At 72.5% G+C, this 228,526-nt stretch carries 230 protein-coding genes (2 of these 230 only partly in view); 157 read left to right on the top strand and 73 right to left on the bottom strand.

Translation table 11 applies throughout. The features are described from left to right. A protein-coding gene (locus QOL16_RS17030; RefSeq protein WP_065960535.1) for a YafY family protein crosses the window boundary here: on the bottom strand, positions 1-116 show its 5' portion. The gene continues 586 nt to the left of window position 1, outside the view; only the first 116 of its 702 coding nucleotides appear in the window; its start codon is at positions 114-116; the stop codon falls past the left edge of the window. Positions 117-284: 168 nt separating this feature from the next. Between QOL16_RS17030 and QOL16_RS17025 the strand changes: the two genes are divergently transcribed. Then, on the top strand, positions 285-935 hold the full coding sequence (locus tag QOL16_RS17025; RefSeq protein WP_071285535.1) for a Type 1 glutamine amidotransferase-like domain-containing protein: 651 nt from the start codon (positions 285-287) through the stop codon (positions 933-935). Positions 936-1,171: 236 nt separating this feature from the next. On the opposite strand, the gene QOL16_RS17020 is transcribed toward QOL16_RS17025, so the two are convergent. The 5 genes from QOL16_RS17020 to QOL16_RS17000 all read right to left on the bottom strand — a co-directional run bounded on the left by QOL16_RS17020 (position 1,172) and on the right by QOL16_RS17000 (position 5,549). Beyond that, positions 1,172-2,014, bottom strand: coding sequence for a hypothetical protein (locus tag QOL16_RS17020; protein ID WP_071285532.1), 843 nt, complete (start codon positions 2,012-2,014; stop codon positions 1,172-1,174). Beyond that, positions 2,011-2,832, bottom strand: coding sequence for a heavy metal-binding domain-containing protein (locus tag QOL16_RS17015; RefSeq protein WP_071248110.1), 822 nt, complete (start codon positions 2,830-2,832; stop codon positions 2,011-2,013). Before QOL16_RS17015 ends, QOL16_RS17020 begins: the two co-directional genes overlap by 4 nt. 80 nt (positions 2,833-2,912) lie before the next feature. Next, on the bottom strand, positions 2,913-3,884 hold the full coding sequence (locus QOL16_RS17010; protein WP_139266518.1) for a heavy metal-binding domain-containing protein: 972 nt from the start codon (positions 3,882-3,884) through the stop codon (positions 2,913-2,915). 95 nt (positions 3,885-3,979) lie between these two features. After that, entirely contained in the window at positions 3,980-4,957 is a 978-nt protein-coding gene (locus QOL16_RS17005; protein WP_071248114.1) for a helix-turn-helix transcriptional regulator, read from the bottom strand. A 130-nt stretch (positions 4,958-5,087) separates the two neighbouring features. Then, positions 5,088-5,549: a MarR family winged helix-turn-helix transcriptional regulator gene (locus QOL16_RS17000; protein ID WP_071285528.1), complete on the bottom strand. Its 462-nt coding sequence runs from the start codon at positions 5,547-5,549 to the stop codon at positions 5,088-5,090. A gap of 170 nt (positions 5,550-5,719) precedes the next feature. On the opposite strand from QOL16_RS17000, the gene QOL16_RS16995 reads away from it, so the two are divergent. From QOL16_RS16995 to QOL16_RS16970, 6 genes are all read left to right on the top strand, one after another. Continuing rightward, positions 5,720-6,370: a hypothetical protein gene (locus QOL16_RS16995; RefSeq protein WP_065960544.1), complete on the top strand. Its 651-nt coding sequence runs from the start codon at positions 5,720-5,722 to the stop codon at positions 6,368-6,370. 245 nt (positions 6,371-6,615) lie between these two features. Next, complete coding sequence (locus tag QOL16_RS16990; protein WP_071248121.1) at positions 6,616-7,500, top strand: S26 family signal peptidase; 885 nt, start codon at positions 6,616-6,618, stop codon at positions 7,498-7,500. Then, positions 7,497-8,483, top strand: coding sequence for a LamG domain-containing protein (locus tag QOL16_RS16985; protein WP_254780333.1), 987 nt, complete (start codon positions 7,497-7,499; stop codon positions 8,481-8,483). Before QOL16_RS16990 ends, QOL16_RS16985 begins: the two co-directional genes overlap by 4 nt. A 262-nt stretch (positions 8,484-8,745) precedes the next feature. Then, positions 8,746-9,390: a copper resistance CopC family protein gene (locus QOL16_RS16980; RefSeq protein ID WP_071248123.1), complete on the top strand. Its 645-nt coding sequence runs from the start codon at positions 8,746-8,748 to the stop codon at positions 9,388-9,390. Continuing rightward, positions 9,387-10,082, top strand: coding sequence for a CoA pyrophosphatase (locus QOL16_RS16975; RefSeq protein ID WP_370692547.1), 696 nt, complete (start codon positions 9,387-9,389; stop codon positions 10,080-10,082). The genes QOL16_RS16980 and QOL16_RS16975 overlap by 4 nt, the downstream gene beginning before the upstream one ends. An 80-nt stretch (positions 10,083-10,162) precedes the next feature. Continuing rightward, the gene (locus tag QOL16_RS16970; RefSeq protein ID WP_065960566.1) at positions 10,163-10,549 is read left to right on the top strand and encodes a DUF1304 domain-containing protein; all 387 of its coding nucleotides are present in this window, start codon (positions 10,163-10,165) and stop codon (positions 10,547-10,549) included. Positions 10,550-10,597: 48 nt separating this feature from the next. On the opposite strand, the gene QOL16_RS16965 is transcribed toward QOL16_RS16970, so the two are convergent. Continuing rightward, on the bottom strand, positions 10,598-11,008 hold the full coding sequence (locus tag QOL16_RS16965; protein ID WP_065960568.1) for an arsenate reductase ArsC: 411 nt from the start codon (positions 11,006-11,008) through the stop codon (positions 10,598-10,600). 159 nt (positions 11,009-11,167) lie between these two features. On the opposite strand from QOL16_RS16965, the gene QOL16_RS16960 reads away from it, so the two are divergent. Further along, positions 11,168-11,692 carry an AAA family ATPase gene (locus tag QOL16_RS16960; RefSeq protein ID WP_071285526.1) on the top strand — a complete coding sequence of 175 codons (525 nt, stop codon included), beginning with the start codon at positions 11,168-11,170 and terminating at the stop codon, positions 11,690-11,692. On the opposite strand, the gene QOL16_RS16955 is transcribed toward QOL16_RS16960, so the two are convergent. Both QOL16_RS16955 and QOL16_RS16950 read right to left on the bottom strand, forming a co-directional pair. After that, complete coding sequence (locus tag QOL16_RS16955) at positions 11,578-12,474, bottom strand: DNA-formamidopyrimidine glycosylase family protein (protein ID WP_139266516.1); 897 nt, start codon at positions 12,472-12,474, stop codon at positions 11,578-11,580. The two genes, QOL16_RS16960 and QOL16_RS16955, sit on opposite strands and share 115 nt — an antisense overlap. A 162-nt stretch (positions 12,475-12,636) precedes the next feature. Continuing rightward, on the bottom strand, positions 12,637-13,278 hold the full coding sequence (locus QOL16_RS16950) for an SDR family oxidoreductase (RefSeq protein WP_071285524.1): 642 nt from the start codon (positions 13,276-13,278) through the stop codon (positions 12,637-12,639). Positions 13,279-13,472: 194 nt separating this feature from the next. Between QOL16_RS16950 and QOL16_RS16945 the strand changes: the two genes are divergently transcribed. Continuing rightward, positions 13,473-13,958 (top strand): DUF4126 family protein, encoded by a 486-nt coding sequence (locus QOL16_RS16945; RefSeq protein WP_071285522.1) that lies wholly within the window; start codon positions 13,473-13,475, stop codon positions 13,956-13,958. A 171-nt stretch (positions 13,959-14,129) separates the two neighbouring features. After that, a complete protein-coding gene (locus tag QOL16_RS16940; protein ID WP_071285592.1) occupies positions 14,130-15,101 on the top strand; it encodes an NAD(P)-dependent oxidoreductase in 972 nt (323 codons plus the stop codon). Positions 15,102-15,254: 153 nt separating this feature from the next. On the opposite strand, the gene QOL16_RS16935 is transcribed toward QOL16_RS16940, so the two are convergent. From QOL16_RS16935 to QOL16_RS16905, 7 genes are all read right to left on the bottom strand, one after another. Beyond that, the gene (locus tag QOL16_RS16935; RefSeq protein ID WP_254780331.1) at positions 15,255-16,118 is read right to left on the bottom strand and encodes a sorbosone dehydrogenase family protein; all 864 of its coding nucleotides are present in this window, start codon (positions 16,116-16,118) and stop codon (positions 15,255-15,257) included. Between the two features lie 407 nt (positions 16,119-16,525). Next, entirely contained in the window at positions 16,526-17,284 is a 759-nt protein-coding gene (locus tag QOL16_RS16930) for an SGNH/GDSL hydrolase family protein (protein WP_071285520.1), read from the bottom strand. Positions 17,285-17,475: 191 nt separating this feature from the next. Then, the gene (locus QOL16_RS16925; RefSeq protein ID WP_071248153.1) at positions 17,476-18,354 is read right to left on the bottom strand and encodes an aldo/keto reductase; all 879 of its coding nucleotides are present in this window, start codon (positions 18,352-18,354) and stop codon (positions 17,476-17,478) included. A 10-nt stretch (positions 18,355-18,364) separates the two neighbouring features. Continuing rightward, complete coding sequence (locus tag QOL16_RS16920; protein ID WP_065964036.1) at positions 18,365-18,979, bottom strand: YdeI family protein; 615 nt, start codon at positions 18,977-18,979, stop codon at positions 18,365-18,367. Between the two features lie 43 nt (positions 18,980-19,022). After that, positions 19,023-19,571, bottom strand: coding sequence for a thioesterase family protein (locus QOL16_RS16915; RefSeq protein WP_071285518.1), 549 nt, complete (start codon positions 19,569-19,571; stop codon positions 19,023-19,025). Positions 19,572-19,863: 292 nt separating this feature from the next. Next, entirely contained in the window at positions 19,864-20,496 is a 633-nt protein-coding gene (locus tag QOL16_RS16910; RefSeq protein ID WP_065964031.1) for a hypothetical protein, read from the bottom strand. 895 nt (positions 20,497-21,391) lie between these two features. After that, a complete protein-coding gene (locus QOL16_RS16905) occupies positions 21,392-21,799 on the bottom strand; it encodes a hypothetical protein (RefSeq protein WP_217637647.1) in 408 nt (135 codons plus the stop codon). Between the two features lie 56 nt (positions 21,800-21,855). On the opposite strand from QOL16_RS16905, the gene QOL16_RS16900 reads away from it, so the two are divergent. Then, positions 21,856-22,314 carry a MarR family winged helix-turn-helix transcriptional regulator gene (locus QOL16_RS16900; RefSeq protein ID WP_071285516.1) on the top strand — a complete coding sequence of 153 codons (459 nt, stop codon included), beginning with the start codon at positions 21,856-21,858 and terminating at the stop codon, positions 22,312-22,314. A gap of 99 nt (positions 22,315-22,413) precedes the next feature. Here the strand turns inward: QOL16_RS16900 and QOL16_RS16895 are convergent, their stop codons facing one another. Further along, a complete protein-coding gene (locus tag QOL16_RS16895; protein WP_071285514.1) occupies positions 22,414-22,677 on the bottom strand; it encodes a hypothetical protein in 264 nt (87 codons plus the stop codon). A gap of 70 nt (positions 22,678-22,747) precedes the next feature. Between QOL16_RS16895 and QOL16_RS16890 the strand changes: the two genes are divergently transcribed. Then, complete coding sequence (locus tag QOL16_RS16890; protein WP_071285512.1) at positions 22,748-23,734, top strand: aldo/keto reductase; 987 nt, start codon at positions 22,748-22,750, stop codon at positions 23,732-23,734. A gap of 246 nt (positions 23,735-23,980) precedes the next feature. After that, on the top strand, positions 23,981-25,375 hold the full coding sequence (locus QOL16_RS16885; RefSeq protein WP_254780330.1) for a nucleobase:cation symporter-2 family protein: 1,395 nt from the start codon (positions 23,981-23,983) through the stop codon (positions 25,373-25,375). A 15-nt stretch (positions 25,376-25,390) separates the two neighbouring features. Here QOL16_RS16885 and QOL16_RS16880 read toward each other — a convergent pair whose 3' ends face one another. The 5 genes from QOL16_RS16880 to QOL16_RS16860 form a co-directional block, all read right to left on the bottom strand. Continuing rightward, positions 25,391-25,873 carry an FBP domain-containing protein gene (locus QOL16_RS16880; RefSeq protein WP_071245942.1) on the bottom strand — a complete coding sequence of 161 codons (483 nt, stop codon included), beginning with the start codon at positions 25,871-25,873 and terminating at the stop codon, positions 25,391-25,393. Positions 25,874-26,055: 182 nt separating this feature from the next. Further along, entirely contained in the window at positions 26,056-26,814 is a 759-nt protein-coding gene (locus QOL16_RS16875) for a methyltransferase domain-containing protein (protein WP_083230355.1), read from the bottom strand. 94 nt (positions 26,815-26,908) lie between these two features. Further along, positions 26,909-27,811: a helix-turn-helix transcriptional regulator gene (locus QOL16_RS16870; protein ID WP_065964018.1), complete on the bottom strand. Its 903-nt coding sequence runs from the start codon at positions 27,809-27,811 to the stop codon at positions 26,909-26,911. 154 nt (positions 27,812-27,965) lie between these two features. Continuing rightward, a complete protein-coding gene (locus QOL16_RS16865) occupies positions 27,966-29,288 on the bottom strand; it encodes a hemolysin family protein (protein WP_071285510.1) in 1,323 nt (440 codons plus the stop codon). 212 nt (positions 29,289-29,500) lie between these two features. Then, complete coding sequence (locus QOL16_RS16860) at positions 29,501-30,625, bottom strand: M23 family metallopeptidase (protein WP_071285508.1); 1,125 nt, start codon at positions 30,623-30,625, stop codon at positions 29,501-29,503. 162 nt (positions 30,626-30,787) lie between these two features. Between QOL16_RS16860 and QOL16_RS16855 the strand changes: the two genes are divergently transcribed. Both QOL16_RS16855 and QOL16_RS16850 read left to right on the top strand, forming a co-directional pair. Beyond that, complete coding sequence (locus QOL16_RS16855) at positions 30,788-31,276, top strand: hypothetical protein (protein WP_065962525.1); 489 nt, start codon at positions 30,788-30,790, stop codon at positions 31,274-31,276. A 129-nt stretch (positions 31,277-31,405) separates the two neighbouring features. After that, positions 31,406-33,616, top strand: a complete 2,211-nt coding sequence (locus QOL16_RS16850) for an NADP-dependent isocitrate dehydrogenase (protein ID WP_065962527.1) — start codon at positions 31,406-31,408, stop codon at positions 33,614-33,616. 73 nt (positions 33,617-33,689) lie between these two features. On the opposite strand, the gene QOL16_RS16845 is transcribed toward QOL16_RS16850, so the two are convergent. Beyond that, on the bottom strand, positions 33,690-34,145 hold the full coding sequence (locus QOL16_RS16845; protein WP_071285506.1) for a DUF3817 domain-containing protein: 456 nt from the start codon (positions 34,143-34,145) through the stop codon (positions 33,690-33,692). Between the two features lie 145 nt (positions 34,146-34,290). On the opposite strand from QOL16_RS16845, the gene QOL16_RS16840 reads away from it, so the two are divergent. Both QOL16_RS16840 and QOL16_RS16835 read left to right on the top strand, forming a co-directional pair. Continuing rightward, positions 34,291-35,055, top strand: a complete 765-nt coding sequence (locus QOL16_RS16840; RefSeq protein WP_175473149.1) for a ThuA domain-containing protein — start codon at positions 34,291-34,293, stop codon at positions 35,053-35,055. Positions 35,056-35,064: 9 nt separating this feature from the next. Next, entirely contained in the window at positions 35,065-36,228 is a 1,164-nt protein-coding gene (locus QOL16_RS16835; RefSeq protein WP_071245953.1) for a PP2C family protein-serine/threonine phosphatase, read from the top strand. Between the two features lie 22 nt (positions 36,229-36,250). Here QOL16_RS16835 and QOL16_RS16830 read toward each other — a convergent pair whose 3' ends face one another. After that, positions 36,251-36,694 carry a hypothetical protein gene (locus QOL16_RS16830; RefSeq protein WP_071285504.1) on the bottom strand — a complete coding sequence of 148 codons (444 nt, stop codon included), beginning with the start codon at positions 36,692-36,694 and terminating at the stop codon, positions 36,251-36,253. Positions 36,695-36,774: 80 nt separating this feature from the next. Here QOL16_RS16830 and QOL16_RS16825 point away from each other — a divergent pair, with 80 nt between their 5' ends. The 8 genes from QOL16_RS16825 to QOL16_RS16790 all read left to right on the top strand — a co-directional run bounded on the left by QOL16_RS16825 (position 36,775) and on the right by QOL16_RS16790 (position 43,940). Then, positions 36,775-37,575, top strand: a complete 801-nt coding sequence (locus QOL16_RS16825; RefSeq protein WP_065962536.1) for a ScbR family autoregulator-binding transcription factor — start codon at positions 36,775-36,777, stop codon at positions 37,573-37,575. Between the two features lie 70 nt (positions 37,576-37,645). After that, complete coding sequence (locus QOL16_RS16820) at positions 37,646-38,524, top strand: aminoglycoside phosphotransferase family protein (protein WP_071285502.1); 879 nt, start codon at positions 37,646-37,648, stop codon at positions 38,522-38,524. An 89-nt stretch (positions 38,525-38,613) separates the two neighbouring features. Next, the gene (locus QOL16_RS16815; protein ID WP_071285500.1) at positions 38,614-39,246 is read left to right on the top strand and encodes a hypothetical protein; all 633 of its coding nucleotides are present in this window, start codon (positions 38,614-38,616) and stop codon (positions 39,244-39,246) included. After that, entirely contained in the window at positions 39,243-39,935 is a 693-nt protein-coding gene (locus tag QOL16_RS16810; RefSeq protein ID WP_139266514.1) for a DinB family protein, read from the top strand. The genes QOL16_RS16815 and QOL16_RS16810 overlap by 4 nt, the downstream gene beginning before the upstream one ends. Before the next feature lie 208 nt (positions 39,936-40,143). After that, a complete protein-coding gene (locus QOL16_RS16805; RefSeq protein WP_065962543.1) occupies positions 40,144-40,791 on the top strand; it encodes an ABC transporter permease in 648 nt (215 codons plus the stop codon). Further along, the gene (locus QOL16_RS16800) at positions 40,778-42,085 is read left to right on the top strand and encodes an ABC transporter ATP-binding protein (protein WP_071245960.1); all 1,308 of its coding nucleotides are present in this window, start codon (positions 40,778-40,780) and stop codon (positions 42,083-42,085) included. Before QOL16_RS16805 ends, QOL16_RS16800 begins: the two co-directional genes overlap by 14 nt. After that, positions 42,082-42,843 (top strand): ABC transporter permease, encoded by a 762-nt coding sequence (locus tag QOL16_RS16795; RefSeq protein WP_065962549.1) that lies wholly within the window; start codon positions 42,082-42,084, stop codon positions 42,841-42,843. Before QOL16_RS16800 ends, QOL16_RS16795 begins: the two co-directional genes overlap by 4 nt. Then, positions 42,840-43,940 (top strand): glycine betaine ABC transporter substrate-binding protein, encoded by a 1,101-nt coding sequence (locus QOL16_RS16790; RefSeq protein WP_083395179.1) that lies wholly within the window; start codon positions 42,840-42,842, stop codon positions 43,938-43,940. The genes QOL16_RS16795 and QOL16_RS16790 overlap by 4 nt, the downstream gene beginning before the upstream one ends. 215 nt (positions 43,941-44,155) lie before the next feature. Here QOL16_RS16790 and QOL16_RS16785 read toward each other — a convergent pair whose 3' ends face one another. Further along, positions 44,156-44,779, bottom strand: coding sequence for a TetR/AcrR family transcriptional regulator (locus QOL16_RS16785; protein ID WP_065962550.1), 624 nt, complete (start codon positions 44,777-44,779; stop codon positions 44,156-44,158). 94 nt (positions 44,780-44,873) lie between these two features. Here QOL16_RS16785 and QOL16_RS16780 point away from each other — a divergent pair, with 94 nt between their 5' ends. The 4 genes from QOL16_RS16780 to QOL16_RS16765 all read left to right on the top strand — a co-directional run bounded on the left by QOL16_RS16780 (position 44,874) and on the right by QOL16_RS16765 (position 48,176). Beyond that, positions 44,874-45,560: a hypothetical protein gene (locus QOL16_RS16780; protein WP_071285498.1), complete on the top strand. Its 687-nt coding sequence runs from the start codon at positions 44,874-44,876 to the stop codon at positions 45,558-45,560. A gap of 114 nt (positions 45,561-45,674) precedes the next feature. Next, positions 45,675-46,232, top strand: coding sequence for a hypothetical protein (locus QOL16_RS16775; RefSeq protein ID WP_071285496.1), 558 nt, complete (start codon positions 45,675-45,677; stop codon positions 46,230-46,232). Positions 46,233-46,284: 52 nt separating this feature from the next. Then, a complete protein-coding gene (locus QOL16_RS16770; RefSeq protein ID WP_071245964.1) occupies positions 46,285-47,730 on the top strand; it encodes an NAD(P)/FAD-dependent oxidoreductase in 1,446 nt (481 codons plus the stop codon). Positions 47,731-47,732: 2 nt separating this feature from the next. After that, positions 47,733-48,176 carry an SRPBCC family protein gene (locus QOL16_RS16765; protein WP_071285494.1) on the top strand — a complete coding sequence of 148 codons (444 nt, stop codon included), beginning with the start codon at positions 47,733-47,735 and terminating at the stop codon, positions 48,174-48,176. 114 nt (positions 48,177-48,290) lie between these two features. On the opposite strand, the gene QOL16_RS16760 is transcribed toward QOL16_RS16765, so the two are convergent. Then, the gene (locus QOL16_RS16760; RefSeq protein WP_065962563.1) at positions 48,291-49,109 is read right to left on the bottom strand and encodes a shikimate 5-dehydrogenase; all 819 of its coding nucleotides are present in this window, start codon (positions 49,107-49,109) and stop codon (positions 48,291-48,293) included. A gap of 127 nt (positions 49,110-49,236) precedes the next feature. Between QOL16_RS16760 and QOL16_RS16755 the strand changes: the two genes are divergently transcribed. Next, complete coding sequence (locus tag QOL16_RS16755; RefSeq protein WP_071245970.1) at positions 49,237-50,688, top strand: L-serine ammonia-lyase; 1,452 nt, start codon at positions 49,237-49,239, stop codon at positions 50,686-50,688. 15 nt (positions 50,689-50,703) lie between these two features. Here the strand turns inward: QOL16_RS16755 and QOL16_RS16750 are convergent, their stop codons facing one another. Next, complete coding sequence (locus tag QOL16_RS16750; protein WP_071245972.1) at positions 50,704-50,925, bottom strand: hypothetical protein; 222 nt, start codon at positions 50,923-50,925, stop codon at positions 50,704-50,706. A gap of 101 nt (positions 50,926-51,026) precedes the next feature. On the opposite strand from QOL16_RS16750, the gene QOL16_RS16745 reads away from it, so the two are divergent. Next, the gene (locus QOL16_RS16745; protein ID WP_071245974.1) at positions 51,027-51,275 is read left to right on the top strand and encodes a hypothetical protein; all 249 of its coding nucleotides are present in this window, start codon (positions 51,027-51,029) and stop codon (positions 51,273-51,275) included. A 34-nt stretch (positions 51,276-51,309) separates the two neighbouring features. Here QOL16_RS16745 and QOL16_RS16740 read toward each other — a convergent pair whose 3' ends face one another. The 3 genes from QOL16_RS16740 to QOL16_RS16730 are packed head-to-tail and all read right to left on the bottom strand — an operon-like array spanning position 51,310 to position 54,199. Further along, on the bottom strand, positions 51,310-52,074 hold the full coding sequence (locus QOL16_RS16740; protein WP_065962570.1) for an ABC transporter ATP-binding protein: 765 nt from the start codon (positions 52,072-52,074) through the stop codon (positions 51,310-51,312). Further along, positions 52,071-53,090 carry an iron ABC transporter permease gene (locus QOL16_RS16735; RefSeq protein WP_071246211.1) on the bottom strand — a complete coding sequence of 340 codons (1,020 nt, stop codon included), beginning with the start codon at positions 53,088-53,090 and terminating at the stop codon, positions 52,071-52,073. The genes QOL16_RS16740 and QOL16_RS16735 overlap by 4 nt, the downstream gene beginning before the upstream one ends. A 41-nt stretch (positions 53,091-53,131) precedes the next feature. Further along, positions 53,132-54,199, bottom strand: coding sequence for an ABC transporter substrate-binding protein (locus QOL16_RS16730; RefSeq protein ID WP_254780329.1), 1,068 nt, complete (start codon positions 54,197-54,199; stop codon positions 53,132-53,134). A gap of 91 nt (positions 54,200-54,290) precedes the next feature. Between QOL16_RS16730 and QOL16_RS16725 the strand changes: the two genes are divergently transcribed. The 4 genes from QOL16_RS16725 (at position 54,291) to QOL16_RS16710 (ending at position 58,975) form a co-directional block, all read left to right on the top strand. Next, positions 54,291-55,976 carry a bifunctional 3'-5' exonuclease/DNA polymerase gene (locus QOL16_RS16725; protein ID WP_071285492.1) on the top strand — a complete coding sequence of 562 codons (1,686 nt, stop codon included), beginning with the start codon at positions 54,291-54,293 and terminating at the stop codon, positions 55,974-55,976. Between the two features lie 104 nt (positions 55,977-56,080). Further along, a complete protein-coding gene (locus QOL16_RS16720; RefSeq protein ID WP_071285580.1) occupies positions 56,081-56,944 on the top strand; it encodes a phosphatase PAP2 family protein in 864 nt (287 codons plus the stop codon). A gap of 33 nt (positions 56,945-56,977) precedes the next feature. Next, positions 56,978-58,714, top strand: coding sequence for a serine/threonine-protein kinase (locus QOL16_RS16715; protein WP_083395178.1), 1,737 nt, complete (start codon positions 56,978-56,980; stop codon positions 58,712-58,714). Positions 58,715-58,774: 60 nt separating this feature from the next. Beyond that, on the top strand, positions 58,775-58,975 hold the full coding sequence (locus QOL16_RS16710; RefSeq protein ID WP_139197331.1) for a hypothetical protein: 201 nt from the start codon (positions 58,775-58,777) through the stop codon (positions 58,973-58,975). A gap of 60 nt (positions 58,976-59,035) precedes the next feature. On the opposite strand, the gene QOL16_RS16705 is transcribed toward QOL16_RS16710, so the two are convergent. The 4 genes from QOL16_RS16705 to QOL16_RS16690 form a co-directional block, all read right to left on the bottom strand. Beyond that, complete coding sequence (locus QOL16_RS16705) at positions 59,036-59,962, bottom strand: aldo/keto reductase family oxidoreductase (RefSeq protein WP_139266513.1); 927 nt, start codon at positions 59,960-59,962, stop codon at positions 59,036-59,038. A gap of 214 nt (positions 59,963-60,176) precedes the next feature. After that, on the bottom strand, positions 60,177-63,692 hold the full coding sequence (gene car / locus QOL16_RS16700; RefSeq protein ID WP_071285488.1) for a carboxylic acid reductase: 3,516 nt from the start codon (positions 63,690-63,692) through the stop codon (positions 60,177-60,179). A gap of 62 nt (positions 63,693-63,754) precedes the next feature. Then, positions 63,755-64,489, bottom strand: a complete 735-nt coding sequence (locus tag QOL16_RS16695; protein ID WP_175473148.1) for a 4'-phosphopantetheinyl transferase — start codon at positions 64,487-64,489, stop codon at positions 63,755-63,757. A 187-nt stretch (positions 64,490-64,676) separates the two neighbouring features. Then, positions 64,677-65,288: a hypothetical protein gene (locus QOL16_RS16690; RefSeq protein ID WP_071285486.1), complete on the bottom strand. Its 612-nt coding sequence runs from the start codon at positions 65,286-65,288 to the stop codon at positions 64,677-64,679. A 72-nt stretch (positions 65,289-65,360) separates the two neighbouring features. Between QOL16_RS16690 and QOL16_RS16685 the strand changes: the two genes are divergently transcribed. Beyond that, positions 65,361-66,248 (top strand): putative RNA methyltransferase, encoded by an 888-nt coding sequence (locus QOL16_RS16685; RefSeq protein ID WP_071285579.1) that lies wholly within the window; start codon positions 65,361-65,363, stop codon positions 66,246-66,248. A 174-nt stretch (positions 66,249-66,422) separates the two neighbouring features. Here the strand turns inward: QOL16_RS16685 and QOL16_RS16680 are convergent, their stop codons facing one another. Continuing rightward, the gene (locus QOL16_RS16680; protein ID WP_071285484.1) at positions 66,423-66,842 is read right to left on the bottom strand and encodes a VOC family protein; all 420 of its coding nucleotides are present in this window, start codon (positions 66,840-66,842) and stop codon (positions 66,423-66,425) included. A 61-nt stretch (positions 66,843-66,903) separates the two neighbouring features. On the opposite strand from QOL16_RS16680, the gene QOL16_RS16675 reads away from it, so the two are divergent. Next, the gene (locus QOL16_RS16675) at positions 66,904-67,851 is read left to right on the top strand and encodes a YafY family protein (RefSeq protein WP_071285482.1); all 948 of its coding nucleotides are present in this window, start codon (positions 66,904-66,906) and stop codon (positions 67,849-67,851) included. Here QOL16_RS16675 and QOL16_RS16670 read toward each other — a convergent pair whose 3' ends face one another. Next, entirely contained in the window at positions 67,852-68,955 is a 1,104-nt protein-coding gene (locus tag QOL16_RS16670; RefSeq protein ID WP_253181720.1) for an Abi family protein, read from the bottom strand. A 121-nt stretch (positions 68,956-69,076) separates the two neighbouring features. Here QOL16_RS16670 and QOL16_RS16665 point away from each other — a divergent pair, with 121 nt between their 5' ends. The 11 genes from QOL16_RS16665 to QOL16_RS16615 all read left to right on the top strand — a co-directional run bounded on the left by QOL16_RS16665 (position 69,077) and on the right by QOL16_RS16615 (position 80,363). Next, positions 69,077-69,214 (top strand): hypothetical protein, encoded by a 138-nt coding sequence (locus tag QOL16_RS16665; protein ID WP_171898837.1) that lies wholly within the window; start codon positions 69,077-69,079, stop codon positions 69,212-69,214. Then, a complete protein-coding gene (locus tag QOL16_RS16660; RefSeq protein ID WP_058729515.1) occupies positions 69,211-69,300 on the top strand; it encodes a potassium-transporting ATPase subunit F in 90 nt (29 codons plus the stop codon). Before QOL16_RS16665 ends, QOL16_RS16660 begins: the two co-directional genes overlap by 4 nt. Then, the gene (gene kdpA, locus QOL16_RS16655; RefSeq protein WP_071285480.1) at positions 69,300-70,991 is read left to right on the top strand and encodes a potassium-transporting ATPase subunit KdpA; all 1,692 of its coding nucleotides are present in this window, start codon (positions 69,300-69,302) and stop codon (positions 70,989-70,991) included. Before QOL16_RS16660 ends, kdpA begins: the two co-directional genes overlap by 1 nt. A gap of 29 nt (positions 70,992-71,020) precedes the next feature. Continuing rightward, on the top strand, positions 71,021-73,117 hold the full coding sequence (gene kdpB, locus QOL16_RS16650; RefSeq protein WP_065964710.1) for a potassium-transporting ATPase subunit KdpB: 2,097 nt from the start codon (positions 71,021-71,023) through the stop codon (positions 73,115-73,117). A 4-nt stretch (positions 73,118-73,121) separates the two neighbouring features. After that, complete coding sequence (gene kdpC, locus QOL16_RS16645; RefSeq protein ID WP_071285477.1) at positions 73,122-73,724, top strand: potassium-transporting ATPase subunit KdpC; 603 nt, start codon at positions 73,122-73,124, stop codon at positions 73,722-73,724. Positions 73,725-73,989: 265 nt separating this feature from the next. Then, entirely contained in the window at positions 73,990-76,485 is a 2,496-nt protein-coding gene (locus tag QOL16_RS16640; protein ID WP_065964315.1) for an ATP-binding protein, read from the top strand. Then, positions 76,482-77,177 (top strand): response regulator transcription factor, encoded by a 696-nt coding sequence (locus QOL16_RS16635; protein ID WP_065964314.1) that lies wholly within the window; start codon positions 76,482-76,484, stop codon positions 77,175-77,177. Before QOL16_RS16640 ends, QOL16_RS16635 begins: the two co-directional genes overlap by 4 nt. Before the next feature lie 53 nt (positions 77,178-77,230). Further along, a complete protein-coding gene (locus QOL16_RS16630; RefSeq protein WP_071285475.1) occupies positions 77,231-77,695 on the top strand; it encodes a hypothetical protein in 465 nt (154 codons plus the stop codon). Next, complete coding sequence (locus QOL16_RS16625) at positions 77,692-78,240, top strand: GNAT family N-acetyltransferase (protein ID WP_065964310.1); 549 nt, start codon at positions 77,692-77,694, stop codon at positions 78,238-78,240. The genes QOL16_RS16630 and QOL16_RS16625 overlap by 4 nt, the downstream gene beginning before the upstream one ends. Positions 78,241-78,378: 138 nt before the next feature. Further along, positions 78,379-79,638 (top strand): GNAT family N-acetyltransferase, encoded by a 1,260-nt coding sequence (locus QOL16_RS16620; protein WP_071285473.1) that lies wholly within the window; start codon positions 78,379-78,381, stop codon positions 79,636-79,638. A gap of 2 nt (positions 79,639-79,640) precedes the next feature. Next, positions 79,641-80,363: an alpha/beta hydrolase gene (locus tag QOL16_RS16615; protein ID WP_071285471.1), complete on the top strand. Its 723-nt coding sequence runs from the start codon at positions 79,641-79,643 to the stop codon at positions 80,361-80,363. 131 nt (positions 80,364-80,494) lie between these two features. Here QOL16_RS16615 and QOL16_RS16610 read toward each other — a convergent pair whose 3' ends face one another. Then, positions 80,495-81,832, bottom strand: coding sequence for an APC family permease (locus tag QOL16_RS16610; RefSeq protein WP_071285469.1), 1,338 nt, complete (start codon positions 81,830-81,832; stop codon positions 80,495-80,497). 226 nt (positions 81,833-82,058) lie between these two features. Between QOL16_RS16610 and QOL16_RS16605 the strand changes: the two genes are divergently transcribed. The 3 genes from QOL16_RS16605 (at position 82,059) to QOL16_RS16595 (ending at position 86,432) form a co-directional block, all read left to right on the top strand. Continuing rightward, complete coding sequence (locus QOL16_RS16605; protein WP_065964319.1) at positions 82,059-82,841, top strand: HAD family phosphatase; 783 nt, start codon at positions 82,059-82,061, stop codon at positions 82,839-82,841. Between the two features lie 59 nt (positions 82,842-82,900). Continuing rightward, entirely contained in the window at positions 82,901-85,411 is a 2,511-nt protein-coding gene (locus QOL16_RS16600; RefSeq protein WP_071285467.1) for a glycoside hydrolase family 65 protein, read from the top strand. Positions 85,412-85,664: 253 nt separating this feature from the next. Next, positions 85,665-86,432, top strand: coding sequence for an SDR family NAD(P)-dependent oxidoreductase (locus QOL16_RS16595; protein WP_083395177.1), 768 nt, complete (start codon positions 85,665-85,667; stop codon positions 86,430-86,432). A gap of 15 nt (positions 86,433-86,447) precedes the next feature. On the opposite strand, the gene QOL16_RS16590 is transcribed toward QOL16_RS16595, so the two are convergent. After that, the gene (locus tag QOL16_RS16590; protein WP_065964301.1) at positions 86,448-86,972 is read right to left on the bottom strand and encodes a DUF1697 domain-containing protein; all 525 of its coding nucleotides are present in this window, start codon (positions 86,970-86,972) and stop codon (positions 86,448-86,450) included. 97 nt (positions 86,973-87,069) lie between these two features. On the opposite strand from QOL16_RS16590, the gene QOL16_RS16585 reads away from it, so the two are divergent. From QOL16_RS16585 to QOL16_RS16575, 3 genes are all read left to right on the top strand, one after another. Further along, the gene (locus tag QOL16_RS16585) at positions 87,070-87,642 is read left to right on the top strand and encodes a transcriptional regulator (protein WP_071285465.1); all 573 of its coding nucleotides are present in this window, start codon (positions 87,070-87,072) and stop codon (positions 87,640-87,642) included. Beyond that, positions 87,639-88,916, top strand: a complete 1,278-nt coding sequence (locus QOL16_RS16580) for an MFS transporter (RefSeq protein WP_071246007.1) — start codon at positions 87,639-87,641, stop codon at positions 88,914-88,916. The genes QOL16_RS16585 and QOL16_RS16580 overlap by 4 nt, the downstream gene beginning before the upstream one ends. A 192-nt stretch (positions 88,917-89,108) precedes the next feature. Beyond that, positions 89,109-89,573 (top strand): hypothetical protein, encoded by a 465-nt coding sequence (locus tag QOL16_RS16575; protein WP_065962042.1) that lies wholly within the window; start codon positions 89,109-89,111, stop codon positions 89,571-89,573. A gap of 124 nt (positions 89,574-89,697) precedes the next feature. Here the strand turns inward: QOL16_RS16575 and QOL16_RS16570 are convergent, their stop codons facing one another. Further along, positions 89,698-91,170, bottom strand: a complete 1,473-nt coding sequence (locus QOL16_RS16570; protein WP_065962043.1) for an NCS2 family permease — start codon at positions 91,168-91,170, stop codon at positions 89,698-89,700. Between the two features lie 150 nt (positions 91,171-91,320). On the opposite strand from QOL16_RS16570, the gene folE reads away from it, so the two are divergent. The 4 genes from folE to QOL16_RS16550 all read left to right on the top strand — a co-directional run bounded on the left by folE (position 91,321) and on the right by QOL16_RS16550 (position 94,426). Continuing rightward, positions 91,321-91,932 carry a GTP cyclohydrolase I gene (gene folE / locus QOL16_RS16565; RefSeq protein ID WP_253181628.1) on the top strand — a complete coding sequence of 204 codons (612 nt, stop codon included), beginning with the start codon at positions 91,321-91,323 and terminating at the stop codon, positions 91,930-91,932. Continuing rightward, positions 91,929-92,867 carry a dihydropteroate synthase gene (gene folP, locus QOL16_RS16560; protein ID WP_071285463.1) on the top strand — a complete coding sequence of 313 codons (939 nt, stop codon included), beginning with the start codon at positions 91,929-91,931 and terminating at the stop codon, positions 92,865-92,867. Before folE ends, folP begins: the two co-directional genes overlap by 4 nt. Next, positions 92,864-93,616: a pyrimidine reductase family protein gene (locus tag QOL16_RS16555; protein ID WP_071285461.1), complete on the top strand. Its 753-nt coding sequence runs from the start codon at positions 92,864-92,866 to the stop codon at positions 93,614-93,616. Before folP ends, QOL16_RS16555 begins: the two co-directional genes overlap by 4 nt. A gap of 156 nt (positions 93,617-93,772) precedes the next feature. After that, on the top strand, positions 93,773-94,426 hold the full coding sequence (locus QOL16_RS16550) for an HAD-IA family hydrolase (protein WP_083395184.1): 654 nt from the start codon (positions 93,773-93,775) through the stop codon (positions 94,424-94,426). A gap of 3 nt (positions 94,427-94,429) precedes the next feature. On the opposite strand, the gene QOL16_RS16545 is transcribed toward QOL16_RS16550, so the two are convergent. Then, positions 94,430-96,151 (bottom strand): RNA-binding domain-containing protein, encoded by a 1,722-nt coding sequence (locus QOL16_RS16545; RefSeq protein ID WP_065962049.1) that lies wholly within the window; start codon positions 96,149-96,151, stop codon positions 94,430-94,432. Positions 96,152-96,459: 308 nt separating this feature from the next. On the opposite strand from QOL16_RS16545, the gene QOL16_RS16540 reads away from it, so the two are divergent. Then, on the top strand, positions 96,460-97,005 hold the full coding sequence (locus QOL16_RS16540; RefSeq protein ID WP_065962051.1) for a type 1 glutamine amidotransferase domain-containing protein: 546 nt from the start codon (positions 96,460-96,462) through the stop codon (positions 97,003-97,005). Positions 97,006-97,070: 65 nt separating this feature from the next. Here QOL16_RS16540 and QOL16_RS16535 read toward each other — a convergent pair whose 3' ends face one another. Further along, entirely contained in the window at positions 97,071-97,634 is a 564-nt protein-coding gene (locus tag QOL16_RS16535) for a molybdenum cofactor biosysynthesis protein (RefSeq protein WP_253181629.1), read from the bottom strand. A 135-nt stretch (positions 97,635-97,769) separates the two neighbouring features. On the opposite strand from QOL16_RS16535, the gene QOL16_RS16530 reads away from it, so the two are divergent. From QOL16_RS16530 to QOL16_RS16510, 5 genes are all read left to right on the top strand, one after another. Next, positions 97,770-99,380 (top strand): Ada metal-binding domain-containing protein, encoded by a 1,611-nt coding sequence (locus QOL16_RS16530; RefSeq protein ID WP_071285460.1) that lies wholly within the window; start codon positions 97,770-97,772, stop codon positions 99,378-99,380. After that, positions 99,377-99,889: a methylated-DNA--[protein]-cysteine S-methyltransferase gene (locus QOL16_RS16525; protein WP_071285458.1), complete on the top strand. Its 513-nt coding sequence runs from the start codon at positions 99,377-99,379 to the stop codon at positions 99,887-99,889. Before QOL16_RS16530 ends, QOL16_RS16525 begins: the two co-directional genes overlap by 4 nt. Positions 99,890-100,039: 150 nt before the next feature. Further along, positions 100,040-100,861, top strand: coding sequence for an alpha/beta fold hydrolase (locus QOL16_RS16520; protein ID WP_071285455.1), 822 nt, complete (start codon positions 100,040-100,042; stop codon positions 100,859-100,861). Positions 100,862-100,946: 85 nt separating this feature from the next. Further along, the gene (locus tag QOL16_RS16515; RefSeq protein WP_139266512.1) at positions 100,947-101,819 is read left to right on the top strand and encodes a hypothetical protein; all 873 of its coding nucleotides are present in this window, start codon (positions 100,947-100,949) and stop codon (positions 101,817-101,819) included. A gap of 257 nt (positions 101,820-102,076) precedes the next feature. After that, positions 102,077-103,552 (top strand): APC family permease, encoded by a 1,476-nt coding sequence (locus tag QOL16_RS16510; RefSeq protein WP_065962057.1) that lies wholly within the window; start codon positions 102,077-102,079, stop codon positions 103,550-103,552. Positions 103,553-103,747: 195 nt separating this feature from the next. Here the strand turns inward: QOL16_RS16510 and QOL16_RS16505 are convergent, their stop codons facing one another. Beyond that, the gene (locus QOL16_RS16505; protein WP_071285453.1) at positions 103,748-104,626 is read right to left on the bottom strand and encodes a LysE/ArgO family amino acid transporter; all 879 of its coding nucleotides are present in this window, start codon (positions 104,624-104,626) and stop codon (positions 103,748-103,750) included. A 22-nt stretch (positions 104,627-104,648) separates the two neighbouring features. Here QOL16_RS16505 and QOL16_RS16500 point away from each other — a divergent pair, with 22 nt between their 5' ends. Then, positions 104,649-105,614: a LysR family transcriptional regulator ArgP gene (locus QOL16_RS16500; protein ID WP_370692545.1), complete on the top strand. Its 966-nt coding sequence runs from the start codon at positions 104,649-104,651 to the stop codon at positions 105,612-105,614. A 79-nt stretch (positions 105,615-105,693) separates the two neighbouring features. On the opposite strand, the gene QOL16_RS16495 is transcribed toward QOL16_RS16500, so the two are convergent. Further along, a complete protein-coding gene (locus QOL16_RS16495) occupies positions 105,694-106,239 on the bottom strand; it encodes a TetR/AcrR family transcriptional regulator (protein WP_071246023.1) in 546 nt (181 codons plus the stop codon). 120 nt (positions 106,240-106,359) lie between these two features. On the opposite strand from QOL16_RS16495, the gene QOL16_RS16490 reads away from it, so the two are divergent. Both QOL16_RS16490 and QOL16_RS16485 read left to right on the top strand, forming a co-directional pair. Continuing rightward, positions 106,360-107,397 (top strand): aldo/keto reductase, encoded by a 1,038-nt coding sequence (locus QOL16_RS16490; protein WP_065962063.1) that lies wholly within the window; start codon positions 106,360-106,362, stop codon positions 107,395-107,397. A gap of 193 nt (positions 107,398-107,590) precedes the next feature. Then, the gene (locus QOL16_RS16485) at positions 107,591-108,091 is read left to right on the top strand and encodes a hypothetical protein (protein ID WP_065962064.1); all 501 of its coding nucleotides are present in this window, start codon (positions 107,591-107,593) and stop codon (positions 108,089-108,091) included. A 106-nt stretch (positions 108,092-108,197) separates the two neighbouring features. Here the strand turns inward: QOL16_RS16485 and QOL16_RS16480 are convergent, their stop codons facing one another. After that, positions 108,198-108,977, bottom strand: coding sequence for an Fpg/Nei family DNA glycosylase (locus QOL16_RS16480; RefSeq protein ID WP_071285449.1), 780 nt, complete (start codon positions 108,975-108,977; stop codon positions 108,198-108,200). Positions 108,978-109,174: 197 nt separating this feature from the next. Next, a complete protein-coding gene (locus tag QOL16_RS16475; RefSeq protein ID WP_071285445.1) occupies positions 109,175-113,977 on the bottom strand; it encodes an ATP-dependent helicase in 4,803 nt (1,600 codons plus the stop codon). 174 nt (positions 113,978-114,151) lie between these two features. On the opposite strand from QOL16_RS16475, the gene QOL16_RS16470 reads away from it, so the two are divergent. Then, positions 114,152-114,808 (top strand): PadR family transcriptional regulator, encoded by a 657-nt coding sequence (locus QOL16_RS16470; RefSeq protein ID WP_370692580.1) that lies wholly within the window; start codon positions 114,152-114,154, stop codon positions 114,806-114,808. A gap of 190 nt (positions 114,809-114,998) precedes the next feature. Here the strand turns inward: QOL16_RS16470 and QOL16_RS16465 are convergent, their stop codons facing one another. Further along, positions 114,999-115,616, bottom strand: coding sequence for an alpha/beta hydrolase (locus QOL16_RS16465; RefSeq protein WP_071285441.1), 618 nt, complete (start codon positions 115,614-115,616; stop codon positions 114,999-115,001). Between the two features lie 73 nt (positions 115,617-115,689). Between QOL16_RS16465 and QOL16_RS16460 the strand changes: the two genes are divergently transcribed. After that, positions 115,690-116,232 carry an NUDIX hydrolase family protein gene (locus tag QOL16_RS16460; protein ID WP_065962073.1) on the top strand — a complete coding sequence of 181 codons (543 nt, stop codon included), beginning with the start codon at positions 115,690-115,692 and terminating at the stop codon, positions 116,230-116,232. Between the two features lie 112 nt (positions 116,233-116,344). Here the strand turns inward: QOL16_RS16460 and QOL16_RS16455 are convergent, their stop codons facing one another. Both QOL16_RS16455 and QOL16_RS16450 read right to left on the bottom strand, forming a co-directional pair. Then, positions 116,345-116,545 carry a CsbD family protein gene (locus tag QOL16_RS16455; protein ID WP_065962075.1) on the bottom strand — a complete coding sequence of 67 codons (201 nt, stop codon included), beginning with the start codon at positions 116,543-116,545 and terminating at the stop codon, positions 116,345-116,347. Between the two features lie 169 nt (positions 116,546-116,714). Beyond that, a complete protein-coding gene (locus QOL16_RS16450) occupies positions 116,715-118,352 on the bottom strand; it encodes a DEAD/DEAH box helicase (RefSeq protein ID WP_065962105.1) in 1,638 nt (545 codons plus the stop codon). A 275-nt stretch (positions 118,353-118,627) separates the two neighbouring features. On the opposite strand from QOL16_RS16450, the gene QOL16_RS16445 reads away from it, so the two are divergent. Next, complete coding sequence (locus QOL16_RS16445) at positions 118,628-119,545, top strand: endo alpha-1,4 polygalactosaminidase (RefSeq protein ID WP_254780328.1); 918 nt, start codon at positions 118,628-118,630, stop codon at positions 119,543-119,545. A 216-nt stretch (positions 119,546-119,761) separates the two neighbouring features. On the opposite strand, the gene QOL16_RS16440 is transcribed toward QOL16_RS16445, so the two are convergent. The 4 genes from QOL16_RS16440 to QOL16_RS16425 form a co-directional block, all read right to left on the bottom strand. Next, complete coding sequence (locus tag QOL16_RS16440) at positions 119,762-120,130, bottom strand: GntR family transcriptional regulator (RefSeq protein ID WP_083230207.1); 369 nt, start codon at positions 120,128-120,130, stop codon at positions 119,762-119,764. Between the two features lie 22 nt (positions 120,131-120,152). Next, a complete protein-coding gene (locus tag QOL16_RS16435; protein ID WP_370692412.1) occupies positions 120,153-120,794 on the bottom strand; it encodes a DUF1684 domain-containing protein in 642 nt (213 codons plus the stop codon). Positions 120,795-120,891: 97 nt separating this feature from the next. Then, a complete protein-coding gene (locus QOL16_RS16430; RefSeq protein WP_071285437.1) occupies positions 120,892-121,371 on the bottom strand; it encodes a hypothetical protein in 480 nt (159 codons plus the stop codon). 74 nt (positions 121,372-121,445) lie between these two features. Then, positions 121,446-122,078 (bottom strand): GNAT family N-acetyltransferase, encoded by a 633-nt coding sequence (locus tag QOL16_RS16425; protein ID WP_071285435.1) that lies wholly within the window; start codon positions 122,076-122,078, stop codon positions 121,446-121,448. A 109-nt stretch (positions 122,079-122,187) separates the two neighbouring features. Here QOL16_RS16425 and QOL16_RS16420 point away from each other — a divergent pair, with 109 nt between their 5' ends. Beyond that, positions 122,188-122,874 carry a hypothetical protein gene (locus tag QOL16_RS16420; RefSeq protein ID WP_071285432.1) on the top strand — a complete coding sequence of 229 codons (687 nt, stop codon included), beginning with the start codon at positions 122,188-122,190 and terminating at the stop codon, positions 122,872-122,874. A 50-nt stretch (positions 122,875-122,924) separates the two neighbouring features. Continuing rightward, complete coding sequence (locus QOL16_RS16415; RefSeq protein ID WP_065962111.1) at positions 122,925-123,227, top strand: DUF427 domain-containing protein; 303 nt, start codon at positions 122,925-122,927, stop codon at positions 123,225-123,227. 72 nt (positions 123,228-123,299) lie between these two features. Here the strand turns inward: QOL16_RS16415 and QOL16_RS16410 are convergent, their stop codons facing one another. The 6 genes from QOL16_RS16410 to QOL16_RS16385 form a co-directional block, all read right to left on the bottom strand. Beyond that, entirely contained in the window at positions 123,300-124,556 is a 1,257-nt protein-coding gene (locus QOL16_RS16410; protein ID WP_083395174.1) for an Nramp family divalent metal transporter, read from the bottom strand. Positions 124,557-124,646: 90 nt separating this feature from the next. Next, positions 124,647-125,342 (bottom strand): CGNR zinc finger domain-containing protein, encoded by a 696-nt coding sequence (locus tag QOL16_RS16405; protein ID WP_065962084.1) that lies wholly within the window; start codon positions 125,340-125,342, stop codon positions 124,647-124,649. 17 nt (positions 125,343-125,359) lie between these two features. Next, entirely contained in the window at positions 125,360-125,851 is a 492-nt protein-coding gene (locus QOL16_RS16400) for a SprT-like domain-containing protein (protein WP_071246041.1), read from the bottom strand. Continuing rightward, positions 125,848-126,729: a hypothetical protein gene (locus QOL16_RS16395; protein ID WP_071246042.1), complete on the bottom strand. Its 882-nt coding sequence runs from the start codon at positions 126,727-126,729 to the stop codon at positions 125,848-125,850. Before QOL16_RS16395 ends, QOL16_RS16400 begins: the two co-directional genes overlap by 4 nt. Before the next feature lie 143 nt (positions 126,730-126,872). Beyond that, a complete protein-coding gene (locus tag QOL16_RS16390) occupies positions 126,873-127,658 on the bottom strand; it encodes a DUF4064 domain-containing protein (protein WP_071285430.1) in 786 nt (261 codons plus the stop codon). A 194-nt stretch (positions 127,659-127,852) separates the two neighbouring features. Next, positions 127,853-128,695: a spermidine synthase gene (locus tag QOL16_RS16385; RefSeq protein WP_071246045.1), complete on the bottom strand. Its 843-nt coding sequence runs from the start codon at positions 128,693-128,695 to the stop codon at positions 127,853-127,855. 132 nt (positions 128,696-128,827) lie between these two features. On the opposite strand from QOL16_RS16385, the gene QOL16_RS16380 reads away from it, so the two are divergent. The 6 genes from QOL16_RS16380 to QOL16_RS16355 all read left to right on the top strand — a co-directional run bounded on the left by QOL16_RS16380 (position 128,828) and on the right by QOL16_RS16355 (position 140,057). Further along, positions 128,828-129,325 (top strand): hypothetical protein, encoded by a 498-nt coding sequence (locus QOL16_RS16380; protein WP_071246047.1) that lies wholly within the window; start codon positions 128,828-128,830, stop codon positions 129,323-129,325. Next, on the top strand, positions 129,322-130,545 hold the full coding sequence (locus tag QOL16_RS16375; RefSeq protein ID WP_083395173.1) for a sensor histidine kinase: 1,224 nt from the start codon (positions 129,322-129,324) through the stop codon (positions 130,543-130,545). The genes QOL16_RS16380 and QOL16_RS16375 overlap by 4 nt, the downstream gene beginning before the upstream one ends. Next, positions 130,542-131,243, top strand: a complete 702-nt coding sequence (locus QOL16_RS16370; RefSeq protein ID WP_071246049.1) for a response regulator transcription factor — start codon at positions 130,542-130,544, stop codon at positions 131,241-131,243. Before QOL16_RS16375 ends, QOL16_RS16370 begins: the two co-directional genes overlap by 4 nt. A gap of 482 nt (positions 131,244-131,725) precedes the next feature. Next, a complete protein-coding gene (locus QOL16_RS16365; RefSeq protein WP_139197339.1) occupies positions 131,726-132,277 on the top strand; it encodes a hypothetical protein in 552 nt (183 codons plus the stop codon). 362 nt (positions 132,278-132,639) lie between these two features. Beyond that, complete coding sequence (gene rpoB / locus QOL16_RS16360; RefSeq protein ID WP_071246055.1) at positions 132,640-136,128, top strand: DNA-directed RNA polymerase subunit beta; 3,489 nt, start codon at positions 132,640-132,642, stop codon at positions 136,126-136,128. A gap of 47 nt (positions 136,129-136,175) precedes the next feature. Further along, positions 136,176-140,057: a DNA-directed RNA polymerase subunit beta' gene (locus QOL16_RS16355; protein WP_071285428.1), complete on the top strand. Its 3,882-nt coding sequence runs from the start codon at positions 136,176-136,178 to the stop codon at positions 140,055-140,057. A 243-nt stretch (positions 140,058-140,300) separates the two neighbouring features. On the opposite strand, the gene QOL16_RS16350 is transcribed toward QOL16_RS16355, so the two are convergent. Next, positions 140,301-140,696 (bottom strand): VOC family protein, encoded by a 396-nt coding sequence (locus QOL16_RS16350; protein ID WP_071285426.1) that lies wholly within the window; start codon positions 140,694-140,696, stop codon positions 140,301-140,303. A 338-nt stretch (positions 140,697-141,034) separates the two neighbouring features. Between QOL16_RS16350 and QOL16_RS16345 the strand changes: the two genes are divergently transcribed. The 44 genes from QOL16_RS16345 (at position 141,035) to map (ending at position 177,062) form a co-directional block, all read left to right on the top strand. Beyond that, positions 141,035-142,705 (top strand): GspE/PulE family protein, encoded by a 1,671-nt coding sequence (locus QOL16_RS16345; RefSeq protein WP_071285423.1) that lies wholly within the window; start codon positions 141,035-141,037, stop codon positions 142,703-142,705. 20 nt (positions 142,706-142,725) lie between these two features. Beyond that, on the top strand, positions 142,726-144,420 hold the full coding sequence (locus QOL16_RS16340; RefSeq protein ID WP_083395171.1) for a type IV pilus twitching motility protein PilT: 1,695 nt from the start codon (positions 142,726-142,728) through the stop codon (positions 144,418-144,420). Beyond that, positions 144,420-145,643: a type II secretion system F family protein gene (locus QOL16_RS16335; protein WP_083395170.1), complete on the top strand. Its 1,224-nt coding sequence runs from the start codon at positions 144,420-144,422 to the stop codon at positions 145,641-145,643. The genes QOL16_RS16340 and QOL16_RS16335 overlap by 1 nt, the downstream gene beginning before the upstream one ends. Before the next feature lie 218 nt (positions 145,644-145,861). Then, positions 145,862-146,287 (top strand): type IV pilin protein, encoded by a 426-nt coding sequence (locus QOL16_RS16330; RefSeq protein WP_071285421.1) that lies wholly within the window; start codon positions 145,862-145,864, stop codon positions 146,285-146,287. Positions 146,288-146,368: 81 nt separating this feature from the next. Next, a complete protein-coding gene (locus QOL16_RS16325) occupies positions 146,369-147,754 on the top strand; it encodes a prepilin-type N-terminal cleavage/methylation domain-containing protein (protein WP_071285419.1) in 1,386 nt (461 codons plus the stop codon). Continuing rightward, positions 147,751-148,461: a PilW family protein gene (locus QOL16_RS16320; RefSeq protein WP_139266510.1), complete on the top strand. Its 711-nt coding sequence runs from the start codon at positions 147,751-147,753 to the stop codon at positions 148,459-148,461. Before QOL16_RS16325 ends, QOL16_RS16320 begins: the two co-directional genes overlap by 4 nt. Before the next feature lie 2 nt (positions 148,462-148,463). Next, positions 148,464-150,278, top strand: a complete 1,815-nt coding sequence (locus tag QOL16_RS16315) for a hypothetical protein (protein WP_071285415.1) — start codon at positions 148,464-148,466, stop codon at positions 150,276-150,278. Beyond that, positions 150,275-151,108 carry an A24 family peptidase gene (locus QOL16_RS16310; protein ID WP_065960063.1) on the top strand — a complete coding sequence of 278 codons (834 nt, stop codon included), beginning with the start codon at positions 150,275-150,277 and terminating at the stop codon, positions 151,106-151,108. The genes QOL16_RS16315 and QOL16_RS16310 overlap by 4 nt, the downstream gene beginning before the upstream one ends. A 14-nt stretch (positions 151,109-151,122) precedes the next feature. Beyond that, positions 151,123-152,175 carry a type IV pilus assembly protein PilM gene (gene pilM, locus QOL16_RS16305; protein ID WP_071285412.1) on the top strand — a complete coding sequence of 351 codons (1,053 nt, stop codon included), beginning with the start codon at positions 151,123-151,125 and terminating at the stop codon, positions 152,173-152,175. Next, positions 152,172-152,927, top strand: coding sequence for a hypothetical protein (locus QOL16_RS16300; RefSeq protein WP_083395169.1), 756 nt, complete (start codon positions 152,172-152,174; stop codon positions 152,925-152,927). The genes pilM and QOL16_RS16300 overlap by 4 nt, the downstream gene beginning before the upstream one ends. Beyond that, positions 152,924-153,652, top strand: a complete 729-nt coding sequence (locus QOL16_RS16295) for a hypothetical protein (protein WP_071285410.1) — start codon at positions 152,924-152,926, stop codon at positions 153,650-153,652. Before QOL16_RS16300 ends, QOL16_RS16295 begins: the two co-directional genes overlap by 4 nt. 262 nt (positions 153,653-153,914) lie before the next feature. Next, complete coding sequence (locus tag QOL16_RS16290) at positions 153,915-154,721, top strand: hypothetical protein (protein WP_175473147.1); 807 nt, start codon at positions 153,915-153,917, stop codon at positions 154,719-154,721. A gap of 74 nt (positions 154,722-154,795) precedes the next feature. Beyond that, entirely contained in the window at positions 154,796-155,242 is a 447-nt protein-coding gene (locus QOL16_RS16285; RefSeq protein ID WP_071285404.1) for a DUF6121 family protein, read from the top strand. Positions 155,243-155,367: 125 nt separating this feature from the next. Continuing rightward, a complete protein-coding gene (locus QOL16_RS16280; protein WP_071285402.1) occupies positions 155,368-156,501 on the top strand; it encodes a hypothetical protein in 1,134 nt (377 codons plus the stop codon). A gap of 410 nt (positions 156,502-156,911) precedes the next feature. Beyond that, complete coding sequence (gene rpsL / locus QOL16_RS16275) at positions 156,912-157,280, top strand: 30S ribosomal protein S12 (RefSeq protein ID WP_058728453.1); 369 nt, start codon at positions 156,912-156,914, stop codon at positions 157,278-157,280. A 5-nt stretch (positions 157,281-157,285) separates the two neighbouring features. Beyond that, entirely contained in the window at positions 157,286-157,756 is a 471-nt protein-coding gene (gene rpsG, locus QOL16_RS16270) for a 30S ribosomal protein S7 (protein ID WP_058742332.1), read from the top strand. Positions 157,757-157,843: 87 nt separating this feature from the next. Next, positions 157,844-159,958 (top strand): elongation factor G, encoded by a 2,115-nt coding sequence (fusA, locus tag QOL16_RS16265; RefSeq protein WP_065960046.1) that lies wholly within the window; start codon positions 157,844-157,846, stop codon positions 159,956-159,958. A 137-nt stretch (positions 159,959-160,095) separates the two neighbouring features. Continuing rightward, positions 160,096-161,283 (top strand): elongation factor Tu, encoded by a 1,188-nt coding sequence (tuf, locus tag QOL16_RS16260; RefSeq protein ID WP_065960042.1) that lies wholly within the window; start codon positions 160,096-160,098, stop codon positions 161,281-161,283. A gap of 190 nt (positions 161,284-161,473) precedes the next feature. Then, the gene (locus tag QOL16_RS16255; protein WP_071285400.1) at positions 161,474-162,451 is read left to right on the top strand and encodes a DNA topoisomerase IB; all 978 of its coding nucleotides are present in this window, start codon (positions 161,474-161,476) and stop codon (positions 162,449-162,451) included. A gap of 110 nt (positions 162,452-162,561) precedes the next feature. Continuing rightward, a complete protein-coding gene (locus tag QOL16_RS16250; protein ID WP_071285398.1) occupies positions 162,562-162,765 on the top strand; it encodes a hypothetical protein in 204 nt (67 codons plus the stop codon). A gap of 135 nt (positions 162,766-162,900) precedes the next feature. Next, complete coding sequence (locus QOL16_RS16245; protein ID WP_071285396.1) at positions 162,901-163,716, top strand: DarT ssDNA thymidine ADP-ribosyltransferase family protein; 816 nt, start codon at positions 162,901-162,903, stop codon at positions 163,714-163,716. A gap of 833 nt (positions 163,717-164,549) precedes the next feature. Further along, positions 164,550-164,858: a 30S ribosomal protein S10 gene (gene rpsJ / locus QOL16_RS16240; RefSeq protein WP_022903286.1), complete on the top strand. Its 309-nt coding sequence runs from the start codon at positions 164,550-164,552 to the stop codon at positions 164,856-164,858. Positions 164,859-164,870: 12 nt separating this feature from the next. Beyond that, the gene (gene rplC / locus QOL16_RS16235; protein WP_022903285.1) at positions 164,871-165,524 is read left to right on the top strand and encodes a 50S ribosomal protein L3; all 654 of its coding nucleotides are present in this window, start codon (positions 164,871-164,873) and stop codon (positions 165,522-165,524) included. A gap of 2 nt (positions 165,525-165,526) precedes the next feature. Continuing rightward, entirely contained in the window at positions 165,527-166,186 is a 660-nt protein-coding gene (gene rplD / locus QOL16_RS16230) for a 50S ribosomal protein L4 (RefSeq protein WP_065960037.1), read from the top strand. Further along, positions 166,183-166,482 (top strand): 50S ribosomal protein L23, encoded by a 300-nt coding sequence (gene rplW / locus QOL16_RS16225; RefSeq protein ID WP_065960036.1) that lies wholly within the window; start codon positions 166,183-166,185, stop codon positions 166,480-166,482. The genes rplD and rplW overlap by 4 nt, the downstream gene beginning before the upstream one ends. An 18-nt stretch (positions 166,483-166,500) precedes the next feature. Continuing rightward, on the top strand, positions 166,501-167,340 hold the full coding sequence (rplB, locus tag QOL16_RS16220; protein WP_065960035.1) for a 50S ribosomal protein L2: 840 nt from the start codon (positions 166,501-166,503) through the stop codon (positions 167,338-167,340). 11 nt (positions 167,341-167,351) lie between these two features. Beyond that, a complete protein-coding gene (gene rpsS / locus QOL16_RS16215; RefSeq protein WP_017885529.1) occupies positions 167,352-167,633 on the top strand; it encodes a 30S ribosomal protein S19 in 282 nt (93 codons plus the stop codon). 25 nt (positions 167,634-167,658) lie between these two features. After that, on the top strand, positions 167,659-168,051 hold the full coding sequence (gene rplV / locus QOL16_RS16210) for a 50S ribosomal protein L22 (protein ID WP_017885528.1): 393 nt from the start codon (positions 167,659-167,661) through the stop codon (positions 168,049-168,051). Continuing rightward, positions 168,051-168,857 carry a 30S ribosomal protein S3 gene (gene rpsC, locus QOL16_RS16205; protein ID WP_065960033.1) on the top strand — a complete coding sequence of 269 codons (807 nt, stop codon included), beginning with the start codon at positions 168,051-168,053 and terminating at the stop codon, positions 168,855-168,857. Before rplV ends, rpsC begins: the two co-directional genes overlap by 1 nt. A 2-nt stretch (positions 168,858-168,859) precedes the next feature. After that, positions 168,860-169,279 (top strand): 50S ribosomal protein L16, encoded by a 420-nt coding sequence (gene rplP, locus QOL16_RS16200; protein WP_065960031.1) that lies wholly within the window; start codon positions 168,860-168,862, stop codon positions 169,277-169,279. Continuing rightward, positions 169,279-169,599 (top strand): 50S ribosomal protein L29, encoded by a 321-nt coding sequence (rpmC, locus tag QOL16_RS16195; protein ID WP_065960029.1) that lies wholly within the window; start codon positions 169,279-169,281, stop codon positions 169,597-169,599. The genes rplP and rpmC overlap by 1 nt, the downstream gene beginning before the upstream one ends. Next, positions 169,599-169,883: a 30S ribosomal protein S17 gene (gene rpsQ / locus QOL16_RS16190; protein WP_065960027.1), complete on the top strand. Its 285-nt coding sequence runs from the start codon at positions 169,599-169,601 to the stop codon at positions 169,881-169,883. Before rpmC ends, rpsQ begins: the two co-directional genes overlap by 1 nt. A 31-nt stretch (positions 169,884-169,914) precedes the next feature. Further along, entirely contained in the window at positions 169,915-170,283 is a 369-nt protein-coding gene (rplN, locus tag QOL16_RS16185; RefSeq protein ID WP_017885523.1) for a 50S ribosomal protein L14, read from the top strand. A 3-nt stretch (positions 170,284-170,286) separates the two neighbouring features. Then, positions 170,287-170,646, top strand: a complete 360-nt coding sequence (gene rplX, locus QOL16_RS16180; RefSeq protein ID WP_065960025.1) for a 50S ribosomal protein L24 — start codon at positions 170,287-170,289, stop codon at positions 170,644-170,646. Continuing rightward, the gene (gene rplE, locus QOL16_RS16175; protein ID WP_071285393.1) at positions 170,646-171,236 is read left to right on the top strand and encodes a 50S ribosomal protein L5; all 591 of its coding nucleotides are present in this window, start codon (positions 170,646-170,648) and stop codon (positions 171,234-171,236) included. Before rplX ends, rplE begins: the two co-directional genes overlap by 1 nt. 154 nt (positions 171,237-171,390) lie before the next feature. Further along, positions 171,391-171,789, top strand: coding sequence for a 30S ribosomal protein S8 (gene rpsH, locus QOL16_RS16170; RefSeq protein ID WP_065960021.1), 399 nt, complete (start codon positions 171,391-171,393; stop codon positions 171,787-171,789). Between the two features lie 6 nt (positions 171,790-171,795). After that, positions 171,796-172,332 carry a 50S ribosomal protein L6 gene (gene rplF, locus QOL16_RS16165; RefSeq protein ID WP_071246067.1) on the top strand — a complete coding sequence of 179 codons (537 nt, stop codon included), beginning with the start codon at positions 171,796-171,798 and terminating at the stop codon, positions 172,330-172,332. Positions 172,333-172,334: 2 nt separating this feature from the next. Then, positions 172,335-172,706, top strand: a complete 372-nt coding sequence (rplR, locus tag QOL16_RS16160) for a 50S ribosomal protein L18 (protein WP_058742351.1) — start codon at positions 172,335-172,337, stop codon at positions 172,704-172,706. 5 nt (positions 172,707-172,711) lie between these two features. Next, positions 172,712-173,524 carry a 30S ribosomal protein S5 gene (gene rpsE, locus QOL16_RS16155; RefSeq protein ID WP_065960098.1) on the top strand — a complete coding sequence of 271 codons (813 nt, stop codon included), beginning with the start codon at positions 172,712-172,714 and terminating at the stop codon, positions 173,522-173,524. Further along, positions 173,524-173,709: a 50S ribosomal protein L30 gene (gene rpmD, locus QOL16_RS16150; protein WP_022906355.1), complete on the top strand. Its 186-nt coding sequence runs from the start codon at positions 173,524-173,526 to the stop codon at positions 173,707-173,709. The genes rpsE and rpmD overlap by 1 nt, the downstream gene beginning before the upstream one ends. Beyond that, positions 173,706-174,170 carry a 50S ribosomal protein L15 gene (rplO, locus tag QOL16_RS16145; RefSeq protein ID WP_065960017.1) on the top strand — a complete coding sequence of 155 codons (465 nt, stop codon included), beginning with the start codon at positions 173,706-173,708 and terminating at the stop codon, positions 174,168-174,170. Before rpmD ends, rplO begins: the two co-directional genes overlap by 4 nt. A 143-nt stretch (positions 174,171-174,313) precedes the next feature. Continuing rightward, a complete protein-coding gene (gene secY / locus QOL16_RS16140; protein ID WP_065960014.1) occupies positions 174,314-175,636 on the top strand; it encodes a preprotein translocase subunit SecY in 1,323 nt (440 codons plus the stop codon). After that, complete coding sequence (locus QOL16_RS16135) at positions 175,633-176,223, top strand: adenylate kinase (RefSeq protein WP_071246068.1); 591 nt, start codon at positions 175,633-175,635, stop codon at positions 176,221-176,223. The genes secY and QOL16_RS16135 overlap by 4 nt, the downstream gene beginning before the upstream one ends. 59 nt (positions 176,224-176,282) lie before the next feature. Then, positions 176,283-177,062 (top strand): type I methionyl aminopeptidase, encoded by a 780-nt coding sequence (gene map, locus QOL16_RS16130; protein WP_071285391.1) that lies wholly within the window; start codon positions 176,283-176,285, stop codon positions 177,060-177,062. Positions 177,063-177,506: 444 nt separating this feature from the next. Here map and QOL16_RS16125 read toward each other — a convergent pair whose 3' ends face one another. Beyond that, a complete protein-coding gene (locus QOL16_RS16125; RefSeq protein WP_254780327.1) occupies positions 177,507-178,802 on the bottom strand; it encodes an LCP family protein in 1,296 nt (431 codons plus the stop codon). Positions 178,803-179,090: 288 nt separating this feature from the next. On the opposite strand from QOL16_RS16125, the gene infA reads away from it, so the two are divergent. The 8 genes from infA (at position 179,091) to QOL16_RS16085 (ending at position 186,909) form a co-directional block, all read left to right on the top strand. Then, the gene (infA, locus tag QOL16_RS16120) at positions 179,091-179,312 is read left to right on the top strand and encodes a translation initiation factor IF-1 (protein ID WP_017885509.1); all 222 of its coding nucleotides are present in this window, start codon (positions 179,091-179,093) and stop codon (positions 179,310-179,312) included. Between the two features lie 70 nt (positions 179,313-179,382). After that, positions 179,383-179,499 carry a 50S ribosomal protein L36 gene (gene rpmJ, locus QOL16_RS16115; protein WP_022903266.1) on the top strand — a complete coding sequence of 39 codons (117 nt, stop codon included), beginning with the start codon at positions 179,383-179,385 and terminating at the stop codon, positions 179,497-179,499. A 148-nt stretch (positions 179,500-179,647) separates the two neighbouring features. After that, complete coding sequence (gene rpsM, locus QOL16_RS16110) at positions 179,648-180,022, top strand: 30S ribosomal protein S13 (protein ID WP_058728274.1); 375 nt, start codon at positions 179,648-179,650, stop codon at positions 180,020-180,022. Between the two features lie 9 nt (positions 180,023-180,031). After that, positions 180,032-180,430, top strand: a complete 399-nt coding sequence (gene rpsK, locus QOL16_RS16105) for a 30S ribosomal protein S11 (protein ID WP_017885507.1) — start codon at positions 180,032-180,034, stop codon at positions 180,428-180,430. A gap of 223 nt (positions 180,431-180,653) precedes the next feature. Then, positions 180,654-181,649 (top strand): DNA-directed RNA polymerase subunit alpha, encoded by a 996-nt coding sequence (locus tag QOL16_RS16100; RefSeq protein ID WP_065960011.1) that lies wholly within the window; start codon positions 180,654-180,656, stop codon positions 181,647-181,649. Between the two features lie 66 nt (positions 181,650-181,715). After that, entirely contained in the window at positions 181,716-182,258 is a 543-nt protein-coding gene (gene rplQ / locus QOL16_RS16095) for a 50S ribosomal protein L17 (RefSeq protein ID WP_071246070.1), read from the top strand. 221 nt (positions 182,259-182,479) lie between these two features. Beyond that, positions 182,480-183,592 carry an aromatic acid exporter family protein gene (locus tag QOL16_RS16090; RefSeq protein WP_071285561.1) on the top strand — a complete coding sequence of 371 codons (1,113 nt, stop codon included), beginning with the start codon at positions 182,480-182,482 and terminating at the stop codon, positions 183,590-183,592. Between the two features lie 53 nt (positions 183,593-183,645). After that, positions 183,646-186,909: a BTAD domain-containing putative transcriptional regulator gene (locus tag QOL16_RS16085; RefSeq protein WP_071285389.1), complete on the top strand. Its 3,264-nt coding sequence runs from the start codon at positions 183,646-183,648 to the stop codon at positions 186,907-186,909. Positions 186,910-187,003: 94 nt separating this feature from the next. Here the strand turns inward: QOL16_RS16085 and QOL16_RS16080 are convergent, their stop codons facing one another. After that, positions 187,004-187,834 carry an ABC transporter permease gene (locus QOL16_RS16080; protein WP_083230018.1) on the bottom strand — a complete coding sequence of 277 codons (831 nt, stop codon included), beginning with the start codon at positions 187,832-187,834 and terminating at the stop codon, positions 187,004-187,006. Continuing rightward, positions 187,831-188,838, bottom strand: coding sequence for an ATP-binding cassette domain-containing protein (locus QOL16_RS16075; protein WP_065959997.1), 1,008 nt, complete (start codon positions 188,836-188,838; stop codon positions 187,831-187,833). The genes QOL16_RS16080 and QOL16_RS16075 overlap by 4 nt, the downstream gene beginning before the upstream one ends. 153 nt (positions 188,839-188,991) lie before the next feature. Here QOL16_RS16075 and truA point away from each other — a divergent pair, with 153 nt between their 5' ends. From truA to glmM, 6 genes are all read left to right on the top strand, one after another. Further along, complete coding sequence (truA, locus tag QOL16_RS16070) at positions 188,992-189,912, top strand: tRNA pseudouridine(38-40) synthase TruA (RefSeq protein WP_254780326.1); 921 nt, start codon at positions 188,992-188,994, stop codon at positions 189,910-189,912. Continuing rightward, positions 189,909-190,655 (top strand): MBL fold metallo-hydrolase, encoded by a 747-nt coding sequence (locus QOL16_RS16065; RefSeq protein WP_071246073.1) that lies wholly within the window; start codon positions 189,909-189,911, stop codon positions 190,653-190,655. Before truA ends, QOL16_RS16065 begins: the two co-directional genes overlap by 4 nt. A 135-nt stretch (positions 190,656-190,790) precedes the next feature. Next, positions 190,791-193,862, top strand: coding sequence for an ExeM/NucH family extracellular endonuclease (locus QOL16_RS16060; RefSeq protein ID WP_071285387.1), 3,072 nt, complete (start codon positions 190,791-190,793; stop codon positions 193,860-193,862). A 238-nt stretch (positions 193,863-194,100) separates the two neighbouring features. After that, positions 194,101-194,547 carry a 50S ribosomal protein L13 gene (gene rplM / locus QOL16_RS16055; RefSeq protein WP_065959992.1) on the top strand — a complete coding sequence of 149 codons (447 nt, stop codon included), beginning with the start codon at positions 194,101-194,103 and terminating at the stop codon, positions 194,545-194,547. A gap of 36 nt (positions 194,548-194,583) precedes the next feature. After that, positions 194,584-195,069, top strand: a complete 486-nt coding sequence (gene rpsI, locus QOL16_RS16050; protein WP_065959990.1) for a 30S ribosomal protein S9 — start codon at positions 194,584-194,586, stop codon at positions 195,067-195,069. Positions 195,070-195,091: 22 nt separating this feature from the next. Beyond that, positions 195,092-196,468 (top strand): phosphoglucosamine mutase, encoded by a 1,377-nt coding sequence (gene glmM / locus QOL16_RS16045; protein WP_071285385.1) that lies wholly within the window; start codon positions 195,092-195,094, stop codon positions 196,466-196,468. A 210-nt stretch (positions 196,469-196,678) separates the two neighbouring features. Here the strand turns inward: glmM and coaA are convergent, their stop codons facing one another. Together coaA and QOL16_RS16035 are read right to left on the bottom strand one after the other, a co-directional pair. Continuing rightward, positions 196,679-197,623 carry a type I pantothenate kinase gene (gene coaA, locus QOL16_RS16040; RefSeq protein WP_071246076.1) on the bottom strand — a complete coding sequence of 315 codons (945 nt, stop codon included), beginning with the start codon at positions 197,621-197,623 and terminating at the stop codon, positions 196,679-196,681. Between the two features lie 196 nt (positions 197,624-197,819). Then, positions 197,820-198,305, bottom strand: coding sequence for a glutathione peroxidase (locus QOL16_RS16035; RefSeq protein WP_065959985.1), 486 nt, complete (start codon positions 198,303-198,305; stop codon positions 197,820-197,822). Positions 198,306-198,375: 70 nt separating this feature from the next. Between QOL16_RS16035 and glmS the strand changes: the two genes are divergently transcribed. The 5 genes from glmS to tsaE are packed head-to-tail and all read left to right on the top strand — an operon-like array spanning position 198,376 to position 203,429. Then, a complete protein-coding gene (gene glmS, locus QOL16_RS16030) occupies positions 198,376-200,223 on the top strand; it encodes a glutamine--fructose-6-phosphate transaminase (isomerizing) (RefSeq protein WP_065959984.1) in 1,848 nt (615 codons plus the stop codon). 5 nt (positions 200,224-200,228) lie between these two features. After that, a complete protein-coding gene (locus QOL16_RS16025; RefSeq protein WP_065959981.1) occupies positions 200,229-200,603 on the top strand; it encodes a holo-ACP synthase in 375 nt (124 codons plus the stop codon). Beyond that, positions 200,600-201,703 (top strand): alanine racemase, encoded by a 1,104-nt coding sequence (gene alr, locus QOL16_RS16020; RefSeq protein WP_065959980.1) that lies wholly within the window; start codon positions 200,600-200,602, stop codon positions 201,701-201,703. Before QOL16_RS16025 ends, alr (QOL16_RS16020) begins: the two co-directional genes overlap by 4 nt. Continuing rightward, positions 201,700-202,863, top strand: a complete 1,164-nt coding sequence (gene alr / locus QOL16_RS16015) for an alanine racemase (RefSeq protein WP_065959977.1) — start codon at positions 201,700-201,702, stop codon at positions 202,861-202,863. The genes alr (QOL16_RS16020) and alr (QOL16_RS16015) overlap by 4 nt, the downstream gene beginning before the upstream one ends. Before the next feature lie 59 nt (positions 202,864-202,922). Beyond that, positions 202,923-203,429: a tRNA (adenosine(37)-N6)-threonylcarbamoyltransferase complex ATPase subunit type 1 TsaE gene (gene tsaE, locus QOL16_RS16010; RefSeq protein ID WP_071246242.1), complete on the top strand. Its 507-nt coding sequence runs from the start codon at positions 202,923-202,925 to the stop codon at positions 203,427-203,429. 63 nt (positions 203,430-203,492) lie between these two features. Here the strand turns inward: tsaE and QOL16_RS16005 are convergent, their stop codons facing one another. The 5 genes from QOL16_RS16005 to QOL16_RS15985 all read right to left on the bottom strand — a co-directional run bounded on the left by QOL16_RS16005 (position 203,493) and on the right by QOL16_RS15985 (position 207,201). Next, positions 203,493-204,248 carry a glycoside hydrolase family 16 protein gene (locus QOL16_RS16005; protein WP_071246082.1) on the bottom strand — a complete coding sequence of 252 codons (756 nt, stop codon included), beginning with the start codon at positions 204,246-204,248 and terminating at the stop codon, positions 203,493-203,495. A gap of 166 nt (positions 204,249-204,414) precedes the next feature. Beyond that, positions 204,415-205,287 carry a serine hydrolase gene (locus QOL16_RS16000; RefSeq protein WP_175473081.1) on the bottom strand — a complete coding sequence of 291 codons (873 nt, stop codon included), beginning with the start codon at positions 205,285-205,287 and terminating at the stop codon, positions 204,415-204,417. Further along, positions 205,259-206,128 carry an HTTM domain-containing protein gene (locus tag QOL16_RS15995; protein WP_175473080.1) on the bottom strand — a complete coding sequence of 290 codons (870 nt, stop codon included), beginning with the start codon at positions 206,126-206,128 and terminating at the stop codon, positions 205,259-205,261. The genes QOL16_RS16000 and QOL16_RS15995 overlap by 29 nt, the downstream gene beginning before the upstream one ends. Before the next feature lie 95 nt (positions 206,129-206,223). Continuing rightward, complete coding sequence (locus QOL16_RS15990) at positions 206,224-206,790, bottom strand: DUF5819 family protein (protein ID WP_071284290.1); 567 nt, start codon at positions 206,788-206,790, stop codon at positions 206,224-206,226. 81 nt (positions 206,791-206,871) lie between these two features. Next, a complete protein-coding gene (locus QOL16_RS15985) occupies positions 206,872-207,201 on the bottom strand; it encodes a hypothetical protein (protein WP_065959969.1) in 330 nt (109 codons plus the stop codon). 103 nt (positions 207,202-207,304) lie between these two features. On the opposite strand from QOL16_RS15985, the gene tsaB reads away from it, so the two are divergent. From tsaB to QOL16_RS15965, 4 genes are all read left to right on the top strand, one after another. After that, positions 207,305-207,931, top strand: coding sequence for a tRNA (adenosine(37)-N6)-threonylcarbamoyltransferase complex dimerization subunit type 1 TsaB (gene tsaB / locus QOL16_RS15980; protein WP_071284287.1), 627 nt, complete (start codon positions 207,305-207,307; stop codon positions 207,929-207,931). After that, the gene (gene rimI / locus QOL16_RS15975) at positions 207,928-208,476 is read left to right on the top strand and encodes a ribosomal protein S18-alanine N-acetyltransferase (protein WP_370692543.1); all 549 of its coding nucleotides are present in this window, start codon (positions 207,928-207,930) and stop codon (positions 208,474-208,476) included. Before tsaB ends, rimI begins: the two co-directional genes overlap by 4 nt. Continuing rightward, a complete protein-coding gene (gene tsaD, locus QOL16_RS15970) occupies positions 208,463-209,518 on the top strand; it encodes a tRNA (adenosine(37)-N6)-threonylcarbamoyltransferase complex transferase subunit TsaD (protein ID WP_065959966.1) in 1,056 nt (351 codons plus the stop codon). The genes rimI and tsaD overlap by 14 nt, the downstream gene beginning before the upstream one ends. Before the next feature lie 89 nt (positions 209,519-209,607). Next, positions 209,608-210,474 (top strand): DUF4190 domain-containing protein, encoded by an 867-nt coding sequence (locus QOL16_RS15965; protein WP_083395002.1) that lies wholly within the window; start codon positions 209,608-209,610, stop codon positions 210,472-210,474. A gap of 230 nt (positions 210,475-210,704) precedes the next feature. Here the strand turns inward: QOL16_RS15965 and QOL16_RS15960 are convergent, their stop codons facing one another. Beyond that, entirely contained in the window at positions 210,705-211,907 is a 1,203-nt protein-coding gene (locus tag QOL16_RS15960) for a class I SAM-dependent methyltransferase (protein ID WP_065959964.1), read from the bottom strand. A 160-nt stretch (positions 211,908-212,067) separates the two neighbouring features. Here QOL16_RS15960 and groES point away from each other — a divergent pair, with 160 nt between their 5' ends. Beyond that, complete coding sequence (gene groES, locus QOL16_RS15955) at positions 212,068-212,364, top strand: co-chaperone GroES (protein WP_065959962.1); 297 nt, start codon at positions 212,068-212,070, stop codon at positions 212,362-212,364. A gap of 216 nt (positions 212,365-212,580) precedes the next feature. Then, complete coding sequence (rarD, locus tag QOL16_RS15950) at positions 212,581-213,543, top strand: EamA family transporter RarD (RefSeq protein ID WP_065959961.1); 963 nt, start codon at positions 212,581-212,583, stop codon at positions 213,541-213,543. Positions 213,544-213,730: 187 nt separating this feature from the next. On the opposite strand, the gene QOL16_RS15945 is transcribed toward rarD, so the two are convergent. Then, positions 213,731-215,065, bottom strand: a complete 1,335-nt coding sequence (locus QOL16_RS15945; RefSeq protein ID WP_065959959.1) for an ABC transporter substrate-binding protein — start codon at positions 215,063-215,065, stop codon at positions 213,731-213,733. A gap of 356 nt (positions 215,066-215,421) precedes the next feature. Then, positions 215,422-216,924 carry an IMP dehydrogenase gene (guaB, locus tag QOL16_RS15940; RefSeq protein ID WP_065959958.1) on the bottom strand — a complete coding sequence of 501 codons (1,503 nt, stop codon included), beginning with the start codon at positions 216,922-216,924 and terminating at the stop codon, positions 215,422-215,424. A 335-nt stretch (positions 216,925-217,259) separates the two neighbouring features. On the opposite strand from guaB, the gene QOL16_RS15935 reads away from it, so the two are divergent. The 7 genes from QOL16_RS15935 to QOL16_RS15905 all read left to right on the top strand — a co-directional run bounded on the left by QOL16_RS15935 (position 217,260) and on the right by QOL16_RS15905 (position 225,252). Beyond that, positions 217,260-218,702 carry a branched-chain amino acid ABC transporter permease gene (locus tag QOL16_RS15935; protein ID WP_253181542.1) on the top strand — a complete coding sequence of 481 codons (1,443 nt, stop codon included), beginning with the start codon at positions 217,260-217,262 and terminating at the stop codon, positions 218,700-218,702. A 12-nt stretch (positions 218,703-218,714) separates the two neighbouring features. Next, on the top strand, positions 218,715-219,701 hold the full coding sequence (locus tag QOL16_RS15930) for a branched-chain amino acid ABC transporter permease (RefSeq protein ID WP_065959955.1): 987 nt from the start codon (positions 218,715-218,717) through the stop codon (positions 219,699-219,701). Further along, positions 219,694-220,608 (top strand): ABC transporter ATP-binding protein, encoded by a 915-nt coding sequence (locus QOL16_RS15925; RefSeq protein WP_071284284.1) that lies wholly within the window; start codon positions 219,694-219,696, stop codon positions 220,606-220,608. The genes QOL16_RS15930 and QOL16_RS15925 overlap by 8 nt, the downstream gene beginning before the upstream one ends. Continuing rightward, on the top strand, positions 220,605-221,510 hold the full coding sequence (locus tag QOL16_RS15920; RefSeq protein ID WP_254780238.1) for an ABC transporter ATP-binding protein: 906 nt from the start codon (positions 220,605-220,607) through the stop codon (positions 221,508-221,510). Before QOL16_RS15925 ends, QOL16_RS15920 begins: the two co-directional genes overlap by 4 nt. 266 nt (positions 221,511-221,776) lie before the next feature. After that, positions 221,777-221,974: a hypothetical protein gene (locus QOL16_RS15915; RefSeq protein ID WP_139266380.1), complete on the top strand. Its 198-nt coding sequence runs from the start codon at positions 221,777-221,779 to the stop codon at positions 221,972-221,974. A 74-nt stretch (positions 221,975-222,048) separates the two neighbouring features. Then, positions 222,049-223,170, top strand: a complete 1,122-nt coding sequence (locus QOL16_RS15910) for a GuaB3 family IMP dehydrogenase-related protein (RefSeq protein ID WP_065964410.1) — start codon at positions 222,049-222,051, stop codon at positions 223,168-223,170. Between the two features lie 111 nt (positions 223,171-223,281). Further along, a complete protein-coding gene (locus QOL16_RS15905; protein ID WP_254780236.1) occupies positions 223,282-225,252 on the top strand; it encodes a glycerol-3-phosphate dehydrogenase/oxidase in 1,971 nt (656 codons plus the stop codon). Positions 225,253-225,316: 64 nt separating this feature from the next. On the opposite strand, the gene QOL16_RS15900 is transcribed toward QOL16_RS15905, so the two are convergent. After that, the gene (locus tag QOL16_RS15900) at positions 225,317-225,808 is read right to left on the bottom strand and encodes a hypothetical protein (RefSeq protein ID WP_175473079.1); all 492 of its coding nucleotides are present in this window, start codon (positions 225,806-225,808) and stop codon (positions 225,317-225,319) included. Positions 225,809-225,881: 73 nt separating this feature from the next. Between QOL16_RS15900 and QOL16_RS15895 the strand changes: the two genes are divergently transcribed. The 3 genes in view from QOL16_RS15895 to QOL16_RS15885 are tightly spaced (at most 5 nt apart) and all read left to right on the top strand, a layout consistent with a single transcriptional unit that may run on beyond the window. After that, the gene (locus tag QOL16_RS15895) at positions 225,882-226,412 is read left to right on the top strand and encodes a cation:proton antiporter regulatory subunit (protein WP_071246101.1); all 531 of its coding nucleotides are present in this window, start codon (positions 225,882-225,884) and stop codon (positions 226,410-226,412) included. A 3-nt stretch (positions 226,413-226,415) separates the two neighbouring features. Further along, positions 226,416-227,900, top strand: a complete 1,485-nt coding sequence (locus QOL16_RS15890) for a cation:proton antiporter (protein ID WP_071246103.1) — start codon at positions 226,416-226,418, stop codon at positions 227,898-227,900. Positions 227,901-227,905: 5 nt separating this feature from the next. Continuing rightward, a protein-coding gene (locus tag QOL16_RS15885) for an SURF1 family protein (protein WP_071246105.1) crosses the window boundary here: on the top strand, positions 227,906-228,526 show its 5' portion. Its footprint extends 213 nt past the window's final position; the window shows 621 of its 834 coding nt (coding positions 1-621); its start codon is at positions 227,906-227,908; its stop codon lies off the right edge, out of view.

The raw sequence follows: 228,526 nt of genomic DNA, 5'->3' as shown, positions 1-228,526 counted from the left end.
TCAATGGTCCGCACGGACACCTCGAAGCGCTCCGCGAGGCGACGGGCGCTCCGCGGCCGCGGCGACACGGCCCGGAGCTCCTCCACGAGACCGTAGAGACGATCGGTCCGGTTCACCCGTCCATCATCCGGCACCGGGCCACCTCGACGTTCGGCGCCGCTCCCACTGCTTGCACCTGCGCAACGTCACCGGCCGTGGACGGCCGAACCACGAACACCGGACGTCGGTGGTCGAGGCGGCGCTGTCGCCCGCGTCCTGTCGGCGGCATCGCCTAGCGTGCGTGCGTGAAGATCCTCCTGCTCTCCCGGCACACCGGAGCCCTCGCGCCGTTCCTCGCGGAGGTGACCCGTGCCTCCCGGAGCCGTCTGCGGATCGGCTACGTCACCGACGCGCAGTCGGCGTTCCCGGACGCGCCGTTCGTGCTCGCGGAACGTGACGCGGTCCACCGACTCGGTCACGAGGTCGTCGACGTCACGGTCCGGACCTCGACGCCCCTCCGGCTCGGCGAGCAGCTCTCGGCCCTCGACGCGGTCTACGTGGCGAGCGGGAGCACGTTCGCGCTGCTCGAGGCCCTGCGGACGACGGGCAACGACACGGTCCTCGCCGAGCACGTGCGCGCTGGCCTGCCGTACGTCGGGGCGAGCGCTGGTTCGATCATCGCCGGACCGGACGTCACTCCGGCATCCCTCATGGACGACCCGGCCGACGGACTAGGGCTCGCCGACTTCGCCGGACTCGGCCTGATCGACCAGACGGTCATCCCGCACGCCGACGGGCAGCTGCCGCCGTACCCGCCCGAGGTGATCCAGGAGACGGTGGACCGTTACGGCGCCGGGCACCGCTTGGTGCTGCTGCGCGACGACCAGGCGCTGCGGGTCGACGGGGACGACCGGACAGTGGTCGCCTCGCTCCCCGACCGGCCCGCCTCCTCGTAGTCCGTCGTCGGGCCGTCCGCGGGGTGGTCCGGGATCGGCGGCGGCCACGGAGGTGACGACGCAGGAACGACGATCGTCACGGGCCCGCCGACGATCCGGGGCGTTCCTCCAGACAGGAACGATCTCGGCAGTGTCCCTGTCCCCCGCTGCGCGCGAACCGGCCCGTCGCCGAGCCGCGGCGGGCTGATGGTCGCTCCGCTCCGGCACCGGTCACGGAGCCGGGCGGAGCGCCCGGCTCAGCGCAGCTCGAGTCCCGGGTCCACCGCGCGGAACCGGTCGTCCAGGAACCGTCCGTTCACGACGACCGCCGCGGCGTCACGCTCCACGGCCGCGTCGCGCATCCCCTGTGCTGCGGTCTCGAGGGCGTCGAGCTGCCGTCGCAGCGCTCCGAGCGGTGTGGAGCCGTCGGACAGCCGGTGGGTCGCAGCCCAGTCCGCGGGGAGCGCGCAGTAGGAACGGAGCGTGTCCGGCAGGTAGGTCGTGGCGGTGCGCGTGACGACGACCACCGGTTCACCGGTGGCGCCGTCGAGGCGCGCCAGCCCGTCGACGAGCAGCTCCGCGATGCGGCCGACGGTGGCCGCCTCGCCGGCCGGGAGGCGCGTGGCAGCTTCCGCGGTCAGCGCGACCAGACCGCGGTGCACGTCACCGTCCGTGACACGGAACGCGTCGACGGTGCGGATGCCGAGCCTCCCGAGCGCCGCGGCGGCCGCCGCCGTGTCACCCGCCGCGTCGGCGGCGACGGCCGCGACCTCACCGACGAAGCGCTGCAGCCACGCACCGAGCGCCGGCCGCTCCCGTGCGATGGTCACGCCGCCGGAGACCCGGGCTGCCTCGGTGGCGAGTCCCCCACCGTCGCGGCGGACCGTGAGCGTCTCGCTCGCGCCCGCGAGTCGGACGCTGCGGACGGCGCCCGGCCGTCCGGCCAGGCGGTCGGCCAGGGTGCGCGCACGCTCGACGTCGAGCACGCGGTCGACGACCGATGCGGGAAGGGCGGCCGCGGCGGCGTCGGCGAGGCCGTCGAGCAGCTCCTGCGGGTCGGTGCCGGCGTCGAGGCCGACGTGTGCCGAGGGAGCGGTCACCGGTCGTCCGTGAGCGGGAGGACGAGGGTCGGGGTCGCGATGACGTGGTCGGGGCGGAGGGAGCGCACGGCGGTCCCGATCGCGAAGAACTCCGTCGTGTGGCCGCCCCACCGGTGCGGCAGCGACAGGAGCTGCACGCCGACGATGCCCTCGGCGTCCAGCTGCTCGGCCTCGGTCTGCATCCGGCCCATCGCGAGCTCCCGAGCGTCGTAGAGGGCCTCGGTGTACTGGGGGATCTCGGTGTTCATCCCGAAGGTCGTCATCGACGCCATCATGCCGCGGTGGGCGATGTGGTAGACGCAGGTGCCCATCGTGAGCCCGAGCGGCGCGTACCCGGCCTGGATCAGCGTCCAGAAGTCCTGCCCGGACAGGTCCGACGTGAACGGCAGGCCCTTGGTGTTGCGCCACGTGCCCGTGGGCGGTGCGGCGTCGGCGACGACGGCGGTGCCGACGGCGGTGAACTCGGCGAGGTCGTTGCCGTACTCCTTGAACTCGATCTCGAGCCGCACGCCGACGATGCCGTCGGCGCCCAGGCGGTCGGCCTCGGCCTCCATGCGCGTCATCGCGAGTTCACGGGCGTGGTACATCGCCTCGCTGAGCTTGTCGAGCTCCATGTTGCGGCTCCAGCGGGCCGTCTGGATGCCCACGTGGTACACGCTCGACCCGAGCACGAGCCCGACGGGGCGGAAGCCGGCCTGCCGCACGAGCAGGAACTCGTTCACCGACAGGTCCGACGTGAACAGTCGGCCCGCGCCGTCGGCGAGCCGGGCCGTGGCGTCGGCGGGGAGCGGGACGCTGCCGAGGTCGGGGGTGCTCATGGGTCGTGCCTCTCGGGTTCGTGGGTCGGTTCGGGTCGGGTGGCCGGGAACGGGGTCGGTCCGGTCCGGACGACGGCGCGTCAGCGGTGTCGCACCGGGCGTCCGGAGCCGGGGTCGCGCAGCGGGATGACGGTCGTCACGTCCCGGCGGGCGGTGGCGGTCGCGGACCGGCCGCGGAACGCGTGCATCGGTCCCGGAGCGATCCCGGTCCCGACGAACACCGCCTCGGCGTGCAGGTCGACCTCGTCACCGCACGAGGTCTCGAACTCGTGCACGGACGCCGCCGTCACCACCAGGTCGGTCGCCCCGAGGGTGCCGACCCGGCGGGAGAGCTGGAGCCGGGCGTCGGCGCGGGCGGCCTGCAGCAGCTGGGTCAGCCCGTCGACCTCGGTGTTGCCGGTCCACACCGAACGCTGCTGCTTGAGCAGCGCGTCCTCGTGCTTCGTCGACACCGACAGCCCGAGTGCGGTGCCGCGCGGCACGTACCCGGACTGGAGGAGCGCGGCGGTGTGCTCGGCGGAGAACCCGGCCGTCCAGGGGCCGGCGGCGCGTGCGGGTGGGCTGACCGACGGGTCCAGGCTGCGGACCGCGGTGCCGAGGGCGGTGAACTCCCACACCCGGCCGTCGAGCCGCTCCCGACCGATCCGGACGTCGACGACGCCGTCGGCCGCGAGCATCGTCGCCTCGGCCACCATCCGGTCGCGGGCCCCGTGCCAGGCTCGTGAGAACGCCTGCACGTAGGAGCCGAAGCCGACGTTCCGGCCGTTCCTGCCGCCGGTCGTCAGCACGGGCGCGGTCCACGGGGCGTACCCGCCACCGGGTCCGAACCCCGACACGCCCGCGCCGGGGAGCGCCCAGATGCCGCAGCCGCCCCCGGTCCAACCCAGCTGCACGACCACCGAGCCGAACACCTCGCCGACGGGCTGCAGGGCCACGGACCGGACGGCTGCGGCGCCCGCGGCGGAGAGCAGCGAACCGGCGACTCCGCTCTCCCGTTGCCGGGCAGCGCGTGCGTGTGCGGCGGGCGGGAGTCCGTCGGACCACGTCGTCATGACCACCCCCGAGAGATGCGGTGTGCGGACGGGTGCCGCACGTGGCCTCAGCCTGGCACCGGGACGCCGGGGTCAGCGGGTGGCTGTCGGGATCCTCAGCGCTCGACGCGCTCGCGCGCCCCCGCCCGAGCCCGCCGCAACGTGACGCTCGGCGGCTCGCCGAACCGCTCGGCGTACGCCCCGGCGAAGCGCCCGAGGTGGGTGAGGTGCCACCGGCGGGCGGTCTCGGCGACGGTCGTGCCCGCCCCGCCCGCGACGAGCTCCCGCCGCGCCCCCTCGAGCCGTTCGGCCCGCAGACGCTCCATCGGCGACTCCCCGTAGGTGCGACGCATGGCGCTCTGCAGCCCGCGTTCGCTGAGTCCGACGGCGTTCGCGATGTCGCGGAGCTCGAGCGGCGACCCGGCGTTGTCCCGGATCCAGGCGGCGGCGCGGGCGGCGGCGGTGGAGGGCTCGGGTTCGGCGCCCTCGACGAGGGGGAAGGCGTCGATCACGGCCGCGGCGATCTGCTGGTTCAGGGCTGCACGCTGCGCCTCGTCGAGCCGCCCGTCCATGACCTGGCCGGCGCGCGAGCGGATGATCGCGCGGAGCGGGCCGAGCGCGACCTCGATGTCGGGCTGCTGGTCGAAGAGCAGCGGGCCGCGGACGTACCGCTGCCGTCGGGCGAGCTCGGCGCGGAGCACGCGGTCGGACAGGTGGACCATCGTGAGCTTCCGGATGTCCGCCGTGAACGTGTACGCCACGGATGCCGAGAGCAGGAGCGGGTGCCCCGGCGTGACCTCGAGCACGGTGCCGTCGCGGGTGTCCTCGAGCGAGGCGGTGCCGTCGGCGACCCAGAACACGATGTGGTCGGCGCGGGGTTCCATCCGCCCGCTGCGGGTCCCCTCGACCTCGGCGCCGCGCATCGACACGTCGGCGTCTCCGGCACCGACGTACCGGAAGGTCTCGAGGGCACTGTCGATGCCGCCCCCGGTGCCGTAGATCCGGTCGAGTTCGGCGCCGCGGTCCTCACTGATCGCCTCGACGTGGAAGCGTCGGAAGGAGGGGCTGTCCGCCTCCGGGGACTCCGGTGCCATGACGGCATGATGGCAGGTCGCGCGCGGTTCCGGGAGCGCGGCCGCCACGACACCGCGCCACGGGCGCTCGCGGCGTCCCCGCGGGGCGGACGGGAGGCGCGTGGCGGCGCCGCCACGGGCCTCCCGTCCGTCAGTCGGTCCCCGTCTGCGCGGGGTGCGCCATCGTGTCGGCCGCCTGGTCGTACAGGCCGTCGGCCAGCGCGTTCAGGACCTGGTGGAGCTCGCCGCCGTGCGCGCCGTCCACGGCGCGGAGCATCGCGCCGTAGCGCGCGCGGTAGTCGGCGACCACGGCCTCGCCGCCGGGCAGCAGCCGCAGCAGGGAGCCCCGTCGGTCGCTCGGGTTCGGGGCGCGCTCGAGCAGGTCGGCGGCGCTCATGCGGTCGATCATGTTCGTCACGGCGCCCGAGGTCAGGCCGAGGTAGCCGGCGACCTCGGTCGGGGTGCTGTACCCGGTGTCGCTGATGAGCACGAGGGCGCGGAGCGCGTTCTCGTGGATGCCCGCCCGCGCGCTCAGCTGGCCGACCAGGCTCGTGTTCGCGCGGACGACCGCGGCGAACGCGGCCATCAGGTCGTCGTCGGCAGTGGGTGTCACGGTGCGTCCTGCTTCCGTCGGGCGGGGTACCCGGGCGTCCCCCGCTCTGGGGACAGTATACGAGTTGTCAAGTTGGTCAACGGTTGACTATCTTGATCAGTGAAGCAAGTCGGCCCGAACCCCTTGCTCGTCCACACACCGAGAACACCCACCGAACGACGAGGTACACCGTGTCCAAGCTCCGCACCGCCGCCCTGAAGCGGATCCGTTTCGCCCCCGTGGCCCTGGTCGCGGGCATCTTCGCGGCCGTCCTGCTGTCGCTCTCGCTCACCGGCACCCTCTCCGGGTTCGCGGCCAGCATCACGAACAGCAGCAACACCGCCGCCTCGGGCACGCTCGTCATGCAGGAGCAGAACGCCGGCGCCAACGTCACGTGCCTCAGCACCGACGGCGGCTCGGTCTCCACGAACGCCGCGACCTGCTCGACCATCAACAAGTTCGGTGGCAGCACGACGATGACGCCGGGCAACACCGTCAACACCGCGATCTCGATCAAGAACACCGGTACCGCGAACGCCGCGACCTTCACGCTGACCCCCGGCGCCACCTGCACCCAGTCGGCCAACGGCGCCCAGAACGGCACCGCGACGGACCTCTGCGCCAAGATGAACGTCGTCATCACCTCGGGCTCGACCACCGTCTTCAGCGGCACCCTCGCCAGCTTCAAGGGCGCGGCCGCCACCGCCTTCACGATGCCGCAGGCCCCCGCCGCCGGCGCGTCCGTCCCGTTCAACTTCGCGGTCACGCTGGACTCCTCGGCCGGCAACACCTACCAGGGCCTCGCCGCCTCGGTCCCGATGACCTGGACCTTCACCGCCTGATCCCGTCCGGTCCGGTGACACCGTCCCGGACCGGACGACGGGGCCCACCACCCCACCCAGGACCGGCACCGGCCGTCCGTCCCCCCACGAGACGGCCGGAGCCACCACCGGCAGCGCCCGACCGGCCCCCCTCCGGCCGGGCGCTGCCGCACACAGCACCACGCAGCACGGCAGCACAGCACCACGCAGCACCGTTCCACCGCACGACCGTCCCACCGCAGGCCCACCACCGACCGGAGCACCACATGAGCCAGATCGCAGCGCTCCCGCTGACCGGCACGCTCGACCGGCTGCACCTGCGCGGACGCGTGACCAGCCGCTCCGAGGTCCTCCTCGCCTGGCTCGTCGCAGCCGTCGCCGCCGTCCTGCTCGGCGCCGCGGTCCTGTTCCTCTCCGCCGGTGGTCGCTGGTTCGTCGTCGAGACCCCCTCGATGGGCGAGGCCGCACCGGTCGGCACGCTCGTGCTCGACCTGCCGGTCGACGTCACGACCCTGCACGTCGGCGACGTCGTCTCCTTCGAGACCACCGCCAACCCGGGCGTCGTCTACACGCACCGCATCATCGCGGAGGACGCCGACGGCGGACTCCACACCCGCGGTGACATCAACGGCGCGACCGACCCGTGGACGCTCACCCAGGCCGACGTCATCGGCACCCCGGTCCTGCTCGTGCCGTACATCGGCTGGCTGTTCCGCGCCGCCCCGGTCCTGCTCATCGGCACGCTCATCGTCCTCACCCTGACGAGCGCGTTCACCGACCGCGTCACCCGCAGCTGCCTGCGGATCGCCGGCACCGCCCTGACGAGCGCGTACGCGGCGTTCCTCTTCAAGCCGTTCGTCAACGTGACCACCATCACGAACACCTCCACGCCGCACGGTGTCGAGGCGACCGTGGTGTCCTCCGGCGTGTTCCCCGTGCGCATCGACGCCCACGGCGGCAACACCGTGCACCTCGTCGACGGCGAGGTCGGCCGCGTCGTCATCCACGAGCTCACCCACAACGGGCAGTACCAGCTGACGTCGAACATCGACCTCGACCCGATCGGTTGGGTCGCCCTCGTGCTCGTCTGCCTCGTCCCGCTGGTCGCCTGCCTGGCCGTCGGCCGCGTCGAACCGGTGCGTGCCTCGTGAACCACGGACAGCTCGGCACCGCGCAGCCGGTCCACGGCCGTCGTCGTTCCACCCCGACCCGGTCGGCCGCCAGCCGTCGCCTGCTCGGCGCGGTCCCGTTCCGCCGCCTGCTCGCTGCGGTCCCGTTCCGCCGCCTGCGGGACCCCCGCGTGGTCGCTGTCCTGCTCGTCGCCGCACTCGCCGCGGTCCTGCTCGTGAACCACTTCGCGCCGACCCGCTCGGCGTTCAGCGCCACCGTCACGGACTCCACGAACACCGCCGCCACGGCGCCGTACTTCACGTGCACGGCCGCGGTGGCCGGGGACGCCGCGAACGCGCTGTTCGCGTACGACCTCGACGAGACCTCGGGGACGCGGACCGCGGCGGACTCGTCCGGCAAGGGTGCCGCCGGCACGTACCAGAACGGCATGACCTCGACGACGCCGAACCCGAACGCCTGCCCGCGCGACGCCGGCGGCTCGTACGCGCTGAACGGCTCCACGATGACGCCGAACTTCGTTTCGACCCCGAGGTCGTACGCCAACCCGACCACCTTCAGCGAGGAGGTCTGGTTCCGCACCACCGTGGCGGGCGGCCTGCTCATCGGCTTCGGCAGCAACCAGGTGATGCAGTCGGGGCAGCACGACCGGCAGATCTACGTCAACACGTCCGGCCAGCTCGTGTTCGGCGCCTACAACGGCGCCACCCAGGTGGTCACCTCGCCGAAGGCGGTCACCGACGGCGCGTGGCACCACGTGGTCGCGACGATGTCGCCCACGAACGGGATGCGGCTCTACCTCGACGGGGTCGTGGTCGCGTCGAACACGTCCTACAAGGTCGCCGAGAACTACACGGGCTACTTCCGCATCGGGTACGACACGATCAGCGGGTGGCCCGGGGCGCCCGCCAACTTCGCCTTCACCGGCTCGATGCGGTACGCCGCCGTGTACTCGACGGAGCTCACCGCGCAGCAGGTCGCTGCGCACGCCACCGCCGGGCGCTGACGCGCGCCGGACCGGCGCCCACGCGACGGCGGTGCCGGTCTGCGGTGTGGTCGACGCGTCGCGGACGGGAGGCGCGGTGCGGGCCCGACCCGCGCCTCCCGTCCGGTGGCGGGTCGCGTCCCGGTCCGCGACCCACCCGTCCAGCGCGGCGTGCGTCGCGCCGGTCGCGGCAGGGCGGGCGTCCCGACCTGCGCGGGTACGCTCGGGCCGGTCGCCACCAGCCGGCCCGGCGACCGACCGGGCCACCCCACGAAAGGCCCCCGTGCGTCTCCGAGCCCTCCTCGCCACCGTCGTCGTCGCAGCGCTCGCGCCGGTGGTGCTCCTCGCCGGTCCTGCGTCGGCGCACGACGTCCTCGTGTCGTCGGACCCCGCGGCGGACGCAGCCGTGTCGGGCGACCTCGACGTGGTCACGCTCACGCTGTCCGAGGAGCCGTTGTCCGGCCTGCAGACCGGCATCGTCATCAGCGTGACCGACGCCGCCGGGGCCGAGCACACCTCGGGCGAGGTCCGGGTGTCGGGGACGACCATCGCGAAGCCGGTCGACCTGGCGACGCCCGGGACCTACCGGGTGCAGTGGCGGAGCGTCTCCGTCGACGGGCACCCGATCTCCGGCGAGTACCGCTTCACGTCCACCGGGGCCACCACCCCCTTGCCCACCGGCGCTCCGTCCGCATCCGCGTCCGCCGCGGCACCCGCTGCCGAGCCGACCCCGACCGCAGCGACCTCGACCGCGGTTGCCGCGACCGCCGGGCACCAGCACGGCGGCAGCACCCCGTGGGTCCTCGGTGGGATCGTCGTCGTCGCGCTCGCCGCGGTGCTCGTCACCCGCCTCGTGCAGCGTCGCCGACCCACGGCGGACGGTGCCGGGAGCGCCTCCGCGGACGTCACCGGGACGGACCAGGGGTGAGCACGACCGCCGACGACGCACGGGCCGCGCTCGCCGCGGTGGTCGGCTCCGGGCCGCTCGTCCCCGCGACGCCCGGCACCGAGGACCCCCGCGCCGCCGCCGTCCTCATGCTGTTCGGCGTGCTCGACCGGGTCCCGAGCAGCCGCCCCGCGCGCGCCGACGCGGTGCACCGGGACCTCGACGTGCTCCTGCTCGCGCGTGCGTCGACGCTCCGGTCACACCCCGGCGAGGTCGCGTTCCCGGGCGGTCGCATCGACCCGGGTGACGCGGACGCGCCCGCCGCCGCTCTCCGCGAGGCCCGGGAGGAGACCGGACTCGACCCGACCGGTGTCGAGGTCCTCGGCACCCTGCCCGCCGTCCCGCTCGCCCACTCGAACCACCTGGTGCGCCCGGTGCTCGGCTGGTGGCGGGAGCCGACGCCCGTCCGGGTCGTCGACGAGCGGGAGTCGGCCGCGGTCTTCCGCACGCCGGTCGCCGACCTGCTCGACCCCGCACACCGCGGGGTCACGGTCCTGCGGCGCGGCGGCCAGGAGTGGCGGGGTCCGGCGTTCACGGTCCGCTCCGACCGTGGCGAGCACACGCTGTGGGGCTTCACCGCGATGCTGCTCGACGCGCTGTTCGACCGGCTCGACTGGACCGAGCCGTGGGAGCACGGGCGGGAGCTGCCGCTGCCGGGGACGACGCGCCGCTGATCCCGTCCCACGGCACCCGCGGGAGCGTGCCGCGCCTGCCGGTCGCGGCACGGGCGTCCGCCGCGTCGTAGGGTCGTGCCATGACCGTCGTCGCCCTGGTGTTCGCAGCCCTCGCCGCGCTCCTGCACGTGTACATCTTCGTGCTCGAGTCCGTCCTCTGGACGACCCCCCGCGCCCGCTCCACCTTCGGCACGACCGAGGAGGACGCCGTCGTGACGAAGGGGCTCGCGTTCAACCAGGGCTTCTACAACCTGTTCCTGGCCGTGCTCGTGGTCGTGGGCATCGTCGTGGCCGCCGCCGGCGGGACCGCGGTCGGGACGACGCTCGTCGTCGCCGGGACCGCGAGCATGCTCGCCGCCGCGCTGGTGCTCTTCACGAGCGACGCGACGAAGCGCCGGGCCGCGACCACCCAGGGCGCGCTGCCGCTGCTGTCGCTCGTGGCGCTGGGCATCGCCGGGCTCGTCTGAGTCCGTCCTCGTCCCGAGCTGGCCTGCCCCGGAGGGCTGAGCCGGGCGTCAGGCCCGGGGGAGCAGCTCGGCCAGGAGCGCCTCGACCCGCTGCCGGACCTCGTCCCGCACGCCGCGCACCTGCTCGATCGGGAGCCCGGCCGGATCGGTGAGCGCCCAGTCCTCGTAGCGCTTGCCCGGGAACACGGGGCAGGCGTCGCCGCACCCCATCGTCACCACGACGTCCGCACGCCGGACCGCGTCGACGGTCAGGACCGCGGGCTGCGCGCCGGCGATGTCGATCCCCTGCTCCGCCATCGCCTGCACGGCCACCGGGTTCAGCTGGTCGGCCGGTGCCGATCCTGCCGAGAAGACGTCGACGCGGTCACCCGCCAGGTGGCGCAGCCAGCCCGCGGCCATCTGGGAGCGACCCGCGTTGTGGACGCAGACGAACAGGACGGCGGGGCGCTGGTCGGACACGGCGGGCTCCTGGGGGTGTGGGGGCGTTCGGCGGCAGGTGCGGCTGGCTCCATCCTGCCGGACGGTCGGCGACGCGCCGTCGGCGGACCGGGCTGCCGAACCGGCTGGCCGGACCTGCGCGTCCGCCGACCGGGCGGCCCGGTGCGGTAGCGTCCGCGCATGATCGTCTGGATCAACGGGACGCACGGGGCGGGCAAGACCACCACGGCGCGTCTCCTGCAACCGCTCCTGCCCGACGCCCACGTCCTCGACCCCGAGAAGGTCGGCGAGGTCCTGATGGACGTCCGCCCGCCGCTGCCGGACCACGGGGACTTCCAGCACTGGGACCCGTGGCGTCCGCTCGTCGTCGAGACCGCGCGGCGGCTGCTCGACCTGGTCGGCGGGACCCTCGTGCTCCCCCAGACCGTGCTCGTCGAGGCCTACTGGCGGGAGATCGCCGACGGGTTCGCCGAGCACGGGATCCCGGTGCGGCACGTCGTGCTGCACGCCGACCAGGACACCCTTCGCCGTCGGATCGAGGACGACGCGGTGGTGGGGTACTCGACCTTCCGGGTCAGTCGGCTCGACCCCTACGCCGAGGCCGCCCGCACCTGGCTGCACGACGCGGCCGAGGTCGTCGACACGGTGGGGCGCTCCCCCGAGCAGGTCGCCCGTGCGATCGCCGCCGGGTCCACCGCCGGCTGACACCGCGGGCACCACCACACGCGTCGCGCCGGTGACCCCGGGACCTCGACGTCGTCGCGGGCCCGGACGCGCGACCCGCAGCGCAGACACGGTCGACCGGCGCGGCCGACCACCCAGTGCTGCTCTCCGCGTCGGAGCCGCCCGGTGGTGACCTGGTACGCGTCGGGCACCGTCGCCGAGTGCCGGAGCATGCGCTGCGCGGTGTCGAGCAGCGTCGGCACGTCGACGGTCCCGATCGGCCGGTCGGGGTGCAGACCGCGGACGTACCCGAGCTCGTTCGCCCAGAGGTTGCCGAGCCCGGCGACGAGCCGCTGGTCGAGCAGCACCCGACGGACGGGCGCGTCCGGGTCGGCCGTCACCCGCCGGAGGGCCTCGGCACGGTCGAAGTCGTCGTGCAGCAGGTCCGGTCCGAGGTGTCCGACCACCCGGTGTTCGTCGCGCGTCGGGACGAGGTCGACCACCGGCAGGGCGATGCCCCACACGGTGCGGCCGTCGTCCAGGGCCATCCGCACCCGGGCGTCGCGCGCGACGTGCGTCGGGAGCCGTCGGCCCGGACCGGTGACCGTCCACGAGCCCGTCATCCGCATGTGGGTGTGCAGGGTCGTGCCGTCGTCGAGCCGGGTGAGCAGGTGCTTGCCGTGCGTGGCGTGCCCGGTGATCCGTCGGCCGGCGATGGACGTCCCCGCGCTCGGCCCGCCGCGGAGCTCGCACCGGACCACGAGGGCGCCGTCGGTCGCACGGAGCCGGGCGGCCAGGCGGTGGACGGAGTCACCCTCGGGCATGCTCCGACGCTAGGTCGCGCCACCGACACCCGGCCGCCCGGGGCCCGCGCGGCCCGATGGAGCAGCAGACGTCGGGTAGAGGGCGCGCACCCGACGTCTGCTGCTCCATCCCGCGGAACCGGGGGCCGGGGGCGGTATCCGGGGCCGGGCCCCGGACCCGGGTCAGCCGCGGAGGAAGTCCGCGACCGGGGTCGAGCCGCCGTTGAAGCGGATCGTGCGACCGGCGGTGGAGGGGTCCTCCAGGACGTCGGCGACCACGTGCGCGACGTCACCGCGCGGCACCTGCGACGACGACCCGTCCCAGTCGACCGACCCGGTCGGCTCGTCGTCGGTCAGGGTGCTCGGTGCCACCACGGTCCACTGCAGGTCCGAGTCGCGCAGGACCGCCTCGGCGATCATCTTCGACTGCGCGTACGCGAAGAAGTCGTCGTCCTGGGGGATGCCGTGATCGAGCTCGGAGCCGGACCACGAGACCATCACGTACCGGTCCACGCCCGCGCGCGCGGCACCCTGGATCGAGAGCACGGCGGCGTCCCGGTCGATCGCCCACGTGCGGTCGACGGACCCGCCACCGGCACCGGCCGACCAGAGGACGGCGTCCTGCCCGCGGACCAGGTCCGCGAAGTCGGTGAGGGACTGCTCCTGCACGTCCGCGATCCGGGGCTCGCCACCGTGCGCGCGCACCTCGTCCGACTGGTCGGCGTTCCGGATGACGGAGGTGACGGTGTGCCCGCGGTCGGTGAGGAGGCGCGTGGCGAGGAGTGCGACCTTGCCGTGGCCGCCGAAGACGATGACGTTGCTCATGCTGCGGACGGTACGCGGGACGGCTCGGAGGGCGCGGTGACGGTCGTTCCCACCGCCGGACGGGAGGCGCGGGGCGGCCCGGCACCGCGCCTCCCGCCCGGCGGGTCGCCGCCACCGGGAGGCTCCCCCCGACCGTCAGACGCCGCCGAGTACCGTGCGGAGGCGACACCACGGGACGACACGACGGAGAACCGATGAGCAAGCAGCACGAGCAGCACACCCTGGTCCGCACCCTGGCGCTCGGCGTCCTGAGCGGTGGTCGGAGCAGCACCCCGCTCGCCGTCCTCGCGCTGAACCACGACAACAAGGCACTCACGGGCTCCTGGCAGCAGTGGAAGGCCTTCAGCACCCCGCTCGGCCGCGGCCTGCTCGTCGCGTCGGCGATCGGTGAGCTCATCGGCGACAAGTCCCCGAAGGCACCGAACCGCATCTCGCCGATGGGCCTGGTCGGACGCATCGGAGCCGGTGCGTTCGCCGGTGCCGCGCTCGGCACGACGGGTCGTCGCGACCTCCGGCTCGAGGGTGCGATCCTCGGCGGCGTCGGCGCGGTCGTCGGCAGCTTCGTCGGTTGGGCCGCCCGCAAGGTGCTCAGCGGCACCGGCCTGCCCGACCCGGTCGGCGCCCTCGCCGAGGACGCCGTCGTCATCGCGGCGTCCGTGAAGACCGTCACCGGGGCCTGACCGGCACCACACGTCGGACGGGAGGCGCGGGTCGGCGACGACCCGCGCCTCCCGTCCGTCCCGTGGTGCGCCCACCGCACGGACGTCACCGCACGGCCACCGCCGCGCGGACCGGACCGCGGTCCTGCCAGGGCCTGCCGTGCAAGGGAGCACCCGCCTAGCGTGGTCGCCATGCGCATCGTCGTCATCGGAGCCACCGGCCACATCGGCACGTTCCTCGTCCCCCGTCTCGTCCGCGCCGGCCACGACGTCGTGGCCGTCTCGCGCGGCACGAGCACCCCCTACGCCGACTCCCCGGAGTGGGAGCGCGTCGAGCGCGTCACCGCCGACCGGGAGCAGGAGGACCGCGACGGCACGTTCGGCGGCCGGGTCGCGGCGCTCGCCGCCGACGCGGTCGTCGACCTCGTGTGCTTCACGGTCGAGAGCGCCGAGCAGCTCGTCCGCGCCCTCCGCGGCAGCGCGACGCACCTGGTGCACTGCGGCTCGATCTGGCGCGCGGGCGTCTCGCACGTGCTGCCGATCACCGAGGCGACGATGACTCCGCCCTTCGGGGACTACGGCGTGCAGAAGGACGCGATCGCCCGGATGCTCGCGAAGGAAACCGCCACAGGGGGTGTCGTCACGACCTCGGTCCACCCCGGGCACATCAGCGGTCCGGGCTGGATGCCGATCGGTCCGCTCGGCAACCTCGACCCCGCGGTCGTCACCCGGTTGTCCGGCGGCGAGCCCGTCGAGGTGCCCGGCCTCGGCGCCGAGGCGATGGCGCACGTGCACGCCGACGACGTCGCCCAGCTGTTCCAGCTGGCCGTCGAGCAGCGGGACGCGGCTGCCGGCCGGTCGTTCTTCGCCACGGCTCCGACCGCGCTCACGGTCCGCGGGTACGCGCACCTGGTCGCGTCGTGGTTCGGCCGGGAGGCGCGGCTCGAGTCCGTCACGTGGGACCGGTTCCGCGAGACCACGGCTCCGGAGCACGCGGACGCGAGCTGGGAGCACCTGTCCCGGAGTCAGGTGTTCAGCACCGCCGAGGCCGAGCGGGTGCTCGGCTACGCCCCGGGCTGGACCGCGTCGGAGACGGTGCGCGACGCCCTGCGCTGGCAGGTCGAGCACGGCGGACTCGAGGTCGCCGGGCCGTTCGTCGCCTGACACCGGCGCCGGCGTGCCGTGGCGCGCCCCGTCCCCGTCGCGCGCCACGTCCCCGTGGCGCGCTCCGTCCCCGTCGCGCGCTCCGTCCCCGTCGCGCGCTCCTCGATGGAGCAGACGACGTCGGGTGCGCGGCCGGCACCCGACGTCTGCTGCTCACCGGAGGTCGGTCAGGGGCACCGAGACGATGCGGTCGTCGCCCTCGCGCGGGTCCCCGCGGCCGTCGGTGTTGTTCGTGACGAACCAGAGCGTGTCGTCGGGGCCGGCCAGCACCGTGCGGATGCGACCGAACTCCCCCGCGAAGAACACGGTCGAGGTCCCGGGGTCGGACACCGGAACGGCCCGGACGGACGCGCCCTTGAGGTTCGCGACGTAGACCGTGTCCCCGATCACCGTCAGCCCGCTCGGCGAGGCGTCGTCCGTCGACCACTGCTGCACGGGGTCGACGAAGCCGCGTGCCTCGCCGCCGACGCCCTCGACCTCGGGCCAGCCGTGGTCCTGCCCCGGTTCGATGACGTTGAGCTCGTCCCAGGCGTCCTGCCCGAACTCCGCGGCGAACATCGTGCCGTCCGCCGCCCAGCCCATGCCCTGCACGTTCCGGTGTCCGAGCGACCAGACCGGCGAGCCCGGGAACGGGTTGTCCTCCGGGACCGCGCCGTCCGGGGTCACGCGGAGGATCTTGCCCGCGAGCGACGCCCGGTCCTGTGCGGCCGGCCGGTTCCCCGCGTCCCCGACGCTCACGTAGAGCATGCCGTCCGGGCCGAAGGCGATCCGCCCGCCGTCGTGGAAGGTGTTCCGCGGCAGCCCGTCGAGCACGGTCGTGGCGTCCCCGAGCCGGTACGTCCCGGTGCCGCCGGTCAGGGTGAAGCGCTGGACCCGGTTGCCGTCGTCGGCCGTCGAGTAGACGAACAGGTCGCCGTCGTGCAGCGCGAGACCGAGCAGTCCGCCCTCGCCGCCGTGCCGGACGCCCGGGACCGTGCCGACCTCGCGCGTCGAGCCGTCCGGTCGGAGCTCGAGCACCCGCGCGGAGTCGCGCTCGCTGATGAACCGTCGCCCCGGTCACCGACGGGGACGACCGACCACGGTGCCTCGAGCCCCGTGACGACGTCGGTGGTCGCCGCCGCGGTCGCGGAACCCGTGCGGGCCGGGGCGCCGCCGGACCCGCCGTCGGGATCACCCGTGCCGTCGTCCGAGCACGCGCTCAGGACGAGGGCTGCGGCGGCCGCGAGCCCGAGCGCGGTCCAGCGAGCGGTGTGGGGGCTGCGGGTCGTGCGGGTGGTGTCCACGGTGATCCTCCCGGTTCACCCCCGAGTCCACACGCCGCGGTCGGGAGCGCCCTGGGGATCTCCGGTGCCCGAGCCGTGGACCCGGCGCCGGTCTGGCTCCCGTTCCGGTCAGGCCACGGATCGGTCAAGCGGGTGGGCGGGTCAGGCCGCGGTGCGCTGGATCGCCGCGGCCATCGCCGCCGCGACGCCGCGGTTCGCCTCGGCGGTCGGGTGGATGCCGTCCCGCGAGTCCCCCGGGCGGTACGCACCGTCGGCGGCCCGGAGCCCGGTGAACGGGTCGACGAACGACCACCCGTGCGCCGTGGCGGTCGACCGGAGCGCCGTGGTCAGCGCGAGCTGCCCCGTGCGGCGGTCGGCACCGTAGCGGCTCCACGTCCAGTCCGAGGGCGGACCGGCGACGACGAGCACGCGCGCGGCCCCGACCTTGCGGACGATGCCGTCCACGTCGGCGATCGTCCGGGCCGTCGGGACGGCCTGGTTCACGTCGTTCGTGCCGACCTCGACGACGAGCACGCGGGCGTCGGGCACGGGTGCGATCTCCTGCAGGACCTGGTCGGCGCGGTACCCGCTGTGGGCGTAGCCGCCGACGGCGTGCAGGTGGTCGTCGGTGGCGAGCTGGTGCAGCCACGAGTCGGGGCGGGCCGTGATCGAGTCCCCCGCGTAGGCGAAGGGGACGGCGCCCGCGGCCACCGGGGTGTCGACGGCCCCGCTCACGACCTGGTCGGCCGGCCGCACCAGGTCGGCCTCGCGCTGCTGCACGTGCGCACCGACCGCCGCGACGACGGGGGTGTCCTCGGCGGTGGCGACGTGCGGGGCGGTGGCGAGGACGATGCCGGCCGTGAGGAGGCAGGCGGCGGTGGCGATGCTCGCGACGAGGGCGAGACGGCGGGGGCGGGACACGAGTACAGGTATCCCCCGGATCCGCCCGCGGAACCAGTCCCCAGTGCTGGGGAATGCAACACCGCTCCTGAGGGTCCTCGCCGCCGTTCACAGGTTCGCTCGGTCGCCGGGGGCGACCGCGGACGGACGGGAGGCGCGGTGCCAGCCGGCACCGCGCCTCCCGTCCGTCCCGTGGTCGCGTCGGACGCGACCTACGCGTGCAGCTTCGAGAGCTCCGCGAACTCCTCGTCGGTGAGCTCGATCGTCGCGCCCTGCAGGTTGTCCTCGAGGTGGTCGACGCTCGACGTCCCCGGGATCGGCAGCATGACGGGCGAGCGCTCGAGCAACCAGGCGAGCGCGAGCTGGGCCGGGGTCGCGCCCTTGCGCTGCGCGATCTCGGTCAGGGGCGAGTCCTCGCCGGTCAGCCCGCCGGTCGCGAGCGGGAACCACGGGATGAAGCCGATGCCCTGCTGCTCCGACCAGTCGAGGAGTTCCTCGGCGTCGCGCTTCTGCAGGTTGTACAGGTTCTGCACGGAGACGATCGTCGCGACCTCCTGGGCGGCCTTGACCTCGTCGACCGTGACCTCGGACAGGCCGATGTGCCGGATCTTGCCCTCGTCCTGCAGCTTCTTCAGCTCGCCGACCTGGTCCTCGAGCGGGACCTTCGGGTCGATGCGGTGCAGCTGGAACAGGTCGATGCGCTCGAGGCCGAGGCGGCGAAGGCTCATCTCGGCCTCCTGGCGCAGGTACTCCGGACGGCCGACCGGCGGCCACTCGTTCGGGCCGGTGCGGGTCAGGCCGGCCTTGGTCGCGATGACGACGTCGTCGCCGTACGGGTGCAGGGCCTCGCGCAGCAGGTCCTCGGCGACGTAGGGGCCGTAGGAGTCGGCGGTGTCGAAGAAGTCGACGCCGAGCTCGACGGCACGCTTGAGCACGCGGATCGCCTCGTCGTGGTCCTTCGGCGGCCCCCAGACGCCCGGTCCGGTGAGCTGCATGGTGCCGTAGCCCAGACGGTGGACCTCGAGGTCGCCACCGATCCGGAACGTGCCCGAGGCGGCGGCAGGACGGTTCGTGGTGTCGGTACTGGTCATGCCTCCCGGTCTACGCCGTCGGCGTGACCTGATCCTGAGCCGTCGTCCCCCGTCGTGGGAACGGGGTCTCGCCGCGGGCCAGGCCGCCCACGAGCTTCGCGATCCGGTTCGCCCGGGCGGTGGGGCTCGGGGCGGTCGTGACCCGGTGCAGCACGGCGTACCGGTTCGTGGCGTCCAGCTCGTCGAACAGCGCGGAGGCCGCGGGTTCGGCGTCGAGCGCTGCCCGCAGGTCGTCCGGCACGGTCGCCGTCGCGGCACCGGCGTAGGCGCGCTCCCACCGGCCGTCGGCCTTCGCCCGGTCGACCTCGGCGATGCCCCGCGGGCGCATCCGGCCGGCCTCGGTCAGGGCCGCGACGAGCCCGATGTTCCGCTGCGACCACAGCGACGCCCGGCGCCGCGGGGTGAACCGCTGCCGGAAGGTCGCCGTGTCCCGCCCGCGCTTCTGCCCGTCGATCCAGCCGGAGCACAGCGCCTCGTCGAGCGCCTGGTCGTACGTCAGCGTGGTCGGGGTCGTGGTGCCCTTCTTCGCGAGGACGAGCCAGACGCCGTCGGGCGTCTCCTCGTGCGTGTCGAGCCAGGCGCGCCACGCTGCGGCGTCCGGGAGCACGAGGTCGTCGTCGTCCATGCGGTCATCGTAGGGCGGGCCGGTCTCGTCGTCGCCCGTCCCGCTACCGCGCCGTGTCGCCGCTGCTGATCCGCACGGCGTCGGCCCACTCGTGCACCCACGCCGGCAGGGTCAGGTCGCGGTCCGTCCCCCCGCCGGCCTCGACGAGCTCGGCGGGGCTCACGGTCCCGCCGGTGCGGCGCAGGAAGCGCGCCTGCACGACCGCCCGCGCCACGACCTCCCCACCGCGGACGAAGGTCTGCTCCATGTACACCGCGCGCTCGTCGACCCCGAGGACCCGCGTCAGCAGGCTGAACCGCTGCCCGAGCGTCAACGACCGCTTGTACGTGATCGTCTGCGCCGCCACCACGGCGTACCACCCGCGCGCGGAGGCCTCCTCCCAGAAGCCGGACCGGGCGAGCAGGTCGTACCGGCCGAGGTCGAGCAGGGACAGGTACTTGCCGTTGTTCACGTGCCGCAGCGGGTCGAGGTCGGTCGGCGCGACGCGGAACGACGTGCGGGTCTCGTCCCACAGCGACGGACGGCGTCCGGGGCGGGCGGCGGCGAGCCGGATGCGCAGGGTCAGCAGGAGCAGCCGGAAGTACAGGTTCACGCATCGATCACACCAGGCGAGTCCCGGGTCGGGCGACCGTGTTGGAGGAACCGCACGACCGCTGCGGTGCGGTGTGCAACAGGGGGTGGGCGCGACCTCCAACGGACCGCGCGGGGCGTCCCGCTCCGCGCTGCACGTCCTGTCGTTCGGGACTGGATGGAGACGGCGTCCTCGTCCGAAGGGATGCCCATGAGGTGCGGCACCCCGCCCGAATCCGGCCGCGCCAACGGAAGGTGTACGAAGAAACGGTCCCGGCCGTGAGGGCCGGGACCGTTCGCTCGGTGAAGCGTGATCATCCGTAGACGGATGCGCTGCTCCCGCTGACGCGCAGTCCGAATGCGCCGGAGGCGACGTTGCCGATCGGGCCGATGCCAGCCTTGAAGGTCAGCTCCGCCCATGCCGGGCCCGCCGACGATGCAGTTGCACGACGCAGCTTGGCCGAGCACGAGGCGTCGCCGACCGAGTTGTTGCAGTACGCTCCGCGGACGTCGCGGATCTTGTTGGTCGTGTAGTCGAGGTAGAAGCCGGCATTGCTGACGAAGTCAGAGATCCCGATCTTGCAGTTGGTGTTCCAGCCGCCGGAGGACTTGCACCCCGTCTTCGACGGGTTGAGCCCCAACGTCGTGACACCGCCCGGCCTTCCGGTCGACGCGGGTGCCACGGCATCGGACTCAACCCATCGTTGCGAACCGTCGGCGAACACCTCGACCGACCGGGTGCCTCCCTCGCGGAGGCTCTCGCTCCTCGTGCTGACAGGCGTCGCATCAGTCTGCGAGTCCAGCGGCTGGCCAGCGTTGAGCTTTGCGATGAGGCGATCCTGCACGTCAGCGCTGACGTTCGCACCGTCCATGGTCGCCCTGACGGTCGCCTCCTGTGACGCCGTCAGGAGCTTCGCCTCGGAGGCACTCGCGGGTGCGACGCCCATGAGCACGGAGCCCAGCAGTGCACCCCCGGCTACCGCCGCGCAGACCAGACTCTTGAATTGAGCAATTTGTGGCATGAAACCCCTCCTGAGGAATAATCCGTTTCAGCCATGGACGTGTTATTCGTTCACGTGCGAATCAAGCGAACGACGTCGACGAGCGACAAGCGCTTGCACCCCCCATGAGATGAGCGCCACGACCACGACGAGGACAACGACCGTTACAACGATGTTCAAGTTCCCAAACATGCTGCGAGCGTAGACGAACATCCACGATTTGTCGCGTCCCCTGATGGCATCGATCCCGCCGGTATGGCCCTGGCCATTGCGGAATCGACGCCCCACTATTGCATGAAATCAATGTCCTACCGCCTCCGACCGGCGGTTGACTGTCGAGAGTCGGGTGGCCATGCGAGGCTGTCCGTCGGGCTATAGGTCAGCGCTCATCGCCTTACCGACGCGTCAGGCGGGCGGGCGATCCCTTCTTGGAGAGTCAGGGATTCGCGTCGTGAGGCCGCGATTGGGATCCTGTCCCCCTTTGTGCCGTCTTGCGCTGCGCCGCTTCATCAGTCAACGTGGAGTTCGCGCTGTTACTTCGGGCCGATCGGCGCTGGGAGACCCTGACTCCGTGGTGCGGGCGTGGCATTCTGTGCCTTCTTCCAAAACGGAAGTCAGATGGTATCCGGCTTTGATGTGTGGCACCGATGGAGCGAGCGCGATTTCCGCGATTGTTTTCTTGATCACCTTGCGCGGGTGTTTCTCTGATGACGCAGAGTCACGATGGTGTCCTGATGCTCACCGGTGAAGCGCGGACTCTGAGGCGTCCGGTTGGATGACTGTGGCTGGTCGGGTCGTACGTGACTGGTCCCTCGGGCTCCTGCATTGGGGACGCCCGAGCTCACGAGGCCGTCCCCATGCCGCGGTCCGCCTCGCTCCCCCGGAGCAGGTGGGTCACCTCGTGCACCTCCGCGAAGCGTCCGTCGCTTGCGAGGGTGCCGAACAGGTACACCTCCTGCACGACGGTCGTCCCGTCCGCCTTCTCCACGTGGACCTCGTGCCGGTCCGCGTACGCGGTGCCCCGGACGAACTCGTCGAGCACCCGGACCTCCGCGCGCGTGACGATCCCGCGGAGGTGGGTGATGTGGTCGACGAACTGTGTGCGGTCACTCCAGACGCCGTCGGCCCGCTGTCGGTAGTCGTCGGCGAAGTGTCGTGTGATCGCGTCGTCGACCGAGCTGTCCCGATCGTTGAGCAGCTCCGTCAGTGCCGTGGCGATGTCCGTCGTGTCGATCCTCCTTCTGTGCAACTTGCACAGAGTGACGGTAGCAAGCTCTGTGCGAGTTGCACACGTATGATCGGTGCATGGAACCGGCAGCAACGATCGCGAACGCCCTGGGCGTGGTGCTCACCCGCGGGTTCCGCAGTGGCCTCTACGGCAGCGTGACGCTCGGTGTTGCTCGCGGGCTGACCGAGGCGAACTACCCGGTGCTGAGTGCACTGGCGCGTGCGGGCGAGCCGCGCTCGGCGGCGGCCCTGTCGCCCGACCTCGGGCTCGACCGCTCCGTCGTGAGCCGCCGCGCCGCGGAACTCGTCCGAGCGGACCTCGTCGTGCAGGTCCCCGGCCCGGACGACCGTCGTCAGGCGCTCCTCACGCTCACGCCGAGCGGCACCGACGCCATCGCGGAGGCGCGACGCCGTCTGGAGGCGGTGATCGCCGACCACACGAGCACCTGGACCGAGGCCGATCGGGAGGCGCTGGCGCGACTGCTGTCCCGCTTCACCGCCACGCCGCTCGCCTCGACGGAGTACTCGACCGAGTAGCCGACGCGTCCGCCCGCGGGGAGATCCCGCGCACCGCCCCGCACCGGACCGCACCCGGCATGGGCCGGCAGCTCCCGGCGCCGGACACCGAGCCCGCGCTCAGCCCAGCGGACCGCCCCCGGCGCCCGAGATCCCCGGGTGCGCCGACTTCGCCGCACCCTCGACGACCGCGTGCTGGCTCTCCGCGTCCTGCACCGCCCGCTCCCCGATGCGCGGGTCGACGGGCTCCATGTCCGCCACCGTCCGGCGGCGGCGCATGTTCTGCACCTCGAGCACGACGAGCAACGCGGCGATCGCCACCGCCACCCCGATCACGATCCACACGACGACCACGACGACCTCCCCCTCGCGTTCTGCGGACACTGTCCGTCCTCGCAGCGTAGCCGTACCGGTACCTCCCGGGGAACCCGCGAGCAGGAGTAGACCTGCACCCATGCAGACACGCAAGCTCGCAGACCTCGAGGTCGGCCCCGTCGGCCTCGGCACCATGGGGATGAGCGCCTTCTACACGGGCGCAGGTTCCGACGACGACGAGTCGATCCGCACGATCCACCGCGCGATCGACCTCGGCGTCACGCTCTTCGACACCGCCGAGGCGTACGGCCCCTACACGAACGAGGAACTCCTCCGCCGCGCGCTGGGCGACCGCCGCGACCAGGTCGTCATCGCCACCAAGTTCGGCCTCTACCGCCAAGAGGCCGGCGAGGAGACCCCGACGCAGCAGCGCGGCCTCTCCAGTGCACCGGAGTCCGTGCGCGAGGCGCTCGAGGGCTCCCTCCGCCGGCTCGGCACCGACCACGTCGACCTGTACTACCAGCACCGCGTCGACCCGGCGATCCCGATCGAGGACGTCGTCGGCCAGCTCGCCGGCTTCGTGCAGGAGGGCAAGATCCGGCACATCGGGCTGTCCGAGGCCGGCCCGGAGACGATCCGCCGCGCCCACGCCGTGCACCCGATCACCGCGCTCCAGACCGAGTACTCGCTGTGGACCCGGGAGCTCGAGGGCGACGTCCTCGACACGGTCCGCGAGCTCGGGATCGGTCTCGTGCCGTACTCGCCGCTCGGCCGCGGCTTCCTGACCGGCGCGATCACGAAGCCGTCCGACCTGGACGAGGACGACTTCCGCCGCGCGAACCCGCGCTTCCAGCAGGAGGCGTTCGACCAGAACCTCCGGATCGTCGACGAGGTCAAGGCCGTGGCGGACGAGGTCGGGGCCACCCCGGCGCAGGTCGCGCTCGCCTGGTTGCTCGCGCAGGGCGACGACGTCGTGCCGATCCCGGGCACGAAGCGGGTCGTCCGCCTCGAGGAGAACGTCGGCGCCGCCGACGTCACCCTGTCGCCGGCGCAGCTCGAGCGCCTGTCCTCGCTCCCGGTGCCGACCGGCGACCGGTACCCGGACATGTCGACCATCGGTCGCTGACCAGGCACGCTGCGGTCGCCGACGCGACCACATGACGGACGGGAGGCCCGTGGCGACACCGCCACGGGCCTCCCGTCCGTCGTCCCCACCCGTCGGTCGTGACCGCCCGTCCGTCGCAACCGCACATCGGAACGCTCGTTGCAGGCGGGTGGCGCGTGACGCGGGCGACCCACCGTCGTCACGGCGCGGAAACACCGGCTCCGTAGCGTCCCAGGAGGGATCCAGGACGACACCGAGGGGGCACCCGTGACCGAGACGACCACCACGCGCCGCACACCGGTCGAGGACGGCGTCGACGCCGTCCCGCGACTCGCACGACTGGTGCCCCTCGGGCTGCAGCACGTGCTCGCCATGTACGCCGGCGCGATCGCCGTGCCGCTCATCGTGGGCGGTGCCCTCGGCTTCGACCGGGCCGACCTCGCGTTCCTCATCAGCGCCGACCTGTTCGTCGCCGGGCTCGCCACGATCGTGCAGTCCGTCGGCTTCTGGCGCTTCGGCGTGCGGCTGCCGCTCGTGCAGGGCGTGACCTTCGCCGCGGTCGGCCCGATGATCGCGATCGGGACCGAGCACGGCATCACGGCGGTCTACGGCGCGACGATCGCGTGCGGGGTCTTCATGGTCCTCGTCGCACCGTGGTTCTCGCAGCTGGTCCGGTTGTTCCCACCGATCGTCACCGGGACCGTGATCCTCATCATCGGCCTGTCGCTCATGAGCGTCGCCGCGGGGTGGATCACCGAGCGCGGCAAGGACGGCGCCGCCCGTCCGCTCGACGTCGCGTTCGCGGCCGGGGTGCTGCTCGCGATCGTGCTGGTCGAACGGTTCGCGCCGCGGGGACTCGCCCGGGTCTCGGTGCTGGCCGGGCTGCTGCTCGGGACCGTCGTGGCGCTGTTCGTGCCGGGCATGGTCGACGGCTCGGGCATCGGCGACGCGGCCTGGTTCGCGGTCGTGACGCCGTTCCACTTCGGCCTGCCGACCTTCGACCTCGCGTCGATCGTGTCGATGCTCGTCGTCGGCCTCGTGATCATGACCGAGACCACGGGCGACATGGTGGCCGTGGGCGAGGTCGTCGGTCGCCCGGTGTCGAAGCGCACGCTCGCCGACGGGCTGCGGGCGGACGGCCTCGGCACGGTGGTCGGCGGGGTGTTCAACACGTTCCCGTACACGGCGTTCGCGCAGAACGTCGGGCTCGTCGCGCTGACCGGCGTGCGCTCCCGGTACGTGGCGACCGCGGCGGGCGGGATCCTCGTCGTGCTCGGCCTGGTGCCGAAGGTCGCCGCGGTCGTCGAGGCGATCCCGCACGCGGTCCTCGGCGGGGCCGGGGTGGCGCTGTTCGGCATGGTCGCGGCGAGCGGGATCCGGACGCTGTCGAAGGTGCGGTTCGACAACCGGAACGTCCTCGTCGTGGCGTTGCCGCTCGGGATCGCGCTCCTGCCGACCGTCGCACCGGCGATCTACGGGGCGTTCCCGACGTGGTTCACGCTCGTGTTCGACTCGGGCATCTCGGCGGGGGCCGTCGCCGCGATCCTGCTCAACCTGCTCCTGGGGTCGCGGAGCGTGCGCGAGCGGTACGGCGACGACCCGGCGGTGGGCTCGTACGACGGGGTGCGGTCGACGGCGCCGATCGCACTGCCGCCGCGGTAGGACCCGGCCGCCCGCTCAGACCTCGGCGACGAAGGACGCCGCGCGCAGCTGCAGGTCCTCGATCCGCCGGAGTCGCGCCGCCTCGACGTCGTAGCCCTCGTAGGCGGGCGGCGGCAGCTTCCGGACGTTGTGCGAGCACTGGAAGTCCTGGCAGACGAGCGTGCCGACGGTGTTCCCGTTCCGCCCCGACCTCCCGGACCGCTTGGCGCTCCAGAACACGACGTCGTTCGGCAGTTTCACGTCCTGGCACCACGAGCACTGCGCGCGGGAGCGGGGCGAGGCATCGGCCTGGCGGAACAGCACGCCGACCAGGTCGCCGTCGAGCGTGGGCACGACGACGTAGGCGCGGCGGCCGATCCTCGGGTCCCGCCAGCCGAGGAAGTCGAGGTCGTCCCAGACGATGCGGTCGAGGTCGGTGGGGAGCGTCAGGTCGCTCGTCTCCCGGCGGGAGGCGTTGACGAACGACGCGCGGATGGTCTTCTCGCTGATGGGCAGCACGGTGCGGTCTCTTCCGGATGGGCCCGGGCGCGGGTGTCGCGCCGCACGGGCGGGGTGGTGGTCAGGGTTCGACGACGGCGGCCGTGCCCGTGGGCACAGCCGGGGGCGTCACGCCCTGATGCCGGCGCTCTGCGCGCCGACCACCTCCTGCTGCTGCATGCGTCCCACCCTACGACGGCGTGTCAAGCCGGGCGTGTCGGGCGGGACCGGTCCGCACGGACGAGCACGACCGACCCGTCGTGTGCGGGCTGGCGGCGGAGCACGCCGTGCCGGTCGTCCCACGCCCCGCTCTCGAGCGCCGTGCGCAGGGCGGCCACCGCCCGTCGCGCGGCGAGGTCGTCGACGCGTGACCACGCGGGGTCGGCAGCGCGGACGCCCGGGTCGAGGAGCCGTTCCGGGCGGCCGGTGTACGCCTCCCAGAAGCCGTCGACACAGGTGAACGGGACCGGGAGCCGGGTGGTCTCGACCTCGCCGCCGAGTGCTGCGGCCACCTGGTCGAGCGTCGGCCACCGTCGGGCGTCGGCGGCCACCACCTCGGGCGCGTACTCGGCGAGCCAGTGTCCGGCGACGCGCTCCGGGTCCCGGACGAGCAGGACCACCGGCCCCCGGGTCACCCGTCGCACCTCGGCGAGGCCGCGCGCGGGGTCCGTCCACCCGGCGAGCACGAAGGCGGCGACCGCGGCGTCGAACGCGTCGTCGGCGTACGGCAGCCCGGAGCTCGGGTCGCCGGCGTCCGTGACGGCACGGCCCGAGGGCAGGTACGGCACCTGACCGGCGCCGAGGTCGAGCACGTCCCGGGCGTCGCCGAGGGCACGGGCCACCGCGCGGGCGAAGGTCGGCTCGGTCCGGCGGTAGCGCGCCCGGTCGACGACGACCCGCGGGCCGCCGTCCTCCGGGTGGCCCGGGTGCGGGCCCTGCACCGGTTCCGTCGCGTCCGTCACGCGCCCAGCCTACGAACGCCGGTCGGCGGACGCACGGCTGGCGTGCGGGCCCGTCGGTGCGGACCCGCGCTGCTGCTCCGTGCCCGCCGTCCGGTCAGTCCCCGGCCGCGGCTTCCTGGCGGAGCGCAGCGACCTGCTCGGACCGTTCCGTGGCCGCCCAGGAGCCGAGCAGTGCCAGGGACCGTTCCGACTCGCTGCCCGGCTCGGCCGAGTACGAGAACATCGTCAGGCCCGGGTCCGCGACGAGGTCGAGCGCCTCGAAGTCGAGCTCGAGCTCCCCGACGATCGGGTGTGCGATCCGCTTCTTGCCCCGTCGGTGCACCCGGACGTCGTGCGCGGCCCACCACGTGCGGAACTCCTCGCTGCGCGTCGAGAGTTCCCCCACGAGCGTCACGAGACCGGGTTCGCACGGGTTCGCGACCGCCGCGGCACGGAGCACCGAGACGGCGTCGCGTGCCGTCGTCGCCCAGTCCGGGAAGAACTCGCGGGCCGCCGGGTCGAGGAACGTGAAGCGCGCGGTGTTCACCGGGCGTCCGGGGCCGGCGAACATCGGCGCGTACAGCGCGCGACCGAGGTCGTTCGTGGCGACGACGTCACCGCGTTCGTTCCGCACCCACGCCGGCGCGCCGGTGATCGCGTCGAGCAGCCGCTGCACGCCGGGACGCACGCGGGTCGGCACGTTCCGGTGCATCACCTTGACGCCGGAGTTCGCGAGCCGGGCGAGGTCCCACAGGTGCACCCGCTCGTCCTCGTCGAGCTGCAGGGCCCCCGCGAGGCCCTCGAGCACGCTGTCGGAGACGCCCTTGAGCGATCCCCGTTCGAGCCGCGTGTAGTAGTCCACGCTGACGCCGGCGAGCATGGCGACCTCGTGCCGCCGCAGCCCCGGCACCCGTCGCACCCCGCCGCCGAACGACGGCATGCCGACCTGGTCGGGGGTGAGCCGTGCTCGTCGGGAGGACAGGAAGTCCCGGATCTCGTTGCGCACGTCGATGCCCATGCATCGAGCCTACGTCGCGCTCGCCGTCCCGAGACAGGTACGGGCAGTGCCCGGGACGCCCGCCGTCGCGGTCGCCGTGGGTCCGGACGCGGTCGGGGACGGAAGGGAGGCGCGGTGCGGGCCCGCACCGCGCCTCCCGTCCGTCCCGTCCCGACTACCGGGCCGCGGCCGGCCCCGGGACCGGCTCGCCGTCCGCGTGCGCGGCGGCGTCGCCGGTGCGCGCCGTGACGCGCAGCCGCGCCACGCGGTGCCCGTCCATCCGGGTCACCTCGAGGCGGTGGTCGCCGACCTCGACGACGTCGCCGACGCGCGGCACCCGGTCGAGGTGCACCTGGACGAGTCCGCCGACGGTCTCGTAGTCGCCGTCGGGCAGGACCGGGCCACCGTCCGCGGCGAGGTCCTCGAGCACGACCGCGCCGTCGACCTCGCCCGCGGTCGCCGTGGTGCCGTCGTGCTCGGGGTCCCACTCGTCGCGGATCCGGCCGACGAGGTCCTCGAGCAGGGCCTCGAGCGTCACCATGCCCGCGCTGCCGCCGTACTCGTCGACGACCAGCGCGATCTGGTGCCCGCCGACGCGCATGTCGGTGAGCGCACCGGACAGCGACTTCGTCTCGGGCAGGGCGAGGACGGGGCGGACCAGGGTGGACACGGGCGCGCCGGGGTCGGCCGGGCGGAGCAGGTCGCGCAGGTGGACGAACCCGGCCACGCCGTCGCGGGACCCCTCGGTGACGAGGTACCGCGAGTGGCCGGCGGCGATGGCGTGGTCGGTGGCGTCCGCGATCGTCGACGCGGCGTCGATGGTCGAGACGTCGTACCAGGGGCGCATCGACTCGCGCAGGGTGCGGTCACCGGCGTCGAGGGCGCTCCGGGCGATGCGGCGGCCCTGCGCGTCGATCGCGTCGTGCTCGTCGACCAGGCCGCGGAGCTCCTCGGTGCTCATCGACTCGCTGCGGGCGTGCGGGTCGCCACCGAACAGCCGCACGACGGCGTCGGTGGAGCGGGAGAGCACCCAGATCACCGGGCGCATGGCGGTCGCGAAGCGGTCGAGGGTCGGTGCGACCGCCATCGAGAAGCCCTCGGCGCGCTGCAGGGCGAGGCGCTTGGGCACGAGCTCGCCGAACACGAGCGACAGGTACGCGATCACGAGGGTCATCAGCACGAGGGCGACGGCCTCCGCGGCGCCCCGGTCGAGCCCGGTCCCGGACAGCAGCGGGGCGACGTCCGGGGCGATCGACGAGGCGCCGTACGCGGCCGAGAAGAACCCGGCGACGGTCACGCCGATCTGCACGGCGGACAGGAAGCGGTTCGGGTCGCGACCGAGTGCGGCGACCCGGGCACCGCGGGAGCCCCGGCGTTCGAGCTGCTGGAGCTGCGACTCACGGAGCGAGACGAGGGCGATCTCGGCGGCGGCGAACACCCCGCCGACGAGCACGAAGAGGATGACGAGCCCGAAGGCGATCCAGGTGTCGGTGCCCATCAGCGGGACGCCTCAGCGGATCGACGACGGGCGGGCGGTCTGTGGTGATCGTCCATGGCTGTGATCCTGCACAGGATCGCTGGGCGACGGCCGCACTCCTGCTCGGCAAGTGCTGTGCGTCGCGGGGCGCGCGGCCCGGGCGCGAGCGGCGTCCGGTCGGCCGTGGCGGCTCGGCTCAGGGGGTCGGCGAGCGGACCAGTGCGGGCCTCGGCTCAGGGGGTCAGCGAGCGACCGATGCGGGCCTCGAGCCACGCCTCGGGGTCGATCGGCGTCACGCCGTCCAGGAGCACCTCGAGGTGCAGGTGCGCCCCCGTGGAGACCCCGGACGAGCCGACCTTGCCGATGAACTGCCCGGCCTCGACCCGGTCGCCGACCTTGAGCGGCGAGGACCCGGGGATCATGTGGCCGTAGAGCGTCGCGACCTTGCGGCCGTCGATCACGTGGTCGATGACCACGGCGGTGCCGTACGAGAAGTACGTCCCGGAGACGCGGACCTTGCCCGCGGCGACGGCACCGATCGGCGCGCCCATCCCGGGGTTGAAGTCGAGGCCCTGGTGCAGTGACGAGCACGCGCCGCACGGGGCGGACCGGTACCCGAAGCCCGAGCTCATCCGCACCGGACCGGGGAACGGCGAGCGGACGTCACCGCCGTACGACACCGCGGACCCGGCGGCCCCTGCGGTGCCGTTCCCGGGGTTCACCGTGCCGCCACCGATCGTGAAGCCGTCACGGTCCGAGGCGCTCGCCGCGATCGCCTGCGTGACGGCGTAGTCCTGGGTGCGCACGACGGGCGCGATGGTGGAGGTCGCGAGCGACGTCCCGGCGGCCGCGTGGGCGGGCATCGCCGAGGCGGCGAACATCGCGAGCGCGGCCAGCGCGCTCGTCAGCGTGACGCGGCTGGCGCGGTGCCCGCGGGACGGACGGGAGGCGCGGCGCGCGGCCGGCACGGACGTCGCCCCGGCGGCGCGGCGGCGGACGACCTTCGTGATGCGGGTGTCGACGTGCTCGGTCGCCGCACGGGCGCGGGTGGCGCGACGGCCGGCGCGTGCGGGAGGGGTCGACGGTGCTGCGGTGGTCGCGGCGGTCGACGCGACCGGGGCCTGGACCGCGGGCGCCTGGGTTGCGGGCGCCTGGGCTGCGGGGGCGGGTGCCTTGGCGACGTGAGCCTGGGCTGCTGGGGCCGCGGGGGCGGGTGCCTGGGCCGCGGGAGCCGTCGAGCGGGTCCGGCGTGCGGGCCTCCGGGCTGCGGCGCGCTCGGCCTCGAGGGCAGCGCGACGGGACAGGTGCACGACCGGGGTCCCCGGCTGCTGCTGGTGGTGGTCGTGTGTCGTCGTCATGGCCGTCGACCATTCTGCACGAGTCTGACGCTTTGTACAGGCCTCGTCGTGATCTCACCGTTACCGACCAGCTGGGAGGCTCCTGACCCGGAGTGCCGTCTGCGTGCCGCCTGGGCGTCGGGTCGGTAGTGTCCGAGACCAGCGACCGGAAGGACCTGCACCATGGCCCGAACGCCGCGGGAACGGCACGAACCCGTCGACCTCGCCACCGCCGAGGTCGTCCTCACGGGCACCCAGGACCTGCTGCCCGTGCTCCGCGCGGCGGCCGTGCGCGCCGGTGTGGACGCCGGTCGGATGCGCGTCGTCCACCTCGACGACCTGCCCGACCCGGACGACCGACCGGACGCCGAACTCGCCGTCATCGCCATCCGCCGTCGCGGCGACGGTCCGGCGTTCCACCGTGCGCAGGAGGCCGCCGAGCGCATCGAACCGCTGCTCGCGCCGAACGCCGTCCGGGTCGTGGTCACGGTCTCCGGCGTCACCCGGCTCGCGCCCAAGGTCGAACGGACCCTGACGTCCGAGGTCCTGCACCAGATCGGTGCCGCATCGGCCACGTCCGGCTTCCGACGGCCGTTCCGCGACCTCCGCTCCCGGCTCGGCCTCGCCGGGCTGCGCGCCTCGGGCGTCCGCGTCTTCCGGATCACCCTGTAGCGGTCGGCGCGTCACCGACCGGCGCCCGCTGGCCCCGCCGCCTGCGGCCGGGTATCTTGACGTCGAGACATCCCGAGCCCCGAGTAGCGTGGGGCGGACCGACGGCTGAACAAGGGAGTACCCGCCAGCATGGCCAAGATCATCTACACCCTCACGGACGAAGCACCGTTCCTCGCGACCCACTCGTTCCTGCCCGTCGTCGAGGCCTTCGCCCGCACGGCCGGCGTCGACGTCGAGACGCGCGACATCTCGCTGTCGGGCCGCATCATCGCCCTGTTCCCGGAGCGGCTCAGTGCCGAGCAGCGCCTGGACGACGCCCTCGCCGAGCTCGGGGAGCTCGCGAAGTCCCCCGAGGCGAACATCATCAAGCTGCCGAACATCTCGGCCTCGATCCCGCAGCTCAAGGCCGCGATCGCCGAGCTCCAGGCGCAGGGGTACGACCTGCCCGCCTACCCCGACGAGCCCACCACGGACGAGGAGCGCGACGTCCGCGCCCGCTACGACCGCGTCAAGGGCAGCGCCGTGAACCCGGTGCTCCGCGAGGGCAACTCGGACCGCCGCGCGCCGCTGTCGGTGAAGAACTACGCCCGGAAGCACCCGCACCGCATGGGTGCGTGGAGCGCCGACTCGAAGACGAACGTCGTGACCATGGGCACGGACGACTTCCGGTCGAACGAGCAGTCCTGGATCGCACCCGCCGACGACACCCTGACGATCGAGTTCGTGGGCGCCGACGGCGAGACCACCGTGCTCAAGCAGTCGATCCCGGTCCTCGCGGGCGAGGTCGTCGACGGCACCGTCCTGCACGTCCGTGCGCTCGAGGCGTTCCTCCGGGACCAGATCGCCGCCGCGAAGGAGCAGGGCGTCCTGTTCTCGGTGCACCTCAAGGCCACGATGATGAAGGTCTCCGACCCGATCATCTTCGGCCACGTCATCCGCGCGTTCTTCCCGTCGGTGTTCGAGCGCTTCGGTGCCGACCTCGCCGCCGCCGGACTCAACCCGAACGACGGCCTCGGCTCGGTCCTCGCCGGGCTCGACGCGGTGCCGAACGGTGCCGAGATCAAGCAGGCGTTCGCGGACGGCATCGACGCCGGCCCCGAGCTCGCGATGGTCGACTCCGACAAGGGCACCACGAACCTGCACGTGCCGAGCGACGTCATCGTCGACGCGTCCATGCCCGCCATGATCCGCACCTCCGGCCACATGTGGGGTCCGGACGGCGAGGAGCACGACACCCTCGCGGTCATCCCGGACTCGAGCTACGCCGGCATCTACCAGGCCGTCATCGAGGACTGCCGCGCACACGGAGCCTTCGACCCGGCGACCATGGGCTCGGTGCCCAACGTCGGGCTCATGGCGCTGAAGGCCGAGGAGTACGGCTCGCACGACAAGACCTTCGAGGTCCCGGGCGCCGGTCGCGTCCGCGTCGTCACGAGCGGTGGCGAGACCGTCATCGAGCACGAGGTCGAGCAGGGCGACATCTGGCGCGCCTGCCAGACCAAGGACGTCGCGATCCGCGACTGGGTGAAGCTCGCCGTCTCGCGCGCCCGCGCCACCGGCACGCCCGCGGTGTTCTGGCTCGACGAGACCCGCGCCCACGACGCGAACCTCATCGGCCTCGTCCGCACGTACCTGGGCGAGCACGACACCGACGGCCTGCAGATCGAGGTCATGTCGCCCGAGGACGCCATGCGCTTCTCGCTCGAGCGCATCCGCCGCGGCGAGGACACCATCTCGGTCACGGGCAACGTCCTCCGCGACTACCTCACCGACCTGTTCCCGATCATGGAGCTCGGCACCTCGGCGAAGATGCTCTCGGTCGTCCCGCTCCTCGGCGGTGGCGGGCTGTTCGAGACCGGTGCCGGCGGGTCCGCCCCGAAGCACGTGCAGCAGCTCGTCGAGCAGGACTACCTGCGCTGGGACTCGCTCGGCGAGTTCCTGGCGCTGGCGGTCTCGTTCGAGCACCTCGCGGGCGTCACGGGCAACGCGCGGGCCAAGGTCCTCGCGGACACGCTCGACCGCGCGACCGGCCGGTTCCTCGACGAGGACAAGTCCCCGGGCCGCAAGCTCGGCTCGATCGACAACCGCGGCAGCCACTTCTACCTGGCGAAGTTCTGGGCCGACGAGCTCGCGACGCAGACCGAGGACACCGAGCTCGCAGCGGCGTTCCGGAGCCTGGCCACGCAGCTCGACGAGCAGGAGCAGACGATCGTCGACGAGCTGGTCGCCGTGCAGGGGAAGCCGGTCGACATCGGCGGGTACTACCGTCCGGACAGCGAGAAGACGAACGCGGTCATGCGTCCGTCCGCGACCCTGAACGCGGCGCTCGCGACGCTCTAGGCGCGACCGCCCACACGACGGGAGGCGCGGTGCCGGCCGGCACCGCGCCTCCCGTCCGTCGCTGCTGGGACCGTCAGCTCCTCGACGGGACCGGCGGGCCGACCACGAGCAGGGCGGTGAACACGAGCGCCACCGCGACCACGCCGACGGCGACCGCCAGCCCGGGCCGACGGACCACGACGAAGAGCAGCCGGTCCCACGCGCCCGAGCGCTCGTCGGCCTCGCGGCGCCACGGACCCTCGAGCATCCCGCGGCGCGCGACGGCGACCTCGAACGGCACGGTGGCGTACGGCACGACCGCGCTCGCCCAGCCGAGCACGAGCGCCCCGACCGACCAGCGCTGGTTCACCGCGACGACCGTGGTGACGACGAGGTAGGCGAGGAAGACGAACCCGTGCACCCCGCCGCCGATCCGGACGCCCAAGTCCCCCGCGTGCAGCCCGTACTTCAGCACCATCCCGGCGATCAGCAGCGTCCAGGTCACGAGTTCGGCCACCGCTGCGGCGCGGAACAGGGAGCGAGGGTTCATGCACGACATGGTCGCGGACCGCTCCTGGAGAACAGCCGGAACGCCGAGCGGCGGGCGACACGGCGGTGCCCGCGACGGGACGGCTCCTCCCGACACGGCGCTCGCTCGTATCGATTCGACACTGCCAGCGGGTAGCGTCGACCCCATGTCAGCGCCGACCCCGAACCGCCCACTGGACATCGTCGTCTGGAACGAGAACGTGCACGAGAGCCGCGGCGACGCGACCGTGCTCGGCCACTACCCCGACGCCATCCACACCGTCGTCGCCGATGCCCTGCGCGAGCTGCACCCCGACGCCACGGTCGGCACGGCGACCCTGCAGGACCCGGAGCACGGGCTGACCGAGGAGCGCCTGGCCGGCACCGACGTCCTGTTCTGGTGGGGACACGTGGCGCACGACCAGGTCGCGGACGAGGTCGTCGACCGCGTCGTGCGTGCCGTGCACGCCGGCATGGGCCTGGTCGTCCTGCACTCCGGGCACTACTCGAAACCGTTCACCCGCCTGATGGGCACGACGTGCTCGCTGAAGTGGCGGAACGACGGGGAGCGCGAGCTCGTCTGGACGATCGCCCCGGAGCACCCGATCGCCGCGGGCGTCCCGCACCCGATCGTGATCGACCGGCAGGAGATGTACGGCGAGTACTTCGACATCCCGCGCCCCGACGAGGAGGTCTTCCTGTCCACCTTCGCGGGCGGCGAGGTCTTCCGGTCGGGTGTCGCCTACCGCCGGGGCCTCGGCCGGGTGTTCTACTTCTCGCCCGGCGACCAGGAGTACCCGGTGTACCACCACCCCGACGTCCGACGGGTGCTCGCGAACGCCGCCGCCTGGGCCGCACCGACCTCCGAACGGCGCACGCTCACCGCCGACCCCCACCCGCGGGACTGGTTCCTCGGGGGCGACTCCCGGTAGAACGGTGGGGTGGACACCCCCAACGACGACGGCGCCGCGCGTCGCACCGCGGTCATCGAGGCACTCGACGTGCTCGGTGCCGGTCCCGAGGAGCGGTTCGACCGCATCACCCGGATGACCCACGAGGCGTTCGGCGTCCCGCTGACCTTCCTCAACCTCGTGCACCACGACCTGGTCACGACGCAGTCGACGTTCGGGTGGCAGCAGGGGACGAGCGTGCCCGCGAGCGAGCAGTTCTGCGCGACGACGGTGCTCACCCCGGAGCCGATGGTCATCCCCGACACGACGCTCGACCCGCGCTTCGCGCACACCGCGGCGGTCGCGGAGCACGGCATCCGGTTCTACGCGGGCGCGCCGCTCAGCACGGGCGACGGCATCCGGGTCGGGACGCTGTGCGTGATGGACGCGCAGCCGCGGGTCTTCGCCGACGAGGACGTCGCCCTGCTCCGTGACCTCGCGCGCTGGGCGGAGCGGGAGCTCGGGCACTCGATCGAGCGGGGTCGCGTGCAGCGTGTCCTCGCGGGGCTCGTCCCCGTCGCCGTCGCGGTGCCGGGCGCCGCCGTCGAGGGCCTGGTCCTGCCGCGCGAGCGCGGTGGTGACGTCGTCGACTGGCGCGTCGCCGCGGACGGGTCGGTCCACGCGACGGTCGGCACGGTCGCCGCGGGGCGCGCCTCCGCCCTGCTCGCCGCATCGCTGCGGTCCGCGGTGGTCGCCAGGACGGACGTCGCGTTCGACGACGCGGTCGCCGGTCTGGAGGCGCAGCTCGGCCCCGACCTGACCGCTGCGGACGCCGTCGGGTCGCTCCTGCACCTGCGGCTCGACCCGTCGTCGGGTCACCTCGCGTGGACGGGCGCGGGCCCGGGCACGGCACTGCTGCTCCGCGCGGACGGCGACGGCACGGGCGAGGTGGTCCCGCTGCGCTCGGCCGACCTGCCGATCGGTCTGCAGCCCGCCGGACACCCCCGCACCACGGGAACGACGACCCTGGCGCCGGGCGACCGCGTGGTGCTGGCGACGCCGGGCGCGCTGGCGCTCGGCGGGATCGCCGGCGAGGACGGCTTGGCGGCGCTCGCGGCGGCGCACCCCGACGACCTGCTCGAGCGGCTCCGCACGGTCGCGTCCGACGACACCGCGGACCGGAGCATCGCCGTGGTGGTGCTCACCCGCCGCTGACCCCGCGCGGGCCCGGTCGGGGCTAGCGGACGGTTTCGCGCCGGCGGCGCTCCGGGTGCCCGGTGAGCGCGGCGACGAGGAGCGTCGCGAGCAGGACGAACCCGGCGAGCTCGATCCCGAGTCCGGCGGTCTTCCAGTACGCGCTGCCGACGACCTGCGGCTGCGTGATGGCATCGGGCCACCAGGCGTCGAGGGTCGGCACCGTCCCGGGGAACGGGTCGAGCCCGAGGACGACGAGGCCACCGAGCAGCAGGGCGACCCCGACGGCCGCCATCGCGCCGCGGGACCGGTGCAGCATCCGGACGACGAGCGCCGCGGCCATCCCGGCGAACCCGACGACGGCGAGCAGGAACGCCACCACGACGACCGGCTGCGGGGCGAGGGCCACCCAGTCGAGCACCGCGATCGGCAGCAGCAGCCACCGTCCCGTCAGCGCCCAGGTGCGCGGGCTCCGCCATCCGTCCATGCGGTCACGGTACGACAGGCCGTCGGGGGGTCCCCTGGGGGCCACCCTCGCGCAGGGTGCACCTGGCTACGATCGTCGGCATGGCGCAGGAGGGCAGGGGCCGGCAGCAGCGGGCGGTGGCGACGCGGGCGGCCCTGGTCGAGGCTGCGGCCCACGAGTTCGACGAACGCGGCTACCTCGGCACGTCGGTCGACGGCGTGGCCGAACGCGCCGGGCTGACGAAGGGCGCCGTCTACTTCCACTTCCGGTCGAAGGCCGACATGGCCGCCGCGGTCGTCGCCGCACAGAACGAGGTCTCCCGCCGCTACGCCGCCGCCGTGCGGGAGCGGTGCCTGTCGCCGCTCGAGTCGCTCATGTGGATGTCGCAGGGCGTCGCGACGCAGATGGTGCACGAGGTCGTGGTGAGCGCGGGCATCCGGCTCGCGACCGACGAGCACGCCGCGGCCGTGGTCCGGCGCGACCCGGACGCCGACTGGGTGCAGCACACCGCGTCGGTCGTGCGGCAGGCGATCGACGCGGGCGAGGTCGACCCCGCCTGGGACCCGGTGATGGTCGGCCGCGTGGTCGGTCCGGCGTTCGCCGGGGTGCAGATGACGTCCGACCGGCTGCACGACCGCGCCGACCTGTACGAACGGCTGCGCGAACTGTGGACGGTGCTGCTCGCGGCGATCGTCACGGAGCGGATGCGCCCGGAGATCCCCCGGCTCGTCGCGATCATCGACGCCGACACCGCCACGGACGCCGGGGCGGATCCGGATGCCGGTGACACCGCGTCGGACGACCCGCGCGACCGGGCGGCGGGGAACGGGCCCGCGGTCGTGGCGACGCGGGTCCCCCCAGGGACACCCACGTCGCCTCGCACAGAGGATACCAAGGAGTAGGTTTTCCGCCTCGCCCCCGTTCGCGGGCCTGTGACGGCGCTCAGCCGTGCGGTCCGACTACCCTGACCGGATGCCCACGCCCGCCGCCGAGCACGAGGTCGACGTCGACCTCGTGGCCGCGCTGCTCCGCGACCAGCACCCCGACCTCGCCGACCTGCCGCTGCGCGTCGTCGCGAACGGCTGGGACAACGTGATCGTCCGGGTGGGTGCCGACCTGGCCGTCCGACTCCCCCGCCGGTCCGCCGCGGCCGAGCTCGTCGCGCACGAACAGCGCTGGCTGCCCGGCATCGCCGCCCGCGTGGCCGCGGTCGCACCCGTGCCCGCCCCGGTCCGCACCGGGCGTCCGGCACACGGGTACCCGTGGTCGTGGAGCATCGTGCCGTGGCTGGCCGGTCGACCGGCGGACGCGGAGCCGCAGGGCCGACCGGTCGCCGAGGACCTCGCCGCCTTCCTGACGCGCCTGCACGTGCCCGCTCCGGCGGACGCACCACGAAACCCCTACCGCGCCGTTCCGCTCGCCGAGCGGGACGCGGCGGTGACGACGCGACTGACGACGACGGACGTGCCCCGTGCCGTGGAGGCGGCCGCGCTCTGGCGGACCGCGGTCGACGCGCCCGCGCACACCGGGCCTCCCGTCTGGGTGCACGGCGACCTGCACCCGTCCAACGTGCTCGTCGACGACCGCCCCGACGGAGCGGTCCGCCTGTCGGCGGTCGTCGACTTCGGCGACGTGACCGCGGGGGACCCGGCCGTCGACCTCGCCACCCGGTGGCTCACCCTCGACCGGGAGGCGCGCACCGCCTTCGCGACGCGGGTCGCGGCCGACGACGCGACCTGGACGCGCGCCCGCGGGTGGGCGGTCGCGATCGCCTCGGCGCTCGCGACGAGCGACGAGCCGGGCCACCGGGACGTCGCCGTCCGTGCGCTCGACGCCGTGCTCGACGACTGAGACCGGTCCGCCCACACCCCTGGACGGCCGTCGGTCCCGGGCGTACGCTTCCTCGCACCTGACCGTGCACTGGAGATCGGAGGGGCCTGATGACCCTCGAGTTCCGCGTCCCGCACGACGTCGACACCGACGCCTCCCCCGCCGCAGTCCGCCGCGACACCGCACCGCCCACCCCGGGACCGTCGGGGCTGCGCGGACTCCTCGACCGGTGGGCCGCACACCGCGCCGCCGCCCGCGACCGCCGCCTGGCCGCCCACGTGCAGGAGCTCGGCGAGCTGCAGCGGCTCCTCACCGACGCCCGCGGGGTCGTCGAGCGCGGCTGGGTGCAGCACGCCTGGTTCACCTACCTCGACGAGCACGGTCGGCAGCGCACCGCGTCGAGCGCCGCCGCGACCGAGGCGCAGGGGCGCCCGCTCGTCGGCGCGTGCCTCGTCGGCGCGGTGGTCTCGGCCGCCGGCGGTCCGCAGGCCGTGCACACCCAACCCGTGCAGCGCGCCCTCGACCTGGTGTGGCACGCGCTCGCCGCCGACGAGGGCCGGCCCGTGCTGTGGACGCCGGCGCCCGACGTCCGCACCGCCCGTGTGCGCGACCTGACCCGGTGGAACGACGGACCGGACCGGACGCAGGAGCAGGTCGCCTCCCTCCTGCTCACGGCCGAGCGGGTCGCCGTGCACGAGTCGGCGCGCGTGACCGCCCGCCGGGTGGCAGCATCGGCGACGTGACGAACACCGACCCGGTCCCCGCCGTGACCCCGGCACCGCCCGCCGACGCGATCGTGTCGAGCGGGCTGTCCACGCTGTCCGACGAGGGGTCCTCGCCGACCACGGACGCCGCGATGGTGAAGGACACGCTGCACCGGTACCTGCGCAAGCACCGGGCGGCGCTGCTCGCGAAGCTCGACGGGCTCGCGGAGCGGCAGGCCCGGTGGCCGCTCACCCCGACGGGCACGAACGTCCTCGGGCTCGTCAAGCACGTCGCCGGCGTGCAGGCCGGGTACCTCGGCACGGTCTTCGACCGCCCGCTGCCTGACCCGCCCGCCTGGCTCGAGTCGTGGGACGGCGCCGACATGTACGCCTCGCTCGACGAGTCGACGGCCGACGTCGTCGCGTTCCACCACCGCAGTGCCGCGCACGCCGACGCGACCATCGAGGCGCTCGACCTCGACGCCCGCGGGGTCGTCCCGTGGTGGCCGGAGGGGCACCGCGAGGTGACGCTGCACCGGATCCTCGTGCACATGGCGTACGAGACCGCCCGGCACGCGGGGCACGCGGACATCGTGCGCGAGATGCTCGACGGCCTGGCGGGCGACGGGGACGGCAACCTCGCCGCCAAGAGTCCGGCGGAGTGGGCGGCGTGGCGGGAGCACCTGGTCGACATCGCCGAGCGTGCGGGACTGCCGGACCGCGCCTGATACCCGACCGTCGGTCGGCATCGTTACCGTTCTCCCAGGAAGTGACCGCTCACCATTCGCTGATCAGGAATTTCCCTGTGGTCGAACACGCAGGATCCGCGCGGGACCGTCCGTCGCCGTTGTACAAGCGCGGGGTGCCCGCCGTACGGTCGGTCGGGTTCGAGCCCCGTCCTGTGGGGCGTTCGGCCGACCAGGGAGGAACCCCCACGTGTTCCAGTACGTCGTCGAGCGGTGGGACCAGATCTGGTTCGCGTCGTGGCAGCACTTCTCACTGGTGGTCCAGTGCACGGTGCTCGCCGCGGTCATCGCCGTGGTGCTCGCCACGCTCGTCTACCGCAGTCCGCGGCTGAGCTCCGTCGCCAACGCGGTGTCCGCGATCGGCCTCACCCTGCCGTCGTTCGCGGTGATCGGTCTGCTCATCGTGCCGCTCGGCTTCGGCGTGCTGCCGTCCGTCGTGACGGTCGTGTTCTTCGCCGCGCTGCCCATCCTGCGCAACGCGGTGGTCGGGCTCGCCGAGATCCCGCCGACGGTCGTCGAGTCCGCGCGGGGGATCGGGATGAGCCGCATCCGCACCCTGCTGCAGGTCGAGCTGCCGATGGCGTGGCCGATCATCCTCAGCGGTGTCCGCGTCTCGGCGCAGATGGTGATGGGCATCGCCGCGATCGCCGCGTACGCGCTCGGTCCCGGCCTCGGTGGCTTCATCTTCTCCGGCCTGTCCCGCCTCGGCGGCGCGAACGCCCTGAACGCCGTGGTCGTGGGCGTCGTCGGCGTCGTGCTGCTCGCCCTCGTCCTCGACCTGCTCCTCATCGGCCTCGGCCGTCTGACCACCCCGAGAGGTATCCGTGTCCAGCACTGACTCCGCCACCACCGCCCCCGCCGGTGACGTCACCGGCCGCAGCATCCTGCTCGACGAGGTCACCAAGCGGTACCCCGGGCAGCAGAAGCCCGCGGTCGACGGCATCACGCTCGAGATCCCGGCCGGCAAGGTCGTCATGCTCGTCGGGCCGTCCGGCTGTGGCAAGACGACGACGCTGAAGATGATCAACCGCCTGATCGAGCCCACCGAGGGCCGGATCGTCGTCGGCGACGAGGACGTCACGGGCATCGACGGCGACGAGCTGCGCCGCCGCATGGGCTACGTCATCCAGGCCGGGGGGCTCTTCCCGCACATGACGGTCGCCGCGAACATCGCGATCGTGCCGAAGATGCTCGGCTGGTCGAAGGAGAAGATCGCCGCCCGTGTCGACGAGCTGCTCGACCTCGTCTCGCTCGACCCCGACACCTACCGCGACCGGTTCCCCCGCGAGCTGTCCGGCGGGCAGCAGCAGCGCGTCGGCGTCGCCCGGGCGCTCGCGGCGGACCCGCCCGTCCTGCTCATGGACGAGCCGTTCGGCGCCGTCGACCCGATCACCCGGCAGCGCCTGCAGGACGAGCTCCTGCGCATCCAGGAGGAGCTGCACAAGACGATCGTCATCGTCACGCACGACTTCGACGAGGCCGTGAAGCTCGGCGACTGGATCGTGATCTTCACCGAGGGCGCGCACATCGTGCAGTACGACACCCCGGAGCGCATCCTGGCCGAGCCGGCGAACGAGTTCGTCGAGAACTTCATCGGCTCCGGTGCCGGCCTGAAGCAGCTCACCCTGAACCGGGTGCGCGACGTCGAGCTCGCCCCGGCCGTCACCTGCTCGCCCGGCGAGGAGACCCGGGCCGTCCTGCAGCGCATGGACGAGGCCGGCGGACACCAGCACGCCGTGGTCGTCGACCGGCGGCAGCGGCCGATCGGGTGGCCGACCCGTCGCCAGCTCGAGCGCCTGACCCGCGTGCCCGAGGGCATCGAGCCCGAGCTGCCCGTGGTCGGCGAGGCCGCGACGCTCAACGACGCGCTCGACACCATGCTCGTCTCGAGCGCCGGCGCCGCACTGGTGACCGGTCGCGGCGAGTCCTTCCGCGGCGTCATCACCGTCGAGACCGTGATGGACGCCATCACCCGGTCCCGCGCGGCCGCCGCCTCCGACCAGGCGTACGCCCCGGTCGGCACGAACACGAACCCGATCGAGACGCTGCCGTCGTCGCCCGCCGTCGTCGAGGAGCGGAACGACGAGCAGCAGGCCCGTGACGGCGACGCGTCCCGCGAGGGGGACCGGTGAGCACCGCCGTCGCCGGCCCGGCCACCGGTGAGCGGACGCCCTGGAAGGGGCTCCTCGTGCAGCCGATCGCGATCCTGGTCGTCCTCGCCGGGTTCGTCGTCTGGCTCGCCACCGCCGACCTGTCCGCCACCGAGCGCTCGACCCTGAACCCGAGCGGCATCCTCGACCTGACCGGGCAGCACCTCGTCCTCACCCTGCAGGCCACCGTGCTCGTGCTCGTGATCGGCATCCCGCTCGGGGTCCTGCTCACCCGCGGGCCCCTGCGCCGTGCGAGCACCGCCGTCATCGCGGTCGCGAACTTCGGCCAGGCGGCCCCGGCGGTCGGCCTCATCGTGCTGCTCGCGGCGTGGCTCGGCCTGAACAGCTGGTCGGCGGTCGTCGCCCTCGTGCTGTACGCGATCCTGCCGGTGCTCCGGAACACCATGCTCGGGGTGCAGAGCGTCGACGAGCGCCTCGTCGAGGCCGGCCGGGGCATGGGCATGAGCGCGTTCGCCGTCCTGCTCAAGGTGGAGCTCCCGCTCGCCGTGCCGGTCATGCTCTCCGGCATCCGCACCGCGCTCGTGCTCCTCGTCGGCACCGCGAGCCTGGCGACCTTCGTCGGCGCGGGCGGCCTCGGCCTGCTCATCACCACGGGCGTGAACCTGTTCCTGCCGAAGGTGCTCGTCTCGGGCGCGCTCCTCGTCGCCCTGCTCGCCCTGACCATCGACTGGATCGGCCGCGTGGTCGAGACGGTCGCACGACCGAAGGGACTCCGATGACGGACCACAGCCAGGCGGACCGCAGCCAGGCGGACCGCAGTCGGACGCAGGACAGGACCGGGCGGGCCGACGTGCCGGGCGTGCGCCGCGCCTCCCGGCCGTCCCGCCGCCGTGTGCTCGCCGCAGCCGCCGTGGCGGGCGCGAGCGCCCTCGTGCTGACGGGCTGCGGCCTGCAGCCCGCCGCGTCCTTCGTGCCGGGTGCAGCCCCCGGGTCGATCCACCGGATCGACGACCTGCCGGAGGGTGCGTCCATCACCGTGACGTCGAAGAACTTCACGGAGCAGCTCGTCCTCGGCAAGATCGCCGTGCTCGCCGCCAAGGCCGCGGGCTTCGACGTCACCGACGAGACGAACGTGCCGGGTTCCGTCGCGGTGCGCGAGCTGATGACCTCGCACGACGCCGACGTCACCTGGGAGTACACGGGCACCGCCTGGCTGACCTTCATGGCGCACGAGCAGGGGATCCCGGACAAGACCGAGCAGTGGCAGGCCGTCAAGCAGGAGGACGCGCGCAACGGGCTGACCTGGCTCGAGCCGGCGCCGATGAACAACACGTACGCGTTCGCGGTCCGCGACGAGGCCGTCGCCGAGCTCGGGAACGTGAAGACCCTGTCGGACATCACGAAGCTGCCGGTCGACCAGCGCACGTTCTGCGTCGAGTCGGAGTTCAACTCCCGTGCGGACGGCTTCAAGCCGATGCTCGAGAAGTACGGGCTGGAGCTCGGTGGATCGGGGGAGAACGCCGTGCCGAACGGCAACGTCAGCATCCTCGACACCGGCACGGTCTACACCGCGACCGACCGTGGCAAGTGCAACTTCGGTGAGGTGTTCACGACCGACGGCCGCATCAAGTCGCTCGGGCTGACCGTGCTCCAGGACGACCGGGCGTTCTTCCCGGCGTACAACGTCGCACCCGTGATCGACTCGGCGACGCTGCGCGAGTACCCGCAGCTCCGGGGCGTGTACGACCAGATCTCGCCGAAGCTCACGGATGCCGTGCTGCAGGAGCTGAACCGGCAGGTGGACGTCGAGGGCCGCGAGCCGGCGGACGTCGCGTTCGACTGGATGGTGCGGGAGGGCTTCATCACGAAGCCCTGACCCGCGGGTCGCGTCGCGACGTGGACGGGACGGACGGGAGGCGCGGTGCCGGTGGGTGCCGCGCCTCCCGTCCTGCACGGGGTCGCGTCGGGCGCGGTGCGCGTGTCCCGCCGGTGCGGCGCCGGGTCGCCGGGCGGCGCTCGGCGGGTCCGGCGTCGGGTCGCGGGCGGCGCTCGGCGGGTCCGGCGTCGGGTCGCGGGCGCGCGTCCCGCCCGTCAGGCGGAGGCGAGCCGGGCTGCCGTGTCGCTGATCGTCGTGACGAGCCGCTCGCGCACCTCGGCGGGCTCGGACCCGTCGTGCCGGGCGGCGCTCCGCAGTCCGGTCATGCACATGCCGAGCAGCATCTCGGCCGCCTCGGGCGTCGCCGCCTCCGGGCCCCAGGCCGGGTCGCGCGCGAGGATCGTGCGGACCGCGCCGGTCATCGCCTCGGCCACCGTCGTCATCCGGGTGACCTGCCGCCGGACCAGCTGTGGGAAGCGCACGATCACCTCCTTGCGGTGCTCGCGCTCGCGTTCGTCGCCGAAGGAGTCGCCGAACACCAGGAACGCCAGGTCGACGACGGCCTCGACGACCGGGCGGCCGGAGACCTCGGCGAGGTGCGCGTCGAGGGTCGCGGGGGACAGGTCGAGCTCGGTGTGCCCGAGGACCGCGTCCTCCTTGCTCTCGAAGTAGTTGAAGAACGTCCGCGGCGAGACGTCGGCCCGCGCCGCGATCTGCTCGATCGTGGTGCGGTCGAGGTCCTGCTCGAGGGCCAGGGAGCGCGCGGCGTCGGCGATGCGCCGGCGGGTCTCGCGGCGCTTGCGGTCGCGCAGACCCATCGTCGGTGCGGGGTCGGACATGGGTCGTACTGTAACCGTCCCGCCGGTGACCCCGGGGCACGCCCGCCCGCGCACCCCCGGACGGACCGGGGGTGGTCGCCGGTATCGTCGGAGCATGGCCCTGTTCGGACGACGCAGCAAGCACGACGTGCGCGACCGCCCCGTCAGCCAGGTCGAGCTGAAGCGCGCGGTCGACGAGGGGTTCCTCATCGCCAAGGCCGCGGTCGTCGTGGCCGTCGCGAACCGCGTCATCACGAACTCGCTGCGCGACCAGGGGTACTTCGACCACGCGGTCGTCGCCGAGTCCGTGCGTGAGGAACTGCACCGGCTCGCCGAGGAACAGCGCGGTGACGCCGCCCGGATGCGCGAGATCCGGTCGCGGTCGAGCAAGCAGACCGGGCGCTCCCGGCACCAGCACGACTACCGCCGCGGGGACGACCTCAAGCTCCGCACGCGCGAGGCCACGTACGAGCAGCTCGCCACCATGCTCGACCGCCGCCGCGAGGACCAGGGGTTCGTCGACGGCATCGTCCTGCAGGCCCGGGCACGTGCGTGGGACGACATCGGCACGACGGTCGTGGGACGGCTCGGCTGGGCGCAGCGACCGACGGAGGACTACGAGATCGGCCGCGACGAGCGCCTGCAGCAGATGCTCGACGAGGACTTCGCCGAGCTGCTCGCGGCGCACCCGGTCGGCTCCAAGACGCCCGAGACCGTGGCAGCGGACGCCGACGAGCCGGACGAGGGCGACGGGCCCGAGGACGGCACGGACCCGGCGGACGCGCACGCGGCGCGGCCCTGACCGTGGAACTTGATGTTCCAGTACCGGTCCGGTACCCTGGACAGGTAACGCCCCAGGACCATTCGGCACCGTCGGACTCCTGGGGCAACTGCGTTCCGGGGGGAAGGTGCAGGCGTGGTCGACATCTCCGAGCTCGAGCGACTCCCTGCGGTGGTGAGTGCGCCGCGGCTCGCCCGGTACGAACAGCGCTACCGCGGCAGGACCGATCTCGACAGTGTCCGCCTGCTGGAACGGGAGCGTCGCGCCGTCGACGATGCCCTCGCGACGCTCCGGAGGCGCGGTGTCGCGGATCCGAGCGCGGGCCAGGTCGTCGCGGCGTCGAACTTCGGTCTCGGGGTCGGCCTGACGGACGCGGGTGTGCCACGGCACCCCACGCTGAGCTACGAGACCGCACTCTGGCAGCCCCGCATCGTCCGAGCGTTCCCGAACCTGGGCACCACCCGGCGGAAGCAGCTGCACCGGCAGCTCGACGACCTGCGCCGCTTCCGCAACCGTCTCGCCCACCACGAGCCGGTCTTCGACGCACCGCTCGAACGGATCCGCGTGGACCTCGTCGCGGTCGCCCGGGCGGTCGACCTCGACGCAGCGACGCTGATCGGGTCCGCTCAGCGCATCGACGCCGTGCTCGCGCGGAAGCGGGATGCGATCGAACGGGGCTGCACGGTCATCTGACCGGGCCGCAGGACGAGAGCCCGCGCAGCCGCCGGTCCCTAGGCTCGTACCCATGGTTGATGCGGTGGTCGTCGGAGCCGGACCGAACGGACTCGCGGCGGCGGTGACACTCGCCCGCGCGGGCTTGTCGGTCGAGGTCGTCGAGCGGAACGACACGATCGGCGGGGGAGCGCGCACCGCCGAGCTCACGCTGCCCGGGTTCCACCACGACGTCTGCTCCGCGGTGCACCCGATGGCGCTGCAGTCGGAGTTCTTCCGGCTGTTCCGCCTGGAGGACCGGATCGAGCTCCGCCTGCCCGAGGTGCAGTACGGCCACCCGCTCGACCGCGGCGACGCCGGCATCGCGTACCAGGACGTCGAGCGGACCGCGGCGGAGCTCGGCGTGGACGGCCCGGCCTTCCGGAACCTCATGGCGCCGCTCGCCCGCAGCGCCGACCAGGTGGCGGACTTCGCCACCGACGCCCTGCTGCACGTGCCGCGGCACCCGCTCACCGTGCTGCGCTTCGGCCTGCGCGCGCTCGAGCAGGGCTCCGCGGCCTGGAACGTGCGGTTCCGCGAGCAGGTCGCCCCCGCGATGGTCTCCGGTGTCGCGGCGCACTCGATCCAGCACCTGCCGTCCCTGTCCACCGCCGCCGCGGCCCTGTCGCTCGGCTCGTACGCGCACGCCCGGGGGTGGCCGGTGCCGATCGGCGGCAGCCAGGCGATCGTCGACGCGCTCGCCGCGGACCTCGTCGCGCACGGCGGCACGATCGAGACCGGCCGCGAGGTCCGGTCGCTCGCCGACCTCACCCCCGCCAAGGCGGTCCTCTTCGACACGAGCGTCCCCGGCATGCTCGGGATCGCCGGGAAGCAGATCCCGACGCCGAAGCGCGGTGCCCTCCGCCGTTTCCGGTTCGGCAACGCGGCGGCGAAGGTCGACTTCGCGCTGTCCGACCCGGTGCCGTGGACGAACGAGGCGCTCCGGAAGGCCGGCACCGTGCACATCGGCGGCACGCGCGCCGAGATCGCCGAGGCCGAGCACGCCGTCGCGCACGGTCGGCACGCGGAGCGACCGTACGTGCTCGGGTCGGAGCCGACCGTGGTCGACCGGAGCCGGGCTCCGCGCGGCAAGCACGTCTTCTGGGCGTACGCGCACGTGCCCGCTGGCTCGGACGTCGACCCGACCGAGGCGGTCGTGCGGCAGATCGAGCGCTTCGCGCCGGGCTTCCGCGACACCGTCCTGCAGTCGGCCAGCCGCACCGCGGTGCAGATGGCCGAGTACAACCCGAACTACGAGGGCGGGGACATCGCCGCGGGTGCCGCGAGCTTCTGGCAGCTGGTGAAGCGACCGGTGCTGTCGAGCGACCCGTGGCGGATGGGCGGCGGCATGTACCTGTGCTCCGAGGCGTCCGCCCCGGGGCCCGGCGTGCACGGCATGGCGGGCTGGCACGCCGCGAAGAGCGCCCTGCGCCACACGTTCGGGCTCCCCGACGACGTCGATCTCGCACCGGAGGAATGACCATGGCGAAGAACGTCCGCAACCTGCGCTGCACCCCGGAGGACGTGTTCGACGTGCTCCGCGACGGCTGGCTCTACCCCACGTGGGTGGTCGGTGCGTCGCGGATGCGCGGTGAGGAACGCGGTTGGCCGGCGGTCGGCACGAAGATCCACCACTCGTTCGGCGTCTGGCCGTTCGTGATCGACGACACCACCACGGTGCTCGAGTACGACGAGCCCCGTCGGATGGTCATCCAGGCGCGCGGCTGGCCGGTGGGGGAGGCCCGCGTCGAGATCGAGGTCGCCGAGCACCCCCGCGGTTGCCGGGTGACGATGCGCGAGGACCCCGTCGCGGGTCCCGGCAGGCTCGTCCCCGGGTTCATCGCGCAGCCGGGCATCTGGATCCGGAACCACGAGAGCGTCCGCCGGCTCGGCTGGGTCGCGGCGGGTCGCGCGCAGAGCCGCTGACCGCGGTCGTCCGCGCCGGCGGCCGCGTCGCCACCGGCGCCGGGTCGCCGACACGGCGGACGGGAGGCCCGTGGCGGCGCCGCCACGCGCCTCCCGTCCGTCGCGGACCGGCGTCTACTGCTCCCGGCTGAACGCGCTCGCGCGCGCGACCTGGTCGTCGGTCAGGGCCACGCCCGTGTACCGCTCGAACTGCCGGGCGGCCTGGAGGGCGATGACCTCCGCCCCCGTGACCACGTGCGTGCCGGCGGCCCGTCCGGCGCGCACGAGCGGGGTCTCGGAGGGGAACGCGACGACGTCGAACACCGTGTGCGCGGCGTCGACGCGGTCCTGGGCGAACGCGAGGGTGTCGGCCTGGTCGCCGTCCATGCCGAGCGGCGTGACGTTGACGAGGACGTCCGCGTCGCCGGCGGCGTCCTCGGTGGCGACCCACCCGTAGCCGTACTGCTCGGCCAGGGCCGGCCCGGTCCGGTCGTTCCGCGCGACGACGGTCAGGTGGCCGAAACCAGCGCCGCGGAACGCCGCCGTGACGGCCTTCGCCATGCCGCCGGAGCCGCGCAGCAGGACCCGGGAGGCCGTGTCCACGCCGTGCGAGGCGAGCAGGGCGGCGACGGCCTCGTAGTCGGTGTTCGACGCGGTGAGCACGCCGTCGTCGTTCACGACCGTGTTGACCGACCGGATCGCCGCGGCGGAGTCCTCCACGACGTCGACGAGGGGGATGATCGCCTCCTTGAAGGGCATCGACACCGAGCAGCCGCGGATGCCGAGGGCCCGCACGCCGGCGACCGCGCCGGGGAGGTCGGTCGTCGTGAACGCCTTGTAGACGGCGTTGATGCCGAGCTCGTCGTACAGGAAGTTGTGGAAGCGGGTGCCGATGTTGCTCGGGCGTGCGGCGAGCGAGATGCTGACCTGCATGTCCTTGTTCAGGATGGGCATGCCGGAGAGTCTCGCACGTCCGGGCGTCCCCCGCTCCCGTGCCGATGGAGCGGTCCACCATCCGCGTCGTCGAGCGTGCACGTCGACCGCTGACCGGCGTCCCGTCCGGACGGGTTAGTGTGACGGGATGCCCGTCTCCGTGTTCGACCTGTTCAGCGTCGGGATCGGCCCGTCGAGCTCCCACACCGTCGGGCCGATGCGTGCCGGTGCGTCGTTCGCCGCACGGGTCGCCGGAGCGCCGGTGGCCGCGGTGGACGTGCACCTGTACGGGTCCCTCGCGTCGACGGGGCACGGGCACGGCACGCTCGGTGCGGTCCTCGCGGGGCTGACGGGGTCCGACCCGGAGACGGTCGACCCGGACGAGATGGCCGCGGCGCTCGCCGAGACCGAGCGGACGGGGCAGCTCCGGCTGGCCGGTGGCACGGTCGTGCCGTTGCGGCAGGCCGACATCGTCCTCCACCCGCTGACCATGCTGCCGCGGCACCCGAACGCGATGCGCCTCGTCGCGCGCGACGCCGCCGGGACCGTGCTGGACGAGGAGACGTACTACTCGATCGGCGGCGGGTTCGTGACGAGCGACGGCGACGCCGCGGCCACCGACGCCGCGCACGACCGCGCGTCCGCCGCAGCAGCGGTGCCGGCGTCCGCGGCACCGGCGTCCTCGGCTGCCGTCGCGGAGGCCGCGATCCCGGTGGACGACGCCGTCCCGTACCCGTTCTCGAGCGGCGCCGAGCTGCTCGCCGCGTGTGCCGCGTCCGGCCTGCCGGTGAGCGGGGTGGCCCTGGCGAACGAGACCGTCACGCGCACCGCCGACGAGGTCCGCGCCGGCCTGCTGCACGTGCACGACGTGATGCGCGAGAGCGTCGAGCGCAGCATCCGGCGCACCGGCACCCTGCCCGGCGGGCTCGAGGTCCGGCGCCGGGCGGCGAACTGGTACGAGCAGCTGCTCCGGGACGACCCGCACCACGACCCGCTGTTCGCGATGGAGTGGGTGAACCTGACGGCGATGGCCGTGAACGAGGAGAACGCCTCGGGCGGCCGGGTCGTCACCGCGCCGACGAACGGTGCCGCCGGGATCATCCCCGCGGTGCTGTCCTACGCCCTGACCTACGCGTCCGAGGTCGCCCCGGACGAGCGGGACGACGCCGTGGTGCGGTTCCTGCTCACCGCCGGTGCCGTCGGGTCGATCTACAAGGAGCGCGCCTCGATCTCCGGGGCCGAGGTCGGCTGCCAGGGCGAGGTCGGCTCCGCGGCGTCGATGGCCGCGGCCGGGCTCGCCGAGGTCCTCGGTGGCACCCCCGAGCAGGTCGAGAACGCCGCCGAGATCGCGATGGAGCACAACCTCGGGCTGACCTGCGACCCGATCGGCGGCCTCGTGCAGATCCCGTGCATCGAGCGGAACGCGATCGCGGCGAACAAGGCGATCAACGCGGCGCGGATGGCCCTGCGCGGCGACGGCGTCCACCACGTGTCGCTCGACCAGGTCGTCGAGACGATGCGGCAGACCGGCGCCGACATGTCGACGAAGTACAAGGAGACCGCGATGGGCGGTCTGGCGGTGAACGTCCCGCTCTGCTGACGAGCGGACGGCGGGTCAGCCCTCCTGCATCTCCAGCGAGCAGGACTCCGGCGCGACGTGGTGCTGACCGTCCTCGGCCCGGACCACCAGGAGCGGTCGGCCGTTGCCGTCGAGGACGTCGACGGCCGTGCCCTCGACGAGCAGCCCGCGGTCGTGGAACCGCACCACGGCGTGCATCGGGACGTCGTCGGTGGTGACCGGACGCCAGCGTGCGGGACGTGTGAGTTCGGTTTCCATCCGCCCATCATGCGGGATGTCCACTTCGCGCACCGAATCGGCGAGGCCCGCTCACCCGTCGCCGCGGACGCTCCCGGACGCCCGCGGGTAGCGTCCGGCCCATGAGCGAGCCCGACCGCGACCACCTCGACGACGGTGTCGACATGACCTTCGACGAGCGACGGCAGGACACCCTGCGGCGCATGTCCGGCTCGGACGCGCACGACGCCGACCCCCGCGTCGAGGTCTCCGAGGGGCAGGGCGGCACCGTGCGGATCGACGTCGCCGACACCGCGGCGGTCCGCCCGGGCGACGCGACCGCGAGCGACCCGCGGACCGACGAGCAGCAGGACACGACGCACCGGCACTGACCCCAGCCAGTCGGTGCCCGCCGGCGCCCGTCGGTCAGAGCGTGTCGAACAGGAGCGCCAGTCGACCGGTGTCGGGCCGCCGCACCCGGATCGCGCGCACGCCGTAGACCTCGGCGACGAGCTCCTCGGTGAGCACGTCCTCAGGGGTGCCGGCAGCGACCGCGCGACCGGCCGCGAGCACCACGACCGCGTCGCAGTGCGCGGCGGCGAGGTTGAGGTCGTGCAGGGCCACCACGGTCGTCACCGGCAGGTCGGCGACCAACCGCAGCAGGTCGAGTTGGTGCCGGACGTCCAGGTGGTTCGTCGGCTCGTCCATGAGCAGCTCGGTCGGCTCCTGCGCGAGCGCCCGGGCGATCTGGGCGCGCTGGCGTTCCCCGCCGGACAGCCGGTGCCACGACGCGTCGGCGCGGTCGGCCAACCCGACCTGACGGAGGGCGGCGTCCACCGCGGTGGCGTCCCGTGCGCGGTCCCCGCCGAGGACCGTCCGGTGCGGGATGCGCCCGAGCTCGACGACGTCGCGGACCGTGAGCGCGGCGTCGGTCTCGGCGTGCTGCGTGACGGTGGCGATGCGCCGGGCGACGTCGCGGCGGGAGCGACCGGTGACCGGTGCACCGTCGAGCTCGACCTGCCCGGCGTCGGGTCGAGCGGCCCCCTGGAGCAGGCGGATGAGCGAGGACTTGCCGGAGCCGTTCGGGCCGAGCAGCCCGACCGTCGTGCCCGGCTCGGGGTGCAGGGAGACGCCGTCGACGACGATGCGGCCGCCGCGGCTCCAGACGACCTCGCGCGCGGTGACGGTCACGAGCGCGACCGCCGGTGCACGAGCAGGGCGACGAAGGCCGGGACGCCCACGAGCGCGGTGCCGACCCCGACCGGCAGCGCGGTCGGCTGGAACGCCACGCGGGACACGGTGTCGACCCAGGTCATGAAGAGCGCGCCGAGCAGGATCGTGACGGGGACCACGCGTCGGTGCCGTTCCCCGACGAGCAGGCGGGCGGCGTGCGGCAGGACGAGCCCGACGAAGCCGATCGCCCCGGCGATGCTGACCAGGACCGCGGTGAGCAGGGCGGTCGCGACGAGCAGCAGCACGCGGGTGCGCTGCACGTGCACGCCGAGCGAGGCCGCGACGTCGTCGCCGAACGCGAACGCGTCGAGGCTGCGCGCCGCGACGAGGGTGACGACGGCGCCCACCGTGACCGTGCCGACCGCGAGCCAGACCTGCGGCCACCGCATGCCCTCGAGCGAGCCGAGCAGCCAGAACATCACGCCCCGGGTGGCGTCGGCGTCCGCGAAGGCGAACACCACGAACGAGGTCACCGCCGAGAACAGGTGCGTCCCGGCGACCCCGGCGAGGACGATGCCCTGCGAGCCGTTCGAGGTGTACCGCGCGAGCAGCAGGACGAGTCCGAACGCGAGCAGCGCCCCGACGAAGGCACCCGACGACAGCCCGAGCGCCCCGCCACCGACCCCGAGGACGCCGATCAGCACCGCACCGGTCGACGCCCCGGACGAGACGCCGAGGACGAACGGGTCCGCGAGCGGGTTCCGGAGCAGTGCCTGCAGGACGACACCGCACAGACCGAGCCCGGCTCCGCTGGCGGCCGCGACGAGTGCCCGGGGCAGTCGCTCCTGCCAGACGATCGCGTCGTCGGTCACGGTGACCGGGATCTGCGCGGACCCGAGGTGGTTGAGCAGCACGTCGCGCACGTTGACGAGCGACACGTCGGCCGGCCCGAGCGTCGCCGCGGCGCCGACGGACAGCGCGACCGCGACGACGCCGACCAGCACCGCGCCCGTCACGACCAGCGAGCGGGCCAGGGGCGACGGCCGCCACCCGACACCGCGTCGGAGCGCCGTGCTCACCGGTCGTCCCCGTGCTCGGCGGACCAGCGCGCGATCTCCTCGAGGCCGTCGACGAACCGGATGGACGGGTTGAGCTCGGCGCCGTGCAGCGCGACGAACCGGTGGTTCCGGACCGCGTCGAGGTCCTTCGTCAGCGGGTCGTGCTCGAGGAAGGCGATCTTGTCGTCGAGCCGGTCGCCGGGGAACCGGTCGCGCTGGAGGTCGCCGAGCACGATCACCTGCGGGTCGGCGGCGACCACCTGCTCCCACCCGACCGCGGGCCAGTCGTCGCGCGACGACCGGAACACGTTGTCGAGTCCGGTCTCGTCGGCCAGGAGCTGCCCCGACCCGAGACCGCCCGCGACGTAGGGCGTCTTCGTGTCGGCGAACCAGAAGAACGCCCGTTGGCCGTCGAGGTCGGTGCGCGCGGTGGCGGCCTCGGCGCGGGCGCGCAGCTCGGCCACCAGGGCGTCGCCGCGGCGCTGCACGTCGAACACCTCGGCGAGGTCGTGGATCTCGCGGTAGAGCTGCGCGGTGGTGAGGGCCTGCGTGCGCTTGCCGCCGCCGTTGATGCTGACGTCGCCCTCGCAGTCGGTCGGGGACAGGTACGAGCCGATGCCGGTCTCGGCGAGGCGCTCACGGCTCGCGACACCGCCCTGCCCGTAGTGGCGGCCGAACGACGCGGTCACGAAGTCGGGCCGTGCGTCGAGCAGCACCTCGTAGGTGGGGGCGTTGTCGGACAGCCGGGGGACCCGCTCGTTCGCGGCGGCCAGGCTCGGCAGGACCGGGTCGGTCCACGAGGCGGTGCCCACCATCCGGTCCGCGAGGCCGAGGGACAGCAGGATCTCGGTGGAGTTCTGGTCGAGCGACACGATGCGCTGCGGGGCGGACTCGACGGTGACCCGCCGACCACAGTCCTCGATCGTGAGCGGGTAGGACGTGGTGCCCTCGCCGGCCGTCGCGGTGCCGGTCGCCTGCGGGACCGCCTCGGAGGCACCGCAGCCGGTGAGCGCGAGGAGCGCGAGGGCGACGACGCCGGCGACGAGTGGTGGGCGGGCAGCGTGGGACCGGAGCACGTGGAGCACGAAGGAGAGGCTAACCTAACCTCGCGCTCGACGACACGTCACCGATCGGCCCCCGCACGCCGGGGACGGTGGCGCACGGCATGATCGTCGGGTGCACCTCGTCCTCCACCGCGTCGACGGCGGCGTCACCGCGACGCCCCTGACCGACGCGGGGGAGTCGGCCGGTGCGCCGACCCGCCTGGACGAGCCGCGCCTCCCGGCCTTCGTGGCGGCCCACGACGGACCGGACGTGCGCTGGGTCTGGGACGACACCGCGCGCTGGTACCCGGCCGTCCTCGCGGCCGGCGGCCGCGTCGGCCGCTGCACCGACCTGCGGCTGACCCGCCGCATCCTGCGGCACGCGCTCGCGACGCGGGGCACGGCGCTCGCCGCGGCCCCCGAGGACACCTGGGACGGACCCGGTCTGGAGGCGCGGGTCACCCGCCCGACGCAGGCCCGGCTGTTCGACGACGCGCTCTTCACCGTCGCGCCCCCCGACGACGACGCCGATCCGGTCGCCGAGCTGCGTGCGCAGCTCGACGCGGTGGCCGCGTCGACGACGCCCGGAGCGCTCCGGCTGCTCACGACGGCGGAGTCCGCGGGCGCCCTCGTCGCCGCCGAGGTGCTGCACGCCGGCCTGCCGTGGCGGCGGGACGTGCACGAGCGGCTGCTCGAGGACGCGCTCGGACCGCGGGTGCCGCCCGGGGTGCGGCCGCGTCGGCTCGAGGAGCTCGCGGTCGAGCTGCGGGAGGCCCTGGGCGACCCCGCGCTCAACCCGGACTCGCCCACCGACGTCCTCCGGGCGCTGCGGGCGGCCGGGCTCGCGGTGACGAGTACGCGCAAGTGGGAGCTGCAGGAGCTCGACCACCCGGTGATCGCCCCGCTGCTCGAGTACAAGCGGCTGTCCCGGCTGCTGACCGCCAACGGGTGGGCGTGGCTCGACGAGTGGGTGCAGGACGGCCGGTTCCACCCGCGGTACGTCGTCGGCGGGGTCGTCACCGGGCGCTGGGCGGCGGACGGTGGCGGAGCGATGCAGCTGCCGCGGACCGTCCGGCCCGCCGTGGTCGCCGACGACGGCTGGGCGTTCGTCGTCGCCGACGCCGCCCAGCTCGAACCGCGCGTCCTCGCCGCGATGGCCGGCGACCGGGCGATGGCGACCGCGGGGGACGGGCACGACCTGTACGACGGCGTCGTCGCCTCGGGGGCCGTCGAGACGCGGCAGCAGGCCAAGGGGGCGATGCTCGGCGCGATGTACGGCGCGACGCAGGGCGACGCGGGACGGCTCGTGCCCCGTCTGGCCCGGGCGTTCCCGGCGGCGCTCGGCCTGGTCGACCGCGCGGCCCGGGCGGGGGAGCGCGGCGAGCCCGTGACGACGCTGCTCGGCCGGACGTCGCCCGTCCCCGACGAGGCCTGGTTCGCCGCGCGCAACCGGGCGTGGTCGGTCGAGGGCACCACGGCGCAGCAGCGGGCCGTCGAGTCGCGGTCGCGGAGCTGGGGCCGGTTCACCCGCAACTTCGTGGTGCAGGGCACGGCGGCGGAGTGGGCGCTCGCGTGGATGGGGTCGCTGCGGGCACGGCTCGCCGCGCGGTTCCCCGGGCCGGTGACGGCCGGGCCGCACCTGGTGTTCTTCGTGCACGACGAGATCGTGGTGCACACGCCGGTCGAGCACGCCGCGTGGGTGGCCGAGCAGGTCCGGGCCGCGGCGGAGGAGGCCGGGCGGCTGCTGTTCCGGGACTTCCCGATCGTGTTCCCGCTGTCGGTGTCGACCGTGCGGGACTACGGCTCGGCCAAGGACTGACGGCCGGTCCGAGCGATCGCGGTTGCGGACGGCGGGTCGTGCCCGTGCGCTCGCGGGTGCGTCGTGCCCGAGCGCTCGCAGGTGCGTGCGTGCAGGGTGGGGCGATGCAGCGAGCGGAGCACGAGGAGCCGGACCGGCCCGTCCGCGCGGTCGCCCGGCAGGCCGAGCAGGCGGAGCGGGCCTCGGTGGACGTCGACCGGCACGTCGGCACGGTCGACCTGACGTCCTGGCGGTCCCGCGCCGGGCACGCCACCGCCGAGGCCTGGGCCGCTGCCGGACGCCGCTACGGCGCGCTCCCGGTGCTCGTGCTGACGCTGCTCGTCGGGATCGGCGTCGCCGTGACCGCGACGTGGGCCGCCTCCGAGGTCTACGACGCCGTCCGCGCATCCGACGACGTCGCCGTGCTCGACCGACCGGTGCTCGACTGGATGCTCACGCTGCGCTCCCCGTTCGCCGACCGCGCGGTCACGTGGTGGACCGACATCGCGGGGACGATCGGGATGCCGATCGTCGCCGTCGGCTTCCTCGTCGGGTTCACCGTGCAGCGCCGCGCCTGGACGCCGTTCGTGCTGCTCGTCGCCGCGAGCGGAGGATCGCTCCTCATGACGATCGCCGGCAAGGACCTCATCGGGCGGGCACGTCCCCCGCTGTCCGACGCCGTGCCGCCGTACGAGCACTCGCCGTCGTTCCCGTCCGGGCACACGCTCAACGCCACCGTGGTGGTCGGCACGATCGTCTACCTGCTCATCCTGCGCCAGTCCCGCACCGTGACCCGGGTGTGGACGATCGTCGTCGGCACCCTGTTCGTGCTGTCCGTCGGCGTCTCGCGGGTGTTCCTCGGGCACCACTGGACCACCGACGTCCTGGCGGCGTGGGCACTCGGCCTCGCCTGGCTGGCCCTCGTGGTGACCGCCCACCGGCTCTACCTGACCGCCCTGCACCGCGGCGCGGACCCGGTCCGCCGCTGAGCGTGGTCAGGCGGCCACGGTAGGTTCCGAGGCATGGCAGATCGGCTCTTCGGCGGCAGGTACCGCGTCACGGGAACCCTCGGACACGGGGGCATGGCATCGGTGTACCGGGCCGTCGACGAGCAGCTCGGACGCGAGGTCGCCGTCAAGGTGTTCCGCATCGGCGCGGTGGACCACGGCGAGCGTGCCCGTGCCGAGGCCGAGATGCACACCCTCGCCGCGCTCCGCAGCCCGGCGCTCGTGACCCTGTACGACGCCGCGCTCGACGACGTCGACGGCGACTCGTACCTGGTGATGGAGCTCGTCCCCGGCAGCGACCTCGACACCCGCCTGCGCGAGGGGCCGCTCGACCCGGGGACGACCGCCCGCGTCGGGTCCCAGGTGGCCGACGGCCTGGCGGCGGTGCACGCGCAGGGCATCGTCCACCGCGACGTGAAGCCTGCGAACGTGCTGCTCGAGAGCGACGGGGAGCACGTCAAGCTCGCCGACTTCGGCATCGCCCTGCTCCGCGACGCCGCCCGGGTCACCGGCACCGGCACCGTGATCGGCACGGCCGCCTACATCTCGCCCGAGCAGGTCACGGGCCGCGAGGTCACCGGCAAGGCCGACGTGTACGCCCTCGGCCTCGTGCTGCTCCAGTGCCTGACCGGGGAGCGGCCCTTCCCCGGTAGTGCGGTGGAGTCGGCGACCGCACGGCTGACCCGCGGGCCGGAGATCGACCAGCACCTGCCGACGGCGTGGCGCACGCTGCTGCACGTGATGACGGCGCAGGACCCCGCCGAGCGGCCCACCGCGGCCGAGGCGGCCCAGCGGCTCCGTGCCCTCGGCCGCGACGACGCCGCTCCGGCGACGCAGCTGCTGCCCGGCGGACCCGGGACCATGACGCGCGCCGCCGCCGGAGCCGCCGGTGCCGCTGCCGGTGCTGCCGGTGCCGCACTCGGATTCGGCGCAGACCCCGCCCACGGCGACGCGGCGACCCAGGCGATGGCGACGCCCGGTGCGCCGGACACCGCGACGCGCGCGTACGACCGCACGGCGGTGCTCGGGCAGAGCGGTGCCGGTCGTCCGGCCGGTGCGGGCTCGGGCGGGCAGGACGACGTCGCCACGACGATCCTCGGGACGCAGGGAGCTCGGGGCGGTGCGGGCGCGGGTGCGGGTGCCGGTGCCGGTGCCGGTGCCGCGGGCGGTGCTGCCGGGGGACGCGGCTCGGGTGCGGGCGGCGCGGGTCGGGACGCGGACGGCTCGGGCCGCCGACGTGGTCTCGTGATCGCGGCCGTCGTGGTCGGGCTCCTCGTGCTCGCGGGCATCGGGATCGCCCTGTTCGCGTCGGGTCGTGACGGCAGCACCCCGGCCCCGACGGAGTCGAGCCAGCCCGCCAGCCCGTCCTCGGAGCCCACGAGCGGCACCGACGACGAGCCGAGCGAGCCCGCCGAGCAGCAGCCGAGCGAGCCCGAGGAGCAGCCCAGCGAGCCGGCGCAGCAGGAACCGAGCGAGCCCGCGCAGCAGGAGCCGAGCCAGCCCGCCGACGACCCGACCGTGGGCCCGCAGCCCGGCGGTCCGGCGTCGAACCCCGTGCAGGCACCGCAGGGCGGCACCGGGACCGGACCCGGCAGCGGCGGACCCGGGGCGACCGGCGGCAAGGGCAAGGACAAGGGCGCGGGTGCCGTGGACACCACGAGCGACAAGCGCGCACGGACGGGCACCGACTCCGGAACCGTCACCGGGACGGACAGCGCCGCGGTGCCCTCGACCGCGCCCGCCATCGGCTGAGACGCTCCGCGACGGCGACCTCCCGGCGTCCACCAAGCGACCACGGGCATGCTCGTCCGCATGTCGTTCGCGAACTCCTTCGACCCGTCCGGTGGCCGCGCGATCCCGGAGGACGAGGTGACGGAGGACGGCCTCGAGCTCGACGCGGACACCGCGGCCGCGCTCGGGATCTCGTTCGACGTCGTCGGCGGCGCCACGGCGGACCCGACCCGGGTGTCCCCGGTGGACGTCGACGTGCCGAGCGCGCCCACCGAGGACTGAGCGGGCGACGCCGGCCACCCCGACCGGCGCCCCACCGAGCGCCTCGGGGAGCTCGGCGGCTCAGGGGACGGTGTGCCCCGCCGCCGTGAAGATCCGGTACCACTCCTCGCGTGACAGCACGACGTCCGACCCGGCCGCGGCGTCCCGGACGCGCTGCGGGTTCGTCGTGCCGAGCACCACCTGGAAGTGCGCAGGGTGCCGGGTGATCCACGCCACCGCGATGCCGGTCGGGGTCACCCCGTGGGCGGCGGCGACCTCGTCGAGCACGTCGTTCAGCTCGGCGTAGTGCTCCCGGTCGCCCAGGAACACCCCGTCGAAGAAGCCCTTCTGGAACGGCGACCAGGCCTGCAGCGTGATCCCGTTCATCCGCGCGTGGTTGAGGACGTCGTTGTCCCGGTCGACGGACTGGTCGAGCCCGCCCATGTTCGCGGCGACGCCCTGCGCGATGACGTTCGCGTGCGTGATGCTCAGCTGCACCTGGTTGAACGCGAGCGGCTGCCGGACGGACCGCTTCAGCAGCTCGACCTGGCCGGGGGTGTGGTTCGAGACGCCGAAGTGGTGCACCTTGCCGGCGGCGTGCAGCTCGTCGAACGCGCGGGCGACCTCTTCCGGCTCGACCAGGGCGTCGGGGCGGTGCAGGAGCAGGACGTCGACGTAGTCCGTGCGCAGGGCCTCGAGCGAGTCGTGCACCGACTCGACGATGTGCTCGTACGAGAAGTCGAAGTACCCCTGCCGGATGCCGACCTTGGTCTGCAGCTGGATCGCCCCGCGCTCGGAGGACGACAGCGTGACGGCCTCGCCGAAGCGGGCCTCGCAGCCGTGCCAGCCGCCGTAGATCGCGGCGTGGTCGAACATCGTGACGCCGGCGTCCCGGGAGGCGGCGTAGAGCGACCGGATCTCCTCGTCGCTCATGTCGGTGATCCGCATGAGCCCGACGACGACGTCGGACGCGGTGAGGTCGGTCTGTGGCAACTCCAGTGTCTTCACGCGCCCGATCCTGCCAGGGGCGCACCGGGCCAGGCAGGCCCTGTCGGTGCCACCGACGTCGCGGGGACACCGGGCGCACCGGCGCGACCAGGGGGCGGACAGGAGGCGCGTGGCGTTCGGGCACCGCGCCTCCCGTCCGACGGGTGGCCAGGGGCGGACGGGAGGCGCGTGGCGGCCGGGCACCGCGCCTCCCGTCCGACGCGTCAGCGGTCCGTCAGCGCGCCCCGACGTGCGCCGGGGCGAGCAGGCCCAGGTACGTCAGGTCGTCCGCGACCTTGCTGATGAGCGCGTGGTCGAGCGGCGGGATCTCCGGCGAGCCGAGCGGCCGGACGTCGCGGACGGCGGCGGCGAAGTCGTCGGCGGGGATCGACGAGCCGGCGTGCGGCGCCTCCGGTGCGGCGAACGCGTGCAGGAGCGGCAGGACCGAGCGTGCACGGTCCTCCTCCGGCAGTGCCGTGAGGGCGTCCCGGAACCGCGTGACCCACTCGGCGTGGTCGGCGACCCGCTCGACCGGGTGCCCGTCCTCGACGAGCCAGTCGACGAAGGTGTCGAGCGAGACGCCGTCGTCGTGCGGGTTCACGACGTTGAACGTCCGGTACCCCTCGGTGACCGCGGCGCCGATCGCGTCGATCGCGGCGGCCGTGAAGTCCGCCGGCAGCCCGTCGTAGTGCGAGCGCTGCCGACCGCCGTCCGGGGCGGGCTGCACGAACGACGCCGGGGCGAGCCCGGTCGCCAGCACGCTCCAGACCAGCCGGGTGAAGACGTCGGGCAGGTTCACCTGGCCGCGCCACCGCGGGTGCGCCAGGACCATGTCCGAGCGGAACACCGCGACCGGCACGCCGTACCGCTCGTGCGCGTCGTGGAGCAGCACCTCGCTCGCCCACTTGCTCGCGCCGTAGCCGTTCGCGTACTCGTCGGCGATCGTCCACGTCGGGATCGTCGTCCGGACGTCGGCGCGTTCGAGCAGCGCCGCGGGGACGTCGGGTGCGACGTCCTCGGTGGCGCTCGGGCGGGCACCGCCGGCGACCGCGACGCTCGACACGAACGTCACGGGCACGCTCCCGGCGGCGATCGCGAGGCGCAGGACCTCGGCGGTGCCGAGGACGTTCGGGCCGAACAGCGCCGTGTAGGGCAGCACGTGGTTCACGAGCGCGGCGACGTGCGCGACGAGGTCCACCCGCGCCGCGAGGTCGTGCCACCGGCCCTCGTCGAGTCCGAGCAGGTGCTCGCTGACGTCGCCGGCGACGACCTCGAGCGCACCGCCGAGCTCCGCGAAGCGCGCGGCGAACGCGGGGTCGGCGGTGAACGCGGCCTCGAGTCGGCGGCGGGCGTCGGCGTCGTCGGCACCGCGGACCAGGCAGACCAGCGTGCCGCCGACGGGGGCGAGCCGCTCCAGCCAGTCGATCGCGGTGAAGCGGCCGAGGTAGCCGTTCGCGCCGGTGAGCAGGACCGTGCGGGGCGTGGTGCCGGCGCCGGTGCCCGCGCTGGTGTCTGGGTCGGTGCTGGTGCTGGTGCGGCCCTGTCCTTCGTTCGTGGCCCGGGTGACCGGTTCGGGCACCGTGCCGAGCAGGCGGTCGAGGCGCAGGTCCTCCGCGCGCAGCACGGTCGGGTCGGCACCGTGCACGCGCGTCACGGTCGGTCGGTCCTCGGCGGCGGTGCGCTCGACGTACGCGGCCACGGCGGCGAGGTCGTTCGTCGGGTCGGTGATGACGCCGACGGGGACCTCGGCCTCGAACACGTCCTCGAGGATCCCCGAGAACGTCAGCGCGGACAGCGAGTCCCCGCCGAGGTCCGAGAAGCGTGCGGCCGCGGCGGTCTCGGTGGACACCTCGGCGCCGAGGAACTCGCGGGCGGCCCGGACCACGGTGTCGACCGTCGGCTCGTCCGCCACGTGTTCCCGGAGCGCGGCGACGAGGGTGCCGCTCTGCTGCTCGGCGACGGCGTCGTACACGGCGGCGAAGCGCTCGCCGTACCGCTCGGTGAAGCGCGGGCGGAGGAGCTTCCGGGCGTCGGAGAGCATGCCGTTCTCGACCGTGAAGGGGTCCGGCTCGACGATCACGCCGCGGGGGACCTCGTACGGGGCGAGACCGTTCTCGCGCGCGGTGCGCTGCAGGGCGGCGAGGACGTCGCGCTCGGTCGCAGCCGGGTCCTCGGGGACGACCACGGCGAGCAGGAACGCGTGCCGGCTGTCGCCGTGCAGGGCGACCTGGCGGACCTCGGGCGTGCCGCCGTACACCGCCTCGAGCGCGGCGACGGCGACGAACTCGCCCTGCGACAGCTTGATGACGTTGTTCCGGCGGTCGAGGTACTCGTAGGTGTCCGGGCCGGTCTGTGCCATGACGTCGCCGGTCCGGTAGAAGCCGTCCTCGTCGAACACCGCGGCGGTGACGTCCGGGCGGCGGAAGTAGCCGGGGATCACGGCCGTGCTCTTCACGAGCAGCTCGCCGCGGGGGTGCGGCCGGTCGGTGACCCGGTAGCCGAGCTCGGGGACGTCGACGAGCTTGTGCTCGGTGACGGGCGGCTGCTGGACGACGCCGTCGCGGAGGATGCTGCCGGCCTCGGTCGAGCCGTACAGGTCGTGCAGGGTCGTGCCGAGGCAGCCCTCGATGTACGCGCGCAGCTCGGGGGTGAGCGGGGCGCTCGCGCAGATCGCCTGACGCACCCGACCGCCGAGGGCACGGACCCGCAGGTCGGCCTGCACGGCGGCGCGGACTGCCGCGGGGTCGGAGTCGGCGCCGGCCGCGGCCGTCCGTCGCTGCTCCTCGCGCTCGCCCTCCTGCCGGATCATCTCGGCCACGCGCGGCACGAGGACCAGCTCGGTCGGGGTGTACACGCGCAGGTCGTCGAACAGGGTCGACAGGTCGGTCGAGGTCGCGAGGGCCACCGTCCCGCCCCGGCCGAGGGTCGCGAGCACGGCGGCGCGGCCGGTCAGGTGGCTCATCGGCAGGTAGGCGTAGCCGACGACATCGGCGGCCGGGGCGGCCTCGGCCGGGGCGGTCGTCGCGTCTGGGGCCGCGGGGTCGGGGCGCAGCGCGTGCCACAGCCGCTCGACCATGGCGCGGGTGTACATCGCGCCCTTCGGTGTGCCGGTGCTGCCCGACGTGTAGAGCAGGAGCGCGAGCGGGTCCTCGCCCGGCGCGGGCTGCCACGGGGTCGGACGGGGGCGCCCGGCACCGCGGCGCACGAGCGCCTCCAGGGTCGCGGGGGCGGCAGTGGCGTCGCTGCCGCCCCCGTCCGCGCTGCCGGCGCTGTGTCCGCTGCCGTCACCGTCCTCGGTGCCGGTGCCGTCGAGCAGCACCGTCCGCACGTCGGCGTCCGTCTCCTCGGTCACCGCCCGGGCCGTCGCCGCGTGCTCCGCCGTGACGCCGAGCCACACGGGCTCGGTCTCGTCGACGATCGCGCGGAGCGCCCCGACGGGTGCGCTCGCCTGCAGCGGCACGCTCACCGCGCCGAGGATCCACGCGGCCAGGTCGAGCGTCAGGAGGTCGGCGGTCGGGGCACCGAGCACCGCGATCCGGTCCCCGGGCGTGACGGTCTCACCGAGGGCCGCCGCCACCGCGCCCGCCCGCTCCCACAGCTCCCGGTAGCTCGTGTCCGTGACGGTCGCGCCGTCCCGGTGCCGCAGGGCGGGTCGGTCGGCGTGCTGTGCGAACACCGCCTCGACCGAGGTGTCCACGAGCCCCTGCTCGTCCCGTCCCTGCACGTCGTGTGCCTGCACTGCCTGCTCCATCGTTCGTCCCTTCGTCCCTTCGTCGTTCCGTCGAGCGCGCCCCTGCGCACCCGTCCCGGCGCTCAGCGAGCGCCGCCCCCGCCCCCGTCCGGTGCGTCCCAGCCCGGCACGCCCCCGTCCGGCACGTCCCCGCCCGGCACGTCCCGGGCCAGTACCGTCCCCGCCAGCACCGTTCCCCGGTCCACCGCCCACCCGCCCGTGGCCGTGAACGCCGGGCCCCGTCGGGCGGTCGCCACGAAGGTGCCGTCCGGACGCAGCACCACGTGTGCACCGTCGATCCCGAACCAGCCGCCGTGGGCCGTCGTCCGTGCCTTCGCGACCGCCTCGGACGCGGCGAACAGCACGCTGTCCGGACTCTCACCACCGGATCGGCGGAGGGCGTCGAGACCGGCCCGGACGGGCGTGCTGTCGAGGTCCGCGATGCGCTCGAGCACCCCCGCGGGCAGCGGTCGGGCGGGGGTCGCGTCGATGCCGATCCCGGCGTGTTCGACGGACCGACCGACGGCGCACGCGCGGAGTCCGGCGCAGTGCGTGATCGCGCCGACGACACCGTCGGGCCACACGGGTGCGCCGCTCCGTGCGACGGGGATGGACGGCGCGTCGATCCCCGTGGCAGCGCAGGCACGGCGGGCGAGCACACGACCGGTCGTGAACTCCGCGCGACGGGCCGGCAGTGCCGTGGCGACCGCCGTGCGCTCGTCGTCGGTCAGCGGACCGTCGAGGTCGTGGGTCGTGGCGACGACGACCACCGAGGCGGGCAGGAGCGCCGCCCAGGGGTCACGTCGTCGAAGTTGCACATTGCAATCAGACGCCGGTTCCCTCGGAGTCCCCCGGACGGGGCACGTCCCGGGGCGGGGTCGGGCACACGCTCAGGAGCGTGGACGGCGACGGAGACGGCGACGGCGGCGGCGGCGACGGAGCGCGGCGACGGTGACGGCGACGGTGCCGGAGCGCGGCGCACCCGACCGGGGCACCACGCGTATCTCAGGCGGGCAGCACCGCGACGACCGCGTGGTGGTCCGCCCACGACACGGTGAGGGTCTGGCCGTCCGGCACCGGCAGCCCGACCACCCGCAGCACGACGAGGTCGCCGTGGTCGGTCCGCACCGTGGTCTCGGTGCCGTCGGTGTGCGCCTCGACCCGGGTCACGGTGGGGGAGTCCGACGCCGAGCCGCTGCCCACCGCCGTCGCCTCCTTGTCGAACGTCCCGGAGCCGTCCGCGCGCTCGAGGTCGGCCTCGTGCCCGCCCGTGACGATCGCCCGCCGCACGACGTCGGCGTAGACCGGGTCGCCCACCGCGTCGTACACCCACCGGCGACCGAGCACCGAGTGGTCCATCTCGGTCACGAGGTACGCGCCGGCACCCTCGAGCGGCGCACCGCGGTACGTCAACGGCGTGTGCAGCAGTCGGCCGTCCGGGGTCCGCACGACGATCACCTCGACGCCGACCTCGCCCGCGGGGTCGTCGAACCGGAAGCGCGTCACGACCTCGACGGACTCCCCGGCGGACAGCCCGCTCCACGGCTGCGCGGGCAGCCAGGCGGCGAGGGCCTCGGCCTTGGTCGGTCGGAGGGTTGCGTGGTGGATGACGGCCATGTCCCGACGCTACCGAGGACCGCTCACGCAGGCGCGACGGCCCGCCGTCCACACGCTGCGTACGCTGTGGGGGTGCGCGACGACCTCCTCCCCGTGCTCGCCTGCCCCGTCTGCGCCGAGCCGCTCGCCCGCGTCGCGGACGGATCGGTCGGGTGCGCGACGGGTCACCGGTACGACGAGGCGAAGCAGGGCCACCTCACGCTCCTCCCCGCGAAGCGCCGCGCGCTCACGGCGGACACCCCCGCGATGGTCGACGCCCGCGTGCGGTTCCTCGGCCGCGGGCACTACGGGCCCGTCGAGCGGGCGCTCGCCGCGGTCGTCGCCGACGCCACCGCCCCGGGCGTCGTGCTCGACGTCGGGTCCGGTCCCGGGACCTACCTCGCCCACGTGCTCGACGCGGTCGCCGACGACGCGGCCGGCCGTGTCGACGCACGGGACCCGGACGGGAGGCGCGACCCGGCCCCGGCAGGGGCCGTCGCGGCCCGCCTCGGGGTCGCGCTGGACCTGTCCGCGGTGGCGATCCGTCGCGCCGCACGGGTGCACGCGCGGGCGGGAGCCGTCGTCGGGGACGTGACCGAGCGCCTCCCGGTCGTCGACGACGCGGCCGCCGTCGTGCTGGACGTGTTCGCGCCGCGCAACCAGCGGGAGTACGCCCGCGTGCTGCACCCGGCGGGCGTCCTGGCGGTGGTGACCCCGCGGCCCGGCCACCTGGCGGAGCTCGCCGAGGCGACGATCGCCGTGGACCCGGAGAAGGAGCGACGGCTGCACGACTCGCTGACGCCGTCGTTCGCGCTGCGGAGCTCGGACGACCTGACGTGGACGATGGAGCTGACCGCCGAGGACGTGCACGACGTCGTGCACATGGGGCCGAGCCACCACCACGTCGACCCGGACCGGGTCTTCGCGCCCACGACCGTCACCGCCGCCGTGACGGTCAGCACCTGGACGCCGGCGGGCTGAGGGCCTCCGCGCCGACGGCTTGCGGGCCTGCACACGCCGGCGGCTTGCGGGCCTCCACGTCGACGGGTTCCGGGCCTCCGCGCCGACGGGTTCCGGGCCTCCGCGCCGACGGAGTAGAAGACGTCGGGTCCGCGCTCGGTACCCGACGTCTTCTGCTCCATCCGTGGCCGAACGTCAGGCCTGCGGTGCCGCGACGTCGAGCTGCCAGACGACGCCGAACCGGTCGCGCAGCTGTCCCGCGAGCGGCGCCCACGGCGTCGGTGCGAGGGGCTGGCGCACCTCGGCGCCGTCGGACAGGGCCTCCCAGTAGCGCGTGACCTCGTCCGCGTCGTCACCGTGCACGAAGACGTAGAAGGCGTTCGTGCCCTGGTCGTAGGGCTGGTCCGGCCAGACGTCGAACGCCATGATCCGGAAACCGGCCTCGGTGGTGACCTGGCCGAACACGAGGCGGTCGGTCCATGCGGGGTCCTGCGATGCGCCCATCTGGCCGTAGGTCGCGGCGGTCACGGTCCCGCCGAAGACCGTCGCGTAGTGGTCCAGGGCCGCGCGGGCCTGGCCGTCGAAGTTGAGGTGTGTGGTCGTCTCGATGCTCATGGCAGGAGTGTGTCGGGCGTTGCGGTCAGATCGTGACCGCAACCCGGACGAGGATGGAGGCATGTCCGGACCGTCCTCGCGCATGCTGTCGCTGCTCTCCCTGCTGCAGGTGCACCGCGACTGGGCCGGCGACGAACTCGCGACCCGGTTGGCCGTCAGCCCGCGCACGCTCCGCCGCGACGTCGACCGGCTCCGGGACCTCGGGTACCGCGTGGAGTCGGTGCGCGGACCCGCGGGCGGCTACCGGCTCGCCGCCGGTTCGGACCTGCCGCCGCTGCTCTTCGACGACGAGCAGGCCGTCGCGATCGCCCTCGCCCTCGCGGTCGCCCCGGCCTCGGGCGCCGACATCGCCGAGGCCGCGACCCGGGCGCTCGCCACCGTGCGCCAGGTGATGCCCGAACGGCTGCGGAACCGGGTCGACCTGGTGGACGCCGTGGCCGCGCCGGGGCGGACCCGCGTCGACCCCGAGGTGCTCGTCGCCGTCGGTGAGACCGTCCGCCGCCACGAGGTCCTGCGCTTCGGCTACGGCGAGCGGGACACCCCGCACCGCGTCGAGCCGCACGCGGTCGTCGCGCGGAACGGCCGCTGGTACCTGCTCGCGTGGGACCCCGAGCACGACGACTGGCGCACCTACCGCGTCGACCGGATCGTGCCGCGGATGCCCACCCGGCTGGCGTTCACCCCGCGACCGGTCCCGGGTGGCGACGTCGCGGCGTTCGTCTCGGCACGGTTCCGGGGCTCGTCGACCGAGGACGTGTGGCCGTGCACCGGGTCGGTACTCGTGACGGCTGGGGACGCCGAGCGGATCGCACCGTTCCTGCCGGAGGACGCGGTCGTCGAGCCCACGGGGGACGATCGCCGGCGGGTGACGCTCGGGTCGTGGTCGTGGGACGGACTCGCGGGGGTGCTCGCCGGGACGACGGTGCCGTTCACGGTCGAGGGGCCGGAGGAGCTGCGGGTCGCGGTGGAGGCGCTCGCGGCGCGGTTGCTCGACGCCGGTCGTGGCTGATCAGACGGCGCGGGTCTGCCGGGGGTTCCAGAGCGGCTCTTGGAGCCATGCCGGATCTGCACCGGTCGAGCCGACGTCGATCCCGTCGATGTCCGGGAAGGACGACAGGAGTGCCGCCGTCCGCACCTGCCAGTCCTCGTCGGAAGGCACGGCATCGAGCAGATGCGCCAGGACTGCCAAGACCTCGTAGACGCCGAAACGCTTCGGTGCCGATCCGGAACCGAGGTGTGCGAGCGCCGGGACCTGCGCCGCGGTCGGGCGCTTGGGAGCGACGACAAGCTTGCGGTTGAACAACCGCGAGTGGTGGGCAGCGACGTTGCGCACGTAGTTGACGGACGCGAGCCAGCTCCGCATCAACTGTTTCGTCGGAACCGAGAACGCCGCGGCGACTTCGGTGGCGAGATCGTTCCGGAGCCCGCCGTACAGCCGCGACACCTGCCCGAGTTCGAGCAACTCGACGACGACCCAGACGGGCATGTGTCCGTCGTACCGATCGCGGAAGTGCGTCACGAACGACTCATCCGAACGGCCCTTCCGGTCCTCGAGCCGGCCCAGCCACCGCTGGTGTTCGCTGCGCCGGTCGGGGTCCGATCCCGAGGCGGTGAAGGCCGCACTGAATGCTGCTGGATCCTCGTGGGCGAACGGCGACAGCCGACCGAGGACGTGCGCGAGCCTGGTGCGGATAGCGACTTCGACCCGTTCCACGGCCTCGAGGACCAGCAAGCGCAGCGCTCGATCGAAGGCGATCAGTTCGCAGGCGTGGTCGAACCGGGCAGTGACGCGGTACTGCTCCTCGACGACGACCGACGCTCGTCCGCGCTCATCGATCACCGTGTGGGACTGCCGGAGCGGGTAGAGGTAGCCGGTGAGCCGGTAGTACCCCACCTCGTGCAGCACGGCCGCCGCGCGTTCGACGTCCGGGATGACGAGTCCTCGGCGGCGAAGGATCCCGATCTGGTCGTCGATCGACAGCCACGGCTTCGTGTAGGGCACCTCGTCTCCCCCCGGGACAAGAAAATCGGCCCGAGCCGTCAGGCGAGCGGGCCGATCGTGATGCTGCAAGGGTACCAGCGTCGCCCCGGCCTCGGCAACGAGGCTGAGCATCCGCGGCTCGCGCCGCGTGGGTCGTTAGGGCGGCGCATGCGTCCGACAGGAGGCCGTCAGGAACCCGTTAGGACCGGCCTGGAGGCGCGGTGCCGGATCCAGCATCGGTTCCGCACCACACGTGGTGCGGTCAGCGTCACCCGACGCGGACCACGCAGCAACCCTGGAGTCCCTCGTGTTCGACGTCTTCGTCGTCGCCGGTGTCCTCGCCGTGTTCGGTGTGGTGGCACTCATCGCCAAGGGGGTGGAGCGACTGTGATCGTCGTCACCATCGCCGCCGCCGTCCTCGGCATCGCCTCGGTCGTCTACCTGGTGTGGGCCCTGGTCCACCCGGAGCGCTTCTGATGGCCGGCTCCGCCGCCGACACCTGGGCCGGCATCGCCCAGGTCGCGACGCTCGTCCTGCTCCTCGTCGTCGCACACCGCCCGGTCGGGGACTGGATGGCGCACGTCTACACGCCGACGAAGCACGCCCGCATCGAGCGCGGCGTGTACCGGGTGATCGGGGTCGACCCCGACGCCGAGCAGTCCTGGCCCGCGTACCTGCGGGGCGTGCTGCTCTTCAGCGTCGTCGGGCTCCTCGTCGTCTACCTGCTGCAGCGCATCCAGGTGGTGCTGCCGGGGAACCTCGGGCTGCCGGACGTCGGGCCGTCGCTCGCGTTCAACACGGCGGCGTCGTTCGTCGCGAATACGAACTGGCAGTCCTACTCGCCCGAGGCCACCGTCGGCTACACCGTGCAGATGGCGGGCCTCGCGGTGCAGAACTTCCTGTCCGCCGCGGTCGGCCTCGCCGTCGCCGTCGCCCTGGTCCGCGGGTTCGCCCGCCGGAAGTCGGGCACGCTCGGCAACGTCTGGGTCGACGTCGTGCGCGGCACGGGTCGCCTGCTCCTGCCCGGCGCGTTCGTGTTCGCGCTCGTGCTCGTCGCCGGGGGCGTCGTGCAGTCCTGGGGCGCCGGGATCGACGTCACCACCCTCGCCGGCGGGACGCAGCACATCCCGGACGGCTTCGTCGCGTCGCAGGAGGCGATCAAGGAGCTCGGCACGAACGGTGGCGGCTACTTCAACGCGAACTCGGCGCACCCGTTCGAGAACCCGCAGGCGTGGACGAACCTCGTCGAGGTCTTCCTCATGCTCGTCATCCCGTTCTCGCTCCCGCGCACCTTCGGGCGGCTCGTCGGCGACGACCGCCAGGGCACCGCGATCCTCGCCGTGATGGGCGCGATCTTCCTCGTGTCGCTCTCGGTTATGTCGATCGCCGAACTCGCCGGCGGCGGCAGCGCCACCCAGGCAGCAGGCGCGGCGATGGAGGGCAAGGAGATGCGGTTCGGCATCCTCGGCACGACCCTCTTCGGCACGACCTCGACCGCGACGTCCACGGGCGCCGTGAACGGCATGTTCGACAGCTTCACGCCGATCGGCGGCATGATGGCGCTCCTCAACATGATGCTCGGCGAGATCAGCCCCGGCGGTGTCGGCTCCGGCCTGTACGGGATGCTCGTGCTCGCGGTCATCACGGTGTTCATCGGCGGGCTCCTCGTCGGTCGCACCCCGGAGTACCTCGGCAAGAAGATCCGCGCCCGCGAGATGACCTTCGCCGCGCTGTACATCCTCGTCACGCCGACCCTGGTGCTGCTCGGCACCGGACTGTCCCTGGTGATCCCGGGCGTCCGCGAGCAGGTCCTCGGCACGAGCCTGTTCAACCCCGGCAACCACGGGCTCTCCGAGCTGCTGTACGCCTTCACCTCGGGCGCGAACAACAACGGTTCGGCGTTCGGTGGGCTCACCGCGAACACCACGTGGATGAACTCCGCGCTCGGCGTCGTGATGCTGCTCGGTCGGTTCATCCCGATCGCGCTCGTCCTGGCGCTCGCCGGGTCGCTCGCCGCCCAGGACAAGGTGCCCGCGACCAGCGGCACGCTGCCCACGCACCGGCCGCTGTTCATCGGCCTGCTCGGTGCGGTCGCCGTGATCGTCACCGCCCTCACCTACTTCCCGGTCCTCGCTCTCGGACCGCTCGCGGAAGCACTCGCCCGATGAACGCCCAGCCGATGTCCGAGGACACTGCAATGACCACCGTGACCGACGCGCCGGAGGCGACCACCGCCTCCCGGCCGACCACCTCGTCCGCCTTCGGGCCCCGCCAACTGGCGGCGGGCCTCCCGGGCGCCCTGCGCAAGCTCGACCCGCGCCTGATGTGGCGCAACCCCGTCATGTTCATCGTCGAGGTCGGTGCCGCGCTCACCACGGTGACCGCCTTCGTCGAGCCGTCCGCGTTCACCACCGCGATCGCGGTGTGGCTCTGGCTGACGGTGGTCTTCGCCAACCTGGCCGAGGCCGTGGCCGAGGGCCGCGGCAAGGCGCAGGCCGACACCCTCCGCAAGACCCGCTCCACCACGAGCGCACGGCGCGTCCGCGGGTACGACGCGGCCGGCGACCCGGCCGCCCTGCGGGCCGAGACCGAGGAGCTGGCCTCCGTCGACCTCGCCAAGGGCGACGTCGTGGTCGTCGTCGCCGGTGAGGTGGTCCCGGGCGACGGCGACGTCATCGACGGCATCGCGAGCGTCGACGAGTCGGCCGTCACCGGCGAGTCCGCGCCCGTCATCCGGGAGTCGGGCGGTGACCGCAGCGCGGTGACCGGCGGCACCCGGGTGCTGTCCGACCGGATCGTGGTGCGCATCACGTCCACGCCCGGCGAGACCTTCATCGACCGGATGATCCGGCTCGTCGAGGGTGCCGCCCGCCAGAAGACGCCGAACGAGATCGCGCTGAACATCCTGCTCGCGTCGCTGTCGATCGTGTTCGTGATCGTCTGCCTCACGATGCAGCCCATCGCGGGCCTCGTCGGCGCCACGGTCAGCGTGCCCGTGCTCATCGCCCTGCTCGTCTGCCTCATCCCGACCACCATCGGCGCGCTGCTCTCCGCGATCGGCATCGCCGGCATGGACCGGCTCGTGCAGCACAACGTCCTGGCGATGTCGGGCCGCGCGGTCGAGGCCGCCGGTGACATCACCACGCTGCTGCTCGACAAGACCGGCACGATCACCTACGGCAACCGCCAGGCGTCCCGCGTCGTCCCGGTGCCCGGCGTGACCGTCACGACGCTCATGGAGGCGGCAGCGCTGTCGAGCGCCGCCGACAGCACCCCCGAGGGACGGTCCATCGTCACGCTCGCGGCAGCAGACGGGGTCGCACCCGGGACGCCCGCCGGCGCGGTCGAGGTGCCGTTCACGGCGCAGACCCGCATGTCCGGCCTCGACCTGGCCGACGGCTCGCAGATCCGCAAGGGCGCCGCGGCCGCCGTGCTCGCCTGGGCCGGGTCCGCGGACGCCGCGGTCGTCGCCTCGGTGGACGCCACCGTCGCCGAGGTCTCCGACCAGGGCGGGACGCCGCTCGTCGTCGGACGGCGCGACGCCTCCGGGACCGTGGCGCTGCTCGGCGTCGTGCACCTGAAGGACGTCGTCAAGGAGGGCATGGCCGCCCGGTTCGCCGAGCTCCGCAGCATGGGCATCCGCACGGTGATGATCACCGGCGACAACCCGCGCACCGCCAAGGCGATCGCCGCCGAGGCCGGGGTGGACGACTACCTCGCCGAGGCCACCCCGGAGGACAAGCTCGCGCTCATCAAGCGGGAGCAGGAGGGCGGCAACCTCGTCGCCATGACCGGCGACGGCACGAACGACGCCCCGGCCCTGGCACAGGCGGACGTCGGCGTGGCGATGAACACCGGCACCACCGCTGCGAAGGAGGCCGGCAACATGGTCGACCTCGACTCCGACCCGACGAAGCTCATCGACGTCGTCCGGATCGGCAAGCAGCTGCTCATCACCCGCGGTGCGCTGACGACCTTCTCGATCGCCAACGACGTCGCGAAGTACTTCGCGATCATCCCGGCCATGTTCCAGGCGGCGTTCCCCGGCCTCGCGGCGCTCAACGTCATGGGACTGCACAGCCCGTCGTCCGCGATCCTGTCCGCCGTCGTCTTCAACGCCCTCGTCATCGTGGCGCTCATCCCGCTCTCCCTGCGGGGCGTGCGCTACCGGGCGGCCTCTGCGTCGTCCGTCCTCGGACGCAACCTGCTCGTCTACGGGCTCGGCGGCGTCATCGTCCCCTTCGTCGGCATCAAGCTGATCGACCTCGTCGTCGGTCTCATCCCGGGGTTCTAGTCCAATGGCATCCGTACGGTCCACCTTCCGCTCCACCGGTGTGGCGATCCGCCTCACCCTCCTGTCCACCGTCGTCCTCGGCGTCGTCTACCCGCTCGCGGTGTGGGGCGTCGGCCAGGCCGCCTTCCACGACCAGGCGAACGGGTCGATGGTCACCGACTCCTCCGGCACGGTCGTCGGCTCGTCCCTCATCGGGCAGTCGTTCGACGGCAAGGGCACCGACCGCTGGTTCCAGTCGCGCCCGAGCGCCGCGGGCGAGGAGGGCTACGACGCGAACGCCTCGTCCGGCTCGAACCTCGGCCCGTCGAACCCCGACCTGCTCAAGGCGGTCGAGGAGCGCCGCGCCGCCGTGGCGAAGGCCGACGGGATCAGCGCCGCTGAGGTGCCTGCCGACGCGGTCACCGCCTCGGGCTCGGGCCTCGACCCGGACATCAGCCCGGAGTACGCGCTCCAGCAGGTGTCCCGGGTGGCCTCGGCCCGCGGGCTGTCCGAGGACGCCGTCCGCACGCTCGTCGACGAGCACACCGAGGCCCGGCAGCTCGGGTTCCTCGGGGAGCCGGTCGTCAACGTGCTCGAGCTGAACCTGGCGCTCGCGGCGACGCGCTGACGCGGGGGCGGGGGCGGGGCGCGGCCGAGGTCGCGGCCGTGGTCGCGCCCCGCGCTGCTGCGGCTCGCACAACCGGAAGCACCTCGCACCACGGAATCCCGTGGCGCGACGTGCTCCCGGTTGTGCAGACGCACGTCGAACCACCCCGCGCCAGCCGCCACCGCCACCCCGGCCCGCGCCGCGCCACCACCCCGCCCCGCGCCACCGCCCCGCGCCAGCCGCCACCGCCACCCCACCACCGACCGAACAGCGAGAGGATGAGCCCGTGAAGCGAGGCAAACTGCGGGTCCTGCTCGGCGCGGCCCCCGGCGTCGGCAAGACGTTCACGATGCTCGAGGAAGGGCACCGCATGCAGGCCGAGGGCCGCGACGTGGTGGTCGCCGTCGTCGAGACCCACGAGCGTGCCGCCACCGCCGCCCTGGTCGACGGGCTCGAGGTCGTCCCCCGCCGGGTCGTCGAGCACCGCGGGGTCGCCCTCGACGACATGGACCTCGACGCGGTGATCGCCCGCGCCCCCGACGTCGCCCTCGTCGACGAACTCGCGCACACGAACGCGCCCGGCAGCCGGAACGAGAAGCGCTGGCAGGACGTCCAGGCGCTCCTCGCCGCGGGCATCAGCGTCATCTCGACGGTGAACATCCAGCACATGCAGTCCCTCGGCGACGTCGTCCGCGAGATCACCGGCACGGTGCAGCGCGAGACCGTCCCCGACGCCGTGGTCCGCGCGGCCGACCAGATCGAGGTCGTCGACCTCGCCCCGGCCTCCCTGCGCGAGCGGCTCTCCGACGGGCTGGTGTACCCGGCCGCCCGGATCGACGCCGCGCTGTCCAACTACTTCCGGCTCGGCAACCTCACCGCCCTGCGCGAGATCGCCCTGCTCTGGCTCGCCGACGAGGTCGACGACGCGCTCAAGGCCTACCGCGCCGAGCACGGCATCGACCACCGCTGGGAGACCCGCGAACGCGTGCTCGTCGCGCTGACCGGCGGCCCCGAGGGCGAGACGCTCCTGCGCCGCGGCGCCCGCATCGCCGCCCGGAGCGCCGGCGGGGAGCTCGCCGCCGTGCACGTCACGACGAACGACGGCCTCCGCGTCCGCCACCCCGGTGCGCTCGGCAAGCAGCGCGCCCTGCTCGAGCAGCTCGGCGGGACGTACCACCAGGTCGTCGGCGACGACGTGCCGTCCACCCTCGTCCGGTTCGCCCGGTCGGTCGACGCGACGCAGATCGTCATCGGGGTCAGCCGTCGCTCGCGTCTGGCCGCCGCCATCACCGGACCGGGCATCGGCAACACGGTCATCCAGGAGTCCGGCGACATCGACGTGCACGTCGTGACGCACGAGCGTGCCGGTGGCGGGTTCGCCCTGCCGAAGCTCGGCGGCAGCCTGTCCCGCGCCCGGATCGCCGCGGCGTTCGTCCTGTCGCTCACCGTGGGGCCGCTGCTCACCTGGCTCCTGTCGCGCACGGACGACCCGGACTCGATCACGGTCGACGTGCTCGCGTACCAGCTGCTCGTGCTCGTCGTGGCCCTGGTGGGCGGGATGTGGCCCGCCGTGTTCGCCGCCGTGCTGTCCGGGCTGAGCCTCGACTTCTTCTTCGTGCAACCCCTCTACCAGGTCACCGTCCAGCAGCCGTGGCACCTCGTGGCCCTCGTGATGTACGTGATCAGCGCCGTGCTCGTCAGCTTCGTGGTCGACCGGTCGGCCCGGCGGAGCCGCGAGGCACGCCGTGCGGCAGCCGAGTCCGGGCTCCTCGTCGGCATCGCCGGCAGCGTCCTCCGTGGCGACGACGCCCTGCAGGCGCTGCTCGACCGCACGCGCGAGGCGTTCGGCTTCACCGGCGTGCGGATCCGGCAGGGCGACGAGGTCCCGGCCACGTCCGGGACGTTCGAGGGCACGCCGGACGCGACCACGAGCCTCCCGTCCGGCGCCGTCCTGGAGTTCGCGGGCGCACCCGACGACCCGACCCAACGACGGCTGCTGCGGGTCGTCGAGCAGCAGCTCGACGCCGCGGTGGAACACCGCCGGCTCACGCGCACCGCGGTCGACGCGGAGCGCATCGCGGCCGCGGACCGCGTCCGCAGCGCCCTCCTGGCGGCCGTCGGCCACGACGTCCGTCGCCCGATCGCGGCGGCCTCGGCCGCCGTGCAGACGCTGAGCGCCTCCGACATCGAGCTCACCGACACCGACCGGGAGGCGCTGCTCACGACCGCCGACGAGAGCCTGCGTCAGCTCGCGGTGCTGTTGGCCGACCTGCTGGACGTCAGCCGCGTGCAGGCCGGGGTGCTCGCCGTGACCCCGCTGCCAACCGCCCTCGAGACGGTCGTCGCCCCCGCTCTCGACGAACTCGAGCTCGGCCCGGACGACGTCGACCTCGACCTGCCGGGCGAGCTGCCGCCGGTCCTGGCTGACCCGGTCCTGCTGCAGCGCGTCGTCGTGAACCTGCTCGCCAACGCCTCGCGCTACGCCCCCGAGGGCACGCGCGTCCGGATCGCGGCGAGCGCCTTCGGCGGCGGCGTCGAACTGCGCGTGGCCGACCACGGGCCGGGCATCCCCGAGGACCGGCGCGACGAGGTGTTCCAGCCGTTCCAGCGGCTCGGCGACACCGACAACGAGACCGGGCTCGGGCTGGGGCTCGCCCTGGCGCGGGGGTTCACCGAGGGGATGGGCGGCACGATCGAGGTGGACGACACCCCCGGCGGCGGACTCACCGTCGTCGTGCGGCTGCCGATCGCGGGGCACGTGGGCGTGGAGGTCCGAGCATGAAGGTCCTGATCGCCGACGACGACGCCCAGCTCGTCCGGGCACTCGCCGTCACCCTCGCCGCCCGCGGGTACGAGGTCGCCACCGCGCGGGACGGCCGCGCCGCGATCGACGCCGTGATCACCGAGCGCCCGGACATCGTCCTGCTCGACCTGGGGATGCCGCGGCTCGACGGCATCGGGGTGCTCGAGGGCATCCGCGCCTGGTCGCAGGTCCCCGTGCTCGTGCTGTCCGGCCGGACCGACTCGTCCGACAAGGTGGACGCGCTCGACGCCGGCGCGGACGACTACGTGACGAAACCGTTCCAGATGGACGAGCTGCTCGCCCGGCTCCGTGCGCTCGGGCGCCGGCAGGCCACGGCAGCGGCGACTGCCGGGGCGACCCCCACCGTGGTGGTCGGCGATCTCGTGGTCGACCTCGTCGCGAAGCAGGTCACCCCGCCGACGGGACCCGCGATCCGCCTCACCCCGACCGAGTGGCGCCTGCTCGAGGTGCTCGTGACCAACCCCGGGCGGCTGATGACCCGCGAGATGCTCCTCACCGAGGTGTGGGGCCCGACGCACGGCAACGACTCCGGGTACCTGCGGCTGTACATGGCGCAGCTGCGGCGGAAGCTCGAGCCGGAGCCGTCGCACCCGCGGTACCTGGTGACCGAGTCGGGGATGGGGTACCGGTTCGACCCGACCGGCGGCTGACCCCGCGCCGCGGGCCCTTCCGCCCGCGGCGTGCCGCTCGCTACCGTGTCGGCATGACCGAGTCACCGTCCGGGGCCGTGTCGGTCCCCCTCGCTGCCCCCGTCCACGCGCAGGCCCTGCGCTACACCCGGCTGTACGACGGCAAGCCCTTCGCCGAGGCCGTGCTGGTCTACCGGGCGAACGGGTCGTACACGATCCTGTCGCCCGGCGAGGACCACCACGGCAGCTACGTCGCCACCACCGACGTCCGCTCGGGCCCGGTCGAGGTCGACTTCATCTCGTGGCCGTCGGCGGACTGGGACGACGACGTCGCCCGGCACACCCTGCGCTTCGACCGGCAGGACGGCAGCTTCCGCCAGGAGCTCCGGCTGCCCGGGACGTCCGAGCCGCTGCACCAGGCGGGGATCTTCCGCGCGGTGGACGTCGCGGACCTCGTCGGCGCGCACGGGTGGGCCGCCGTGCGGGAGCGGTACGCGGCCACGTTCGCCGAGCTGGACGAGGCAGCGACGTCGCCGTGAGCCCCTCGTCGCGAGACCCGGCCGCCGCGGGCGCGGTCAGGGTCCGCCCGCAGGACGTCGACGACCTCCGGGCCTTCCTGACCGCCTGCGACCTGACGGTCGCCGGTCTCGAGGACCCGTCCACCCGCCTCTGGGTGGTCCGCGACACGGCCGGGACGGTCGTCGGGAGCGCGGGCTACGAGACAGGACCGGACGGGAGGCACGTCCTCCTCCGCAGCGTCGCCGTCGGCCCGGCGCTCCGCGGTTCCGGCCGTGGGACGGCGCTCGCCGAGCTCGCGTTGCGCGCGGCAGCGGGGGAGGGCGCCCGGCGCGCGTGGCTCTTCAGCCGACGGTCCGGACCGTTCTGGCAGCGGCTGGGGTTCGTCGCTGCCGACCGTCGAGACCTGGCGGCCGTCCTCGCCGGCACGAGCCAGGTGGAGCTGTTCCGGGCGACCGGGCAGCTGGAGCGTGAGGTCGCCTGGACCAGCCCGCTCCTGCGGGAGTCCGAGTCTGAGCCGGGCGCCTGGACGCATGCGCTGGGCGGCGCCCGCGCGCCCGGGTCCTGACGCTTCGGGGCCCGGCTCGCCCACCTCGGTCCCGCTCCCTTCCGCGGATGGAGCAGACGATGTCGGGTGCGGCCGCCCCACCCGACATCGTCTGCTCCATCGACGCGACCGGACGACGCCGGACGGTACCGTCGAGCCGTGACGATCGCGCTGCGCCGGGTGACGGCGGACGACTGGCAGGAGTGGCGGACGGTCCGGTTGGCGGCGCTCGCCGAGGCGCCCGACGCGTTCGGCTCGACCCTCGCCGACTGGCAGGACGCCCCCGAGGGCCGCTGGCGCACCCGTCTGTCGCTGCCGGACGCGGTGGACCTGCTCGCGGTCGACACCGAGCACGAGCACGAGCACGACCACGCACGCCACGACCACGACCACGTCATCGGCATGGCCACCGGTGTGCCCGACGTCGACGACCCCCGCCGGGCCGAGCTCATCTCGATGTGGGTCGCCCCCGAGGCCCGCGGCAGCGGCGTCGCCCGGCAGCTCATCGACGCCGTCGCCCGCGCGATGGCCGAGCACGGCGCCGAGCACCTCGAGCTCTCCGTGATGCCCGACAACGACCGCGCCCGCCGCAGCTACGAGCGCGCCGGGTTCGCCCCCACCGACACCCTCGGTGACGCGCTGCCCGACGGCCGACACGAGCTCGTGATGTCCCGCGACCTCGCGGCGGAGCGCACCCTGCTCGCGTACGAACGCGGGGCCGACCGGTACGCCGACCGCACCGACGACCACCGTTCGGGCCTCGTCGACGACCTGCTCGCCCTCGTGCCCGCCGGGTCGCACGTCCTCGAGCTCGGCTCCGGTCCCGGTCGCGACGCCGACGCACTCGAGGCCGCCGGACTGCGGGTCGACCGGACCGACGGCGCCGCGGCGTTCGTCGACCGGCTCCGCGCGGCCGGACACGACGCCCGCCTGCTCGACGTCCGGCGCGACGACGTCGGACCGGACGAAGGCGTCCGGCGCGACGACGTCGGACCGGACGAAGGCGTCCGGCGCGACGACGTCGGACCGGACGAAGGCGTCCGGCCCGACGACGCCCGGCCCGACGACGACGCCCGGACCGGCACCGCCGCAGGCTGGGGCGGACCCTACGACGCCGTGTTCGCGAACGCCGTCCTGCTGCACGTGGACCGGGACGCCACCGGCCCCGTCCTCGAACGTGCCCGCCGCGCGGTCCGCCCGGGCGGGGTCCTCGCCGCCACGGTCAAGCGCGGCGACGGTGCCGGCTGGAGCGACCGCAAGCTCGACGACCCGCGCTGGTTCACCTACTGGACCGAGGACGCCCTCGCCGCCGTCGTGTCCGCGGCCGGCTGGCACGGCGTGCACGTCCGCGAGACCACCCGTCCCGGCGCCGACGAGCGCTGGCTGACCGTCACGGCCCACCGGCCGGAGGAGGACTGACCGTGCACCGTGCCCTGCGAGGGACCGCCTGGGTCCTGACCGTCGTCGTCCTGCTCGTGGTGGCGTTCCTCGTGTACGCGCACATCGTGATGCCGGGCACCCGGAGCGCAGCGCTGCAGGTCTGGCGGGACGACCGCGTGGCCGTCCGGGACGCCGGCGACGCCGTGGTGATGACCCCCACCGGCACCGCGGACGGGAAGGGGATCGTGTTCGTCCCCGGCGCGAAGGTCGACCCGTACGCCTACATGGCGACGTTCCGGCAGGTGGTCGCCGCGGGGACGACGGTCGTCATCACGAAGCCGACGCTCAACCTGGCGTTCTTCGACACGCGTCCGCTGTCGACGTTCGAGGCGCACGCACCCCGGGTCACGACGTGGGCCGTCGGCGGGCACTCCCTCGGCGGGGTCCGTGCGTGCCAGCTCGCCCGGGAGGCCGACGGGCTCCTGCTCCTCGGCAGCTACTGCGCGGACGACCTGTCGGACACCGACCTCGACGTGCTGAGCGTCTCCGGGTCACGCGACGGGTTGTCGACCCCGGCGAAGGTCGCCGCTGCGCGCGGGAAGCTGCCGGCGGACGCGCGGACGGTCGAGGTCGTCGGCGCGAACCACGCGGACTTCGGCGCCTACGGCGACCAGCCCGGTGACGGGACGGCGACGATCCCGCGCGCGCAGGCGCGCAGCGAGATCGCCGCGGCGATCGAGGACTGGGTCCGCACCCTCGGCTGACACGTCCGGACGGCTGACGCGACCGGACGACGGACGGGAGGCACGGAGCGGGTCCGCCCCGTGCCTCCCGTCCGCCACGAACGCGGCCGGAGGCGCGTGACCGGCCCGCCATGCGCCTCCCGTCCGCGTCCCTACGCCGCGGTGCGCTCACGGCGGCGCGTGAGGCGCGCCACCACGTACAGGACCACGCCCACGAGCAGCAGCACCGCGGCGTACAGCCAGACCTGCCCGCTCTGCTGCGTGAGCAGCAGGATGCACGAGGCCACGCCGAGCACGGGCACGGCGGTCCAGACCCGGAAGTGGTCGTGCTCGACCTTGTCCTTCCGCAGCACGAGCACCGCGACGTTCGTGCTGATGAACACGAACAGCAGCAGGAGGACGACCGTCTCGGCGAGCGTGCCGACGTCGCCGACGAGCGTGAGCAGCATCGCGACGACGGTGGTCGCGACGATGGCGGTCCACGGGGTCTTCCGGTTCGGCAGGACCTTGCCGAGCAGGCTCGGCAGCAGCCGCTGCTCGGCCATGCCGTAGGTCACGCGGCTCGCCATGATCATCGTGAGCAGGGCGCCGTTCGCGACGGCCACGAGCGCGATCAGGCTGAAGACCCAGTCGGGGATCGGCACGCCCGACGCGGACACGACGGCGAGCAGCGGGCCGCTCGAGTCGGAGAGCTCCGACGCGGGCAGGGCGATCGAGCTGGCGAGGCCGACGAGCACGTAGACGACACCGGCGGTCGCGAGGGCGCCGAACAGGGCCTTCGGGTAGACCTTGCGGGGCTCGCGGACCTCCTCGGCGACGTTCGCCGACGTCTCGAAGCCCACGAACGAGTAGTAGGCGACGATCGCGGCGCTCAGGGTCGCGAGGGCCGGGTTCGCCTCGGCCGGGAAGGCCCCGACGCGCGAGACGTCACCGCCGCCACCGCCGAGCATCACCGCGACGACCACGACGACGATGACGAGGCCGGACACCTCGATGATGGTCATGACGACGTTGCTCTTCAGCGAGTCCGAGATGCCGCGGGCGTTCAGGCACGCGACGAGGGCCAGGAACACGATCGCGGTCGGCACCGGCGGCAGGTCGACGAACGTGCCGAGGTAGTCGCCGGCGAAGGCCAGGGACAGCCCGGCGGCGCTCGTGACCCCGGCGGCGAGCATGCTGAAGCCGACCAGGAACGACACGATCGGCACCTTGTAGGCCCGCTCGGCGAAGACCGCGGCGCCGCCCGCCTTGGGGTACTTCGTCACGAGCTCGGCGTAGGACCCGGCGGTGAGCAGGGCGAGGAGCAGCGCGAGGACGAGCGGTGCCCACAGTGCGCCGCCGACGTCCTTCGCGAGCGTCCCCATCAGGGCGTAGATGCCGGCGCCCAGGACGTCGCCGAGGATGAACAGGTAGAGCAGGGGACCGGTGATCGCCTGCTGGAGCTTCGAGCCGGTCTCGCCCTGGGGGCGTGCGGCGGTGTCGCTGGTCATGGTGGTGCCTTCCGTCCCGGTCAGCGTCACCGAGGGGGCCTCACCGGGCTCCCGGAACGTCCACTGGGCGCAGGCGGTTGTCCGTTCCTCCACAGGCGTCGGACCGGTGAACGCTGTCCACAGGTGCGTGCGGCACCGGAACGGCGGACCCGGCCCGGTCCTAGACTCGCCTGAGCACACGACGACGACGTCAGACCGAGACAGCACGATGCACGCGGAGGATGCCATGACGACGCCGGACCGGCGCACACCAGCGCGACTCGCCGACACACGAGCGCTCCTGTTCGACCTGGACGGCGTCCTCACCCCCACCGCGGACGTGCACATGCGCGCCTGGAGCCGGCTCTTCACGCCGTACCTCGCGGCGCACGGGGTGGCCCCGTACACCGAGCAGGACTACTTCGCCTCGATCGACGGCAAGCCCCGCTACGACGGCGTGCGCACGCTGCTCGCCTCGCGCGGCATCGAGCTGCCCGAGGGCACCCCCGACGACGCACCCGACGCCGACACGGTGTGCGGCCTCGGCAACCGCAAGAACGCCGAGTTCACGGCCGAGCTCACCGAGCACGGCGTCGAGCCCTACCCCGGCTCGTTGCGGTTCCTGACCGCCGCGATCGACGCCGGCATGCACGTCGCGGTCGTGTCGAGCTCCGCGAACGCCACGCAGGTGCTGCGGACCGCGGGGATCCTCGACCGCTTCCCGGTCGTGGTCGACGGCCTCGTCGCACGACAGGACGGCCTCGCGGGCAAGCCAGCGCCGGACACCTACCTCGACGCCGCGGGCCGCTTCGGGCTGACCGCCGCCGAGTGCGTCGTCGTCGAGGACGCCACGAGCGGGGTCGAAGCCGGCCGCAACGGTGCCTTCGGGCTCGTCGTCGGCGTCGACCGCGGTGCCGGTGCCGACGCCCTGCGCGAGCACGGTGCCGACGTCGTCGTCACCGACCTCGCCGAGCTGCTCGACGAGCTGCCGGGCGCGACCACGAGCACGGACCAGCCAGCGGCGCGGTAGCGCGCCGCGCGTCTCGTCCCCGACACCCCCACGACCTCCCTCCCACGGAGCACACACGCATGAACCCCATCACCTCCGACCCCCTGGACCGCGTCCGTTACCCGGTCGACGAGTGGGCGCTCGTCGAGACCGAGTACGCGCCCGACGAGCAGGGCGTCGCCGAGACGAACTTCGCGGTCGGCAACGGCTACCTCGGCCTCCGCGGCAACCTCGACGAAGGCCGGGGCGGCGTGCAGTACGGCACGTACGTCAACGGGTTCCACGAGACCTGGCCGATCCGGCACGCCGAGGACGCCTTCGGCTTCGCCAAGACCGGGCAGACGATCATCAACGCGCCCGACGCCAAGGTGATCCGGCTGTACGTCGACGACGAGCCCCTGGTCCTCGCCGAGGCCGACGTCCTGCGCCACACCCGCCGGCTCGAGTTCCGCGGCGGCTACCTGTACCGCGAGACCGAGTGGTCGACGCCGTCCGGCAAGCGGGTCTGCATCCGGTCGAAGCGCCTGGTGTCCTTCACCGACAGGCACCTCGCCGTCATCGACTACGAGGTCACCGTGCTCGACGGTGACGCATCGCTGCTGCTCTCGAGCCAGATCCTCAACCGCCAGGACGTCCAGGACGAGTACCACGCGGGGATGCGGGCGGCCGCGAACGCGTTCGACCCGCGCAAGGCCGAGACGTTCACGCAGCGCGTGCTCGAACCGAAGCTCAAGCGCAGCACCGGCGGGCGCTCCCTGCTCGGCTACCAGGCCGCGAGCTCGGGCATGACGATCTGCGTCGGTGTCGAGCACCACCTGGAGACCGAGAACAGCTGGGACGAGTCCTCGTCGATCGAGGACGACCTCGCGAAGCACGTGTACCGGGTGCAGGCGCGCCGCGGGGTGCCGACCCGGCTCGTGAAGCACGTGGTGTACCACACGTCCCGCGGGGTGCCGGCCCGCGAGCTCGCCGACCGCTGCGACCGGACGCTCGACCGCGCCCGCACCGAGACGGTCGACGAGACGTTCGCGAAGCAGCGCGCATGGATGGACGACTACTGGACCCGGAGCGACGTCGAGATCCCCGGGCAGCCGGAGATCCAGCAGGCCGTCCGGTGGAACCTCTACATGCTGGCGCAGGCGACCGCCCGGACCGACGGGCACGGCATCGCCGCCAAGGGCGTCACCGGGTCCGGGTACGGCGGTCACTACTTCTGGGACATGGAGATCTACGTCCTGCCGTTCCTGTCGTTCACGGCGCCGATCGTGGCCCGGAACGCGCTGCGGTTCCGCTACAACATGCTCGACGCCGCGCGGTCGCGTGCCCGTGAGCTGAACCAGCGCGGTGCCCTGTTCCCGTGGCGGACGATCAACGGCGAGGAGTCGAGCGCCTACTACGCCGCCGGTACCGCGCAGTACCACATCGATGCGGACATCGCCCACGCCCTCATGCAGTACGTGCGGGCCTCGGGTGACCGGGAGTTCCTCAAGCGCGGCGCGATCGACATCCTCGTCGAGACCGCGCGACTGTGGTCCGACCTGGGGTTCTGGCGGTCGAACGGCGACAAGAAGTTCCACATCGACGGTGTCACCGGACCCGATGAGTACACGACGGTCGTCGACGACAACCTCTACACGAACGTCATGGCGCGGGCGAACCTGTGGTTCGCCGTCAACGCCTGCCACGAGCTCGCGGTCGACGACCCCGAGGAGTACGGCCGCATGGTCCGCCGGACCGGGCTCCAGGAGTCCGAGGTCGTCGAGTGGGAGCACGCCGCCGAGTCGATGGAGATCCCCTTCGACCCGCACCGCGGCATCCACCCGCAGGACGCCCAGTTCCTCGACAAGGAGCTCTGGGACCTCGAGAACACGCCGGAGTCCAAGCGCCCGCTGCTGCTGCACTACCACCCGCTGGTCATCTACCGGTTCCAGGTGCTCAAGCAGGCCGACGTCGTGCTCGCGCTGTTCCTGCAGGGCCACGAGTTCACCGCCGCAGAGAAGCGCCGCGACTTCGACTACTACGACGCCCTGACCACCGGGGACTCGACGCTGTCGGCGGTCGTGCAGTCGATCATGGCGGCCGAGGTCGGGTACCACGACCTCGCGGCGCAGTACTTCCTCACGGCGCTGTACGTCGACCTCGCGGACCTGCACGGCAACACCTCGGACGGGGTGCACATCGCCTCGACCGGCGGCATCTGGGGCGCGCTCGTCAACGGCTTCGGGGGCATGCGCGACCACGGCGGGCGGATGACGTTCAACCCGCGGCTGCCGAAGGACTGGGAGCGTCTGACCTGCCGGCTGACGATCCACGGTTCGCGCATCCGGGTCGACCTCGAAGAGGCCACGATGACGTTCACGGTCGAGACCGGCGACGGCTTCACCGCGTGGGTGCACAACCAACAGTGGGACGTGCTGCCGGGGGAGCCGACCGTCGTGCCGCTGCCGCACCACGGCCCGCGGATGTCCGGGCACGCGCCCACCACGAGCGACATCCAGGGCACGCTGCGCGCGGACGGGTCCGTCATCACGGCGTCGATCCCGACGATCTCGCTGGACCGGATGTTCGACGTCGACGAGACGACGGCCTGACGGCCTGACGGCCTGTCGGCCTGTCGGCCTGACGGCCTGTCGGCCTGTCGGCCTGTCGGCCCTGCCTGGAGGCGCGGTGCGGGTGGTCCCGCACCGCGCCTCCGCTCGTGGTGGCGTCCGGCGGGGGCGGTCGTCGGTCGGCGTCCGCTCGACCTCCACGGGCGTCCAGCTGCCGGCGGGCACCGTGGTCCCTCGTGCCCCCGGGCCGATGGCGACTCCTGCGGCATGCATCGTGCAGCGAGAGGAGACGACCATGGACAAGCGGTTCGAGGGCAAGGTGGCGATCGTCACGGGAGCCGGTTCCGGCATCGGTGAGGCCACGGCACGGGCGTTCGTCGACGAGGGAGCCGTCGTGCTGCTCGTGGACAGCGTCGAGGACAAGGTCCGGGCCGTTGCGGACAGCCTGCCGACCGGGCGCGCGGTGCCGTTGCGCGCCGACGTCGCCGATCCGGCAGCGTGGGAGACGATCGTCGCCGACGCGGTGGACCGGTGGGACCGGGTCGACGTCCTCGTGAACAACGCGGGCACGTTCACCTCGGGGGACATCACCGACATCGCCCCGGAGGAGTGGCGGCGCGTCATCGACACCGACCTGTCGAGCGTCTTCTACGGCACCCGGGCGGCACTGCCGTTCCTCCGCGAGACCAAGGGATCCGTCGTCAACACGTCGTCGGTGTCCGGCATGGGTGCCGACTGGCGGATGAGCCCGTACAACGCTGCGAAGGGCGGGGTCACGAACTTCACGAAGGCGGCGGCACTCGACAACGGCCACTTCGGCGTGCGGGTCAACGCGGTCGCGCCGGGGCTGATCTGGACCGACATGACGCAGCAGCAGGCCGAGGACGAGGAGCTCCAGCACGCCTTCGCCGAGCGGGTGTCCCTCGGCCGTGGCGGTCGCTCCGAGGAGGTCGCCGCCGCGATCCTGTTCCTGGCGAGCGACGCCGCGAGCTACATCACCGGCGCGGTGCTCCCCGTCGACGGTGGGACCACGGCGAGCAACGGGCAGCCCGCCCAGGCCTGACCGAGCGCCCGGGGCTCACAGGAGCTTCCGGAGCGTGTTCGTGTTGCGGGTCGTCGTCGTGCGCTTGAAGCGTGCGGCGGCGGCCCGCTTCGCGAACACGGTGTCGGTGCTCGACCCCTTCGGGCACGACCACCAGACGACGCCGTCGCCGCGGGCCACCCGCTCGACCGACTCGTCGACGGTCAGGTCCTCGAGCAGCGCGTCGAGCGCGGCGTCATCCGAGCCGAACACGACGTAGTCGTGCCGATCGGGACCGGACGGGAAGGGGAACCCGTCGACGATCGCCGCGAGCCGGTCGTGCGGGACGAGCACGATCCACGCGTCGTACCCGAACCGGTCGCGGAGCCCCTGCTCGACGGCCGCCTTGACCGTCCCGGCGTCGCCCGCGCCCACGTCTGCCGTGAAGACGACGTTGCCGGACGCGAGCACGGTCCGGACGTCGGTGTACCCGAGCTCCCGGAACAGCGCCGCGAGCTCGGCGCTCCGGATCGTGATCCCGTTGACGTTCACCCCGCGCAGCAGCGCGACCCACCTGGCCATCTCGGCACCGTAGCGTGCGGGACCGACGCATGGCGCGCCTCCCGTCCGTTCCGCAAGAAGTATTGCGCAATCTTTCTTGTGCACCTAGGCTCGAGCCATGTCCACCCAGCGACTCGACGACGCGGCGCACATGCGTGCGCTCGCCCACCCGACCCGGCTGCGGATCGTCGGTCTCCTGCGTTCCGGGGGGCCGCAGACCGCCGCGATGCTCGGGGAGCAGGTCGACGAGGCGCCCGGGACGATCAGCTACCACTGCGGTCGTCTCGCCGGGGCCGGCTTCATCGAACCGGCCCCGGAGCTCGGCACCGACCGGCGCGAGCGTTGGTGGCGGGCGGTCGCGCAGCACACGTCGTGGAACCTCGCCGACGCGTTCGACGACCCCGAGCGGATGCTCGCGGCCTCCGCCCTCGACCACACGGTCGCCGAGGCGTACGCCGCCGAGTACCGCGCCTTCATCGACGCGGTGCCGGCGCTGGGGCGCGAGTGGGTGGCGGCGTCCACCAGCGGTGACCGGGCGCTGCGGCTGACGGTCGACGAGCTCCGGGACCTCGGCGCGGAGCTGCAGGCAGTGCTCGACCGGTGGGAGGCCGTGAGCGACCAGCACGTGGCCGGCGACGGTGCCGAGCGGGTGACGGCAGTGGTCCAGAGCTACCGGTCGGCCCGGCCGTGAACGCGCACTGGCGGCTGCGGTCGCTCCTCGCGGTGCAGGTCGTCTCGCGCACGGGCAACGTCGCGACGACCATCGCCGTGCCGTTCGTCGTGCTCGCGCGTGGTGGGTCGGCGACCGACGTCGGGATCGCGGCCTTCGCGGCGACGGTCCCGATCGTGCTCGGTGGGGCGTTCGGCGGCGTGCTCGTCGAGCGGTTCGGCTTCGTCCGGTCGAGTGTCGTGTCCGACCTCGTCAGCGCTCTGACCCTCGCCGCGATCCCGGTGCTCGCCTGGACCGTCGGGCTGCCGTCGTGGGGGCTGCTCGTGCTCGTGTTCCTCGGCGGGTTGTTCGACACCCCGGGGGAGTCCGGGCGGCGGGTGCTCCTCCCCGGGCTGGCCGCGGCCGCGGGCATCCCGCTCGAACGGGCCGTCGGGCACTTCGAGGCGTCGGTGCGGTTCTCCGTGCTGCTCGGTGCGCCGGCGGCGGGGCTCCTCGTCGGTGCCGTCGGGCCGCTGCCGGCGCTGGCGGTCACCGCGGTGGTGTTCGCGGCCGCAGCGGTGCTCGCGGTGCTGACGCTCCGCGGAGTGTCGACGACCGCTCCTGGCGCCGCACCGGACGCGGCACCCGTGGAACCGTCGGCCGGGTACTGGCGCGACCTCGCCGCCGGGCTGCGGTTCTGCGTGCGCGACCCGTTGTTCCGCCTCGTCATCGCACTCGTGCTCGTCACGAACCTGCTCGACGCCGCTCGCTCCACGGCGCTGCTGCCGCTCTACGCCGACCGGGTGCTCGACGGGGCGCAGTCCCTCGGCATCGTCAGCGGGACCTTCGGCGGAGCGGCCTTCCTCGGGTCGCTCGCCTTCGGGTACGTCGCACACCGGGTCCCGCGCAGGATCACGTTCGTGGTCTGCTTCGTGCTGGCGGGCGGCCCGTCGCTCGTGGTGCCGGCGCTCGGGCTCGGGCTGCCGTGGGTGCTCGGCGCGTGCGTGGTGTCCGGGTTCGCTGCCGGGGCGCTCAACCCGATCCTCGGGGCCGTCGAGCTCGAGCGGATCCCGGCACCGATGCGGGCCCGCGTGTTCGGCCTGCTGTCGGCCGGGTCGTGGGCGGGCATCCCGCTCGGCGGGCTCTTCGGGGGGATCGCGGCGGACGGCATCGGGGTGACGGCGACGTTCGGCGTGGTGGCGGTCGTCTACACCCTCGTCACGCTGACCCCGCTGCTCGGTGGGTCGTGGCGGGCGATGGAACGCGGACCCGCGGCGTCGCCGGCGGCCCCGTCGCCGCCCGTCCCAGTGCCGTGAGGGGCGCGGCGCTGTCGCGCGCACAACGGGAGGCACGTCGCACCACGGAATCGCGTGGTGCGACGTGCTTCCTCTTGTGCGTGAGCACCCCGCGCCGCGAGCACCCCGCGCCGCGGGTTGCCCGCGGCGCCGCCCGCCCGCCGCACCGACTCCCTCGGAGCACCACGAGCGCCCCTCCGGTAGACGTGGTGCATGACTGACGAGCGACACGACGACGGCCAGGGTCCCGACGACGCACACGTGGTGCCGGAGGGGGTGTCCGAGGCGACCGTCGAGGCCCTCGGCACGCTGTCGGCAGCCGTCGAGGTGCTCGAGCACGCCCGCGGCCTGCTCTACGGGTTCCACCGCCTGACCGGGACGGCGGACCTCAACCTCGGCGACGCCGTCGAGCAGCTCCGGAAGGCCGGGCACACCGAGCTGGCCGAGCGGATCGACACCGAGCTGGTCGGGCGGAACGTGATCGACGGGCGATGGACGTTCCAGATCGTCGAGGACTACGACGACAACTACTACGCCCTCGCCAAGGAGCTCGAGAAGACCGCTCGCGACGAGCTCGTCGGCGGGAAGCGCCACCTGTACGAGGCGAGCATGAAGGAGGACCGGCGCACCGACGGCCGACGCCGCCACGAGGCCAAGCCGGCCGACCTGCGCGACTGAACCCGCGCCTCCAGACCGCCCCGGCGGGAACCGCACCGTCCCACCGGACGCAGAACGGGCGGTCCCCCGCAGCGACACAGCGCTGCGGGGGACCGCCCGTCCGGTAGCCGGCGGGGTCCGAGCCTCAGCCCACCCCGAGCAGCGCCTCGAGCGGCCCCCGCGCGAAGTACAGCAGGAAGCCCGCGGCGACCACGTACAGCAGCCACGAGACCTCGCGGCCGCGGCCGGACAGCAGCTTGATGAGCACCCAGCTGATGAAGCCGGCACCGATGCCGTTCGCGATCGAGTACGTCAGCGGCATCACGACGATCGTCAGGAACGCCGGCAGCGCAGCACCGAAGTCCGTCCACTCGATGTCCTTGACCTGCGCCACCATGAGCGCGCCGACGACGACGAGCCCGGCGGCCGCGACCTCGAGCGGGACGACCTGGGTCAGCGGCGTGAGGAACATCGACGCCAGGAACAGCAGGCCCGTGACGACCGAGGCCATGCCGGTGCGGGCGCCCTCGCCGATGCCCGATGCGGAGTCGATGAACACCGTGTTCGAGGACACCGAGGCACCACCACCGGCGACCGCGCCGACGCCCTCGACGACGAGCGCCGACTTCAGGCGGGGGAAGGTGCCGTCCGGGTGCGCGACGCCGGCGGCCTTCGCCAGGCCGGTCATCGTGCCCATGGCGTCGAAGAAGTTCGTGAAGACGAGCGTGAAGACGAGCATCGACGCGGCGACCGGGCCGATGCGGGTGAAGGCGCCGAAGACGTCCGCGTGGCCGACGAGCGACAGGTCGGGCAGGGCGAACAGCGCGTTCGGCAGGCCTGGGGCGTTGAGGTTCCAGCCGGTCGGCGAGCTCACCGAGGTCGGCACCTGGAAGATCGCCTGCAGGATGATCGCGACGATCGTGGTGCCGACGATGCCGATGAGCAGCGCCCCCTTGACCTTGCGGGCCATGAGCGTGCCGATGACGACCAGGCCGATCAGGAACACGATGGTCGGCAGCGCGGCGACGGAGCCGTCCTCACCGAGCTGGAGCGGCGGCGACGCGTTCTTCGTGGTGCGCACGAAGCCGGAGTCGACGAGTCCGATGAACGCGATGAACAGGCCGATGCCGACGGTGATCGCGGCCTTGAGCTGCGCGGGCACGGCCGTGAAGATCATCGTCCGGATGCCGGTCAACGCCAGGATGACGATCACGACGCCGTTGATGACGACGAGGCCCATCGCCTCGGCCCACGTCACCTGGTGAACGACGCTCACGGCGAGGAACGAGTTGATCCCGAGCCCCGCGGCGATGCCGAACGGCAGGTTCGCGACGAGGCCCATGGCGATCGTCATGACACCGGCGACGAGGCCGGTGGCAGCGGCGACCTGCGCGTTCTGCAGCCAGCCGCCGAGGACGTCCTGCGGCGCCTGGTCCTGGCTGAACCCACCGAGGATGAGCGGGTTGAGGATGACGATGTACGCCATCGTCACGAAGGAGACGAGGCCACCACGGACCTCGCGGGGGATGCTCGACCCGCGCTGCGTGATCGAGAAGTAGCGGTCGAGGCCGGATGCGAAGCGGTTCCGGGGCGGGGTGTCGGTCTGCTGGGCGCTCACCGGGAGAGTTTACAGAACCCTGGGAGCGCGGCGCGTCGCGCTGGTCGGTGGTCACCACGACCGGCCGGGAGGCGCGGCTCGCCTCGACGGGGTACGGCACCTCGGGTGCCGGGTCGCGTTCTGCGGCCAGGCACGGTGTTGGATGAACGGGTGAACGAACGTCTGGACCGCGCGCGCATCGAAGCCGCCGTGCGTGAGCTCCTCCTCGCCGTCGGTGACGACCCCGACCGCCCCGAGCTCGAGCGGACGCCGGCCCGCGTCGCCGACTCCTACGCCGAGTTCTTCGCCGGCATCGGGGTGGACGCCACCGCGATCGCCCGCTCCGGCGCCGTGCACTCCGAGGACGGCGAGCGCGGTCGGCTCGTGGTCGTCCGGGAGGTGCGGTTCCGCTCGATGTGCGAGCACCACCTGCTGCCCTTCATCGGGGTCGCGCACCTGGCGTACGCGCCGGGTGAGCAGCTCATCGGCCTCGGGACGCTGTCCCGGGTGCTCGACACCGTCGCCTCGCGTCCGCAGCTGCAGGAGCGCCTCGGCGAGCAGGTCGCGGCCGCCGTCGCCGAGGGCCTCGACGCCGAGGGGGTGCTCGTCGTGCTCGACGCCCGGCACCAGTGCGTCACGGCGCGTGGCGAACGGCAGTCGGGCTCGTCGACCGTGACCGTCGCGGCGACCGGCAGCCTGGCCGACGCCGCGGGACGTGCCGAGGCGATCGCACTGATCGGTGCCGGAGCCGGCGCCGGGACCGACCACGAGGCGGACGCATGACGCACGAGCAGCCGACCACGGGCCTCCGTCCCGGGTCCACCGCACCCGGCTGGGTGGTGCCCGACCTGCGCGGCCCGGTCCGGACCATCGGCCGGCGCACCTTCGACTTCGACCACCGCGTCGCCGTGATGGCCATCGTGAACCGCACCCCGGACTCGTTCCACGACAAGGGTGCGACCTTCGCGCTCGACCGGGCCGTCGAGGCCGCCGTGCGCGCCGCCGAGCAGGGCGCGGACTGGGTCGACATCGGCGGCGTGAAGTTCGCCCCCGGCCCCGAGCTCTCCGCCGAGGACGAGATCGACCGCGTGCTGCCCGTCGTGTCCCAGCTCGCACAGCAGTCCGACGTCGTGATCTCGGTCGACACCTTCCGCCCCGAGGTCGCCGCCGCGACGATCGCAGCGGGCGCCAGCGTCGTCAACGACACGACCGGCCTGTCCGACCCCCGGATGGCGGCCGTCGTCGCGGACTCCGACGCGACGATCGTCATCACGCACTCGACCGCCCCACCGCGGCAGCAGCTGCCGGAGCCGCCGCGCTACGCCGACATCGGCCGCGAGGTCGTCGACTTCCTGCGCGAGCGGGTCGACCGGGCGCTCGCCGCGGGCATCCCCGAGTCGCGGATCATCGTCGACCCGGGGCACGACCTCAACAAGAACACGGTGCACACGCTCGAGCTGACCCGACGTCTGCCCGAGGTCGTCGCGCTCGGCTACCCGGTGCTCGCGGCGGTGTCGAACAAGGACTTCGTGGGGGAGTCGCTCGGGCGTCCCCGCGGCGAGCGGCTGTCCGGCTCCCTGGCCGCCGCGACCGTGAGCGCGATGCTCGGCGCGCGGATCGTCCGGATGCACGACGTCGTCGAGAGCGTCGACGCCATGCGCATGGTCGGGGCGGTCCTCGGCTGGCGCGAACCCGTGGAAGCGAGGCACAACACGTGAGCGACCTGCCCCCCGCCCTGCCGGCGTCGATCGCCGACCTGTCGGACGACGAGCTGCTCGCCCGCTACACCGCCGACGTGCCGGACGGGCCCTGGCTGCGGGTGAACTTCGTGGCCACGCTCGACGGATCGGCGTCCGCCTCGGGCCGCACGGCCGCGCTCGGCGGCGACGACGACCTGCGCGTGTTCGACCTGCTCCGTCGGGTGGCCGACGTGGTGCTCGTCGCCGCCGGGACCGTGCGCGACGAGGAGTACGGCCCGATGGTGCTGCACGACGCCGACGTCGCGTGGCGCCGGGCCCACGGGATGCCCGACCACCCGGTGTTCGCGATCGTGACGAACTCGGGGTCGGTGGACGCGTCCTCGCGGGTGTTCACCGAGGCGCCCGTGCGGCCGCTCGTGCTGACGTCCGGGACCGGCGCCGCGTCGTCCTCCGGGCGTGCGCTGGCCGACGTGGCGGACGTCGTGGTGTGCGGCGACACGGCCGTCGACGTGGGTGCGCTGCGTGCCGCCCTCGCGGAGCGGGGGCTCGACCGGGTCCACTGCGAGGGCGGGCCGTCGTTCCTCGGGGCGCTCGTCGCGGCGGACGCGGTGGACGAGCTGACGCTGACGATCGACCCGTCGCTCGAGGGCGGCGCGGGACCGCGGATCGCGACCGGCTCGTCACCCGAGCTGCGGCGGATGCGTCCGGCGCACGTGCTGCTCGGCGACGGCGGGGTGCTGCTGACGCGGTGGGTGCGGGCGCGCTAGTCGGCTGCCTGCGTGCCTGCGTGCCTGCGTGCTTGCGTGCTTGCGTGCTTGCGTGCTTGCGTGCTTGCTCGCTTGCTCGCTTGCTCGCCTGCTGGCCTGACCGCCGGACGCGGCGGTTCCGCCGACCGCGGTGTCCACCGGGCTAGGGTCGGTCGTGTGATCGACGTCGTGGTGTCCGGGGTCCTGTTCGACATGGACGGGACGCTCGTCGACTCGACCACCGTGGTCGAGGCGGCATGGACCCGGTTCGGCGAGCAGCACGGCCTCGACCCGGTCGAGATCCTCGGGTTCTCGCACGGCCGCCAGACGATCGACACCGTCCAGCGCTTCCTGCCCGACCTGCCGTCGTCGGAGCAGCGGGCGATCGTCGACACGATGATCGCCGCGGAGATCGACTACACCGAGGGCATCGTCGAGGTCCCCGGGGCCGCAGCGTTCGTGCAGCGCCTGCTCGACGCCGGCGTGCCCGTGGCCCTCGTGACGAGCGCCCCGCGGGAGCTCGCCGTGAAGCGCATGGTCGCGGCCGGGGTCCCCGTGCCGGAGGCCCTCGTGCCGTCCGAGGACGCCGAGCGCAGCAAGCCGCACCCCGAGGGGTACCTCCGCGGGGCCGCCCTGCTCGGGGTGTCCGCCGAGCAGTGCCTGGCGTTCGAGGACGCCCCCGCCGGTGTCGAGGCGGCGCTGGCCTCCGGGGCCACGACCGTCGTCGTCGGCACCCTCACCGCCCCGGTCACCGAGGGACTGCCGCGCATCACGGGGTACGACGGGCTCACCGTCACGCCCGAAGGGGCCGGTTTCCGCGTCCGCGACTGAGCCTCATCGTGCTCGTCGAGACGCCTTCTCCGGGAAGGATTCGCCCGGGCCGTACTTCACCGAAGGGCCTCGTTTCTGCTCGCTCACCCGGACGAGGATCCGTTGGTCGACGAGGTCGCGCAGCACATCGCGAGCCGCGTACACATCCACGTCGAAGAGTCGCTGAACCGTGGCGTTGTTGACCGTTCCGTACTCGCGGACATGGTCCGTGACCTTCCGGGCACGGTCGGTGTCGGAGCGCGCCTGGTACGTGATCGCCGGGCCGAGGGCTGCTATCGAAGAACCTCGGAAGCGATAGGTCGGCTTCCGAGCGTTCTTGGTGCCAGCCGTTGGCTCGAGGAACCCTTCCTCGTCGTTGGCGATCCTCGTCAACAGGTTCTGAGCGGCTTCTTCGGGTCGCTGGACCACCGTCGCCAGCTTGGCGGCAGTGATGGTCTTGTTGGTCGTCAGGTACGAGACGAGAAGAAGAACGTCGGTGTCGTTCTGGTCGCGGTCGGGCAGCTCAGAGACGAACTTCGTGATCCGAGTGTTCGGCGGGCCTCCCGCGAGCTGGACGATCGTCTCAGGCCGCTCGCCCGTCCGGACGCCGACCGTGGGGGCCGACCTCCCGTTCCTGATCATCTCGCGGAACATGCGATCGACGCCCTGGCCCCACCGCTCTGCGAGCCCCAGCGAGCGGAGAGCATCCGCGAGGGCAGGGAACCGGGACTTCGGCGGATGGGTGAGGATGTTCTCGGGTGAGATCCCCGGAACGAGCGTTCCGGGCGACATGATCGTCAGGGCTTCGGGCGAGTGCTCCACTTGGATGGGCTGATGGTCGCGGTGATCCCCGTGCATGACGGCGTTGGTCAGCGCCTCGCGAACCGCAGTCAACGGGTAGTCCTCGATCTGGACCTGTTGGCCGGACCGGAGGTTCACCGGGGTCGTACCGATCCTGGCCTCGAGCAGGGCGACGAGCTCAGCGTAAGCAGTCAGCAACGGGCCGTTCCAACGGCGGCCGAGGTCTGTTTCGCCTCCTGCAGAGATGCGGTGCTGGTACGACAGGACCTCGCGACCGTCTCGGGGGGCACTCAGGAGGATCGCGCCAGCTCGGTTGAGGATGCCGGGGCTGTGGACGAGACCGAGAGCGGCGAGCAGGTCCTCGGTCCCAGATCCGGCCAGTGTGCTCAGTGCTGTGCTGGAGGAACGACGGACGTACGACCGGAGCAGGGACAGAGCATCTCCGTCGATGTCCGCGAGCGGTCGCAAGGAGGAAGCGGCGCTCCAGTCCCCACCACGTCTCTCGTCGTCGAGGCGGCTCACGTCGGCAGTGCTCATCGGCTCGCAGCGGTCCCCGACGCGCTTCGTCGGCATCTTCTGTCGGGAGGAGTAGACCTCGAGTCCCTCTCGAACCTCGATCACCAGCAACGTCACGCCGTGATGGGTCAGCGGCTGCACCGACACGTCGAGGGACGGGCGCGTCACGTCGTAGATCCGTCGACGGAGGTACGTGGGGTCGAGGTCGGTTCCGATGAACGCGGCGGGCCCCTTGACGTCGTCTGCGACTCCCAGGACGATCGTCCCTCCGGTCGCGTTCGCGAAGCATGCCGCAGCATCCGCCATGTCGTGCGCGGTGTCCTGCTTGGACTTCTGTTCGCGTTTGAAGTCGAGGGTCTCGTTCTCGAGCTCGTTCGCCGTGGCCTGCGCGTCGTGGATCTGAGCGAGCAGCGATTCGACGTGGACCATGGAGTTTGAGCATCCTTTGGGTCGATTGAGATTTTCTGAGCAGCCCCAAACTAGCCTCAAACTGGAACAGGCGACAGTGCATCACGGGGTACGACGGGCTCACCGTCACGCCCGAGGGGGCCGGTTTCCGCGTCCGCGGCTGAGCGTCGGCTCCGGACTGCGAACGCGTCCAGGGCGCGCCGACGACCGTGGAGCCCGCGGCCGGGACCACGGCCGCGCGCGTGGCCGGGGCGAGCCCGGCGCGCGGTAGCTGTCGGAACCCCCGGCAGGCGTGTGCGGCCGGGAGCTCGGCCGCGGAAGGAGCGACCATGGCATCCCTCGACGGCAAGAAGATCCTCGTCATCGCGACGAACTACGGCGTGGAGCAGGACGAGATCGTCGTCCCCACCGACCAGCTGCGCGAGCGCGGCGCGGACGTGACCGTCGCGGCGCAGGAGTCCGGCTCGATCGAGACCCTCGTCGGCGACAAGGACCCGGGGAAGTCGGTCTCCGTCGACACCACCATCGGGAGTGTCAGCGGCGCGGGCGACTACGACGCGCTGGTCGTCCCCGGCGGCACGATCAATGCCGACACCATCCGACAGGACGCCGACGCGGTCGCGCTCGTCAAGGCGTTCGCCGAGGCGGGCAAGCCCGTCGCCGCGATCTGCCACGGCCCGTGGACCCTCATCGAGGCCGGCGTCGTCTCGGGGAAGACGATCACCTCGTTCCCGTCGCTGCAGACCGACGTGCGGAACGCCGGCGCCGAGTGGGTGGACCGTGAGGTGCAGGTCGACGGCGGCCTCATCACCTCGCGCAACCCCGACGACCTGCCGGCGTTCGTCGACGCGATCGAGCAGGCCCTCACCGCCTGACCCGGCGCCGCGACCAGGCCCGCACCGCCTGACCCCGCGTCGCTGCCCGTCGCGGCCGGTCGTGCTCACCCGAGCGCGACCGGCCGCGCCGTCCGCAGCACCGCCGGGCCGAGCAGCAGCACGCCGTCCGACCCCGGGTCGCAGCGGACGCCCCCGTGTCCGCGCATCGCCCGGAACGCTCCCGGAGCCACCTCGTGGTCCATCCACGCGCACGGGTTCGCCGCACGGTACCCGCGGAACAGCACCGGGTCCTCGCCGGGGCTCTGCAGCGAGAACGGCTCCCCACGGAGTGCCTCGACGTCGGCGCCGCGGAGGAACACGTTCCGCCGGGTCGCCGCCGGGTCGACCGGGGCGCCGACCGCGCGGGCGACCTCCTCGAGGCCCTCGAGCCCGACGACCGTGACCGACGCGTGCACGTGCGCCCGCGCGGCGAAGTACCGGTCGCCCACGATGCCGAGGCCCGCGCGCAGCACCACCCGGTCCACCAGCTCCGGTCCGTCGGCGGGCAGCGCACCGTCCGCCGGGCGCCCCGCGTACCGGTGCCGGGGCGACACGAGCAGCTGTGCGACCTCGACGTCGGTCGTGCACGGCAGGTCGCCGGGGCCGGCCGCGTCGTCCACGTTCGTCACTCGCCCACGCTAGCCGCGCCTCCCGTCCGTCCCCCGGCGACCGCCCCAGGATGCGCGCCGACGGCCCGCGCCCACCCTCGCTGCCGTGTCCGATTCCCGCCAGAGGACGTCGGTGGCCCGTGTCAGGCTGACCGCATGAGCACCACGACGGACGCCACGCACGCCGAGCGGTACCGTGCCGTCGCCGCGCGCGACGCCCGCTTCGACGGTCAGTTCGTCACGGCCGTGCACTCGACCGGCATCTACTGCCGGCCGAGCTGCCCCGCCCGCACTCCGCGCGAGACCGGCGTCACGTTCTACCGCACGAGCGCCGCCGCGCACCTCGCCGGCTTCCGCGCCTGCAAGCGCTGCCTCCCCGAGGCGACCCCCGGCAGCCCGGAGTGGGACCTGCGCGAGGACGTCGCCGGCCGGGCCATGCGCCTGGTCCTCGACGGCGTCGTCGAACGGGAGGGCGTCCCGGGTCTCGCGGCACGCGTCGGCTACTCCGAACGGCAGCTCGGTCGGATCATGACCGCGGAGCTCGGCGCCGGACCGAAGGCGCTCAGCCGGGCGCACCGGGCGCAGACCGCGCGGACGCTCCTCACCTCGTCGGACCTGCCCGTCGCCGACGTCGCCTTCGCGGCCGGGTTCGCGAGCGTGCGGCAGTTCAACGACACCGTGCGCGAGGTCTTCGCCGTCACGCCGACCGCCCTGCGCGCCGGACGGGTGCTGCAGCGCGCGACGGACGGCTGGCTGCACGTGCACCTGCCCGCGCGTGCGCCGTTCGACGTGCAGGGCCTGCTCGACTGGCACGCGCTGCACGCCCTGCCCGGGTTGGAGCAGATGGATCGCGACGCCGCGGGGCGGGTCACCGCCTACGGACGGCTGGTGGCGCTGCCGGGAGGCCCGGCCCGCTTCTCCGCCTCCGCTGCGGTCCCCGACGGGGCCGGGTCGCGCGCGGGGCGCACCGGGCTCGCCCTCCGCGTGCGGCTCACCACCCTGTCCGACCTCCCGACGCTCGTGGCGCGGGTCCGGTCGCTGTTCGACCTCGACGCCGACCCGCTGGCCGTCGACGCGGTGCTCGCCACCCTCCCGGAGCTGTCCGCGGCCGTCGACCGGGTGCCCGGGATCCGACTGCCCGGGCACGTCGACGCGCACGAGGTGCTGTTCCGCACCCTGATCGGCCAACAGGTGTCGGTGGCGGCGGCCCGCACGGCGCAGACCCGGCTCGTCGCGGCGCTCGGCGCCCCGGTCGCCGACGAGATCCTGCCCGGCGGGCTGCTGTTCCCGGACGCGGCGACGATCGCCGCACGCGGTCGCGAGGTCCTGCGCGGCCCCACGGCCCGCGTGGAGACGATCCTACGGGTCGCTGCGGCGCTCGCGGATGGGTCGCTCGTGGTCGACGCCGGGCAGTCCCTCGACGAGCTGCGGTCCGGGCTCCTCGCGGTGAAGGGCATCGGGCCGTGGACCGCCGACTACGTCGCGCTGCGGGTCCGCCACCACCCGGACGTCTTCCTCCACAGCGACCTCGCGGTGCGGAACGGTGCACAGGAACTCGGTCTGCCCGGTGCGACGCGCGAGCTGTCCCTACGGTCGGAGCAGGTGGCGCCGTGGCGGAGCTACCTGACGATGCACTGCTGGCGACCGATCGTCGACCGCGCGGGTGCCGCCGCCGAGCGGGCCGCGGCGACGGTCGCGGTGCCGACCGGTGCGACCACGACGACCACGACGACCACGACGACGACCCCGCAGGAGGACCCCCGATGAACGACGCGACCATCCAGACGCTGGACACCCCCGACGGCCCCTTCACCGTGCTCGAGGACGCCGACGGGCGCGTCCTCGCCTCCGGGTGGACCGACGACGCCGCGCGCATCGTCGGTCGGCTCGCCGAACGGCACCGTCCCGAGCGCATCACCGACGGCCGGGTCGCCGCTGCCGAGGCGATCGACGCGTTCTACGCGGGCGAGGTCGAGCACGCGATGCAGGTCCCGGTGCGGCAGGCCGGCACCGAGCTGTTCACCGAGGGGTGGCGTCAGCTCCGGGCGATCCCGGCCGGCACCGTCCTGACCTACACCGAGCTCGCGGCGGCGATGGGCCGACCCGATGCGGTGCGCGCCGCGGCCAGCGTCTGCGCGCGGAACGCCCCCGCGCTGTTCGTGCCGTGCCACCGGGTGCTGCGGTCGGACGGCAGCCTCGGCGGGTTCGCGTGGGGGCTCGACGTCAAGCGGTCGCTGCTCGAGCGGGAGTCCGTGGGGGTCACGGCGCTGGTCTGACCGGGGCCGTGCGGGTGCGGACGGTGCGGTCGGTCTCCCCCTGGACGCGGGTGGTGACGGCACAGCGGGGGCCTGTCATGCTTCGGGGACACCCGCACGGTCGTCCCGAAGACCCCCGCAGCAGCACCACCGAACGACCACGAGGACACCATGCACGTCGACCGGCCCCTCGACCGCACGGTCGTCTCCCGGGACGGGACGGTCCTCGCCGTCTCGGAGTCCGGTACCGGGCCGACACTGCTCGTCCTCGGCGGGGCGTGGGACCACCACGGGACCCCGGGCCTCGACGCACTCGTCGACACCCTCCGCCACCGCTACCGGGTCGTCACGGTCGACCGCCGTGGGCGCGGCGCGAGCGGCGACACCCTGCCGTGGTCGATCGAGCGCGAGGTCGAGGACGTCGCGGCGGTCGTCGCCTCGGTCGAGGGGCCGGTCGACGCGCTGGGGATGTGCGTCGGTGCCGGACTCCTCGTCCGTGCCCTCGCCGCCGGTGTCCCGATCCGACGTGCCGTGCTCTGGGAACCGCCGTACCGCGCGACCGTCGACCCGCACGCCGACGACGTCCTGTTCGCCGACGCCCTGGGCGAGCACGTCGCCGCGGGCCGACGGGCGCAGGCGGTCCGCGCGTTCCTCGGCCAGGTGCTCGGCCTGCCGATGGGGCACGTCACCGCGCTGCGGCTGCGGTCCGGTCTGTGGCGGGCGCTCCTGACCGACGCGCACGTGCTCGCCCGGGACGTCCGGGTGCTCGGCGGCCTGGCCGTCCCCGAGCGGGTGGCCTCCTCGATCGGGGTCCCGGTCCTCGTCGCTGCGGGTGACGCGAGCCCCGACTGGATGCGCGCCGCGGCCGCCGCGCTCGCCGAGGCCGTGCCCGGGTCGCGGCACCTCGTCGTCCACGGGCAGGGCCACGTGCCGGACCCGGCGGTGCTCGCCGACCTGGTCGACCGGTTCGCCGGGGTGGGCGCAGCCGGCTGAGCCTGTGGGCGTCGGTCGTACTCGGTCGTCGGCCGTCAGCCGCTGCCCGCGCCCGATCGCCTCTCGACTGCGAGAGGATGGGACCGTGACTGCTCCCCGCCTCGGCCTGCTGCTCGACGTCGACGGCCCCCTCGCCAGCCCCGTGACCCGGACCATCGCCATCGAGTCGATCGTCACGGACCTCGTCGCGCTCGCCGCCGAGGGCGTCCCGATCGTCTTCAACACCGGTCGGAGCGACGCCTTCATCCGGCAGGAGGTCGTCGCACCGCTGCTCGCCGGGGGCCTCGCCGCCGGCGGCCGGGTCCACGCCGTGTGCGAGAAGGGCGCCGTCTGGTGCTCGATCGGTCCGCAGTACGAGGGCGGCACGGGCGAGCTGACCGTCGCCGGGGACCTCGCCCTCCCGCGGGACTTCGCCGACGAGATGCGCGAGCTGGTCCGCGACGAGTACGCCGACCTGGTGTTCTTCGACGAGACGAAGCGCGCGATGGTGTCGATCGAGCAGCGCGTCGAGGTGCCGAACGCGACGTACCTCGCCCGCCAGGCCGAGTTCGACGCGAAGGCGATGGCCGCCCTCGAGCGCCGGGGCCTCGGTGTCCGACGGCTCGACGACGTGCGGCCCGACGCGACCGGTGCCGTGCAGTGGCGCGTGGACCCGACGATCATCTCGACCGACGTGGAGTCCGACCGTTCCGGCAAGGACATGGGCGCCGAGCGCTCCCTCGAGCTGCTGGCCGAGGACGGCGAGCTCCCCGTGACCTGGCGGACGATGGGCGACTCCCGCAGCGACTACGCGATGGCGGACTGGCTGCACGCGAACGGCCACGACGTCGCGCACGTCGACGTCCGTCCCGCCGACGGGGTCCCGGAGACGCCGTACCCGGTGCTCACCGCGCCCGACGGGGTCATCCACGACGAGGCCGGCGCCCGCTTCCTCGCCGAGTGGCGCCGCGGCGCCTGAACCGCACGGCCCGTAGCCCGTAGCCCACAGCCTACAGCCCGCAGGCCGTAGCCCACAGGCCACAGGCCGCGCTCGCGGCCCCGGGCGCGGACCGCAGCCCGCGGCGGTGGACCGCCCCGACGGCGGACCGCAGCCCGCCCGCCGAGCCGCACCGCGCCTCCCGTCCGCTGTCCGCCCCGGTACATCACCGTTTGCGTGACGGCCTGGTACACCAGTACCCTCACGGGGTCCACCGCCAGCCGATGACGGGAACCCCCATGGCATCACCGCTCCGCATCAAGTCGATCGAGGCCTCCCTCGCCGACTCCGAGGAGAAGGGTCGCTCGCTCAAGCGGTCCCTCAAGACGTTCGACATCGCCGCGATGGGCATCGCGGTCGCCGTCGGTGCCGGCATCTTCTCGGTCGGCGCGAACGCCGCCGCGAACTTCGCCGGACCGAGCGTCATCATCTCGTTCCTGCTCGCCGCCGTCACCTGCGGTCTCGCGATCATGTGCTACGCCGAGTTCGCGTCGACGATCCCGGTCGCCGGCTCCGCGTACACCTTCACGTACGCCACGATGGGCGAGCTGCTCGCGTGGATCGTCGGCTGGGACCTCATCCTCGAGACGCTCACCGCCAGCGCCGTGATCGCGAAGTACTGGGGCATCTACCTGAGCACCGCGTTCGGCGTGTTCGGCATCGACGTCCCGGACACCATCCAGCTCGGTCCGATCGGCTTCACCTGGGGCCCGGTCCTGATCGTCGGCGTGTTCACGTTCCTGCTCGCGTTCGGCACGCGGCTGTCGTCGCGGGTGTCCGCGGTGATCACGGTCATCAAGGTCGCGATCGTCGTCTTCGTGATCATCGCCGGCGCGTTCTTCGTCAAGGCGGCGAACTTCGCCCCGTTCGTCCCGCCGGCCGAGCCGACGAAGGGTGCCGAGGGCGGCGTCCTCACGCAGTCGCTCGTGTCCTTCGTGACCGGTGCCGCACCCGCGCAGTACGGCGTGTTCGGGCTGCTCGCCGCGGCGTCGCTCGTCTTCTTCGCGTTCATCGGGTTCGACGTCGTCGCGACGAGCGCCGAGGAGACCGAGAACCCGCAGAAGACCCTGCCGCGCGGCATCTTCATCGGCCTGGGCATCGTCACCCTGCTCTACATCGGCGTGAGCATCGTCATCACCGGCATGGTCTCGTACCAGCGGCTCGCGCAGGAGGACGCCCCCTCGCTCGCCTCGGCCTTCGACATCGTCGGGCTGCCGTGGGCCGCGGGCATCATCGCGATCGGCTCGCTCATCGGCCTGACCACGGTGGTCATGGTGCTGCTCCTCGGGCTGTCGCGCATCGTGTTCTCGATGAGCCGTGACGGTCTGCTCCCGCGCTGGTTCTCGAAGACGAACCCGAAGACGCAGACGCCCGTGCGCGTGCAGGTCGTCGCCGGTGTGATCGTCGCGTTCATCGCCGGGTTCACCGCGGTCGAGCGCCTCGAGGGCATGATCAACATCGGCACGCTGTCGGCCTTCGTGCTCGTGTCGATCGGCATCGTCGTGCTCCGCAAGACCCGGCCGGACGCACCCCGCGCCTTCCGGGTGCCGTGGGTGCCGGTGCTGCCGATCCTCTCGGCGGTGCTGTGCTTCTGGCTCATGCTCAACCTCGAGGTCGAGACGTGGCTGCGCTTCATCGTGTGGCTGGTCATCGGCTTCGCGATCTACTTCGGGTACAGCCGCCGGAACAGCCGGGTGGGCAAGGGCCTGCAGTAGGGGGCGGCCGGGGCGGCCGTCGGTCGCGCTCGCGCACAACGGGGAGCACCTCGCACCACGGATCGCCGTGGCGCGAGGTGCTTTCTGTTGTGCGGCAGCACGTCGCGCCACGTCGCGCCACGGCCCTGCCCAGCCCAGCCCAGCCCTGCCCTGCCCTGCCCAGCCCAGCCCAGCCCAGCCCAGGCCAGGGCCCGGCTACGCCCCGACGGCCAGCAGCGCGCCGAACGACAGCATCACCACGGCGACGAGGCCGTCGAACACGCGCCACGTCAGCGGACGCGCGAACAGCGGCCGGAGGAGTCGCCCGCCGAACCCGAGGGCGCCGAACCACACGCAGCTCGCGGCGACCGCCCCGACGGTCCACCACCAGCGGTCGTCGACGCCCTGCTGGTTCGCGACGGAGCCCAGGAACACGAGCGTGTCCAGGTACACGTGCGGGTTCGCCCACGTGAACACGAGCATGGTCAGGACGGCGGTCCGCATCGTCGGCACGGCCGTGCGCGTGGTCGCCACGGTCCGGCCGGGAGGCGCGACCCGCGTCCGCCCCGACGGTGCGGTCCCGGTGGTGGTCGCCGCCACCCCTGCGCGCGCCACTGCGGTCTGGCCCGCGGCCGGCTCGGCCCGCACCGCGGCCGGCTCGCCCCGCGCCGCGTCGTGCGCGGCCCGGTCGGCCCGCATCGCGTCGGGCGCGGCCAGGTCAGCCCGCTCCGCGTCGTCCGTGGTCGGGAGATCAGGCGTCCCGTCGTCCGCGACGGGGTCGACCCGCATCGCGTCGCCCGAGGGCCGGAGCGCCCGCCGCGCTGCGAGCACCCCGTACGTGAGCAGGAACGCAGCCCCGAGGAACCGCACCACGACGAGCGCGACCGGGAACCGCTCGACCACGACCCCGACGCCCAGGACCCCCGCGACGATGAGCACGGCGTCCGAGAGTGCACACACCGCCACCGCCGCGACCACGACCCGGAGCGGCGTGCTCACCGCGAGCCGGAGCAGGTACGCGTTCTGCACGCCGATCGCCACGATGAGGGCGAGACCGGTGCCGAGGCCGGCGAGCAGGGGCAGGAGGGTGTCCACGCCCTCGACGCTACGAGCGCGCGTGAATGCAGTCCAGCTCACGTTCCTGCAGCACCGTAAGCTGCGCTGCATGCTCCGGCTGCACCGCGACCACCTCGAGACCCTGCTCGCCGCCGTCGACCACGGCACGCTCGACGCCGCGGCGCGTGCCCTGTCGATCACGCCGTCCGCGGTGTCGCAGCGCATCAAGGCGATGGAGCAGCAGCTCGGCCGGGTCCTGCTCCAGCGGACCACGCCGGTCGCGCCGACCGCCGACGGCGAGGTCGTCCTCCGGCACGCGCGGCAGGCCCGACTCCTCGACGACGAGACGGAGCGGGCGCTCGGCGGTGGCGGCACCGACGCCGAGGGGGTCCCGTCGATCCCGCTCGCCGTGAACGCGGACACCCTCGCGACGTGGTTCCTCGACGCGCTCGCCCTGGTCCGGGCCGACACCGAGGTCGTGTTCGACCTGCACCGCGCCGACCAGGACCGGACGGCGGAGCTCCTCCGTGCCGGCACCGTCATGGCGGCGGTCACGGCCGAGGCGGACCCGGTGCAGGGCTGTTCCTCGGTCCCGCTCGGCGTCGACCGGTACCGGGCGGTGGCCTCCCCGGCGTTCGTCGCCCGCTACCTCGGGGGTGCGGACACCGAACGCCGCATGACGGCACGGCTCGACCGGGTGCCGCTCGTCGACTACGACCGCGACGACGACCTGCAGCAGGGGTACCTGCGACGGGTGCTCGGCCACGCGCCGCAGGGTCCGCGGCACTTCGTCCCGACCTCGGCGGACTTCGCGCGTGCGGTCGTGCTCGGCTTCGGCTGGGGGCTGCTGCCCGAGGCCCAGTGCACCGCGGGCCTGCGGGACGGCTCGCTCGTGGAGCTGACTCCCGGACGCCGCGCCGACGTCGCCCTGTGGTGGCAGCGGTGGAACCTGGCGTCGCCGCTGCTCGAGCGCGTGACGGACGCCGTGCGCTCGACGGCCCGCGAGCGCCTGCACCAGCCCGCCTGAGCGGTCGGCCCACCGCCACGCTCGACTGCGGCGCGGGTCCTGTTCCCCGGCCGGGTCGGCGCCGGACCGGCGCGAGCCGTCAGGCGGTCGCCCGCCAGCGCAGCCCGTCGACGAGCAGCCCGACGAGGTGCTGGCTCTGTTCGGTCGTGGGCGCTCCGTGGCACAGGTCTGCGACCGCACGGAGGAGCTGGGTGGCGTCGAGGTCGTTGCGGATGGACCCGGCGGCCGACGCGGCGTCGAGGAGCCCGGTCAGCGCGCCGCCGAGGCGATCGATGAAGTAGGGGTGCAGCCCCTCGAACGCCGGGTCGCCCGACTGCAGCGCGGCGGCGAGCCCCCGCTTCGTCGCGACGAACCCCGTGAACCGACGGAGCCACAGCGCGAGCGCCTCGTCCGGTGCGTGCTCCGCGCTGAGCGTCCCGGCGGCGTCCGCGCAGTCCTCGACGGCCTGCCGGAAGACCGCGACGACCAGGTCGGACCGCAACGGGAAGTGCCGGTAGAGCGTGCCCACCCCGACCCCGGCCCGGTCCGCGATCACCTTCGCCGGGGCGTCGACACCGTGTTCGGCGAAGACCTCGCGAGCGGCGTCGACGAGGGCGTCGAGATTGCGGCGGGCGTCGGCGCGCACGGGTCCTCCGATCTGGGGTTGCGTAAACGGAAAGCCGTTCCGTATGCTTCCGGAAGAGCGTTCCACTTCGGACCACGATAGGACACCGGAGCTCGGGACGCCACGGACAGGAGGCATCCCGTGCAGTACCGCACCCTCGGCAGGACCGGTGTCCAGGTGAGCCCGCTCGCCCTCGGGGCCATGATGCTCGGCACCGACGGCCGGATCGGCAACGGCGACGAACGGGACTCGATCCGCATCGTCCACCGTGCACTCGACGCCGGCATCAACCTCATCGACACCGCCGACCGCTACTCCCAGGGCGGATCCGAGGTCCTCCTCGGCAAGGCGCTCGCCGGCAGACGCGACGACGTGGTCCTCGCCACCAAGTTCAACGGCCCGATGGGCGACGACCCGAACCGTCGTGGCAACTCCCGTCGCTGGATCACCCGCGCGGTCGAGGACTCGCTCCGCCGCCTGCAGACCGACCACATCGACCTGTACCAGGCGCACCGGCCCGACGACACGGTCGACCTCGAGGAGACGCTGTCCGCCCTCACCGACCTCGTGCGGAGCGGCAAGGTCCGGATGATCGGCAGCTCGGACTTCCCGGCGTCGATGCAGGTCGAGGCGCAGTGGACCTCGGAACGTCGCGGCCTCGAGCGCTTCCGCACCGAACAGCCCACCTACTCGATCCTCAACCGCGGCATCGAGCGCGAGGTCCTGCCGGTCGCCCAGCGGTACGGCATGGGCACGCTCGTCTGGAGCCCGCTCGCGGGTGGGATGCTCACGGGCCGGTTCCGTCGTGGACAGGAGACCGACCTCGCTCGCGTCGGCATGTTCCGCCACGACCAGGACGAGCGGCGGATCGACGCGGTCGAGCAGGTCGTCGCACTCTCCGAGGACACCGGCATCCCGATGACCCACCTCGCCCTGGCGTTCGCGATCGCCCACCCGGGGGTGACCAGCGCCCTCATCGGACCGCGGTCGTCGGAACAGCTCGACGACCTGCTCGCCGCGGCCGACGTGGTCCTGTCCGACGAGGTGCTCGACCGCATCGACGCGATCGTCCCGCCCGGCACCGACGTCCGTCGGCTCGACCAGCAGTACGAGCCGCCGGCGCTCCTCCGTCCGGAACTGCGCCGCCGACCCCTCGGGGAGCGTCCCGCCGCCGTCTGACGCCCGGTGCCCGTCCCGACGCGCACCCAGCGCGCCACCTCGTCGGGGACGGCGGCGTCGGCGGGTGCGAGCGGCGACACTCCGCCGCGCGCACCCGCCGACGCTGCCTCCCCCGGCTGCGGTGACCCGGGCGGCGTTCGCTTCCCGGACGGTCTGCGGCACCGCACACCCCCGTGCGCCTACCGTCCGGCCCATGAACCTGCGAGCGAAGACCACCACGGCGCTGCTCGGTGCCGCCACCATCGCGCTGCTGCTCACGGCGTGCGACCCCGGCGGCGCGCAGAACATCGACCCGGTCGGCAAGGTCCCGGGCTCCGAGGAGAAGTCGCAGTCGGCGTCGGACTGCGGGGTCGCCTCCAGCGCCGCGGTCGACGCGATCGGCACGGCGGTCGGCCCGCACGACACCACCGAGTTCGCGAACGTGACGAAGGCCGACGGCGGCTGGTACCTCGGCGCATCCATCGTCCCGTCCGACAGCAAGGACGCGAACGACGACGAGGTCACGGTCTGGGCGACCACCGAGGACCCGACGAAGGACGGGTTCGACGGGGAGCTCTACGCGGTGAACTCCGCGGCGAAGGACGCGACCGCCGACGAGAGCCGCTCGGCCTCCCCGGCGCCCGACTCCTTCAGCGAGGACTCCGACGCGGCGAAGCGCGTCGAGAGCTGCGTCGTCGAGGCCGCCGACCGCTGATCCGACCGTCCGCCCGCGACGAGGCGACCGACCTGCCGACGCGACCCGTTCGCCGGACCGGCACCGCGCCTCCCGGCCGTGCCCGCGCCGTCCCGGGACGCGACCCTCAGGTCTGGCAGCGCGGGCACCAGTAGGTGTCCCGCAGCGTCAGCTCGGAGTCGCCGAGCTCGCCGTGCCGGATCGGCGTCCCGCACCGCAGGCACGGCTTGCCCGCCCGGCCGTACACCCAGAACCGTCGTCCGGGCCGGTCGACGCCGGTCGTCACGCGGGCGTTCCGGTCCCGGTTCGCCAGGATGAGCCGGCTCGCCAACGCGATGACCCGTGCCGGGTCCGGAACCTGGCCGACCGGTCGCGTGGGCAGCACCCCGCGCAGGAAGCAGAGCTCGTTGCGGTAGACGTTGCCGAGCCCGGCGAGCACCCGCTGGTCGAGCAACGCCAGGCCGACGGGCCGCGCGGGGTCGGCCGTGAGGTTCGCGAGCGCGACGTCGGCGTCCCAGTCCGGACCGAGCAGGTCCGGCCCGAGGTGCCCGACGACCTCGGACTCCTGGTCGCGCGGCACGACCTCGAGGACGCCGAGCGTGAAGCCGACGGTCGAGACGTCCTCCGCGTCGAGGACCGCGCGCGCCTGGTGCGCCGGCCGGCGCCAGCGGTCGCCGGGCGCGTAGACGTCCCACCGACCCTCCATCTTCAGGTGCGAGTGCACGGTCAGGTCGCCGATCCGGTGCAGCAGGTGCTTGCCGCGGGGGACCACCTCGTCGACGGTGCGGCCGACGAGGTCGAGCGTCGCGTACGCCGGCACACGGAAGTCGGAGCGCGTCAGCACCTTGCCCGCGAGCGCGGTGTGCAGGCGCCGGGCCGCGCGGAACACGGTGTCACCCTCGGGCACGGAGCACCCCCGGAGTGGTCGGTGTGGGACGGCGGGTGGTCGGGTCGGTCCCGCGGGTCGCGTGCGCGCGGCGCGGCCGGGAGGCGCGGGTCGGGTCGGTCCCGTCGGTCGCGTGCGCAGCGCGCGTCCGCAGGGCGCGGATCGCGTCGATCGCGTCGATCGCTCCCGCGCGGCGCTCCCGCGCGGCGTGCGTCGCCTCAGACACGGAGCCGCAGTCCCTGCGGGGTCGCCGTGAACCCCGCCTCGCGCAGCGCCGACCCGAGGGGGGTCTCGAGCACGAAGTCCCCGTCCACCCGCTCGACCGCGAGCTTCTTCAGCCCGGAGCGCACCACGGCGGCGATCGACGCGGCGGCCGCGGCGAGGTCGGCCGGGTCGTCCGTGAAGGTCAGCACCGACTTCCCGCCGCGCTCGACGTAGACGGCGAGCCGCCCGTCGACGGTCGTGACGAGCGCGCCCGCCTTGCGCCCCGGCCGGTGTCCGCGCCCGCCGGTGGTCCCGCCGGCGGCTGAACCGGTCACCGCGCGCGCAGCCGTGCCGGAGGACGACGTGCTCGGCGAGGTGCCAGCCGCCCCACCACCGGCGACGGCCTGGTCGGCGTCTTCCTGCGGCGCCGGGGCGTCGTCGGAGGGCCACGGCAACGCCGCACCGTACGGGTTCGCGGGGTCGGTCGCGGCGAGGGTGAGCGCACTGCGGTCGTGGTCGCGGTCCGGGCGGGCCTCGTCGTCGAGGTCGCGGGCGTACGTCCGCATCCGGTCGACCGTCGGTCCCGTCGCGAACTGTGCGGCGCCGAGTCCCTCGACGAAGTACCCGCGCCGTGCACGACCGGACTCCTCGAAGCGGCTCAGCACCCGGTAGACGCCTGCGAACCCGCCGCGCACACCCTCGACCTGCACGGCTCCCCGGGTCACGACGCCGTAGCGCTCGAGGAGCTGCTCGGCCGTCGCCGCGGCACGCACGGTGGCGTCGGACTCGGCGAGCGGGAGCAACGACCAGCGGCCGCCGACCGAGGGCGGCCCGGACTGCGACGGCAGCGTCGGGCGGCGGCGACCCCGGTAGGCGCGGGTCCGCGGGGCACTCGTGCTCTTCGCCCGACCGCCGAGCATCGCCCGGAGCGGTGCGAAGGTGTCGTTCGTGATCTGGCCGGCCCAGACGAGGTCCCAGAGGGCCGTGGTCAGGGCCTGGTCGTCGGTGCTGCCGACGGCCTGGCCGAGCTGCCGGAAGAAGTACGCGCCACCGCCCGCGAGCGCACCGAGCACGTCGCGCTGGAGCTCGGTCGTCTCGTCGCCGGCCGGTTCGGCGAGGGTCGTCCCGGCGGTGTCGGCGAGGTGCAGGCGGATCCAGCCGTCGTTGCCGGGCAGGGTGCCGCCGCCGGACCACAGCACCTCGCCCGTGGCCGTGAGCTCGTCGAGCATGCTCGTCGAGTAGTCGGTGACGCGGGACGGCAGCACGAGCGTCTCCCACGCGCTGGCCGGCAGGGCGACCCCGGCGAGCTGGTCGATGACCTGGAGCACGCCGTCGACCCCGCGCAGCCCGCCACGGGTGCCCGGCGTGTGCACGTGCTGCCACGCCGGCAGGAACCGCGCCAGGGTGTCCGGGGAGACCGGTTCGACCTCGTGCCGGAGCGCCGCGAGTGACTTCGTGCGGATGCGTCGGAGGACCTCGGCGTCGCACCACTCGGCGCCCTGGCGGTCGGGACGGAACTCACCCTCGACGACGCGTCGGTCGGCGACCAGGCGGCGCAGGGTGTCCTGCACGACGGCGACCCCGAGCCCGAGTCGGGCGGCGGCGTCGGGCAGCGAGAACGGCCCGTGCGACCGGGCGTACCGGCCGACGAGGTCGCCGAGCGGGTCGGCCACGGGTTCGACGAACGCGGTGGGGACGCCGATCGGCAGCGGGACCCCGATGGCGTCCCGGAGGCGTGACGCGTCCTCGATGACCGACCACCGCGTCGTGCCGGCCTGGCTGAACGAGAGCACGCGGCGGTCGCGCTCCAGGGCCTCGAGGGTCGTCTGCACCGTCGCGACCGCGGCCTGCTGGTCGGCCTCGTCGGCGAGCCAGCTGCGCGCCGTCACCTCGGCGACGTCGAGCGACCCGACCAGGCGGAGCACGTCGACGACACCCTCGGCGTCCCGCGCGCGGCGGTCGGGCGACAGCCGCTGCAGGTCGCGCTCGACCGTGTCGATGACGGTCGGGTCGAGGAGCTCGCGGAGCTCCGCCCGACCGAGCAGCTCGCCGAGCAGCGTCGAGTCGAGCGACAGCGCCGCCGCTCGGCGTTCGGCCAGCGGGGAGTCGCCCTCGTACATGAAGGCCGCGACGTAGCCGAACAGGATCGACCGGGCGAACGGCGACGGCTGCTCGGTCTCGCGCTCGACCAGCCGGATGCTCCGTTCGGCGATCTGGTCGGAGATGCCGAGCAGCGCCGGCACGTCGTACACGTCCTGCAGCACCTCGCGCACGGTCTCGAGCACGATCGGGAACGACGGGTACTTCCGGGCGACGTCGAGCAGCTGCGACGCCCGCTGCCGTTGCTGCCAGAGCGGGGACCGCTGCCCCGGGTTCCGGCGCGGGAGCAGGAGCGCCCGCGCCGCGCACTCGCGGAACCGGGCGGCGAACAGCGCCGAGCCGCCCACCTCGTCGGTCACGAGTGCCTCGAGGTCGTCGCGCTCGAACACGAACAGGTCGGCACCAGGGGGTTCGGCGTCGGTCTCGGGGATGCGCACGACGATGCCGTCGTCGGCCGCCATCGCGTCGCCGTCGATGCCGTGCCGCTCGCGGAGTCGCGCGCCGACCGCCAGGGCCCACGGCGCGTGCACCTGCATGCCGTACGGCGAGTGCAGGATGAGCCGCCAGTCACCGAGCTCGTCGCGGAACCGCTCGACGAGCAGCGTCGTGTCGTTCGGCACGTGCCCGGTCGCCTCGCGCTGGTCGCGCAGGAAGGTCAGCAGGTTCGTCACGGCGCGCTCGTCGAGTCCGCCGGCGGCGACCCTGGCGCGGGCGTCCTCGTCGGAGGCGCCGTCGACCTCGCGCACGAAGGCCCCGGTGGCGCGGCCGAGTTCGGCGGGCCGGCCGATGCCGTCGCCCTTCCAGAACGGCACGCGACCCGGTTGCCCGAACGCGGGGCTGACGATGACGCGGTCGTGCGTGATCTCCTCGATGCGCCAGCTCGTCGCCCCGAGGGCGAACACGTCGCCGACGCGGGACTCGTAGACCATCTCCTCGTCGAGCTCACCGACGCGCGAGGCCTTCTCGCCGACCATGAAGACGCCGAACATGCCACGGTCCGGGATCGTCCCGCCGCTGGTCACCGCGAGCCGCTGTGCGCCGGGGCGACCGGTCAGGGTGCCGTGCACGCGGTCCCACACCAAGCGGGGGCGCAGCTCGGCGAACTCGTCGCTCGGGTACCGCCCGGTGACGAGGTCGAGCGTCGCCTCGAACGCGGAGCGCGGCAGCGAGCTGAACGGGGCACTGCGCCGCACGAGGTCGAACCAGTGCTCGACGTCGACCGTGTCGATCGCCCCCGCCGCGACGGTGTGCTGGGCGAGCACGTCGAGCGGGTTCGTGGGCACCGAGATCGACTCGATCTGCCCGGACACCATCCGCTCGACGGTCACCGCGCTGTTGACGAGGTCGGCGCGGTGCTTCGGGAACAGCACGCCCCGCGAGATCTCGCCCACCTGGTGTCCTGCGCGCCCGACGCGCTGCAGGCCGCTCGCGACCGAGGGTGGCGCCTCGACCTGGACGACCAGGTCGACCTCGCCCATGTCGATGCCGAGTTCGAGCGAGCTCGTCGCGACGACGCAGCGCAGCCGCCCGGACTTCAGGTCGTCCTCGATGATCGCGCGCTGGTCCTTGGACACCGAACCGTGGTGCGCGCGGGCCAGCACGGGGACCGCGGGGTCGGAGCCGCCGCCGTCCGTCTGCCCGGACTGCCCGATCACCTGCGCCGGCGGCCGCTTCGGCTGCGCGACCGGGGCGTGCGCGGACGCACGGCCGGGCGACTGCGTCACCGGGCCCACGGTCCCGGCGGTACCGACAGCCCCGACGGCCGCCGGTTCGCGGTCGTCCCGCGCCGCGAGGACCCGTTCCTCGTGGATCTCGTTGAGCCGGGCGGTCAGGCGTTCGGCCAGGCGCCGCGAGTTCGCGAACACGATGGTCGACCGGTGCTCCTCGACGAGGTCGACCACGCGTTCCTCGACGTGCGGCCAGATCGAGCCGTTGGTCGGCGACTCGGTGGCGTCGGCCCCGACCGGGGGAGCGCCGAGCTCGGTCATGTCGTCGACGGGCACGACGACCCGCAGGTCGAACGTCTTCTGCGCGGGCGGGGCGATGATCGTGACCGGCGCACGGCCGCCGAGGAACCGGGCGACCTCCTCCGCCGGACGCACCGTCGCGGACAGCCCGATGCGCTGCACCGGCTTGTCGAGCAGGTCGTCGAGCCGTTCGAGCGACACGGCGAGGTGCGCCCCGCGCTTCGACGACGCGACCGCGTGCACCTCGTCCACGATGACGGTGTCGACGTTCACCAGGGTCTCCCGCGCCGCCGAGGTCAGCATGAGGTACAGCGACTCGGGCGTCGTGATGAGGATGTCCGGCGGCTGCCGGAGCAGGCGCTGCCGGTCGGACGAGGGGGTGTCGCCGCTGCGGACGCCGACCGTGACCTCGGGCGGCTCCGTCCCGAGCCGGCGGGCGGTCTGCGTGATGCCGACGAGCGGGCTGCGGAGGTTCCGCTCGACGTCGACGCCGAGCGCCTTCAGCGGGGAGACGTAGAGCACGCGCGTGCGCTGCTTGGCCGGGGGCCGGTCGGTGGCACTGATGAGCCGGTCGATCGACCACAGGAACGACGCCAGGGTCTTGCCGGAGCCGGTCGGGGCGACCACCAGGGCGTGCTGCCCGGTGGAGACGGCGTCCCACGCGCCGGCCTGTGCGGCGGTCGGTGCCGCGAACGCGCCGCGGAACCACTCGGCGGTGGCGGGGGAGAAGCGCTCGAGGACGTCCGTCATGGTCCGTCCCATCCTGCCCGCGGCCACCGACAGCGGGCCGAGGAAGCAACTCCTTGACACAACGATAGTTAGCGATCTATCGTGACGCATCGCGATACGACAATGACTGAAGGGGTCCCGATCGGAACCCACGACCACGAAGGAGTCCTCATGCACCCGATGCACGACGACCAGATGAACCACACGCACGGCCGACGCGACGAGCGCGGTTCCGGCCCCCGCGGCCCCCGCTTCGGCGGTGCACGGCAGCACCACGGCCACGGCTTCCCCGGCCGGGACCGCGGTGACCACGACCACGGCGGACGCGGCGGCTTCGGCCCCGGCGGACGCGGCCTCCCGGGCTTCGGTCCCGGCTTCCCCGGCTTCGGGCCCGGCGGTGGCCCCGGCCGCGAACGCCGCCGCCGCGGCGACGTCCGCCTGGCGATCCTCGGCCTCCTCGCCGAGGGGCCGCAGAACGGCTACGCCGTGATCAAGACGATCGCCGAGCGCACCGACGGCGCCTGGAAGCCGAGCCCCGGCTCGGTCTACCCGACGCTGCAGCAGCTCGTCGACGAGGACCTCGTCGTCGCCACCGGCGACGGTCGCAAGACGCTCTTCGAGCTCACCGACGCGGGCCGGGCCGAGGCCGAGGCGAAGGCGGACGAGATCGCCGCGGCGTTCGCGTCCGCACCCGGCATTCCCGACACGCAGCGCGAGTTCGTCGAGGCGTTCCGGAAGGTGACGGGCGTGCTGCACGTCTACCGGACGAGCGCGACCGACGAGCAGACGAAGGCGGCGACCGCCAAGGTCGACCAGCTGCGCCGGGACCTGCTCCAGATCCTCGCCGACTAGCGGCGCACGTCGCGACGCGACCGGACGACGGCCGGGAGGCGCGTGGCGGGCCCGCCACGCGCCTCCCGGCCGTCACCGGTCGCCCCCGCGACCCGCGGACGGAGCAGACGACGTCGGGTCGGAGCCACGCACCCGACGTCTCCTGCTCCATCCGCCACGTCCGTCGCCCACCAAGCGACCCCCGCCGACGTCAGGCGGCGTCGACGAACCCGGCCACGTCGGCGAGCTCGGCCGCCGAGACCGCGTGCGGCAGGCCCGGGTACGTCCGGTCCGTCACGTCGGTGTGCGCCGCCGCCCACGCCTGCGTCCGTGCGGTCGCCTCGGCGGGGATCACCGGGTCGGCGTCCCCGTGCCCGAGGAACACCCGCGGGCGGACGGCGGCCACGGCGTCGTCACGGGCGTCCGTCACGGGCACGACGAAGCCGGACAGCGACACCGCGAACACGAACCCCGTCGGACGGGCCCGCAGCAGCTGCAGCGCCATCGATCCCCCCTGTGAGAACCCGAGCAACCCGATGCGCGGGTGGTCGGCGGCGACGCCGTCGATCCAGGCCAGGACCTCCTCGACCGCGGCGTCCACGGGACCCGGCGCTGGGGAGCCCGGTGTGCCGAGCGGGTACCAGGAGAACCCCGGCCCCCAGGACATCGGCGCGCGGAGCGATGCCGTCGTCCAAGCAAGGGGCAGCGCGGGTGCCAGGCCGAGCAGGTCGCGCTCGTTCGACCCCACCCCGTGCAGCATCACGAGCAGCGGCGTCCCCGCACGCTCCTCGGCCGGCCGGGTCCACTGCACGAGGTCTGCATCGATCACGGGGACGACGCTAGCCGTCCCCGGAGGCCGCGCCGTACGCCGAACTCGCCGGGCCGACTGGTAGACACGGTGCATGGCCTCGCTGCGCACCCCCGACCCCGACTCCGGCTGGCTGTCCGACGAGGAGCTCGCGAACATCCGCCGTCGGCTGCCCATCTGCTACGTCGAGGCCCTGCCCGTCCGGCTCGACGGCCTCGGCGTCGTGACCGAGGTCGGGGTGCTCCTGCGCGTCTCGCCGAGCGGGTCGATCGCCCGCACGCTCGTCTCCGGCCGCGTGATGTTCGGCGAGTCGATCCGGACCGCACTGTTCCGGCACCTCGAGAAGGACCTCGGTCCGATGGCCTTCCCGCAGCTCCCGGCGAGCCCGACCCCCTTCACGGTGGCCGAGTACTTCCCGCTGCCCGGCGCCTCGGTGTTCACGGACGAGCGACAGCACGCGATCTCGCTCGCCTACGTCGTCCCGGTCACGGGCACGTGCGAGCCGCGCCAGGACGCACTCGAGCTCACGTGGATGAGCCCGATGGAGGCGGCGTCCGACGCCGTCGCCGAGGAGATGGAGGGCGGCCGCGGCACCCTGCTCCGCGCCGGCCTCGCCTCCGTCGGCGCCCTGCACTGACGCACCAGCCCTGCACTGACGCGCCACGCGCCCGCGCGGGCGCCCCGTGCACGACGAAGCCCCCGGATCCGATCGGATCCGGGGGCTTCGCAGCGCGGTCTGGAGACCGGCTTCAGTGCTTGTCGTTGCGGAGGCTGTCCGCGACGCCGTGCGCCGCGTCCTTGACGTCGTCGACGCCCTGCTTGGCCGACGCCTTGGCCTGGTCGGTCTGACCCTCGGCCTTCAGCTTGTCGTTGCCGGTCAGGTTGCCGAGACCCTCCTTGACCTTGCCGACGAGCTTCTCGCCGGTGTGGTTCTCTTCGCTGCCAGCCATACGGTCTCCTTCCAACGACGGACGGTTCCCCGTCGGCCGCTCGCGCGGCGTCCGGTGCAGGAGAACCTACGCCGCCGGACGACCGGGTTCGCACCCGGTGTCCAGGTTCAGCCGGAGGCCGTCCCCCGACCGCCGGGCCGACCCCGTGGCCGGCGGGGTGCGGGCCCGATCAGTGGCGGTCGGCAGAGCCCGCGGGACGCGTGGCCCGACGCGAGCCGGAGCGGCGACGGGGGCCGCCCGTCTCCGAACCGCTGCTGCGGCCGGCGGCGTACCCACCGTCCGAGGACCACACGGCGCTGGAGCCACCGCGCACGACGTCGCTCGACGCACGACGGCCGGCGGCGCCACCACGACGCTGCCCACCGCCCGTCGCAGCGGCACCCGAGGCCGCACCGCGACCGGCACCGCGGCCACCGGACGTGCCGGCACCCTCGGTCGCCGGACGACCGCCGCGCCCGTTGCCGGACCGGCCGGACGCGACCGACGCACCGGCCGAGGCGGGCTGGGCCGCGCCTCCCGACCGTGCGCCGCGACCACGGCGACGACCGCCGCCGTCACCACCGGCGTCCGCGACGCGCGGCTGGCGCTGGCGCTGCTGCTGCTGGGCGGGCTGCTCCTCGACGTGGCGGATCGGAGCGACCTCGCCGACGAGTGCGGTGACCGCGGGCGAGGTCGCCGTGACCTGCTGCGGCTTGACCGAGATGGCGGCGGCACGCATCATCTGCGCCACGTCGCGGCGCTCGGCCGGCAGCGTGACCGTGACGACGTCGCCCGAGGAACCGGCACGCGCGGTGCGGCCCGAACGGTGCAGGTACGCCTTGTGCTCGGTCGGCGGGTCGACGTGCACGACGAGCTCGACGTGGTCGACGTGCACGCCACGGGCGGCGACGTCGGTGGCGACGAGGACGAGGGCCTCACCGGACGAGAACTTCGCGAGGTTCCGCTCACGCGCGCCCTGCGACAGGTTGCCCTGCAGGTCGACGGCCGGGATGCCCTGGCTCGAGAGCTGCTTCGCCAGGCGCTTCGCGTGGTGCTTCGTGCGCATGAACAGGATGCGGCGGCCGGTGCCCGAGGCGAGCATCCGGACGAGGTCCTTCTTCACGTCGGCGTCGGCGGCCTCGAAGAGGTGGTGCGTCATCGCCTCGACGGGGCTGGTCTCGTCGTCGACCGAGTGCATGACCGGCGAGTGCAGGAACTTCTTGACGAGCTTGTCCACGCCGTTGTCGAGCGTGGCCGAGAACAGCAGGCGCTGCCCCTTCTCGGGCGTCGCCTGCATGATCTTCGTGACGCCGGGCAGGAAGCCCATGTCGGCCATGTGGTCGGCCTCGTCGAGGACGGTGACCTCGATCGCGTCGAGCTTCACGTGGCCCTGCTGCATGAGGTCGGCGAGGCGGCCGGGGCAGGCCACGACGACGTCGACGCCGCGGTTGAACGCCTCGACCTGACGGCCCTGGCCCACGCCGCCGAAGACGGTCGTGGTGTTCAGGCCCATGGCCTTCGCGAGCGGGGCGAGGGTCGCGTCGATCTGCGTCGCGAGCTCACGGGTCGGGGCGAGCACGAGGGCGCGCGGTCGACCGGCACGGCGCTGCTTCGGGTTGGCGGCGAGCCGTGCGACCAGGGGGATCGCGAACGCGATGGTCTTGCCCGAGCCGGTGCGGCCGCGGCCGAGCACGTCCTTGCCGCGCAGCGAGTCGGGGAGCGTGTCCGCCTGGATCGGGAAGGCGGTCTCCTTGCCCTGCTGGGCGAGGACGTCGACGATCGGGGCCGGGACGCCCAGGTCGGAGAAACGGGTGGTGGAGTCGGTCATCATGACCCTTCCAGCCGGCGTGGGCCGGCCGTGGGCGCGCTCGTGTCCGGCGCGCGGGCGGGGATCCTGCGCGGCCGGGGAGGCCGGCGCAGTCGCCGCAGCAGAGAGCCTGGGCACCGATGTGCTGGTGCGTGATCATCGACCGGTGACCGGTCGGGAGTTCGGGGCGTCCGTACGACGCACGAGGCGATCGGCGCCTCGAGTACCCCCAGCATAGCGGTCGTCGGCCCCGCTGGGCAGTGGGCGTTCGCCGAGCGCGTGCGATGATCCTGCTCGTGGCCCCTCGGACGACCCCGCGCACCGCTCTCGTCGCGGTCTCGACGGCGGTGCTCCTCGTGCTCGGCGCCACCGCCTGCGCGGGCGGTGGCGCACCGTCCGCGACCGCGCCCGTCGGCGTGGCGTCGGCCCGGCAGGCCCCGCCGGTCCCGACCGCCGGTGAGCCGTCGTCGAGCAGCGCACGGGTGCGCGCCCTGCCCACCGGCGGCGTGCCGGACTACCAGCTCGGCGGCGCGTACGCCCCCGCCGCGGACGTCACGGTCGTCGAGCGGGACAGCACCGCCCGACCCGCCGCGGGCGTGTACTCGATCTGCTACGTCAACGGCTTCCAGACCCAGCCGGACGAGACCGACGACTGGCTCGACCACCACCCCGACGCGGTGCTCCGCGACGAGGACGGCGAACCGGTGTCCGACCCCGGCTGGCCCGACGAGGTGCTGCTCGACACGAGGACCGCCGCCACGCGCGCCGAGGTCCTCGCCGTCCTGTCGCCCGTGGTCGCCCGGTGCGCCGACCGCGGGTTCGCGGCGGTCGAGTTCGACAACCTCGACTCGTGGACCCGCTCCGACGGGCGGCTGACCCCGGCGGGCAACCTCGCGCTCGCCGCCGACCTGGTGCGGACCGGGCACGCGCACGGCCTCGCGGTCGGGCAGAAGAACACGCCCCAGCTCGGTGCGACGGGACGGCAGCGGACGGGCTTCGACTTCGTGGTCGCCGAGGAGTGCGTGCAGTACGACGAGTGCTCGGCCTACACCGACGTGTACGGCGACCAGGTGGTCGACGTCGAGTACGCGGACACCCTCGGGCGGCCGTGGTCCGAGGTGTGCGCGCTGCCGGACCGGCCCGCGATGACGATCCTGCGGGACCGGGACCTCGTGGTGCCGTCCGACCCGGCGTACGTCGCCGAGCACTGCTGACGCGGTCGCGTCGGTCGGGAGGCGCGGTGCGGGTCCGTCGCGCTGGTGGCGGTCGGTCGTGACCGGCCGGGAGGCGCGGTGCGGGTCCGCCCCGCCGGCTGCGGTCGGACGTGCGGGGCCGGTGGGGAGGCGCGGTGCGCGTCCGCCCCGCTGGCTGCGGTCGGTCCGGTCGGTCCGCGGCAGGCGGTGACGGTCGCCGGCGTGGCCGTCAGGTGGTCAGGCGGGCCAGGCCTCGTGCACGGCGGCGGCGGCCTGGTCGGCGGAGAGTCCGGCCTCGCGGGCGGCGGCGACGAGGGCACGGGCGGCCTCGGTGACCGGGCCCGGAACCTCGACCGGTCGGACGACGCGCGTGCCGGCGCCGCGCGCGGTGTGCACGAGGTCGGCCTCCTCGAGCAGCTGGTAGGCCTTCGCGACGGTGCCGGCGGCGAGCCCGAGCTCCTCCGCCAGGGCGCGGACGCTCGGCAGGCGCTCGCCGTCGACGAGGTACCCCGCCGTGATCTGGGCCGCGATCTGCGACCGCACCTGCTCGAAGGGTGGCACCCGCCCGCCGGCGTCGAGGGCCACGAGTCCGGTCATGCGCTCCATGTGCTGTCCTGCTCGTCGAGGGTCAGAAGTCGTACTGCTCGCCGACCGGGATCGGCACCGCGACCGTGTTGCCGGGCGGCGCGAGCGGGCACGCCCAGGCCGGGTCGTACGCGCACGAGGGGTTGTAGGCGAAGTTGAAGTCGAGCACGAGCTCGCCGTCGTCGCCCCCGAGGTCGGCGCCCTTGATCGTGTCGAGCAGGTACCGTCCGCCGCCGTAGGTGCCCCGGGCCCGGCCCGCGCTGGCGTCCTTCACCGGGACGAACACGCCGCCCGCGTAGCCGCCGTGCGACCACACGTCGAGCGACCCGATGCCGGGCAGCCGGACGACGCCCAGGCGGTCGAAGTGCACCGTGCCGTCGGTCCCGGTCTCGACGTCCATCGCCAGGGGCTCGGCGGTCTCGACCCGGGCGCGGAACCGCCACTCGGGGTCGTAGTCCGGGACGGGCAGCGCCTCGAAGTCGCGGGCGTCCTCGTCGAGCAGCGGGCTCGCGGGGTGTTCGCCGAACATGGCGTCCCGCGTCTCGCGCCACATCGCGTGGGCGGTCTCGGGGTCGGGCGTCGCGCGGACCCGGCGGTACAGGTCGAACGTCATCCGACGCCAGTCCACGGTCGCGAGCGTGCTGTGCACACGGTCCTGGGCCCTCGGCTCCTGCGTCTGGCTCACACGGCGAGCGTACGCCCGGGCGCTCCGCGTGTGCCAGCGACCGGCCGCGATCGTCCCGTCTCGGCACGGCACCCGCCGTGCGGGGTCGACCGCCGGGTCAGGCCCCCGGTCGCCAGGTGGGGGCGAGCTGGCGCATCCGCAGGGCGCGCCACTGCCAGATGACCCACATGCCCGGCCACAGCGCCACCCCGAGGACCGCGGGCCGCATCCGGTAGGTCAGCCGGTCCAGGAGCAGCGTCCGCCCGTCACCGAGGTCGACCGTCGCCATCCGGTGCGCCATCGTCATCCGGCCGAACAGCCCGGAGACGCCACCGCCGTCGTCGCGCTGCACGGGGACGCCGTCGACCTCGTACCGGTCGATGTCGACGTGGGTGTCGCCGCTCGGCACGACGCCGAACGCGTCCGCGGTGATCGGGTGCGGTTCGCCGGGTGTCCACCGCACGGGCAGGCCCTCGGGGGACCGCGACCGGTACACCAGGAACGGCTTCGTCACCGCGACCATCACGGCCGGGGACATCAGGGCGTCGCGCACGGTGTCGACCGGCGCGTCCAGGACGATGCGGAGTCCGACGTGCATGCGCCGGACGCTACCCGCGGACGCTGGGACGTCCGGGCCGGCCCGCCGTCACCTCGCGGTCGGCGGAACGCGCATCAGGCGTGCCGTGCGGCCCGGCGGCGGGAGCCCTCGGCCCGGTCGCGGTTGCGGAGCCGCTCGGTGAGCGACAGCCGGACGGTCGGCCACTCGGCAGCGGTGATCGAGAAGACCACCGTGTCGCGCAGGGTGCCGTCGCGGCCGATCGCGTGGCTGCGGAGCACCCCGTCCTGCTTGGCGCCGAGGGACGCGATCGCCGCGCGGGACTGCTGGTTGTGCCAGTGCGTCCGGAACTCGACCGCGATGCACTGCCAGGTCTCGAACGCGTGCGACAGCAGCAGGAGCTTGGCCTCGGTGTTGATCCCGGTGCGCTGCGCCGCCCGGGCGAGGAACGTGTACCCGATCTCGACGCGGCGGTTCGGGACGTCGATGTTCGCGAAGGTCGTGGCCCCGACGACCCGGCCGGTCGGACGGTTGCGGATCGCGAACGGCACCATGCGGCCGGCCTCGTGCTCCGCGAGCCGGCGCTCGATCTCGCCGTCGACCGCGTCGGGCGCCGGGACCGAGGTGTACCAGGTGCGCCAGAGGTCGCCGTCGGTGACCGCCGCCCGCAGGTCGTCCGCGTGCTCGGGGTCGAGCGGCTCGAGCGTCACGCGGTCGCCGGTCAGGGTGGGGACGGGGGCGAGCTCCATGGTCACCGATCCTACGGTCGGTCGCGCTGACCGATCGACCTCCGGACGCCGCCCGCGGACAGGGCTCCTGAGCGGACGGACAGGCCGTCGCGCTCGGTATCGTGGCCCCGTGGCAGCACGCACCCAGGGGCAGTACCAGGTCCGGTTCGCGTGGGGCGTCGCCGGCGCCGAGCGCGTCGCCGCGGACGCACACCTGGTGGTCTGGGTCGACGTCCTGCCCGAGCGACGTGGCACGTCCGCGGCCGATCGGGACCGCGATGCCCGGGCCGCGGCAGCCCGCGTGCCGGTGGGGCCGGAGGTCGTGCTCGGCCACCTCGGGAACGCGCGTGCGGTCGCGGAACGCGTGACGGGCCTCCAGGCCGAGCGTGGTGACCGGTGCGTCGTCGCGGTCGTCGCCGCGGGCCGGACCACGGGGCCGCACACGGACGCCGCCGAGGCGGCGGGCGAGCCCGCCGACACCTCAGAGGCCCCGGACCCCGCCGTCGAGGACCTGCTCGCGGCCGGTGCGGTCGTGGACGCCCTCGTCGCCGTCGGCATCGACCACACCGCACCCGAGGCGGCCGCCGCCTGCGCCGCGTACACGGGGCTGCGACAGGCGGTGCGGCACCTCGTCAGCGCCGCCGAAGGGGCGTCCGGTCTCGACCGTGAGGACGTGCGGACGGCGCTCGCCGCCGGACCGGACCTCGTCGTCCTCCGCCCCGGTGCGCAGCGGGGCCGGACCGGTGCGCAGCGGGACTGCTCCACCGTGCAGCGGGGCAGTTCCGGTGCGCAGCGGGAACAGGGACCGCGCGCGTAGCGTTCCGGATCGCAGGCGTCGCCCCGACGCCACGAGTGGAGGAACACGTCATGAAGGCAGTCGTCGGCGACACCGTGATCGCGGAGGCCCCGAAGGAGGACCTCGTCCAGATCGAGGGCAACTGGTACTTCCCGCCGTCCAGCGTGAAGCCCGAGTTCTTCACCGAGAGCGACACCCAGTACCACTGCCCGTGGAAGGGCGACACGCAGTACTACACGGTCACGGTCGACGGGCAGGCGCTGCCCGACCGCGCGTGGTCGTACCCGACGCCGATCCCCTCGTCGTTCGACCGGGTCGGCCAGGACTACTCGGGCTACTACGCCTTCTGGAAGGACGTCCGCGTCGTCGACTGACGCCGGCGCCCCACGCGGTCGTGCGTGCGGGCCGGTCCCGCGTGACCGACCGCGCGCCTCGCGCGGTCGTGCTCACCCGGTCAGGGTGAGCACGACCAGCGCGACGTTGAGCGCGACGATCACGGCGGCGATCACCCACGCGACCACCCGGGTGGCGACCGCGTTGGCGTCGTCGCCCATCACGCTCCGGCGCGACGTGTAGGCCACCAGCGGCACGATCGCGAACGCGATCCCGAAGCTCAGCACCACCTGGCTCACCACGAGCAGCATCGTGGCGTCCGCCCCCACCGCGAGCAGCACGAGCGCCGGCACCAGGGTCACGAGCCGCCGGGCGAGCAGCGGCACCCGCACGTGCAGCAGCCCGTGCATGATCTCCGCGCCGGCCATGCAGCCCACCGAGGTCGACGCCAGCCCCGACGCGAGCAGCCCCACGGCGAAGAGCACGCCGACGACGGGGCCGACGTTCGCCTCGATCGCCGCCTGTGCGCCCGGGATCGTGTCCGTGCCCGCGACGCCCGGCAGCGTCGCCGCCGCGAGCACGAGCATGCAGACGTTCACCCCGCCGGCGACGACGAGCGCCAGTGCGACGTCCCACCGGGTCATGTGGAGCACCCGGCGGCGCTCGGGACCGGCGGGGGTGGCACCGTGCCGGTCGCGGGCGAGCGCCGAGTGCAGGTACACGGCGTGCGGCATCACGGTCGCGCCGAGCATCGACGCCGCGAGCAGCACCGACCCGGAGCCCTCGAAGCGCGGCACGAGCCCGGACACGAGTTCGCCGGGGGAGACCTGCGCGAACAGCAGTCCCGCGCAGAACCCGACCGTCAGGACCGCGAGCATGGCCGTGACGACGACCTCGAACGCGCGGGCGCCCCGCCGGTTCTGCAGCACGAGGATCGCCATCGACACCACACCCGTGATCACCCCGCCGGCGACGAGCGGCACGCCGAACAGCAGGTGCAGGGCGAGCGCCCCGCCGATGACCTCGGCCACGTCGGTCGCGGCGGCGACGACCTCGGCCTGGGCCCAGAACAGCAGGCGCGGCGCTCGACGCATCCGCATGCCGAGGAGCTCCGGCAGGGACTTCCCGGTGACGACCCCGAGCTTCGCGGACAGGTACTGCACGACGACGGCGCTGGCGTTGGCGGCGACGAGGACCCAGAGCAGCAGGTAGCCGTACGTCGCCCCCGCGGTGAGGTTGGCGGCGACGTTGCCCGGGTCGACGTAGGCGATGGCGGCGACGAAGGCCGGGCCGAGCAACGTGAGGCTGGCGGCGCGACGGCGCGGAGCGTCACCGGTGGGTGCGCTCGTCAGGGCGGCGGTGTCGGTCACGCGACCAGGATGCCAGAGGATTCGGGAGACCGAATCCAGGGATTCGGCGGGGTACAGAAGGAGCGGACGGAGCGGCCGACGGCCCGCCGCTCAGGCCGCCGCGCGCCGGGCCCGGTGCGCCCGCACCTTCGCCCGGTTCCCGCACCGCTGCATCGAGCACCAACGGCGGGTGCCCCCACGGGACGAGTCGTAGAAGACGAGCCCGCAGTCCTCCGCCGAGCACCGGCTCAGGCGCGTCGGCTGGCCGTCGGCGGCGACGTCGTCGAAACCGACCTCGGTGAACAGGGCCACCGCGTCCCGCGCCACGCTCGACAGCGCCTGCGCCAGGCGGACCCGGTTCGCCCCGGCGCGACGGCGTCCGCCGGGCAGGCTCGGCGGCACGTCGGGCAGTGCCGCGAACAGGTTCACGGTGTCGATGTCGTCGGGTGCCGGTCGGGTCCGTCCGGTCCCGGCGCGGAGCCCGGCGGCGACGGCGGTCCGGGTGGCGGCGTCGTCGGCGGGAGCGGGTGCGGCGGCCACGGCGAGGCGTCCGATCGCGGCACGCAGGGCCCGTGCGTCGAGGAGTTCCCGGGCGCTCGCGCCGACGTCGATCGGTTCGGTGTGGTCGCCGAGCCACTCGTCCAGGTCGGCCGGGGTCACGAGGAGCTCGCCGAGCCGGGAGCGGGGGCGTCGCCCGTCCGGGTCGTCCGCGAAGCCGCCCGTGTGCGCGAAGTCGAGGGCGATCCGGCCGGCGTCGAAGAACCACGACGACCCGCTGTCCGTCCGGATGTGCTGCCCCGTGTGCATCCGCCCAGGCTAACGGCTCACCGGCGCGCCTCCACGCTCGGGATCGATCCTGCGGTATCCGAGCGACGGCGCCAGGTGATCGTGTTCCGCGGGTCGAACCGGCGCGAGCACGCAGCACACGCGAGCGTGCGCGTGGGGGTGCGGTACCGGACGTGCTCGTGCCCCGCGGGGCAGGTGCCGACCCACGGCGCGAGCTCGGAGGCGACGGGGCCGTCGTACAGGCGGGACCCGGTGTACCCGATCCCCGCGGCGGTCCGTCGCCACGTCGGACCGTGGCCGGCACGCGGTCCGGCCAGCGCGTGCGCGACCTCGTGGAGCAGGACCTGCTCGACGTCCTCGTCGGACACCCGGGCGGCGATGTGCCGGCTCACCGTGATGCGGCGTCGGCCGAAGTCGCACTGGCCGGCGCGGGTCTTCGCGTGGTCGAACGCGAAGGTCCAGTCGCCCGGTCCGAGGTGCTCGGCGAGGAGCTGCTCGGCGCGCTCCCGGACCTGGTCGGGCGCGGTCACCGGCGTCCGGCGCCGCCGAGCCCGGGGTCGGTGTCGGGCGCGTCGGGGTCGGGCTCGTCGCGCGGCGCCTGACCCTTCGACGCGGCGCGGGCGGCGATGCGGCCCCACAGCTCGTCGGCCTCGGTCCGTGCGGCGTCCGGGGCCCCGAGCACGCGACGGCGGACGGGCGGGATCTGCTTGACCGGCTCGGCGACGCGCGTGGTGGCCGGTTCGTCGTCCTCGGCCCGGCGTGCGGCGACCTCGCGGGCGGTGCGGGGCCGGTCCTCGGCGGGCTTCGGCTGCGCCGCGGAGGCCCGGAGCGCGGCCTCGACCGCGGTTCGGAGTGCCTCGGTGCGCTCGGACGGGGCGCCGGCCTGGCGGAACGCCTGGTACGCCCGGGACAGGGCCGACCGGGCCTCGTCGAAGCGGGACAGCTCGAACAGCGACCAGCCCTCGAGCTCGGCGGCCGCGCCCTCGAGCTCGGGCCAGTCCTCGGTGCGGGCGGTGTCGCGGGCCATCGCGGCCTCGGCGGCGGCGCGCTCGTACCGGCCGAGGTCGTGCAGCACGTGGGCCCGTCGGATCCGGGAGGCCACCTTGTCGGAGCGTTCGCCCGTGAACATCGTCAGGCGGAAGACCTCCTCGGCCACGACGAGCGACTCGTCCAGGCGGCCGAGCAGGCGCAGGAGTTCGGCGCGTTCGGCGAGGGCGTCGGTGCTGCGGCTCTGCCCGAGGTCGCGGAGGCGCTGCTGCACGGCCTCGGCGTCGACGGCGGGACGCAGGCTGATCGGCGCGAAGGTGCTCCCCGGGCTGACACCGGCGGTCACCGGGGCGGCGTGGCGGGGCTCCCGGGCGCGGTCGTCGCGGTCGGGCTGCTGGCTGTCGTCGGGCGGGAGGGACATCGGGTCGAGCGTAACCGCGGCCCGCCGTGAACGAGCGGTGCCACGCGCACGGGGGGCACGAGGACGCCGCGACGCCCCCGGTGCCCCCGGACGACGACGGCCCGCCCCGCGGCGCGGGACGGGCCGTCGGGCGGGTCGTGGTGTCAGCTGTTGCCGACGACCGCGGACGCGGCGATCGCGATGTACGTGCCGAAGGTGGCGACGGTCGCGACGACGGCGAGGATGATCGCGAACAGGCCCCAGCCGCGCCCGCGCTTCGTGGCGACGGCGATGATGCCCTGCACGAACGCCCAGAGGCCGAGGATCGCGGCGATGCCGACGACGACACCGGCCGACCCGACCGACGACAGCGCGGACGGGTCCTGCATGAGCCGCTGCTGGAGCTCCTGCTGGCTCGGGGCGGTGCCGCCCTGCGCGAGCCCGTCGAGGATGCCGCTGTTCGCGACCGCCGCGCCGATCATGGCGCCGCCGATCACGCCGACGACGAGCGACAGCAGCCCGACCAGGAAGGCGATCACGCCGACGGTCTTCTTCTTGCGCTTCGGCTCCTCGTAGGTGTGCCAGGCCGGTCCGCCGGCCGACGCCGGGGCCGCCGACGCGGCGTACGGCTGGTGCGACCCGTGCTGCTCGCCCCACGTGGGGGAGTCGTGGCGGTCGCCCGCACCCTCCTTCGGCGCGTGCTCGCCGTAGCGGGGCGCCTGCTCGCCGTACTGCGGGGCACGCTCGCCGTACTGCGGTGCGCGCTCGCCGTACCGCGGCTCGTCGTCGCGGTCGCGGGCCTCCGACGCAGCCCACCGCGGGGCGTCCTGCTGGTCGGCGCGCTCGCCGTACCGCGGTGCGTCCTCGGGGCGGTGCTGCGGTGCCTCGCCCCAGCTCGGGGCGCGGCCGTCGCCCGCCCGGTCCTCGTTGCTCCGGTCGTCGTTCGTCATCAGGGGACTCCCTCGCTCGGTCGCGCAGCCGCGCAGTCGTGTCCCCCATCCTGGCAGCCGGGTGGTGGACACGTCCGGCGGGTCGTCAGTGACCGTGCGCCCGGCGGTCTGCCGCGACCACGGACGGACGGGAGGCGCGGCGCACGACCGGCACCGCGCCTCCCGTCCGGCGCCCGGTCACCCGAGTGCGCGCGTCAGCCGCCGAAGACGCTGCGGTTCGGCTCGGGCGAGGCGACGGCGGTCTGGTCGGTCACGACCGGCGCCCCGGCCGTGAACGCGCGCAGCTCGGCACCGTGCACGACCTTGGCGGGCATCGGGTCGGACGAGTACAGCCGGGGCATCTCGGCGACCGGTAGGTCGGTCGGCGACCCGAGCAGCACGATGTTGCCGAAGCGCCGGCCCTTGAGCATGCCGGTGTCGGCGACGGCCGCGACCGAGGGCAGCACCGCCTGCAGGGTCGCCGCCTGGCCCCGGGCGAAGGCCAGACCCGCGCCGTCCGCGACGTTCACCGCCACGACGCCGGTGGGGGACAGGAACGCGGCGACCTCGCGGTAGAACTCGACGCTCGTCACGTGCGCGGGGATCTGCGAGCCGCCGAACACGTCGACGACGGCCAGGTCGACCGTGCCGCGCAGACCGGCGGGCAGCTTGCCGAGGACCTCGCGGGCGTCGCCGTACCGCACCCGGATCGAGGCGCCGCGGGGGAACGGCAGCTCCTCGCGCACGTGGTCGACCAGGTCGCGCTCGAGCTCGACGACCTGCTGGCGGGACCCCGGCCGGGTCACCGCGACGTAGCGGGGGAGCGTGAGGGCACCGGCACCGAGGTGCAGCGCCGTCACCGGGCCGGGCGGCAGCAGGTCGATCGCGTGCCCGATCCGCCGGATGTACTCGAAGGCCAGGTGCGTCGGGTCCTCGAGGTCGACGTGCGACTGCGGCGTCCCGTCGACGACGAGCGTGAAGGACCCGGGGCGGTGCCGGTCCGGTTCGACCGAGGCCCAGCCCGCACCGATCCGGAAGCCGTCGCTCGCATCTGCCATGCCCCCATGGAACACCACCCGCGATCCCCACCCGGACCACCACCCTGGGGTGGTGTGCCCGCGCCCGCCCGCTCGCGAGGCTGGTGGCACCGGTCGGGGACCCCCGCCGGACACCCACCGGAAGGGGACACCGTGTCCGTCCAGCTCCTCGCGAACATCGTCATCGGCCTGGCCCTCGTCGGGTACCTCGCGTACCGACAGGCGACCTGGCGGTCGGTCGACCCGACACGGGTCTGGCGTGCGCCGCTCGTCCTCGGCGCCGTCGGGCTCGTGGTGCTCGCGCAGTCCGCCGCCGCGGTGACGACGCTCGACGTGCTGTTCCTCGGCGTCGAGGCCCTCGTGAGCATCGGCGCCGGCCTGGCCATGGGGGCGATGACCCGGTTCCGCACCGCGGCCCCGGACACCGAGGGCCGGACGCTGCAGGCCCGCACGGGCTGGGCGGGAGCCGGGCTCTGGGTCGTCCTGATCGTCGTCCGCATCGGGCTCGACGTCCTCGGCGGCCACCTCGGCGCGCACCTGCTCACCTCGACCGGTGCGGTCCTGCTCGTCCTCGCGCTCAACCGGGCAGCCCGTGCCCTCGTCGTCGACCAGCGGATCCCGCGCCCCGCCACCGGCATGATGGTCCGGTGACCACCGGCCCGGGACCCGTCGGGACCGATCCCGTGCGGGGTCGGTCCGGCTCCGTGACGAGTCGCGTGCTCGACCTGGTCGGGATCGCGGTCGTCTCGTACTGGTTCGTCCGCACCGGTCTCGCCGACGCCGCTCCCGCGTGGGTGTGGATCGTGGGGACGGTGGCGCTCGCCGCCTGGCTGCTCCGGGTCCTCACGGGCTCCGACCGGGTGCTCGTCGTCGCCACGTGGGGCATGGTCCTGGCGGGAGCCACCGTCGTCGTCCCGACCGGCGCGCTGATGGTGGCCGTGCCGCTCGTCGGCGTCGTGGTCCTCGCGGCGAGACGACCGGTCTGGGCCGGACCGGTCGCCGCGGTCGTCGCCCTCGTCCTCGTCGCCGCCACCGCCGTGGTCGCCGGTGCACCGGTGACGGTCGTGCTCGGCACCGGGGGTGGGCTGCTCCTGGCCGCGGCCGTCGGGTCGGGCCGGCGGCAGGCGCGCATCGCGGAGGAACGGACCCGCCAGGCCGAGGTCGAGCGGCAGCGCGCCGAGCTCCTGGCCGACCGGACGCGAGCCGCCCGCGAGGTGCACGACGTCCTCGCCCACTCCCTCGGCGGCCTGGTGCTGCAGCTCGACGCGGTCGAGGCCCTGCTCGAGGCCGGCCGCGTCGACGAGGCCACCCGACGCGCGGGGGAGGCCCGGACGCTCGCCGCGAGCGGGCTCGCCGAGGCCCGGCGCGCGGTGCACGCCCTCCGCGAGGACGTCCCCGCCCCGCAGACGTCCGGCCCGGCCGCGCCGACCGACCTGCCCGCCCTGGTCGCGGCGCACCGGTCGTTCGGCGGCACCGTCACGACGCACGGGGACGTCGCGCTCACCGCCGTCGACGCGGCCCACCGTGCGGCGGTGGTCGCGGCCGTCCGGGAGGCGCTGAGCAACGCCCGCAGGCACGCGGCGGGCCGCCCCGTGGTGCTGTCCGTCGAGCGGGACGGCGACGCGGTCCGGGTCACGGTCGCGAACCCGCTCGGCCCCGGTGCGGGCACCCCGCACGCAGGCGGCCCGGACCCGGACGGCCCGGGATCCGGCCTCGCGGACTCCGGTGGCCCCGCCCGGACCGGTGACGGGCACGGGGTCGTCGGGATGCGGGAGCGCTTCGCGGAGCTCGGCGACGGCTCCGCGCTGCACGCCGGGGTGCTCGACGGCGCGTTCGTCGTCACCATGCGGGTGCCGGGGGTGACGTCGTGACGATCCGGGTGCTCGTGGTGGACGACCAGGCGATCGTCCGGGACGGCCTGGTGACGGTGCTGTCGCTCGTGCCCGACCTCGAGGTCGTGGGCGAGGCCGCCGACGGGGCCGCCGCGGTGGCCGCCGTGGCCGCGGACCCGCCGGACGTCGTGCTCATGGACCTGCGGATGCCGGGTGTCGACGGGCCCACGGCGACCGCGACGATCACCGCGTCGCACCCGGACGTCGCGGTGATCGTGCTCACGACGTACGCCGACGACGACTCGATCGACGCCGCCCTGCGCGCCGGCGCCCGGGGGTACCTGACGAAGGACGCCGGCCGCGTGGAGCTCGCCGCCGCGGTGCGGGCGGTCGCATCCGGGCAGACGACCCTCGACGCCGGCGTCGGAGCCCGGCTCGTCGCCCGCCTGACCGGGGGCGCGGGCTCGCCGACGGCCGGCCCAGCACCGGACCCCGGACCCGTCCACGACCACGACCAGGGCCGGGTCGACGGTCCCGCGGCGCTGCGGCGGCGGTTCCCCGAGCTCACACCGCGCGAGGCCGAGGTGCTCGACCGGATCGCCGCGGGCCGGACGAACCCCGAGATCGCGCGGGAGCTGTTCCTCACCGTCCCGACCGTCAAGTCCTACGTCAACCAGGTCTTCGCGAAGACCGGCGTCCGGAGCCGCGCGGAGGCCGTCGCCCTCGTCCTGCGCTGAGGCGTGGTGCCTGACCCGCGCTGACCCGCGCCGACCCGCGCCGGCCCGCGCCGGCCCGCGCTGACCTGCGCCGACCCGCGCCGACCTGTGCCGTCGGCGCTCAGCGGACCCGTTCCCCGTCCGACCGGTGCCCAGCAGACGTCGAGGCGGCACACGTAGCATCCCGGGGTCGTCACCCGACCGGTGTCGAGCACCCCGCCCGGCCCCGCGGCCCCACACCGCGCTCCGGCAGTCGCCGTGCCCGCCCGTCCCGTGACCACGACGCCGCCCGACCGGCACCCGTGCTCCCCCCGCGCGGCACGCCCCGGGCAGCCGTCGTCGGTGTGCGCTCGTCGCACGCCGCCCGGCGTGCGACGAGGCACCGACACCACGCGTGCCACCACCGACCCGGCGGTCCCGACGAGCCGACGGACCCGACCCGGCCGTCGGTCCCGCCGACCCCACCGGCGGCACGCTCCCCGGACCGTCCGCAGGAGGACCCGATGACCGACACCCTGAGCGTGCCCACGCTCCGACCCGCCCGCGTGGGCCGACCCACCCGGGCGACCCGCGCCTCCCGGCCGACGCCCGCCGCCGTGCGCACGCACGGCGAGACCGCACCCCGCTGGATGCGCGTCGTCGGCGCGGTCCTGCTCCTCGGCGGCGGAGCGCTGACCGCGGCCGTCCTCGACTGGCCGGGTGAGGCCCCCGAGGTCGCGCTCCTCGTGCCGGGCGTCGTCGCGCTCGTCGCCGGCGCGCTGCTGCTGCTCGCGCGGACCGGGATCGCGGTGACCGACACCGAGGTGGTGCTGCGCTTCCGACCCCTGCCGCCGCGGCACATCGCCCGCCGCAGCATCGCGGCGGTCGCGGTCGTCGAGGCGGACGCCACGACGTTCGGCGGTGTCGGGCTGCGTCTCGGCCGGGGCGTCCGCGCGCTCCTGCTGACGCCGGGCCGGGGGGTGCGCATCACGGACGACCGCGGTCGCGTGACGTTCGTCCGGACCGACGACGCGCAGCGCGTGCGCCGGGCACTGGAGGCCCGACCGGGGGCCTGAGACCAGGCGACAGGCGGGAACACCCGAGCGGTCTGCGGGCTTATACACGCCAGCGCCGAATCCGGTCAAGCCAGGACTGGACAGCGCGCACAGGGGCGACCTATGATGACAGTTCGCGCTCCCTGGCATCCGTGTGTCGTCATATTGCGGTCGAACACGCGCCCTGGTCAGCCCATCCCGTATATGGCGGCGGGATCAGCTCACCGATCATCGCACAGGTCCACTCGTGCGGCCGTGTACCGGCCGGACGTGTCCTGCCTGGTACGGCGGTGGTCACCCGGGGTCGCGCCGAGCGATCAATCCACTCACCTACGTGCTGCTCGTCAGTACCGGCCCGACGGGGCCTACCGGAGGTCACACCCTTGGCTGCTGCGCCCAACGCATCCACCAACCCCAAGAACGGTCGCAACCACTCGCGACTCTCGTTCGCCAAGATCACGGACACCCTCACGGTTCCGGATCTGCTCGCACTCCAGACGGAGAGCTTCGACTGGCTCGTCGGCAACGACGTCTGGAAGGCACGTCTCGCCGAAGGGCAGGAGCAGGGTCGCACCGACCTCGCGCTGCACTCCGGCCTCGAGGAGATCTTCGAGGAGATCTCCCCGATCGAGGACCTCGGCGAGACGATGCAGCTCTCGTTCACGTCCCCGGAGCTCGAGGACCCGAAGTACTCCATCGACGACTGCAAGGAGCGCGGCAAGACCTACGCCGCTCCGCTGTACGTCAACGCCGAGTTCATGAACCACATGACCGGTGAGATCAAGACGCAGACGGTCTTCATGGGCGACTTCCCGCTCATGACCGAGCGCGGCACGTTCATCATCAACGGCACCGAGCGCGTCGTCGTCTCGCAGCTCGTCCGCTCGCCGGGCGTGTACTTCGAGCGCCAGCAGGAGAAGACGTCCGACAAGGACATCTACTCCGCCCGCATCATCCCGTCGCGCGGTGCGTGGCTCGAGTTCGAGATCGACAAGCGCGACCAGGTGGGCGTGCGCATCGACCGCAAGCGCAAGCAGTCGGTCACGGTCTTCCTCAAGGCGCTCGGCATGACGAGCGAAGAGATCATGGAGGAGTTCCAGGGCTTCGCCTCGATCGAGTCGACCCTCGAGAAGGACGCCGTCCTGACGAAGGAAGAGGCACTCAAGGACATCTACCGCAAGCTCCGTCCGGGCGAGCAGGTCGCGGCCGAGGCAGCGCGTGCGCTCCTCGACAACTTCTACTTCAACCCGAAGCGCTACGACCTCGCCAAGGTCGGTCGCTACAAGGTCAACCGCAAGCTCGGCATCGACGCGAAGCTCAGCGACTCGGTCCTGACCGTGCAGGACATCGTCCGCACGATCAAGTACCTCGTCTCGCTGCACGCCGAGAAGACGACCTTCGACGGCGTGCGTGACGGCCAGCCCGTCCAGCTGCGCCTCGACGTGGACGACATCGACCACTTCGGCAACCGTCGCATCCGCGCCGTCGGCGAGCTCATCCAGAACCAGGTCCGCACCGGCCTGTCCCGCATGGAGCGCGTCGTCCGCGAGCGCATGACCACGCAGGACATCGAGGCGATCACGCCGCAGACCCTGATCAACGTGCGACCCGTCGTCGCCGCGATCAAGGAGTTCTTCGGCACCTCGCAGCTGTCGCAGTTCATGGACCAGAACAACCCGCTCGCGGGTCTGACGCACAAGCGTCGCCTGTCGGCCCTCGGCCCGGGCGGTCTGTCCCGTGAGCGTGCCGGCGTCGAGGTCCGTGACGTCCACCCGTCGCACTACGGCCGCATGTGCCCGATCGAGACCCCGGAAGGCCCGAACATCGGCCTGATCGGTTCGCTCGCGTCGTTCGGTCGGATCAACTCCTTCGGCTTCATCGAGACGCCGTACCGCCGCGTCGTGGACGGTCAGGTCACCACGACCATCGACTACCTCACCGCGTCGGAGGAGGACGACTTCGTCGTCGCCCAGGCCAACGCGCCCCTCACCGACTCCTTCCACTTCGCGGACGACAAGGTCCTCGTGCGGAAGAAGGGCGGCGAGGTCGAGCTCGTCGGCAAGGACGAGGTCGACTACATGGACGTCTCGCCGCGCCAGATGGTGTCGGTCGCGACCTCGCTCATCCCGTTCCTCGAGCACGACGACGCGAACCGCGCCCTCATGGGTGCGAACATGCAGCGTCAGGCCGTCCCGCTGCTCCGTTCCGAGTCGCCGCTCGTCGGCACCGGCATGGAGGGCTACACCGCGATCGACGCCGGTGACGTCGTCACCGCCGACAAGGCCGGTGTCGTCTCCGAGGTCTCGGCCGACGCCGTGACCCTGCAGCTCGACGAGGGTGGGACGCAGACCTACTACCTGCGCAAGTTCGACCGCTCCAACCAGGGCACGAGCTACAACCACCGCGTCATCGTCTCCGCCGGTGAGCGCGTGGAGCAGGGCGAGGTCATCGCCGACGGTCCCGCGACCGAGAACGGCGAGCTCGCGCTCGGCAAGAACCTGCTCGTCGCGTTCATGCCGTGGGAGGGCTACAACTACGAGGACGCGATGATCCTGTCGCAGAACCTCGTGAAGGACGACACCCTCTCCTCGATCCACATCGAGGAGTACGAGGTCGACGCCCGCGACACCAAGCTCGGCAAGGAGGAGATCACCCGCGACCTCCCCAACGTCAGCCCGGACCTCCTGGCCGACCTGGACGAGCGCGGCATCATCCGCATCGGTGCCGAGGTGCGCCCCGGCGACATCCTCGTCGGCAAGGTCACGCCGAAGGGCGAGACCGAGCTCTCCGCCGAGGAGCGCCTGCTCCGCGCGATCTTCAACGAGAAGTCGCGCGAGGTGCGCGACACCTCGCTGAAGGTGCCCCACGGTGAAGAGGGCACGATCATCGGCGTCAAGGTGTTCGACTCGCAGGACGGTGACGACGAGCTCGGCTCCGGTGTCAACCAGCGCGTGGTCGTCTACATCGCCCAGAAGCGCAAGATCACCGCGGGTGACAAGCTCGCCGGTCGTCACGGCAACAAGGGCGTCATCTCGACGATCCTGCCGGTCGAGGACATGCCGTTCCTCGCCGACGGCACCCCCGTCGACATCGTGCTCAACCCGCTCGGCGTCCCCGGCCGCATGAACTTCGGCCAGGTCCTCGAGATCCACCTCGGGTGGCTCGCGAAGCAGGGCTGGAACGTCGAGGGCATCCAGGAGTGGGCGTCCGCCCTCCCCGAGGCCGCCCACAGCGCGGCGCCCGGCACGAAGGTCGCCACCCCGGTGTTCGACGGTGCGTACGAGCGCGAGATCGAGGGCCTCCTCGACAGCACGCTCCCGAACCGCGACGGGGAGCGCCTGATCGGCTCCTCCGGCAAGGCGCAGCTCTTCGACGGCCGCTCCGGCGAGCCGTTCCCGGAGCCCGTCTCGGTCGGCTACATGTACATCCTCAAGCTGCACCACCTGGTCGACGACAAGATCCACGCCCGTTCGACCGGTCCGTACTCGATGATCACGCAGCAGCCGCTGGGTGGTAAGGCGCAGTTCGGTGGACAGCGCTTCGGTGAGATGGAGGTGTGGGCGCTCGAGGCGTACGGCGCCGCCTACGCCCTCCAGGAGCTCCTGACGATCAAGTCCGACGACATCCTCGGCCGCGTGAAGGTCTACGAGGCGATCGTCAAGGGCGAGAACATCCAGGAGCCCGGCATCCCGGAGTCGTTCAAGGTCCTCATGAAGGAGATGCAGTCGCTCTGCCTGAACGTCGAGGTCCTCTCGGCCGACGGCCAGGCGGTCAGCCTGCGCGACAACGACGACGAGGTGTTCCGCGCTGCGGAAGAGCTCGGCATCAACATCTCCTCGCGGTTCGAGTCGTCGTCCGTCGACGACATCTGATCCGGCCCGTACCGAACACGTTTCGAACTCAGCAAGAGAGAAGAACATTGCTCGAAGCAACGTCATTTGACGCCATCCGGATCGGCCTCGCGACCGCCGAGGACATCCGTCAGTGGTCGTACGGCGAGGTCAAGAAGCCGGAGACCATCAACTACCGCACCCTCAAGCCCGAGAAGGACGGTCTGTTCGGCGAGCAGATCTTCGGTCCGTCCCGCGACTGGGAGTGCGCCTGCGGCAAGTACAAGCGAGTCCGCTTCAAGGGCATCGTCTGCGAGCGCTGCGGCGTCGAGGTCACCAAGTCCTCGGTCCGTCGTGAGCGCATGGGCCACATCGAGCTCGCCGCGCCCGTCACGCACATCTGGTACTTCAAGGGCGTCCCGTCGCGCCTCGGGTACCTGCTCGACATGGCACCGAAGGACCTCGAGAAGGTCATCTACTTCGCGGCGTACATGATCATCGACATCGACGAGGAGGGCCGTCACGCCGACATGCCCGGCCTCGAGAACGAGATGCGCCTCGAGATCAAGACCCTCGAGGGGCAGCGCGACTCGATCATCGCCGACCGCCTCAAGAAGCTCGAGGACGACCTCGCAGCGCTCGAGGAAGAGGGCGCCAAGGCCGACGTGAAGCGCCGGACCAAGGACACCGCCGAGAAGGAGATGTCCCAGGTCCGCAAGTCCTTCGACGAGGACATCACCCGCCTCGAGCGCGTGTGGGAGGACTTCCGCAACCTCAAGGTCGGCGACCTCAAGCCCGAGGACGCCGTGTTCCACGAGCTCCAGGACCGCTTCGGGATCTACTTCGACGCCTACATGGGCGCCGAGGCGATCAAGCTGCGCCTGGAGGCCTTCGACCTGGCCGCCGAGGCCGAGGCGCTGCGCCTGCAGATCGCCGAGGGCAAGGGCCAGAAGAAGATCCGTGCGATCAAGCGTCTGCGCGTCGTGAGCTCCTTCCTCGCCACCGGCAACTCGCCGGCCGCGATGGTGCTCGGCGTCGTGCCGGTCATCCCGCCGGAGCTGCGCCCGATGGTGCAGCTCGACGGTGGCCGCTTCGCCACGTCGGACCTCAACGACCTCTACCGTCGTGTGATCAACCGCAACAACCGTCTCCGCCGCCTGCTCGACCTCGGGGCCCCCGAGATCATCGTGAACAACGAGAAGCGCATGCTGCAGGAAGCGGTCGACGCGCTGTTCGACAACGGTCGTCGTGGTCGTCCGGTCACGGGTACCGGCAACCGCGCCCTGAAGTCCCTGAGCGACATGCTCAAGGGCAAGCAGGGTCGTTTCCGCCAGAACCTGCTCGGCAAGCGCGTCGACTACTCGGGCCGTTCGGTCATCATCGTCGGCCCGCAGCTCAAGCTCCACCAGTGCGGTCTGCCGAAGCAGATGGCGCTCGAGCTGTTCAAGCCGTTCGTGATCAAGCGCCTCATCGACCTGTCGCACGCGCAGAACATCAAGTCGGCCAAGCGCATGGTCGAGCGTTCGCGTCCGCAGGTGTGGGACGTGCTCGAGGAGATCATCCGCGAGCGCCCCGTGCTGCTGAACCGTGCGCCGACGCTGCACCGTCTGGGCATCCAGGCGTTCGAGCCGCAGCTCGTCGAGGGCAAGGCCATCCAGCTCCACCCGCTCGTGTGTGCTGCGTTCAACGCGGACTTCGACGGCGACCAGATGGCCGTGCACCTGCCGCTGTCGGTCGAGGCCCAGGCCGAGGCCCGCATCCTGATGCTCGCCTCGAACAACATCCTCAAGCCGTCGGACGGCCGTCCGGTGACCCTTCCCGCACAGGACATGATCATCGGTCTGCACCACCTGACGACCGTCCGCGAGGGCGCCGTCGGTGAGGGCCGTTCGTTCTCCTCGGTCGCCGAGGCGATCATGGCGAAGGACCAGCACACGCTGGACCTCAACGCGATGGTGAAGATCCGCATGACGGGTGTCCACTTCGCCGAGGGCGAGGCGCCGGAGGGCTACGAGGTCGGTCAGTCGATCCTCCTCGAGACCACCCTGGGCCGTGCGCTCTTCAACGAGACCCTGCCGGCGGACTACCCGTTCGTGCAGCGCGTCACCGACAAGGGCACGCTCTCCGCGATCGTCAACGACCTCGCCGAGCGCTACTCCAAGACCGAGACGGCCGCCGCGCTGGACCGGATCAAGGACGCGGGCTTCTACTGGGGCACGCGCTCCGGTGTGACCGTCGCGCTCTCCGACGTCGTGACGCCTCCTCGCAAGAAGGAGATCATCGCGGGCTACGAGATCCAGGCCGCCAAGGTCCAGGGCGAGTTCGACAAGGGTCTGATCACCGACGCGGAGCGCCGCGCCGACCTGATCAAGATCTGGACCGAGGCCACGAACGAGATCGCGCAGGAGATGCGCGACAACTTCCCGGTCGACAACACCATCAACCGCATGGTCTCGTCGGGTGCTCGTGGTAACTGGCTGCAGGTGCGCAACATCGCCGGTATGCGTGGTCTGGTGAACAACCCGAAGGGCGAGATCATCGCCCGCCCGATCATCAACTCGTACCGCGAGGGCCTGACCGTGGCGGAGTACTTCATCGCCACGCACGGTGCCCGCAAGGGTCTGGCGGACACGGCTCTCCGTACCGCCGACTCGGGGTACCTGACCCGTCGTCTCGTCGACGTGTCGCAGGACGTCATCATCCGTGAGGACGACTGCGGGACGACGCGTGGCCTCGAGCTGCCGATCGCGACCGTGGGTGCCGACGGCGGGCTCGTCCGCGACCCGCGCGTCGAGAACACCGTCTACTCGCGCACCCTGGCCTCGGAGGCCGTGGACGCGAAGGGCACGGTCGTCGCCGAGGCCGGTTCGGACGTCGGTGACGTCCTGCTGGACACGCTGCTCGAGGCGGGTGTCGAGAGCATCAAGGTGCGCTCGGTCCTGACCTGCGAGTCGGCCGTCGGTGTCTGCGCGCAGTGCTACGGCCGGTCGCTCGCCACGGGCAACCTCGTCGACATCGGCGAGGCGGTCGGCATCATCGCCGCCCAGTCCATCGGTGAGCCCGGTACCCAGCTGACGATGCGTACCTTCCACACGGGTGGTTCGGCCTCGGCCGACGACATCACCCAGGGTCTGCCCCGCGTCACCGAGCTCTTCGAGGCTCGTACCCCCAAGGGCGCGTCCCCGATCGCCGAGGCCCCCGGCCGCGCGACGATCGAGGACACGGACAAGGGCCGTCGCATCATCCTGACGCCGGACAACGGCGACGAGCCGTTCATCTACCCGGTGCTCAAGCGTGCGACCCTCCTCATCGAGGACGGGCAGCACGTCGAGCTCGGCGAGCAGTTCATCGCCGGCACGGTCGACCCGAAGGAGGTCCTCCGGGTCAAGGGTGTGCGCGAGGTGCAGAAGCACCTCGTCAACGGTGTGCAGGACGTGTACGGCTCGCAGGGTGTGCCGATCCACGACAAGCACATCGAGGTCATCGTCCGTCAGATGCTCCGCAAGGTCACCGTCGTCGACCACGCCGACACCGACCTGCTGCCGGGTGAGCTCGTCGACCGGTCGCGCTACAACGCGATCAACCGGGTGGCGCTGCAGGAGGGTCGCAAGACCGCCTCGGCCCGCCAGGAGGTCATGGGCATCACGAAGGCGTCCCTCGCGACCGAGTCGTGGCTGTCCGCCGCGTCCTTCCAGGAGACCACCCGCGTCCTGACGCAGGCGGCCATGGAGGGCAAGCAGGACCACCTCGTCGGCCTCAAGGAGAACGTCATCATCGGCAAGCTCATCCCCGCGGGGACGGGCCTCAGCCGGTACCGGGACGTGGACGTCGCCGCGACCGAGGAAGCCAAGGCGGAGCGGTACCCCAACCGCATCTTCGCCGACGACTCCTCGTTCTCGGACGCCGACCTGAGCTTCGTCGACTTCGACAGCTTCTCGTCGGACGACTTCACGCCGGGCACCTACAACTGAACCGCCCCAGCCGACCGACGTCGCACCGACTGACGTCGCGCTGAACGAGCAGGGCCCCGCCTCCGTCACGGAGGTGGGGCCCTGCTCGTGCGCCGGGGACGCCGCCGGACCGGCGCCCGCCTGTGCGGGCCGCCGCGGTGCCGTGGGGTGACCAGGGGCGGACGGGAGGCGCGGTGCGGGCCGGCACCGCGCCTCCCGTCCGTCGGGTGGTCGCGTCGGACCGCGTCCGGTCGCGAGGCGGCGTCAGACCGCGCGTCCGGACCCGCGGTCGCGTCCGGACCCGCGGCCGGTCTCGTCGACGAGCGAGAACAGGCTGAGCACGTTGCCGTCGGGGTCGCGCACGTCGAACCAGTCGACGGCGCCGTCGACGCACCCGACCGGGCCGACGTCGATGCCGAGCGCGGCGATCCGGTCGTGCTGCGCGCGGACGTCGTCGATCCCGAAGCGCAGGCTGACCGGGTTGTCCTCGGCGTCCGGGTCGACGAAGAGCTGCACCCAGATGCCGCCGACCTCGTACTCGGCGACGCCGTCCTCGGGCTCGAGGTCCGGTTCGAGCCGCTCGAACACCGCGCCGTACCAGAGGCAGGACGCCTCGATGTCGGTGACGGGCAACCCCACGGTCACGCTCGTGATGTCCATGACTCATCATGTCTCCAGCGGGTGGCACGCGTCGAGGGTCTGCCGTCGATCCGGGCTTCCTTCCTCCACAGGCAGTGCGGGGCCAGCGGTCGTCCACAGCAGCGCCGGAGCGGACCCGCGTGCGTGCTCGCGTGCGGCACGCTCTCGGCATGGACGGAGCGCTGCGACCACCCGGACACCGACCGGTACCCCAGCACTGGGGACACCGGACACCCCGCCGCCCCCTCGTTGTGGGACTGCGGGGGCGGGTGCCGCCGACCGTAGCGTGGACGGGCGCCGCGTCGTCGCGGCGCCGACCACACCGACCCGAACTCGACCCGAAGGAGTTCCCGGGGTACATGGCCACGCTCTCCGAGATCCTCATCCTCAACGGCGCCCTGCCGATCGAACACCTCGACGCCATGACCGGCGACGAGGACGTCGACGAACGCTCCATCCAGACCCTCGTCGACCAGGGCGTCGTGAGCGAGGCGCAGTACATCACCGCACGCGCCGCGTCGCAGAACTCGCACACGGTGCCGCTCACCGACTACCCGGTGGACGGCACGGCGGTGTCGATGCTCCCGGCCGCGCTCTGTCGCCGCCACGGGGTGCTCGGCATCGGCTTCGAGGGCGAGGTCCTCGTGCTCGCGATGGTGAACCCGACGAACGTCCTCGCGATCGACGACGCCCGCGCCGCGTCCGGTCGCACCGTGAAGCCCGTGCAGGTCGACGAGCGTGAGCTCCACTCGGCGCTCGACCGCTACCTCCGGGCCGACGACGAGCTGAACGACCTGACGTCCTCCCTCGAGGAGGAAGCCTCCGCCCGTGCGGACGAGCGCGTCGACCTCGCCGCGGGGTCGCTCGACGACGTCCCGATCGTGCGCTTCGTGAACCTGCTCGTGTCGCAGGCGATCCAGGACCACGCCTCGGACATCCACATCGAGCCCGGCGAGCACGAGGTGCGGGTGCGGTACCGCATCGACGGCGTGCTGCACGAGATGGCTCCCGCGCCGAAGACGATCCAGAACGGCGTCATCAGTCGGCTCAAGATCATGAGCGACATCGACATCGCCGAGCGTCGGAAGCCGCAGGACGGCCGGATGTCGGTGCGCCACGGCGGCCGGCAGATCGACCTCCGGGTCGCGACGCTGCCGACCGTGTGGGGCGAGAAGGTCGTCATGCGGATCCTCGACAACACGAACACGTCGATGTCCCTCGGTGACCTCGACCTGCTCGAGCACAACGCCGCGGCGTACGAGCGCTCCTACTCGAAGCCGTACGGCATGATCCTCGTCACCGGCCCCACCGGCTCGGGCAAGTCGACGACGCTGTACACGACCCTGAACGCGGTCGCGCGGCCCGAGATCAACGTCATCACCGTCGAGGACCCGGTCGAGTACCGGATGGCGGGCATCAACCAGGTGCAGGTGAACCCGAAGGCCGGGCTCACGTTCGCCTCGGCCCTGCGGTCGATCCTGCGCTCGGACCCCGACGTCGTGCTCCTCGGTGAGATCCGTGACCACGAGACCGCGCAGATCGCGATCGAGGCGTCGCTCACCGGGCACCTCGTGCTCTCGACGCTGCACACGAACGACGCGCCCTCGGCGATCACCCGACTCACCGAGATGGACATCGAGCCGTTCCTCGTCGGCTCCGCGCTCGACGCGGTCGTGGCGCAGCGCCTCGCGCGCCGGCTCTGCGACCGGTGCAAGGTGCCCGCCGAGGTCCCCACCGCGCAGCTCGTCGCGCTCGGGCTGATCCCCGACGACGGTGCCCCCGTGCCGCCGTTCTCCGCACCCGCCGGTTGCGCGGTCTGCTCGAACACCGGGTACCGCGGTCGCATCGCCCTGCACGAGGTGATGACCGTGACCGAGGAGATCGAACGCCTCGCCGTCGCGCGCGCCTCGAGCGCCGAGATCGGCCGCGTCGCCCGCGAGCAGGGGATGCTCACCCTCCGACAGGACGGCTGGCAGAAGGTCCTGCTGGGCCTGACCAGCGTCGACGAGATCCTGCGCGTCGTCGCGTAGCAGGCAGGGACACCACGACCATGGACGAATCCGTGTACGACATCGAGTCCGGCGACGCCCCCGTCGACGGCTGGCACCCCGGGCGACCCGGCGACGAGGTCGGCGGCAGCCGACGGGCCGCGCGGCTGGCTGCTGCGGCCGCTGCCGCCGTGACGACCGAGGCACCCGCGGTGACCCGGTCGGTGTACGACCTCTCCGCCGACGTGCAGGCCGCGTGGTCCGTACCCGCGGGGGGGCCTCCCCTGGCCAGCCCCGTCGCACAGCCCGACGCCGCGCCCGCGACGCCGCCGGCTGCCGTGCCGGCGTCGACCGCGACCTACGGGTACGGCGAACCGGTCGCGTCCGCCGGCGTGCCGAGCTGGGCCGATCCGGCCGGAGCGGCGACCGCGGGTCCGACCGCGTGGGCCGACACGGCCGGAGCGGCGACCGAGCACCTGCCGGTGGCGCCCGCGGCAGCGACCACGGTCCTCCCGGTCGTCCCGACCGCCCCGGTCGGCGGTGCGCTGCCGGCGCCCGCCGTGAGCACCGGGCACCCTGAGATCGGCTTCACCCGCCACGCACGTGAGGTCGCCGACGGCGACCTCGTCACGGCGCTGGCCCAGGTGGTCTACCAGGACGCCTCGGACCTGCACGTCACCGCCGACGCCCCGCCCACCGTCCGCGTCGACGGATCGCTCCGCCCCGCCGTGCCCGGTGGACCGTGGTCACGCAACAAGGTGATCGCCGCGCTCAAGACCCTGCTCACCCCGGAGCAGACCGGACAGTTCGACCACGAGCAGGAACTCGACTTCGCGTACTCGCTGTCGCCGGAGTACCGCTTCCGCGTGAACTACTACCAGCAGCGCGGCAACTGGGGCGCCGCCTTCCGCATCATCCCGACGCGGATCAAGACGCTCAAGCAGCTCGGCATCCCGGAGCACGTCGGGCGCTTCGCGAAGCTGTCCCGCGGACTCGTCCTGGTGACCGGGCCCACCGGGTCCGGCAAGTCGACGACGCTCGCGGCCCTCATCGACCTCGTCAACGAGACCCGTGCCGACCACATCGTCACCGTCGAGGACCCGATCGAGTTCCTGCACGACCACAAGCGGGCGATCATCAACCAGCGCGAGGTCGGCGCGGACACGCACTCGTTCGCCGCGGCCCTCAAGCACGTGCTCCGCCAGGACCCCGACGTCATCCTGATCGGTGAGCTCCGCGATCTCGAGACCATCTCCGTCGCCCTCACCGCCGCCGAGACCGGCCACCTGGTGTTCGCGACGCTGCACACGCAGAGCGCGCCGGGCACGATCGACCGCGTCATCGACGTGTTCCCGCCGCACCAGCAGGGACAGATCCGCACGCAGCTCGCCGCCACGCTCGAGGGCGTCGTCTGCCAGACCCTCGTGCCGAAGGCGAACGGCTCGGGCCGGGTCGTCGCGACGGAGATCATGAAGACCACCCCGGCGATCGCCAACCTCGTCCGCGAGGGCAAGACCCACCAGATCACCTCGGCCATGCAGGCCGGGCGCGACGCGGGCATGCACACGATGGACCAGGACCTCGCCGAACTCGTCAACGTCGGCACCGTCACGCGCGCCGCGGCGATGGAGAAGGTGCACGACGAGGACGGCTTCGACCGCCTCGTGCAGCGCGTCGAGTCGCCGTCCGAGTCGTCCGCCGCCGCCATCGCCGCGGCGGAGATCGACTTCGGCGACAAGTACTCGGGAGGCCACTGATGTCGCTGGCATTCGACTACCGCGGCCGCGACGGCAGCGGCAAGCTCGTCAAGGGCCGGCTCGACGCCGCCTCCGAGGGTGCGGTCGTCCAACGCCTGCGCGGGATGGGCGTCTCGCCGATCGCGATCACCGAGGCGACCGCCGGCACCGGTCTGCAGACCGAGATCAAGATCCCCGGGTTCGAGCGCGGCGTCGGGCTGAAGGACCTCGCGATCACGTCGCGGCAGGCCTCGACCATGCTGTCCTCGGGGTTGTCGCTCCTCCGGGCGCTGTCGATCCTGGCCGACCAGACCGAGAGCAAGAAGCTCAAGGAGATCCTCGGCAAGGTGCGGGACGACGTCGAGCGCGGTGTCTCGTTCTCCGACGCCGTCGCGAAGTACCCGGTCGACTTCCCGCCGATCATGATCAACATGATCCGGGCGGGGGAGACCGGCGGGTTCCTCGACCAGGCCATGGACTCCATCGCGACGAACTTCGAGAAGGAGCACAAGCTCCGCACCACCATCCGGTCGGCGATGACCTACCCGGTCGTCGTGCTCGTGATGTCGCTCCTCGCGGTGATGATCATGCTGATCTTCATCGTGCCGATCTTCCAGAAGATGTTCGAGGGGCTCGGCGGGCAGCTGCCGTTGCCGACACTCGTGCTCGTCGCGGCCTCGCACGCGATGGTCTTCGTCGGTCCGGTGCTGCTCGTCGGCGCCGTCGTCGGGTGGATCTGGTGGAGGGCGAACAAGCACACCGACCGGGTGCGCGCCGTCGTCGACCCGCTCAAGCTGCGGCTCCCGGTGTTCGGGCAGCTGAACCGCAAGATCGTCATCGCCCGGTTCTCGCGCAACCTGTCGAACATGATCGGTGCCGGTGTGCCGATCCTGCAGGCGTTGCAGATCGCTGGAGAAGTGTCGAACAACTTCGTCGTCGAGAAAGCGCTGCAACGCGTCGCGGAAGCCGTGCGCAAGGGGGATTCCATCAACGTCCCGCTCTCGGCCGAGAAGGTCTTCCCGTCGATGGTGTCGCAGATGGTCGCGGTCGGTGAGGACGCGGGATCCCTGGAGACCATGCTCGAGAAGATATCGGTCTTCTACGACGCCGAGGTCGAGGCGACCACCGAGGCCCTCACCTCGTTGATCGAGCCATTGTTGATCGCATTCCTGGGCGTGATCGTCGGCGGCATGATCATCGCGCTCTACCTGCCGATCTTCCAGATCACCTCACTCGTCAAGTAGTTCGGCAACCTTCCTACATCCCCGTGTTCCCGGGGCTGCGACCCCCGTGCGGGGGCGGCGCGGTCGTGCGTACCCCCGGGACTGGGGTCGGCGGGGAGGCGTACTGGCCCCCGTTCTCGGGATGCTGCCCCAGGAATGACGTCAATACGCTTGCCCAGGCGGCCGGAAAGGCCCCACAGACTTCCTCCCGACATTCACTCCCGAAGAATGGAACAACAATGTACTTCGCTCTCATGGGCAAGCTCGACGCGCGTCGCAAGGGTCTCCTCGAGGACGAGGAGAAGGGCTTCACGCTCATCGAACTCCTGGTCGTCGTGATCATCATCGGCATCCTCGCGGCCATCGCCATCCCGGTGTACCTGAACGTGCAGAACAACGCGAAGGACGCGGCCGCGAAGTCGGACCTGCAGAACGCGAAGACGGCGGTCATCGCGAACTACACACAGACCAACACGTTCCCCGCGAACGCTGCCATCTCCGGCCTCTCCGGATTCAGCGCGGGAGACTACGACACCAAGGGCACCGCGCCCACGATGGTGAAGTCCGACGTCACCGCTGGCACGTTCTGCATCCAGGTGAAGAGCAACGCGGGCAACGTCTTCCACGTCGACCAGGACGGCGGGGCGAAGGACAAGGGCTGCTAGCAAGCGCTCCGAGGGGTGGACCCGGTGCGGGCACCGGGTCCACCCCTTCTTCCTGACCGATGAACGATCCGAGGTGACCTCGTGCTGCGACTGGCCGCACTCCTGCGTGACGCACGCGAGCGCGACGACGGCGTCTCCATCGTCGAGGTCCTCGTCGCCATGACGGTCTTCGCGATGATCGCCGCCGGTGTGGCGATGGGCATCGCGAGCTCGCTCTACCTCACGCACGGCTCCCGCTCCCGGGAGGTCGCGATCGGCCTCGCGCAGGACGGCATCGACCGCGCACGAACGTCGACCAACCTGTTCGGCGTCGTCGACGGCACATCGGTGCAGCGTGTCGCGGGCATCGACTACCGGGTCGTGCAGACCGCACGGTGGGTCGCCTCCTCCGGCACCGCGAACGCCTGCGGCAGCGGGGGCGGCCCGCTCGCCTACAAGCGCGTCGCCATGACCATCAGCTGGAGCGCCGGCGGTCGGGGGTCCGACCAGTCGGTCGCGATGAACAGCATGGTCGCCCCGACCTCGGCGGTCACCGCGGCGGGCCTCGGCACGATCATCGTGTCGGTGTCCCGGGTCGACGGCAGCGGGAACCAGGGGGCCGTGGTGTCGATCGCCCCCGCGGCCACGAACCCCGACGGTGCCGGCCCGGTCACCTCGACGGTGCCGGTCACGGACGCCACGGGCTGCAGCTACGCCCTCAACGTGAAGCCCGGCCGGTACGACGTCTCGGTGACGAAGCCGGGCAACATCGACGACGGAACGTCCTCGGGGTCGCTCGGCGCCCAGACGGCGACGCCCTCGACGACCGTCCGTGTGGGCGCGAACCAGACCGCGGCCGCGAACATGAACTACGACACCGCCCTCACGGTCGCACCGCAGTGGGGCGACCCCAACGCGCCGACCACGGCGTTCACCGCGCCGACCACGATGCCGGTGACGCTGCGGCGCAAGACCGCCGACCAGGGCCCCTTCGCGGTCGGCACGACGACGCAGGTCTTCCCGTTCACCGACGGCTACAAGGCGGTCGCCGGCGTACCGGCGACGTGCGCCAGCACCGACCCGGAGAACTGGACGACCGCGAGCGGCACCGCTGTGGCTCCGCGGAGCCCGGGGCAGCCGGTCGCCGGGACGAACGCGGTGCGGGCGCCGGTGCAGCTCGTCACGATCACCCTCCCGACGAACAGCGTCAACGAGGTCCTCGCCAACTCCGTCGCGCCGGTGCCGAACTCCGGCGACCCCGGGTGCGCGAAGGGCGCCCAGTACCGGTTCACGAAGCTCCCCCTCGGCCAGCCGGTGACGATCGCCCTGCCCTACGGCACGTGGTCGCTGCAGTCCGGCAGGACCGCGGTCAACCTGCTCGGGATCATCACCATCACGACGCCGACCACGGTGACCGGCATCCAGGCAGCACCGGGCGTCGCACCGACGGCCGACCGCGTGCTCCTCGACCCCAGGCGCGCGCCGTGATGCGCGTCCTCCGCCGCCTCGGCCGGGACGACCGCGGCGTCTCGCTCGCCGAGCTCATCGTCGCGATGAGCATCAGCGTCCTCGTCCTCACCATGGCGGGCGCCTTCTTCGTCTCGGTGTCGCGAGCATCGACCACCACGACGAACGTCGACTCCAACACCCGGGTGGCCTCGACCGCGATGCGCGAGATGCAGCGGATGTTCCGGGTGGCCTCGAACAACCCCGTCGCGAGCGGCGTCGACGCGCAGTACGCGGTGCAGTACGCCACGGCGACGTCGGTCCGGTTCTTCGCCTACATCAACCTCAACTCGGCGGTCGACGTGCAGCCCGTCGAGGTGCAGTTCACCCTCGACCCGGCGAAGGGCACGATCACCGAGACGAAGTGGAACGGCGTGCCCACCGACCGCACGGCCACCTACTACGACTTCCCCCGTGCGGCGACTCCGGTGTTGACGAACGCACCGACGTCCCGACTCGTCCTCGCCGAGTCCGTCGTCCCGTCGACCCTGTTCACGTTCCGCAACGCGGCCGGCACGGCGATGACGGCGGGCCCCGACGGTGCGCTGAGCGCGACGGACCTCGCGGCCGTGCGGTCCGTGAGCATCGACCTCACCGTCGGGGAGCGCGACCAGCAGCGTCCGGCCGCCCGTGACGACGTCTCGCTGACCAGCACCGTCGGCATGCCCAACCTCCAGTTCGGGAGCTGACCGTGCGCCGCATCCTCGCCCTCATCCGCTCGCACGACGACGAGCGCGGCGTCGCCCTCGCCGCCGTCCTCGGGATCGGCATGGTCGTGATGATCCTCGCCGCCACGATGGTCGGCATCGCGACGTCCGGTGCGACGAAGACGACCTCCGACCGCGACTTCGCCAACGCGATGGCCGCGGCGTACGCCGGACTCGCCGACTACCAGAGCCGGGTCAACGCCGACAACACGTACGCGACGAAGTACGGCGATCCGAGCCAGCCCTTCAGCACCGGTGACACGTTCCCGAAGGGCGTCGGCACCGGGGCTGCGCTGAACCCCGCGTTCACGAGCTGGGTGACCGTGCCCGGGTCGACGGGCGCCGCGGGCGAGACGTCGTACCGGTACGCGGTCGACAACAGCATCGCCGGCCCACAGGGCATCGTCCGGGTCCAGGTCACCGGGCGTGCCGGTTCGACCACTCGCACCCTGGTCGCGAACGTGCGGCCGGACGGCTTCTCGAACTACCTGTACTGGACCGACTACGAGTCCGGCGACCCGGCCATCACCGGCGAGGACTGCCGCAACGTCTACCAGAACACGACGTACTCGGTCAGCCCGGGCGGCGGCAAGGACGCCTGCGACCGCATCCAGTTCCAGGACGGTGACACCCTGGACGGACCGATCCGGTCGAACGACGTGATGCTCATCTGCGGCGGTCGGTTCGGGAGCACGGTGCAGTCCTCGGTCGGGTGGAGCACCTACCGGTGCTCCTCGCCGAAGGCCCCCTCGTTCGACTACTACGCCGGCTACCAGCCCGAGGTCGTCAGCTCGTACACGCCGCCGTCGACGATCAGCGCCGGCCGCGACCGGATGTACAGCGACGACCCGGCCGTCAGGGACACCGCGCCGGGGACGGGCTGCCTGTACACCGGACCCACCGATATTACCTTCCTCGGGAACGGCACCATGCGCATCCGCTCCCCGCTGACCCTCGCGACGAACCTGCAGCGCTCCGGCAAGTACGGGTCGGCGCCCGACAAGTGCGGCAGGCTGACGGACCTGCAGGGCTCCGGGGCCGTCGTCAGCACGAAGCTCCTCGCCGACAACCTCGTGTACGTGCAGGACGAGCCGGCATCGTCCGGGACCGGGTCCTCGACGAACCCGAACTTCACCAAGGACCCGAGCAGGTCCCCGTCTGCCTGCATGCGGAGCGTCGCCGTCAAGGACAACGGTCTCGGGTTCCCCCGTCGCGGCAGTGTCCCGGGACTGGGCGGAACGTGGGACGAGGCGAACCCCGAGACCGCGCAGGGGCAGCAGATCCCGTTCAGCACGGCCTACGGATGCACCCACGGAGACCTCTTCGTGTCCGGCAAGGTCGACGCGTCGATCTCGCTCGTCGCCGAGAACTACGTCTACGTGACCGGAGACCTGCAGTACACGGCGGGCCGGGCGGCGTCGACCGTGCTCGGTCTCGTGGGCCAGGAGGCCGTCCTGGTCTGGAACCCCATGGTCGACGCGTACGGCGGGACCTACCCGATGCTCGCCGGGGACCGGACGGTGGCGGCTGCGGTGCTGTCGAACCAGGGCACGTTCACCGTGCAGAACTACGCCATCGGCGGTGGTCGGGGGAAGCTCACCGTGAAGGGGTCGATCGCACAGCGGTTCCGCGGTGCGGTGGGCAAGGGCACGAACGGCTACCTCAAGGCGTACGGCTACGACACGAGCCTCGGCAGCTACACACCACCGTTCTTCCCGCAGCCGGTCGTGACGACCTACAAGGTGACGTCGCAGATCGAGGTCGCGGCGGCGTACGACGCGGCAGGGGTCCCGCGGTGACCCCGGCCGTGTTCGTCGCCCTGCTCGTCGGCGTCGTCGGCCTGGCCGTCGGCTCGTTCCTCAACGTCGTCGTGCACCGTGTCCCAGCGGGCATCTCGGTCGTCGCGCCGCCGAGCGCCTGCCCACGCTGCGGCCACGGCATCCGTCGACGGGACAACGTGCCCGTGGTGTCGTGGCTCCTGCTCCGCGGGCGGTGCCGTGACTGCAGCACCGCGATCCCGAAGCGCTACCCCCTGGTCGAGGCGGCGACGGCGGCACTGTTCGTGCTCGTCGTCCTCCGTGCCGCACCGCCACTCGTGGCCGCGACGGACCCGCGGGCCGCTGCCGCCGCGACCGTCGGCCTCGTCGTGCTCCTCTACCTGATGGCCGTCTCGGTCGCCCTCGCGCTCATCGACCTCGACGTGCACCGGCTGCCGAACGCGATCGTCCTGCCCGCCTACGTGGTCTGCGCGGTGCTCCTGGTCGCCCGCAGCGCGCTCACCGGCGACTGGGCCGCGCTCGTCCGCGGCGGCATCGGGCTCGTCGCGATGGGCGGCGGCTACCTCGCCCTCGCGGTCGCGGTCCCCGGTGGGATGGGCCTGGGCGACGTCAAGCTCGCCGGTGTCCTGGGGCTCGTGCTCGCGTACCTCGGATGGGGACCCCTCGCAGTGGGAGCTTCCGGCGCCTTCCTCCTCGGCGGTACCTTCGCCATCGGCCTGCTGGCGACCGGTCGTGCCCGTCGCGGCACCGGCATCCCGTTCGGCCCCTGGATGCTCGGCGGAGCCTGGCTGGGCGTGTTCCTCGGTCAGCCCGTGCTCGACGCGTACCTGCACATCACCGGCCTGGCGTAGGAAGGACCCAGCACATGGCGAAGACCCTCGTCGGGATCGACATCGGCGGAGACACCATCCGCGCGGTCGAGGTCGCGAACCCGGACAAGCCCGACCCCGTCATCCTGCGCGTGGCCGAGGTCCCGCTCGTCCCGGGCTCGACCAAGCGCGGTGAGGTCCTCGAGCCGAACACCGTCGCCGCCAGCCTCAGGGAGCTGTGGCGGGTCGGACGGTTCCGGTCGAAGGACGTCGTCCTCGGCATGGGCAACCAGCGCGTGCTCTCGCGCGACCTCACCGTCCCGAAGGCCCCGCTCGCGCAGATCCGCGAGTCGCTGCCGTTCCAGGTGCAGGACATGCTCCCGGTCCCGGTCGGTGACGCGATCCTCGACTTCTACCCGGTGTCCGAGTCGACGACGGTGGACGGACCCGTCGTGCACGGTCTCCTCATCGCGGCCGTCAAGGACTCCGTGCTCGCGAACGTCCGCGCGGTCCAGCTCGCCGGTCTCAACCCGGTCGGCGTCGACCTCATCCCGTTCGCGCTCACCCGCGTCTACCTGCCGGCGTCCCGGTACCCCGGTACGCACGCGCTCGCCGAGGTCGGGGCGAACACCACGACGGTCGTGATCGCGACGGACGGGGTCCCGCAGTTCGTCCGGGTGATCCCGTCGGGAGGCGACGACCTGACCGGCGCGCTCGGTGCTGCCCTCGACATCCCCCTCGACCAGGCCGAGCCGGTGAAGCGCTGGATCGGCATGGGCGGCCGCGCCCTGACCGCCGACGACCGACGCGCCGAGGCCACCATCCGCGACCTCAGCACCGAACTGCTGACCAGCTTGAGGAACACCGTGAACTACTTCGTGAGCACCCGGCCGGGGACGACGATGGCGGGCATCGTGCTCGCCGGCGGCGGCGCGCACCTCCCCGGGTTCGCCGGGGCGCTCGGGACGCAGACCGGACTGCCCGTGGCGATCGGCGACGCGTTCTCGGACGCCGCGACGAACCGCTCCGTCCGCAGCGAGGACCTCGCCGAGCGCGGGCACGCCGTCGCCGTCGCGTGGGGACTGGCGCGGGGGAGCGTCGCCGCATGACCAAGCTCCTGGAGCCGCCCCGGAGACGCGGGTCCCGATCCCACGAGGTCCGGCTCGTGGCGGACACCGCGCAGCGGACGAAGCGGCAGGGCCGTGAGGCAGCCGGCACGATCGTCGTCGGTGGCGTCCCCCGTGTCGACCTGCTGCCCACCGAGGTCCACGTCGACCGACGACAGCGGGCCCTGGTCCGTAGGGCGTGGTTCGGCGTCGTCGTCGTGGCGGTGGTGGCCGCCGGAGCGACGGTCGTCGCGTCGGCCGCGGCGATGCAGTCCGAGTCGGAGCTCGAGCAGGCGCGTCAGGAGACCGACTCCCTCCTGCTCCAGCAACGGCAGTACCGCGACGTGCGCGACGTCGAGGGTCAGACCGACCTGCTCCGAGCCGCACAGGGGGTCGGCGGGTCCACCGAGGTCGACTGGCAGGCCACCCTGCAGCGTGTGCAGGACTCCCTGCCGGCCGGCGTCTCCATCACCGGCGTGCAGATCGACTCCGCGACCCCGCTCGAGTCGTACGCGCAGGCGACCACTCCCCTCCAGGGCCAGCGGATCGCGACGCTCACGATCGCCGCGTCGAGCACGACCCTGCCGTCGGTGCCCGCCTGGCTCGACTCGGTGAAGGGCATCCCGGCGTTCGTCGACGCCAACGCCGACTCGGTGACGCTCGACGCGTCGACGAACGTCTACACGGTCGACATGACGATCCACCTCGACGAGCGTGCGTTCGACGGCAAGTACGAGACGAAGGACAAGTCGTGAGCCGCAACCGCCTGATGCTCCTCCTGGCCGCGGTCGCGTCCCTCGCGATCCTGGCGGGCGGGTTCTTCCTCGGGGTGCAGCCGCAGCTCGACCGGGCCGCGGCTGCCGATGCCGAACGCGGGAGCGTCGCGGGCACCAACGCCTCGACACGGACCGAGCTCGACCGTCTGCGGGAGCGGGCCGCCGAGATGCCGCGCATGCAGGCCGAACTCGCCGAGCTGCGTGCGTCGGTGCCCGCCGACGCCCAGGCGTCCGCACTCATCAGCCAGCTCGACGCCACGGCGGACACGAGCGGTGTCCGGGTGTCGTCGCTCACCATCGGTGATGCGCAGGCGTACGTGGCGCCCGCCGCGACGCCGGCGACCGGTTCCGACGGAGGGTCGACGGGCACGGGGACCCCGGGTGCGGCCACGGCGGCACCGACCGCCCAGGCGACCGCCGCCGCGACGCCGGTCGCACCGCGGACCACGACCGACGGCAGCATCACGAGCGCCAACTTCTCGGTGATCCCCGTGACCGTCACCGTCGAGGGCGACTTCGCGCAGGCGCTCGCCTTCGTCCGCGGCGTGCAGTCGAACCCTCGGCTCTTCCTCGTGACGGCGATCTCGTCCGCGGCGGCGGAGTCCGGCGCCGACGACGGAGCGGCGGAGACGCCGACCTGGACCTTCAGCGGGTCGGTCTACGTGCTCGCGGGCGACCCGACGGCGGCCAGGACGGCGGGCTGACGACGGCCCCGGCGGCCGGCTGACGACTGCCCTGGCGGCGCGCTGGCGACCGCCCCGACGGCCGGCCGGCGACCGCCCCGCACTGCTCGCGAACCCCTCCGCCGCCCACCCCGCGAACCGGGGCCACCGCGCCACGCCGGACCCACTTCCGCGACACCCGTCGCTGTGCGTACGATGCTCCCGGCGCCGCGCTCGCGGCTGCCCATCCCCTCTCGGACGGTCGCCCACGGACGGCCGTCCCTCGTCGTGCCCGGAGTCGCGCGTGTTGTACGGAATCGTGGAGTTCCTCGGCTGGTTCGGAGCCGTAACCGTCCTGGCAGGTTACCTGCTCTTCTCCCTCGGGAAGATCCCCAACGGCCCCGTCTACCAGGCGCTGAACCTCGTCGGCGGGGTGTCGGTCGCGGTCAACGTCGCAGCACACCACGCCGTGCCGTCGACGATCGTCAACGGCATCTGGGCCGTCATCGCCGCGGTCGTCCTCGTGCGGATGGCGGCCGCTCGGATCCGCGCGGGCCGGTCGACGAGCACCACGCTCGGTGACGTCGACGGCAGCACCGACCGTGCCGCCACCGGGACCGGCACCGCGCACGTCGAACCCCCGGCGACCACCGCGGTCCTCCCGGTGGTGGGCCCGGCGGTCCGCGACCACGCCCCCGAGCCGGAGGCGACGGCACCCGCCGGAGCGTCGGCGTCCCTCCCGGCCGACGACCATGCGCCGGCCGCGACCGAGCCCGTGGGGGTCGCGACGCCCCTCCCGGCCGGCGACCTGCCGGCGGTGCCGGTGCCCGCCGGGGCCGATTCGCGCCTCCCGTCCGTCACGGACCACGCGCGGTCCGCCACCGGGACGGACGAGGCGACCACGCAGGCTGCGCCGCTCACCGAGTCGGTCCCCGTGATCACGGCGACCATCGCCCTGGCCCTCGTCGCCGTCGCCCGCGGACAGGCCGAGCGCACCGAGCGTGCCGATCGCACCGACCGTGCCGAGCGTGCCGACCGCGCCGAGCGTGCCGACCGCACCGAGCAGGTGGCCCACGCAGGCCGCACCGACCAGGAGCAGGTCCAGCAGTAGGGCCAGCACCACGTCCGGTCCGTCGTGCGCGGCCCACCGCGACCCCGCACACCACCCGGCGGTACGATCGCCGCATGTCCCGCTGGTTGGTCGCGACGATGACGTCCGTGCTCTTCGTGGCGCTCGTCGTCGCGGTGACCGGCTTCGAGGCCCTGCTCGCCGACGTCGAGGCGATCGCCCAACCCGACGCGACGCCGTACCTCGGCCCCGGGATGGTCGTCGCCGGCGCGGTCGTGGTGTTCCTCGCGACGGCGTCCGGCGTCCGCGAGGGCAACCCGGGCGTCAGCGGCCTCGTCGCCGCCGCCGGCACGTACCTCGTCATGCTCGCGGTCGGATCGGTCGGCTACGCGTCCGTCCGCGGCGACGCCACCGAGCTGCTCGTGTTCCCGGCGGGCTCCGCACTGAGCCCGTTCGTCGTCGGTTCGGTCGTCGTCGCGTTGGTGTGCGTCGTCGGCGGGATCGCCGCGGCGCGCCACCAGGACCGCGCGGCGGCCCGGCAGGCGACGCGCGACCACCGTTGACTCCCGCGCGGCGGTCCGGCAGGCGACGCACGACCGCCGCTGACGCCTGCGCGGAACCAGACCGGACCGGCGTCGGTCCCCGGCGGTAGGATCCCGGAGCAGGCAACACGCACGACGGGGGACGCATGACCGAGCAGCAGACGGACGGCTGGGCAGCCGTACCGCACGTCGAGACGATCCGGGGCACGCAGGAAGCCGCGGCGCAGGGGGTCGTGGCGCCGCCGCGACCGCCTCGCAGGAAGCTGCGGCGCGGGGCACTGATCGGCATCATCGCCGGTGGCACCGCCGTCGTGCTGCTCGCCGTCGCGGGCATCGTGACCTACTCGGTCCAGTCGGCCTCGCACTCGCCCGACCGTCCGGTGCGCGCGTTCCTCGACGACCTGACCGCCGGTCGCGTCGACGACGCGCTCGACACGGCGGGCATTAAGCACGGCAAGGACGACGTGCTGCTGACCGATGCCGCGTACGCGAAGGCCTCCTCGAAGATCACGGGGTACCGGATCGCGGCGACCGACACGTCCGGCGACACCGCACAGGTGCGGGCGTACCTGCGACAGGGCGGTCGCGACGTCTCGACCGTCTTCACGCTCGACCGCACGCGAACCGACCTCGGCGTCTTCCCGGTGTGGAAGATGGAGGCCCCGCAGCTCGGCCGCGTCGACGTCTCGGTCCGCGGTCCCGCGAACACGGGGCTGCAGATCGCCGGCAAGAGCGTGACCACCTCCACCGACGGGGCGGTCAGCCTCAAGGCGCTGCCGGGCAAGTACTCCGTCGCCGTCGACGGGGGCAAGTGGTACACGGCGGACAAGACCGAGGCCGTGGTCTCGGGCTTCCGGAGCACGGCCTCGATCCCGGTGTCCATGCGCGTCACGCTGACCGACGCGGGCAAGCAGGCGGCCCAGCAGGCCGTCGACCGCTGGGTGGACGGCTGCATCGCGTCGACCGAGGCCGAGCCGCCCGGGTGCAGCTTCTACGCCTACGGGTCGAACCCGTCGTACACGTACACGAACAAGAAGTGGACGCTCGAGACCCGCCCCGCGGTGTCGGTGGGCGACTGGTTGTCGCGCGGCTTCTTCGTGACCACCACCACGTACGGGCGGGCGAAGTACACCGCCGACTTCACGGGCCCGGACGGCCCGGGAACGGCCTCGGCCGGCCCGATGAACGTCAACGCCACCGGCTACATCACGGGCTTCACCGACGAGGGTGCGACCTTCGAGTCGGCCGTCGGCAACGGCGCGCGCGACTCCGGTTCCTGAGCCCGGACGCGGTCCGTCCACTGGGCCGGCTGCGTGCGGGCGTCGGTCCGGCGCGGGTCGGGTCGTCGCTCCGCCTCGCGTCGCGTCGTCGGTCCGCCTCGCGTCCGGTCGTGGGTCCAGCTCGCGTCCGGCAGGCGGTCCGGATGCGGCCGGGAGGCGTGCCCCGACCCCGTCGCACATCCTCCCCACCGCGACACGCCCGGCTTGATCTCACCCTGTCACGCGGGTAGTCTCATCTGGGTGTGCGCCCTCGGGCGCGCCCGAAATCCCGGTCCTGCGGTGGCTGACGCCACGAGCCGGACGGGATCATCCATCCCCCGCCACCTCCGCCGTCAGGCGGCGATCGGCGTGTGATGAGGAAGCCGGCGGAACGCGCCGGCCAGAGCACGAGCGAAGAACCAGGAGAACAGTTGCCTACCATCCAGCAGCTCGTTCGCAAGGGTCGCACGCCGAAGGTCGTCAAGACCAAGGCGCCGGCACTGAAGGCGAACCCCCAGCAGCGTGGTGTCTGCACCCGCGTCTACACCACCACCCCCAAGAAGCCGAACTCGGCCCTGCGCAAGGTCGCTCGTGTCAAGCTCTCGAACGGCACCGAGGTGACGGCCTACATCCCCGGTGAGGGCCACAACCTGCAGGAGCACTCGATGGTGCTCGTCCGTGGCGGTCGTGTGAAGGACCTCCCCGGCGTGCGCTACAAGATCATCCGTGGCGCCCTGGACACCCAGGCAGTCAAGAACCGTAAGCAGGCTCGCAGCCGCTACGGCGCGAAGAAGGGTTGAGCTAGATGCCTCGCAAGGGTCCCGCCCCGAAGCGTCCCGTCGTCGCCGACCCGGTGTACGGCGCGCCGATCGTCTCGCAGCTCGTGAACAAGATCCTCCTGGACGGCAAGAAGGGCCTCGCCGAGCGCATCGTCTACGACGCGCTCGAGGGTGTCACCGCCAAGAACCAGCAGGATGCCGTCGCGACGCTCAAGAAGGCGCTCGACAACGTCCGTCCGACCCTCGAGGTCCGCAGCCGCCGTGTCGGTGGCTCGACCTACCAGGTCCCGGTCGAGGTCAAGCCGCACCGCGCGAACACCCTCGCGCTCCGCTGGCTGACCTCGTACGCCAAGGCACGTCGCGAGAAGACGATGACCGAGCGTCTCATGAACGAGATCCTCGACGCGTCGAACGGTCTCGGTGCCGCGGTCAAGCGCCGCGAGGACACGCACAAGATGGCCGAGTCTAACAAGGCCTTCGCCCACTACCGCTGGTAGTCCCGGCTGCGGGTGGGTGTCGGTGGTCATGAACCGCCGACGCCCACCCGACCGCCAACCTCTCCTACAACTCTTCCGGAGGAACCTGTGGCACAGGACGTGCTCACCGACCTGAACAAGGTCCGCAACATCGGCATCATGGCGCACATCGATGCCGGCAAGACCACGACGACCGAGCGCATCCTGTTCTACACGGGCATCACGCACAAGATCGGTGAGGTCCACGACGGCGCCGCGACGATGGACTGGATGGCGCAGGAGCAGGAGCGCGGCATCACGATCACGTCGGCCGCGACGACCTGCTTCTGGGACAACAACCAGATCAACATCATCGACACCCCCGGTCACGTGGACTTCACGGTCGAGGTGGAGCGCTCGCTCCGCGTCCTCGACGGTGCCGTCGCCGTCTTCGACGGCAAGGAGGGCGTCGAGCCCCAGTCCGAGACCGTGTGGCGTCAGGCCGACAAGTACGACGTCCCCCGCATCTGCTTCGTCAACAAGATGGACAAGCTCGGCGCGGACTTCTACTTCACCGTCGACACCATCATCAACCGCCTCGGTGCGGAGCCGCTCGTGCTCCAGCTCCCGATCGGTGCCGAGAACGACTTCGTCGGTGTCATCGACCTCATCGAGATGCACGCCAAGGTCTGGCCGGGCGATGCCAAGGGTGACGTCACCATGGGCGCCCAGTACGAGGTCCAGGAGATCCCCGCGGACCTCCAGGCCCGTGCCGAGGAGTACCGCGCGAAGCTCATCGAGCGCGTCGCCGAGACCGACGACGCACTGCTCGAGAAGTACTTCGGTGGCGAGGAGCTCACCAAGGACGAGATCAAGGCCGCGATCCGCAAGCTGACCATCGCGTCCGAGGTCTACCCCGTCCTCTGCGGCTCGGCGTTCAAGAACCGTGGCGTGCAGCCGATGCTCGACGCGGTCATCGACTACCTCCCGTCCCCGCTCGACGTGCCGCCGATGATCGGCCACGACGTCAAGGACGAGGAGAAGGAGATCATCCGCAAGCCCGAGGCGACGGAGCCGTTCTCGGCCCTGGCGTTCAAGGTCGCGGTGCACCCCTTCTTCGGTCGTCTCACGTACGTCCGCGTGTACTCCGGCTCGATCGAGTCCGGTGCCCAGGTCATCAACTCGACCAAGGGCAAGAAGGAGCGCATCGGCAAGATCTTCCAGATGCACTCCAACAAGGAGAACCCGGTCGACAACGTGACCGCTGGCCACATCTACGCGGTCATCGGCCTCAAGGACACCACCACCGGTGACACCCTGTGCGACCCGACCAACCAGGTCGTCCTCGAGTCGATGACGTTCCCGGAGCCGGTCATCGAGGTCGCCATCGAGCCGAACACGAAGGCTGACCAGGAGAAGCTCTCCACGGCCATCCAGAAGCTCGCCGAAGAGGACCCGACGTTCCGCGTCGAGCTCAACGCCGAGACGGGTCAGACGACGATCAAGGGCATGGGCGAGCTCCACCTCGACATCCTCGTCGACCGCATGAAGCGCGAGTTCAAGGTCGAGGCCAGCGTCGGCAAGCCGCAGGTCGCGTACCGCGAGACCCTGACCAAGGTCGTCGAGCGCTACGACTACACGCACAAGAAGCAGACCGGTGGTTCCGGCCAGTTCGCGAAGGTGCAGATCGCCCTCGAGCCGATGGAAGTCACGGCCGAGAAGGTCTACGAGTTCGAGAACGCCGTCACCGGTGGTCGCGTCCCGCGTGAGTACATCCCCTCGGTCGACGCCGGTATCCAGGACGCCATGCAGGTCGGCATCCTGGCCGGGTACCCGACCGTCGGCGTGAAGGCCATCCTCAAGGACGGCGCGGCGCACGACGTCGACTCGTCCGAGATGGCGTTCAAGATCGCCGGTTCCATCGCCTACAAGGAGGCCGCCCGCAAGGCCGGTCCCGCCATCCTCGAGCCGATCATGGCCGTCGAGGTGCGTACTCCGGAGGAGTACATGGGCGACGTCATCGGTGACCTCAACTCCCGTCGTGGCCAGATCGCCTCGATGGAGGACGCCTCGGGCGTCAAGGTGGTCCGCGCGAGCGTTCCGCTGTCCGAGATGTTCGGCTACGTCGGTGACCTCCGGTCGAAGACCTCTGGTCGTGCGGTCTACTCGATGACCTTCGAGACCTACAGCCAGGTCCCGGCCAAGGTCGCCGAGGAGATCATCGCGAAGAACACCGGGGAGTAACGCTCCGGCGTTCACTCCACAGGCGAGGGTGCCCGGCGACGGGCCCCTCGCCACCAAGTACAGTAATGACACACACCCTGCACGCCAACGGTCTCGCGACCGGGGGCATGCTCTCCGAGTCCTGAGGAGGACCCACAGTGGCCAAGGCCAAGTTCGAGCGGACCAAGCCGCACGTCAACATCGGAACCATCGGTCACGTCGACCACGGCAAGACCACGCTCACGGCGGCGATCACCAAGGTTCTGCACGACCAGTACCCGGACCTCAACGAGGCCCGCGACTTCGCACAGATCGACAGCGCTCCCGAGGAGCGCGACCGCGGCATCACGATCAACATCTCGCACGTCGAGTACCAGACCGAGAAGCGCCACTACGCGCACGTCGACGCTCCTGGTCACGCCGACTACGTGAAGAACATGATCACCGGTGCGGCCCAGATGGACGGCGCGATCCTCGTGGTCGCCGCCACCGACGGCCCGATGCCCCAGACGCGTGAGCACGTCCTGCTCGCCCGCCAGGTCGGCGTCCCCTACATCGTCGTCGCGCTGAACAAGTCCGACATGGTCGACGACGAGGAGATCCTGGAGCTCGTCGAGCTCGAGGTCCGTGAGCTCCTCGGCTCGCAGGAGTTCGACGAGGACGCCCCCGTCGTGCAGGTCTCGGCGCTCAAGGCGCTCGAGGGCGACGAGAAGTGGGTCAAGTCGGTCCAGGACCTCATGTCCGCCGTCGACGAGAACGTCCCGGACCCGGTGCGCGCCACCGACCAGCCGTTCCTCATGCCGATCGAGGACGTCTTCACGATCACCGGTCGTGGCACGGTCGTCACCGGCCGTGTCGAGCGTGGCACGCTCGACCTGAACTCCGAGGTCGAGATCGTCGGCATCCGCCCGACGCAGAAGACCACGGTCACGGGCATCGAGATGTTCCGCAAGCTGCTCGACAAGGCCGAGGCTGGTGACAACACCGGTCTGCTCATCCGTGGCCTCAAGCGCGAGGACGTGGAGCGCGGCCAGGTCGTCGTGAAGCCGGGTTCGGTCACGCCGCACACCGAGTTCAAGGCGAACGCGTACATCCTGACCAAGGAAGAGGGCGGGCGTCACAACCCGTTCTATGCGAACTACCGTCCGCAGTTCTACTTCCGCACCACGGACGTCACCGGCGTCATCACGCTGCCCGAGGGCACCGAGATGGTCATGCCCGGTGACACCGTCGCCATGTCGGTCGAGCTGATCCAGCCGATCGCGATGGAGGCCGGCCTCCGTTTCGCCATCCGTGAGGGTGGTCGTACGGTCGGCGCCGGTACGGTCGAGGAGATCGTCAAGTAACTCCCGGTTCTCCGGAAGACACTGCGTCAGCGGGGTCGGGCCTTCGGGTCCGGCCCCGCTTCGTCGTTCCTGCCGTCCTGTCGTCGGCACCGCCGTCCGTGTTCGACCTGGCCGGTCGGAGAACGGAGTCAGGGGGTGGGCGGATCGCTGCCGTGACCCGTCACAGGGCCCGTCGGGTTGGATCGGTCGGGTGACCCGTCTCCGACGCTCGACGACCAACGGCCGTGGCTACCACCGCGTGCGGAGTGGCCGCGGCTTCTCGTTCCGCGACCCCGACGGCGCGACGGTGACCGACCCGGCCGTGCGGCAGCGGCTCGAGGAGCTGGTGATCCCGCCGGCGTGGGACGAGGTCTGGATCTCGCCGTACGAGAACGGCCACATCCTCGCGACGGGTATCGACGGTGCCGGGCGCCGGCAGTACATGTACCACCCGGGCTGGCGCGAGCGGATGGACAAGATCAAGTACGACCGCGCACTCGCCCTCGCGGAGTCGCTGCCGTCGGCGCGACGCATGGTCACGCAGGACCTGCGCCGCCCGGAACCCGACCGACGTCGCGCCCTCGCCGCCGCGTTCCGCATGCTCGACCAGGGCTCCCTCCGTGTGGGTTCCGAGCGGTACGCGACCGAGCACGGCAGTCGCGGGCTGTCGACGCTGCTCTGCGCGCACGCCCACGTCTCCGGCGACGACATCGAGCTGGACTTCCCGGGCAAGAGCGGCCAGGAGTGGTCCTCGACGATCCACGACGCCGACCTCGCGAAGGTGATCGCGGGGATGAAGCGTCGCGGCGCGAACGCCCGCCTGCTCTCGTTCCGCGAGCGCCGCGGGGCAGAGTGGGAGCCGCTCGCCGCCGAGGACATCAACGAGTACGTGAAGGAGCGGGCGGGCGACGAGTTCACGGCGAAGGACTTCCGGACGCTGCACGGCACGGTCGCCGCCGCCGTCGACCTGGCGAAGACCGGTCCGGAGTCGTCCCAGGCGAAGCGGAAGAAAGCCGTGTCCCACGCCGTCAAGGCCGCGAGCGAGGAGCTCGGCAACACCCCGACGGTGTGCCGGCAGAGCTACATCGACCCGCGGCTCCTCGACGCCTACGAGCACGGGGAGACGATCGACCCACAGCGCTTGCACGCCGCAGAGTCCGAGCTCCGCGCTCTGCTCTACCGCCAGTGATGCGCGCGGACGCATCGTCATCACACATCGACGATCCGGTGTTTGACCGCTGATACACCGCGTGTCAGTCTGCTGTGAGCCGGAAAGGCCGGCGATGAAGGAGACACACCATGCGCAAGACCGTTCGATCCCTCACCCTCGCCGCGGCGGCAGCGGCCGTCATCGCCGTCCCGGTGTTGTCCGGGGCCGCCGCGAACGCGGTCGAGGTGGGCTGCCCCGGCGCGGCCGGGGGTCAGCTCGCCGGATGCGCTGGCAGCGTGGGCGGCGGGTCGATCATCTTCCCCGGGGGCAACGCCGACGGGCAGATCGGCTGACGACGATCGCGTGACACCGACGCGGGCGGACGGGTGCATCCGTTCCGCCCGCGTCGCCAGTGCGGCGCGGATGACGTACGGTTGGTCACCGTGCCCGACCACCCCCACACGGGCACGGAAGGACCCTCACCAGTCGTGACCGACGAGTGCATCCACGGTTTCCCCACCGAGCTCTGCGACATCTGCTCCCCCCGCCAGCGCGAGACGCCGGCGGTCCCCACGGCTCCGGCACCGCGCCGGACCCGCATCACCACCGACCTCCGGTCGACCCCGGCGCCGACCCGCGGTGCCGCTGGATCCCTGCGGTCCGCATCCGCACCGGAACTCCCCGAACCCCGGGACTTCGCCGCCCTGCGTGCCCACCACGCCACCCACGTCGACAACCTCGCGGCGATCGTCGCGGAAGGCGCAGTGCTCGCGGCCGACCAGGCCTCACCGGCCGTCGATGTCAGCTCCGCTGCGACCCGCGCCGCACGAGCCGAGGCGACCGCGCCCGACGGCGCCCCGGTGTCAGCACACGTGACCTTCAGTCTGTCGCCCGACGCCACGCGGTGGGACGAGCTGCGCCGCGGTGCCGAGGGGGAGCGGTGGTCCGACGCGGCTCGCCGCACCCGCGCGACCGAGTACGTCGTGCTCGTCGTCCCGATGTCGGCGTTCGGCGCCTCGGTCATCGTGGCCGACCAGGACGCCGAGGCCGAGGACGTGCGGTTCGCCGTGGGCCCCGCGGCCGCGACGAACCTCATCCGCCGGACCGACTTCACCGACCCGGAGATGCACGGCCTCGAGCTGCTCGCGGGGCCCCGCGTGCCGCTGTCCTCCGTCGCAGTGATCGGCGTCCCGAACGACCGCGTGCGCCAGCAGGTGAAGACGCTCCTGGCCGAGCACCGCGTCACCGGGCCGCGCGTCGCGGTCTTCCCGCCGTGGTTCGTGCCCCCGGTGGTCGCCGAGTAGGACCGCCAGGAGCCCGTCACGAGGCCCGCCCGACCGATGTCAGGCGGGCCTCGTGCGTTCGACGTCTGAGGGTGCCGGAGGCGGCTCCTCCGCGGAGCCGCACCGCGCCTCCGGCCCGTCGGCGGACCGAGGCGCAGGCGCGGACCTCGGCGGAGCCGCGCCGCGCCTCCGGGCAGTCGGCGACCGAGGCGCAAGGTGAGGTCCGTGGCGGCGTCGCGCCGCGCCTCCCGGCCGTCGGTGACCGATGGCGGAGGCGGGCTGCTCTGCCCAGGGCTGACGCGCCTGCCGACCATCGGGGGACCCGTCGCGAAGGTGTGTGACGCGCGCGCCCGCCCCTCACTACCGGGCCCTCCACGACGGCGTCCGGCGCGGTCTCCGCGGCGACCGGACACCCTGCCCGGGTACCCGTCCGATCCCCGTGTTCCCGGGGGAGTCGGCCTCCGGAAAAAAGCGACACGCCCGGGTTGCAGGGATGCCACACCCGTGAGAGACTTGTCCGGTTCCGAACTCCGCGGGTGCTCGCGCCCGCAGGATCACTGCTCTGGCAGTGCACAACCCCTCCGTTCAGCGGAGCTGGGTTGGGCCGCAGGCAGCAGAACACGATCGAGTCCCCAACACCACCTCGGGCGCAGCTGTGCCCGGAGTGCGAGGGACGCGACATGCCCACGCTGGACGGCCAAGGTCGCTCCGCGCGGTTGACAGGAGAACAGCGGTCATCCCCCGGGATGCGGCCGGTTGGTTCAGGAAAACAGCCAAGCCCTGCAGGAATGCACGGTGGCGGCGGCGTCAGGCGGCCCGGAAGGGTGCGCGGCGCAGAGAGGACAAAGAGACACATGGCGGGACAGAAGATCCGCATCCGGCTCAAGTCGTACGACCACGAGGTCATCGACACGTCGGCCCGGAAGATCGTCGACACGGTGACCCGTGCCGGTGCGACCGTGGTCGGCCCGGTGCCGCTCCCCACCGAGAAGAACGTGGTCACCGTGATCCGTTCCCCTCACAAGTACAAGGACTCGCGCGAGCACTTCGAGAAGCGCACGCACAAGCGGGTCATCGACATCGTCGACCCGACGCCGAAGGCCGTCGACTCGCTCATGCGACTCGACCTCCCGGCTGACGTCAACATCGAGATCAAGCTGTAAGGGGGCTGACCAATGGCGAACTCAACCAAGACCGTCAAGGGCCTCCTCGGCAAGAAGCTCGGGATGACCCAGGTGTGGGACGAGAACAACAAGTTCATCCCCGTCACCGTGATCGAGGTCGGCCCGAACGTGGTCACCCAGATCCGCAACGTCGAGCGCGACGGCTACGAGGCGATCCAGATCGCCGCCGGCGCCATCGACCCGCGCAAGGTCAACAAGCCGGCCGCTGGCCACTTCGAGGCCGCTGGCGTGACCCCGCGTCGCACCCTCACGGAGATCCGCACCAACGACTCCGCTGAGTACACGCTCGGCCAGGAGCTCACCGTCGACACGTTCGAGGCGGGCCAGAAGGTCGACGTCGTCGGCACCTCCAAGGGCAAGGGCTTCGCCGGTGTCATGAAGCGCCACGGCTTCGCCGGCGTCTCCGCATCGCACGGTGCGCACCGCAACCACCGCAAGCCCGGTTCGATCGGCGCCTCGTCGACCCCGTCGCGTGTCTTCAAGGGCATGCGCATGGCTGGTCGCATGGGCGGCGAGCGCGTGACCGTCCTCAACCTCACGGTGCACGCCGTCGACGCCGAGAAGGGTCTGCTGCTCGTCAAGGGCGCCGTCCCCGGTGCTCGTGGCCGCTCCGTCTTCGTCCGCACCGCCGTGAAGGGTAAGTGATCATGGCCACCGAGACCGCAACCACGATCGACGTCCTCGACGCGACCGGGGCCGTCGCCGGCAGCATCGAGCTGCCCGCTGAGCTCTTCGACGTCGAGACCAACGTCCCGCTGATCCACCAGGTCGTCACCGCGCAGCTCGCCGCCGCGCGTCAGGGCACCCACAAGACCAAGAACCGCGGCGAGGTCCGCGGTGCTGGTCGCAAGCCGTTCAAGCAGAAGGGCACCGGCCGCGCCCGTCAGGGTTCGGTCCGCGCACCGGAGCACACCGGCGGTGGCGTCGTCCACGGACCGACCCCGCGCGACTACTCGCAGCGCACCCCGAAGAAGATGATCGCCGCGGCTCTGCTCGGCTCGCTCTCGGACCGCGCCCGCGGTGGCCGCATCTCCGCGGTGGAGGGCTTCGTCTCGGCCGACGTGCCGTCGACCAAGACCGCCCGCACGCTCATCGAGAAGGTCGCGCCCGTCAAGAACGTGCTCGTCGTGCTCGAGTCGGACGACGAGCTGACGCTCAAGTCGATCCGCAACCTGCCGGGTGTCCACGCGCTCTCGTACGGCCAGCTCAACGCCTACGACGTGCTCAAGTCCGACGCCCTCGTCTTCAGCAAGAGCGCACTCGACGCCTTCATCGCGTCGAAGACCGCGAAGGAGATCTCCGCATGAGCGGCTTCAACAAGGACCCGCGCGACATCATCATCTCGCCGGTCGTCTCGGAGAAGAGCTACGGCCTGATCGACCAGGGCAAGTACACGTTCATCGTGGACCCCCGGTCGAACAAGACCGAGATCAAGCTCGCCATCGAGAAGATCTTCGACGTCAAGGTCGCGAGCATCAACACCCTGAACCGTCCGGGCAAGACCCGCCGCACGAAGTTCGGCATGGGCAAGCGCAAGGACACCAAGCGCGCCATCGTGACGCTCAAGTCCGGTTCGATCGACATCTTCACGGCTGTCGGCTGAGGACCAGAGGGATAAATCATGGCTATTCGTAACTACAAGCCGACCACCCCGGGTCGTCGCGGATCGTCGGTCGCCGACTTCGCCGAGATCACCCGTTCGACGCCGGAGAAGTCGCTGCTTCGTCCGCTGCCGAAGACCGGTGGCCGCAACAGCTCGGGTCGCATCACGACCCGCCACATCGGTGGTGGCCACAAGCGCCAGTACCGCGTGATCGACTTCCGTCGTCACGACAAGGACGGCGTCGACGCCAAGGTCGCGCACATCGAGTACGACCCGAACCGCACGGCGCGCATCGCGCTCCTGCACTACGTGGACGGCACGAAGCGCTACATCATCGCGCCGAACAAGCTCAAGCAGGGCGACGTCATCGAGCAGGGCCCGGGCGCGGACATCAAGCCCGGCAACAACCTGCCGCTGCGCAACATCCCGGTCGGTACCGTGATCCACGCGATCGAGCTCCGCCCCGGTGGCGGCGCGAAGATGGCCCGCTCGGCCGGCGCCTCGGTGCGTCTCGTCGCCAAGGACGGCCCCTACGCGCAGCTCCGTCTGCCGTCGGGCGAGGTCCGCAACGTCGACGCCCGCTGCCGCGCCACGATCGGCGAGGTCGGCAACGCCGAGCAGTCGAACATCAACTGGGGCAAGGCCGGCCGGATGCGCTGGAAGGGCGTCCGCCCGACCGTGCGTGGTGTCGCGATGAACCCGGTCGACCACCCGCACGGTGGTGGCGAGGGCAAGACGTCCGGTGGTCGTCACCCGGTCAGCCCGTGGGGTCAGGCCGAGGGTCGCACGCGCAAGTCGAACAAGCCGAGCGACAAGCTCATCGTCCGTCGCCGTAACGCCGGCAAGAAGCGCAAGTAGGAGTTCAGAAGATGCCACGCAGTCTGAAGAAGGGCCCCTTCGTCGACGAGCACCTGCTCCGCAAGGTCGTCACGCAGAACGAGGCCAACACCAAGAACGTGATCCGCACCTGGTCGCGTCGCTCGATGATCGTGCCGAACATGCTCGGTCACACGATCGCCGTGCACGACGGTCGGAAGCACATCCCGGTGTTCGTCACCGAGTCGATGGTCGGTCACAAGCTCGGCGAGTTCGCGCCGACCCGCACCTTCCGTGGTCACGTGAAGGACGACAAGAAGGGCCGTCGCCGCTGAGGCGGCGACGCAGAGGAGGAACGAAATGGTGGAGTCGATCGCACGTGTGCGACACATCCGCGTCACGCCTCAGAAGGCCCGTCGCGTCATCGAGCTGATCCGCGGCAAGCAGGCCCACGAGGCGCTCGCCATCCTGAAGTTCGCCCCCCAGGGCGCTTCGGAGCCCGTGTACAAGCTGGTCGCCTCGGCGATCGCCAACGCACGGGTCAAGGCTGACTCGACGAACAGCTTCCTCGACGAGCGCGACCTCTACGTGAGCCGCGTCTTCGTCGACGAGGGCACGACCCTGAAGCGGTTCCAGCCGCGCGCCCAGGGCCGCGCCTTCCGCATCAACAAGCGCACCAGCCACATCACGGTCGTCCTCGCGACGCCGGACGAGGTCGAGGCTGCCGCGACGAGCAAGAAGGCGAGCAACTAATGGGCCAGAAGGTCAACCCGTACGGCTTCCGTCTCGGGATCACGACGGACCACGTCTCGCACTGGTTCACCGACAGCACGAAGGCCGGCCAGCGCTACGCCGACTACGTGGCCGAGGACATCAAGGTGCGCGAGTACCTGAAGAAGACCCTCGACCGCGCAGGCGTCGCCCGCATCGAGCTCGAGCGCACCCGTGACCGCGTCCGCGTGGACATCCACACCGCGCGTCCGGGCATCGTCATCGGTCGCCGTGGCGCCGAGGCGGAGCGCGTCCGTGGCGAGCTCGAGAAGCTCACCAAGAAGCAGATCCAGCTCAACATCCTCGAGGTGAAGAACCCCGAGACCGAGGCCCAGCTCGTCGCGCAGGGCATCGCCGAGCAGCTCTCCGCTCGTGTCGCGTTCCGTCGCGCCATGCGCAAGGGCCTGCAGGGTGCACAGCGCGCCGGTGCCAAGGGTGTCCGTATCCAGGTGTCCGGTCGTCTCGGCGGCGCCGAGATGTCGCGCTCGGAGTTCTACCGCGAGGGCCGTGTGCCCCTGCACACGCTCCGCGCGAACATCGACTACGGCTTCTACGAGGCCCGGACCACGTTCGGCCGCATCGGCGTGAAGGTCTGGATCTACAAGGGCGACATCACGAACAAGGAGCTCGCTCGCGAGCAGGCGAACCAGCGTTCGTCGCGCCCCGAGCGTCGTGGCGGCCCGCGTGGCGAGCGCAGCGACCGTGGGGACCGCCGTGGCGGCGACCGCGGCGGCCGCCAGCAGCAGGCCCCGCAGGACGCGCCGGCCGGCGCAGGAGTTGAGGCGTAACCATGCTTATCCCCCGTCGAGTCAAGCACCGCAAGCAGCACCACCCGAAGCGCTCGGGCCAGGCGACCGGTGGCACCAAGGTGTCGTTCGGTGACTACGGCATCCAGGCGCTGACCCCCGCCTACGTGACCAACCGTCAGATCGAGTCCGCTCGTATCGCCATGACGCGTCACATCAAGCGTGGCGGCAAGGTCTGGATCAACATCTACCCGGACCGCCCGCTCACCAAGAAGCCGGCTGAGACCCGCATGGGTTCCGGTAAGGGCTCGCCCGAGTGGTGGGTCGCCAACGTCAAGCCGGGTCGTGTGCTCTTCGAGCTCTCCGGCGTCAGCGAGGACATCGCCCGTGAGGCGCTGACCCGTGCAATCCACAAGCTGCCCCTCAAGGCACGCATCATCAAGCGCGAGGAGGGCGACGCATAATGGCGATCGGTTCCAAGGAGCTCCGTCCGACGGAGCTCGACACGTTCGAGAACGAGCGTCTCGCTGACGAGCTGAAGAAGGCCAAGGAGGAACTCTTCAACCTCCGCTTCCAGTCGGCCACCGGCCAGCTGGAGAGCCACGGTCGTCTCCGTGCCGTCAAGCGCGACATCGCACGCATCTACACCGTCCTCCGCGAGCGCGAGCTCGGCATCCGTGCCACTCCCGCGCCCGTCGAGACCGCCACCAAGGCCAAGAAGACGACGAAGAAGGCTGACAAGCCCGCCGAGTCGACCGAGGCCGCTACCGCCGAGGAGAACTGATGGCGAACGAAGAGCTCAACTCCGCCGCCTCCACCCGCGGCTACCGCAAGACGCGTCGCGGCTACGTGACGAGCGACAAGATGGACAAGACCATCGTGGTCGAGGTCGAGGACCGCGTGAAGCACGCGCTCTACGGCAAGATCATCCGCCGCACGTCCAAGGTGAAGGCCCACGACGAGCTCGGCACCGCCGGTGTCGGCGACCTCGTCGTGATCAGCGAGACCCGTCCCCTCAGCGCCTCGAAGCGCTGGCGCCTGGTCGAGATCCTCGAGAAGGCCAAGTAGGCCCCGGCCTGCTTCGGAATAGGAGACAGCAGTGATTCAGCAGGAATCCCGCCTGAAGGTCGCCGACAACACGGGTGCCAAGGAGATCTTGACCATCCGCGTGCTCGGTGGCTCGGGTCGTCGCTACGCCGGCCTCGGTGACGTCATCGTCGCCACGGTGAAGGACGCCATCCCCGGCGGCAACGTGAAGAAGGGTGACGTCGTCAAGGCGGTCATCGTTCGCACCAAGAAGGAGACCCGTCGTCAGGACGGCTCCTACATCAAGTTCGACGAGAACGCGGCAGTGATCCTCAAGGCCGACGGCGACCCGCGCGGAACGCGCATCTTCGGTCCGGTCGGTCGCGAGCTCCGTGACAAGAAGTTCATGAAGATCATCTCGCTCGCGCCGGAGGTGCTGTAAGCCATGGCGAACATCAAGAAGGGCGACCTCGTCCAGGTCATCACGGGCGCCAAGCAGGAGCGCGGCGGTGACCGGGGCAAGCAGGGCAAGGTCCTCGAGGTCCTCAAGGACAAGAACCGGGTCGTCGTCGAGGGCGTGAACTTCGTCACGAAGCACGTCCGCGTCGGCCAGACGCAGCGCGGTTCGAAGACCGGTGGCATCGAGCAGCACGAGGCTCCGATCCACGTCTCGAACGTCGCGATCGTCGACCCGAAGACCAAGAAGCCGACCCGCGTCGGTTTCCGCATCGAAGAGGTGGAGAAGGACGGCGTCAAGAAGACCGTCCGCGTCCGCTACGCCAAGAAGTCGGGTGAGAAGCTCTGATGACCGACACGACTGCAGCGCCGGCGACCAAGGTCGAACCGCGCCTCAAGCAGAAGTACAAGAACGAGATCAAGGCTGCCCTCACCGAGCAGTTCGGGTACGCGAACGTCATGCAGGTCCCTGGCCTGGTCAAGGTCGTCGTGAACACCGGCGTCGGCGAGGCTGCTCGCGACTCGAAGATCATCGACGGGGCCGTCAAGGACCTCACGGCGATCACGGGTCAGAAGCCGATCGTGACGAAGGCCCGCAAGTCCATCGCGCAGTTCAAGCTGCGCGAGGGTCAGGCCATCGGCGCGCACGTCACCCTCCGTGGTGACCGCGCGTGGGAGTTCGTCGACCGGCTCGTCACCCTCGCACTGCCCCGCATCCGCGACTTCCGCGGTCTCAGCGACAAGCAGTTCGACGGCAACGGCAACTACACGTTCGGTCTCACGGAGCAGTCGATGTTCCACGAGATCGACCAGGACCGCATCGACCGCGTGCGTGGCTTCGACATCACCGTCGTGACCACCGCGAAGACGGACGACGAGGGACGCGCGCTGCTCCGCCAGCTCGGGTTCCCGTTCCGTTCGGCCGAGCAGACGGTCTAAGCTACTTCGGGCGGTGCGGGCCGGAGGATTCACGTCCTCCGGCCCGCACCCTTGAACACACCGATCCCGGGGAACCGCTCCGGGATCACCCCGATCGCTCAGGTCGGCATTCGTGGAACGGGTGTCGAAACCAGGCGAAGAATGGACGACCATCATGACGATGACCGATCCGGTCGCAGACATGCTGACCAGATTGCGGAACGCGAACTCGGCGCACCACGACGCCGTCTCGCTTCCCAGCTCCAAGCTGAAGAAGAACATCGCCGAGATCCTCAAGCGCGAGGGTTACATCAGCGAGTGGAAGATCGAGGACGCCCGCGTCGGGCAGACCCTCACGATCGACCTGAAGTACGGCCCCGAGCGCGAGCGTTCGATCGCCGGCATCAAGCGCGTCTCGAAGCCCGGTCTCCGGGTCTACGCGAAGTCGACGGAGCTCCCCCAGGTCCTCGGTGGCCTCGGCGTGGCGATCCTCTCGACCTCGTCGGGACTGCTCACCGACCGTGAAGCCGAGCAGAAGGGCGTGGGTGGGGAAGTCCTCGCCTACGTGTGGTGATCGACAATGTCTCGTATCGGACGTCTTCCCATCGACATCCCCGCCGGGGTCTCCGTCTCCGTTGACGGTCAGACCGTGGCGGTCAAGGGCCCGAAGGGCGAGCTCGCGCTCGTCGTCGCCGAGCCCATCCAGGCCAAGGTCGAGGAGAACCAGGTCCTCGTCACCCGCCCGGACGACGAGCGTGAGTCCCGTGCCCTGCACGGCCTCACCCGCACCCTGATCGCGAACAACATCGTCGGCGTGACCCAGGGCTACTCCAAGGGCCTCGAGGTCGTCGGCACCGGTTACCGCGTGCAGGCCAAGGGCAGCAACGTCGAGTTCGCGCTCGGCTACTCCCACCCGATCACGGTCGAGCCGCCGGCGGGCATCAGCTTCGCCGTCGAGGGCAACAACAAGCTCACCGTCTCGGGCATCGACAAGCAGGCCGTCGGCGAGGTGGCTGCCAACATCCGCAAGCTGCGCAAGCCCGAGCCCTACAAGGGCAAGGGTGTCCGCTACGCCGGCGAGATCGTGCGCCGCAAGGCCGGAAAGTCAGGTAAGTGATCATGGCTCTCGGTATCCGAGGAAAGAGCAAGTCGGCCGCCAAGGCGCGCCGTCACAACCGTCTCCGCAAGAAGATCACCGGCACCGAGTCGCGTCCGCGCCTCGCTGTCTTCCGGTCGTCGCGCCACGTGTTCGTCCAGGTCATCGACGACGCCCAGGGTCACACCCTGGCCAGCGCGTCGACGATGGAGGCCGACCTCCGGTCGTTCGACGGCGACAAGACGGCCAAGGCCCGTCGCGTCGGCGAGCTCCTCGCCGAGCGTGCGAAGGCTGCCGGCGTCGAGGCCGTGGTCTTCGACCGCGGTGGTAGCAAGTACGCCGGTCGCGTCGCCGCGATCGCCGATGGTGCCCGTGAAGGAGGGCTGAACCTGTGAGCGACATCGCGAACAACAACGAAGCGGCCGAGACCGAGACGCCGGCCGAGGCCGCTGTCGAGACCGAGACCGCTGTCGAGACCGACACCGCTGCTGCGACCGAGACCGCTGCGAAGGCGACGACCGGCAAGGAGGCGGACGCTCCTGCGGTCGCCGAGCGCCCCGTCGAGACCGCTGCGGGCTCCGCGTCCAACAACCGCGACAACGCCGACCAGCGCGGCCGTCGTGGCGGTGGCCGTGACCGTCAGCAGGGTCGTGACCGCAACAACCGCGGTGGCGACAGCCAGTTCCTCGAGCGCGTGGTGACCATCAACCGCGTCTCGAAGGTCGTCAAGGGTGGTCGTCGCTTCAGCTTCACGGCGCTCGTCGTCGTCGGTGACGGCAACGGCCTCGTCGGTGTCGGTTACGGCAAGGCGAAGGAAGTCCCCACCGCGATCTCCAAGGGCGTCGAGGAGGCGAAGAAGAACTTCTTCCGCGTCCCGCGCGTCGGCAACACGATCCCGCACCCCGTCCAGGGTGAGGCCGCTGCCGGTGTCGTCCTGCTGCGTCCGGCTGCTGCCGGTACCGGTGTCATCGCCGGTGGTCCGGTCCGCGCCGTGCTCGAGTGCGCCGGCATCCACGACGTCCTGAGCAAGTCGCTCGGCTCGTCGAACACCATCAACATCGTGCACGCGACCGTCGAGGCGCTGCAGCAGCTCGAGGAGCCCCGCGCCGTCGCCAGCCGTCGTGGCCTCGACGTCGACCGGGTCGTCCCGGCCCGCCTGCTCCGCGCCGAGGCCGCAGCCCTGCGTGCCGCGACCGAGAAGGCAGGTGCGTGATGGCGATGCTGAAGATCACGCAGACGAAGTCCGTTATCAGCGAGAAGCAGTACCAGCGCGACACGCTCCGCAGCCTGGGTCTCAAGCGCATCGGCCGTACGGTCCTGCGTGAGGACAACGCCCAGAACCGCGGGTACGTCGCGACGGTCGCGCACCTCGTGAAGGTCGAGGAGGTCGACGCATGAGCGACGAGAAGAACGAGCGCGTGCAGGTGCTGAAGCTGCACCACCTCCGCCCCGCCGCGGGCGCCAAGAAGGACCGCACCCGCGTGGGTCGCGGTGAGGGCTCGAAGGGCAAGACCGCCGGCCGTGGTACCAAGGGCCAGAAGGCTCGTTACCAGGTCAAGGTCGGCTTCGAGGGTGGGCAGATGCCGCTGCACATGCGCACCCCGAAGCTCCGCGGGTTCAAGAACCCGTTCCGCGTCGAGTACCAGGTCGTGAACCTGGACAAGCTCGCGGAGCTCTACCCGAACGGTGGCGACGTCACCGTCGCGGACCTGGTGGCCAAGGGCGCCGTCCGCAAGAACGAGAAGGTCAAGGTTCTCGGTCAGGGTGACATCAGCGTGAAGCTCACGGTCGCGGTCGACAAGGTCTCGGCGTCCGCCGCCGAGAAGATCGCAGCTGCTGGCGGCTCCGTCTCCCAGTAATCCCCGTCGGCGGCCCGTGCGTTTGCGCACGGGCCGCCGTTACGGTTTCCTTGACAGTGGCCGTCCGTCGGCCGGGTCGGCCCTGCCGATCGACACCGTGCCGACCTCGACCAGGTCGCCGGTCCCAGCAGTTCGGAGTCCTCGTGTTCAGAGCGGTCGCGCGCATCATGCGCACCCCCGATCTTCGCAAGAAGATCGGCTTCACCCTCGCGATCATCGCGCTGTTCCGTCTGGGGTCGTACATCCCCGCACCGTTCGTCGACTACGCCGCCGTGCAGAGCTGTCTCGCCAGCGCGTCGTCCTCCGGCGGCCTCTACGACCTGATCAACCTCTTCTCCGGCGGCGCGCTGCTGAAGCTCTCGGTCTTCGCGCTCGGCATCATGCCGTACATCACGTCGTCGATCATCGTGCAGCTCCTGCGCGTGGTCATCCCGCACTTCGACGCCCTCTACAAGGAGGGGCAGTCGGGTCAGGCGAAGCTGACGCAGTACACGCGCTACCTCACCATCGCGCTGGGCGTGCTGCAGTCCACCACCCTGATCACCGTCGCCCGCTCCGGCGCCCTGTTCGGCACGAACGCCTCGGCTTCCTGCTCGTCGATCATCTCGAACGACAGCTGGTACGCGATCATGCTCATGGTCGTCACGCTGACCGCCGGAACCGGCCTCATCATGTGGATGGGCGAGCTCGTCACCGAGCGCGGCATCGGCAACGGCATGTCCCTGCTCATCTTCACGTCCATCGCAGCGCAGTTCCCGTCCGCGCTCTGGGCGATCGAGCAGTCGCAGTCCTTCGAGCTCTTCCTGTTCGTCATCCTGGTCGGCCTGGTCATCATGATGGCCGTCGTCTTCGTCGAGCAGTCGCAGCGGCGGATCCCCGTGCAGTACGCCAAGCGCATGGTCGGCCGTCGCACGTACGGGGGCAACAACACCTACATCCCGATCAAGGTGAACATGGCCGGCGTCGTGCCCGTCATCTTCGCCTCGTCGCTGCTGTACCTGCCGGCCCTGGTCGCGCAGTTCAACCAGCCCTCGGACGGTTCCGCGCCGGCCGCGTGGGTGACCTGGATCCAGGCGAACCTGACCTCGGGTGACAACTGGTTCTACATGGTCCTGTACTTCCTGCTCATCGTCGGCTTCACGTACTTCTACGTCGCGATCACCTTCAACCCCGAAGAGGTCGCCGACAACATGAAGAAGTACGGCGGCTTCATCCCGGGCATCCGGGCCGGCCGTCCGACGGCGGAGTACCTCGACTACGTCCTGACCCGGGTGACGCTGCCCGGTGCGCTCTACCTCGGTCTCATCGCGCTCATCCCGCTGGCAGCACTGGCGCTGTTCGGCGCGAACCAGAACTTCCCGTTCGGTGGCGCGAGCATCCTCATCATCGTGGGTGTCGGTCTCGAGACCGTGAAGCAGATCGACTCGCAGCTGCAGCAACGTCACTACGAAGGGCTTCTCCGTTGAGCGCACGTCTCATCATCGTCGGACCTCCCGGAGCCGGGAAGGGCACCCAGGCGGGCCGCATCGCCGAGTCGTTCGGGGTCCCCGCGATCTCGACCGGTGACATCTTCCGCAAGAACGTGTCCGAGGGCACCCCGCTCGGGGTCCAGGCGAAGGCGATCATGGACGCCGGGGACTACGTGCCCGACGAACTGACGAACGAGCTCGTGAAGTCCCGTCTCGCCGAGGCCGACGCGGTCGACGGGTTCCTGCTCGACGGGTACCCCCGCACCGTCGGCCAGGTGGCCTACCTCGACGCACTGCTCGCCGAGCAGGGCGCCGGGATCGACGCCGTGGTGCAGCTCGTGGCCGACCAGGACGCGCTCGTCAGCCGTCTGCTCGACCGTGCCGCCAAGCAGGGTCGGAGCGACGACAACGAGGAGACCATCCGTCGTCGCCAGGAGGTCTACACGCAGGAGACCGCACCGATCGTCGCGTCCTACGCCGAGCGTGGACTCGTGGTCGAGGTCGACGGCCTCGGCACCATCGACGAGGTCGGCGACCGCATCCAGGCGGCCCTGGTCTCGCGCGGCCTCACCGCCGGCGTCTGAGCCCGCTCGTGCGACGTCGCAAGCCGTCGATCTACAAGAGCCCTGAGGAACTCCGGGCGATGGTCCGTCCCGGGCTGCTGACCGAGGCAGCCCTCACGGCGGTGCGGCAGGCGATCCGACCCGGTGTCACCACCGGCGAGCTCGACGCGATCGCAGAACGCACCATCCGTGACGGCGGCGGCATCCCGAACTTCCAGCTCGTGCCGGGCTACCGCCACACGCTGTGCGTCTCGGTCAACGACGAGGTCGTGCACGGCATCCCCGGTGACCGTGTCCTGCAGCCCGGCGACATCGTGTCGGTCGACGCCGGCGCGGAGGTCGACGGGTGGAACGGCGACAGTGCGTTCACGACGGTGCTCCCGGGTGGGGACGCACCGCTGACCGCGGCGCGGCAGACGCTGTGCGACACCACGGAGCGTGCGCTGTGGCACGGCGTCGCGGCACTCGCGCACGCCCGCAACCTCAACGAGGTCGGCGCGGTGATCGAGGACGCGATCGACGAGACCGGCGCCTGGGGCATCGTCGAGGACTTCACCGGGCACGGCATCGGCCGTTCGATGCACGAGGATCCGCCCGTCTTCAACTACCGCGTCCGCGGTGCCGGGCCCGCGGTCCGGCCCGGACTCGTGGTCGCCATCGAGCCGATGGTCACCGCCGGCACGATCGACAGCTCGACGGACGACGACGACTGGACCATCCGGACGCTCGACGGCTCGGACGCCGCGCACTGGGAGCACACGGTTGCCGTGCACGCGGACGGCATCTGGGTCACGACGGCCTCCGACGGGGGCGCCTCAGGCCTCGCAGCGCTCGGCGTGACGCCCGTCCCGATCGCCTAGGCAGCGTCGGTCGCTCGGGCCGGGAGGCGCGGGTGGGTTCCGCCGTGTCGGGTCCAGCCCGTCCGTGGGTCGGTTCGGGAGGCACCGCGCGGCTCGGCCGCGACGGTTCCCGTCCGCAGGCATGGCAGCTCGGGAGGCGCGGGGCGGTTCGGTCGTGTCGGTTCCCGTCCGTCGGTCTGCCGGGTCCCTCGGTCCGGCTCCCGTCCGACGGCGGGCCGTCCGGCGGGCTCCGCGCCGACATCCCGCCGGGTGGGCCGCCCCGCGCTCGCGCCCGGGTCAGCGGTCCCGCGGATCGCGACAGCGACCCGCAGGGCTGAGCCAGCGGTCCGGACGCCCGTGACTGCGACCCCACGCCCGGCTCCGGGGCCCCCGGCCCGCAGCCCGCAGCCCCGCGACCGCGTCAGCGGGCCATGGCCGGCAGCCCGCAGCAGCCTCGCGACCGCGTCAGTTGCCGCGCGAGCAGGTCTGCTCGGAGGCGCTCTGCCCGGTGATGCTCGACGGCAGCGGGGTGGCGCTCGGACTCGGGGTCGAACCGGCCGTGGCTTCCCCGGTGCCCGAGGTGCCGGCCCCGGTGTCCGTGCCGCCGCCCGTCCCGGTGCCGGTCCCGCCACCCGTCCCGGAGGCCGGTGCCTGCGCGGGCGCGGAGGCCTGCGCGTCCGGTGACAGCGTCGACGCCCGGCCCGTGCTCGAGTCGGTGAGCGAGGTCTTCACGTCCTGCTGCAGCGCGACGTTGAGGGCGTGCGCGGGCTCCTGCGCGACGAGCACGTGCGACGTGTCCGTCGGGTCGTCGACCACGGGGTACTGCACGAAGAGCATGTTGGACGTGCTCATGCCGCGCAGCGTCGAGGCGAGGCCGACGAGTGTGCGGGTCTGGGCGAGGCCGTCGGACAGGGTCATGTTCGACAGCGCGGCACCCGCGAGCTTGTAGAGGGTCACGGGGTTCGACAGGGTGCCGTCCGAGGCGACCTTGCGGAGCAGGGCGGACAGGAAGACCTGCTGCGAGCTGATCCGGGCGAGGTCGCTGCCGTCGCCGACGCCGTGGCGGCTGCGGAGGAAGGCGAGGGCGTCCTGCCCCTCGAGCGTGTGGTCGCCCGCGGTGAGCTGCAGCCCGGTGTACGAGTCGTGGATCGTCTTCGCGACGCAGACGTCGACGCCGCCGAGGGCGTTCGACATCTCGATGACGCCGTCGAAGGTGATGAGGCCGGCGTACGGGACGGTCAGGCCGGTGAGGTTCTCGACGGTGTCGACGACGCACGACAGGCCGCCGTGCCCGAGCGCCTCGTTGAGCAGCTCCTTGTTCGCGGCCGGGTAGGTGGTGCCGGTCTGGGGGTTGGTGCACGCCGGGATCGGGACCTTGAGGTCGCGCGGGAAGCTGACCGCCGTGAGCTGCTGATGGTCCTGGGAGACGTGCACGAGGATCGTGACGTCGTTGCGCGCGCCCTCGACGTTCTCGTCCGAGTCGAACTGGCCGATGCGGGTGTCGCTGCCGACGAGGAGGATGTTCGCTCCGCCCTTGATCGCCGTGATGTCGGCGACCTTCGCGGTGTTCTGGTCGTCGGTGCTCAGCTGCACGGTGTGCGGCGCGGTCGCGAGCTGGACCGCCGCGATGCCGGCGACGCTGGTGCCGCTGACGAGGACGACCGCGAGCGCGGCGGCGACCACCGTGGCGGCCGTGGTCCACGCCCGACGGCGGGGGAGTCGGCCGTGTCGGGCGATGGGGCGGCGGGGATCGTGCGGCACGGGGTCTCCGATCGGGGGTCCGGTCGCCGACCGGGACCCGGTCGGTGCGTCGGCCAGGCTACGGGCGCACCGCTGCTCCGCGGCCCGGAGCAGCCCGACAACCCACTGTGGAACGCTCAGGAACCCTTGCGGAAGCCCCAGACGAGGGGTCGGACCGGCCCGCACTTGGCAATCGGCCCGCTGTCGCCTAGGATCGACCCTTGGTGTGCCATGCCTTCTGGCGTGGCGCCCGACCCGCAGACCGGCTCGGGGATCACACCGGTAATCCAATCAAGCGACAGTGAGGCTATGGCCAAGAAAGACGGCGTCATCGAGATCGAAGGCTCGGTGCTCGAAGCTCTGCCCAACGCGATGTTCCGCGTTGAGCTGACCAACGGACACAAGGTCCTCGCGCACATCTCCGGGAAGATGCGCCAGCACTACATCCGCATCCTCCCCGAGGACCGCGTGATCGTGGAGCTGAGCCCGTACGACCTGACCCGCGGCCGGATCGTCTACCGCTACAAGTGATCCGCGAGCTGGAAAGGAACGGCCCGGCGAACCCGCCGAGCACGAAGCCAGCGAGCACGAGGAAACAACCATGAAGGTCAACCCCAGCGTCAAGCCCATCTGCGAGCACTGCCGTGTCATCCGCCGCAAGGGCCGCGTCATGGTGATCTGCAAGAGCAACCCGCGTCACAAGCAGCGCCAGGGCTGAGCTCCCAGCAGGACCCACAACTCAACACCGAACACGCAGTACCAGAACCCCGTCGTGACCCAGGTCACCGGCGGGGGGACACCTCGGGGCGGAGGCCCGGGCACCGGTACTGCGCCACACCTCCATCGACAACAGGAGCAGCCAGCACATGGCACGTCTAGCAGGCGTCGACATCCCGCGCGAGAAGCGCGTGGAGATCGCACTCACGTACATCTACGGCGTCGGCCGGACCCGCGCGGTCCAGGCACTCGCCGAGACCGGTATCTCCGGTGACATCCGCGTCAAGGACCTGACCGACGACCAGCTCGTCGCCCTCCGTGACTTCATCGAGGGCAACTTCAAGGTGGAGGGTGACCTCCGCCGTGAGGTCGCCGCCGACATCCGCCGCAAGGTCGAGATCGGTAGCTACGAGGGTCTCCGCCACCGTCGTGGTCTCCCGGTGCGTGGTCAGCGCACCAAGACCAACGCGCGTACCCGCAAGGGACCGAAGCGCACCGTGGCAGGCAAGAAGAAGGCCCGATAGGAGATCATCATGGCTACCCCCAAGACTGCCGCGCGCAAGCCGCGCCGCAAGGAGAAGAAGAACGTCGCCGTGGGCCAGGCCCACATCAAGAGCACGTTCAACAACACCATCGTCAGCATCACCGACCCGTCGGGCGCCGTCCTCAGCTGGGCGTCCTCGGGTGCCGTGGGCTTCAAGGGTTCGCGCAAGTCGACGCCGTTCGCGGCGCAGCTCGCCGCCGAGTCCGCCGCCCGTCAGGCGCAGGAGCACGGTGTCAAGAAGGTCGACGTCTTCGTCAAGGGCCCGGGCTCGGGTCGCGAGACCGCGATCCGCTCCCTCCAGGCCGCTGGCCTCGAGGTCGGCTCGATCAACGACGTCACCCCGCAGGCGCACAACGGCTGCCGCCCGCCGAAGCGCCGCCGCGTCTGACGCGAGGAGCAACCGGCCGCGCCCTGCTCGTCCCCTGACCGGGTCATCCCGGTCCGGGGCGGGCGGGGCCCGCGGCCATTCCTGGTCGTTCGATCGCACACCGCCGGTCCCCGTGGCCGGTCGGTGCGCGTGATCACAACTCAACAGACCCGTCGGGGCCCGGTCGGCCCCGTCGTACCGCCGAGTGTCATATAGCGGACACTCCGCCGAAAGGAATCCCACAGTGCTCATTGCACAGCGCCCCACCCTGACCGAGGAGTCGATCTCCGAGTTCCGCTCGCGCTTCGTCATCGAGCCGCTCGAGCCGGGCTTCGGTTACACCCTCGGCAACTCGCTGCGCCGCACGCTCCTCTCCTCGATCCCCGGCGCGGCTGTCACCAGCATCCGCATCGACGGCGTCCTCCACGAGTTCAGCACCGTCCCCGGTGTCAAGGAAGACGTCACCGAGATCATCCTCAACATCAAGAGCCTCGTCGTCTCCAGCGAGCACGACGAGCCGATCACCGCGTACCTGCGCAAGCAGGGTGCCGGTCAGGTCACCGCAGCGGACATCTCCGCTCCGGCCGGCGTCGAGATCCACAACCCGGACCTCGTCATCGCGACCCTGAACGACACCGCGCGCTTCGAGCTCGAGCTGACGATCGAGCGTGGCCGCGGCTACGTCTCGGCGACCCAGAACCGCTCGGAGTTCAGCGAGGCCGGTCAGATCCCGATCGACTCGATCTACTCGCCGGTCCTCAAGGTCACCTACCGCGTCGAGGCGACGCGTGCCGGTGAGCGCACGGACTTCGACCGCCTGGTCGTCGACGTCGAGTCGAAGCCCGCGATCACGCCGCGCGACGCCATCGCGTCGGCCGGTCGCACGCTGGTCGAGCTGTTCGGTCTCGCCCGCGAGCTGAACACCGCGGCCGAGGGCATCGAGATCGGCCCCGCGCCGGTCGACGCCGTGCTCTCGAACGAGCTGCAGACCCCGATCGAGGACCTCGACCTGTCGGTGCGCAGCTACAACTGCCTGAAGCGGGAGGGCATCAACACGGTGTCCGAGCTCGTCGCCCTGTCGGAGACGCAGCTCATGAACATCCGCAACTTCGGTCAGAAGTCGGTGGACGAGGTCAAGGACAAGCTCACCGAGCTCGGCCTGTCCCTCAAGGACACCGTCCCCGGATTCGACGGCGCCCACTTCTACAGCGGGTACGACGAGGACGAGTCCAGCAACTGACCTCGCGCTGACGCGCACGCGCGCCGCTGACGCAGCGCGCACCACCATCACCACTGGAGAACTGACATGCCGAAGCCCACCAAGGGCCCCCGCCTCGGTGGCGGCCCCGCCCACGAGCGCCTGCTCCTGAGCAACCTCGCCAACGCCCTGTTCACGCACGGCCGCATCACCACCACCGAGACGAAGGCCAAGCGCCTCCGTCCCGTCGCCGAGCGTCTCATCACGTTCGCGAAGCGTGGCGACCTGCACGCGCGCCGTCGCGTCATCGCGCAGCTGCGTGACAAGTCCGTCGTGCACACGCTGTTCACGGAGATCGCGCCCCAGGTCGAGGACCGCCAGGGCGGGTACACCCGCATCACGAAGCTCGGCTTCCGCAAGGGTGACAACGCGCCGCTCGCGTCGATCGAGCTCGTGCTCGAGCCGGTCTCGAGCTCGCCCGCCCCGGTGCAGCGCAAGGCGGCCCCGGCCGCCGCCGCGCCGGTCGAGGAGGCCCCGGTCGACGAGACCGAGACCACCGAGGAGTCGACCCCGGTCGAGGCCGAGACCGAGACCGACGCAGCTGCCGAGGTCGAGGCCGACGCCGCCGCCAAGGCGGACGACGCCAAGTAGGTCCAGCACCAACATCGGAGAAGCCCCCGCGACGTACGTCGCGGGGGCTTCTCCGCGTCGGCGACCGCATGCCGGACGGGAGGCGCGGTGCACCGCCGCCACGCGCCTCCCGTCTGATCGTCCGACGGATGGAGGCGCACAGCACGGCCGCCACGTGCCTCCCGTCCCGCCCCGCTCGCCGTCAACGCTCACAGCGGTCCGCGGCTAGCTTGGCCGCCGACATGGCACGAGCAGAACGCATCACGGGCGCCGGGCGCCGCCTCTGGCAGTGGAGCCGCGACTCGGGCACCCAGCCGCGGCTGCTGCTCGCGGCGAAGGCCGCGCTCGCGGCGACGATCGCGTGGACGCTCGCGAAGCACGCCCCCGGGGTCGCGGCCGACTACCCGTACTACGCACCCCTCGGGGCGATCGTGGCGATGCGGACCACCGTGTTCGCGGGCGTCCGGGCCGGTCTGCAGACGCTCGTCGGGATCACGCTCGGCATCCTCATCGCCGGGTTCACGATGCTCATCGGCGACCCGGGCGTGGTCGCGGTGGCCCTCGCGGTGGGCCTCGGCGTGCTGGTCAGCGGGTTCCGGGTGCTCGGCGAGGGGTACTCGTGGGTCCCGATGGCGGCGCTGTTCGTCCTGCTCGTCGGTGGGGGCAACGCCGAGGGGTACTCGTTCGCGTACGTCGTGCAGATGGGCATCGGGATCGGCATCGGGCTGCTGGTGAACTCGCTGATCGTGCCGCCGCTGCACTTCTGGGACGCCGAGCGGCGCATCGACCAGGTCAACGCGGTGCTCGCGGAGCACCTCGACGACCTCGCGGCCGTGCTCGACCAGGGCGAGCCCGACACCCGCGCGTGGGACCGGCAGCAGGCGCGGCTCGACGCGGCGATCGAGGACGTGCGCGAACGGGTGTCGGTGGCGCAGGAGAGCCGTCGGTGGAACCCCCGTGGGGTGCTCCGCGGGTCGCGGGCGCGCCTGGCGACCGACGGGGCCCGGTTCCGAGCCCTCGAACGGGCCGCCTGGTACACGACGGACCTCACCGAGCTCGTCGCCCGGTCCGGCCCGGTCGCGGACAACATCGGCCGTCCGGACCCGTCGTTCGCGGAGCCGCTCGCCGCAGCCCTGCGCCAGGTCGCGTGCGTGGTGCGCGGGGACTGCCCGGAGGACGCGGGCGACGAGGCACTCGCGACGCTCGAGCGCGCCCTCGACGCCAGCCGGGAGAACCCGTCGAGCGTGGCCGTCACCGCGAGCGCGATCGTCGCCCTGCGCGGGATCCTGGAGTCGGAGAAGCGGGCGACCCAGGACGTCGACACGAAGACGGGGCCGTTCGGCGAGAAGCGCTGACCCCGGACGCGTCGCCGCCCGGGGTCGTCGCACGGCGTCGGTAGGATCGGCGCGTGCCCGTCGCGTCCCGTGTCGCCGTCCTCGGACCGGTGACCGTCGCGGGGCCGGACTGCGGGAGCGTGCCCGTCACGGGTGCCCTCGCCCGGTCGTTCCTCGTCGCGCTCGTGCTCGCCGAGGGCCACGCGGTCGGGACCGACTCGCTGATCGACGCGCTCTGGGGTGACGACCGCCCCCGGGGAGCGCGAGCGGCCCTGCAGACCATGGTGTCCCGCCTGCGACGGAGCACGGCCGAGGGGCTCGTCGTCTCCACCACCACCGGCTACGCGCTCGCACCCGGCCAGGACACCGTCGACCTCGACGCTGCCGAGCGCGCCGTGGACGCGACCGACCTCGAGACCGTCCGGGCCGCGCTCGACCGGTGGACCGGGGCACCGGGCGACGACGTCGAGGGCGAGCTCGGCACGGCGTTGGCGGCCCGCGCGGCTGCGGCTCGGCACGCCCTCCGCCGACGCCTGGGTGTCCTGCTGCTCGAGTCCGGCGACACGACGGCCGCCGCCGCGGTCTGGACCGACGAGTCCGCCGCGGCGCCCTACGACGACGTGGCCGCGGCCGGTGCGATGCGCGCCCTCGCGGCGGACGGTCGTGCGGCCGAGGCGCTCGCGGTGTTCGCGGCGCACCGTGGGCGGCTCGCCGACGCGCTCGGTGCCGACCCGTCCGCGGAGCTCGTCGCCCTGCACGCCGCACTCCTGCGCGGTCCGGCCGCCCCGACCGGCACCGTCCGACGCATCGGGCTGCGTGCGGCGCCGAACGAGCTCGTCGGCCGCGCACACGACGTCGCGACCGTGACCGCCGAGCTCGGTCGGGGGCGACTCGTCACCGTGCTCGGGCCGGGCGGGCTCGGCAAGACCCGGCTCGCGCAGGCGGTCGCCGCCGGCCTGCCGGAGACCACGGCGGTCGTGGTGTGCGAGCTCGCACCGCTCACCGACGCCGACGACCTGCTGCCGGCACTCGCGGCACTCCTCGGGGTCGCCGAGGTGCGGTCGGCGCGGTCCCTCCGCGACGCCGTGGTCACGGACCTGTGGGGCCGCGTCACCCGGGTGCTCGACGAGGCCCCGACCGTGCTCGTGCTGGACAACTGCGAACACCTGCTCGACCGGGTCGCGCCGTTCACCGCCGACCTGCTCGCCGCGGTGCCCGGGCTGCGGGTGCTCGCGACCTCGCGGGCGCCGCTCGCGATCGGCGGCGAGGTCGTGGCACCGCTCGCGCCCCTGCCGGTCGAGGCGGACGGTGCCGCGGTCCGGCTGTTCACCGACCGTGCACGAGCGGCCCGCCCGGGTGCGGTGCTCCCGGTCGACACGGTCCGCCGCATCTGCACCCGGCTCGACGGGTCGCCGCTCGCGATCGAGCTCGCCGCCGCGCGGGTCCGCGGGATGAGCGTCGACGAGGTGGAGCGGCGCCTGGACGACCGGTTCGCCCTGCTCCGCAGCGGGGACCGGAGCGCCCCGGAGCGGCACCGGACGCTGCTCGCGGTGATCGAGTGGAGCTGGCGGCTGCTCGACGCCGGGGCACAGGAACTCCTCACGCGGCTCGCGCTGTTCCCCGACGGCGTCCCCGACGGTGCGGTCGAGGCCGTCGCGGTACCCGACCGTCGGGCCGACGCGTCGGACGACCTCGCGGAGCTCGTCGAGCAGTCCCTCGTGCAGCTCGTCGAGACGGCGGGCGAACCGGTGCGCTACCGACTGCTCGAGACCGTGCGCGAGTTCGGGGCGGACCGCCTCGACGAGCGCGGTACGACCGGGCAGGTGCGGGCGGCGATGACCACGTGGGGCCGGGAGCTGTCGGCCACGTGCAACCTGTTCGCCCTCACCGGGCCCGCGCAGCTCGCGGCGTTCGGCGTGGTGCGCCGGGAGGCCGAGACGCTCGTCACCCTGCTGCGCTGGGCGGTGCGCGACGAGGACGGGCCGACCGTCGCGCACGTCTTCGCCGCACTCGGCGGCTACTGGACCCTGCGCGGCACCCACGGCGAGGTCGTGGCCGTCGCCCAGGACGTGATCGCCGCCCTCCGGTCCGCGCCGGTCGCCCCCGCCGACCGCACCGCGACGGTCGTGTCGCTCGTGCTGTGCGGGGCGTCGGCGGCCTTCACCGACATCCGGACCACCGCCCGCGCCCGCTCGGTGCTGCGGCGGATGCGGCGGGACGGCGGCACCGGGCACCCCGTGGTCGACGCGCAGTGCGACCTGCTGCTCGTGCTCGGCGGGGAACGGGCCGGAGCGGCGCTGCTCGGGCGGATGCGGGCCGACCCGGACCCGGGCGTCGCCTGCTTCGGGGCGATGCTCAGCGCGCCGCTCGCCGAGAACGCCGGCGACCCCGCGGCCGCGCTCCGGTACGCCCAGCGCGCGCGGGACCTCGCCGCGGTCTCCGGCGACGCCTGGACGGCCGGTTCCGTCGCCGTCACCCTGACCCAGCTGCACGCGCAGGGCGGCCGGTACCGCGAGGCACTCGAGACGGCCGCGTCGGCGCAGGAGCTGCTCGAACGGTTCGGCGCCGACGACGACCTGTACGAGATCAGCTGGACGGTCGGCCTGGCCGCGGCGGCGACGGGCGACCTCGTCCGGGCGCGCGCCATCGCCGAGGACCTGCGCCTCCGCCCGGTGACGATGCGCGGCGGTCCGGCCGACGGCACGGTCCAGGTGGGCGTGCTCGCCCGCGCGATCGGTGCCGAGTGCGCCCGGTACGAGCGACGCCCCGAGCGCGCGGCCGCCGAGTACACCGCGGCGTGGGACCTGCTGCGGGACCCGCGCACCCGCGCGGTGCACTGGCGCCTCATGGCGGGCGCAGCGCGGATCGCGGCCGTGGACGAGGCCCTGGGCGCGACCACCGACCAGGTGGAGGGACCCGGCGGAGGCGGGGTGCGCCTCCCGGCCGCCGAGCGCGACGTCGCACGACGCCTGCGCACCGGAGCACTCGTGCAGCTGCGGCTCGGGTCGACCTGGCTGGACCTGCCGGTCGTCGGGACGGCGCTGCTCGGGCTGGCCGTCGCGCTCGTCCGCGACGGCCAGCCCGACGTGGCCGCCCGCTGCTGGGCCCTCGCGACCCGGGTCGGCACGCGCCAGGACTACGCGGTGCTCGCGCACGCGCGGATCCGTCCGCTCCTCGCGGCGGCCGTGGGGGAGCGGGCGCTCGCCGCGGCCGAGGCCGAGGCGGCGGACGCCTCGGCTGCCGACCACGACCCGCTCGCGCACGACTGGGGGCGCGCACGGGTCGTCACCAGGACCCGTGCGCTCCTCGAGGGCGTCCGCATCGCGCCGACGGCCTGAGCACGCGGTGTGCCCAGGCCGTCGGCCGCGGTCGGGACGGACGGGCGGGCTCGAGCGGCCGACGCCGCCCGAGCCCGCCCGGTCCTTCCGGCGCTCAGGCCTTCCGCATGTACGCCCGCACCGTCAGCGGAGCGAACACCGCGACGACCACCGCGGCACCGAGCAGGCTGAGCCACAGGTCGCCGCCGACGGTGCCGTGGTTCACGAGCTCCCGCACCGCCGTGATGAGGTGCGAGACCGGGTTGACCTCGGTGAACCAGCGCAGCCAGGCGGGGAGCGTGTCCGTCGGGACGAACGCGTTCGACAGGAACGTCAGCGGGAACAGCACGAGGTTCGCGATGCCGGAGACGCTCGACGCGGTGCGGGCGATCACGCCGAAGTACGCGAACACCCAGCTGATCGCCCACGCGACCACGATCACCAGCAGCGCCGCGAGCAGGACCGCGCCGAGGCCACCGGCGGGCCGCAGCCCCATCACGATGCCGACCACGAAGGTGATCGTCGTCGCGATGGCGTACCGCACGGTGTCGGCGAGCAGGGCCCCGGCGAGCGGGGCGATCCGCGCGATCGGCAGGGACCGGAAGCGGTCGAACACGCCCTTGTCCATGTCCTCGCGGAGCTGGACGCCGGTGACGACCGACGACGTGATCGCGGTCTGCACGAGGATGCCGGGGATGATCACGGGCAGGTAGCTGCCGACGTCGCCGGAGATCGCGCCGCCGAAGATGTACGTGAACATCACCGTGAAGACGATCGGCATGAGCGTCACGTCGAACAGCTGCTCGGGCGTCCTGCGGATCTTCACGAGCCCGCGGTACGCCATCGTGAACGACTGGCGGACGGTCGCGCCCAGACCGGTCGAGCCGACGCCGGGGCGCGGGGTGACCCGGGGTGCGGTGGTCGTGGTGGGGGTGAGCGTGGTCATGCGAGGCTCCCTTCGAGCGTGCGCTCGGCGGTGTCGTCCGCGGCGGTGTCCGCGGGCGTCGGCGAGCCGGTGATGGTGAGGAACACCTCGTCGAGCGTCGGCTTCTGCACGCTCATCTCGGCGAGGGAGACGCCCGCGTCGCGGAACGACACGAGCAGGTCGGTGACGCGGTCCGGCGCCGTCATCGGGGCGGTCAGTCGCGCTCCCTCGGGGCTGACGACCGCCGGGGTGCCGAGCACGCGCTCCACGAGCGACGCCGCCGTCGCGAGGACGTCCGCGTCGGCGTCCGCCAGACGGAGCTGCAGCGAGGACGTGCCGACCGAGGACTTCAGCTCGTCGGCGGTGCCCTCGGCGACCACGCGGCCGTGGTCGATCACGGCGATGCGGTCGGCGAGCTGGTCGGCCTCGTCGAGGTACTGCGTGGTGAGCAGGACCGTCGAGCCGGTCGCGACGAGCTCCCGGATCGTGTCCCACATCTGTGCGCGGGTCCGCGGGTCGAGACCAGTGGTCGGCTCGTCGAGGAAGATCAGCGGCGGCTGCGCGATGAGGCTCGCGGCCAGGTCGAGCCGACGACGCATGCCCCCGGAGAACGCCTTGAGCGGACGGGACGCGGCCTCGGTCAGGCTGAAGCGCTCGAGCAGCTCGGTCGCCTTGCGCCGCGCGTCGCCGCGGGACAGGCCGAGCAGCCGCGCGAAGATGACGAGGTTCTCGGTCGCGCTGAGGGTCTCGTCGACGCTGGCGTACTGCCCGGTCACGCCGATCAGGGAGCGCACGGTCTGCGGCTCGCGGCGGACGTCGTGCCCGAAGACGCGGGCCTCGCCGCCGTCCGGCTGCAGCAGCGTCGCGAGCATGGAGATGGTGGTCGTCTTGCCGGCGCCGTTCGGCCCGAGCACGCCGTAGACGGTCCCGGCCTCCACACGGAGGTCGACGCCGTCGACGGCACGGTTCGACCCGAAGGTCTTCACGAGGCCGGTCGCCTCGACCGCGAGGGGTGAGCTGGTCATCGCTGGGTCCTTTCGTCGATGTCGGTGTCGATCGTGCCGAGGGGCGCTCACGCGCCACTGACGCGGTCCTGACACGCGCTGACACGGCGCGGCCGTCCGGCGCTGCTCGGGGACGGCCGGGAGGCGCGGCACGGCCCCGGTACGCTCGCTCGTGTGGACGAGACGGCCGGCGACCAGGGCGGTGTGCGGCTCCGTCTGGACGTCGCCTACGACGGAGCGGCGTTCTCGGGCTGGGCCCGGCAGCCCGGGCTGCGGACCGTGCAGGGAGCGCTCGAGTCGGCGCTCGCCACGGTGTTCACCCGCTGGGGGGAACCGCCGCTGCTCACCGTCGCCGGACGCACCGACGCCGGCGTGCACGCCACCGGACAGGTCGCGCACCTCGACCTCACCGCGGAGCAGTGGGGCGCGCTCAGCCGGCCGCGCCGGTCGGCCCCCGACGGCCCGCCGCGGACCAGCCTGGACGGACTCGTCAAGCGGATCAACGGCATCGCAGGGCCGGACGGTGACGTCGTCGTCACGCGGGCCTCGGTCGCGCCGGACGGGTTCGACGCCCGGTTCTCCCCGCTCTGGCGGCGCTACGAGTACCGGGTCGCGGACGCCGACGCCCCCCGCGATCCCCGTCGTCGTGGGCACACGCTCTGGCACCCGGCGCGTCTGGACCCGGCGGCGATGGAGCGCGGTGCGCTGACGCTGTTGGGGCTGCACGACTTCGCGACGTTCTGCAAGCCGCGCGAGGGCGCGACGACCATCCGGACGCTCCAGGAGTTCCGCTGGGACCGCGAGCCGGACGGCGTGCTGGTGGCGCGCCTCCAGGCCGACGCCTTCTGCCACTCCATGGTGCGCGCGATGGTCGGCGCGACCATCGCGGTCGGCCAGGGTCGGTTCGGCCCGGACCGCCTCGAGGAGCTGCGCGTCGCGCAGGAGCGGACCAGCGCCTTCACGATCGCGCCCGCGAAGGGTCTCACCCTCACCGAGGTCGGGTACCCCGACGACGACGCCCTCGCCGCCCGGGCATCGCAGACCCGCGCGCGCCGGTCCGAGCACGAGCCCGCCGGCGGTAGCGTCGGGGGATGACCTCCCGCGAACCCCGGTCCGTCGTCTCCGTCGCCCCCGGGGTGGTCTTCGTCGAGGGGCCGGTGTCGAACTGGGTCGTCCTCGCCGAGGAGGACGGCGTCGCGCTCGTCGACGCCGGCTACCCCGCCGACAGCGAGCTCGTGCTCGACACGATCCGCTGGGCCGGCCACGACGTCGCCGACCTGCGCCGGGTGTACGTCACCCACGGGCACGTCGACCACGTCGGCGGCATCCCGGGGATCCTCGAGCGACACCCGCACGTGCAGGTCCTCGCGCACGCGGACGAGCTCGACAACGTGCGGGGACCCGAGCGGCAGCAGGTGACGCCCGCCGAGATCGGTGGCCGCCTGGCCTCGCCGCGGGTGCTGCGGTGGCTGGTCCGGGCGATCCGGTCCGACGCCCTCCGTCCGACCACCGTCCCGAGCGCCTCGGCCTTCACCGCGGCCACGTTCGCGGGGCGTGCGATCACGCCGTTCCCCGCGGTCGGGCACACCGCCGGGTCGACGGCGTACCTGCTGCCCGCGGCGGGTGCGATCGTCACGGGCGACGCCGTCGTCACCCACCACGACACGCAGCCGGCGTCGTGGCAGCCGCGGCCCCGGATGATCACGCCGTTCTTCACCGCCGACGGGGCGACGGCGCTCGAGTCGGCGCGGGCGCTGCCGATCCCGGAGATCGTGCTGCCCGGGCACGGGCCCGCGGTGCACCGGGTCGGCTCGGAGTGGGTGCCGGTCGCGCACTGACGCCGAGGGCGCCCGGGCGGACCGGACCGGCGTGCCCTGCACGGGGGTGGACCGGATCGTTCACCTGCCGGAAACCTGAACGCCCCCGCAGGTGGCTAGCGTGCTGGAGTCCCCCTCCCCTTCCCGAAGGTCAGCATGCCCAAGACCCTCCGGCGCACCGTGTTGTGCGCCACCGTCGCAGCGACGCTCGTCGCGGCACCGCTCGTGTCCGTCTCGTCCGCGCTGGCGGACCCCGCCGGCACCGGTCTGGTGATCGGCGAGGCGTACCTGAAGGGCGGCAGCGCGAACGCCCCGTACAACGGCAAGTTCGTCGAGATCGCGAACCCCACGGCGTCACCGGTGTCCCTGGCCGGGTGGTCGCTGCAGTACCGCCCCGCGGCCGGCACCGGGAGCTTCACCGCGGGCGCGCTCGAGGGGACCGTGCCCGCCGGTGGGACGTTCCTCGTCGCGATGCCGGGCAACGGTGGTGCGACGCCCGTCGGCGCCGACCTGCCGACGCCCGACGACACCGTCTCGCTGAACGTGTCCGGCACCACGGGGACGCTCGCCCTCTCCGACCGCACCGCACCGCTGACGTTGCCGGCCGGCGCCGTCGCGACCGGCACCCCGGGTGTCGTGGACCTGCTCGGGTACGGCGCGTCCAACACCTTCGAGCGCACGGTGCGCCCGGTCACCGGTACCAACGCGGTGCCGAACGCCCTCACCCGGACGGGGACGACCGACACCGACGACAACGGCGCGGACTTCGTCGAGACGACCACGCCGACGCCGCGGAACAGTGCGGGCCAGACGAGCGGCGGCGGAACGCCGGGTACCGGGACGCCCGGCACCGGCACACCGGACCCCGGTACGCCGACGACACCGGCCGAGCAGGTCACCGTCGCGCAGCTGCAGGGCACCGGGGCGGCGTCGCCGTACGCGGGCAAGCGGGTGACCACCGAGGGCGTCGTCACGGCGGTGTACCCGACCGGCGGGCTGAACGGCTACACGATCCAGACGGCCGGCACGGGCGGCGCGCTCGACCTGACCACGCACACCGCGTCCGACGCCGTGTTCGTGTTCTCGGCCGCGACGGTCGGCAGCGTCGCGATCGGCGACGCCGTCCGGCTGACCGGCGAGGTGTCCGAGTTCAACGGCCTCACCGAGCTCACGGTCGCGTCGACCGCCGACCTGGTGCGGCTCCCCGCGACCGGCGTCGCGCAGCCGGTGCCGGCCACGCTCGCGTTCCCGCGCACCGACGCACAGCGCGAGTCGCTCGAGAGCATGCTCCTCGCACCGCAGGGCAGCTACACGGTCGCCGACACCTTCACGACGAACCAGTACGGCGAGGTCGTGCTCGCCGCGGGGACGAAGCGGCTGGTCCAGCCGACGGAGGTCGCCCGACCGGGCAGCGCCGAGGCCGCCGCGGTCGCAGCGGACAACGCCGCACGGAAGGTGGTGCTCGACGACGGCGCGAGCACGAACTTCCTCAGTGCGGCGAACCAGTCGATCCCGGTGTCCTGGCTCACCCAGGGCCCGGTCACGGTCGGCGCCGCCGCGACCTTCTCGAAGCCGGTCGTCCTCGACTACCGCAACGACACGTGGAAGTTCCAGCCGACGTCGCCGATCACGGGAGCGACCCCGGTGGCGACCCTGCCGGCGTCGTTCTCGAACGTGCGCACCGCGGCGCCCGCGCAGGTCGGAGGCGACCTCGAGCTCGCCGGCTTCAACGTGCTCAACTACTTCCCGACCACGGGCGACCAGCTCACCGGCTGCACGTACTACACGGACCGTGACGGCGACCCCGTGACCGTCCGCGGCGGCTGCGACGCCCGCGGTGCCGCGAACGCCGACGACCTGGCCCGCCAGCAGGTCAAGATCGTCGGGGCGATCAACGGCCTCGGCGCCGACGTCGTCTCGCTCGAGGAGATCGAGAACTCGGCCCGCTTCGGCCGTGACCGCGACGCCGCGGTGGGCACGCTCGTCGCCGCCCTCAACGCCGCCACCGGGCAGGACACCTGGGCGTACGTGAAGTCGCCCGCGAAGCTGCCCGCGAGCGAGGACGTCATCCGCCTCGCACTGATCTACAAGCAGGACCGCGTCGCGCCGGTCGGGGAGTCGACGATCCTCGACGACCCCGCCTTCGTGAACGCCCGCCAGCCCGTCGCCGACGCCTTCCGTCCGGTCGGCGGCACCGCGGACGACGACTTCCTGGTGATCGCGAACCACTTCAAGTCGAAGGGGTCCGGCTCGGGTGCGGACGCCGACACCGGCGACGGACAGGGGGCGTCGAACGCGTCGCGCGTGGCGCAGGCGAAGGCGCTCGCCGAGTTCTCGACCACGGAGCAGGCGAAGTACGGCACCGACCGGGTGTTCATGCTCGGTGACTTCAACGCCTACAGCCAGGAGGACCCGATGGTCGTCCTCCGTGAGGCCGGCTACACCGACCTCGGCCCGGCGCTCGACGCCTCGGAGTGGTCGTACGTCTTCGGCGGCCTGAGCGGGTCGCTCGACCACGTGCTCGCTTCACCCGCGGCACTCGCGGACGTCACCGGCGTGGACATCTGGAACATCAACTCGGTGGAGTCGGTCGGTCTGGAGTACAGCCGCTACGACTACAACGTCACCGACCTGTACCGCGACGACGTCTACCGTGCGAGCGACCACGACCCGATCCTCGTCGGGTTCGACGTGGCCTCCGGCAGCGGGACGCCCGGCGCCGGCGGCACGCCCGGAACCGGAACCGGAACCGGCGGCAACGGCACGGGCACGGGCGCAGGCAGCGGTCCCGGCACCGGACCGTCACCGGTCGCTCCGTCCGCACCGACGCTGACCGACGCGGTCCGCGGCGGCGTGACCGCCCCGGCGACCGTGCGTGCCGGGGAGACGATCACGGTCGGCGTCGGCACCGCCCGCGCCGGCGAGCGGATCGCGGTCTGGCTGTACTCCGACCCGGTGCTCCTCGCGACCGCCACGGTCCGCGCGGACGGCACCGTCCGGGTCACGATCCCGGCCGGCACGACCGCCGGGGCGCACCGCCTCGCCGTGACCGCGGCGGACGGCTCGCTGGTCGGCTGGACGCCGATCCGGGTCGTCGACCCCGCGACGGGCACGCTCGCCTTCACCGGCGCCGAGCTCGGCGGCGGCCTCGCGGCGGCCCTGCTCCTGCTGACCGCAGGGGCCGGGGTGCTCGTCGCACGACGTCGTCGGCAGGTGCGCACCGCCTGATCCGGTGGGTCCCACGGACGGGAGGCGCGGTGCCGGCCGGCACCGCGCCTCCCGTCCGTCGTGGCGAGCGTTCGACAAGGTGGGCCGCGTCGGGTAGGCTCTCACCTTGGTCTGTGCGCCCCGTGCGCCGGACAGTCAGATGAGCCCTCCACCGGGCGGTTCCGCGGACGTCGTCCACGGAACACCCACCGGAGCGGGATTCACGGACTCCTCACCTCGACACGAAAGCAGCACTCCTGTGACTCGTACGTTCTCCCCGAAGCCGGCAGACGTCCAGCACGACTGGATCGTCATCGACGCAGCCGACGTCGTCCTCGGCCGTCTCGCCACCCACGCCGCGGCGCTCCTGCGCGGCAAGCACAAGGCCACCTTCGCCCAGCACATGGACATGGGTGACTTCGTCATCATCGTGAACGCGGACAAGGTCGCCCTCACCGGCTCCAAGCTCGCCAAGAAGGTCTACTACCGTCACTCGGGCTACCCGGGCGGCCTCACGGCGACCTCCTACCCGGAGATGCTCGAGAAGCACCCCACCCGCGCCGTCGAGAAGGCGATCCGCGGCATGCTGCCGAAGAACACGCTCGGCCGTGAGCAGCTCAAGAAGCTCAAGGTCTACGCCGGCCCCGAGCACCCGCACGCCGCGCAGCAGCCCAAGGCGTACACCTTCGACCAGGTCGCACAGTAGTTCCGGCCACGACGACATCAAGGACTGACAACACTCATGGCTCAGATCGCTGACTCCCTCGACCAGACCCCGGAGAGCTTCACCACCGAGAGCGCCCCGGCGTCCTCGGAGGCCGCTCCCCGCCAGATCCTCAACGTCTCGGGCGGTGCCGTCGGGCGCCGCAAGGAGGCCATCGCCCGCGTGCGCCTCGTCCCGGGCTCCGGCACCTTCGTGGTGAACGGCCGCACGCTCGAGGACTACTTCCCGAACAAGCTGCACCAGCAGCTGATCAACGACCCGTTCAAGGTGCTCGAGCTCCTCGGTGCCTACGACGTCGTCGCCCGCATCACGGGTGGTGGCCCCTCGGGTCAGGCCGGTGCGCTCCGCCTCGCCATCGCGCGTGCGCTGAACGAGATCGACCGCGAGAACAACCGCGCCACCCTCAAGAAGGCCGGCTTCCTCACCCGTGACGCCCGCGTCATCGAGCGCAAGAAGGCCGGTCTCAAGAAGGCCCGCAAGGCGTCGCAGTTCTCGAAGCGCTAGTCGCGCGACGGACCCGATCGCAATGCCGCGTCTGTTCGGTACCGACGGTGTTCGTGGACTCGCCAACGGCGAGCTGACGGCCGCGCTGGCTCTGGGTCTCGCCCAGGCCAGCGCGGCCGTGCTCACGCACGGACACCATGCGGACGCCCGTCGGGCGTCCGGTCGACCGCGTCCCCGCGCGGTCCTGGCGCGCGACCCGCGCGTCTCCGGCGAGTTCCTCGGTGCCGCGGTCGCGGCCGGGCTCGCCTCCGCCGGCGTCGACGTGCTCGACGCCGGGGTCATCCCCACCCCCGCTGCCGCGTTCCTCGTCGCGGACATCGACGCCGACTTCGGCGTGATGATCTCCGCGTCGCACAACCCGGCGCCCGACAACGGGATCAAGTTCTTCGCCACGGGCGGCCGCAAGCTCCCGGACGAGGTCGAGGACCGCATCGAAGCGGCCATGCACGACCAGTCCGCTCCGACGCCCACCGGCGCCGACGTCGGCCGGATCACCCGGTTCGCCGACGCCGAGGACCGCTACGTCGTGCACCTGCTCGGCACGCTCCCGCACCGGCTCGACGGCATCCACGTCGTGCTCGACTGCGCGAACGGTGCCGCGGCGGGCGTCTCGCCCGAGGTGTTCGTCAACGCCGGGGCCCGGGTCACCCTGATCGGTGCCGACCCGGACGGCATGAACATCAACGACGGTGTCGGGTCGACGCACATCGACAACCTCGCCGCCGCGGTGCTCGCGGCCGGTGCGGACGTCGGCATCGCGCACGACGGCGACGCCGACCGGTGCCTCGCGGTGGACGCCGCCGGCAACGCGATCGACGGCGACCAGATCATGGCGATCCTCGCGCTGTCGATGCAGGAGCGCGGCATGCTCGTCGACGACACGCTCGTCGCGACCGTGATGTCGAACCTCGGGCTCAAGCGCGCCATGGCGGACGCGGGCATCACGGTGCTCGAGACCGGTGTCGGCGACCGCTACGTGCTCGAGCGGATGACCGAGGGCGGCTACTCGCTCGGTGGCGAGCAGTCCGGTCACATCATCTTCAACGACTACGCGACCACGGGTGACGGCGTCCTCACGGGTCTGCACCTGGTGGCCGAGATGGCGCGCACGGGCAAGACCCTGCAGGAGCTCGCGTCGTGCATGACCGTGTTCCCGCAGGTGCTGCTCAACGTGAAGGGCGTCGACCGGCACGGGCTCGACGACCAGGGCGTGCAGGACGCGGTCACCGCGGCCACCGTTGCGCTCGGGGACGCCGGGCGTGTGCTGCTCCGGCCGTCGGGCACCGAGCCCGTCGTGCGCGTGATGGTCGAGGCGGCGTCGCAGGACGAGGCCCAGCGCGTCGCCGAGGAGCTCGCGGCGGTCGTGCGCGAGCGGCTCACGCTCGATGCGGCGGCGTAGGGCGCGGGCCGGCGCGGCGCTGCCAGGCGGGCTCGTCCGGCCCGGCTGGCTGCCGGCCCGGACGTCCGGGCCGAACTTCGCACAACGGAAAGCAGCTCGCACCACGTGATCACGTGGTGCGAGCTGCTTTCCGTTGTGCGGGAGCACGTCGCGCTGGGCGGCGCCATGCCGCGGACCCGCGCCCCGCGCCGCCCGGCGCCCCGCGCCCCGCTAGATCTTGCGGAGCAGCACCGAGTGCACCTTGTGGTTCGCGCCCTTCTTGAGCACGAGGGTCGCCCGGGAGCGCGTGGGCAGCACGTTCTCGAGCAGGTTCGGCTCGTTGATCGCCCGCCACACCTTCGTCGCGGTGTCGACCGCGTCCTCGCGGGACAACGACGCGAACCGGTGGAAGAAGGAGTCCGGGCTCGCGAACGCCTCCTGCTGCAGGGCCAGGAAGCGGTCGACGTACCAGGACTCGATGTCCTTCGTCTTCGCGTCGACGTAGATCGTGAAGTCGAACAGGTCGGACAGCGCCAGACGACCGTGCACCGGCGGCGCGAGCACGTTGAGCCCCTCGACGATGAGCACGTCGGGCTGCCGCACCACGATCTCGGCGTCCGGGACGATGTCGTAGACCAGGTGCGAGTAGTACGGCGCCCGCACCTCGGTCGCGCCGCTCTTCACCTGGCTGACGAACCGCAGCAGCGCCCGTCGGTCGTAGGACTCCGGGAAGCCCTTGCGGTCCATGATCCCGCGACGCTCGAGCTCGGCGTTCGGGTACAGGAAGCCGTCGGTGGTCACGAGCTCGACGCGCGGGGTGTCCGGCCAGCGCTTCGTCAGCTCACGGAGGAGGCGGGCGACGGTGGACTTGCCGACCGCCACGGACCCGGCGACGCCGATGACGAACGGCGTGCGCCCGGCGCGTTCGCCGAGGAACCGGCTCGTCTCGGCGTGCAGGTCGCGGGCACCGGCGGCGTACAGCGTCAGCAGGCGGGACAGCGGGAGGTAGACCTCCTGCACCTCCTGCATGTCGAGCCGGTCGCCCAGGCCGCGCAGCTGCACGACCTCGGTCTCGGTGAGCGACAGGTGCTCCCTCGGCGCGAGCTGCGACCACTCCGCGCGCGGGATCTCCACGAACGGGGTCGGGTGCGCGACGGTGGCTTCCGTGATCGGCATGGGCACGAGCGTACAGACGGGAGGCGCGGGGCACGTGCGCCGACCGGCTCACGTGCCCCGCGCCTCCCGTCCGGTGCCGCGCGCGCGTCCGCGCGCCATCCGACGGACCGGCGCTGCACGGACCGGTGCTGCACGGACCGGCGCGTGCCGGACCGGTGCTGCCGGCACCGGCGCGTGCCGGACCGGCCCGGTCGGCTCAGGCGGGGAGCGCCGCCTCGATGGCGGCGACGACCTCGGGGGCGTCGGGCTTCGTCGTCGGACGGAAGCGGGTGACGGTGCCGTCGGGGGCGACGAGGAACTTCTCGAAGTTCCACGCGACGCGGCCGGCCTTGCCGGAGGCGTCCGGGGTCTCCTTGAGGGCCTGGTAGAGCGGGTGGGCACCCTTGCCGTTGACCTTGACCTTCTCGGACATCGGGAAGGTCACGCCCCACGTGGTGGAGCAGTACTCCTCGATCGCCTCGGACGAGCCGAGCTCCTGCAGGAACTGGTTGCTCGGGAAGCCGAGCACCGTGAAGCCCCGCGGGCCGTAGGTCTCCTGGAGCGCCTCGAGCTGCTCGTACTGGGGTGCCAGCCCGCAGCGCGAGGCGACGTTCACGACGAGCACCGCCCGGTCGGAGAACTGTCCGAAGGTGGTCTGCTCGCCCTGCAGTGTGGTGATCGCGATGTCGTCGAAGCGGCCCATGGTCCAAACGTTATCCCCGGTACCCGTGCTCCGCAGGGTGGGCGGCCGGACACACCGTAGGATCGTCGGCATGTGTGGAATCGTGGGTTACGTCGGTGACAAGAGCAGCCAGGAGGTCCTCCTCGGTGGGCTGCGGCGGCTCGAGTACCGGGGCTACGACTCGGCGGGCATCGCCGTCGTCGACGGCGGGCACGAGCTCGCCTCGGCGAAGAAGGCCGGCAAGCTCCAGGCCCTGGTCGACGACCTGGCCGAGCACCCGATCGCCGACGGCGGAACGGGCATCGGCCACACCCGCTGGGCGACGCACGGCGGCCCCACCGACGGCAACGCGCACCCGCACCTGGCCGACGGCGGCAAGCTCGCCCTCATCCACAACGGCATCATCGAGAACTTCGCGCCGCTGAAGGACGAACTCCTCGCCGAGGGCGTGACCTTCAGCAGCGAGACCGACACCGAGGTCGCGGCACACCTGGTCGGCCGGGCGTTCCGCGAGACCGGCGACCTGACCACCGCGATGCAGCAGGTCGTGCAGCGACTCGAGGGCGCCTTCACGCTCCTCGTCGTGCACGCCGAGCAGCCGGGCGTCGTCGTCGGTGCCCGCCGCAACTCCCCGCTCGTGGTCGGCCTCGGCGACGGCGAGAACTTCATGGGCTCCGACGTGGCCGCGTTCGTCGCGTACACGCAGCGCGCGCTCGCGATCGGCCAGGACGAGATCGCCACGATCCGGCCCGGTGGGGTCGAGGTCATCGGCTTCGACGGCTCCCCGGCGACGCCCGTCGAGTTCGAGGTCACCTGGGACGCCAGCGCCGCCGACAAGGGCGGCTGGAGCTCGTTCATGGCGAAGGAGATCAGCGAGGAGCCCGAGGCCGTCGCCAAGACCGTGCTCGGCCGCGTCCACGACGGCGCCGTGACCCTCACCGACCTCGACCCGATCGCCGACCGCCTGCAGCAGGTGGACCGCGTCATCGTCATCGCCTGCGGGACCGCGGCCTACGCCGGCATCCTCGGCAAGTACGCGATCGAGCAGTGGGCCCGCATCCCGGTCGAGGTCGAGCTCGCGCACGAGTTCCGGTACCGCAGCCCCGTGCTCGACGGGCGCACGCTCGTGGTCTCGATCAGCCAGTCCGGCGAGACCATGGACACGCTCATGGCCGTCAAGTACGCCCGCGAGCAGGGCGCCCAGGTGCTCTCGATCTGCAACACCCAGGGCGCGACCATCCCGCGCGAGTCCGACGCCGTGATCTACACGCACGCCGGTCCCGAGGTCGCGGTCGCGTCGACCAAGGCCTTCATCGCCCAGGGCGTCGCGCTGTACCTGCTCGGGCTGCACCTCGCGACCCTGCGCGGGACGCTCACCACCGAGGAGATCGCCGAGCAGGTCGCCGAGCTCGAGGGCCTCGCGCCGAAGCTCCAGCAGACCATCGACGACGCGTCCGGGGTCGCCGAGCTGGCGAAGTGGATGGCGGACACCCGCAGCGTGCTGTTCCTCGGTCGCCACGTCGGCTACCCGATCGCGCTCGAGGGTGCGCTCAAGCTCAAGGAGCTCGCGTACATCCACGCCGAGGGCTTCGCTGCGGGCGAGCTCAAGCACGGGCCGATCGCCCTGATCGAGCCCGGCCAGATCGTCTTCGTCATCGTGCCGTCGCCGCGCGACCCGCGCTCGCTGCACCCCAAGGTCGTCTCGAACATCCAGGAGATCCGCGCCCGCGGTGCCCGGGTGATCGCGATCGCCGAGGAAGGCGACGCCGCGGTGCTGCCCTTCGCCGACGAGGTCCTGCGCATCCCGCTCGCGACGCCGCTGTTCGAGCCGCTGCTCGCCGTGGCGCCGCTGCACATGTTCGGCATGGAGCTCGCCGCTGCCAAGGGGCTCGACGTCGACCAGCCGCGGAACCTCGCGAAGTCGGTCACCGTCGAGTAGTCGCGGTGATCATCGGCATCGGGGTCGACGTCGTCGACACGGAGCGGTTCCGGAGCGTGCTCGACCGCACCCCCGCGCTCCGGGCGCGGCTGTTCACCCCGGCCGAACTGCTGCGCGACGGTGAACCCCGGTCGGTGACCTCGCTGGCCGCGCGGTTCGCCGCCAAGGAAGCGCTCATCAAGGCCTTCGGGTCGAGCGCGGGGCTGAGCTGGCAGGAGCTCGAGGTCGTCGCGGACGACCAGCGGAACCCGTCGCTCACCCTGCACGAGGGCGCCCAGCGCGTCGCGGACGACCGGGGCGTCGCATCGGTGCACCTGTCGCTCTCGCACGACGGCGGGATCGCGACGGCGTTCGTCGTCATCGAAGGGAAGGGCGCATGAGCGCGTACACGGGCATCACGGTCTCCCGCGAGGCGCTCATCGCCAACTACGCGACCGTCGCCGACCGGGTCGCACCGGCGGGGGTCATCGCGGTCGTCAAGGCGAACGGCTACGGCCACGGGGCCCTCGACGCCGCGCGGGCCTTCGTCGACGCGGGCGCGGAGTGGCTCGGCGTCGCCGACCTCGACGAGGGCATCGCGCTCCGCCAGGCCGGGGTCGACCGGCACGTGCGGATCCTCGCGTGGTTGCACGCCCCCGACGAGGACTTCCGGCGCGCGGCACAGTACGACGTCACCCCCGCGGTGTCGAGCGTCGAGCAGCTCGCCGCCGCAGCCGACTCCGAGGTCCCCGCCGTGCACCTGTGCGTCGACACCGGGCTGAGCCGGAACGGTGCGGTCGAGTCCGAGTGGGCCGAGCTCTTCGCGGTGGCGGGACGGATCCGGCAGCAGGGCGGGCGGACACGGGTCGAGGGACTCATGTCGCACCTGTCGAACGCGTCACGCGCCGACGACCTCGACCAGGACGCCGCCCTGCGGCGCGCGCTCGACGGACTCGCGGCCAACGGTGTCGTCCCGGACGTGGTGCACCTGGCCGCGAGTGCCGCGGGCATCGCCGTCCCCGAGACCCGGCACGACGCCGCCCGGGTCGGTCTCGCGCTGTACGGCCTGAGCCCCTTCGCCGACCGGACCTCGGCCGACCTCGGCCTGCGCCCCGCCATGCGCGTGACCGCCGCGGTGCTCCGGACGGTCCCGGTGCCGGCGGGCGACGGGGTGAGCTACGGCTACACCTGGCGGGCGGCGACCGACACCCGCCTCGCGGTGATCGGCCTCGGCTACTCGGACGGGTTCGACCGCGACTTCGGCAACCACGTCTCGGTGCGCATCGGTGACCGTCGGTTCCCGGTCGTGGGTCGCGTGGCCATGAACGCCATGCACATCGACATCGGCGACGCGGACGTGCAGGTCGGCGACGAGGTCGTGCTCTGGGGCGACCCGGCTGACGGCGACCCGGCGGTCGAGGAGTGGGCCACCGCGATCGGCACCATCAACTACGAGGTGGTCGCCCGGGTCGGCCGCAGCGTCGAACGGAGGACGACGTGAACGCGCCGCTGCGACGGGCCCGGATCGACCTCGACGCCTACCGCTCGAACCTCGACCTGGTCCGGGGCTGGATGGAGCCGGTCGAGGTGATGGCGATCATGAAGGCCGACGCCTACGGGCACGGCCTCGAACCGATCGCCCTCGCGGCCGTCGACGCCGGTGTCCGGTGGATCGGCGTGCTCACGGTCCCCGACGCGCTGCGCCTGCGCGCGATCGGCGTCGGCGAGGACGTCCACCTGTTCACGTGGCAGCACGACCCCGCACTCGACTTCCGCGACGCGATCGACTCCGCGGTGGACCTCGGCGTCTCGAACGCGGCCGAGCTCCAGCGGGTCGTCGACGCCGTCGACCAGCGTCCGGCCCGGGTCCACCTCGGGGTCGACTCCGGCCTGCACCGCGACGGTGCGACCCCGGACGCCTGGCCCGCGCTCGTCGCGCTCGCCGTCGACGCGCAGCGTGCCGGTCGCATCGAGGTCGTCGCCGCGTACACGCACCTCGCCGAGTCGTCGGACGACGACGACAGCGCGGCCGTCGCGGTCTTCGACGCCGCGGTCGCACAGGCCGAGGACCTCGGGCTCGACGTGCCGTTCGAGCACGTCGCCGCGTCCCTGGCCGGGCTCGAGCGCAAGGAGTTCCGCAAGGACATGGTCCGGATGGGGGCGAACCTGTTCGGCATCCCCGGCGCGGACGGCGTCTCGGCGGCCGACCTCGGGCTCGAGCCGGTGATGACCCTGACGGCCTCGGTCGCGAAGACCAAGCGCGTCCCGGTCGACACCGGCGTCTCCTACGACTACACCTACCGCACCGCGCGGGAGACCACGCTGGCGCTCGTCCCGGTCGGGTACGCCGACGGGGTGCCGCGTCGCGCCCAGGGGCGGGTCGAGGTGACGATCGCCGGCCGCCGGTACCCGGTCGCCGGTCGCGTCGCGATGGACCAGTTCCTCGTCGACGTCGGCGACGACGACGTGCGCGTCGGGGACACCGTCGTGCTCTTCGGCACGGGGGAGCACGACGAGATGACCGTCATCGAGTGGGGCGAGGCGCTCGGCACCATCGGTGAGGAGATCACCTGCCGCATCGGTGCCCGGGTGCCGCGCGAGTACGAGGGTCACGAGGTCGAGGGCCGGGTCGGCTCGTGGCTGCGGGGGGAGCAGCCGTGACCGACGAGCGCGCGGACGACGGCGTGCAGGACGCCGCCGTCGACGGTGCTGCCCGCGTCCTGCTCGACACCACGGTCTCGACGACCGACGAGACGACCGCGCTCGGTGCCCGGCTCGCCGCGGTGCTCCGGGCCGGCGACCTGGTCGTCCTGACCGGACCGCTCGGGGCGGGCAAGACCACCCTCACGCGCGGCCTCGGCGCCGCACTCGGCGCTCGTGGCCAGGTGTCGAGCCCGACGTTCGTGCTCGCCCGGACCCACCCGACGACGGCCGGCCCGGACCTGGTGCACGTGGACGCCTACCGACTGTCCGACCCGCTCGAGCTCGACGACCTCGACCTCGACTGGGACGGCTCGATCGTCGTGGTCGAGTGGGGGCGCGGCTTCGTCGACGGCGTCTCGGACGCGGTGCTCGAAATCGAGATCACCCGGGCCACCGGCGGAGCGGCCCCGGCCGGCCACGACGGACCCGAGGCCGAGGCCACCGACCCGGACGACGTGCCCGACGAGCCGCGTCGCGTGGTCGTCACCGCGACCGGTGCCCGGTGGGCGGACACCACGCTCTGACCGCCGTGCCCCCGGCGCCCGGGGCATGACCCCGGGCGCCGGGGACCGGTGCCGCGTCGGCGCCTAGGGGCGGTAGGCCGACATCGACACCCAGTCGATGGTGAGGTGCCCCGCCTTGCCCCAGTTCCCGGTCTGGAACATGAAGCGGTGCGGCGTCGTCGGCACGTCGCGGGTCACGGTCTGCAGCACCCGACCGTCGACGAGGTACGTGACGCTCTTCCCCGGGATCCACTGGATCGTGTAGGTGTGCCACTGCCGCCACGAGACGCCGGTGCCGGCGCTGACGGCCTGGACCTCGTTGCCCGGGGTCATCGAGTGGTGGTGGGCCCACGGCTCCGCGTCGAAGTCGCCCTCGGGGAAGTCGAGCTCGCCCTCGGACCAGACGTTCGACGTCGGCCACAGGATGAACGCCGCGCCGTTCCCGTCCGCGCCGACCGCCTTCGCCCGCACGCTGAACGAGCCGCCGACGTTCGACCAGGCTCCGCGCTTCGTGCCGAACGTGCCGGCGGCACCGCGCGACCCGCTCAGCGTGACGTCGAGCACGCCGTCGTGCGCGCTCACCTGCGAGCCGGACCAGTACTTCCCGTCGCCCATGCCGTCGGGGTAGGGCTGCCAGGAGTCCTGGTACCGCGCAGCGAACCGGCCGTTCGCCGCCGCCGGGGTGGTGAAGTCCTCGCGGAACGTCTGGACGAACGTGCCGGCGCGCTTCGGCGGCGTGGCCGCCTCCGCGTGGTCGGGCGCCTGGGCGAGGGGAGCGGCGACGAGCGCCGAGGCGAGGAGGGCGGTGGTGAGGACCACCCGGACGGTACGGTTGCGCATGACGGACCCTTCCTGGGTGCGGGCCTTCCGTGGATCACCGCACCCTGCGGGCCGACCCGACGGCCCGCAGGGTGGCTTGTCGGTCGACACGCCGTTCTCGACAGCACCGTGACGTACCCCACTCCGGGGGACGTCCGCTCGTCATCGCCACGAGGACGCCCGCGGTTCAGGGACGGTGCGTGCCTCCGGAGCGCATCTCCTTCAGGAGTTCCACCGTCATCCGCTCCAGCCGCGTACCGAGACCGAGGCCATGAGCGACCACGACTTGAGTCCCGTCGAGCGGTCTGATCGCGCACGCTCGGCTGTGGCGGGTCGCGCCGTTGATCACGTCGGCTCCCGGCGCTCGTTGCCAGCCGGGCGGCGTCCCCGAGGTCAGCAACGCGGTGCTGAGGAACGAGCACAGGTCGTCGAACGTCGACCAGACACCGCCGGCTGCGGCGTACGGTCCCGCACCGACGGACCATGGCGTGAGTGCGCGGCCGCCGCGGTCCCGCGGCAGCACGCGATCCCTCGGCGGAGGGTGGAGTACCGCGGTCTTGACTCCCGCTGGGCGGAGGACTTCGTCGGTGGCCCACGCCCACCAGTCGCCGGTCACCTCGTCGAGGACCTCGCCGAGGACGGCGTACCCGAGGTTGGAGTAGAGGAGGTCGCCTCGGCGGAGCAACGGCGTCACGACCGCCGGGTCGAGGCGGCGTCCGACCACGTCGGCGTACGGGTCGCGCTGGAAGAACGCTCTGATCGGGTGGGCCATGCGAGGCAGGCCCGAACGATGACGGAGAACCTCGTCGACGGAGAAGTGCGCTCCCGTCAGTCGGGGGACCACCCGAACGACCTCGTGGCCGTCCTCGATCAGACCCCGGTCGACAGCGATCCGCACGGCGGTCGCCGTGACCGCCTTCGTGATGCTGCCCCACTCGACCAGGCGCTCGGGAGCGTACGGCTCGACGTGGTCGCGCAGCATCTCCAGATGACCGGTCGCGTCCACCTTGCCGGCGATCCAGGCCCCTGTGTCATTCCTCGAACGACGGAACAGGTTCACGGTGCACCTTCCTGATCGTCCGCGTGACCGCGCGCGTGGCTGTTCGAACCACCAGCCCGGCCCGGCGGGCCATCCGCTCGGCATGTGCATCGACGAAGACGAGGTCGAGGGCGATCATCACGAGTGCGAACGACGTGAGGTTCATGAGCAGCGCTATCCCGGCATGGAACACGACCATCGCGGAGACGGCGATCGGCCGCCCGGCCCGGAACAGTACGAAAGCGGGGAAGAAGACGGACACCAGCACGGTCGCGTAAGCGGCAACGACGAGGGCCCAACCGAAGTGGAAGAGGAGCGGAGTGACCTCCGGCCAGAAGAACTCTGGGACTCGGAGGATGTAGTACAGCGCTGTGCCGTCTTGCCACAGCTGGCCCTGGACCTTGTAGAGACCGGCGAGGAGGTAGACGATGCAGACCTGCGCGGCGATGAGGAGCAGCCCGGTGTTGTGGGCGACGGATGTCCCGATCGTGGGCGCGCCGCGCCTCGGCTTCGATGGCACCGCGATCCGGTCGTAGCACCTGGTGAGCAGGAGGAAGGGGATCACCAGGACGACGAGGTTGTCTCCGCCGTCCATGAGCGTGGGATTCGTCATGTACAACGACCAGATGAAGGCGCCGTGCAATCCGAGCAAGACGCGACCACCGACGCCGACCGTGACCAGGACGGCGAGCGCAAGACCTGTGTGGAAGACGGCCTCGAACCAGGCTGGGGAATCGCTCACCATGTACAGGCTGACTGCGCCGCGTTCGGCGAGGATGGCACGTGTCATGTCCGCGCCGTACAGGCCGTCCGGTCCGAACAAGAAGCGCCGCTCAGCGTATCCCGTGACGTAGAACGCCACGGAGACGAGACCGACCGTGGCCCTGAGGAGACAAACCGCAGTGGGCGAATGCGGTCGGTCACTCAACCAACGGACAATGCGATCGACGATCGCGGTCACTGCAGCACGACCCATCCGGATTCCTCCACGCGCGTGTTCTCCTGGTCGTCCTCCGCAGTCCGTCTGGACCAGCCAGGGAACCGGTGGAACACGTACCGGAACTGGGCCGCCGAGGCCTGCGAACCGTCGGCGCAACCCACCCGGTGTGCGGCGTAGCGGGCCAATGTCTGTTCGGCGTCCCGTTCCGCCTTGCGGGCCACCTCGGTGAGCTCGCGCGGGCGATCGATGTCCTTCTCCGCGAGGCGTTGGCTGACGGGGTCTTGCATGAACCGTTGGACGAGGAGGTTGCTCACGATCCGGCTCTCCCTCGACGGGAAGACCCTTCTCGAGTTGGACCTGACGATCGCCGGGGTCGTGATGTCGGTGAACTCGGTGTTTCCGCGTCGGCAGGCGAGCCGGGCGAGGACTCCTCGCTCCTCGCTGATCGGATCGGGGGCGAAGAGCTGCCAGCTCTGCGAGAACCAGGGTTCGATGCGATGTGCGATGGGCGCGAGCGCGAAACTGATCGGAGTGACCGGGCCCGCGAGGACGAGGGCGAGCAGCGTGTAGCTGCTGACGACCACGGCAGAGGCTGCACAGAGCATCCGTCTCTTCATGATTCCTCCGGCGGGGGTGGCGCTCCGCACACAGAGCGCCACCCCGGGTCAGCGGTCGAAGTAGTCGGCTTCGAGGTCGGCCGTCTCGCCGTTCGGCAACGATGACCGCCCCACGACGCTCGCCCACGAGAGGACCTTCGCCGCGTCGCGTGGGGAAGTTGCCGCCTTGAAACCCGCGTAGAGGGCCTTCGCCACTCCGCCGACGCCACGGGGATCCTGTCCTTCGCCAGTGCCGTTCAGGGTCGGGCTCGTCGCGGCATGCTGCATCGCCGGAGTCGAGGGTCCGGTCTGAGCGGAAGCACCCGCTGTCGGCACGAGGACCGTCGCGGCGATGATCGCGGTGAGTGTCGCTGCGGTGGCAGGCTTCACGTTCTTCATGAGTCTCCTTCCATCGAGGTGTCTGATGTGCAACGTACTGAACATCAGTTCACGGGGCAAGGGGGAAAGATCCCGCGCGTTCCGACGCGCCTACGATGGACGCGTGCTCCTCGCCATCGACACGTCCGCCGGCACCTCGGTCGCCGTCGTCGACCCCGCCTCCGGCCGCGCGGTCGCCGAGCGCAGCACCGACGACTCCCGCCGGCACGCCGAGGTCGTCGGCCCGTTCCTCGCCGAGGTCCTCGCCGAGGCCGGCATCACCGGTGCCGACGTCACCGGCGTGGTCGCCGGCATGGGGCCCGGGCCCTTCACCGGCCTGCGCGTCGGCATCGCCGCCGCGCGCACCTTCGCCGCGGCACGCGGCGTCCCCGTCCTCCCGCTCGTCAGCCACGACGCGGTCGCGGCCGACGAGGAGCAGGACGGGCCGTTCGTCGTCCTGACGGACGCGCGCCGGCGCGAGGTCTACTGGAGCGCCTACGACCGGACCGGCACGCGCGTCGCGGGGCCGGGACTCGCCAGGCCCGCCGACCTGGACGAGGCGATCCGCGCCTCCCGTCCGGATGCGGTGGGCTGGGACCGCGTGACCGTCGCGACCATCCCGGCCTGGAGGCTCGGGGCGCTCGCCGCGGACCGGCTCGCCTCCGGCGCGCCCTTCGCCGACGACAGCCCGCTGTACCTGCGCGACCCCGACGTGACGATGCCGGGGGCCCCGAAGCGGGTGGTCCGGTGAGCGCACCGTCCCTGCCCGACGGGCTGCGGATGCGCCGGGCGGTGCCGCAGGACCTCGACGACGTGATGTGGCTCGAGCGGGTCTCGTTCCCGACGGACGCGTGGTCGGCATCGCAGATGTCCGGTGAGCTGTGGTCCCCGCACGGGTACTACGTCGTCGTGGAGACCACCGACGACGGGGCTCCGTCGATCGTCGGCTACGGCGGCCTGTCCTCGCTCGCGGGGAACCCCGTCGCCGACGTGCAGACCATCGCCGTCGCGGCCGAGCAGCGGGGGAGGGGCGTCGGGAAGGCGCTCTTCACGGAGCTGCTCGACGAGGCACGGCGTCGCGGCGTGCACGAGGTGTTCCTCGAGGTCCGCGCCGACAACCCCGTGGCCCAGGCCATGTACACGGCGGCCGGCTTCGAACGGATCGCCGTGCGCCCCCGCTACTACCAACCCGACGGCGTCGACGCCTGGGTGATGCGCGCGGAACTGCCCGCCGCCGCTCCCACCACGTCGACCGTCGGACCCGTCGGACAGGAGACCCTCGATGAGCGCGGCTGAACCCCTGGTGCTGGGCATCGAGACGAGCTGTGACGAGACCGGCGTGGGGATCGTCCGCGGGACCACGCTGCTCGCCAACGTCATCGCGTCGAGCATGGACGAGCACGCCCGGTACGGCGGTGTCGTGCCCGAGGTCGCCGCCAGGGCGCACCTCGAGGCGATGACGCCCACCCTGCACGAGGCGCTCGACCGCGCGGGCGTGACGCTCGACGAACTCGACGCGGTCGCGGTCACCGCGGGCCCGGGCCTCGCGGGCGCCCTCATGGTCGGCGTCGGAGCGGCGAAGGCCCTCGCGGTCGCGACGGGGAAGCCGCTGTACGGCGTGAACCACCTCGTCGGGCACGTGGGTGCGGACGTCCTGCGCGCCGACGGTTCCGCGATCGAGCTGCCGACGGTGGCGCTCCTCGTGTCCGGCGGGCACACCTCGCTGCTGCTCGTGCGCGACCTGGTCGGCGACGTCGAGCTCCTCGGCGAGACGATCGACGACGCCGCGGGCGAGGCGTTCGACAAGGTCGCGCGGCTCCTCGGCCTGCCGTACCCCGGCGGCCCGCAGATCGACCGTGCGGCGGCCGAGGGCGACCCGACGGCGATCCGGTTCCCCCGCGGGCTGACCCTGCCGAAGGACATGGCCGCGCACCGCTACGACTTCTCGTTCTCGGGGCTCAAGACGGCCGTGGCGCGCTGGGTGGAGAAGTGCCGCGACGAGGGCCGCGAGGTCCCGGTCGCCGACGTCGCCGCGAGCTTCCGCGAGGCCGTGGTCGACGTGCTCCTGACGAAGGCGCTCGCCGCGTGCCGGGACACCGGCGTGGACCGGCTGCTGCTCGGCGGCGGCGTGGTCGCGAACGCGCGGCTCCGGGCCGTGGCCGAGGAACGCTGCGCCGCCGCCGGGGTCGCGCTGCGGATCCCGCCGTTCGACCTGTGCACCGACAACGGCGCGATGATCGCCGCGGTGGGCGCACGCCTGGTCGCCGAGGGGCACGCGCCGAGCGACCTCGGGCTCGCGGCCGACTCGACCCTGCCGGTGACGACCGTCCAGGTCTGACCGGGCCGCCCCTCCAGCACCGGGTGGGACGGTCTGTGGGAGGATCCAGTGAGGCGCCGACCGACCGGGGCGTCGAGAGGGGTGGAACGGTGTCCGATCAGAACCAGTGGCCGAAGCCGGGCGAGCAGCGGGGCTCCGACGACGCACAGCAGGGCGCGCAGTCACACGGTGCGACGACGCCCGGCAGCGCGGACCCGTGGGCGGAGTCCGGCCAGGGATCGTCGGCACAGGGTGCCGGGGGGCAGCAGTCGTCGCACGAGCCGTACGGTGCCCAGCAGCAGCAGCAGCAGTACCCGGGCACCGGTCAGCAGGCCGCCGGCCAGCACCAGGGCCAGCCCGGCCAGCAGCAGAACCCGTACGCCGCGCCCTCGCAGCAGCAGTACCCGGGGGCAGGGCACCAGGCGCCCGGCCAGCAGCAGAACCCGTACGGCGCGCCGCAGGGGCAGAACCCCTACGCCGCGCCGTCGCAGCAGCCGGGCCAGGCGCCCGCGGCGGGCCAGTCCCCGTACGCGTCCCAGAACCCCTCCGGCCAGCAGCCGTCGAACCCGTACGGGCAGCAGCCGTCGAACGCGTACGGGCAGAACCCGTACGCGCAGCAGTCGGCGAACCCGTACGCGGCGCCGTACGCCTCGACGGGCTACCAGCCGTACGCCCAGCGTCCGAAGACGAACACGCTCGCGATCCTGTCGATCGTGTTCGCCTACGCCGGCATCATCATCTGGCCGCTCGTCATCCTGACCAGCCCGGCCGGCGCGATCATGGGGCACATCGCCCTCGGCAAGATCAAGCAGACCGGTGAGGCTGGCCGGGGGCTCGCGCTCGCCGGCATCATCGGTGGCTGGGTCCTCACCGGCCTGTACGTGCTCATCGTGGGGATCGTCATCATCGTCGGGATCACGGCGGGGAACTCCGACCCGTACGGCTACGACTACGACTCGGGCGCCTTCATCGGCTGAGCCGACCACAGCAGCCACGACGAGAGCACACCGCGGGACCCGCGGGGTGCTCTCGTCGTCGGGGGCGCCGCGTCCGCCCGCGCACGGCGCACAGCGCACGGCGAATGGCCCCCGGCGCTGGCGCACGGCCCCCGGCGCACGGCACTGGCGCGCAGCGCGCAGCGCGCAGCCCAGCGCGACCACGCACCCGTCCGGCCCGGCTCGCCCCGGGGGCCGACGGCGCCCCGCGCTCAGGCCGCCACGTCGCCCAGGCGCTCGCACAGGACCGCGGTGTGCCGTCCCTCCAGACGGGTGAGCACGAGCGTGACCGACCGCCGGCCGCGCAGCCGCAACCGCTTCCGGAACTGCGCCGGGTCGACGTCGACCCCGCGCTTCTTCACCTCGACCGTGCCGACGTCGTCGGCGGCGAGCCGCGCGGACAGCTTCTTGACGTCGAGCGGCATCGTGTCGAGGACCCGGAACCCCTGCGCGAAGGGCGTCGACACGGCCCGGTCGGACGTGACGTACGCGATGCCGTCGGACAGCATCCGGCCGTCGATCGAGCGCGCCAGGTCCCCGATGAGCCGTGCGCGGATGACGGCGCCGTCCGGCTCGTACAGGTAGTCGCCGATCGGCCCGACGGGCTCGTCCTCGGCGTCCGCCGCCCCGGTCAGCTCGGCGACGCCGTGCGCGCCGATGACCGTCGCGGCCCGGCGGACGCCCGGGCGCGCGAGGGGGCCGAACCACAGGACGAGCTCGACGACCTCGCGGTCGACCGACACCCACTGCGCCTCGGCGGTGTCCGGCACGAGGTCGCGGTCGATGCCCGGTCCGAGCTTGACGCCCGTCGGGGTGGTCGTCGCGGTCGCGAACACGGTGTCGAGCGAGGGCGACCAGTCGTCCGGGTCGGCCAGGCGCTTCGTGTTCGCGTGACCGGCCGTCCGCCGGGCGGGGTCCATCCAGACACCGTCGACGCGCGCGGTGTCGAACGCCGCGGCGTCGCCGAGCTCGACCCGGGCGTTCGGCCACGGCGCGAGGTTGTGCGTCGCGACGGCCGCGGTGACCTCGTCGCGGTCGACCGCGGTGACGTCGAGGTCGAGCGCCGCCATCGCCATGGCGTCGCCGCCGATCCCGCAGCCGAGGTCGGCCACGCGGGTCAGCCCCGCAGCGGCGAACCGGCCGGCGTGCTGCGCGGCGACCTGCAGCCGGGTCGCCTGCTCGAGGCCGGCCTCGGTGAAGAGCATGCGCGCGGCGAAGTCGCCGAACTTGCCGCGGGCCTTCTGCCGGAGCTTCGCCTGCGTGAGCACCCCGGCGACGAGGGCCGGGTCGTGGCCCTCGGCGCGCAGCCTCGAGACCACCCGGACGATCTCGCCCCCGTCGGAGACGCTCGGGGTACGGTCGAGCAGGGCCATCCCCGCGGGGGTCAGCAGCTGTGCGAGTTCGGCGGCGTCCACCCGACGATCCTCGCAGGTCGCCGGACGGCCCGACACGTGCTGGCACTCGGATTGACCGAGTGCCAGGCAGCCCCTAGAGTTGGCGTTGGCACTCTCCTGTGCGTAGTGCCAACCCGGTTCCCATCTGTACCGAGTCAGTACCGAGAAAGAAGAGGTCACCGTGGCCGTCACCATCAAGCCGCTCGAGGATCGCATCGTCATCCGCCAGGTCGAGGCGGAGCAGACCACCGCTTCCGGTCTGGTCATCCCGGACACCGCGAAGGAGAAGCCCCAGGAGGGCGAGGTCGTCGCCGTCGGACCGGGTCGCATCGACGACAACGGCAACCGCATCCCGCTCGACGTCGCCGTCGGCGACAAGGTCATCTACTCGAAGTACGGCGGCACCGAGGTCAAGTACTCGGGCGAGGACCTGCTGGTCCTCTCGGCTCGCGACGTGCTCGCGGTCATCGAGCGCTGACACCCAGCACCTGACGAACGCCCCGCTCGGCTCCGGCCGGCGGGGCGTTCTCGCGTTCCCGGGGGCGCACGCGGGTCGAGTGCCGGTCGCGGCGCGGGCGCTGGTCGGCCGGGAGGCGCGGTGCCGGTCCGCCGCGTCGCGTCGCGTCCCGGGGCTCGTCGGCCGGGAGGCGCGGTGCCCGTCCGCCGCGTCGGTCCGGCTTCCTAGGATGGTTCCGTGAGTGAACCGACGTCCGCCCGACCGGCCCGCAGCGAGGCGACCGTCGGGGTCGTGCAGGCGATCGTCGCGTACGGGCTCTGGGGGCTCATGCCGCTGCTGTTCGCGGCGATGGCCCCGGCCGGCGCGTTCGAGATCGTCGCCTGGCGGATCGTCTTCGGGCTGCTGTTCTGCGTCGTCGCCATCGCGGTCACCCGCTCGTGGCTGCGCACCCGCTCCCTGCTCGCCCGGCGTCGCGTGATGCTCGTGATGGGGCTCGCCGCGGTGCTCATCCTGGTGAACTGGACGGTGTACGTCGCGGCCACGACGACCGGGCACACGGTCGAGGCCGCGCTCGGCTACTTCATCAACCCGCTCGTCACGATCGCCCTCGGCGTCGTCGTGCTGCGGGAACGCCTGCGTGCGGCGCAGTGGACCGCGGTCGGCATCAGCGTCGTCGCGGTCGTCGTCATCGCGATCGGCTACGGGCACGTGCCCTGGATCTCGCTCGTGCTCGCGTTCTCGTTCGGGCTGTACGGCCTGGTGAAGAAGCGCGTCGGCGGGACGGTGGACGCACTGAGCGGGCTGACCCTCGAGACGGTGTGGCTGCTGCCGATCGCGGTCGGGACGCTCGTGGTGCTCGGGGTGACCGGGCTCGGCGGCGGGCTGACCGTCGCGAGCGAGGGCTGGGGGCACACCGTCGTCACGGTGCTGACCGGCCCGGCGACCGCGGTGCCCCTGCTGCTCTTCGCGTCCTCGGCCCGGCGGGTGAGCCTGTCCACGCTCGGGTTGACGCAGTACCTGGCGCCCGTGATGCAGCTCCTGGTCGGCGTGGTCGTGCAGCACGAGGCGATGCCGCCCGCACGGTGGATCGGCTTCGGGATCGTGTGGGTCGCGCTCGTGGTGCTCACCGTCGACGGCTTCGTGGCCGCTCGGGCAGCGCGGCGCCGGGCGCTCGCACCCGCGGTGGTCGAGCCGGCCTGACGGGGGCGGGGCGCGCCTCCCGGCCGGCCCTGCGGGTCGTCTCCCCGACCGCGACGATGCTCGGTGAACGCGAGACCCGGCCCCGTGCGCGTGACAGCGCTCCCGGCGCACGCGACGACCCCCGCGAACGCGACGGTCCCCCGCGGGAGTTCCGCGGGGGACCGTCGTGCTCGCTGCCGTGCAGTGGTTACTTCGAGACCGAGCCCTGGATGGCGCTCTGGTACACGGGCTTGTTGTCGCCGTCGAACTTGTAGATGCCGATGTAGGCGCTCGACGGGTCGTTCTTCTTGTCGAACGGACCGATGCCGGACGGGCCGGTGTAGTGGATCTGCTGACCGGAGTCGAGCAGCTTCTTGCAGTCCGCGAAGGTCGAGCACTCGGTGCCGCCGTCCGCACCGGACACCTTGGCCATGTTGGCCTGGATGGTGCCGGAGTCGGTGCCCTTGCCCGCGACCGCGGCCAGCGCGGCGAGGGTGGTGGCGTCGTAGGACTCAGCGGCGTACGAGTAGTCGGCGAGCGGCTTGCCGGCGGTCTTCTGGTAGAAGTCCGACAGACGCTGCTTCAGCTCGTCCTTCGGGCTCGCGCCGGGGATGGTGCCCTGCGCGCCCGCCAGCGTGCCCTTGTCGAAGTCCTTCGAGTAGTCGGCCGTGTTGCCGTCCGACATGTAGATCTTCGCCATGTCGGCGTTCTGCGACTTGAGCTCGGGGACGATCGACTTCGTCTCGTCGAAGGCGAGGACCACGATCGCGTCGGGCTTCGTGGCGAGCGCCGCGGTGACCTCGGACGAGAACGTCGTCTGGCCGGGCGGGAACTCCTGGCCCTTGCCCTTGCCGCCGTAGACGACCTGGCCGCCCGAGGACTCGATGGCCTTCTGGACGGTGTCGCGCAGGCCGGTGCCGTACGTGTCGTTGAAGACCAGGAACGCGACCTTGGCGTTGCCGTCACCCGTGATGAGCTGGCCGAGCGCCGAACCCTGCACCGAGTCCGGCGGAGCGGTCCGGAAGTAGTGCGACGAGTAGCCGGACAGCGAGGTCGCGGTGTTCGCCGGGGAGATCTGCACGATGCAGCTGCTCGTCAGCTGGTCGATGACGTTCAGCGTGACGCTGGACGACTCCGCACCGATGACGACCGGGACCTTGGCGTTGACGAGCTTCGTCGCGGCCGAGCTCGACACGGTCATGTCGTTGCTGTCACCCGAGTCGGTCGCCGGGTCGATGCTGACGTCCTTGTCGAGCACGCCGCCGGCGGCGTTGATGTCCTCGACGGCCAGGCCGACCCCGGACTCCGCGGGCGGGTTGAGGTACGAGAGCGTCCCCGTGAGCGGCAGGATCGTGCCGATCTTGAGCGCGTCGGTACCCGGGGTGGCGGGAGCCTTGCAGCTCGCCGCCGGGTCCTTCTTCGCCCCGCCGGCCGAGGCCGAGGACGTGGACTCGGCGCTGCCGCTGGTGGAACACGCGGCGAGGAGGAGCGCTGCCGCTCCCGCCACTGCCAGTGCCGTGGTGGCACGGGTGGTTCTGATCATCCGTGGAGCCCTTTCTCTGCGCGGAGGCCTGACCGCATCGGGTCGAGCGCAGTGTCCTCTGCGTGGGTTGCCGAGAAAACTAGGGCCGATGTGTTTCGCGTGTGTGTCCGAGATCCTCCCCTGGACGTTTCGTTACAGACCCGTGACTCATCTGAGCGGCCGCCCGGGAACCCCTGATGAGGAGTCCGTCCGGACGGTCTCGGGCCCGCCGCTGGCCGGGGAGGACCGGTCCTGTCCGGTGGACGCGGACCTCGACGGCCGTGCCGGAACGTCCCCGGGAACAGCACGTCGGCGGCTCCTCGCAGCGGGGTGGCGCTGCGGGGAACCGCCGACGTGGGGACGAGCGGGAGGGTCGGTCAGCCGCGGTAGTTCGGGGCCTCGACGACCATCTTGATGTCGTGCGGGTGCGACTCCTTGAGCCCCGCGGCCGTGATGCGGACGAACTTGCCGCGGGCCTTGAGCTCGGGCACGGTCCGGCCGCCGACGTAGAACATCGACTGCCGCAGCCCGCCGACGAGCTGGTAGACGGCGTTCGCCACCGAGCCGCGGTAGGGCACCTGGCCCTCGATGCCCTCGGGGATGAGCTTCTCGTCCGAGGGGACGTCGGCCTGGAAGTAGCGGTCCTTCGAGTACGAGGTCTTCTCGCCGCGGGTCTGCAGGGCGCCCAGGGAGCCCATGCCGCGGTACGCCTTGTACTGCTTGCCGCCGACGAACACCAGGTCGCCCGGGGACTCGTCGGTGCCGGCGAGGAGCGAGCCGAGCATCACGGTGTCCGCGCCGGCGACGAGCGCCTTGGCGATGTCACCCGAGTACTGCAGGCCGCCGTCGGCGATGACCGGGACGCCGGCCTCGCGGGCCGCGAGCGACGCCTCGTAGACCGCGGTGACCTGCGGGACGCCGACGCCGGCGACCACGCGGGTCGTGCAGATCGAGCCGGGGCCGACGCCGACCTTGACCGCGTCGACGCCCGCGTCGATGAGCGCCTGGGCGCCCTGACGGGTCGCGACGTTGCCGCCGATCACGTCGATGCCGGCGAACGACGGGTCCGCCTTCAGGCGACGGACCATGTCGAGCACGCCCTCGCTCTCGCCGTTCGCGGTGTCCACCACGAGCACGTCGACACCCGCGTCGCGCAGGGCCTCGGCGCGCTGCCAGGCGTCACCGAAGAAGCCGATCGCGGCACCGACGCGCAGTCGGCCCTCGTCGTCCTTGGTGGAGTCCGGGTACTTCTCGCTCTTGTCGAAGTCCTTGACCGTGATGAGCCCGGTCAGGCGGCCGGACTCGTCGACGAGGGGCAGCTTCTCGATCTTGTGCTGCGCGAAGATCGCGACCGCGTCCTCGGGGTCGATGCCCTCGGACGCCGTGATGAGCGGGGCCTTCGTCATGACGTCGCGGACGAGCGTGGTGCCCATCTCGAACGGGGCGACGAAGCGCATGTCGCGGTTGGTGATGATGCCGACGAGCGTGCCGTCCTCCTCGACGACCGGCAGGCCGGAGACGCGGAACTGCCCGCACACGGCGTCGACCTCGGCGACGGTCGCGTCGGGACGGGTCGTCACGGGGTTCGTGATCATGCCCGACTCGGACCGCTTGACCTTGTCGACGTAGGCCGCCTGGTCCTCGATCGACATGTTGCGGTGCAGGATGCCGATGCCGCCCTGGCGCGCCATGGCGATGGCCATGCGGGCCTCGGTCACGGTGTCCATCGCCGCGGACAGCAGCGGGACGGCGACCGAGATGCGCTTGGTGAGCCGGGACGTGGTGGACGCCTCGCTCGGGATGACGTCGGTGTGCCCGGGGAGGAGCATGACGTCGTCGTACGTGAGTCCGATGAATCCGAACGGATCCGGCTGGTCCATGGGTCCCCTTCGTGGGCGAGGTGAAGTGGTCTGCTGCACCGGCAACGCACCGTCGGGTTCCCGATGGGCAATGGTAACGCGCCCGGGCGAGGCGCCATTCCTGCGCCTGAGCAGATCCACGCTGGGGGACCGCTGGGATGGTGCGTCGTGACCCCTCCCGGAGGGCACTGGACACCTCTCGCGTCGACCGCTGTACCGGCCGGACGGGCGGATTCATGCGGATCGACAGGGGATCGGTCACGAATGCAGCACGATTTGTGCAGGAGACGTGACGGAAACACGGGGGACACAAAAAATCCCTAGGGTCCTCGACTATCCGAACGAGAGGCTCATCCGTGGGTTCCATCACTCCGCCGGGGTCTGCGCTCATGCGCCGATTCCGCCGCGGGGCTCCAGGCCGCAGCCGCCTGGTCCTCGCCGCCGTGCTCTTCCTCGCCTTCCTCGCCACCTTCGCGGTCGACTGGGCACTGTCGCCCGCAGCCGACGCGGTGACGAGCAGTCCGTCCGCCAGCAGCAGCCCGGCCGGCACCAGCCCGGCCGGCGGGACGGCGGCCACCGGGCCCTGCACGGTCAGCCCCACCAACGGCTGCATCCGCGGCACGATCCTGGACTCCGAGCGCAAGCCGGCGAAGGGCATCGACGTCGAGGTCGCCGGACCCGCGTCCTTCGACCAGACCGCGACGACCGACGCCACCGGTCGGTGGTCGGTGAGCGTCACGACCGCCGGGCAGTACACGGTGAGCGTCGACCAGTCCTCGCTGCCGAAGGGCCAGTACCTGACGAACGCCGCGGACGCCGAGCGCAAGGTGAACGCCACGCTGAACGCCAACGTCGGGCAGATCTTCCAGCTCTCCGACCAGAAGGGCGCGACGACCGACACCGACACGTCGAGCGTGACGCCCGCGCGGGCCTGGCAGCAGTTCGCCTCCGGCATCCGCCTCGGGCTCCTCATCGCGCTGGCGTCGGTCGGCCTCTCGCTCATCTACGGCACCACCGGCCTGTCGAGCTTCTCGCACGGCGAGCAGGTCACCCTCGGCGGGCTCCTGGCCTACGTCTTCGCGAACCAGCTCGGGTGGAACATCTGGCTGACCGGCATCGTGGTGACGCTGCTCTGCGCCGCGACCGGGTACCTGCAGGACGCCGCGATCTGGAAGCCCCTGCGGCGCAAGCGGATCAGCCTGACGCAGCTCATGATCGTGACGATCGGTCTGTCGATCGCCGCGCAGTACGCCTTCCAGTACCTGTTCGGCGCCTCGACCGTCCGCATCCAGCAGGGCAACCCCGAGACGGTGACGTTCGCCGGGCTCACCCTGACGGTGCAGTCCTACGTCGCGATGGCGGTCGCGCTCGTCGTGCTCGTCGGCACCGGGCTCTTCCTCGCGAAGACCCGCTTCGGTCGTGCCACGCGCGCGGTGTCGGACAACCCCGCGCTCGCCGCGGCCTCGGGCATCGACGTCGACCGCGTCATCCGCTTCGTGTGGACGCTCGCGGCGGGCCTCGCCGGCCTGTCCGGCGTGATGCTCGGCCTCGTGCTCAACGGCGTGAACTGGCAGACCGGTCTCCAGCTGCTGCTGCTCATGTTCGCGTCCGTCACCCTCGGCGGCCTCGGCACCGCGTACGGCGCCCTGGTCGGCTCGATGATCATCGGCATCATCGTCGAGCTCACGAACCTCGTGCTGCCGGGCGACTTCAAGTACGCCACGGCCCTCGTGATCCTCATCCTCATCCTGCTGTTCCGGCCGCAGGGCATCTTCGGCCGCGCCGAGCGCATCGGCTAAGGGAGCACCGACATGGACTACATCCTGAACCTGCTCAGCTCGCTGACGCAGGAGGCCCTCGCGCCGACCACGGCGGCGTTCGCCCTCGCGGCGATCGGCCTCAACGTGCACTTCGGCCTCACGGGCCTGATCAACATGGGCCAGGCGGCGTTCCTGCTGCTCGGTGCCTACGGGTTCGCGATCTCGATCACGAACGGACTGCCCTTCGTGGTGGCCGTCCTCGTCGCGCTCGCCGTGGCGATCGTCTTCGCGGTGATCCTCGGTGTCCCGACCCTGCGGTTGCGTGGTGACTACCTGGCGATCGTGACGATCTCCGGCGCCGAGATCATCCGCATGGTCGGACGCTCCAGCCTGCTCACCACGACGACCGGTGGCTCGAACGGCATCGCCGGCTCGGCCTACCGCGACCCGTTCAACGCGCTCAGCCCGCTGCCCGACGGCACCACGTCGATCCTCTGGTTCACGTACTCGAACAACGGCGTCAACGGCTGGTGGATCCGCATCGCGGCGTGGGGCCTCGTCGCCCTGTTCACGCTCGTGCTGTTCCTGCTCATGCGCAGCCCGTGGGGCCGCGTGGTGAAGGCCATCCGCGAGGACGAGGACGCCGTGCGCTCCCTCGGCAAGAACGTCTACTCGTACAAGATGCAGGCGCTCGTGTTCGGTGGCGCGCTCGGTGCGCTCGCCGGGGTGATCTACGTCCTGCCGAGCTCGGTGCAGCCGGACGCGATGGGCCGCTCGATGACGTTCTTCATCTGGACGGCGCTCATCCTCGGCGGTGCCGCGACGGTGTTCGGTCCGGTGCTCGGCTCCGTGCTGTTCTTCGTCGTCCGCCTGTTCATCCGCACCCTCGCGGGCGACTTCATCCCGGACTCGATCATGAACGCCCAGCAGGCCGAGCAGTTCTCGTACGTGCTCGTCGGCGTCGCGCTCATGCTCCTCATCGTGTTCCGTCCACAGGGACTCCTCGGCAACAAGAAGGAGCTGACGTTCAGTGTCTGAGACGTACGCCCACAGCAAGACCGACCCGATCCTGACGGTGGACGGGGTCACCCGGCACTTCGGCGGCATGACCGCGGTCGACGTCGACCACCTCGAGGTCCAGCGCGGCTCCATCACCGCCCTGATCGGTCCGAACGGTGCCGGCAAGACCACGTTCTTCAACCTGCTCACCGGGTTCGACAAGCCGACCCCCGGCGCGCGGACCACCTTCGACGGGGCGACCCTGCAGAAGACGAGCGCCACGCACATCGCGAACAAGGGCATGGTCCGCACGTTCCAGCTCACGAAGGCCCTGAGCCGCCTGACCGTGATGCAGAACATGCTCCTCGGCGCGCGGGACCAGCCGGGCGAGAACTTCTTCGCCGCCCTCGTGAAGCCCCTCTGGTCGAAGCGCGAGCAGGAGATCACGGCCAAGGCCGAGGAACTCCTCGCCCGCTTCAAGCTCCTCGAGAAGAAGGACGACTACGCCGGTTCGCTCTCGGGCGGCCAGCGGAAGCTCCTCGAGATGGCCCGGGCGCTCATGTCCGACCCGCGCATGATCATGCTCGACGAGCCGATGGCCGGCGTGAACCCGGCGCTGACCCAGTCGCTGCTCGGGCACATCAAGTCCCTGCGCGACGACGGCATGACGGTGCTCTTCGTCGAGCACGACATGCACATGGTCCGGCACATCTCGGACTGGGTCGTCGTGATGGCCGAGGGCAAGGTCGTCGCCGAGGGGCCGGCCGACACGGTGATGGACGACCAGGCCGTCATCGACGCGTACCTCGGCGCCCACCACGACACCGACCTGGGCGACGACTCGCTCCTCACCGAGGAGACCTACGAGGAGCTCGCCGACGAGGTCGCGGAAGAAGACGCGGCGGCAGGCCACCGCGAGCAGGACGAGCAGGAGGCGACCCGATGACCGACGCACCGAACGCAGCGGACGCGAGCCGCGCCTCCAGTCCGGACGCGACGAACGCGACCGGCGCGACGAGCGCGACCGGCGCGACGAGCGCGACGAGCGCGACGAGCGCGACGAGCGCGACGAACGCGACCGGCACGACCAGCGCGACCGCGACCCTGGACCGCGAACCGGTCCTCAGCGCCAAGAACCTCGTCGCGGGCTACCTGCCGGGCGTGAACATCCTCAACGGCTGCGACCTCGACTGCTACCCGGGCGAGCTCATCGGCATCATCGGCCCGAACGGTGCCGGCAAGTCGACGCTCCTCAAGGCGCTGTTCGGCCTGGTGAACGTCCGCGAGGGCGCCGTCACGCTCCAGGGCGAGGACATCACGAACCTCAAGGCGAACAAGCTCGTGCAGGCCGGCGTCGGCTTCGTCCCGCAGACGAACAACGTCTTCCCCTCGCTGTCCATCGAGGAGAACCTGCAGATGGGCCTGTACCTGCGCCCGAAGAAGTTCGCCGAGCGGCTCGAGGTCATCTACGACCTGTTCCCGGTCCTCGGCCAGCGGCGCAACCAGCGCGCCGGGTCGCTCTCCGGTGGTGAGCGGCAGTCGGTCGCGATGGCGCGTGCGCTGATGATGGACCCGAAGGTGCTGCTCCTCGACGAGCCGAGCGCCGGCCTGTCGCCGGTGCGGCAGGACGAGACCTTCATCCGGACGCGACGCATCAACAAGGCCGGGGTCTCGATCATCATGGTCGAGCAGAACGCCCGGCGTTGTCTGCAGATCTGCGATCGTGGGTACGTGCTCGACCAGGGGAAGAACGCGTACTCGGGCACCGGGCGGGAGCTCGCCGACGACCCGAAGGTCATCGAGCTCTACCTGGGGACGCTCGCCAAGGACGTCGACGGGGCGCGCTAGCACCCGGTCGACCCGCGGGTACCGCTGTGGGGGCGGGATCCGCACCGACGGGGCCGCGCTGGCTGCTGATGCGCCGCGCGGCCCCGTCCTGTACCCGCTCCGAGCCCGGTCGCCGGGCCCGGCTGGTGCGACGGTGGGTCGCCTCCGCCCCGTGGCCGGAAGGTCGGTCTGGAGGCGTGCCCCGCCCCCGCCACGTCGACGCGCGTCGTGCCTCGGACCGGCCGGGAGGCGCGACCCGCCCCCGCCCGTCGGCTAGCGTGACGCGGGTGCGCAGCCCCGGCCCCCTCGTGCTCGACGCCCTGGTGTGGGTGGTGTTCGCGGCGCTCTTCGTCGGGGCGGCCCTGCTCGTCAAGGCCGCGGCCGCGCTCCTGGTCGTCCTCGTGGTGTTCGCGGTGCTGCTCGGCCTCGTGCTCCGGGTGCTGCGTCGGCGCCGCGGTCGGCCGAGCGGTCGTCCCCGGCGCTGACCGGTCCCTGCGAGGCGGCCGTCCTGCACCGTCCACCCGTGCCACCGCGACACCCCGCCCGCTAGGCTTGCCCGGTGACTGAAGTCGAGATCGGTGCTGGCAAGCGCGGCAGTCGGGCGTACGCGTTCGACGACATCGCGGTGGTCCCCTCGCGGCGCACCCGCGACCCGCACGACGTGAGCGTGCAGTGGTCGATCGACGCCTTCACCTTCGCGTCGCCGATCCTCTCCGCGCCGATGGACTCCGTGTCCTCGCCGGCCACGGTGATCCAGATGGGCAAGCTCGGGATCCTCGGCGTGCTCGACCTCGAGGGCCTGTGGACCCGCTACGAGGACCCGACGCCGTACTACGAGGAGATCAAGACCCTCACCGACGGCAACGTCACCAAGCGCATGCAGGAGATCTACTCGGAGCCCGTCAAGGCCGAGCTGATCACCGCACGCCTGGCCGAGATCCGTGCCGCCGGGGTCCCGGTCGCAGGGTCGCTCAGCCCGCAGCGCACGCAGGAGTTCTCGCAGACGGTCGTCGACGCCGGTGTCGACCTGTTCGTCATCCGCGGCACCACGGTCTCGGCGGAGCACGTCTCCCAGAACCAGGAGCCGCTCAACCTCAAGAAGTTCATCTACGAGCTCGACGTCCCGGTGATCGTCGGCGGTGCCTCGACGTACACGTCGGCGCTGCACCTCATGCGCACCGGTGCCGCGGGCGTGCTCGTCGGCTTCGGCGGCGGCGCGGCCTCGACCACGCGTGCCGCGCTCGGCATCCACGCGCCGATGGCGACAGCGGTGGCCGACGTCGCGGGTGCCCGTCGTGACTACCTGGACGAGTCCGGCGGCCGCTACGTGCACGTCATCGCCGACGGCGGTCTCGACACCGCGGGCGACATCGTCAAGGCGATCGCGGTCGGCGCCGACGCGGTCATGCTCGGCACCGCCCTCGCCCGCGCGACCGAGGCTCCGGGTGGCGGCTTCCACTGGGGTGCCGAGGCGCACCACCTCGAGCTGCCCCGCGGCCGCCGCGTCGAGGTCGGGCAGATCGCCCCGCTCGAGAACATCCTCAACGGCCCCACCCCGTCGTGGGACGGCCGGGCCAACCTGGTCGGCGCGCTCCGTCGGTCGATGGCCACGACCGGGTACTCCGACGTCAAGGAGTTCCAGCGAGTAGAAGTGGTCGTGGCGCCGTACCACCAGCAGTGACGCGATCCGTGCTCCCGCACGGGTGAGGTCCCGGCGCCGACCGTGCCGGGGCGGACCCGGTGCGGAACGTGCTCGGGGGCCGGCTCCGGGCGTGGACGCTCGGAGGCGACGATGGCGAAGGCACCCACCAGCACGACCGACACGGCCGCGACCGGCCGCGACGGCAGCGCGAGCGGCACGGCCGCGACCGGCCGCGACGGCAGCACGACCGACAAGGCTGCGACCGGCCGCGACGGCAGCGCGACCGGCCGGTCGAAGGGCGTCGGCTTCGACCCGACGGCCAAGCTCGGCCCCGAGGAGCGCGCCGCGGCGATCGAGGCGCTGAAGACCAAGGAACTCGACGTCCTCGTGGTCGGCGGTGGCATCGTCGGCGGCGGCAGCGCGCTCGACGCCGTCACCCGCGGCCTGAGCGTCGGCATCGTCGAGGCGCGCGACTGGGGCTCGGGCACGTCGAGCCGGTCGTCGAAGCTCGTGCACGGCGGCATCCGCTACCTCGAGCAGCTCAACTTCTCGCTCGTGCGCGAGGCCCTCATCGAACGCGGCCTGCTGCTCCAGCGCATCGCGCCGCACCTCGTGAAGCCGGTCCGCTTCCTCTACCCGCTCACGCACCCGGTCTGGGAGCGGTTCTACATCGGCATCGGCATGGCGATGTACGACGTCTTCAGCTGGTCCGGTGGCCGCCCGCCGGGCGTCCCGCACCACCGGCACCTCAGCCGCAAGCAGGTCCTCAAGAACATGCCGGGCCTGAAGAAGGACGCCTTCGTCGGCGGCATGACCTACTACGACGCGCAGGTCGACGACGCCCGCTACGTCTCGTCGCTCGTCCGCACCGCCGCGTCGTACGGTGCGCTCGCGGCCAGCCGGGTCCGCATCGAGGGCTTCATCAAGGTCGGCGAGCGCGTCGTCGGAGCCCACGCGCACGACATCCAGACCGGCGAGGAGTTCGACATCCGGGCGAAGCAGGTCGTCAACGCGACGGGCGTCTGGACGGACGACACCCAGGCGATGATCGGCACGCGCGGCCAGTTCAAGGTGCGGGCGTCCAAGGGCGTGCACCTCGTCGTCCCGCGCGACCGGTTCCAGTCGAACACCGGGATGATCCTCCGCACGGAGAAGAGCGTGCTCTTCGTCATCCCGTGGGGCCGGCACTGGCTCGTCGGGACCACCGACACCGACTGGGAGCTCGACAAGGCGCACCCGGCGGCGACCGCGGCGGACATCGACTACATCCTCGAGCACGTGAACAAGGTGCTCGCGGTCCCGCTCACCCGCGAGGACGTCGAGGGCGTGTACGCCGGCCTCCGTCCACTGCTCGCGGGGGAGTCGGACCAGACCTCGCAGCTCAGCCGCGAGCACGTCGTCGCGCACACCGTCCCCGGGCTGGTGGTCGTCGCCGGCGGCAAGTGGACGACCTACCGCGTGATGGGCAAGGACGCGATCGACGAGGCCGTCGCCGCGATGGACGGCAGGATCCCGGAGTCGACGACCGAGGACATCCCGCTGCTCGGTGCCGAGGGGTACCCGGCCGCGTGGAACCGCCGCGGCCGCACGGCCCGCGCGGCGGGGCTGCACAAGGTGCGGATCGAGCACCTGCTGAACCGGTACGGCACGCTCGCGACCGAGGTGCTCGCGCTCGTCGACGCGGACCCGTCGCTCGGTGAGCCGCTGCCGCAGGCCGACGACTACATCGGCGCGGAGGTCGTGTACGCGGCCTCGCACGAGGGCGCCCTGCACCTGGAGGACGTCCTCGCCCGCCGCACCCGCATCTCGATCGAGGCCTGGGACCGCGGCGAGTCGGCGGCCCCGGTCGCGGCGAAGCTCATGGCGGACGTTCTCGGCTGGGACCAGGAGACGACCGAGCACGAGGTCGCGAACTACCTCAAGCGGGTCGCCGCCGAGCGGGAGTCGCAGCTGCAGCCCGACGACGAGTCCGCGGACCGCGTGCGGCTCGAGGCACCGGACATCGCGTTCGGGTTCGACGAGGACGACGTGGTCGTCGGCGGCGGCCGGTCGAGCGGTGCCGAGGGCGCGAAGGCCTCGGACGAGCAGGTCATCGGCGAGAAGACGTCCGAGCCGGAGTAGCGGTGCCGGCCCGGTGACGGACGGGAGGCGCGTGGCGGGCCCGCCACGCGCCTCCCGTCCGTCGTCAGCCCGCGGTGCGCGACCGGCGGGCGGTCCGCACCATCGTCGCGGCGAACACCACCGGGATGCCGACGAGCGCGACCGCGCTCACGGTGAAGAGTGCCGTCCCGGACCAGGCGTGCACGCCGCCGGAGACGCCGAAGGCGTCGGCGACGTCCATACCGAGGAAGAAGCCGGACTGGAACACCGCCGCAGCCCCGGCCGCGAGCAGCGCGAGGTGGCAGACCGCGATGACGGGGAGCGGCATGCGCTGTCGCACGCCGAGCACCGCCGTCCCCACCGCGAGGGCGACACCGGTGCCCGCGCTCACCAGGACCCCCGCGATGTCCTGGGTCGTGCTGAGCCCGATCGCGTCGACGCCGGCGTAGATCGCCCGGAGCGACGTCCCCGGTACGGCCGCGAGCGGATCGAGGACCAGTGCGTGCACCGCGAGCAGTGCCGCGTACCCGATCACGAGCACCATCCCACCGACGGCCGTCACACGTGTCCACCCCATGCGGAGACCCTACGGCCGGAATGCCCGGAACGAGCCGGTGGTTATCATCGGGGTACTCACCAAGGGAGCCATCATGGTCGACGTCCATCGCGTCAAACTCCCCGGAGTCGGCGTGCTGCACAGCTTCTACACCGACGACGGTGGCAAGTGCGGTGTCATCACGCACCGGTCGGGGCACTCCGACCTCATCTCGTTCGCCGACGTCTCCGACGGCGCGGACAAGTCCGAGAAGGTCTCGCTCCGCCTGAGCGAGGACGAGGCGCACACGCTCGCCGAGCTCCTCGGCGGCACCCGCATCACCGAGGGCCTCGACAAGCTCGACGAGATCCCCGGACTGTCGATCGACTGGTTCAGCGTCGACTACGACGACGCCATCGCGGGCAAGCCCCTCGGTGACCTGCACGACTCGGGCTTCATCGGCCTCACCGTCGTCGCGGTCGTCCGCGGCGACAGCGCGAACCCCGCGCCCTCGCCCGACTTCGTCGTGTTCCCCGGTGACACCATCGTCGTCGCGGGCGCTCCCGAGAAGGTCGCCAAGGCGTTCTCCTTCTACCGCAGCGGACAGCTGGCGGCGGCCGCCGCCGAGGCGCCGCCCGGGAGCTGACCCGTGCACCTCGGCGGCGAACTGCTCACCATCGGTGTGCTCTTCGTCATCGCCTACGTGCTCGGGCGACTGGGCAAGACCATCGGTCTGCCCGCCATCCCGATCTACATGGTGGTCGGGCTCATCGCGAGCCCGCACACCCCGTGGATCGGGCTCAACGTCGAGTCGCACACGATCGAGCTCATCGCGACCTTCGGTCTGATCCTGCTGCTGTTCAACCTCGGGTTGGAGTTCGACCAGGAGGAGTTCTACGGCAACGCCGGCAAGCTCCTGGTGTCCGGCGGCACGTACGTCGCGATCAACATGGGCATCGGGTTCGCCTTCGGGTTCTCGCTCGGCTGGGGCACCCGTGAAGCCCTGATCATCGCGGGCATGACGGCGACGTCGTCGAGTGCGATCGTCACGAAGCTGCTCATCGAGCTGCGGCGCCTGGCGAACGACGAGACCCCGATGATCCTCGGCGTCACCGTGATCGAGGACGTCTTCATCGCCATCTACCTGGCGATCGTCTCGGTCGTGCTGTCCGGCGACACGAACGTCTGGGGCGTGGTCGGCAAGCTCGGCCTGGCGTTCGGGTTCCTCGTCGTGATGTTCACCCTCGCCCGGTTCGCCGGCAAGTGGGTGTCGAAGATCTTCGCGACCCGCGACGACGAACTGTTCACGGTGCTGTTCTTCGGCCTCGCGGTGATGTTCGGCGGCATCGGCGACCTGCTCGGCGTCACCGACGCGATCGGGGCGTTCGTGATCGGCCTGCTCTGCGGCGCGACCCGCTACCGGGACCGCATCGAGCAGCTGGCCCTGCCGATGCGCGACGTCTTCGCGGCGTTCTTCTTCGTGAACTTCGGGCTCGGCCTCGACCTGTCGACCTTCGGCGAGGTGCTCTGGCCCGTCCTGGGCGCGATCGGCATGACCGTCGCGCTCAACGCCGTGGCCGGGCAGCTCGTCGCCCGGATGAACGGGTTCAGCGTCCAGCAGGGCATCAACACCGCGGTGATCCTCGTGAACCGCGGCGAGTTCGCGCTCATCCTCGCGACGCTGTCGGCCGCCGCCGGCCTGGAGGCGCGGATCACCGCGTTCGCGGGCCTCTACGTCCTCGTCATGGCCGTCCTCGGGCCGCTGCTCGCGGTGAACTCGGACCGGATCGGCCGCCTCGTGGTGCGGCCGGCGCGCGTCGCGCGGCTGCGCACGCGCCTGCGCTCGCGGCTCGGCCGCGGCGCCGGCGCGGTCCCGGCCGGTCCCGCGCTCGACCAGGCGGCGGACGCCGCGGCCGAGGCCGGGGTCGCCGACCAGGACGCTGCGGCCGCAGCCCGGCGTGCCGAGCGCGACCGGCAGTTCGCGGAGGAGTTCGCCCTCGTGGAGGCGGCGGGCAGGGAAGCGCGCGACAATGAGACCGCCGACCCGGAGACCGTCGAACCCGTGACGTCGCCGGTCGAGGTCCCCGCCGAACGCCGAACGCGTCCGGTCCGCCAGCGCGATCCGGAGTACTGATACAGATGTGGGCCGTAGCCCGACGACCGAGGTGGATCGCGCTGCTCCTGCTGGCGCTCGTGCTCGCGGCGGTGTTCGCCGGACTGGGCAAGTGGCAGCTGGAGCGGAGCATCGCGAACGGCAAGCCCCTGCCCGCCACGACCGAGACGCGCAAGGCGCTCGACGACGTCACCGAGCCCGAGCGGGGCGCCCCGGAACAGCTCGCGGGGCAGCTGGTGACCGTCACGGGCACGTTCGTCGCCGGGGACACGACCCTGCTCACCGGACGCTCCGGCGGCGGCACCTACCAGGCGGTCGGGCACCTGGTCGACGCGGGCAGCGGTGCGAGCCTGCCCGTCGTCATCGGGTGGTCCGACCAGCGTCGCGAGGCCCTCGCCGGCGGGGAGCGGATCGCGCACGGCGACCGCGTCACCGTCGAGGGGCGGTACTACCCCGCCGAGTCGCCCGACCAGGACAAGTACCAGCAGGGCGAGTTCTCCGCCGTCGCCCCCGCCCGGTTCGTGAACACCTGGAAGGCGTTCGACGACCGGATGTACATCGGGTACGTCGTCGCCGACGGCACCACCGCGAAGGCCGCAGGCCTCGGCACCATCGCCGACCGTGCCCCGACGCGCGAGGTCCAGTTC

Source organism: Curtobacterium sp. MCBA15_004 (genome assembly GCF_001865055.2).
Taxonomy (GTDB): domain Bacteria; phylum Actinomycetota; class Actinomycetes; order Actinomycetales; family Microbacteriaceae; genus Curtobacterium.
Note: the sequence above shows the minus strand (reverse complement) of the source record. Positions and strands in the feature narration are given on the sequence as shown.

Bases quoted from the DNA above. Each gene is read 5' to 3' on its own strand.
- QOL16_RS15930 (WP_065959955.1), top strand. From the start codon at position 218,715: ATGGACTACATCCTGAACCTGCTCAGCTCGCTGACGCAGGAGGCCCTC.
- QOL16_RS16035 (WP_065959985.1), bottom strand. From the start codon at position 198,305: ATGGGCCGCTTCGACGACATCGCGATCACCACACTGCAGGGCGAGCAG.
- QOL16_RS16610 (WP_071285469.1), bottom strand. From the start codon at position 81,832: ATGACCAGCGACACCGCCGCACGCCCCCAGGGCGAGACCGGCTCGAAG.
- QOL16_RS16680 (WP_071285484.1), bottom strand. From the start codon at position 66,842: ATGAGCATCGAGACGACCACACACCTCAACTTCGACGGCCAGGCCCGC.
- rpsJ (WP_022903286.1), top strand. From the start codon at position 164,550: ATGGCGGGACAGAAGATCCGCATCCGGCTCAAGTCGTACGACCACGAG.
- QOL16_RS16715 (WP_083395178.1), top strand. From the start codon at position 56,978: ATGGCAGATCGGCTCTTCGGCGGCAGGTACCGCGTCACGGGAACCCTC.
- rpsI (WP_065959990.1), top strand. From the start codon at position 194,584: ATGGCTCAGATCGCTGACTCCCTCGACCAGACCCCGGAGAGCTTCACC.
- QOL16_RS16540 (WP_065962051.1), top strand. From the start codon at position 96,460: ATGGCATCCCTCGACGGCAAGAAGATCCTCGTCATCGCGACGAACTAC.
- QOL16_RS16485 (WP_065962064.1), top strand. From the start codon at position 107,591: ATGAACCTGCGAGCGAAGACCACCACGGCGCTGCTCGGTGCCGCCACC.
- folP (WP_071285463.1), top strand. From the start codon at position 91,929: ATGACGCACGAGCAGCCGACCACGGGCCTCCGTCCCGGGTCCACCGCA.
- QOL16_RS16340 (WP_083395171.1), top strand. From the start codon at position 142,726: ATGGACGAATCCGTGTACGACATCGAGTCCGGCGACGCCCCCGTCGAC.
- QOL16_RS16300 (WP_083395169.1), top strand. From the start codon at position 152,172: ATGACCAAGCTCCTGGAGCCGCCCCGGAGACGCGGGTCCCGATCCCAC.
- QOL16_RS17015 (WP_071248110.1), bottom strand. From the start codon at position 2,832: ATGAGCACCCCCGACCTCGGCAGCGTCCCGCTCCCCGCCGACGCCACG.
- QOL16_RS16345 (WP_071285423.1), top strand. From the start codon at position 141,035: ATGGCCACGCTCTCCGAGATCCTCATCCTCAACGGCGCCCTGCCGATC.
- rpsM (WP_058728274.1), top strand. From the start codon at position 179,648: ATGGCACGTCTAGCAGGCGTCGACATCCCGCGCGAGAAGCGCGTGGAG.
- map (WP_071285391.1), top strand. From the start codon at position 176,283: ATGGTCCGTCCCGGGCTGCTGACCGAGGCAGCCCTCACGGCGGTGCGG.
- guaB (WP_065959958.1), bottom strand. From the start codon at position 216,924: ATGGACCAGCCGGATCCGTTCGGATTCATCGGACTCACGTACGACGAC.
- QOL16_RS16390 (WP_071285430.1), bottom strand. From the start codon at position 127,658: ATGACGAACGACGACCGGAGCAACGAGGACCGGGCGGGCGACGGCCGC.
- QOL16_RS16745 (WP_071245974.1), top strand. From the start codon at position 51,027: ATGAGCGAGCCCGACCGCGACCACCTCGACGACGGTGTCGACATGACC.
- infA (WP_017885509.1), top strand. From the start codon at position 179,091: ATGGCCAAGAAAGACGGCGTCATCGAGATCGAAGGCTCGGTGCTCGAA.
- QOL16_RS16595 (WP_083395177.1), top strand. From the start codon at position 85,665: ATGGACAAGCGGTTCGAGGGCAAGGTGGCGATCGTCACGGGAGCCGGT.
- QOL16_RS16755 (WP_071245970.1), top strand. From the start codon at position 49,237: ATGCCCGTCTCCGTGTTCGACCTGTTCAGCGTCGGGATCGGCCCGTCG.
- QOL16_RS16940 (WP_071285592.1), top strand. From the start codon at position 14,130: ATGCGCATCGTCGTCATCGGAGCCACCGGCCACATCGGCACGTTCCTC.
- QOL16_RS16415 (WP_065962111.1), top strand. From the start codon at position 122,925: ATGAAGGCAGTCGTCGGCGACACCGTGATCGCGGAGGCCCCGAAGGAG.
- QOL16_RS16530 (WP_071285460.1), top strand. From the start codon at position 97,770: ATGAGCACCACGACGGACGCCACGCACGCCGAGCGGTACCGTGCCGTC.
- QOL16_RS17005 (WP_071248114.1), bottom strand. From the start codon at position 4,957: ATGGCACCGGAGTCCCCGGAGGCGGACAGCCCCTCCTTCCGACGCTTC.
- kdpA (WP_071285480.1), top strand. From the start codon at position 69,300: ATGGCCGGCTCCGCCGCCGACACCTGGGCCGGCATCGCCCAGGTCGCG.
- QOL16_RS16425 (WP_071285435.1), bottom strand. From the start codon at position 122,078: ATGGAGCTCGCCCCCGTCCCCACCCTGACCGGCGACCGCGTGACGCTC.
- QOL16_RS16820 (WP_071285502.1), top strand. From the start codon at position 37,646: ATGCCCACGCCCGCCGCCGAGCACGAGGTCGACGTCGACCTCGTGGCC.
- QOL16_RS16475 (WP_071285445.1), bottom strand. From the start codon at position 113,977: ATGACGGACGTCCTCGAGCGCTTCTCCCCCGCCACCGCCGAGTGGTTC.
- QOL16_RS15985 (WP_065959969.1), bottom strand. From the start codon at position 207,201: ATGAAGAACGTGAAGCCTGCCACCGCAGCGACACTCACCGCGATCATC.
- rpsG (WP_058742332.1), top strand. From the start codon at position 157,286: ATGCCTCGCAAGGGTCCCGCCCCGAAGCGTCCCGTCGTCGCCGACCCG.
- QOL16_RS16910 (WP_065964031.1), bottom strand. From the start codon at position 20,496: ATGGGCGTCGCACCCGCGAGTGCCTCCGAGGCGAAGCTCCTGACGGCG.
- QOL16_RS15895 (WP_071246101.1), top strand. From the start codon at position 225,882: ATGGTCGACGTCCATCGCGTCAAACTCCCCGGAGTCGGCGTGCTGCAC.
- QOL16_RS16545 (WP_065962049.1), bottom strand. From the start codon at position 96,151: ATGGTCCACGTCGAATCGCTGCTCGCTCAGATCCACGACGCGCAGGCC.
- QOL16_RS16280 (WP_071285402.1), top strand. From the start codon at position 155,368: ATGACCGAGCAGCAGACGGACGGCTGGGCAGCCGTACCGCACGTCGAG.
- rplD (WP_065960037.1), top strand. From the start codon at position 165,527: ATGGCCACCGAGACCGCAACCACGATCGACGTCCTCGACGCGACCGGG.
- QOL16_RS16395 (WP_071246042.1), bottom strand. From the start codon at position 126,729: ATGTCCCTCCCGCCCGACGACAGCCAGCAGCCCGACCGCGACGACCGC.
- QOL16_RS16865 (WP_071285510.1), bottom strand. From the start codon at position 29,288: ATGGGCACCGACACCTGGATCGCCTTCGGGCTCGTCATCCTCTTCGTG.
- QOL16_RS16585 (WP_071285465.1), top strand. From the start codon at position 87,070: ATGTCCACCCAGCGACTCGACGACGCGGCGCACATGCGTGCGCTCGCC.
- QOL16_RS16385 (WP_071246045.1), bottom strand. From the start codon at position 128,695: ATGGCAGATGCGAGCGACGGCTTCCGGATCGGTGCGGGCTGGGCCTCG.
- rpmJ (WP_022903266.1), top strand. From the start codon at position 179,383: ATGAAGGTCAACCCCAGCGTCAAGCCCATCTGCGAGCACTGCCGTGTC.
- QOL16_RS16285 (WP_071285404.1), top strand. From the start codon at position 154,796: ATGTCCCGCTGGTTGGTCGCGACGATGACGTCCGTGCTCTTCGTGGCG.
- QOL16_RS16430 (WP_071285437.1), bottom strand. From the start codon at position 121,371: ATGCACGTCGGACTCCGCATCGTCCTGGACGCGCCGGTCGACACCGTG.
- QOL16_RS16080 (WP_083230018.1), bottom strand. From the start codon at position 187,834: ATGACCACGCTCACCCCCACCACGACCACCGCACCCCGGGTCACCCCG.
- rpmD (WP_022906355.1), top strand. From the start codon at position 173,524: ATGGCGATGCTGAAGATCACGCAGACGAAGTCCGTTATCAGCGAGAAG.
- QOL16_RS16065 (WP_071246073.1), top strand. From the start codon at position 189,909: ATGACCTCCCGCGAACCCCGGTCCGTCGTCTCCGTCGCCCCCGGGGTG.
- QOL16_RS16870 (WP_065964018.1), bottom strand. From the start codon at position 27,811: ATGGGCATCGACGTGCGCAACGAGATCCGGGACTTCCTGTCCTCCCGA.
- car (WP_071285488.1), bottom strand. From the start codon at position 63,692: ATGGAGCAGGCAGTGCAGGCACACGACGTGCAGGGACGGGACGAGCAG.
- QOL16_RS16925 (WP_071248153.1), bottom strand. From the start codon at position 18,354: ATGACCAGTACCGACACCACGAACCGTCCTGCCGCCGCCTCGGGCACG.
- QOL16_RS16970 (WP_065960566.1), top strand. From the start codon at position 10,163: ATGACCGTCGTCGCCCTGGTGTTCGCAGCCCTCGCCGCGCTCCTGCAC.
- QOL16_RS16520 (WP_071285455.1), top strand. From the start codon at position 100,040: ATGCACGTCGACCGGCCCCTCGACCGCACGGTCGTCTCCCGGGACGGG.
- QOL16_RS16955 (WP_139266516.1), bottom strand. From the start codon at position 12,474: ATGCCCGAGGGTGACTCCGTCCACCGCCTGGCCGCCCGGCTCCGTGCG.
- QOL16_RS16670 (WP_253181720.1), bottom strand. From the start codon at position 68,955: ATGCTCAGCCTCGTTGCCGAGGCCGGGGCGACGCTGGTACCCTTGCAG.
- QOL16_RS16675 (WP_071285482.1), top strand. From the start codon at position 66,904: ATGTCCGGACCGTCCTCGCGCATGCTGTCGCTGCTCTCCCTGCTGCAG.
- rplC (WP_022903285.1), top strand. From the start codon at position 164,871: ATGGCGAACTCAACCAAGACCGTCAAGGGCCTCCTCGGCAAGAAGCTC.
- QOL16_RS16890 (WP_071285512.1), top strand. From the start codon at position 22,748: ATGCAGACACGCAAGCTCGCAGACCTCGAGGTCGGCCCCGTCGGCCTC.
- QOL16_RS16060 (WP_071285387.1), top strand. From the start codon at position 190,791: ATGCCCAAGACCCTCCGGCGCACCGTGTTGTGCGCCACCGTCGCAGCG.
- QOL16_RS16575 (WP_065962042.1), top strand. From the start codon at position 89,109: ATGACTGACGAGCGACACGACGACGGCCAGGGTCCCGACGACGCACAC.
- QOL16_RS16720 (WP_071285580.1), top strand. From the start codon at position 56,081: ATGCAGCGAGCGGAGCACGAGGAGCCGGACCGGCCCGTCCGCGCGGTC.
- QOL16_RS16825 (WP_065962536.1), top strand. From the start codon at position 36,775: ATGGCGCAGGAGGGCAGGGGCCGGCAGCAGCGGGCGGTGGCGACGCGG.
- QOL16_RS16450 (WP_065962105.1), bottom strand. From the start codon at position 118,352: ATGACCGACTCCACCACCCGTTTCTCCGACCTGGGCGTCCCGGCCCCG.
- QOL16_RS16845 (WP_071285506.1), bottom strand. From the start codon at position 34,145: ATGAACCCTCGCTCCCTGTTCCGCGCCGCAGCGGTGGCCGAACTCGTG.
- QOL16_RS16460 (WP_065962073.1), top strand. From the start codon at position 115,690: ATGGCCTCGCTGCGCACCCCCGACCCCGACTCCGGCTGGCTGTCCGAC.
- QOL16_RS16090 (WP_071285561.1), top strand. From the start codon at position 182,480: ATGGCACGAGCAGAACGCATCACGGGCGCCGGGCGCCGCCTCTGGCAG.
- QOL16_RS15920 (WP_254780238.1), top strand. From the start codon at position 220,605: ATGACCGACGCACCGAACGCAGCGGACGCGAGCCGCGCCTCCAGTCCG.
- glmS (WP_065959984.1), top strand. From the start codon at position 198,376: ATGTGTGGAATCGTGGGTTACGTCGGTGACAAGAGCAGCCAGGAGGTC.
- rplW (WP_065960036.1), top strand. From the start codon at position 166,183: ATGAGCGGCTTCAACAAGGACCCGCGCGACATCATCATCTCGCCGGTC.
- QOL16_RS16830 (WP_071285504.1), bottom strand. From the start codon at position 36,694: ATGGACGGATGGCGGAGCCCGCGCACCTGGGCGCTGACGGGACGGTGG.
- QOL16_RS16470 (WP_370692580.1), top strand. From the start codon at position 114,152: ATGAACCACACGCACGGCCGACGCGACGAGCGCGGTTCCGGCCCCCGC.
- rpsC (WP_065960033.1), top strand. From the start codon at position 168,051: ATGGGCCAGAAGGTCAACCCGTACGGCTTCCGTCTCGGGATCACGACG.
- rplX (WP_065960025.1), top strand. From the start codon at position 170,287: ATGGCGAACATCAAGAAGGGCGACCTCGTCCAGGTCATCACGGGCGCC.
- QOL16_RS16785 (WP_065962550.1), bottom strand. From the start codon at position 44,779: ATGTCCGACCCCGCACCGACGATGGGTCTGCGCGACCGCAAGCGCCGC.
- QOL16_RS16770 (WP_071245964.1), top strand. From the start codon at position 46,285: ATGGTTGATGCGGTGGTCGTCGGAGCCGGACCGAACGGACTCGCGGCG.
- QOL16_RS16605 (WP_065964319.1), top strand. From the start codon at position 82,059: ATGACGACGCCGGACCGGCGCACACCAGCGCGACTCGCCGACACACGA.
- rpsK (WP_017885507.1), top strand. From the start codon at position 180,032: ATGGCTACCCCCAAGACTGCCGCGCGCAAGCCGCGCCGCAAGGAGAAG.
- QOL16_RS16815 (WP_071285500.1), top strand. From the start codon at position 38,614: ATGACCCTCGAGTTCCGCGTCCCGCACGACGTCGACACCGACGCCTCC.
- rplR (WP_058742351.1), top strand. From the start codon at position 172,335: ATGGCTCTCGGTATCCGAGGAAAGAGCAAGTCGGCCGCCAAGGCGCGC.
- QOL16_RS16590 (WP_065964301.1), bottom strand. From the start codon at position 86,972: ATGGCCAGGTGGGTCGCGCTGCTGCGCGGGGTGAACGTCAACGGGATC.
- QOL16_RS16525 (WP_071285458.1), top strand. From the start codon at position 99,377: ATGAACGACGCGACCATCCAGACGCTGGACACCCCCGACGGCCCCTTC.
- rplF (WP_071246067.1), top strand. From the start codon at position 171,796: ATGTCTCGTATCGGACGTCTTCCCATCGACATCCCCGCCGGGGTCTCC.
- QOL16_RS16860 (WP_071285508.1), bottom strand. From the start codon at position 30,625: ATGACGACGACACACGACCACCACCAGCAGCAGCCGGGGACCCCGGTC.
- rplE (WP_071285393.1), top strand. From the start codon at position 170,646: ATGACCGACACGACTGCAGCGCCGGCGACCAAGGTCGAACCGCGCCTC.
- QOL16_RS16330 (WP_071285421.1), top strand. From the start codon at position 145,862: ATGTACTTCGCTCTCATGGGCAAGCTCGACGCGCGTCGCAAGGGTCTC.
- pilM (WP_071285412.1), top strand. From the start codon at position 151,123: ATGGCGAAGACCCTCGTCGGGATCGACATCGGCGGAGACACCATCCGC.
- rplO (WP_065960017.1), top strand. From the start codon at position 173,706: ATGAGCGACGAGAAGAACGAGCGCGTGCAGGTGCTGAAGCTGCACCAC.
- QOL16_RS16855 (WP_065962525.1), top strand. From the start codon at position 30,788: ATGGCCCGAACGCCGCGGGAACGGCACGAACCCGTCGACCTCGCCACC.
- QOL16_RS16790 (WP_083395179.1), top strand. From the start codon at position 42,840: ATGACGGACCACAGCCAGGCGGACCGCAGCCAGGCGGACCGCAGTCGG.
- QOL16_RS16335 (WP_083395170.1), top strand. From the start codon at position 144,420: ATGTCGCTGGCATTCGACTACCGCGGCCGCGACGGCAGCGGCAAGCTC.
- QOL16_RS16005 (WP_071246082.1), bottom strand. From the start codon at position 204,248: ATGCGCAACCGTACCGTCCGGGTGGTCCTCACCACCGCCCTCCTCGCC.
- kdpB (WP_065964710.1), top strand. From the start codon at position 71,021: ATGACCACCGTGACCGACGCGCCGGAGGCGACCACCGCCTCCCGGCCG.
- QOL16_RS16250 (WP_071285398.1), top strand. From the start codon at position 162,562: ATGCGCAAGACCGTTCGATCCCTCACCCTCGCCGCGGCGGCAGCGGCC.
- QOL16_RS16950 (WP_071285524.1), bottom strand. From the start codon at position 13,278: ATGAGCAACGTCATCGTCTTCGGCGGCCACGGCAAGGTCGCACTCCTC.
- QOL16_RS16350 (WP_071285426.1), bottom strand. From the start codon at position 140,696: ATGGACATCACGAGCGTGACCGTGGGGTTGCCCGTCACCGACATCGAG.
- rplB (WP_065960035.1), top strand. From the start codon at position 166,501: ATGGCTATTCGTAACTACAAGCCGACCACCCCGGGTCGTCGCGGATCG.
- rplP (WP_065960031.1), top strand. From the start codon at position 168,860: ATGCTTATCCCCCGTCGAGTCAAGCACCGCAAGCAGCACCACCCGAAG.
- QOL16_RS16780 (WP_071285498.1), top strand. From the start codon at position 44,874: ATGGCCCTGTTCGGACGACGCAGCAAGCACGACGTGCGCGACCGCCCC.
- QOL16_RS16440 (WP_083230207.1), bottom strand. From the start codon at position 120,130: ATGGAGCGCATGACCGGACTCGTGGCCCTCGACGCCGGCGGGCGGGTG.
- QOL16_RS16760 (WP_065962563.1), bottom strand. From the start codon at position 49,109: ATGCCCATCCTGAACAAGGACATGCAGGTCAGCATCTCGCTCGCCGCA.
- QOL16_RS16075 (WP_065959997.1), bottom strand. From the start codon at position 188,838: ATGACCAGCTCACCCCTCGCGGTCGAGGCGACCGGCCTCGTGAAGACC.
- QOL16_RS16750 (WP_071245972.1), bottom strand. From the start codon at position 50,925: ATGGAAACCGAACTCACACGTCCCGCACGCTGGCGTCCGGTCACCACC.
- QOL16_RS15905 (WP_254780236.1), top strand. From the start codon at position 223,282: ATGGCGAAGGCACCCACCAGCACGACCGACACGGCCGCGACCGGCCGC.
- QOL16_RS16850 (WP_065962527.1), top strand. From the start codon at position 31,406: ATGGCCAAGATCATCTACACCCTCACGGACGAAGCACCGTTCCTCGCG.
- QOL16_RS15945 (WP_065959959.1), bottom strand. From the start codon at position 215,065: ATGATCAGAACCACCCGTGCCACCACGGCACTGGCAGTGGCGGGAGCG.
- QOL16_RS16960 (WP_071285526.1), top strand. From the start codon at position 11,168: ATGATCGTCTGGATCAACGGGACGCACGGGGCGGGCAAGACCACCACG.
- QOL16_RS17010 (WP_139266518.1), bottom strand. From the start codon at position 3,884: ATGACGACGTGGTCCGACGGACTCCCGCCCGCCGCACACGCACGCGCT.
- QOL16_RS16510 (WP_065962057.1), top strand. From the start codon at position 102,077: ATGGCATCACCGCTCCGCATCAAGTCGATCGAGGCCTCCCTCGCCGAC.
- QOL16_RS16945 (WP_071285522.1), top strand. From the start codon at position 13,473: ATGAGCAAGCAGCACGAGCAGCACACCCTGGTCCGCACCCTGGCGCTC.
- QOL16_RS16365 (WP_139197339.1), top strand. From the start codon at position 131,726: ATGACCGACACCCTGAGCGTGCCCACGCTCCGACCCGCCCGCGTGGGC.
- rpsH (WP_065960021.1), top strand. From the start codon at position 171,391: ATGACGATGACCGATCCGGTCGCAGACATGCTGACCAGATTGCGGAAC.
- QOL16_RS16600 (WP_071285467.1), top strand. From the start codon at position 82,901: ATGAACCCCATCACCTCCGACCCCCTGGACCGCGTCCGTTACCCGGTC.
- QOL16_RS16455 (WP_065962075.1), bottom strand. From the start codon at position 116,545: ATGGCTGGCAGCGAAGAGAACCACACCGGCGAGAAGCTCGTCGGCAAG.
- rpsQ (WP_065960027.1), top strand. From the start codon at position 169,599: ATGGCGAACGAAGAGCTCAACTCCGCCGCCTCCACCCGCGGCTACCGC.
- QOL16_RS16710 (WP_139197331.1), top strand. From the start codon at position 58,775: ATGTCGTTCGCGAACTCCTTCGACCCGTCCGGTGGCCGCGCGATCCCG.
- QOL16_RS16690 (WP_071285486.1), bottom strand. From the start codon at position 65,288: ATGGCCGTCATCCACCACGCAACCCTCCGACCGACCAAGGCCGAGGCC.
- QOL16_RS15900 (WP_175473079.1), bottom strand. From the start codon at position 225,808: ATGGGGTGGACACGTGTGACGGCCGTCGGTGGGATGGTGCTCGTGATC.
- rpmC (WP_065960029.1), top strand. From the start codon at position 169,279: ATGGCGATCGGTTCCAAGGAGCTCCGTCCGACGGAGCTCGACACGTTC.
- QOL16_RS16630 (WP_071285475.1), top strand. From the start codon at position 77,231: ATGACCGAGTCACCGTCCGGGGCCGTGTCGGTCCCCCTCGCTGCCCCC.
- rpsS (WP_017885529.1), top strand. From the start codon at position 167,352: ATGCCACGCAGTCTGAAGAAGGGCCCCTTCGTCGACGAGCACCTGCTC.
- QOL16_RS16765 (WP_071285494.1), top strand. From the start codon at position 47,733: ATGGCGAAGAACGTCCGCAACCTGCGCTGCACCCCGGAGGACGTGTTC.
- QOL16_RS16840 (WP_175473149.1), top strand. From the start codon at position 34,291: ATGTCAGCGCCGACCCCGAACCGCCCACTGGACATCGTCGTCTGGAAC.
- QOL16_RS16405 (WP_065962084.1), bottom strand. From the start codon at position 125,342: ATGCACACGGGGCAGCACATCCGGACGGACAGCGGGTCGTCGTGGTTC.
- rplV (WP_017885528.1), top strand. From the start codon at position 167,659: ATGGTGGAGTCGATCGCACGTGTGCGACACATCCGCGTCACGCCTCAG.
- QOL16_RS16920 (WP_065964036.1), bottom strand. From the start codon at position 18,979: ATGGACGACGACGACCTCGTGCTCCCGGACGCCGCAGCGTGGCGCGCC.
- QOL16_RS16635 (WP_065964314.1), top strand. From the start codon at position 76,482: ATGAAGGTCCTGATCGCCGACGACGACGCCCAGCTCGTCCGGGCACTC.
- alr (WP_065959980.1), top strand. From the start codon at position 200,600: ATGAGCGCGTACACGGGCATCACGGTCTCCCGCGAGGCGCTCATCGCC.
- tsaD (WP_065959966.1), top strand. From the start codon at position 208,463: ATGAGCGCGGCTGAACCCCTGGTGCTGGGCATCGAGACGAGCTGTGAC.
- QOL16_RS16990 (WP_071248121.1), top strand. From the start codon at position 6,616: ATGAGCCAGATCGCAGCGCTCCCGCTGACCGGCACGCTCGACCGGCTG.
- rplQ (WP_071246070.1), top strand. From the start codon at position 181,716: ATGCCGAAGCCCACCAAGGGCCCCCGCCTCGGTGGCGGCCCCGCCCAC.
- coaA (WP_071246076.1), bottom strand. From the start codon at position 197,623: ATGCCGATCACGGAAGCCACCGTCGCGCACCCGACCCCGTTCGTGGAG.
- kdpC (WP_071285477.1), top strand. From the start codon at position 73,122: ATGGCATCCGTACGGTCCACCTTCCGCTCCACCGGTGTGGCGATCCGC.
- glmM (WP_071285385.1), top strand. From the start codon at position 195,092: ATGCCGCGTCTGTTCGGTACCGACGGTGTTCGTGGACTCGCCAACGGC.
- QOL16_RS16900 (WP_071285516.1), top strand. From the start codon at position 21,856: ATGGAACCGGCAGCAACGATCGCGAACGCCCTGGGCGTGGTGCTCACC.